Raw genomic sequence first — 222199 nt, 5'->3', positions numbered from 1 at the left:
ATAGGCATCAAAGCGAATGGTGTTGTCATTCCATTCGGTTTCGTAACCCATAGCCAGATCAACAACCGAGTAGCTGTCCATCTCGGGTGCGGAGAGAACCGTTTTCAGCCCCGATACGAAACGCGCATGCGCAGAGGCGGTGAACCCGTTTCCGTGGGCATAACTGACACCCAGGGAGGCCGTTGTTTCAGGTGCCCGGGGGAGCGTCTGCCCGAGCATCGCAGATTGACCGATGCCGACCTCGGTGATCTCTGTATGCAGAAGACCCAGATTGGCGTTGAAGGTCAAACGGTCAGTGGCGCGATAGATGGTCGAAATTTCCGCACCGTATCCTTCCGCTTCGGGGACATTTCCCACGGCGGCAAACCCGCTTCCCGAATAGGCCGCTGCCCCGACAACCTGCGCATTTTCAAGCTTATAGAAGAAAGCAGATGCCGTGATATCAAGGGCACCATCGGCGGTTGTCGTCTTGGCGTAGATCTCGTGGTTTTTCATCCTTTCGGGATCAAAGGCGGTTACAGAAAACGGTTGCGAGAAGAACGGAGCGAGGAGGTCAGCGTCAATGCCCCCGATACGATACCCCTCGGAATACACATAGCCGATCGTGCTGGCGTCACTCAGGTCATAGCGCAGGCCGAATTTTGGAAGAAACACGGTTTCATCGATCTTGTTCGAGCCGATCGGCGTCCCGCCCGTCGATACGACATCGCGGTCGTATCGGTTTTTCTCGAGGCGCCCCCCCAATATCACGGCAAGCCCTGGCAGCATGCCAGCAGCATCCAGTTCGACCTCACCATAGATCGCGGTGTTCTTGTAGCGACCGTCGGCGTTAAATCCGATCAAGGAACTGTCGTTGCTCGTGAATTCACTCTCGTCGGAATGGATTACTCCAAATACGCCTGTCGAAGCGATGCCCAGATCCTGAAACTGAACGTAGGCCTCGACCTCCGTCAGTTCCTTCTGGAAGTAGTTTCCACCAACTGGAACAGGTTCTCCACTATCGAGCAGGTCGAGATCGTTGTTGGTTCTGGAAAGCCGGGTGACGGCCGTGAAGTTTCTGCTGATTTCGTATTCCGCCTGCAAAGACAAAACGTCATGTTCGACATTTTCGACATAGCTGAGCGAAGAAAAACCACGCGGGCTGTTCAGAGTAAGATCGTCGATATTGCCATAGTAGATACCTTCAACCGGGCCCTCGCTCCGATTTCGCTCGGCGAGGAAAAGAACGCTCAGGCCGGGAACGGACTCGGGTTCGTACAGCAGCTTGGCCCTGAGGCGGCCAATGTCCTCGTCATTGGGATTGACGCCATTTGGCAAGGGATTGGGGAAGTTGTTGATGTAGGATTTTCCATTCGTCCATTCACCCGCAAGACGGAATGCCAGCTGATCCTCCAGCAGCGGCGTATTGAACATGAAGTCAACGCCAGCATCACCTTCATCATTGTAGCGGAATCGCAGGGCCGCTTCCCTTTCGAATACCGGATCCTTGGTAAACAGGCGAATTGCTCCACCCAGGGCGTTGCGCCCGGTGTTGATGGCCTGCGGTCCCCGCATCACCTCAATCGTGTCGAGATCCCAAACCGTGGTTCTTGAGATATTCGAAGAATCCCCCGAAGGAAGCGGAACGCCATCGACAAGGATTGGAATACGGGGTTGCGATCCTGCGGAAAGTGCGACCCCCGGACCGACTCCCCCGTCGATACCTCGGATGGCCGGGGGCTGATACCCTTCGTCTGCCAGCACGTTCGCCTGGTTGTTCAGCAGGTCATCCAGGTCGTCATTTGCCCCGTTTTCGACCTCTTCGCCGTCCAACACCGTGACGGAGGATGGGGCATCTGCCAAGGCGCGGTTGAGTTTCTCACCTTGAATGTGGATCGGGTCGAGATCAAAGGTCTCGTTGGTGCCTTGCGCCATGGCAATGGTCGATACCGAACCAAGCATCGCCGCCAAGCCCAGTAATCCTGGTCTGTTCGTCATGATTCACGTCCTCTTTTTGGGCAGTTAATCCGGCAGACCAGCCATGATCTCTACTCAATTCGGGCGATGAACCATACAGTTCGCGCTTTTCTTTATAAAAACTGTTGGGTATGCGGTGGCCATGGCCATTTCGAGAACAGAAGTCATCCGCGCCAAGCTGGAACGTTCCGGAAACGAAGTGCATTTCCTGCATGTTACGCAGGATCAGAAAGTCATGATCTGCAGGACGACAAACGGAGCCTATGCTGATGCCGTGCATCCCAGTCCCGTACTTTTTGTGCATCTGTGCGTCGACGGCGGCGGACCTATAACCATAGCCACGAACTTTCAAAAGATTTCAGAGCACATTGGGCCCGGCGCGATCGGAGTCTTTCCACCAGGCGCCCGGGGAACTGGTCGCTGGCCCGGGATGACGGCGATCACATTTGCCATCGCAGTCGATGCGGTCGTCGAGAGCTTTGGCAAGGCCTGGATCGACAAACTGAAAAGCAATGTGTTGTCCACCATATTCCGCGACCCGCTGGTCGAGGCGACCATGATGGATATGGGCCATGCCCGTCCCGGTGTCGTCTCGGATGCCGGGCTGGTCCATGCAGCGCATATGGTAACGCATCAACTGCTCGATCAGCCTTCAGATATCGGCATGGCGCCCGTCGGTGGCGTGATACCTCTTGGCAAGGCCACCCTGGACCGACTGCAAACGATGCTGGATGGCAATCTCGAGCGCCAGGTTTCGGTGACGGAAATGGCAGAATTTGCCGGGGTCAGCCGACACCACTTTTCACGACGCTTCAAGGCAGCCACGGGGCGCTCTCCTTTGCAATTCGCAATCATGCGAAGACTGGCACATGCCGCCGAGCTGCTTGAGCAGGAACAGACCTGCAACATCCTGAGCGTTGCGCAGCGCGTCGGTTTCGATAACCCTTCCCATTTTGCCCGCACGTTTCGGCAGCATTTCGGAGTGTCTCCGAGGCGTTGGAAAACTGAACAAATGCGGACACAAAGCGGCTAGAGACCCGTCGCTGAACTTTCACCCAGCCGTCCCGGAACCATCCAGGTTGTGCGTCACCTTCCTAGGTTCAAATGGACTTCGGTATCTTCCCAATGACGCAAATCATGTCGTAGCCCTTTTTGCAGCATCTCCCTGAATGGCACTCCGATCTTTCCCAGATCGTGCAACGCTATCAGGAAAACCAGCGCGTCACGTCGCGACGGGGGTATCTCCATACACGCCAGCAAGGCCTCGGCAACCGCGGCCACATCGAACATGTGATAAACGGCGGGATGCCTATTGCCAGCCAGGGTGGACAGGCTCAGTTCGACACCTTCTCGCGCGAACCTCTCGGCCTGCCGGTTCAGCGGCTGATGCTGACCATATTTCTCAAAGGCGAGCATGGCGATCAGGCCGGGTCCGGCCCATCCGCGCGGGATCGCATGGAACGGTGCAGGCGGCTGGCTGACCTTTTCGCAGGCCCGGCAGGTGAACTTTTCGCGCACGGTCTGGATCACCTTCCACCGCCGTGGGATCACCTCCAGCGTCTCGGTGATGCTTTCGCCCATCTTCACGATACTATCCGAGCCACAGCAGGTGCAGGCGGCTGGCGCCTCGACAACAACCCGCTCGCGCGGTAGGTGATCGGGGAACGGCTTGTACACAGGGGGACGGCGCGTGAAGGCGCGCACCGTGGTTGGCTTTGGCAGCCGCCTGTTCGGTGGCCAGCGCATCCTCTGCCGCCGCCGTCTCCGGCTCTTCAAGCTGTAACTCCAGCTGATCGATCAGCCGGGCGCGCCGTTCCGACGAGATGCCGTATTTGTCGCGGCGCAGTTTGGCAATCTCGAGCTTTAGCTCCTGGATCATCGCTTCCGTGCAAGACACGACCGCACGGATCTGTGCCAGTTCGCTTTCCGTAACCTCAGCGGCGGCCAGGGCGGCGCGTAATCTGGCGAGTTCGGAAGCGGTGTTCGACATGGCGAATGTCTATCATTCGGGCTCGTGGGGCACCAACAAAAACAGGTCTGTCGATCAGATTTATCCAGCTTTATCAGGGTGTTGTGTCCAGCGTGGATTGCGCCAGTCGATCCCGTCCAGGAAATAGCCCAGCTGAGCTGCCGAGATCTGAACCGCCTCTCAGGATCGGCTTGCCGGCCAGATGAACTTGCCCGCCTCCAGGCGCTTCAGATAGAGCGACATGCCCACGCTATTAGGCCACAGGATCTTCACCAAATCGCCCTTGCGGCCCCGGAAGCAGAATATCTCTCCCGCGTGACCGGGCAGCCTTCAATATGTGCGAAGAGGGGAGGGCGTTCGAAGGCCGGGTGACGGCAATTTCACCGTCATTCCATTCAACGTCGCCAAGGATGCCAAAGCCGCCATCGCGTTCTATATCGCAGCCTTTGGGGCGACGGAAGAATTCCGCATGGCCGATCCCTCCGATGGCAGGATCGGCCATGCGGAGTTGAAATTCGGCGGCAGCATCGTCATGCTCGCCAACGCGTATCCCGACTTCGGCGCGCTCAGCTCAGATACGATCGGAGATTCACCGGTGACGTTGTGCCTGTTGATGAAATCCGTCGATGACGACCTAGTCCGCGCCGTCGATGCCGGCGCGACGGTCCTGCGTGTCGCGATCGATCAGAGTTGCGGCGAGCGCAACGCCATGGCGCAGACGCCACTGGCAACTAGATATGAACATGCGGCCGCGTCAGCTTTTCCCTGCATTGGACATGACATGAGCGGCTAATCGTTCTTGTCATACTCATCCGAGGCCATTGCCAGGGCGTCGATGTCATGGCTGGCGATGAACTTTCTCAAGGTAGTAAACTTCGCTTCGTCCCAGCCATAGATACCCAATTCCAGCAGCTTGGAAATGGTCACTGCCGGGAACCGGTCGCGGATCAGGGTTGCCGGATTCCCACCGACGATCGTGTATGGTTCAATATCCTTGGTGACGATTGCGCCGGACGCAATGACCGCGCCCTCGCCAATCGTGATCCCCGGCATGATCATCGCGCGCATACCAATCCACGCACCATCGCCAATTCTGGTATCGCCCTTGCCGACAAACGCATCCTTCCAGACTTCTGGAAACGGGTAGAGGCTGAACCAATCCATCCGGTGCGTATGGTTCCCGCCCATCAGGACCACGCATTCGGCCGCGAAACAGACATAATCGCCAATATAAAGCTGGTCGACCGGCCATATCGGTTCCCATGCCTGGAGGCTGTATGCGTCGCCGTAAAGGTAACGAACTACGCTTTCCTCGAATGACCCGGACCATGTATCGCTATAATAACTATGCGTGCCTCGAATGTGGATGTTCGGGTTCTTGACTGTCTCGTGCAGCAGCTCGACCTTCGACCAGTGCTTGGTTTGAGCGTTTTCGTTCTTCACCATTGTCAAAGCTGACCTGTTACGATTGATCGCGCTCCGATTATCATTTGGCAGGCTGCTGTAAAAGTCCACGAATGGCCATAGCGATACCGAATGGACCGATTTTCGCGCTGTCTCGTCAAGCTGATGGAAATGTCTCGCAATGAGGTTCACGGAACTCCACAATAGAGGCAATCGGCCTCTCTTCTACAAATCAGTTTTGGGATTTGCTGTTTGTATCCAGAGCGATAGCTGGATGCCGTAAGCAGTTGCCCCCCCCCGACGAAGTACAAGACCAGGAACTGGACTTCGTATGACACGGAGTTGAAGCAGTACAGGATCGCCATCCATTGACAAACACGCATCGAGGGCCAATCCATTGGCCGTCCCATTCCATGCAAGGTCAACGCCCATGAAACTTTCGCATTTCCTGTCCACCGTCTCGCTGGCGGTTCTGGCGGCCCCGCCGGCCGTGCTTGCCGGCCCCCTGAGCGAGGCGCAGCGCGCCGATATCTCCGCCACGTTGGCCGAGTATTATCCGCGCATGACCGAGGTAGCCGAGACGCTATGGCATAACCCCGAACTGGGTTATCTGGAAACGCAGACCGCCGCGTTGCTGCAGGATGAACTGAAGGCGCATGGTTTCAGCATCGAACAGGGCGTCGCGGGCATTCCGACCGCCTTTGTCGCCAGCCGCGGCAGCGATACGGGGCCGGTGATCGCCATCATGGCTGAAATGGACGCGCTGCCCGGATTTTCGCAGGCCGCCACGCCGGACAAACAGCCGGTCGAGGGGCTGGATGCGGGTCATGCCTGTGGCCATCACCTGTTCGGCGCAGGATCGGTCGCTGCCGCCATCGCCGTGGCCGACTGGCTGGAAGCGACGGGCTCCGAGGGTCAGGTCCGGCTCTACGGTACCCCTGCCGAAGAGGGCGGCTCGGGTAAGGTCTACATGGTGCGAGCCGGGCTGTTCGACGATGTCGACATCACGCTGCACTGGCACCCGTCGGATCGCAATTCGGCCGCGCAAGGCAGCTCGCTGTCCAATGTCAGCGCGAAGATCCGTTTTTCCGGACAGTCAGCACATGCCGCCATGGCACCTGACAAGGGCCGATCGGCGCTGGACGGGGTCGAGGCGATGCACATGATGGTCAACATGATGCGCGAACATGTGCCGCAGGAAACCCGGATTCACTATGTCATTACTGATGGAGGCAAGGCGCCCAACGTGGTGCCCGATTTCGCCGAATCCTACATCTATGTGCGCCATCCCGATCCGGCGGTGGTGGCCGATGTCTTTGCCCGGATCGAGGCCGCCGCGCAGGGCGCCGCGCTGGGAACCGGGACGGAGTACACCACAGAGCGGGTGGGCGGCGTCTATTCCGTCCTGCCAAACGATGTGTTGGGTCAGTTGATGGACCGCAACCTGCGCGCCGCCGATCCGCTCAGCTGGACCGATGAGGAAATGTCCTTTGCCCAGGAATTGTACGCGTCGTTGAAAGGCGCGCCCGAGATTGCTACCTATGCCGAGACCCAGCCCTATTCCTTTGGCGAGCAGGGCTATTTTTCCACCGATGTGGGCGATGTCAGCTGGGTCACGCCGACCGCCGGACTGGGCACGGCGACCTGGGTACCGGGCACCTGGGCGCATAGCTGGCAGGCGGTCGCGGCGGGCGGCACCGCGCTCGGTTACAAGGGCGCCGAACTGGCGGCCGAGACGCTGGCCACCGCCGCGGCCGAGCTGTTCCAGTCGCCCGAGCTCATCGAGGCGGCAAAGACCGAGTTCCAGCAGGCCCGCGGCTCGGATTTCAGCTATGTCGCGCTGATCGGCGACCGTGAGCCGCCGTTGGATTACCGCGCCCCCGCCAGCAACTGACGCGCGGCGCATCGAAAATTGGGCCGCCCGATGGGGCGGCCCTTTGCGTTCGTGTGGCTGCCCGGCGAGAACCACCCCACAGATAGTTGTTAGAGCGCTCCGCCTTTAACCTGAGGCATATCCGGCAGCCTCAAGATAGTTCCAGCATTCTTTGGGCGAGTACCCCAGTTGCGGCGAGCAGGGCCGCAGCAAGTTCGGACATCGTGATATCACCGTCCTGGCCGATGATCTCGGCAAAGAAGGCCCGGTGCGGGTCGAGCTTTCCCTTCCCCCTGGGGCGGCCCTGCGGCGCTAGACGCCAATGTGATGAAGTGCGTAAAGTCGTAATTGAGCAGCTTGGCGCGCAATTCCTGGCGCATGCGGCGGTGCAGAGAACGGCCCCCTTCGTTGCCAATCGCTCCTACGCCTACCCAGTCCTTCATGTGTCCAGTTCCTTCGATGATCTTTGTCTACCAAGCGTTATAGCAAGATGGTCCTCGGAACGCAGAAGCTCGACGAAAAAACTTGGCCGCCTCAGGCGGACAGGCCGATTTTGTGATCAGGAAGCCTACCCGGTTGGCTGGGGCGCTCACTGGCTGCGACCACGACTGTTTTCGAACGGTGACAGCACAGGATTCGAAACGCGATCCCTGAGCGCTCTCAGCGATCGGTGCGCTCGGCCAGCCTATCACGACCTGCTGCGATCGCTGCAGGACGATGCTGTTTCCGACATCAGGGGCACGCCCACGCGCGTCGAGAGACGCGGCAAGGTCTACTGGTATGATACCTACCGCATCGGATCGGCGGTCAAGAAGCGCTATGTCGGCGAGGATAGCGAGGAGCTTCGTGACCGGCTCGATAGGCACGAAACCCTGAAGACCCGGCAGGAGGAACGCCGCCGCAACAGGACGCGTCTCGTGCGGCTGCTTCGGGCCGAGGGTTTCCTGGGTCTTGATGCGGCCACCGGCAGCCTCCTCGCGGCGATGGCGGCCTCGGGCGTGTTTCGCCTTGGCGGAACCATCGTGGGGACACATGCGTTCCGCCTCTACGAGGGGGAACTGGGTATCCGCTTCGACACCGACATGACCGCCCAGACAGATGATATCGACATCGCCAGTTTCTCCCGGTTGTCGCTGGTGTTGGAGGACATTGCGGCCCCGCCTCTTGAACGGGTGTTCAGAGACTTCGATTTTGCGCCGCAGCCCAGCCTGAAGGCCGGTCGCACCTGGCGCTGGAAGCAGACACGCGGCGATACCCTGGTCGAATTCCTCACGCCGGCCTTCGGCGAGGATGAAGGCATTCGCGAATTGTCGGCGCTCGGCGTGGACGCGCAGGGGCTGCATCACCTGAACTACCTGATCGCGGAACCGATCAGGGCCGCCGTGACCTATCGCAGCGGGGTTCTGGTGCAGATCCCGCAGCCTGAGCGGTTCGCCATCCACAAGCTGATCGTCGCCGATCGCCGCCGTGCCGGGGACGATGGCATCAAGGTCGAGAAGGACCGGCGCCAGGCCGCCTTCCTGATCGAGGTTCTCGCGGAGGACCGCCCGGATGAGCTGCGCGATGCCTACGAGGATGCGCTGTCCCGCGGCCCGAAATGGAGGTCAAGGGTCGCGTCGAGCCTCAACCACTTGCCCGAAACGCGCCGGTTGCTTGGGCGTGTGTTCTGACAGGGCCGGGAACTCGGCAAGAAAGTCGCGCGAACCTTCCGGACAATTCGGACCAGTCGGACCAGTCGGACCAGTCGGACCAGTCGGACCAGTCGGACCAGTCGGACCAGTCGGACCAGTCGGACCAGTCGGACCAGTCGGACCAGTGTTACGCTGCGTGCTTCACGCCGTCAAGAACGGCCGATTTGGTCCCAATGGTCCGGGCCATCGCAGGTGCGCACCCTGCTGGCGCGCACCTGTTTCCTTGCTTCTGTCATTCAGTCGCCGGAAGTGGCGGCGAACTCCGTCGCCCGAACTGCGTAGACCCTGGGACGCCCAGGCACTTCGCGCCCCATCTTGAACTGCAGCCCGTCCCCCTTCTGGGTCTTGAGATGGCCGGCGTCTTTGTGGATGCGTGCCATCTCGACCGCATCGCGACCCTGATGGATCCCGCGCCAGCAATCGGGGGTGATGTAGATCCACCCCTCATCCCGCCAGCCGTCGAGAGGCTCGCCCATTCCGGCGCCGACCACTGCAAAGCGCTCCAGGTTCGTCGATATGTAGGCCCGGGTCCGCTCGACAGCCTTGTCGATCTCGGCGCGTGTGGCCCCATCGCGCGCGTCGAGCCAGATCCTGAACAGTTCGAACGCAGCCGACAGCGCAGTTCCGCGGTGCCAGCCGGTGAGGTCAAAAGTCGTCGCCGTCTCGCCGGCAAGCGCGGCAAAGGCAAACCGCTCCATGACACGCTGGACCTGCCCGTCGGGCGGAAGGTCTGCCTTCTTGCCCCACAAGCGACAGAAACCGTCCACAAGGCGGCTGAAGTCCTCCAGCTTGGTCCGGTTCTTGATGAGCCTCTCGACGAAGGCTGGGCCTGCCACGCCATAGTTCTCTTGCCCGGCCTGTATCATCAGCTTGGCGAAAGCCCTCGCATCTGCCTCATGGTGCAAACAGTCGAAGGCGCCATGCAGCCGTTCATCGGCAGCCAGGTCGATCAGCCGGATGTCCTGCCCTGCATACATGGTGCGGCCGCCGCTCGCCATGTGCTCCTCCAGGGAGAGTTCACCGCTCGACAGCACGGGCACGGTCCAGCGTCGCGTTCGCTGAGCCCGGCCATTCGCGGCCGACCGCATCTTCCCGCGACCATTCGCCAGCATATAGACAATCTCCCCGGCCACGCGCGGATCCACCTGGTGGAGCTCATCGAGCACCAGCAGGCTGTCGTTGCAGGCCGCGGCGATCCCTTCGATACCGTTATCCGTCCCGCGCCAGCTCTGAACGAAGTTGGGCGCGCCCCAAACCGAGGCAGCGACCCCCAGCAGCGTGGACTTGCCGCGCGAAGAGACGCCGCGCAGATGGAACCCTCCTCCGTCGCGCCCCAACATCGACAGGAGCGGCCCGGTGAACGCATGAGACAACGCCAGGATCATCAGCGGATTGCCGATACAGGGTTCGGCCACAGCAGCCCGCCAGCTCTCCAGACTGCCCCTTGCCTGCATCGCGGCAGCAACATCGTCCGAGACCGTATCGGTCACCACAAGCCCGTTGCCGAGCACCCGGCCATCCCCCAGTGTGAAAGTCTCGAAATTCTTGTCGGCCCACCCCAGCCGATCCGAACGCAGATACCGCGCTGCCGGCCGCCATGTCGCGATCAGGTCCGCCACACTCTGTGCTGCCTTCTCGACTGGTGCCAGTTCCAGCCCATGATCGAACAAGGGACCCAGAGCCGCGGCGGACTTCTTCGAGATATCCCGGGCATCAAGGATCACCTCATGCCAGTTCCCATCCGGATCCTCGATTGCAACGACACGCCCCCAGCCGCCGCTCTTCTGCCTGCGGCACATCCCCTTCACGATCAGCGGCGAGCAGATCCGCACCGGCACAAGATCCTCGTCCTCGCCCGGTTGCAGCTTGTAGATGCCATCGGCGTTCAGCGAATACTCACCTGACATACCGTTCGGCGCCGGCTCCATTTCCATGCGCGCCGCGATGCGTTCCGGCGATCCGGCGCCGATGGGAAACGAAACGACGCTGCCGATGTCGGAGCCGGGACGGGAGGTGAAGGTCTGGTCAGTCATATTGTCTTCCTTTTGGGCATAGGGGTAGCGACCGGCGCGACGAGGCGCGCGCCGGAGAATGTCAATGCGCCCCGCCGAAGTCGGAGCTCTGGATCAAACGGGGAAGGAAGCGGCGGCCGTCAGCCCGCCATCAAGGCGTCCGGCTCGAAGTCCAGGCAGACGACGAGGCCGCAGGCAAGCTGGCTCTCCCACTCCTCGATGTCGGAGAACCGCGGCGAATTCTACGAGCACCTCATCAATCCCGGTACGATCGCCTTTGAAAAGTCGGAACAATCTAAGGCGTTGATTGAGGCCACGAATGTGATCCATGAGGCATGGCGGGCCGAGAACAAAAAGGCGCCGAAGCCGCAGCGGTTCGGTATACTCAGCGCTTTCCGCGGCCTTTACCCGACAGAGGAAATGCTTGAAGCGCTCGGCTTCACGACAATCGACGGGGGCCGTAATTGGCACCACCCCGACCAGCAATCCAAGTCCTATAGCACCTGCTTGTACGACGACGGCCATTGCTACACCCTGTCCGAGACTGTGAAGAAGATGGTCGGCCGTGACTACTTCGATAGCGCTGACTTGGCCGCCGTGGGGTGTGGATGGCGGGGCGATCTGCATGAGCATGTCCGAAACGCCCTCTACGGCGACGCGACAGCGGAGCATGGACGGCAGATGTGGGAAGGGCTTACCCATATCGGCAGCGTGAGGATACTTCAGCGCGAACCGCGAATAATCTTAGAGCGAGTAACAGCAGCCTGCGGCACCTTCAAACTGCAAAACGGCCATGAGTTCCTCAGCGATCACAAGCCGCCTGAATACATCGTAGACAGAGTCTTGCAGCGGGGGCAGACCGGAACGGTAACGGCGCAGCCCGGTACTGGTAAGACATTGGTGGCGATGCTCTTGGCGACCTGCGTGTCCAGCGGGTCCGATTTCTGCGGACGGAAGGTCGAGAAAGGGAAGGTCTTGTACCTTTCCGGCGAGAACCCCGACGATGTTCGCGCCCGCATGTTCGGCTTGCAGACCGTTTACAGGGACGAACTGAACCTAGACAACATACTAGTCATTCCGCAGGTCATCAATATCCCGGCTGCTCGGGAAGCCTTGGCGGCAGGCTTGAAAGACCACGGCCATGAGATTTCACTGATCATCGTCGATACCTTCGCGGCCTATTATGGCGGCGATGACGAGAACAGCAACACGCAGGCGAAGCAATTCACGCAAGAGTTGCGGAAGCTGACCGAATTGCCGGGAAGGCCGGCGGTACTCATTCTGGCGCATCCAACCAAGAGCGCATCGAGCGCGTCCGAACTCCTTCCACGCGGGGGCAGCGCGATATGGGCCGAGATTGACTTCAACTTCACGCTTCGAAACGTCAACGGAGTGCTTAGGCTTGGTCACAACAAACTGCGCGGCATTCCCTTCGAAGATTGCCAGATGATCCTGACCTACACCGGCCACGAGAAACTGGTCGACAAAAACGGCAATCCCTTTGCCACGGTCGTGGCGTCGCCGCTCACGAAAGAACAGGCCACCGTGGTTAAGACGACTGAGATTGGCTGTAAAGATGCCATCTTGATCTATCTGAGCGAGAATGACTACGCGTTTAGAACCGACATCGTGGAAGCGATCGTCGAAGGATACGACATCGCTGGCCTCGGTAAGGTCAGCTTCAAAAAGACCACAGTCTACGATACAATGACGAAACTGCAGAAAGAGAAGCTGGTCAAGTCGGTTCGGGGGGACCGTCAGCTAAAGCTGACTAATACCGGGATGGAATGGCTTAAAGCATGGCAAAATCGGAATTCCGGGGCGCCGGAATTTGGGGGCTGAAATTCCGGCGCTTTTCCGGGGTGGAATTCCGGCCGGAATTCCGGCCTTTTTGCGCCGGACAAATTTCCGATAACCCATTGATTTTTCATCGAAAATCCATTTTCCGGCGCCGGAATTGTCCACCTATAAGAATTCGCTCGGATTCCGCCCCCCGCCTTTCCTAAGGCGGGGGAATCCGGAATTGCCGGAATTTTCGACGGAAAGAGACCACCACTGAGCGCAGGCGCGTCCCCCTACCCCACGGGGGCCAGTCAGGACTAGGGTGCCGCCCCGACCAGCGCCCAACCGCCGACACTAGAACTGCTGAAAGAGGCGCCGAACACCCCCTTTCACCCGCCATTCGCCCCGCCTCGCGCTATATCGCCGTGAGGGGCGCCCGCCATAGGGGCGCAAAGGGGCGGTAAATCTGCGCCAGGAGGCGCCTCATCGCATTTTCGGCGCCCCACCATCCCTGAAGCGCCTTACCGCGCCTCCAGGCGCCGGAGAATCGCTCTCCGAGGGCGCTGATTTTCGCCAATCCCGGTGCGGAAGGGGGTTTCGCGGGGCGATCCCCATCCCCCACGGCGGCCAGACCGCAGTTCTCGCATCGCCGTGGCCCGCATCTTTACTTCCCGACTCCAACTGCTGAAATGCGCTTTTTCGCTGAACTGGAATACCCGTGAATTGGGGTGTTTCGAGTCAAGATGTCCTAGTCGTGAATGCGAAAGGCGTCGTCAAGAAGTTCTCTATTTCAATTTCTGGGTGCAGTAGGAGTTAACAGGTCTAACTCACGGTTTGAGGTGAATTCAGTCAAGAAGTCCTCTATTCCGAGTGCAGTAGGAGTTAAGTAGTCCTAATGGCGTTTGGTTGGGGTCTCGGAAATTGCGAGACCTTAGTGGTCGACGCCCGGATTGCGGGATTGCTGGTGTCGGTAGCGATCAACGTTTCGGTGAGTGGCTCCGGTCTCAAAAATTTAGAGACCGCTTCAAGACCGACCAACGCAGCAACCTTATGAACCTCGCTCGCCCGGATTGTTGGTCGGTTCGGAGTGTGGATAAGGTTGCGGAATTTCCGCAACCTTCCTAAAGATCGAGTACGCGACTCAATGAACCTCGCCCGCGCCATCTGGCGGGTGCCTTCGCTAGAGCCGCTGGTGTCGGTAGCGATCAACGCTTCGGTGAATGGATGCGATCTCGGAATTTCCGAGATCGCTTCAAGACCAACCACCGCAATGAACCTCGCCCGGGTACCTGCGGTCTGGTTGAGGGTTTCTTGGAAATTCAAAGAGACCCCCAAACCCGACCAGCGCAGTAGCGATCAGCGGTTCCCAAATTTTGGGAACCGCATTAGACCAGTCCCATTACCCGACATTAGGTACTTAATACATTAAGTATCGGGAATGCGAATTAAATTGTTTTATTGAATTGAAATGGGAATGCGCCCATAATTCGAATGTCACCTTTACGGGCGATTGCAATTGCTAAGTTGACTGGGGGTGCGCCTTGATGGTTGCACCCCCCTCTTTAGTGGAGAAGTACATGGAAAAGCGAATGGTTCAGGTTCGCGTGCCCGCCGATATCAGGGCGCAGGTCGACAAGGAAGCTGCGCAACTCGGGATCAGCGCTAGCAAGCTGGGCCGCATCTTTCTGACCAAGGGGCTGAAAGAGATGCAGGGCTACAGTGCTCGCGCGGTCAGGATGGTCGCCCGAGGGCAGGCCAAGAGTTTCGAAGAAGCCGCAAGGATGATCCGCGATGAAGATAGTTGAAAACGGGAAGCTGGTCGGCGACCCGATGAAAGGGGTCGACCTTGATCGGCTGACATCGAGTCAGAAAGCGGAGGTCTTGCGGGTCATCGAAAAGGCCGCAGACGGCAAGCGCGTCGGAATGGATGACCTGAAAGTGTTGGTCAAGGCTCGCCGCACGGGGGCCAGCGACCCGCTCGACCAAGCGCAGCGGTCGATGAACTCGGCGCTGGAACGATTGAGGGCGCTGCGATGACCTACCAGATTAGCGGCTGGGCTTCGACGCCGGAAGCCGACCGGGTCGGGCATGTCGTGGCCGCAGGCGCGTTCGACGCGTCGATCCGGCAGAAAGGGTTGACCGGTCCCGATGGCGTCCGCCTGCTCGCCTTCCACGATGCCCGCCTGCCCCTCGGTCGAATTCGGAAGCTGGAAACCAAGCCGAAAGGTCTGTGGATGGAGGCGGACATTGATGACCGCATCTCCTACGCGAAAGACCTGATCGCCGCCGTTGAGGCCGCCGGGGGTCTGAACTTCTCGGTGGGCTTCTATCCGCTCGACGTGGACTTGATCGGCGATGAACAGCTCGTCATCACGCGCGGCGAATTGGAGGAAGTCAGCGTGGTTACCTTTCCGGCGAACAAGGGCGCGAGGATGGAAGAGTACAAACGCAAGGCGCTGCGGGAAGCCGAGGCCGCCGCAGCCAGATTGAAGGAGATTTTCGCGTGAATGCGCTAAGGAAGCGGGTCGCCCGGCAGACGGGCGACGAACGGAAGTCAATGCTGCTCGCCTTCCGCAACGAGGTACCGGTCACGGCGATGCAACTGAACGATTGGCTTGCCGGGAAGGACAATCTGACCGAGGAACAGCTAGACATGCTGAAAAGCTGGATCACCGGAGAGTTCGGCTACATGTCGACGCGGGACGGCATCCAGTTGCTCAAGCGACAGAAGAACCTGCCGCCCGTGGTATTCACGAACCCGCCCGCTGGCCCACGGGGGCCAAGCTATAAGCCGGGATCGCCGCGCCTCGGTCAAAAGCCTGTCAGCCCGAAGCCGAAGAAGAACAGCAGCAGCGCCCCGCAGCCCAGCAACCCGCCCCGGTCCATGCTGGATGCGTTCAAGGGTAGGAGGTTGGGGTGATGAAGGCGCTGCGACCGCCCCCACCGCCCCCACCGCGCCCACCGGGCCCCGTCGCCCCGCCGCCACCGCTCGCAGCCGCGGCCAAGCGGTTGGAGTTCGGCGCACGCGCGCCCGTCCTCTGCAGTCACATGAAGACTTTCGAAACCCCGGAAGACCTGTGGCAGGCGTTCTTGGATTACGCCGCAGACGTCAACGCAGCGCCGCTGCTCGAAGAAAAGGTCTTTGCCAGCAAAGGCACCGTTATCAGGACCAAGGTCGCCAAGATGCGCGCGATGACCTTGCAAGGGTTCTCAATCCATGCCGGGTTTCATCGGGGTAGCCTCAACAAATGGCGGAACCGGCGCGAGGACTTGCGGCCGGTAATCGCGAAGATCGAAGATGCCATATACAACCAGAAGTTCACCGGCGCTGCTGCCGGATTGCTGAACCCGCATTTCATCGGCCGCGCCCTCGGCATCGCAGAGAAAGTCGAGTTGCAGCAGCAGGCCGCCGTGGCGCCACCAGCAGCGCCCGAGAAAGTCGCGAACCTGATCCACCCGGATTGCACCGACGAGCAGCTTGAAGCGATCTACGCGGCGGGCAAGCAACCGATCCTCTACACGCAAGAGCAGTTGGAGGCGGGTATGCCGCATATCCTACCGGCGGAATGATGTACTATGCGCCATGGGGCGACGAGCGCCTTCCGGCGACCTATCTGGAACGCCACGCCGCCAAGTGCCGCGCCTTGCAAGTTCCCTATGAGACTCACCCCACCACGGTGGCCACCCTGTCCCACCCGGAGGCCGAGGCCGCCGCTGCCGCCGCCGCTGCCGCTGTCCCGGAGATGTTCGCCTATAACCCGCCTGACGGGGTTCATCTCGACCCGCTCGGACAGATCGCCAACCCGGCGTTCGAACACCTCGCCGCATTCGGCGGTCGGGGCGGTTCGAAAAGCCACCGGGCCGCTGAGGCGATCATAGAAGCGGCCTCCGTGGGTCGTGAGCGGGTGGCCGGGGCGCGGGAGTTCATGCAGCGAATTAAGGAAAGCAGCAAGGAACTGCTGGACGCCAAGGCCCGCGAAAGCCGGTGGGCGGCTGACTGGGAGTCGACGGACTATGAACTACGCAATACGAGGACCGGCAGCGTTGTCTTTTTCATCGGCCTGACCGGCTACAACGCGGACTCGGTCGGCAAGGCGCTTGAAGGGGTCTCGATCCTGTGGACCGACGAGGCGCAGCTACTCAGCCAGCGCAGCCTTGATATCGTGTTGCCGACGATCCGCGCCGCTGGAAGCCGATGCGTCTGGACATGGAACCCCGGCGAGGAACCTTCGCCCGTCGACCAGCTATTCCGAGGCGATCACCCGCCCGAGCGAAGCCTTGTCGGACTGATGCAGGTGGACGGCAACCCCTACCTCTACCGCACCCGCCTTGCCGCTGAGATGCGAGCCAGCTTCAAGCGCGACAGCCGCGAGAAGTTCAACCACATTTGGCGCGGCGCATACCTCGCCCTGTCGGAAGCGACGATCTTCCACCATGTCAGCCACGGCTATCTGGACTGGGATCAACACCCACAGGTCGAAGAACTCGGCGGGATGGACTTCGGCTACGGCGGCCCGGACCCTTCGGCCGCCGTGCTGGCGTATCTGATCCAGCCGCATGAGCGCCCCGACTATGTCCCCGAACAAACCCGAGCCTTGCTGTATGTCGCGAAGGAAGCGGTTGAGCGATCCGTGCCGAATCATCGCCTGTCCGAACTGCCGGAAAGGTGCGGGCTTGATCGCGTGATAGCCGACAGCGCCATGCCGCTGATGATAGACGCCATCAACGCGGCGGGCCGGGTGGCGGCGTATCCGGCGAAGAAAGGGCCGGGGTCCGAACTGGCGGGGCTAAGGAAGCTGCAAAGCTGCGACATACTGATAAGCCCTGACTGCCCCACGGCGGCCGAAGAATTCAAGGCGCTGCGCTGGGCGGTCGATCCAAAGACGAACAAGGTCAGACTGCCGAGGAAGTCGGTTGGCGAGGATCATGTGGTCGCGGCGCTTCGATACGCCATGTCTGAAATAGAGGTTAGTGAAGAGTATGAAAGCGTGGTCTACATATAAGGGCGAGCGGTTCATCCTCGCGCGGTTCGACATCATGCGCGCAGCCCGCTTGAAGGGAAAAGCGATCTACCTGACCGGGCGTCTGGAACTGGCCGACACCGGCGAGGTCCACGAACCGTTCCTGCTCTGGATGAAGGACCTGGATGTCTGGTGCGCGGCGTGGCGGAAGGTAAACCCGGGTTTTCCTGTCTCCGGTGACGAGCGGGGTATCATCGGCGGCGAGCTGACCCTGTTCCTGACCGAGACGCCAAACGGCGGAACCACCGCCGATCTGTTCACTATCCTCGGTCCCTAGTGGGGGTAAACTGATGGGTAACCAATTCCATCTACCACTAGTGTGTTGTTTTCTAAGGGTTTTTGAGGGTTATTTGGCGGAAGCGGTGGGATTCGAACCCACGAAACCCTTTCAGGTTTGCTGGTTTTCAAGACCAGTGCCTTCAACCGCTCGGCCACGCTTCCTTCGGGTCCTGTGCCGCCGTGTCTCGAGGTGAGGCTGGCGGCACCGGGGTACCGATGCGCGCGAGATTTAGGCGCAGGGGGGGCGGGAAACAAGCGGTTTTCACGATCTCCGTGCAGGCTTTTCTCTGCCTGACGCGCACGCTATGCTTGCGCGGCGGCACCGGGAATGGCGATAGACCAGCGTGCCGGAGCAGGCGGGAAACGGGCATGGGACGAATAATGAAACTCCGCGGACGGGCCGGTCGGGTGTTCGGGCTGGTTGCGGCGGTCGCGTTGGCGGGCTGTGCGCAGGGCATCGGGACGGGCATCGGGCTGGGCATCGGGTCGGGCGCCGGTGGTGCCGAGACGGCAGCGGGCGTGCCGGCGGGCGATGTCGCGGCGCCGGAGGTGTTCCAGGCGACCGAAGCCGGTCTGTGGGACGGGCGGCCTTCGCTGGGTGGCATCTGGGTGGCTCACCCGGATGTGACGGACCCGGAAAAGGTGCTGATCCGCAACGCCGCCAACGGCCGGTCGGTGACGGGGGCGCTGTTCCGCCGCGAACGGGCCATGCCGGGGCCGCGCATCCAGGTGTCGTCGGAGGCGGCGGCGGAACTGGGCATGCTGGCCGGCGCGCCGGTCGAACTGGGCGTGACCGCGCTGCGACCCGCGCCCGACCCCACGCCGGCCACCGGCGACACCGGCCCGGCCGAGGATACCGAGACGGCCGAAGCCGCAGAGACCGCAGACACCGCCGACACCCCGGAGGCCCGACCCGGCGGGCTGGCCCGGTTCTGGACCGGACTGACCGGTTCGGCCACCACTGTTGCAACCGCGCAGGAGACGGAATGATGATACTGACGATGGTTCGATCCGGGCTGGCTGCGGCCCTGGTCGCGCTGGCTCCGCTGACGGCGCTGGCCTTTGATACGTCGGCTCGCGCGGCCTATGTCCTGGATGTCGGGACCGGCACGGTGCTGCTGTCCAAGAACGCCGATGAGCCGTTGCCGCCGGCGTCGATGTCCAAGTTGATGACGCTCTACGTCGCCTTCGAGGCGCTGCGCGAGGGCCGGCTGACGCTGGACGAAACCCTGCCCGTGTCGACCCACGCGATGAGCTACAAGGGCTCGACCATGTTCCTGAACACCCAGGACAAGGTGCGGGTCGAGGACCTGCTGCGCGGGATCATCGTGTTGTCGGGCAATGACGCCTGCGTGGTGATTGCCGAGGCGCTGAGCCCGGACGGCACCGAGGCCGGGTTCGCGCGCTACATGACGCAGCGCGCGAAACAGCTGGGGATGACGAATTCGACCTTTGCCAATTCCAATGGCTGGCCCGCCGCGGGGCATCGCATGTCGGTGCATGACCTCGCGATCCTGGCCAACCGGCTGATCGTCGATTTTCCGGAATTCTACCCGCTGTTTGCCGAGGAACAGTACCGGTTTGATGGCCGGGCGCCCAGCAACACCCGCAACCGGAACCCGTTGCTGACGCTCGATATCGGGGCGGACGGGCTCAAGACCGGGCACACGTCCGAAGCGGGATACGGCCTGGTCGGCTCGGCGCAGCAGGACGGGCGGCGCGTGATTTTCGTGATTTCTGGCATCGACACCGAAACCACGCGGGCAGAGGAGGCGGCGGCGATCGTGAACTGGTCCTTTCGTCAATTTGCCGAAAAAACCGTTGCCCGCTCGGACACGCCAATCGCCCGGGCCGAGGTCTGGATGGGGCGCGACCAGACGGTAGGTCTGGTGCCGGTCTCCGACCTGACGGTGCTTCTGCCGGTGCTGCTGAATGACGATGTGCCCGCCGAGGTGGTCTATTCCGGCCCCGTCCAGGCACCGATTGCCGAAGGCCAGGAACTGGCGGAACTGGTGCTCAGGCCCGAGGGCCTGCCGGAAATCCGCCGTCCGCTGGTGGCCGACCAGGCGGTGCCCTATGGCGGGTTCACCGTGCGTCTCAAGACCGCCGCCGGGCTGTTGCTGGGCCGGGCGCTGGAACAGACCGGGGGCGCTTTGTGACCACCGTGCCCGCCGCGCCGGACCGGGGCGGCCTGTTCATCAGTTTCGAAGGTATCGACGGGTCCGGAAAATCCACCCAGGCGCGGATGCTGGCCGATACGCTGCGCGGCGATGGCCACGACGTGGTGCTGACCCGCGAACCCGGCGGGTCGCCCGGCGCCGAGGAAATCCGTGCGCTGGTGCTGCAGGGCGATCCCGACCGCTGGTCGGCGGAAACCGAGATCCTGCTGTTCACCGCGGCGCGGCGCGACCACATGGAACGCACGATCCGCCCCGCGCTGGACGCCGGCAAGGTGGTGATCTGCGACCGCTTCGCCGACAGCACGCGCATGTATCAGGGCATGTCCCGCGGCGATCTGCGCGGGCTGGTGGACCAGCTGCACGATCTGATGATCGGCTGCGAACCGGACCTGACGCTGCTGATCGACATGGACCCGGAAACGGGGCTGACCCGCGCGCTCGGGCGGCAGGGGGCCGAAGAAAGGTTCGAAACCTTCGGCGCCGGTCTGCAGGCGCGGATGCGCGACGGGTTCCTGGCGCTGGCGCGGGACTATCCCGCGCGGGTCCGGGTCATCGACGGCAACCGCGATCCGGCTGCGGTCGCCGCTGACATCCGCGCCGTCGCCGCCCGGGCGCTGGCATGACCGACGCGCCGGCCCCCGACCGGATCGACGGTGCGCCGCATCCGCGCGAAACCGGTCGCCTGTTCGGCCAGCATCCCGCCGAGGCCGGCTTTCTCGATGCGTTCAACGCCGGGCGGATGCATCACGGCTGGCTGCTGAGCGGCCCGCGCGGGGTGGGCAAGGCGACGCTGGCCTGGCGCATCGCGCGGTTTCTGCTGGCCGCGCCGGCGGCCGATGACGGGCTGTTCGGCGCCCCGCCGCCCGCCGCGCCGCTCGATATCGGCCCGGATCACCCGGTGGCCCGCCAGATCGCCGCCGGGACCACGCAGGGGCTGGCCTGCGTGACCCGCACCGTCAATGACAAGACCGACAAGCTGCGCGGCGAAATCGTCGTCGACGACATCCGGCGGCTGCGCGAGTTTTTTGCGCTCTCGGCCCCCGATGGCGGGCGCCGCGTGGTGATCGTCGATGCCGCCGACGACATGAACATCTCGGCCGCCAACGCGCTGCTGAAGATGCTCGAAGAGCCGCCCCGCGGGGCGACGCTGCTGCTGGTGTCGCACCAGCCGTCACGCCTGTTGCCGACGATCCGGTCCCGCTGCCGCAGCCTGCGCCTGTCGCCGCTCGGCCCCGACGATCTGGCGCTGGCGCTGGATCAGGCCGGGGCGCCCGCGGTCGAAAACCCCGACCACCTGACCGCGCTGGCGGGCGGGTCGGTGGGCGCCGCGCTGCGGCTGATCCATCTCGGCGGGCAGGAGATCTATGCGGAACTGGTGGCGATCCTCGGCGCCATGCCTCGGCCCGATCGCCAGCGCGCCCTGCGGCTGGCCGAAACCATGACCGGCCCCAGGGCGCAGGACCGGTTCGACCTCGCGCTCGATCTGATCGACATAGCGCTGGCACGTCTGGCGCGCTGCGGCGCCGCGGGGGCGCCGCCCATGCCCGAGGCCGCGCCGGGCGAGGCCGGGATGCTGGCGCGACTGGCGCCCAGCGCCGCCGCCGCACGGGCCTGGGCCGATACCGCCGCGCAGGTCGCCGACCGCACCCGGCGCGGGCGGGCGGTCAACCTTGACCCTGCCGCGCTTGTCCTAGATACGGTCTTCAGTATCCAGCAGACCGCCGCGGGACAGGCCCGCCAGCAGGCATGACGAGCACCGAACCCCAAACCACCGCCGAGATCACTGACAGCCACTGCCACCTCGATTTCCCGGATTTCGAGGGTCAGCTCGACGGCATCGTCGCCCGCGCCGCCGCCGCCGGGGTCACCCGGATGGTCACCATCTGCACGCGGCTGCGCAACGAACCCGCCGTGCGCGCCATCGCCGAGGCGCACGCACCAGTATTCTACGCCGCCGGCACCCACCCGATGAGCGCGGCAGAGGAACCGATGGCCACCGTGGACCAGCTGGTCGCGCTGGCGCGGCATCCGAAATTCGTCGGTATCGGCGAAACCGGGCTCGACTATCACTATACCGCCGAGAGCGCGCAGGTGCAGAAGGACAGCCTGCGCATCCATATCGCGGCGGCGCGTGAAACCGGGCTGCCGCTGATCATCCACGCCCGCGCCGCCGATGACGACATGGCAAGGATCCTGACCGAAGAGCACGCCAACGGCGCCTATGACTGCGTGATGCACTGCTTTTCCTCCTCCGCCGCGCTGGCCGGTGCCGCGCTGGACCTGGGCTTCTACCTGTCGATGTCCGGCATCGCCGCCTTCCCGCGCAGCACCGGGCTGCGCGATATCTTCGCCGCCGCGCCGGTGGACCGTATCCTGGTGGAAACCGACGCGCCCTACCTGGCGCCGCCGCCGCATCGCGGCAAACGCAACGAACCCGCCTTCACCGCCCATACCGCGCGTGTCGGAGCCGACCTGTTCGGCATGGACTATGCCGCCTTTGCCGCGCAGACCCAGGCCAATTTCGACCGGCTGTTCACCAAGGCCGTGCATGACCGGGCGGCGGCCTGATGGCCGGGCTGACCTTTACCATCCTCGGCAGCGGTTCGTCAGGCGGGGTGCCGCGCATCGGCGGCCACTGGGGCCGGTGCGACCCGTCAAATCCCCGCAACCGCCGCCGCCGCTGTTCGCTGCTGGTCGAACGCACGGGCGACAATGGCACCACCTCGGTGCTGATCGACACCTCGCCCGATCTGCGCAGCCAGCTCCTCGATGCCGGGGTGGGGCGCCTGGACGCGGTGGTCTATACCCATTTCCACGCCGATCATGTGCATGGCATCGACGATTTGCGCATGGTCGTGTTCAACATGCGCGCGCGCATTCCGGTCTGGGCCGACCCGCATACGCAGGAGGCGCTGCTGTCGCGTTTCGGATACGCCTTCGTGCAGCCCGACGATTCGCCCTATCCCCCGATCCTCGACCTGAAGACCATCGACGGCGCGTTCACCATCGACGGCGCCGGCGGCCCGATCCCGTTCCGTCCGTTCACCGTCGGCCATGGCAGCATCGACGCGCTGGGGTTCCGGATCGGCGGGCTGGCCTACCTGCCCGACGTGGCCGAGATCTACGATGCCGCCTGGGACGAACTGCGCGATCTCGACATCTGGATCGTCGATGCGCTGCGCCGCGACCCGCACCCCACCCATGCGCATCTGGAACGGTCGCTGGACTGGATCGCGCAGGCGAAACCGAAACAGGCGGTTCTGACCAACATGCATATCGACATGGATTACGACGAGGTCACCAACGACACGCCGGACAACGTCACGCCCGCCCATGACGGCATGACCCTGCGCCTGCCGGTCTAGGCGGGCCGGCATCTTCCTCTTGCCCCAAATATCCCCGCCGGAGGCTCCCGCCGCCAGCAACCGGCGCTGCGGTTGCCCGTCATGCAGACCCTGATCGACGTCATCCTGCCGGTCTTCCTGGTCATCGGCGCGGGCTACGCGGCGACGCGGGGCGGCTGGTTCAGCGCCGGCCAGATCGACGGGATCATGAAATTCACCCAGAGCGTGGCGATCCCCTGCCTGCTGTTCCGCGCCATCGCCGGGCTGGACCTGTCGGCCAGCCTGGATGCCCGCCTGCTGGGCAGTTTCTATGCCGGGGCGCTGCTGTGCTTTCTCGCCGGTCTCTACGGCGCGCGGCTGATCTTTCGCCGCGACTGGGAAGACAGCGTCGCGATCGGGTTCTGCTGCCTGTTCTCGAACTCGATCCTGCTGGGGCTGCCGATCACCGAACGCGCCTATGGCGCCGGCAACCTGACCGGCAACTACGCGATCATCGCCTTTCATTCGCCGTTCTGCTACGGCATCGGCATCACCGTGATGGAGATCGTCCGCCACCGGGGCAAGAGCGGGCGGGCGATGGTCGCGTCGGTGCTCAACGCCATGTTCCGGAACCTGCTGATCCTGGCCATCGGGCTGGGGTTCCTGGTCAACCTGACCGGTCTCGCCCTGCCCGAGGCGCTGGACGGGGCGCTCGCCATGGTTGCCCGCGCCGCCCTGCCGGGGGCGTTGTTCGCGCTGGGCGGCGTGCTGGTGCAATATCGCCCCGAGGGCGACCTGCGCACCATCATCTATGTCTGTGCCGTGTCGCTGCTGCTGCACCCGGCGCTGGTCTGGACCTTCGGCACCGCGATGTCGCTGCCGCAGGACCTGTTCCGCTCGGCCGTCGTGAACGCGGCGATGGCGCCGGGGTTCAACGCCTACATCTTTGCCAACATGTATGGCCGCGCGAAACGGGTTGCCGCGTCCTCGGTGCTGATTGCCACCGGCGCAACGATTTTCACCGTCTGGATCTGGCTGGCCATTCTGGGCGGCGCGGGATAGCGACCTGCGGCCTTCGCGATGGCGGTTTCCCGGACTATAGTCGCCCTCGCCAGGCCGGCGCAGCCCGCCCCGGCCATTGGGAGGAGGCAAAACATGATCAGACTGAAAACCGCAACCCTGGCTGCGACCGTGGCCGCTGCTGCCGCATTGGGACCGGGCCTGTCGCCCGCCTGGGCCGAGGATTGCGTTCCCTCGAAATGGGGGGCGGACGACCAGATCGGCGCCGCCAATCACGTCAGCCCGGACCGGACGTTGGAGGCGCTCAAGCTGGTCAAGACCGGCAACAGCGCGCCGCTCGGCATCGTCGTCGATCCCAAGATGCCGGCCTTTCCGCCCCGCTCGACCTCGCTGCAGGTGGTGTCGCCGGGGCAGCATAACGGCCGCACCCTGACCGGAGATTTCGGCTGGGACGCGTCCTATAACGACGACCTGGCGCAGCTCTGGTTCGGCACCGGGCCGCAGATCGACGGGCTGGGCCACCTGGGCGAAGCGAACATCTACTACAACTGCAACAACGCCCGGGATTTCGTGAACATCACCGGGTTGCAGAAACTGGGGGTGCACCAGATCCCGCCGCTGGTCGCGCGCGGCGTGATCGTGGACATGGCCGGGCATTTCGGCGTCGAGGCGCTGGAAGGCGGGCAGGTGATCACCACCGATGACGTCAAGGCGGCGATGGAGGCGCAGGGCGTCACCGTCAATCCCGGCGACGTGGTGCTGTTCCATACCGGCTGGACCGACGCCAAGCTGGAATCGGATCCCGCCGGATGGGTCAGCCAGGAACCGGGGCTCGACAACGCCGCCACCGCCTATGTGGGGGATATGGACCCGATGGCGGTGGGTGCCGACACCTGGGGGCTCGAAGCGGTGCCGCCCGCCGAGGGCGACGGGGTGTTCTATGGCCATGTGGAACTGCTGGCCAAGCGTGGCATCTATATCCTGGAAACCATGAATACCGGCCCGCTGGTCGCGCAGGGCGTGCAGGAATTCATGTTCGTCCTGGGGCAGGCGCGGATCAAGGGAACCGTGCAGATGATCATCAACCCGGTCGCGCTCTGGTAGGCGGCCCGCCGGGCCGGGCGCATCACCGTCCGGCCCGGTGTCTTCTGTCGTGAGGGTGCATTTTCTTGCATTTTTTCCCGTCTGGTGGAATCAATGCAGGAATGGACGGGTTTGGTGGCATACTTACCGACGCCTTGGGGCTGATCCTCGCCGGCGATCGCGATCTGGCCGAGATCATCGGGCTGTCGCTGCGCGTCACGCTCACCGCAGTGGCGGTCGCCTGCGTGATCGGCCTGCCGATGGGGGCGCTGGTCGGCGCGTTCCGCTTTCCCGGCCGGGCCTTGGTCGCCGTGGTGCTGAACGCGCTGATGGGGCTGCCGCCGGTGGTGGTGGGGCTGACCGTCTATCTGATGCTCTCCGCCGCCGGGCCGCTGGGGCCGCTGGGGCTGCTCTATACGCCGATGGCGATGATCATCGCCCAGACCATTCTGGTCACGCCGATCGTCGCTGCGCTGACCAAGCAGGTGGTCGAGGATCTGCTGAGCGAATATGCCGAGCAGTTCGAATCGCTGGGCGTGGGGCCGCTGGACCGGGTCGCGGCGTTGCTGTGGGATGCCCGCTACAGCCTGCTGACCGTGGCGCTGGCCGGGTTCGGCCGCGCGGTGGCCGAGGTCGGCGCGGTGATCATCGTTGGGGGCAACATCAACCATGTCACCCGCGTGATGACCACGACCATCGCGCTGGAAACCTCGAAGGGGAACCTCGAACTGGCGCTGGCGCTGGGCGTGGTGCTGCTGGCGATCGCCTTTTCCATCAACGCGGCGGTGATGGCGCTGCGGGCATCGGCGGTGAGGGCGGCCTATGTCTGACCTGGCGCTGCATTCCGCCCCGTCGGCCATGCCCGCGCAGCGGCAGCAGGCCGCGCCCGGCCTGCTCGAAGCCCGCGGCCTGACATTCGAGGCCGGTGGCGCGCGGCTGATCGACGGGCTTGACCTGGTGATCCGGCCGGGCCGCCGCACCGTGATCATGGGGCCCAACGGCGCGGGCAAGAGCCTGACCCTGCGCCTGCTGCACGGGCTGTTGCAGCCTTCGGCGGGCGCGGTGCTGTGGGAGGGCCGCCCGCTGGACCGGGCCGCCCGCCGGTTGCAGGCGATGGTGTTCCAGCGCCCGGTGATGCTGCGCCGCTCTGTTCGCGCGAACCTGCGTTTCGCGCTGTCGGTGCGCGGGCTTCGGCGCGACGAACGCCGCGCCCGCGAAGACGAAGCCATGCAGCGCGCCCGTCTCTGCCATCTCGCCCGGCGGCCGGCCCGCGTGTTGTCGGGCGGCGAACAGCAGCGGCTGACGGTGGCCCGCGCACTGGCCTGCCACCCGCGGGTCCTGTTTCTCGATGAACCGACATCCAGCCTCGATCCGCAATCGACGCAGATGATCGAGGATCTCGTGAACGAGGCGCATGGGGACGGCGTGACCGTCGTGATGGTGACCCATGATCCGGGGCAGGCCCGGCGCCTGGGCGACGATCTGGTGTTTCTTCATGACGGGCGGGTGGCCGAATACGGGCCGGTGGCGCAGGTGCTGAACGCGCCCCGGTCCGATGCGGCCATCGCCTGGCGTGACGGGCGGCTGCACCTGCAGCCGTCCCAGCGGACATTCTGAATAAGAGCGAGGGAGTTTCCATGTTCAGACGCACAGCCATCGCGGCGGCTGCCGCAGCCTTGCTGGCCCTGCCAGCCCTGCCGGTCGCGGCCGCGGACGATTTCATCGTGGTGCAATCCACCACGTCGACCCAGAATTCGGGCCTGTTCGACCATATCCTGCCGATGTTCCAGGATGAAACCGGCATCGAGGTGCGCGTGGTCGCGGTGGGGACCGGCCAGGCCATCAAGAACGCGGCCAACGGGGATGGCGACGTGCTGTTCGTGCACGCCAAGCCGGCGGAAGAGAAATTCGTCGCCGATGGCGACGGGGTGTTGCGCCAGGACGTGATGTACAACGATTTCGTCATCGTCGGCCCGCCGGCCGATCCGGCGGGGATCGGCGGCATGTCGGACGTGGTCGCGGCGCTGCAGAAGATCGCCGCGGCCGAGGTCCCGTTCGCGTCACGCGGCGATGACAGCGGCACCAACAAGGCCGAGCTGCGGCTGTGGAAAGCGGCGGGTGTCGATGCGCAGGGCTCGTCCGGCGACTGGTATCGCGAAACCGGTTCGGGCATGGGCGCCACGCTGAACACCGGCACCGCCATGGGCGCCTATATCATGACCGACCGCGCCACCTGGATCGCCTTTGGCAACAAGGGCGACTACACGATCGCGGTGGAAGGCGACGAGCGGCTGTTCAACCAGTATGGCATCATCCTGGTCAGCCCCGACAAGCATCCGAACGTGAAGGCCGAACAGGGCCAGAAATTCGTCGACTGGGTGCTGTCGGACGAAGGCCAGGCCGCCATCGCCGGGTTCAAGGTCGATGGCCAGCAGCTGTTCTTTCCCAACGCGGGCGGCTGACGCGGATCAGGGCGACAGCCAGCGCACCGTGCCCAGCCCGGACAGGTCGTAGCCGCCCATGGCTGCGGCCTTTTCCGTCAGCGCATCCGTCCGTGCAAAGGCCAGAAGCTGCTGAACCGGCGCGGTGAAATAGGCGCGCCGGTCGATCAGCAGGTCGAACCGTTCCTGCATCAGCGGCAGGAAATCCAGCCCGAAACGGCGGGCCATCGCCTCGATGCCCAGCGCGGTGTCGGCGGCGCCGTCGGCAACCGAGATCGCGGCCTCGCTTTCGGTGCGCGCCACCCCGGGCGCTGCGGTCAGATCGGCGGCGGTCATTCCGGCCTCGTGGCACAGCCGGTCGAACAGGGCGCTGGTGCCGGCTTGGGGCTGGCGCAGGGCGATGCGCAGCCCGCGCAGGTCAGCAAAGCCGGTCACCCGGTCCCGAACCCCGGCGCCGAGGATCAATCCACGCGCGCGTGCGGCCCACCCGATCAGCACGCAGTCGCGCAGCCCGCGTGCGGCGACGGTTGCGATATTCCAGCCGTCCTCCTCTTCGGGCAGGTGCAACCCGCAGGCCACGGCCCCGCCCTGCGCATAGAGATCCAGCCCGCCCAGCGACCCGTTCACCAGCGCCGCCAGCCCGCAGCCCGAGTCGCGCAGCGCCCAGTCCAGCAGCGGATCGTGCGAACCGGTCAGGACCGCGGGTCGCTCGGCGCCCGCAACCGACGGTTCGCCACCGACCCATGCCATGATCTCGGCGGAGGGGAACAGCAGCTTGCCGGTGATCCGCCGGTGCGGGATCTCGTCGGCGGCAACCAGGTCATAGACCTTGCGTTCCTTCACCCGCAGCAGATCGGCCACTTCCCTGGTGGTCAGAAAGGCCGGCCTGCCGTCATCGTTCATCGCGTTTCGCCCCTGCTGCTGGGCGGCAACGATGCGCCATATCCCGCGCCCGCGCAAGACGGCCACGGGCGGGATGGCCGGTCAGCCCCCCATTAGCACGCTGTCGAAGGGATAGGTGGTCAGGTTCTCGTGCCCGTCCTCGGTGATCAGCACCTGGTCTTCCAGCTTGATCGAGAAATCGCCGCCCACCTCGCCGACGCAGGCCTCGACGCACAGCACCATGCCGGGCTCCAGCGCATAGTCATAGGCGCCGGCCACCGCCTTGTCGGGATAGGCCACCAGCGGCCATTCATCGCACAGGCCGACGCCGTGCATCATGCAGCCGTATTTCTGCGCCTGGTATCTGTCCTCGAGCCGGTGACCGTTGGCGGTCAGTTCCGGGATGGTCACGCCGGGGCGCAGCATCCCGATATTGGTCATGATGTGTTCATGGGCATGGCGCATGGCATGGATCATGTCGGGACGCGGTGCGCGGTCGCCGATCCACCAGCTGCGCGAGATGTCGATACAGATCCCGTAGGACCCGATCAGATCGGTGTCGAAGCTGATGATCTCGTTGCGCTGGCAGATGCGCGGCCCGCATTCCTGGAACCACGGGTTGGTGCGCGGCCCCGACGCCAGCAGGCGGGTTTCGATCCATTCGCCGCCGCGGCGGATATTCCCGGCATGCAGCACCGCCCAGATGTCATCCTCGCAGGTCCTGCCGTCACCCACATTGGCGCGGGCAAATTCCTCCATCTCGCGCACCGCCATGTCGCAGGCGTGATGGGCACAGCGCATCGCCGCAATCTCGTCCGCGCCCTTTACCGCACGGGTCTTTTCGGTGACCTCTTCGCCTTCCATGATCTCGAACCCCTGTGACTCGAGCGCGCGCAGGCCGTGCAACATCACCTTGTCCACCGCCAGCCTGCGGTTGCCGGGGGCGTGTTCGCCCAGCAGGACGCGCACCTCGTTGGCAAAGACATCGGCGGCCACGTCCACCTTGTCGCCGCGGTCGAAATAGAACAGATCCGCGCCGCTGCGCTGTTCGCGCACCAGCGGGTTGAAGGTCGAAAGGAAGGGCGAGTTCCTGTAGTCCCAGATCACCATGTAGCCATCGGCGCATAGCAGCAGCGCCCGGAACGGGTTATGGGCGTTCCAGAGCTGCATGTTGGTGCTGTCGGTGGCGTAGCGGATATTGAGCGGGTCGAACATCAGCAGCCCGGCATAGCCGCGATCCACCACCGCCCGCGTCAGCCGGCTCCAGCGGTATTCGCGCATGCGCGGCAGGTTGGGCAGGGCCAGCCCCGCCGCCTCCCATTCCTGCAGGGCCAGCCGGGTCGGGCCGATCTCGATACGGTCCTGGTCGTTGGGCGTGCGGTCCCCGGTCAGCGCGCCGCGGCTGGGGTCGATCTTGCGTATCTCGCGATAGGGACGCTCCATGTCGGTCTCCTCCCGGCTCTGATCCTGCGGGGCGGGCGGGGCCGGTTCCGTTCCGAAACCGACGCGGGATGGCGTTTTCCTGCCGACAACGCCGTTCCGCGATGCTAGGCCGGGGCATGACCGCGATACTGCAAAGCTCGATCCCCTATCATCCGCTGGCGCCGCGCCGGTTGCCGGGGATCGCGCCGCTGGACATGGCCGACTGGCTCCAGCGCGACGATGCCTTTGCCGCGCAGATGGCCGAACGCGACCGGCTGATCGCGACCCGCCGCGCCGAGGTGCTGGCGCTGGACGATGCCGCGCGCCCGGCGGCGGTGGAACTGCTGGAAACGGTGCTGGACCTGGCCTATCCCGGCGCGACCGGCACGGTGCGGCGGCCGGACGGTGTCGGCGTCACGCTTGACCGGGGCGATCCGCTGGGCACGCTGGGGCGGCTGGTGCAGGAAGATCTCTGCATCCTGGAAAAACGCGGCGCCGAACATGTGCTGACCGGCGCGGTGCTGTGTTTCCCGGCCAGCTGGACGCTGTCGGAAAAATTCCTGCGCCCGCTGATCGCCATTCACACGCCGGTCGACAGCTATGACGCGAACATGGCCACGCGGGTGCAGCGGTTGTTCGACGGGGTGCAGCCGGGGCGGCCGCTCTGGCGCAGCAACGCGCTGTGGTATGCCGATCCCGACCTGCATCAGCCGCGCCGCGAGGCCGATCCGCGCCCGGAGCAGGCGGATGCAACGCTGCCCTACCTGCGCAGCGAGCGGCAATCAGTGCTGCGCCTGCCGCGCACGCGCGCGGTGGTGTTCTCGATCCATACCTATGTGCTGGCGCGGGCCGATATGCAGGGGCTGGCCGATGCGGGCCGGGCCGGGGCCTAGCCGTCGATCCGCGCGCCCATGATGGCAATGGCCTGCTGATAGACCGTCGCCGCGTTCCATTCCTTGATAACGCGGAAATTGGGCTGGCCTTCCTGATAGCCCTTGCCCGGTTTCCAGCCCTTCTTGCGCAGATAGTTGGCGGTCGATGCCAGCGCGTCGGTCACGTTGTAGAAATCGACCCGGCCATCCCCGGTGGCGTCCACGCCATAGGTCAGCGCGTTGCCGGGCAGGAACTGGGTATGGCCCAGTTCGCCATGCCGGGCGCCCAGCGTCGAGGCGCTGATCGAACCGTTGTCGACCAGTTTCAGCGCCCCGATCGCATGCGGGATGAAGAAACTCGACCGGCGGCAATCATAGGCCAGCGTCGTGATCGCCGAGACCACCCGGCTGTCGCCCATGAAGTTCCCGAACCCGGTCTCCATGCCGTGAATGGCGATCAGGACGCCTGCGGGCACGCCATATTGGCGTTCCAGCGCGGCATAGAAATTGGGGTTGCTGGCCTTGCGCCGCCGCCCCTGCGACACGATCGTATCCGCGCCGCGCACCTGCATGAATTTCGACAGCGAATAGCGAAAGCTCTTCTGGTTGCGGTCGGCGGCGATGGTGCGGCTGGCATATTGCGACTGGGCCAGCGCCTGCAGCCCGCGATTGCCCACGCCGGCCTTTTTCGCCTGCGCCGCAAAGTTCGCCTTCCAGGTCTCGAAACCCGACCCGGTGTTGCCGCAGCTGGCGGCCGCCGCCATGCCCGCCCCCGCCAGCCAGAGAAACACGCCAAGCGCTGCGTATCGTTTCATATTGCCATCCCCGTCCTTCGCCCGGTTTAGCGGACGATCCCTGTCAGGCTATCGTGCCTTGATGCGAAAACAAGGGTCAATCTGTGGCGTCAGCCAGTTCGGGCCAGAGCTCCGGGTCGAGCGCCTCGATGAACGGGGCCAGCAAATCCGCGTGGTCGCGCCATTGCCCGACCGACCGCGTATGCACCGGCTGGCGCAGCTGATGGACGCTGAGCGTGCGCACCTGACCGGCATGGCGGTCTGGCTGCGCCATGCCGGACTGCCAGTCGAGCCCGCAGAACCGGGCCAATTCGCGGCTCGTCGCCCCGGGATCGGAAACGAGCGATTCATAGGTGATTTCAAGGATGTTGCCGGGCATCACCTGCCGCCAATGCGCCATGATCCCGGCATAGAGGTTGAACCGGTGCGCCATCGCCGCGCGATCATAGGCATAGGCCAGCCGCCCCGCCGGAAACCGCGCCCGCCAAAGCGACAGCGCGGTGTCGCGCGGATCGCGGCGCAGGTGAATGATGCGCGCCTCGGGCCAGATCGTTTTCAGAAACCCGGCCAGCCTGTGGTTTTCGGGCATCTTGTCGACATAGGCGCTTGTGCCTTCGGGCAGGTCCGGCAGGTTGGCGCGGTCGGTCCGGCGGATGCGCGCGATATCCCCGGCGTCGAGCGGGCGGCCCGATTGCAGCCAGGGAAACAGCAGATCGCCCACGCGGCGTTCGCCCAGCGGCACCACCGCGTCATGGGCGCCCAGCACCGCCTCGGCCAGCGTGGTGCCCGAGCGCGGCATACCGAGAACGAAGATGGGAACCGGCCCGTCGGTATCTTCCACCGGCTCGACCCTTGCCGGGGCAGGGAACCGCGCCCTGATCGTGTCGGTGAACGCCGCTTCGCCGGCGGCGTCATAGGGGGTGAGCGCGGCGGTTTCGTCATTGGCCTGTTTCAGGTGATCCATGGCGGCAGCGTCCCCGGCGCGGGTTCCGGCATGGGCCAGGGCAAACATCAGCGTTGCGTGATCGGCGCTTCCAGACGGGGTGCGTGACAGGGCATCCGTGATCCGCGTCCGCAGAGCGGGCAGATCCCCGGTTGGCAGCGCGAGCGCGAGCTGGTCCAGCGTCTCGGCGTCGTCGGGCGCCAGCTCGAGCGCGGCGCGAAAGGTCGCGATGGCCCGGTCGCGGTCACCCGCCGCCAGCAGGCGATTGGCGAGTTCGGCCCGCAGCCCGGCATGATCCGGTGACACCGCGATGGCGCGGTTCAGCACCGCGATGGCATCGTCGTCGCGGGTCAGGTACATCAGCAGCGCGGCCAGTTCGAGCGCGACGCCCGGATCGGCCGGGTCGAGATCCGCCGCCGCCATGTAATCGTCCAGTGCCCCCCGCGACAGCCCCATCCGGTTGCGCAGCGCCGCCCGCCGAAGCAGCGCCGCCCGGTTGCGCGGCGCCAGCGCAAGCGCCTGACCCACCGCCGTCTCGGCTGCCGGCAGGTCGCCCGTTGCCTCGCTGGCCACCGCCAGCAGCAGCCACGCGCCGTCATCCCGCGGCAGGTCCGTCACCAGCCGCTGCAACAGCTTGCCGGCCCGATCGGGTTGCCCCAGCCCCAGATAGGCCTGCGCCAGGTTGCGCCGCGCGTCGTGGAAATCGGGGGCGAGCGCCAGCGCCTTGCGGAACAGCGGCACCGCCTCGCGTTCCTTGCCCAATGCGCACAGCGCCGTGGCGGCGATGTTGGGAAAGGCGGGGTGGGATTTGTGGCGGCGCATCCCGGCCCTTGCCGCCTTGATGGCCGCCTTGTAGCGCCCCTGCCGGGCAGGGGTCAGGGCGGCGTGAAGATCGGATTGCAACGACATGACCCCGTCCTAGAAGTGGCGCCGGGCCTTGTCCATGACCGCCTTGCCCCCGTGATCGGGGCGATCAGGGATGCGGCGCGCCCTCGAACAGGTAGGCATGGATGCCGCGCAGGTTGTCGCGGTATTCCGCGTCGTCCTCGAATTCCTCGGCGGTGAGCTTTTCATACTCGGCCTGCGGCAGCACGTCCGAGGCGATCGCGTCCTCCAGTTCGGCGCGGAAGATGTCGCGGATCTCGGCATTGCCCGGCGCGTCCAGGTTGGCCTTGAGCGCGATCAGGTCGAAGGCGTTGACATTGCAGTAATTGCGCAGCCTGCGCTTGAGGATTTCCAGCTTTTCAAACGCCATGGTTCAGCCTGTCCGTCATTTCGGGTTGGGATACATCGTGACCAGCACCGTGTCGCCATTCGCGTCGATATCGTAGACGGCGGTGATGGTGCCATCGGTGAAATCGGTGTCCTGCGAGCCCTGCGGGTTCTTCGCCGACCCGATGCGCGACTTGCCCTCCAGCTTGGTCTTGTAGTCGTCGCCCAGCACATCCTTCAGCGGCAGTTCGACGCTGAAACGGGTGTCGCTGGTGCGCTTGGCCTCGGCCATTTCGTCGGTATAGGCCTGGTTGCCGCGGATCGTTTCCTCGGCGTCCACATAATCGCCGGGATCCTTGAACCGGGTGGCGTGGCGGCTGTAGCGGTGGACACCGCCATGCACGCCGTCGGTGGTGTCGCCGGTCATCGGGTCGTGGCCGCTCACGCAGCGGTCGACCAGCTGTTCGGGCGTCACGTCGCCCTCGTGGCGCTGTGGCCCGTGGCCTTCGTCCTTCAGGTCGTCCAGAAAGGCCCGGTCCAGCCTCTTTTTCATCGCCGTCAGCACCTTGAGCTGCTCGGCATCCGGCGACCCGGCCAGCGCGGCCTTCAGCGCGGTGCGCATGTCGCGCAGCTTCGGCCCGGCTTCCTTCTTGAAATCGGCCTCCTTGCCGCCGCGTTCCAGCGTCTTGACCAGCAGCCCCGCCATGCCCGCCAGCCGGGCGGGATCGTCCTTGCCCGCCAGCGCGGCATCCAGCGTGTCGGTGCTGGGGGTGCGGGCGATCTCGGTGCGCAGCTGGGTCAGGTCCTTGAGCGCCTGTTCATAGTTGCCGGCCCCTTTCGCCGTCTCATAGGCCTTGGTCAGCTTGGCCAGGACGGCGGCGTGATCCTTGGGCCCGGTCTTGAGCGCCGAGACCAGCGACGGCTGGATTTTCCTGAATGCCTTGTCCAGCTTGGCGTCGATACCATCGGCCGGGGCGGCATCGCTATCGGCGGCCGGGGTGTCGGTGGGCGTATCGGTGGCGCCTTCTTCGCCCACGGCCGTTCCTGTGCTGTCCAGCAGGGTGACATTGGCCGCGATGCCGCGTTCGCGCAGATGGGTCTTGAACAGGCGGGCCAGCGTGCCGGGCGGGTTCTCGCCCTCGGCCAGTTTCAGAGTGATGTCCTTGCCGGTGGCGCTGATCTCGCCCACCGCGCCCTTGGCGCCGCCCCCGGCCTTCTTGGCCTTGCCGCGCAACCCCTCGGGGCTTTTCTTGAGATCGGTTTCCAGGATCAGGCCGTCCTTGCCGACCAGCAGCGCGAAATTATGCGGCTTCTTGCGGATCGCGGTGAGCGCCGCGTTCAGCTCCTTGCCTTCCTTGACGAGCTCCGCCTTGGTTTTCTTGGCCATCGTCCGAGGTTCCCGTGGTCTGTCGCAGAGTGCAAAATTCGGGTTCGAAAACAACGCCAGCGTTACACCCTTTGCGGGAGCGATCAACTGTTTTGCACGGGGGTCGAACAAATGGCGGGCAGTCGCGACCACCGCCCCGGCCCCGAAAAAAACGGGCGCTCCGAAGAGCGCCCGTCGACTGCCGAACCGGATGATCCGCGCGTCAGCAGCTATAATACATGCCGAATTCGACCGGGTGCGGCGTGTGTTCGTAGGTTTCGACCTCTTCCATCTTCAGCGCGATATAGCCGTCGATCTGGTCCTTGGTGAACACGTCGCCCTGCAGCAGGAAATCGTGGTCGGCGGCCAGCGCATCCAGGGCTTCGCGCAGCGAACCGCACACGGTCGGGATGCCCTCGAGTTCTTCCGCCGGCAGGTCGTAGAGGTTCTTGTCCATCGCCTCGCCGGGGTTGATCTTGTTGCGGATGCCGTCGAGCCCGGCCATCAGCAGCGCCGCAAAGCACAGGTAGGGGTTGGCGGACGGGTCCGGGAACCGGGCTTCGACCCGCTTGGCCTTGGGGCTTTCGGTCCACGGGATCCGCACGCAGCCCGACCGGTTCCGCGCCGAATAGGCGCGCAGCACCGGGGCCTCGAAGCCGGGGATCAGGCGCTTGTAGCTGTTGGTGGACGGGTTGGTGAAGGCGTTCAGCGTCTTGGCATGCTTCAGCAGCCCGCCGATGAACCACAGGGCCTCCTGGCTGAGATCGGCATACTGGTCGCCGGCAAACAGCGGCTTGTCGTCCTTCCAGATCGACATGTTCACATGCATGCCGGTGCCGTTGTCGCCATAGATCGGCTTGGGCATGAACGTCGCCGACTTGCCATAGGCATGGGCGACATTGTGGATCACATACTTGTATTTCTGCATCTCGTCGGCCTGCTTGGTCAGGCTGCCGAAGATGAGCCCCAGTTCGTGCTGGCACGAGGCGACCTCGTGGTGGTGCTTGTCCACCTTCATGCCGAGCCGCTTCATCGTCGAGAGCATTTCCGAGCGCAGGTCCTGCGCCTCGTCCACCGGGTTCACCGGGAAATAGCCGCCCTTGACGCCGGGGCGATGGCCCATGTTGCCCATTTCGTATTCGGTGTCGGTGTTCCACGAGGCGTCGGTGGCGTCGACCTCGTAGGACACCTTGTTGATGGTGTTCGAATAGCGCACGTCGTCGAACAGGAAGAACTCGGCCTCGGGGCCGAAATAGGCCACATCGCCGATGCCCGAGGATTTCAGATAGGCCTCGGCCTTTTCCGCGGTGCCGCGCGGGTCGCGGTCATAGGGCACGCCGGTATCCGGTTCGACCACCGTGCAATGCACGCACAGCGTCTTTTCGGCATAGAACGGATCGATATAGGCGCTGTCGGTGTCGGGCATCAGTTTCATGTCCGAGGCTTCGATCGATTTCCAGCCGGCGATCGAGCTGCCGTCGAACATGAAGCCTTCTTCGATGAAATCCTCGTCCACCAGGTCGGCGACGACGGTGACATGCTGCAGCTTGCCGCGCGGATCGGTGAACCGGATGTCGACATATTCGACGTCCTCGTCCTTGATCAAATCGAGAATTGCGTCCTTGCTCATTCCCTTTTTCCTTCTCTTGGAATGGTCTGATGTCTGGGTGATGTTGCCGCCGCGATGCGGGGCGGTGTTACTGCGGGGCAGTGTTACAATGCGTCCGGGCCGGATTCGCCGGTGCGGATGCGGATGGCCTGTTCGACGGGCGACACGAAGATCTTGCCGTCGCCGATCTTGTCGGTCTTGGCCGCGTCGATGATGGCGTCGGTCGCCGCGTCGACCAGGTCGTCGTCCAGCACGACCTCGATCTTCACCTTGGGCAGGAAATCGACGACATATTCGGCGCCGCGATACAGCTCGGTATGGCCTTTCTGGCGGCCGAAGCCCTTTACCTCGATGACCGACAGGCCCTGGACGCCGATTTCCTGCAGCGCCTCCTTCACCTCGTCCAGCTTGAACGGCTTGATGATGGCTTCGACTTTTTTCATGGCTTTGCTCCCGGCAATGCTGATCGGCACATGTCCTGTGGGGCGTCAGACCACTTCCCGCCCGCGCCCTCAATCGGATAGGGTCGGACCATCGGCTGCCGCGGCGCGGAAACCATGGCTGTGCCTAAAAATTGTGCAATCAGCCGCGTGATTGGGCGGAACTGAATCGGGAAGGGGCAATGCGATGGCGGAACTTCTGAGCGCGGCGCAGATGCGGGCAATCGAGGCGGCGGCGATCGGAACCGGCACGGTCACCGGTCTGGAGCTGATGGAACGCGCCGGGCGCGGCGTCGTCGACGCGGTGCTGGCCCGCTGGCCGGCGCTGGCGGACGAACCGCGCCGCGCCGTGGTTCTGTGCGGGCCGGGCAACAATGGCGGCGACGGGTTCGTGATCGCGCGGCTGCTGGTGCAGGAGCATGGCTGGCAGGTCGACCTGTCGCTGCTGGGCGATCCCGGCCGCCTGCCGCCCGATGCCGCCGCGAACCACACCCGCTGGTGCGGGATCGGCCCCTGCCATCCGCTGACCGACCGGTCGCTGGGCACCGTCGATGCGCCGCCGGACCTGGTGTTCGACGCCTTGTTCGGCACCGGCCTGGCGCGTGGCGTCGACGGCGATGCCGGGTTCCTGCTGGGCAATCTCGAGATGCTGCGCGCCGATTTCGGTGTGCGGTGCGTGGCGGTGGATATCCCCTCGGGGCTGTGTTCCGACACCGGGCGCGACCTGGGCAATTGCCCGGCGGTCGATCTGACGGTCAGTTTCCATGCCGAAAAACGCGGTCACCGGCTGAGCGAAGGGCCGGGTTTCTGCGGCCATGTGACAGTGGCCGATATCGGGTTGCCGCATGACGGCCGCAGCCACGGGTCCGCGGCGCCTGTCTGGCTGGCCGAAGCGCCGACGGCCGAATTGCTGGCGAAATCGCCGGCGGGGCACAAATACGATCACGGTCACGCGCTGGTTATGACCGGCGGGCCCGGGCATACCGGGGCGGCCCGGCTGGCGGCGCGGGCGGCGCTGCGGGTCGGGGCGGGGCTGGTGACGCTGGCGGTGCCGCCGGAGGCGCAGGCCGAGGTTGCCGGGCAGATCACCGCACTGATGATGCTGCCGCTCAGGGACGCGGACGCGCTGACGGACCTGCTGTGGGATACGCGGCTGAACGCGCTCTGCCTCGGGCCGGGGCTGGGGCTGGATGCCCGCGCGCGGTCGCTGGTCGAAGCCGTGCTGCCGCTGCGCCGCGCCGCCGTGCTGGACGCCGATGCGCTGAGCCTGTTTCGCGGCGACCCGGCCGCGCTGTTCGATCTGCTGCACCCGGATTGCGTGCTGACGCCGCATGGCGGTGAATTCGCGCGCCTGTTCCCCGATCTGGCCGGGAAAATGGATGCGCCGGGCTATTCGCGCATCGACGCGGTGCGTGATGCGGCCCGGCGCGCCGGATGCGTGGTGCTGCTCAAGGGGCCGGACACGGTGATCGCCACGCCCGGTGGTGACTGCGCGGTTCACTCGGCTCGGTACGACCGCGCCGCGCCCTGGCTGGCAACGGCCGGGGCCGGGGACGTGCTGGCCGGGCTGATCTGCGGGCTGATCGCGCGTGGTTTGCCCGCCGCCGCCGCCGCCGAGACCGCCGCCTGGCTGCATGTGGAAACCGCGCTGGCGATCGGGCCGGGGCTGATCGCCGAGGATCTGCCCGAGGCGCTGCCCGCCGTCCTGGCCGCGATCGGCGCCTGACGCGGGGGGCTTTCGCATCGGTCCCGGCTTGCCGGCCGCATGTTCCGAATGCCCTGCGGGAACACCGACAGCCAGCTTGACCATCCACCCCCGCGCCCTGTAAACCTCCGCCCGTTGCGTGTGTGGCGGAATTGGTAGACGCACTTGGTTTAGGTCCAAGCGCCGCAAGGCGTGGGGGTTCAAGTCCCTCCACACGCACCATCAACCGACGCCCCCCGGTGGTCTTTCAGGTCGGGTCGACGACCCCCATCGCGATCAGGCGCAGGGCGGTCATTGAGGGGATGAAGAAATACTCTCCGCCCCGGCATTCAACGAAGGTCCTGAGTTTGCTCATGATATAGGGTGGTTTGCCGCTCTTTGGATCGGACGGGATGGTGTGGCGGGTATGAACCCGGTGTTCGCCCAGCATCGGGCAGGTATTGTTGCCCTGGTGGAAATCGAGCCCGTACTGAACCCATTGCTGCTGGACGAATTCGAACTGGCGGAAAAGGCTGGAGCCGATCAGCATCATGACCACCCCTTGTTCGGTCTCGTCCGAGTTGCCCGCGGGATCGGAGGCGCCATAGGGCAGGCCGCGCCGCAGGACACGCCGGCGTTTGTTGAGCGCATGCGTGGCGTCCGGGTTGGGATAGGGCTTTCCGGCCTCGTCCACGCCGCCCCGGTTCAGCGGATCGAGGTAATCCCGCGTGTTCATCCGGCGGATATGGGCACCCCCCGGTACCTTGAACCCCGGCATGTCATCGGCATAGCGGAAATCGGACGCGGCGGGCGAGCGCAGATAGGCTGCCTGGTTCTTCAGCGCCGTTGCCGGGTCCGGATCGTCGAACCCGTTTTCCGCGCGAAAGGCCCGCCAGTCCGGGTAGGTGGGCCGGATCGCAAGCGGCGTGCCGTCCGACCAGCGCCCGCACATCTTTGCCCGCAGCGTTTCGCGGGCTTCGTCCTCGGGAACATCCATCACGCGGGCGTATCGCCGCGCCTCTTCGGTCACCACCGCGTCGAAGCTGGCGACATTTTCGTGCAGCTTCCGGTAGGCCATGAAGGTCCCGTTATGCGAAAACTCGGGCGGCATCGCCGCGGGCGGCAATTCCTGGCTCTCGTCGGGGTGGCCGAGGATGAATTCGCCCGTCGCGATCGGCGTCCACGAGCCGCCTTCGCGCTTGCCGCGCCCGATGACGCGGTCGGGCATCTCGGACGCCCGGTACTGGCCGTCGAACACCGGATCGCCGATGCCATCGGCAAATCCGAAATGCTCTCTGGGCGTTGGCAGGACCACGTCTCCGAACCGGTCGAAAACCGCGTTCGCGTCCTGGTAATCCGCCGCGCCGTCGCGCCCGATCCCCGCCAGCAGCCGCACCCCCGAATTCGACGCCGCGCAGAGACCGCGCAGCCAGTCCGTGCGCCGGTCCAGTTCGTCGACCGGATCGGCCGAGCCGGGGGTCTTAAGCTGGGCATTCAGCGAAACCCAGATATGGACATCGTCAATACCGTTGGCGCCGGGGGTCCGGTTCCGTCGCCAGATCGGATCCCAATGCGCATCCCAATCGGGATCGTCCTCGGCGACCTTGGTGGTATCCCGGTCCCCCAACACGAAGGCGCGGTCCTTCATGCCCTCGGCAAATTCGTGCGGCATGCCCTTGAGCGTGCGCGCGGGCACGCCCAACTGCCACAGGCCGAAGAAGCTGAACCCGATATTGACGGTGCAGGCGGGCTTGTCCGCCTGGTCGGGCCAGCGCGCGCCGGTGGTGACATGGCGGCGCACCGCATCCACGAACCTGCGGCCCTCGTCGGGTTTCGTGATGTTGAAAAAGAAATAGCGGGCAAACGGGAACGAGTAGCGGCCATATGCGCGGACCACATTGCCCTGGATGTCATGGAGGTTGAGCGTGCGTGCCATTCCCGGCCCCTCTCACCCGTTGCGGACCGGAATGACGCCGGGAGGCTGCGTCGGGTCCAGCCGGTCGCCGGGTCTGTGCTGTTCCAGGAACGCCCCGAACGCCGCATGAAGATCATCGGGCGAGGCGCCCTGCGCCTCTACCGCGAAATCGGAAAATTTCTGCTGGAGATATAGCGCCTTGAGAACGGAAGGCAGGTCGTCATACCGGCCCGGCGGCAGCGGTTTCTCGCCGTTTTTCAGGCTGTAGCGGATGGCCGCGAACCCGGCGATCCCGGTTACCGCAAGGCCCAGGAGGAAGGCGAGGAACGTGTCGATGCCGAGGACCGGCATCTGCAGGACACCGAACACTCGCATCAGCAACGCGGCGGCGGCGAAAACGAACGGCAGCGCGACCGCCGCAAGCAGCCATTTCAGCGGCAGTTCGTTGAATTCGGGCAGCGCCAGGTAATAGTCGTGGAACGGCATCGTCGTTTCCACATGGCAGCGGTCGAGATAGTCGGCAAATGCCTGTGCTGTCTCGATGCCGTCGAAGCCTTCGCAGTTGCTGTAGATCTCGCGCAGTTCCGGTTCCATCGTTTCCCACAACCTGCGCGCATAGGCATCGCGAACTCGCCGCCGCTGCGCCGGTGTCAGGGTCTCGGGCAGGGGTGCCCCGTCTTCCTCGACCGCGTCGATATCGGCGCAGAACACGAGATACGACGTGTTCAGCCGATCGACGGGCCTGGACAGCGCGGGATCGTCCCCGGCGATCGAGGCCGCAAGCGCGTTCTTTCCGATGCGGCCGTTATAGACGACGTCGTTCAGCACGAACATGCGGGCGAAATGGGTCCGGCGATTGCGGGCAAAGGGGCTGTTGACGCCGATCTTTTCGGTCGCGGGCGATTGCAGCGCCGATGGCATCCGCGCCAGCGCAATGCGGACCGCCTGCGTGTATGACCCGTGCTTGTGCTTGTCCGTGGCGCTGTCGCGGATGGGGGCGAGCGTTGTCAGGAAATAGTGGCCGCTGTCGAGGTCGGGCATGGCGATGGTCCCTCTCAGGCCGACGAACCGGCGACATAGGCGCCGCGATTGAGGTCCGCGCGTTCGGTGCTGAGGCTCGCGACCGGGCCAAACCCCGTATCGCCAAAGCCAAGCTGCACCTCTCCCAGAGCGGCCCGGTAGGTTTCGGCAAAGGCCTCGGGGCTCTGTGTCCTGTGCGCCTCCTCCAGTTGCAGCAGCACGTCATACATCCTCAGCGACGTCTTGATGTCGCGCTGCGCGGAACCGGGTGTTGCGTTGAAATAGTAATCGGTGCCGATCTGGTTGTGGGTGATGTAGGTCTTGAACGGGGTGATCGGGATCGACAGCGGGTATTTCGTGGCGGAGAACCAGAACAGGTTCAGGCCGTTGGGAATGCCGTCCGAGAAGGCATCGATATACTGATCCCATGTGCCGTTGAAATTCGAACAGAACAGCATGTAGTCGTTGCTGATCGTTTCCTTTCCCTGGCCGAGATCCGGCCAGTCCCGGGGCCTGATGATGACCCAGCGGGCAAAGTGGATGAGCGACAGCCCCAGCAGGCCCGACAGCCGGTCCGGCATGCCCCGCGCCGCCATGAACAGCAGCCTGTTGAGCCATGTGATCCTGGGATTGCTCGGGGTCACCACGTTCATGGCATAGGCTTTGCCGGCAATGTTCGTCATCAAAACCCCCTGCAGGAATGAAACACGGGATATCCGACAGTTACCACGTTCGGTTGTGTCTGTTAACGATGAACATCTCCTGGCGGGAGGTTCGGGCGCTCGATGGCCCCGCGTGGGAGAGGGGGGATCGTCAGGGGTATCGACAGACGGTCGCCCGTGGCCCAATCATGGTGCCGCAGGAGAAACAGGATGCCCAACTCGGTTCCCACGCTGGCGGTCTTTCGCAACCGCACGTTCCGGATGCTCTGGATTGCCACGCTGGCCTCGAATTTCGGCGGGCTGGTGCAATCCGTCGGCGCCGCCTGGATGATGACCTCGCTGACCGCGTCTCACAGCATGGTGGCGCTGGTGCAATCCTCGGTGACCTTGCCGATCATGATCTTTTCGCTGGCGGCCGGTGTCTTTGCCGACAATTTCGACCGCCGCAAGATCATGCTCTGGGCGCAGGGGTTCATGTGCGTGGTTTCGGTGGTGCTGGCATTTCTCGCCTTCGAGAACCTGCTGACCCCGTGGCTGCTGCTGACCTTCACCTTTCTCATCGGTTGCGGCACCGCGATGCATATCCCGTCCTGGCAGGCGTCGGTCGGCGATATCGTCACGCGCGAGGAACTGTCGGCGGCGGTGTCGGTGAACAGCATGGGGTTCAACATGATGCGCAGCGTCGGCCCGGCGGCGGGCGGGGCCATCGTGGCGCTGGCCGGGGCGGCGGCGGCCTTTGCCGTCAACGCGCTGAGCTATGTCGCCATCATCGCCGCGCTGCTGGGCTGGCGGCCGGCGCTGGCGCCGCGCCGCCTGCCGCGCGAGCCCTTCGGCAGCGCCTTTGCCGCGGGGCTGCGCTATGTCGCGCTGTCGCCCAACCTGGTCCGGACCATCGCGCGCGGTTTCGTCTTCGGGCTGTCCGCCGTGGTGATCCTGGCGCTGCTGCCGCTGGTTGTGCGCGACCACCTGGCCGGCGATGCCCTGGTCTATGGCGCCCTGCTGGGCTGTTTCGGCTTCGGCGCGGTGTTCGGTGCGCTCGCCAACGGGTGGTTGCGCGACCGCTATCGCAATGAAACCATCGTCCGCCTCGGGTTTTCCGGGTTCGCGGTCACCTGCGTGGTGCTCGCGCTCAGCGACATCGCCATGTTCAACGCGCTGGCATTGCTCCTGGCGGGGTTCTGTTGGGTGATCTCGATGTCGCTGTTCAATGTCACCATGCAGCTTTCGACACCGCGCTGGGTGGTGGGCCGGGTGCTGGCGCTGTATCAGACCGGGGTGTTCGGCGGCATGGCCGGGGGCAGCTGGCTCTGGGGCGCGATCGCCGAAAGCGCCGGTCTGGGCAGCGCGCTGCTGATTGCCGGGGCGCTGCTGCTGTGCGGCGCGCTGGTCGGCCTGATCGCGCCTTTGCCCGATTCGAGCGATCTGAACCTTGATCCCCTGAACCGTTTCAGCGAACCGCCTCTGCAACTCGATATCACGCCGCGCAGCGGGCCGATCATGATCATGATCGACTACCGGATCGACCAGGGCGACGTGCCGCGGTTCCTCGACCTGATGAACCAGCACCGCCGCGTGCGGATACGCGACGGGGCGCAGCAATGGGCGCTGCTGCGCGACCTGGAAGATCCCGACCTGTGGACGGAATCCTATCATGTCCCGACATGGGTCGAATACATCCGCCACCACGAGCGGCGTACACAGGCCGATTTCGGCGTGTTCGAGGAAATCAGCAAGCTGCACAAGGGCACGCGGCCGCTGCGGGTGCACCGGCTGATCGAACGGCAGACGGTATCGCCCCGCGACAACATCCCCCGCCGCCCCGGCCGCGCGGCTGAGCCCCCGGTGGAAAATCCGGACGAAACCGGCCGCTGAGCATCGGGGCCGGTTGGCGATCCCGGGCCGCTCAGGACTTGGCGAGAACCAGCAGCGTCATGATGCCCATCGGCGGCAGGCTCCGGGTCTTTTCGATGGACAGCCGGTTGTCCTGCAACACCCGCTCCATGGCGAAATCGGAATGCCAGCCCAGCAGGTTGGGCATGCGCGCCGCGAGTTTCTCGATCGCCGCCAGCACGCCGGTGTCGCGTTCGAAATGGCTGGTGATGACCACCTTTCCGCCCGGCTTGCAGACACGGGCGATCTCGGACATCACCCGTTCGGGCTCGGGCACCACGGACATGACATGCATCGCCGCGACGCTGTCAAAGTGGTTGTCCGGGAAATCAAGGCGCCGGGCATCCATCTGGCGCAGCTCGACGACATGGTCCAGGCCCTTCCGTTCGGCCCGTGCGCGGGCCTTGCCCAGCATGTCCTCGCTGTAGTCGATGCCCGTGACCCTCAGATGCGGGTCGTAGAGGTCCAGTGCCAGCCCGGTGCCGACGCCCACCTCGAGCACGCTGCCGGATCGCTGGTTGATCAGGCCCACGGCCATGCGCCGCCCGGATCGTGTCAGGGCGCCGAATGTCTGGTCATAGACCGGGGCCCATCTGGCATAGGCGGTCCCTACCGCTTCGATCTCCACGGGTCAGCTCTCCTGTTTTCTGCGCCGCCGGTCGTGAACCAGCGTGATGATGACGACAGCCACATAGGCAATACAGACAGCGACAAGTGACACCCATGTGAATATGAGCAGGGCCGCGCCGAGAAGGGCGAAGCCGACGAAGAAGAACCGGACCTTTTCGCGTGCGATCTTCTGGGCCTTGAACGACCATGTCGGGATCTTGCTGATCATCAGCGCGCCGATGACGACCATGTGAATGCAGATGACGGCGGCGGGCAGGATCCGCTGGTCGCTGACGGCAAAGGACACATAGAGCGGCAACATCACCAGCAGCGCGCCGGCGGGCGCCGGAACCCCGGTGAAGAACCGGTTGTCGCCCGGCGCGGTTTCCGATTGGCTGGCGACGTTGAACCGGGCCAGCCGGAGCACCGTGCAGATGGCAAAGACCAGGACCGCGAGCCAGCCGATATTGGGCACCGACTGGAGCCCCCAGAAATACAGCACCAGCGGCGGCGCGACCCCGAAATTCAGGAAATCGGCCAGCGAATCGAGCTCGGCGCCGACCTTGCTCTGGCTGTCCAGCGCCCGGGCCAGCCGCCCGTCCAGCCCGTCGAGCACGGCCGCGGCCAGGATCAGCTGCACGGCCAGGACGTAATTGCCCTGAACGCCGAACCGGATGGCGGACACCCCGGCGCAGACCGCCATGATCGTCAGCAGGTTGGGCAGGAGTTGGGTGACCGAAAGCTCGGACGGGGGGGCGCCGGTGGGACCAGCCATGCGGGGTTCGCCTATTCTTCCAGTGGTGTGAGGTCTGCCAGCACGGTTTCACCGGCAACCATGGTCTGCCCGACGCGCACCAGCGGCGCGGTGCCGCGGGGCAGGTAGACATCGAGGCGCGAGCCGAAGCGGATCAGGCCGAACCGGTCCCCGGCGGCCATGCGGGCGCCCGGCTCGACAAAGCAGACGATGCGCCGGGCGACCAGCCCCGCGATCTGCACCACCGCCAGTTCGCGGCCGTCATCGCGGCGGATGCGCAGGCTATTGCGCTCGTTCTCGGCGCTGGCCTTGTCAAGCGAGGCGTTGAAGAACTTGCCCGGATGATAAGCGATCCCGGTGATCTCTCCGCTGACGGGCACCCGGTTCACATGGCAGTTGAACACGCTCATGAAGACGCTCACGCGGGTCAGCGGTTCGTCCGGCATGCCCAGTTCGGTCGGGGGAACCGCCGGTTCGATGATCGACACGATCCCGTCGGCCGGGCTGAGGATCAGGCCGTCACGGTCCGGCGGCACGCGCTCGGGGTCGCGGAAGAAGTAATAGCACCATATGGTCAGGCCCAGCCCGACCAGCCCGAGGAAATCCGAGACCAGCCACAGGACCACCGTGATCGCGGCGAAGATGGCCACGAAGCGGATGCCCTCGGGGTGCATGGGCTTGATGAATGTGGATGTCATCGGAATGCTCATGTCCGGTCGTCCTGTCGTTTCGCGTTCCAGCCCCGCTGCGGCTCTTTGAAACAGGTTCCGTGCGACGGCATCTTTGACAGGTGCCATACAAGATAGATTGCCGGGTGATAAGCTTCTATCGACGGTTTTCCTCGCGGAAACCCATCGTCACGAACCGGCCGCGGCCTTTCCGGAACACTGCCCGGTCATGTAGCCGTTCCTTTCGTCCGTTCCGGGCGCTAGACAGATATCCGAGGCAGGAAACAGGAGAGAGCGATGTTCAGAACCGTCCTGATCGCGCTGGCAATCGGCAGTCTGGCATCGGTGCCGGGCGTCCAGTCCGCAGCCGCCGCCGGGCGCGACCGCTACGAGGTCCATGGCGTCGAGGGGGACGACATGCTGAAGATGCGCTCGGGTCCGGGAACCGGCTACAACATCATCGTCGGGCTTCCCAACGGCACTGTGGTGCGTGTGCGCAGCTGCCAGCAGACGGGCAGCACCCGCTGGTGCAAGGTCGCGCTGGATCGGGCGCCCGGACTCAAGGGCTATGTGTCCTGGGCCTATCTGCGCGAGATGTGAACCGGCGGCGCGGCTGTCCTGTGCCCAGCGCCGCCCTGCGTTTGCCGGGATGGCCCGGCCGGCCCGCTACGGGTCAAACGGGTGATAGACGCAATCCGCCAGCGAACTTCGGTTGAGATCGGCGATGAAGGCGGCCTCGGCATCGGCCAGCCGCGCCTTGAGACGGCAGCGGGGCGTCAGGGTGCAGGCCACGCCGCCGGGCAGGAAACACTCGACCAGCGCCTGGTCCGCCTCGAGACAGGCAATGACATCGCCCAGCCGGATCTCCTCGGGCCGCCGGGCGAGCATGGCACCGCCACCGCCGCCGCGACGGGTGTTCAGGTAACCGGCGGCGGCCAGGGACGAGATCACCTTGGCCAGGTGATTGCGTGACACGCGGAACTCGCTGGCCAGCTCCGCCGTGGTGAACGGCTGGTCGGGGCTGCCCGCCATCCGCATCAGAACCCGCAACCCGAAATCGGTGAAGGAGGTGAGGCGCAAAAGGTGATTCCCTGATTTGGTATTTACAATGCGCATTACACGGGTGTAACGCGTAACTCAAATACCAATTGCTCTGAAAGCCCCCCAATACCGGAAGCTTTGCCATGACAGCCACCACCGCCGGAGCCCCCGCTGAGACGGGCGACCTGATCGACCACATCCTGTCGCGCTATCACCAGACCCACCGCCGCGAACTGCCGGGCCTGATCGAGCTCGCCGAACGGGTGGGCATGGTCCATGCGCAGGATCCGCAGGTCCCCGGGCAACTGGCGCAGACCCTGGCCGCGCTCGGCCGCGAGATGGAAGACCACATGGCCAAGGAAGAGATGATCCTGTTTCCGGCCATGCGTGCCGGGGGCGGGCCGGGCATCGGGCATCCGATCGCGGTCATGCGCGCCGACCATGACGACCATTCCGGGGATATCGAAAAGATCCGCGAAATGACCGGCAACCTGACGCCCCCCGATCACGCCTGCGGGTCCTGGCGCGCGCTCTATGCCGGAACCGGCAAGTTTCTCGATGACCTGGCCGCGCACATCGCGCTGGAAAACGACGTGCTGTTCCCGCGCTTCGAACAGGGCTGAGGGATCGCCATGCACCTTGCGACCGTTTCGGCACAGGAACGCGGGCTGACCGATCGGCTGCTGACGACTGTCGTGGCGCGGTTGGGCCGCGACGGGTTCAGGGTTCTGGGCGCGCTGCGGGCCACCGGGCAGGATGGCGCGGACGCGCATTGCAGCAGCGACCTGTTGTTGTTGCCGGACGGGCCGGTGATGCGGATCACGCAGGACCTGGGGACGGGTTCAAACGCCTGCCGCATGGATGCGGGCGCGCTCGAGGACAGTGTCGGCATCGCCACGTCGCGGCTGACGTCCGGGGGCGCCGACCTGATCGTGCTGAACAAGTTCGGCCTGAGCGAGGCCGAGGGGCGCGGGTTCCGGTCGCTGATGGCCGAGGCGCTCGCGCAGGATATTCCGGTCCTGACCGGATTGACCGACACCCACCGCCACGCCTTCGAGCGTTTCGCCGACGGGCTGGACACATCGCTGCCGCCCGACGAGGAAGCCATCCTGGACTGGTGCCGCGCGGCCCTCGGAACCGGACCCGCCATGCGCGCAAATCGAAAGCCCCGATCATGAATTCAAGCCACGACACACTCCCCCGCGCCGCCATTCCGGGCGCCTCCGTCATCGCACGCCTGTCCTGCATGGTGGTGCAGCCGGTCCTGTCCCGGGTGGTGCGGCGGATCGCGGAACGGCACCCGTCGCTCTTTGCGCGGCTCGGGCCGCATCAGGGAACCGATTTCGTGATCGACCCGGTGGAACTGCCCTTTGCCCTGCACCTGCGGCCAGACCCCGAGGCGCTGGTGTTCCGGGCCGTCCCGCGCGACGCGCTGCCTGCCGCCGGCGCCACGATCCGGGGCAAGTTCATGCTGCTTCTGGAACTGGTCGATTCCGAAGAGGACGGTGACGCCGCGTTCTTTTCCCGCGATCTCGATGTCACCGGCGACACCGAGGCGGTGGTGCGGCTGCGCAACGCGCTCGACGATGTCGATGGATCCATCGCCGAGGAAACCGCCGAGATGTTCGGCCCTCCCGGCCGGGCGATCCTGGCCCGGCTGCGCCGCGCCTACCCAACGTGAAGAAAGGATTTCCCGCACCATGAGCCTTGCCGAACTGATCTGCCCGGCCGGCACGCCCGCCGCCCTGCGCACCGCCGTAGATGCCGGCGCCGATGCGGTCTATTGCGGTTTCCAGGATGCCACCAACGCCCGCAATTTTCCCGGGCTGAACTTTACCCCCGACGAACTGGCCGCGTCAGTCGCCTATGCCCATGACAAGGGGGCCAAGGTGCTGCTGGCGCTGAACACCTACCCGCCCGCGGGCAAGGTCGACCTGTGGCGGCAGGCCGCCGATACCGGCGCGCGGCTCGGGGTGGATGCCTTCATCGTCGCGGATATGGGCGTGGCCGATTACATCGCGCGCACCCATCCGCAGGTGCGGCTGCACCTGTCGGTTCAGGCCGCCGCCTCCAGCCCCGAGGCGATCCGCTATTACTGCGAGAATTTCGGTGTCAAGCGCGTCGTGCTGCCACGCATCCTGACGATCCCCGAGATCCGCGAAATCCGCAAGGAAATCCCCTGCGAGATCGAAACCTTCATCTTCGGCAACCACGGGCTGATGGTCGAGGGCCGGTGCAGCCTGACCAATTACCTCACCGGGCAATCGACCAACATGGACGGGGTGTGTTCGCCCGCCTCCGACGTGGAATACAGGCGCCACGACGACGGGTCGATGTCCTCGCAACTGGCCGGTTTCACCATCGACTGTTTCGGGTCCGACGAAAAGGCCGGCTATCCGACCATCTGCAAGGGGCGCTATACCGCGCCACACCGCACCGAGGGCTATTATGCCTTCGAGGAACCGATCAGCCTGAACCTGTCGCGGCTGCTGCCGGAGCTGATCGCCGCCGGGGTGCATGCGTTCAAGATCGAGGGACGCCAGCGCTCCAAGAGCTATGTGCGCGGCGTAGTGTCGGCCTTTCGGCAGGCAGTGGACGACATCCGCGCGGGCCGCGAGGCAAACATCGCCGACCTGGTCGCCCTGACCGAGGGGCAGAAACAGACACAGGGCGCGTTCGAGACAAAGAAATGGCGGTAAGCGACATGACGAAACTGACCCTTGGCCCCATCGCCTATCACTGGTCCGCCGAGGCGCGGCGGGATTTCTACGCCCGCATCGCCGACGAAGCCCCGGTCGACGAGGTCTATCTCGGCGAGGTGATCTGCTCGAAACGCGCGCCGTTTCACGAGGCCGACCTGCCCGCGACGATCGAACGGCTGGAACGGGCCGGCAAGACGGTGATCCTGTCGTCGCTGGCCGAGGTGATGCTGAAACGCGAACGCAAGGCGACCGCCGACCTGGCCGCCATGGACGCCCCCGAGATCGAGATAAACAACGCCGCGGGCCTCTATGCGCGGGGCGAGCGCCCGCACCGCATCGGCCCGTTCATGAACGCCTATAACGAGGCGACCATCGCCTGGATGGCGGGCCGGGGTGCGACCCATGTCTGCCTGCCGGCCGAGTTGCCCGCCCCGGCGATCGCCACCGCCGCCGCGGCGGCGCGTGATCTCGGGCTGGGGGTCGAGGTGCAGGTGTTCGGCCGGGCCTCGCTGGCGGTGTCGGCGCGATGCTATCATGCGCGGGCCCATGGCCGCACCAAGGACAATTGCCTGTTCGTCTGCGAGGAGGATGCCGACGGCATGCCGCTGCGCACCACCGACGACCGCCCGATCCTGCGCGTCAACGGCATCCAGACCCAGTCGGAGAGCTATGTTGACCTGATGGGCGAAACCGGCCGGATGATCGTGGACGGGGTCACCCATCTGCGGCTGATGCCGCAGGCGGTCGACATGGTGGCGGTTGCCACGACGTATCGGGATGTTCTGGACGGCACCCGGAGCCCGGCCGAGGCGGACCCGTTGTTGCGCGAGATCTGCAACGGGGTTTCGTTCTCGAACGGGTTCTATCACGGCCAGGCCGGATATCGACGCATCGCCGCCGCCGCCGGCTGACAGCCACGAGACCCGCGACCGCCGATCTCAGGCGGTCGATGCCCGCCCGCCATGTGGCGGTTGCGATAGTCTGTGCCAACAGGCCGGCGATCTGGTATTCCCGGTGTCACGTCGGTTGGGGGCCGACACATGCGGGGGGCGTGGCGATGACATGGACGGCCGAGCAGATTGCCGATCTCTTCAGTATCCGCGATGGCAGGGGGGCGGGGATTACCCGCGAAACCGCTGAAATCCTGCGGGCGAACGGGCATATCCGGCGGGCAACGAAATCCCAGCTGATCACGCGCCGCGGCGATCCCGAGCCGCATCTTTGCCTGATCCTGCAGGGCAAGATCCGCCTGACCGCCTTTACCATCGAAGGCACCGAGATCCTGACGACCTTCCTGGGGCGGGGCGAATCATGGGGGGTTCATCCCTGCATGGGCGGCTATAGCGAAACCATGGACGGGGTGGTCGAATCGCCCACCGCCGAGACCCTGATGGTCCGGGGCTCCGTGCTCAAGGAACTGGTCTGGGAACGCCGCGACCTGATGGAGGTCATACTCATGATCCTGTGTGACCGGCTCAACCTGGCGACACAGGTCCTTGAACAGCATGGAACCTGGACGGCACGCGAACGCCTGGTGTGGCGGCTGCTGTCGCTCGCCAAGGCCGGTTCAGATCAGCCACTGTCCGGGGGAAGGCGGGAACTGGCGATTTCGCAGGAAAGCCTCGCCGGGCTGGTGCGCCTGTCGCGCCAACGCACCAACAAGCTGTTGAAACTGCTCGAAGCCGAGGGTGCCATTTCGCTGAAATATGGCAGGATCACGCTGGAAAGCCCCGAATTGCTGGAACAGGAACTGAAATTCACGCATTGATTGTCACCTCTTTGACAGAGTGGCGCCCGCCGTCCTGACAGTTTGCCGCAACGCACAAACGTCAGGAGGAGGGACGCTTTAGTGGCGATCACAGACCATTCCGTTTCCGCATCAGCGGTTGCAGAAATCCTAGCCGAAAAGAAGATCAACGCGGTCACGACCGTGCCGGATCTGGTGCAGCTGGCGCTGCATGACCGGCTGCAGGGGGATCCCGCGATCACCTATCTGCAATGCTCGGCGGAAAACCAGGCGCTGACCTGCGCGATGGGCATGTATGTCGGCGGGCTGGAGCCTGTCGTGATGATGCAGAACCAGGGCCTGTTCAACTGTCTCAATACCTTGCGGTCTGTCGGCATCGACGCCCGGATCCCGCTGGTGATCCTGGTCGGCGCCTTTGGGCGCGAGCATGACAATCTGGGCCAGCCGCTATCGGACAGCAGCCGGGTCATGGTCAACCGGACCCGGCCGGTGATCGACGCGCTCGGCCTTCCGTTTCATCACATCGAGACGGCCGCCGACCTGCCGCGGATAGGCCGGGCCATCGACGCGGCGCGGGCCGGCAAATGCGCCGTCGTGGTCCATTTCGGCCATTACCTTGCCTGGAACTGAGGAGGAGCCCGGAATGGATACCTATCAGGCCGCGGCGATCATCCACCGCCACCGCGGGGATGCGCTGGTCACCAACACGATGTCGGCCATGTTCGCCATCACCGCGGTATCGCCGAGCCCGCTGAACCTCGCCTCGGTTCCGCTGATGGGCGGGGCATCCGGGCTGGGGCTCGGGCTCGCGATGGCGCAGCCGGACCGCCATGTCCTGGTGCTGGACGGCGATGCCAGCCTGCTGATGGAACTGGGCACGCTGGCGCAGATCAGCGATGTCGCGCCGCCGCGCTTCGTGCATTTCGTGTTCAACAACGCCGTGCAGTTCAACGGCCTGGCCAATGTGGATCGGCCGGGGCGGAACCTCGATTTCCGCGCGCTGGCGCAGGCCGCCGGCTATGCCTCGGCGCAGAGGATCGACACGCCCGAGGCGCTCGACGCGCTCCTGCCGCGCCTGCTGGACGCGCCGGGGCCGCATTTCGTCGAACTGGTGATCGAGGCGCCGCACAAATTCACCAAGGCATCGCCGCAACCGGAAATCCCCGACCTGCAATTCGCACGGATGGGGGCCGAGGCGCAGGCGATGATGGAAGCTCTGGAGACTACGCGATGAATACGGAATTCGACTATGTCGTCGTCGGCGCCGGCTCGGCCGGCTGCGTTCTGGCCAACCGCCTGTCCGAGAACGGCAGGCACAGTGTCCTGCTGGTCGAGGCCGGCGGGAAAGACAAGAGCATGTGGGTCCACATGCCGCTGGGGATCGGCAAGATCTGGCAGGATCCCCGGATTTCCTGGCAATACTGGACCAACCCCGAAGCCTCGCTGACCGGGCAAAAGGTGTTCTGGCCCCGCGGCGCCGTGCTGGGCGGGTCGTCGTCGATCAACGGCATGATCTTCGTGCGGGGCGAGCCCCGTCGCTATGACGAATGGGCCGAGGCGGGCAACAAGGGCTGGGCGTGGGAGGATCTCTATCCCTATTTCAGGGGGTTAGAGGACGCGCCCGCCGATACGCAGGATCCCACCCGCGGGCGGGGCGGGCCGATGGCCTGTTCCTATGGCGTCTATCGCGATCCGATCAGCCACGGCTTCATCGACGCGGCGCAGGGGGTCGGCATACCCTTCAACCCCGATTACAACGGCGAAAGGGCAGATGGCGTCGGCTGGTTGCAGTTCACGATCAGGAACGGCAAGCGCCATTCGACGGCCAAGGGCTATCTCTACCCGGTTGCGGGCCGGCCCAACCTGACCGTGCTGACCCAGGCGCCCTGCGACAAGGTGCTGTTCGAAGGCAGGCGTGCGACCGGCATTCGCATCCGCCACGCCGGGGCGACGCATGACATCAGAGCCCGCCGCGAGGTCATCCTGTCGGCGGGGCCGATCATCAGCCCCAAGATCCTCGAACTGTCCGGCATCGGCCAGTCCGACCTGCTGCGGCGGCACGGGATCGAGGTGCTGCACAACCTGCCCGGCGTCGGCGAGAACCTGACCGATCACCTGCACACGCGGTTCAACTACAAGGTCAACAAGCCGGTCACGCTGAACGATGTTCTCAACAGCAAGCTGCGCGGCATCCGGGCCGGGATCCGGTATTTCACCACCGGCAAGGGTCTGCTGGCGACATCGACCGTGACCGCCCATGCGATGACGCGTTCGCACGCCGCCGCGCCCTATGCCGACCTGAAGCTGCAGATCGCGATGTATTCCGCCAGGGACCGCTACCTGTCCGAGACCGGCAAGCCGACCGACCCGTTCTCGGGGATCGGGCTGGGGCAGTTCCACATCTATCCCGAAAGCCGTGGCGCGGTGCATGTCACCTCGGCCGACCCGACCGCCGATCCCGAGATGAACGCCAATTACCTGTCGGCGCAGGGCGATGCGGAAACGGCCCTGAAGGGCATGCGCAAGCTGCGCGAGATCGCGAGGCATCCGGCGATGGCGCAGCATATCATCGAGGAAAGCGATCCGGGATTTGATATCGACAGCGATGACGAGATCATCGACTTCATGCGGCGCACCGGGCAGACATCCTGGCACCCGGTTTCGTCCTGCCGCATGGGTTCGGGGCCGCTGGACGTGGTCGATGACCGCCTGCGCGTGCACGGCCTGGACGGGCTGCGGGTGATCGATTCGTCGATCTTCCCGACCATGCCGGCGACCAACACCAACATTCCCACCATCGCCACCGCCGAGAAAGGCGCCGCGATGGTGCTGGAAGACGCGATCTAGGGGGGACCATGGAACGTATCTGGCAAAAGAACTACGGCACGATCCCGGCCGAGATCGAAACCTCGGGAACGGTGGTCGACCTGCTGGCCGGGGCGGTCGGGACATGGGGCGACAAGCCGGCCTTTCACTGCCTGCACACCGATCTGACCTTTGCCGAGGTAGACCGGCTGTCGCGCGATATCGCCGCGTGGCTGCAGACCGAAACCGGGCTGGCCAGGGGCGACCGCGTCGCCGTCATGATGCCGAACCTGCTGGCGCATCCGGTCATCAGCTTTGGCATCATCCGCGCCGGGGGCGTGCAGGTGAATGTCAATCCGCTCTATACGCCGCGCGAACTGGCGCATCAGCTCAACGATGCCGGCGTCGAGACCATCGTCATCTTCAACCAGGTGACGCCGACCCTGGCGGCGGTGCTGGAACGGACCGGGATCCGGACGATCGTCACCACCGGGCTGTTCGACCTGTGCGATCTCCAGGCTCCGAACCCGCCGGTTCATCCGGACGTTGCCGCCCGCGCGCATCCGCTGCCGCAGGTGCTGATGGCCGGGCGGGACATGGTCTTCAGCCGACCCGATATCACGCCGGACGACCTGATTTTCCTGCAATATACCGGCGGCACCACCGGGCTGTCCAAGGGCGCGATGCTGAGCCACGGCAACCTGATGTCGAACATCGCCAGCTTCGAGGCCTGGGTCGCCGACGTGACCTGTCCGGGACACGAAGTGGTGGTCACCGCATTGCCGCTCTACCACATCTTTGCGCTGACGGTGAATTTCCTGTGCTATTTCAAGCTGGGCGCCCATAACGTGCTGATCCCCAACCCGCGCGACCTGCCGTCGCTGGTCCAGGAATGGAAGAAATGGCGCGTGACCGCGTTCACCGGGGTCAACACGCTCTATAACGGCCTGGTCAACACGCCCGGTTTCGAAGACTGCGACTTTTCCGGGCTGACCGTTGCGTTCGGCGGCGGATCGGCAACGCAGCGTTCGGTTTCGGACCGCTGGAAGCAACTGACCGGCCTGCATGTCACCGAGGGCTACGGGCTGTCCGAAACCTCGCCCATCGTCGCGGCGAACCTGCTGAATGCGCCCAGCTTTACCGGCACTGTCGGTGTCGCCTTCCCGTCGACCGACATCAGGATCCTGGGCGAAGACGACCGGGATCTGGGGATCGGCGAACCCGGCGAGATATGCGTCAGGGGGCCCCAGGTGATGACGGGCTATTGGGGGCGCGAGGCCGAGCGGGATGCCTATTTCACGCCGGACGGCTATTTCCGCACCGGCGACATCGCCACGATGGACGAGGACGGCTATGTCCGCATCGTCGATCGCAAGAAGGACATGGTCCTCGTCTCGGGGTTCAACGTCTTTCCCAACGAGATCGAAGACGTTCTGGCGGGCATGGATACGCTGCTGGAAAGCGCCTGTATCGGTGTGCCGGACGACAAGACGGGCGAGGCGGTCAAGGTGTTCTGCGTGAAGAAGGAACCCACCGTCACCGCAGACGACGTGATTGCCTTCTGCCGGCAGCAGATGACGGCCTACAAGGTGCCTCGCCATGTCGAGTTCGTCGCGGAACTGCCGAAATCGACCGTGGGCAAGATCCTTCGGCGCGAATTGCGCAGCGCCTGATCCGCTGCGTCAGGTTGTCACGAGATTGTCAAATACGAGACAGTATGCGGCCCGCCGGGGCCGTAAACACAACGGCGAGAGAGAGCGCAGAGTTTTGCGGGAGGAGACACGCATGAACAGGAAGAACTGGGTTTCGGCCCTTGCAATCGGGGTGACGTTCGCGGCGTCGGCCGCCGCGGCCACCACGCTGAAGGTCGCCGCGATCACGCCGGAGGGCTCGGTCTGGAGCCAGCAGGCCGTCGATTTCATGAACAAGGTCAGGGAAACCGGCGCGGATATCGAATTCGAGTTTTTCCCGAACGGTCAGCTCGGCAACCAGCCCGATACGCTGAAGGGCATGCTGTCGGGCCGGGTCGATATCTGGATCGGCGCGATGCCGTTTCTCGCCGCGGTCACGCCCGAGGTCACGCTCTTTACGATGCCCTATGCGTTCGACAGCATCGACGAGGTCAAATGCGTCGTGCCCAGGATGAAGGCTCCGACGGCGGAACTGGCCGGCAACAAATACAAGCTGCTGGCCGTGGCACCGGTCGGCGTCCAGGACATCGCGGCCGCCGAACCGATCCAGAGCCCCGCGGACCTGGCCGGCCAGAAGGTCCGCGTTGCCCCGCTGCCCTCGACGATGGCCTTTTTCGGCTCGGTCGGCGCCACCGCGCAACCGCTGCCCGGCGCGGAAACCGCATCGGCGCTGCAGACCGGGCTGGTCGAGGCGGTGGACCTGGCGCCGGCCTTTCTCGTGGTGACCGGATCCCACCAGATCGCCAGGTATCACACGCCGACCAACCACAATTACAACGTCGGCGCCTATGCGATTTCGATGCGCACCTGGGCAAAGCTGGACGATGCGCAGAAGGCGGCGTTGATCAAGGTCGGCGACGAGATGGATTTCGCGCAGCAGGTGGATGACCTGGTTGCCTTTGACCGGCAGATGCTGGCCAAGGGCGCCGCGGACGGGATGGAAACCGTGACCCTGAGCGCCGAGGACAACGACGCCTGGCGGCAGGCGGGGCTTGCCGTTTGGGACAAGGTGCTGGCCGACATGCCGGGCGACATCTCGGCGTTCCGGGCGACGTTCGACGCCGCCAAGAGCGACTGCAAATAACCTGAAAACAACGCGATGAACGGCCGGTGGCTGTGGCGTCACGCCACCGGCCCGGTCGTTCGGGGGGAGGACGATTGGCCATGAAGACCGTCGCCAGCTCTGCGCTGGCCATGCTTTTGAATTTCGAACGGGCGTTGGCGTTCTGCACCTTTGCGGTGATGCTCGCCGCGCTGATCGCGGATGTCGTCGGCCGCGAGCTGTTCGGGCAGGGGGTGTTCGGCTCGGTTCGGGTCGCGGTCTACGCGCTGATCCTGTGTGCGCTGGCGGGTTTCGGCATCGCGACCGGGACCGGCGGGCACCTGCGCCCCCGGTTCCTGGACGGCGTGCTGGCCGGACCGGTCGAAACCGCGGGGATCCGCGCCGGCCAGGTGGTTTCGGTGCTGATCCTGCTGATGCTGGCCAAGGCATCCTGGGATGTCGCGAGCTTTTCGCGCGAGATCGGTGATCGCGACGTGACCCTCGGCTGGCTGGTCTGGCCGATGCAGGTGTCGATGCCCATCGCCTTCAGCCTCTCGGCGCTGCGCCACATGGCCTATGCCGTCTGGCCCGACCTGTCGCCCATCGAATCGGAGAGCATCGAATGAGCGGCCTTCTTCTTCTCGGCCTTTCGGTCCTGTTTTTGGCCCTCCGGGTCAACCTGATCCTGATCCTGATCTTCGTCGCGGGCTATTCCTACTATGTCTGGGGCGGTGGCGAGCTTGAATATTTCGCCGCCGATCTCTGGTCGGCGATGGACCGGGAACTGGTGCTTGCGGTGCCGCTGTTCATCCTCGTCGGTTCGGTGATGAGCCGGGGCAGCATCGCGGCACGGCTGGTTGCCGTCATGGTCGCGCTGACCCGCCCGATCCCCGGCGGGCTGGCCGTGGCCGCGATCCTCAGCTGCGCCGTGTTTTCCGCGATCTCGGGCGCCAGCATCGTGACCATGCTGGCCATCGGCACGATCCTGTATCCCGCGATGCTGGAAAACGGCTATACTAAGAGCTTTTCCATCGGCGCGCTCGCGGCCGGCGGCACGCTGGGCATCGTGATCCCGCCGTCGATTCCGATGATCATCTACGGCATCATCACCGAAAGCCCGATTGCCGACCTGTTCAAGGCGGGGATCGGACCGGGCCTTTTGCTGACGGGCGTCTTTTCGCTCTACGCGGTCTTCGTCAACCGCAGGATGGCGATCAGCCGCCTGTCGCTGGCAGAGCTCCGGGGGGCGCTGGTCCACGGTCTCCCCGCCTTGCTGATGCCGGTCATCCTGCTGGGCGGGATCTACTCGGGCTATTTCTCGCCGACAGAATCCGCCGCCGTCGCCCTGCTCTATGCGTTGCTGATCGAATCGGTGCTGCTCAGGGAATTGCGGTTCCGGGACTATTTCGACATCACCGTCGACGCGGCCAAGATGGTCGGCACGCTGTTCCCGCTGATCGCCATCGCCGCCAGCATCAACCTGCTGATCACCGAACACCGGATCCCTCACCACATCGTCGAGTTCATGGCCCAGCATATCGAGAGCCAGACCAGTTTCCTGCTGCTGACGAACCTGCTGCTGCTGGTGATGGGCTGTTTCATGGACACGCTTTCGGCGATCACCGTGGCGGCACCGCTGCTGAAACCGATTGCCGAGGCCTATGGGGTCAATTCGACCCATCTCGGCATCATCATGATCCTGAACCTGGAAATCGGTATCCTGACACCGCCGCTGGGCCTGAACCTCATCGTGGCGATGACGGCCTTCCGCGAGAAGTTCTCGACCGTTTGCTGGGCGGCCCTGCCATTCGTCGTCCTGATGCTGATCTGCCTGCTGGTGATCACCTTCCAGCCCTGGGTCGCGATGTATCTGGTCGGCTAGGGAAAACCGACGGCACGTGCGGGAGGAGGCCGGTCGGGACGGGCAGGGCGGATTGGGGGTATCCGCCCTGCCCGGTGGTTCGGATCGCGCGCCCGCGCATCGCGAAACGACGCCGCGCGTCAGCCCCGGTCGTCCCCGGTGGCTTCGCGGCAATGGTGGCGGAACGCGCGTTTCAGAAGGTCAAGCTCGGCCCGGAGCAGCGACACCTCGCCGCGAAGATCGTCGGGCAGCGACTGACCGGCGACGAGGTGGTATTCCCCGATCAGCGCATCCGCGGCCATGTCCGCGATCTGCAGCACGATCATGCCATCCGCCAGCAGCCCGTTCGGCAAGGGAAGCTCCAGCCGCCACCGGCCCGGTTCGTCGCCCGGTTCGATCCGCATATCGTCCAGCACCTGCCCGGACAGGGTGGCCCGTAGGTCCGGCGCCGGCTGGTCCGCGGCGGTAGTCAGCAGCCCGATCCAGCCCCCGTCGGTCAGGCGCAGGTTGGTCAGGGTCGCGGCTTGGGTCCGTGGCTTCATCGTCATGACCTTCAGAACTGGGATCGGCGCAGGCGAACCAGACGCAGGTCGCGCAGCGCGAATGCGTTCATGGCGGGGGCCTCGACAAAGAGATCGATCCACGCGTTGCCAAGGCGCGAGACGTCGAGATCGGCATAGGCCAGGTCGAACCCGGCGCTGAGCAGCCCCGCGCGCGATGTCATCTGGTGCAGGATCTGTTCGGTGTTCGGCCCGTTCCGGATGTTCAGCCGGGCATGGACAGCGGTTTCCCGCTCGGACTGGCCGTCCACCTCAATGCCGATGACATGGGATTTCGACAGGCCGCGCAGCGCATCGTCGGGCAGTTCGATCACCAGCGACAGGAACGACCCGGTGAACTCGAAGACCTCGAGCGTCAGCCCGAAGGGCGCGAGATCGGCGGTGCCGGTGTTGCGGTGCTGGCGCAGGCTCACCTCGCCCCGCGGGCAGTCGTGATGCAGCGCGATCCCCGGTGACAGGTCCGACCGTTTGCCGGTCGCCACCAGGCCCGGAGAATGCAATGGATCGCGCCAGGGGCCGGGACGCCAGGTCCAGTCGGCGCCTTTCGGGCTCGGGAAACGGGACGAGCCGATCTCGGGCCCGGCCAGGCGGGTCTCGGCGACGCCGAGGAAACGGTCCAGCACGTCGCGCAGCCTGCGGGCCCGGTCGCGCTGGTGGCGCAGATCACGCTGGGACAGGTCGGCGGCACCGGCTGCGGCACGGTTCCAGTGCCGCAGCACGCGGTCGCCCACCAGCGTTTCCAGTATCCTGCCCATCGCGCTCCCTGTCCTGGCAGGCGGGCCGGGCGGGCGGCGGGTAAGACCGGCCCGCCCGCCCGACCGGCCTAGAGGTCCATGTATTGGTGCCGTTCGTCCGCGCCGCCCGGATGGGTGACCGCCCCCTTGTAGGTCGCGCCGACGAGCTGCGCGTATTTCCACAGCGCGCCCGACCCATAGATGGTTTCACGGGGACCGGCCCAGTCAGACTTGCGCGCGGCCAGTTCGTCATCGGACAGATCGACCGACAGGTTGCCCGAGATCGCGTCGATGGTGATCATGTCGCCATTGCGCAGCAGCGCGATCGGCCCGCCATGGGCCGCCTCGGGGCCGACATGGCCGACGCAGAACCCACGGGTCGCGCCGGAAAAGCGCCCGTCGGTGATCAGCGCCACCTTCTTGCCCATGCCCTGGCCGGACAGGGCGGCGGTGGTGGCCAGCATCTCGCGCATGCCCGGCCCGCCGGACGGGCCCTCGTTGCGGATGACGATGACCTCGCCTTCGGCATAGTCGCGTTTCTTCACCGCCTCGAACGCGTCCTCTTCGCATTCGAAGACGCGGGCGGGGCCGGTGAATTTCTGGTTTTCCTCGGCGATGCCCGCGACCTTCACGATCGCGCCTTCGGGGGCCAGGTTGCCTTTCAGGCCCACCACGCCGCCGGTTTTCGAGATCGGGGTCTCGATGGGATAGATCACCTTGCCGTCGGCCTCGCGGTCGATCCGGTCCAGTTCCTCGCCGATGCTGCGGCCGGTGGCGGTGATGCAATCTTCGTGGATCAGGCCGGCCTTGCGCAGTTCCTTCATCACCACCGGGATGCCGCCTGCGTCAAAGAGATCCTTGGCCACATACTCGCCGCCCGGTTTCAGGTCGACGAAATAGGGCGTCTCGCGGAAGATGTCGCACACGTCATCGAGGAAGAACTCGATCCCCGCCTCGTGCGCGATTGCGGGCAGGTGCAGCCCCGCATTGGTCGATCCGCCGGTGCAGGCGACCACGCGGGCGGCGTTTTCCAGGCTCTTGCGGGTGACGACATCGCGGGCGCGGATGTTGCGGTCCAGCAGGGTCATCACCGCCTGGCCCGAGGCCTCGGCATACTGGTCGCGGGATTCGTAGGGCGCGGGCATGCCCGAGCTGTTCATCAGCGCCAGCCCGATCGCTTCGGACACGCAGGCCATGGTGTTGGCGGTAAACTGGCCGCCGCAGGCGCCGGCGCTGGGGCAGGCGACCCGTTCCAGAACGTCCAGCGCCTTGTCGGACATGGTGCCGTTCTGGTGCCGTCCGACCGCCTCGAACATGTCCTGCACGGTCAGATCGCGAGACCGGAAATCCTCGGGCACCTCGTCGATCTGGGGCGCCTTGCCCGGCAGGATCGACCCGCCGTAGATGAACACGGACGGCACGTTCAGCCGCACCATCGCCATCATCATGCCCGGCAGGCTCTTGTCGCAACCGGCCAGCCCGACGATGGCATCGTAGCAATGGCCGCGCATGGTCAGTTCGACCGTGTCGGCGATGGCCTCGCGCGATGCCAGCGACGACCGCATCCCTTCGTGGCCCATGGCGATGCCGTCGGTGACGGTGATCGTGGTGAATTCGCGCGGCGTGCCAAAGGCCTGCTTGACCCCCATCTTCACCGCCTGCGCCTGGCGGTTCAGCGAGATGTTGCAGGGCGCGGCTTCGTTCCAGCAGGTGGCGACGCCCACCAGCGGCTGGTGGATCTCGTCTTCGGTCATGCCCATCGCGTAATAATAGGACCGGTGCGGCGCGCGGGCCGGGCCTTCGGTCACATGGCGGCTGGGCAGACGGGTCTTGTCGAACTTGCGGTTGAGCATCTCGTAGCCTCGCTGAATTCACGTCATATCGGGAATAGCCACGGGTGCGGGGCGGCACAAGGGCGAACCATGACACCGGGCCCGCCTTGATTTGACCCGGTGCAGCGCTTACCTTCCCCAACTGCCCCGCAACGCAAACGTGGGTGCCCGATCTGATATTCGCCGGGACCGGTGCATGGAACCCACCCTGTTTTCCTTCATCTGGAAGAATTCCAAGCGGCAGCAACTGGTTCTGCTGCTGCTGACGCTGATTTCGTTTCCGTTTCTCTACGCGTCGCTGGAACTGCCCAAGCGGATCATCAACGACGCCATCGGCGCGCCGGGGTCGGTGATCCCGCTCTACGGGTTCGAGGTCACGCAGGTGCAATACCTGCTGCTGCTCAGCTTTGCGTTTCTGGGCGCGGTGCTGGCCAGCGGGCTGATGAAAATGCGCATCAACACGATGAAGGGCGTGCTGGCCGAGCGCCTGCTGCGGCGGCTGCGCTATACGCTGATCGCGCGGACGATGCGGTTCCCCAAACCCTATTTCCGCTCGACCAGCCAGGGCGAACTGGTGTCGATGATCACCTCCGAGGCCGAACCCATGGGCGGCCTGATGGGCGATGCGGTGGCGCAGCCGGTGTTCCAGGCCGGGCAGATGCTGACCATCGTGGCGTTCCTGTTCGTGCAGAGCCTGTGGTTCGGGCTGGCGGCGGTGGCGCTGATCCCGTTGCAGGCCTGGCTGATCCCGCGCCTGCAGCGTCAGATCAACCTGCTCAACAAGGAGCGGATCGGCCAGGTGCGCCACCTGTCCGCGGAAATCGGCGAAAGCGCCGCGGGTATCAGCGACCTGCGCGCAAACGGCGGCTGGCGCTATCGCATGGCGCAGTTCACCGACCGGCTGGGAAAGCTCTTCGATATCCGGTTCCGGATATACCGCAAGAAATTCTTCATGAAATTTCTCAACAACCTGATCACCCAGATGACGCCGTTTCTGTTCTATTCCATCGGCGGCCTGCTGGCGATCCGGGGCGATATCACCGTGGGGGCGCTGGTGGCGGCGCTGGCCGCCTACAAGGACCTGTCCAGCCCGTGGAAAGAACTGTTGTATTACTACAACCAGGTGCAGGACATGTCGCTGCGCTGGCAGATCGTCACCGAACGTTTTGCGCCGGCCAACATGATCGACGAGGCGCTGTTCGAGAACGACCCCGAGGACCTGCCCCGGCTCGACGGGGCGATCGAGCTGCATGACGTCACCGTGCGCGACCAGGACGGCAACACGGTGCTCGAGGATATCGACCTGACGATCCCGCCGCAGTCGCGGGTGGCGATCCAGTGCCGCAGCCCCGCCGAACGGGCCGCGCTGGCCGAACTGCTGACGCGCGAGGTGCTGCCGGCGCGCGGGTCGGTCGTGCTGTCCGGCCAGCCGCTGGCCACGATGCACCAGGCCACGATCGCGGCGCGGATCGGCCATGCCCATTCGCGGCCCTACCTGTTCGACGGCACGCTGGGCGACAACCTGATGATGCCGCTCAGGCTGCGCCCGCAGGAACATCGCTGGGATCCCGGCGACCGCGACCGCCGCGCGGCCGAGGCCCGGCGCTCCGGCAACAGTGCCGACCCGCTCGACGGGAACTGGATCGACCCCGGGCTGGCGGGGCTGACGGATGACGACGACATCCGCGAATGGTGGTTCAGCCTGAACGAAGCGATGGGGATCGACGATTTCATGGTTCGCCGGTCGCTGCGGTCGCAGGTCGACCCGGCGCATTTCCCGGCTCTGGCCCGTGAAATCGTCGGCCTCAGGGACGAAGTCCATGACCGGCTGCGCGACCGCGGGCTGGACCGGTTCGTCTACCGGTTCGACCCGGACCGGTTCAACCCGGCGATCCCGCTGGGCGGCAACCTGCTGTTCGCGTCGCCGGCCCGGTCGATTTCCCAGGAATCGCTGGCCGCGTCGGGCAACCTGATCCGGCTGATGGAAGAACAGGGGCTGGCCGAGGAAGGCCTGTCGATCGCCAAGGCGGTGATGGGCCTGCTGAACCGCACCTTCGGGCGGGACGGCACCGATCACCCGCTGTTCCGGCGGCTGGGAATGGAAGAGGACACCTATTACAAGCTGACCGACATCGCCGAGAAATGCTGTACCGCGGGCGATGTGGGGCTGACCGAGGCGGAACGCGCGCTGCTGCTGACGGTGCCGTTCCTGCTGACCGCCGAACAGATCGGCCCCGGTTTCCCGGAAAAGTTCAAGCAGCGCATCCTCGAAATCCGCCAGACCCGGGCGGAGGAACTGCGCCGCAGGACCGGTGATCTGTTCGTGCGTCTCACGCCGGAAATCTATGCGCCCCGGCTGACGCTGCTCGAAAACGCGATCTACGGGCGGGTGTCGATGATGGCCGGTGCGCGCGCCCGCGAAATCGAGGACACGGTGGTCGAGGTGCTGGCCGCGCATGACCTGCGCGACGAGGTGGCCGCGACCGTGTTTGACCTGCGGGCCGGGATCGGCGGCGCCAACCTGCCCACCGTGTTCCAGGAACGCGCGGCGTTCAGCCGGGCGGCGATCAAGCGGCCCGATATCCTGATCCTCGACCGGGTTCTGGCCAGCCACGATGCGGCCAGCCGCGCCACGACCCGCGAACGGCTGCGCGGCCTGATGCCACGGTCGACGATCATCTTCATGGAGGACCGGTTCGAGAATCCGCAGGCCTATGACATGTTCGTCGAGATCCGGGGCGGGCGCATCGACGGCATCTCGCGCAGCGATGACGGATCGCTGGACGAAGACGCCGCCGCCGACCTCAAACGCAAGCAGCAGATCATCGCCGACACCCCGCTATTCGCGCGGCTGGACACCCGCAGCCAGCGGCTGCTGGCGTTTTCGGCGAACTGGTACAATGCCGCACCCGAGGAAAAGATCTTTGCCGCCGGTGACGCCGCCGACGCCGCCTATCTCTGTCTCAACGGGCGGGCCGAACTGCGCTGGCCAGACCCGGGCAACGAGGCCCCGATCACGGTGATCGAACCGGGGCGGGTCATAGGCGATCTTTCGATCATCACCGGGGACAACCGGGCGCTCGATCTGGTCGCGACCGAGCCATCCTGTTTCCTGCGCATCGGCGCCGAGGAATTTCGCGAAGTCATGGAAAACGACACCACCGTGGCGGTGGGGCTGCTGGAAACGGTGGCGTCGCATCTGACCGGCGCGGCCGGGTTCCTGCGCGGACACAAGGGCGAAACGGCGCCCGCGGGCGGCGCAGGCGATGCGCAAGGTCCGCCGCCGCCGCCCCCGGTGCGCGATGCGTCCTAGCTACGCCGCGCATGAAATCCTGGTGGGCCCCGCGCGCGGTCGTCCGGCGCTGTGGCGGCTGGTCGCGGGGCTGGTGCTGGTGGCGCTGATCGCGATGGGTCTGAACGCGGTCTTCGGCGGTCTTGCGCGTCTTGCCGCGCCGGAATTCTGGCGTGAAACCCTGCGCAACCCGGCGCTCCTCGGGTCGCATCCGGTGGCGCTGCTGGTCCTGCTGGCCAGTTTCGGGTTCGTCGCGCTGGGCGTCGCGTTGGCGGCCCGCCTGTTGCAGCAACGCGCGCCCGCGGGCCTGGTCGGTCCGCTGCCGCTGGCCGTGCGGCAGTTCTGGCGCGTGTTCCGGCTGCTGCTGGTTCTCGCCGCGGTGGTGATGCTCCTGCCGCCCTGGGATTATGGCGAACCGTTGGTGCAGAACATGGCGCCCGGCCGCTGGCTGCTGCTGCTGCCGCTGTCCCTGGGCGCGGTGCTGGTGCAGACCGCGACCGAGGAACTTCTGTTCCGGGGCTACATCCAGCAGTCGCTGGCGGCGCGGTTCGCCCATCCGGCGGTGTGGATGCTGCTGCCATCGGCGCTGTTCGCCGCCGGTCACTACCTGCCCGCGCAGGCGGGCGACAATGCGGTGCTGATCGCGCTGTGGTCGGGGCTGTTCGGCGTGCTGATGGCCGACCTGACCGCGCGGGCCGGAACGCTGGGCCCGGCCATCGCGGTCCATTTCGCCAACAATGTCGTCTCGCTGCTGATCGTGTCGCTGCCCGACGGGCTGTCGGGGCTCGCGCTCTTTACGCTGCCCTATGAAATGTCGGATACCACCGTCCTGCGCGGCTGGCTGGCGGTGGATTTCATGCTGATGCTGCTGGGCTGGCTGACGGCCCGGCTGGCGATCCGCGCCTGATTGCAATTCGCCCCGCGAATGCGTATCCCGGCGCCAGCGCATTCCGCCAGAGGTAAGCCATGAACTGGATCACCAACTATGTCCGGCCCCGGATAAACTCGATCTTCTCGCGCCGCGAGACGCCCGAGAATCTCTGGCAGAAATGCGACGGCTGCGGCACCATGCTGTTCCACCGCGAACTGACCGAGAACCTCAATGTCTGCACCAGCTGCGGGCATCACATGGTCATCGTGCCGCGCGCACGGCTGACCGCGCTGTTCGACGGCGGCGTGTTCAACGAGGTGGCCGTGCCGGACCCGGTCGCGGACCCGCTGCATTTCCGCGACCAGAAGAAATATCCCGACCGCAAGCGGGCGGCGCAGAAATCCACCGGTGAAAAAGAGGCGATGCTGGTCGCCACCGGCGAAATCGGCCGCACGCCGATCGTCGCCGCCGCGCAGGATTTCAGCTTCATGGCCGGGTCGATGGGCATGTATGTCGGCAACGCGATCATCGCGGCGGCAAAAGAGGCGGTGAAGCTCAAGCGCCCGCTGATCCTGTTTTCCGCCGCCGGCGGCGCGCGGATGCAGGAAGGCATCCTGTCGCTGATGCAGATGCCGCGCACCACCGTTGCGGTGCAGATGCTCAAGGAGGCGGGGCTGCCCTATATCGTCGTGCTGACCCACCCGACCACCGGAGGGGTCACGGCGTCCTACGCGATGCTCGGCGACGTGCAGATCGCCGAACCGGGCGCGCTGATCTGTTTCGCCGGTCCGCGCGTGATCGAACAGACCATCCGCGAAAAACTGCCCGAAGGTTTCCAGCGCGCCGAGTATCTGCTGGAACATGGTATGCTGGACCGGGTGACGCCGCGCACCGAACTTCGCGACGAACTGATCACCATCACCCGGATGCTGATGAACCTGCCCCCGGAAATCAAGGGCGACCTGCCCGCGCCCGAGGCCGCCGCCGGAACATGACCGCCGCCGGATCGGATGTCATCCTGCAACGGATGATGGCGCTGCACCCCAAGGTCATCGACCTGACCCTGGACAGGGTCTGGCGGCTGCTTGACGCGCTGGGCAACCCGCAGGACCGGCTGCCGCCGGTCATCCATGTGGCGGGCACCAATGGCAAGGGCTCGACGCTGGCGATGATCCGCGCCGGGATCGAAGGCGCGGGCAAGACCGCCCATGCCTACACCTCGCCGCATCTGGTCCGGTTCCACGAACGCATCCGGATCGCCGGGACGTTGATTTCCGAACCGGATCTCGCCGCGCTGCTCGATGAATGCTATGCGGCGAATGGCGGTGAGGCGATCACCTATTTCGAGATCACGACCTGCGCCGCGCTGCTGGGATTTGCCCGCCATGCGGCGGATTTCACCCTGCTCGAGGTCGGGCTGGGCGGGCGGCTGGACGCGACCAACGTGATCGCGCGCCCGGCGCTGACCATCATCACGCCGGTTTCCATCGACCACCAGCAGTTCCTCGGCGACACGATCGGGTCGATCGCCGCCGAAAAGGCCGGCATCCTGAAACGCGGCGTGCCCTGCGTGGTCGGGCCGCAGCCCGATGCCGCGCTCGACGTGATCGAAGCCGCCGCATCCCGGATCGGCGCACCGTTGCTCGTGCATGGGCAGCACTGGCATGTGCAGGAGGAACACGGGCGCCTCGTCTATCAGGACGAAACCGGCCTGCGCGATCTGCCGCTGCCCAATCTGCCCGGCGCCCACCAGCTGGCCAATGCGGGGGCCGCGCTTGCCGCCCTGCGCCATGCCGGTCTCGGGGACGCGGCGCTGGAGGCGGCGGTGACGCAGGCCCGATGGCCCGCCCGCATGCAGCGGCTGCGTCACGGCACGTTGGCCGATCTGGCGCCGGATGCCGAGATCTGGCTCGATGGCGGGCACAATCCGGCGGCGGGGCAGGTGCTGGCCGATCATCTTTCGACCCTTCCGGCCCGGCCGACGCATCTCGTCTGCGGGATGCTCGACACCAAGGATATCGGCGGTTACCTGCGGCCTCTCGCGGCGCGGGCGGCCAGCCTGACGGCGGTGTCCATTCCGGGCGAGACCGCGACATTGCCGGCAGCGGCCACCGCCGCCGCCGCGCGTGATGCGGGCCTGCTTGCAACCACCGCCGGCAGCGTCCGCGAGGCGGTCGCCTCCATCGCCGCGCAGACACCCGGCGCGCGTATCCTCATCTGCGGATCGCTTTATTTGGCGGGGCACGTCCTGCGCGACGACGGCTGACGCGGCGTTACACCGACGGTCGTATTCGGGCGGGCTACGCCTGCCCCCAGTCCGCGCTCTGCATTTCGCGCAGCCGTGATGCCGTGCGTTCGAATTCGAACGCGCCATCGCCCTCGACATAGAGCATTTCGGGCACGTCCGCCGCCGAGCAGATCAGCCGCACCCGCGCCTCGTAGAGCGCGTCGATCAGCGTGACGAACCGCTTGGCCTCGTTGAAATTGTTGCGCGACAGGCGCGGGATGTCTTCCAGCACCAAAACCTTCACCGCCCCGGCGATTGCAAGGTAGTCCGCGGGCCCCAGCATCCGGCCGCAGAGATCGAAGAACCCCGCCCGCGCGATCCCGTTGCGAAACTCGGGCAGTTCGACCCGGCGGCCTTTCACCTGCAGGATCAGGGGCTGCGCCGGGCCGCCGGTCAGGTCGGCCCAGATCGCCCCGATCGCCCGGCGGGCCTCGGGCCCCAGCGGGGTGAAATAGACCGGTTCGCCTTCCAGCCGGTCCTGCCGGTAATCGGTGGGGCTGGCCAGTTCGCGAACCTCCATCCGGTCCTTGATCAGCGCGATGAAGGGCAGGAACAGCTGCCGGTTCAGCCCGTTTTCATAGAGCGCGTCCGGCACCCGGTTCGAGGTGGTCACCACCACCACCCGCGCGGCGAACAAGGCCTCGAACAGCCGGCCCACGATCATCGCGTCGGTGATGTCGGTGATCTGCATTTCGTCAAAGGCCAGCAGCCGGACCGATGCCGCCACATCCGCCGCAACCGGCGCCAGGGGATCCGCGACGCCGCGTTCCCGGGCCGCGTGCATGGCGGCGTGGATCTCCTGCATGAACGCGTGGAAATGCACCCGCCGCACCGGAACCTCGCCGCCGATACTGTCGACGAACAGGTCCATCAGCATGGATTTGCCGCGCCCGACGCCACCCCACAGGTAGAGCCCCTGGGGCGGCTCGGGCGCACGGCGGAACAGGCCGCGCCTGCGGGGCTGTGCCAGCCCGGCGCGGATACGTTCGAATTCCGGCAGCACGGCCCGCTGGGCCGGATCGGGGCGCAGGTCGCCGGCGGCAACCATGTCCTCGTAGAGACGGACGAAATCGGTCATGCCCAACGCATAGCCCGCCCCATTCCGGTTGAAAAGCATCCGGCACCGGGCCGAACCCATCACCAACGGTCATGGCCCACCCCATGATCGAGCGATTGACCGGGACACCCGAGTAAACCTAGTTTCATCCGGAATTCGAAGGGAATACGATGCCGCGCCAGTCTCTCTTTTCGCCGGTCCTCATTGTCGGCTGCATCATCATCACGGTGAGCTTTGCGATCCGGGCGTCCTTTGGCGTGTTCCAGATCCCGATTGCCGAGGAATTCGGCTGGCTGCGCACCGATTTCTCGCTGGCGATCGCGATCCAGAACCTCGCCTGGGGTGTCGGACAGCCGATATTCGCGGCGATTGCCGAAAAGGTCGGCGACCGGCGGTCCATCGTCCTCGGGGCGATCACCTATGCCGCCGGGCTGGTGCTGTCGGCCTGGTCGGTGACGCCGCTCGAACACCAGATCTATGAATGGCTGGTCGGTTTCGGCATCGCCGGAACCGGGTTCGGCGTGATCCTCGGCGCGGTCGGGCGGGCCGCCTCGGACGAAAACCGGTCGATGTCGCTGGCCATCGTCACCGCCGCCGGCAGCGCGGGGCAGGTGTTCGGCGCGCCGACTGCGGAATGGATGCTGGGCTTTCTCAGCTGGCAGCAGGTGTTCCTGGTGTTCGCGGCGGCGGTTCTGGCGCTGGTGCTGCTGCTGCCGATGATGCGCGCGCCCGAACAGGTCAGCCGGGCCGAGTTCACCCAGAGCCTGTCCGGCATCCTGCGAACCGCGTTTCGCGATCCGTCCTATACGCTGATCTTCCTGGGGTTTTTCAGCTGCGGTTACCAGCTGGCGTTCATCACCGCGCATTTTCCCGCCTTCGTGACCGAGATGTGCGGCCCGATCGCCCCCGGCGGGGTGCTGCACGCGATGGGCGTGACGACCACGTCGGCGCTGGGCGCGCTGTCGATCGCGCTGATCGGGCTGGCGAATATCGGCGGGACGCTGCTGGCGGGCTGGGCGGGCAATCGTTTCCCCCGCAAATACCTGCTGGCGACCATCTATGCCGCCCGCACGCTGGTGGCGGCCGCATTCATCCTGCTGCCGATCACGCCCGGTTCGGTGATCGTGTTCTCGATCGTCATGGGGGCATTGTGGCTGGCCACCGTGCCGCTGACCTCGGGGCTGGTCGCGCATATCTACGGACTGCGCTACATGGGCACGCTTTACGGGATCGTGTTCCTCAGCCACCAGATCGGCGGCTTTTTCGGGGTCTGGCTGGGCGGGCGGATGTATGACATCACCGGCGACTACACGCTGGTCTGGTGGGTCGGCGTCGGTGCCGGCGCGTTCAGCGCCATCGTGCATCTGCCGGTGCGCGAGGCGCGCAATCCCGCGCTTCAGCCGTCCTGAAGCCACATGTCGAGGATATAGCGCGCGGTCATCAGGTCCAGATGCGCCCCGCCGCCGTTCTTGAACAGGCTGATGCTGCCGGCATCGTGGCCAAAGGCGGGCAGGTCATAGAAATCCGCGACGATATCGTCGGCGGAAATGACACCCGCCGCGATCGGGATCATCAGTTCGCCGATATGGCCGATGGTCGTGGCGCGGCTGTCGACAAAGATCCGCGACCGCGCCATGGCGGTGTCGTCGGCCTCGCGCATGTCGGGACGGTAGGCGCCGATCAGGTTCACATGCTGGCCCGGCCGCAGCCAGTCGCCCCGGATCACCGGTTCCGACGACATCGTGGCGCTGACCACGATGTCGGCCGCGCGCACCGCCTCTTCGAGATCGCCCGCGACGGCGACGTTGTCATAGTCCGCCGCCAGGGTTTCCGCCTTGGCGCGGGTGCGGTTCCACAACGTGAACCGCGCCTCGGGAAAGCCGGCGCCGAAGGCTTCGATCAGCGAGCCGCCGACGGTGCCGGCCCCGACGATCAGGATGGACCGGCTGGCCGGGTCGGCCAGCCGCAGTGCCGCCAGCAGGCTGTCGCAGGCGGTTTTCCATTTCGTCACGAGGTGAAAGTCGACCAGTGCCGCCAGCGTGCCATCGCGGTCCGAAAACAGGTTGACCGCGCCATTGACCATCGGCGCCCCGCGATCCGGGTTGCCGGGAAAGACCGTCGCCGTCTTGACCAGCGACCCCAGCCCGTCGATCCAGGCCGCCCGCGACAACAGGGTGTCGGGGTCGCGATAGAGGAACGTATCGCCGATCTCTGCGCGGGGCAGATCGTGGCCACGGGCCAGCGCCTCGGCCAGGTCCAGCCAGTTCAGCCGCGCTTCGCCTTCGGCAAAGGGAATGATCGGAAATGTCATCGGGCGTCCTCCTCGTTCAGCAATCCATCGGCGACCAGACGTTCGGCGAACCCCTGGGGGCCGTCGAACAGGTGCACCTGCCAGCCGCGCCGGGCGGCGATGACGATGTTCTCGGGCCGGTCGTCGGCGAACAGCAGCGCGGCGGGGTCATGGCCGCAGCCCTGTTCGAGCGCGGCGTAGAACTCCGGGTCGGGTTTCATCATCCCGTGATGCCCCGAGACCCAGATCCGGTCGAAATCGAGCAGGAACGGATAGGCGGCGGTGGCGATATCGAAGGTTTCGACGCCGAAATTCGACAGCGCGAAGACCGGCACGCCCCTGTCGCGCAGCGCCTGTTTCAGCCGCACCGTGTGCGGTATCGCGGGGCTGGCCATGTCCAGCCAGCGGTCGCGCCAGAGCAGGATTTCCCGCGCCCAGCGCGGATGCGCCCGCGCCAGCGCCTCGACCGAGGCCGCGAATGGCCGGCCCATGTCGACGGATTCGTTCATGGCTTCGAGATCGACCTCGGCAAAGAGGGCCCGCCGCGCGGTTTCGCCGATTTCCCGGTCGTAGAACCCGGTCGGGTTCCAGTCGATCAGCACCCGGCCGATATCGAACACCACCGCTTGTGGTCGCATGATCTACCCTTTGTCGCTCTGCGCGGCGCGCACGGCCCGTTCCAGCGCGTCGAGGAAACGGGACCGGTCGGTCTTTGTAAACCCCTGCCCGCCGCCGCCCGCGCCCAGCGGGTTGGCGGCGCGCAGATCGGTCATCAGGTCGCGCATCGCCAGCTGCGCACCGATATTGGCGGGGGTGAAGGTTTCGCCGTTGTGGCGCAGCACCCGTGCGCCGGCCGCGAGGCATTTCGCGGCCAGCGGGATGTCGCCTGTCACCACCACGTCGCCGGGGCCGCAATTGTCGGCGATCCAGCGATCGGCCATGTCGGGGCCCTCGGCAACGATCACCGTTTCGACCAGCGGGTTGCGCGACGGGCGCAGCCCGCCATTGGACACCAGCTTCACCGGCATCCGGTGGCGGGTGGCGACACGTTCGGCCTCGGCCCGGACCGGGCAGGCATCGGCGTCGACATAGATCGCGCGCTCAGCGGTCATCGGCGCGGCACTCAGGCCCAAAGCGCCTCGGCATGGAAGGCGACGTGGTCCTCGATGAAGCTGGAGACGAAGAAGTAGCTGTGATCGTAACCGTTCTGCAGCCGCAACGTGGCCGGCTGGCGGCGGGTTGCCACCGCGTCGGCCAGCGCCTCGGGGCGCAGCAGGTCGATGAACTGGTCGGCGCTGCCGGTGTCGATCAGGACCGGCCCGTCAAAGCCGCGCTCGCGCATCACCAGGCTGGCATCATGGCGCGCCCATGCGGTTTCGTCGTCGCCCAGATAGGCGGCGAGCTGTTTGCGGCCCCAGTCGGAGCCGGCGGGGTTCGAGATCGGCGCGAAGGCGGAGACGGAGCGGAACCGGCCCGGCAGCCCCATCGCCAGGGTCAGCGCCCCGTGCCCGCCCATCGAATGGCCGGTGATCGCCTGCCGGTCCGGGTCGATGGCAAAGTTCTCGGCCAGCAGCGCGGGCAGATCCTCGGCCACATAATCCCACATGCGGAAATGCGGGGCCCAGGGGGCCTGGGTGGCATTGACATAGAACCCGGCCCCCTGGCCCAGGTCGTATTCCGGGTCATCGGCCACGTTGTCGCCCCGCGGCGAGGTGTCGGGAAAGACCAGCGCAATGCCCTGTTCGGCCGCCCATTGCTGGGCGCCGGCCTTGGTCATGGCGTTTTCATGGGTGCAGGTCAGGCCTGACAGATACCACAGCAGCGGCACTGGGCCGTCACCGGCTTCTTCGGGCAGGAACAGCCCGAAGGTCATGTCGCAGCCGCAGCTGCCGGATGCGTGGCGATAGACGCCCTGCACCCCGTCAAAGCATCTGTTTTCGGACAGGGTTTCCATTTCGTGCCTCCGTGTTCGCTGGCTCTTGGCTACCGGGCCTTGGCGCGGGCGTCCAGTGCGGGAGCCTCCGGCGGGGATATTTTCGGCAAGAGGAAGGTCAGGGCGCGACCATGGCGATCACCAGCGGCACCGTCAGGATGCTTGCCAATGTCGAAAACAGGATCGCGGCCGAAACCCGGTGCGGCGCAATGCCGTAATGCTGGGCCAGCATGTAGACGTTCCCCGCAACCGGCAGCGCGGCGGCGGAGATGACGACGGCGGCCTGGTAGGGAGCGAGCGGGAACAGCAGCAGCACGCCGACCGCCACGGCGGCCGGGTGCAGCACCAGCTTGCAGACGCTCAGCCAGCCGGCGACCTGGACCCGTTCGGCGGATTTCCCGGCCAGCGACGCGCCGATGGCGAACAGCGCGCCGGGGGTGGCGGCGCCGCCGAGGATGGACAGGAACTCCGCCATCGGCGCCGGGATCGGAAGCTGCAGGGCCGACCAGGCCAGGCCCGCGCAGATCGACACGATCATCGGGTTGCGCAGCAGCCCCAGCCCCACCAGCCGCAGGGTCGCGCCCCAGGACGGGCCGCGATTGCGGGCGTTGATCAGGATCACGATCAGCGACGAGAACACGACCAGGTCGGTGGCCAGCACCAGCATGATCGGACCGATCGCGGCCTCGCCCAGCAGCACCGCGAGCATCGGGATGCCGAGAAAGCCGACATTGCCGATCACCGCGCATTGCGCCTCGACCGCGGCGGTGGCCATGTCGAGCCGGCGCAGCAGGGCCACGGCGGTGGCCAGCAGGTAGATCGCCGTGGTGCCCGCCAGGTAGCCCGCCACCAGCCGCATGTCGAGGATCTCGGCCAGCGACAGGTTGGCGGCAAAGCGGAACAGCATCGCAGACAGCGCGAAATAGAACACGAAGCGGGTCAGCCAGGCGGTGGCCTCTTCGGTGAAGAAACGGGTGCGGCCTGCCCAGTAGCCCAGGCCGATCAGGGCAAAGAAGGGGAGGGTGCGCAGGAAAATATCGGCCATGCCACGGGGTTAGCCCGCGCGCAGGGCGGGTGCAAGACGGCTAGCCGCTGCCGATCAGGATACCGGCGGCCAGCACCAGCGCACCGCCGAGCACCACCTGGAACGCGGCGCGGAAGAACGGCGTTTCCATGTAGCGGTTCTGGATCCAGGCGATGGCCCACAATTCGAAGAACACGATCACGATGGCGATCGTCGTCGCGGTGTAGAATTCCGGGATCAGGTAGGGCAGGGCGTGGCCCAGCCCGCCCAGCGTCGTCATCACCCCGGATGCCAGCCCGCGTTTTGCCGGCGACCCGCGTCCGGACAATTCGCCGTCATCGGAGGCGGCTTCGGTAAAACCCATCGAGATCCCCGCCCCGACCGAGGCCGCGACGCCGACAAGGAAGGTGGTCCAGGTGTCCTGGGTGGCAAAGGCGGTGGCGAAGATCGGCGCCAGGGTGGAGACCGACCCGTCCATCAGCCCCGCCAGGCCCGGCTGCACCCAGGTCAGGATGAACTGCCGGTGCGCGGTTGCGTCCTCGTCGTCGCGCGCGCCATCGCCCAGATGGGTGTCGGCCAGTTCGCCGGCGGTTGCGTGATGGCCGGCTTCGGCGGCGGCGAGATCGCCCAGCAGCTTGCGGGTCGCCGCATCGCTGGTACGCGATGCCGCGGCCGCATAGAACCGTTCGGCATCCGCCTCCATCGCTTCGGCCTCGGCGCGGATGCGGTCGAGCCCGAGATTTTCCATCAGCCAGACCGGGCGCCGGGCGTAGAAACCGGCCACATGTTCGCGGCGGATCAGCGGGATGACCGGGCCGAACCGGGTTTCGTGCAGGGCGATGAGGTTGCCGCGGTGGCTGTCTTCCTCGGCGGCCATGTCCTCGAACAGCCGGGCGCTGGCCGGATAGTCGGCGCGCAGGCTTTCGGCATAGCCGCGATAGATGCGGGCGTCATCCTCTTCCGAGGAAATCGCCAGCGCCAGGATTTCCTGTTCGCTGAGATCCGAAAACCGCTTTCGTTGCGTCATGAAGCGCATGGTGCCACCCACATTTAGAATCATTCCAAGTTCTAGCGATTCCGGCGGCGGAAACAAGCGCGGGGCCATGAATATTGTTGTTCGGACGGTCGTGTTCCTATTAGGCTATGCGGATTCATGCGGGGGAGAGCGATGGGAGAAGCGTCTGTTTTGGTGCGTCGGGGGCGCAAGTTCGACCAGGTGTTGGAGGGCGCCCGAAAGGTGTTCCTTGATACCGGGTTCGAACGCGCCAGCATGGATGACGTGGCCCGGGCCGCGCGTGTCTCGAAGGCGACGCTCTACAGCTATTTTTCCGACAAGCGGCTGCTGTTCACCGAAGTGGTGCGCAGCGAATGCGCCCGGCAGGCCGAAACCGCCGCGGCCCTTGTCGAGGTGGCCGATTGCCCGCGCAAGGTGTTGCGGTTCGCCGCCGAGAAGATCATCGAATTCTACCTGTCCGATTTCGGGTTGCGCGTCTATCGCATCTGCCTGTCGGAATCCGCGCGTTTCCCTGAGCTGGGGCGCCTGTTCTATGACAGCGGGCCGACGCAGGTGCGCGACCGGCTGGGGGATTACCTCGTCTTGGCGACCGCGCGCGGCGAGTTGAGGGTCGACGATCCGGGGCTGGCCGCCGACCAGTTCGGGGCGCTCTGCCGGGCCGGCCTGTTTGCCCGGCGCGCCTTCAATGTCGATCGGGATTACTGCCGTATCGAAGCGGACCGGGTGGCGGCCTCGGCGGTGGACATGTTCATGGCGCGTTACGGCGCCGGGGCCCGCCGCGCGGGCTAGTCCAGCCGCCGCAACTCGATCTGGTTGCCGCTGCCGCGCCGGGTTTCGAAGATCCTGATCGCGGCCACGAGGTCGCTCAGCTTGCGTTTGCCATAGCTGCGCGTGTCGAAATCCGGGTTCGCGGCGGCGATGAACTGGCCGATCCGGCCCAGCGTGTACCAGTCGTCATCCTGCTCGATGGCATCCATCGCCTTCAGGATCAGGTCGCGGGCGTCCTGCAGGGACCGGGCGGGCGGCGCATCGCCGGCGCGGGTGTCGCCGGGTTCGGTGACGGTCTGGATGTTCTCGAGAAAGATGAAGCGTTTGCAGGCCTTGCGGAAGGCTTCGGGGGTCTTCATCTGGCCGATGCCATAGACGTCCAGGCCCTGTTCGCGGATACGGCTCGCCAGCCGGGTAAAGTCGCTGTCGGAGGAGACCAGGACGAAACCGTCGAACCGCCCCGAATGCAGCAGGTCCATCGCGTCGATCACCAGCGCGATGTCGCTGGCGTTCTTGCCGACCGTGTTTGCCGGCTGGTGATGCGGGACCAGCCCGTGTTCGGCCTGGACCCGTGACCATCCGGTCATCTGCGGGCTGGAAAAATCGCCATAGCATCGCCGCACCGATGCCTCGCCGAACCCGGCGATTTCGTCGAAAATCGCACCGGCATGGCGCGGCGAGGTGTTGTCCGCGTCGATCAGGACGGCCAGCAGGGGCATCGGCCGCGCTCCTAGTAGACGACCACGCTGCGGATCGATTCTCCGGCATGCATGAGATCGAAGCCGGTGTTGATCTCGTCGAGGGTCAGCCGGTGGGTGATCATCGGGTCGATCTCGATCTTGCCGTCCATGTACCAGTCGACGATCTTGGGCACGTCGGTCCGGCCGCGCGCGCCGCCGAACGCGGTGCCGCGCCAGACCCGGCCGGTGACCAGCTGGAACGGGCGGGTCGAGATCTCGGCGCCCGCGGGTGCTACACCGATGATCACGCTTTCGCCCCAGCCCTTGTGCGCCGCTTCCAGCGCGGTCCGCATCACCCCGACATTGCCGGTAGCGTCAAAGGTATAGTCGGCGCCCCCCTTGGTCAGGTTCACCAGGTAGGGGACCAGGTCGCCCTCGACCTCGGAGGGGTTGACGAAATCGGTCATCCCGAAGGCCTCGGCCATCGGCACCTTGTCGGGGTTCAGATCGACACCGACGATCTGGTCGGCCCCGGCCATGCGCAGCCCCTGGATCACGTTCAGCCCGATCCCGCCCAGGCCGAACACGATCGCCCGCGACCCGAGCTCGACCTTGGCGGTGTTGATCACCGCGCCGATGCCGGTGGTGACGCCGCAGCCGATATAGCAGATCTTGTCGAACGGGGCGTCCTTGCGCACCTTGGCCAGCGCGATTTCCGGCATGACCGTGTGGTTGGCGAAGGTCGAACAGCCCATGTAATGCAGGATCGGATCGCCATCGAGCGTGGAGAACCGCGAGGTGCCGTCGGGCATCAGGCCCTGACCCTGCGTTTCCCGGATCGACTGGCACAGGTTGGTCTTGGGGTGCAGGCAGTAATCGCATTCCCGGCATTCCGGCGTATAGAGCGGGATCACATGATCGCCCGGTTCCAGCGAGGTGACGCCGGGGCCGCATTCGAGCACGACGCCCGCGCCCTCGTGGCCCAGGATCGCCGGGAACAGCCCTTCGGGATCGGCGCCCGAACGGGTGAATTCATCGGTGTGGCAGATGCCCGTGGCCTTGATCTCGACCAGCACCTCGCCCGCCTTCGGCCCTTCGAGATTGACCTCCATGATCTCCAGCGGCTTACCCGCCTCGATCGCTACTGCTGCTCTCGTCCGCATGGCCGTGTCCTCCATCAGTTTCCACGAGTCTGCCGGGAATCGGAGCCCAGTTCAATCGCCGATCTGACCCGGGGTCACGGTTCGCGATAGATCTGGTGGCAATGGATGCAGGTGACGACGACCGAGGGCAGGGTGCCGCGCAACCGCGCCCGGTCGTCAGTGCGCAACTGGCGCGCGGCGCGTTCGGCCGCCCTTGCGCGGGCCAGGAAATCCGGCCAGTGCGACCAGATGCGGTGGCGGGCGCGGCTGGCCTGGACGGTGACCGCTGGGCGAAAACGTTTCGGCACCGCAGCCATCGTCGACACCAGATCCTGCCCCGCGGCCCGCGCCGCGCGCCGGTCGAAGGGGCGCCGCCCGTTGGTCATGTCGGCCAGCGTTTCGACGGCACTCTGGGCCGTGTGCATGTCGGCAACCCGCGCCGCGATCATGCGATAGGATCGGCGATCGCCGGCTATGACAGACGTGGTCAAGATGGCGGTGGCCAGCAGCAGCGACACCGCGAGAACGCAGCAGACGCACCGGCCCGCGGCCACGGCGCGGCCGGCACCCGCGATCAGCCTGAGGATCCGAATCGACATGGCAGGCAGATTAGGCCGGCGCTGGTGAACAATCCGTATCCCGCCGGGGTCAGGCGCCGAGATTCGCCAGGCCGCCGCGCACGAAATCGGTGGCAAAGCCGGCATAATCCGCCCGGCTCAGCCCGCGTCCGGGCCGGTGCCACATGTAGAACCAGTTGAGAATCCCGAACACGGTCATGGTCGCGGCCCGCAGCCGGTCGCCGCCGAGATGCGGGACCTCATCGCCGATTGCCTCGGACATCGTGCCGACCAGCTGGCGTTGCAGCGCCACCAGCGGGTCGCGCAGCGGCGCGGGCAGGGTGTCCAGCGCGTCGAGTTGCAGCTTGTGTTCGGCGTCGGCGTCCTCGTAGGCCGAGAGGATCGCCGCGATCAGCCCGGACAGGCCATCGCCCCGGGCGGCGTCGACGACCTCTGCCAGCTCTGACAGATGCGCGTCGAGTATGTCGAACAGCAATGCCTCCTTGCTGTCGTAATAGTGGTAGATCAACGCCTTGGACACGCCGCAGGCCCGCGCCGCCCCGGTCATCGAGGCCCGGTCATAGCCGTGATGCGCAAAGTATCCGGCCGCGCCCTTGCGCAGCGCGGTCCGCTTGGCGTCGTGGTCGCGTGCGACCCCGCGCGGCATCAGCGCGCGGGGCGGCTGTCGATGATCCGCACCGCCTTGCCCTGGCTGCGTTCGACACCGCCGGGTTCGGCGACCTCGACCCGTGCCGACACGCCCACGGCCCGTTTGATCCGCGCCTCCAGTTCGGCCCCCATCCGCCTGCGGTCGTCGTCGGTGGCGGCGTCGGCGGTGGCCTCGGTGCGCACCCGCATCACGTCGAGCCGGTCCGGGCGGCTGAGTTCGATCTGGAAATGCGGCGCCAGACCTTCGACCTTCATCAGTTGTTCCTCGATCTGGGTCGGGAACAGGTTCACCCCCCGCAGGATGATCATGTCGTCGCTGCGTCCGGTGACTTTTTCCATCCGCCGCATCGAGCGCGCCGTGCCCGGTAGCAGCCGGGTCAGGTCGCGGGTGCGGTAGCGGATGATCGGGAAGGCCTCCTTGGTGAGCGAGGTGAATACCAGCTCGCCCTCCTGCCCGTCCTCGAGCACCTCGCCGGTCTGCGGGTCGATGATCTCGGGGTAGAAATGATCCTCCCAGACATGCAGCCCGTCCTTGGTTTCGACACATTCATTTGCAACGCCGGGGCCCATGACCTCGGACAGGCCGTAGATGTCGACCGCATGCATGTCGAAGGCGGTTTCGATTTCCTGCCGCATTGCGTTGGTCCAGGGCTCGGCGCCAAAGATGCCGACGGCGAGCGAGCTTTCGCGCGGATCGAGGCCCGCGGCGGCGTATTCATCGAGGATCGACAGCGCGTAGGACGGCGTCACCGTGATGCCGCGCGGCTGGAAATCGCGGATCAGGCGGACCTGCCGTTCGGTCATGCCGCCCGAGACCGGCACCGTGGACAGACCCAGCGCATCCGCGCCCAGGTGAATGCCCAGCCCGCCGGTGAACAGCCCGTAGCCATAGGCGTTGTGCAGCATGTCGCCGGGGCGCAACCCGGCCGCGCGCAGGCTGCGGGCCACCACCTCGCCCCAGACCTTCAGGTCGTTTTCGGTATAGGCCACGACGGTCGGCTGACCGGTGGTGCCCGAGGATGCGTGCACGCGCCGCAGTTTCCCGCGCGGCACCGCCAGCATGTCGAACGGGTAGTTGTCGCGCAGGTCCTGTTTCACGGTAAAGGGAAACTTCGCCAGGTCCGCGAGCGTTTGCAGGTCGTCGGGATGCATGCCGGCGGCGTCAAAGGATGCCTTGTAGAACCCGACATTGTCATAGGCGTGGCGGAGCGATCGTTTCATCCGCTCCAGTTGCACCGCGGCGATTTCGTCGCGGCTGGCGGTTTCGATATGGTCCAGGTCGCCGGGGCGGGGGGACAGGTCTTCCATCAGGCTTTCTCCAGCAGCAGCGCGATCCCCTGTCCGACGCCGATGCACATGGTGCAGACGGCGCGCGACAGGTCGTCATCGACCATGTTCACGGCGGCGGTGAGCGCCAGCCGCGTGCCCGACATGCCCAGCGGATGGCCCAGCGCGATGGCGCCGCCATTGGGGTTCACATGGTCCGCGTCGTCGGGCAGGCCCAGCCGGCGGGTCACCGCCAACCCCTGGGCGGCAAAGGCTTCGTTCAGTTCGATCGTGTCGATATCGCCGATGCCCAGCCCGTGACGCGCGAGCAGCATCTCGGTCGCCGGGGCGGGGCCAATGCCCATGATCCGGGGCGGCACGCCGGTGGTGGCCATGCCCGCGACACGCGCGCGCGGCGTCAGCCCGTATTTCCCGACCGCCGCCTCCGAGGCGACGATCACCGCCGCCGCGCCGTCATTGACGCCCGAGGCATTGCCCGCCGTCACCGTGCCGCCGTCGCGGAACGGGGTGGGCAGGGCGGCGAGCTTTTCGGCGGTGGTGGCGCGGGGATGTTCGTCGGTGTCCACCACCATCGGGTCGCCGCGCCGTTTCGGGATCGTCACCGGCGCGATTTCCCGGGCCAGGCGGCCGCTGGCGATGGCCGCCGCCGCGCGGGTCTGCGACCGCAGCGCAAAGGCGTCCTGGTCTGCCCGCGAGATGCCGAAATCCGAGGCCACGTTCTCGGCCGTCTCGGGCATCGAATCGGTGCCGTAATGCCTGGCCAGTTCGCGGTTCACGAACCGCCAGCCGATGGTCGTGTCGTAGATCTCGGCCTTGCGCGAAAACGCGCTGTCCGCCTTTGGCATGACCAGCGGCGCGCGGCTCATGCTTTCGACGCCGCAGGCGATGACCACGTCGGCCTCGCCCAGCCGGACCGCGCGGGCCGCCGCCCCCACCGCGTCGAGCCCCGACCCGCAGAGCCGGTTGATCGTGGCGCCGGGCACGGTGTCGGGCAGGCCCGCCAGCAGCACCGCCATGCGGGCGACGTTGCGGTTGTCCTCGCCCGCCTGGTTGGCGCAGCCGGCCAGCACCTCGTCCACCTGCAGGCCGCTGAACGGGGCGACCGTTTCGCGGATCACATGGGCCAGCATGTCGTCGGGCCGAACCGACGCGAGTGCGCCGCCATAGCGGCCGATCGGGGTGCGCACCCCTTCGCAGAGATAGGCGTGGGTCATGTTTCCTCCTCGAAATGCTGGCCCCGGATCGTGCGGGACAACCCGCGGAACAGGGCGACCTTGCGCCCGTCGGCGCCGGTCACGGTGATGTCATAGACGCCCGACCGCCCGTTGCGCGCGGTCTCGGACGCAACCGCGGTCAGCCGTTCGCCGGGCCGGCCCGGCGCGAGATAGGTGATCTGGTTTTCCTGGGCCACGGTCACCTGGTTGTAGCTGTTGCAGGCAAAGGCAAAGGCACTGTCGGCCAGGGTGAAGATATAGCCGCCGTGACAGATGCCGTGCCCGTTCAGATGATGCGGGGCGACGGTAAAGGACAGGGTGGCGCCGCCGGGGGCGACCGCATCCAGCGTCATGCCCAGCCATTGCGACGCGGCATCGTTTTCCCACATCGCGGCGGCACTGCGTTCGGCACGCTCCTGTGGCGTCATGGCCTTCCCCCCAATGCTCCCTGCCGCGCAACCTGCACAAAACCGACCAATCGGTCAATAGTGTTGATGGCCCCCGGCGCGGTTCCGCCCCCGGCCCGGCCGTTGCCGAAACCCACCACCGCCGGCCCGCCGGAGAATCGCCCTGTCGATCAGGCTTGATTTTATCCGAAACCGGCGCAAGGGTTGATCCATGACGATCCAGCCCCCCAGCCCCTTTCCCACCGGACAGGTTGCGGATCAGGTGGCTTTCGACCGGCGCGAACTTTCCCAGATCCTATCGGTTTACGGCCGCATGGTTGCCGCTGGCGAATGGCGGGACTACGGCATTTCCTGCCTGCGCGACCTGGCGGTGTTCTCGGTGTTCAGGCGCACCGCCGAACATCCGCTCTACCGGATCGAAAAACGCCCCAGGCTGCGCAACCGGCAGGGCCAGTACGCGGTCGTCGGAATGGACGGGCAGATCCTGAAACGCGGTCACGACCTGAAGACGGTGCTGCGCGTGCTCGAACGCAAGCTGATCCGGGCGGTCACCTGATCAGGGTCTCCGGTGGCCGGTGACCGGCCCGTCGCCCTGCGCCTCGATCCGCGTGATAGCCTCGTCCATCGCCTCATGGGCCACGGCCATGTGATGGGCATTGGCGTGCAGCAGCGTCGCGCCATCGGCGACCCAGGCCACATGACCCCTCCAGAACAGCAGATCGCCGCGCCGGGGCGGCGTGCCCCGGGGCAGGGCGGTGCCGACCGCCTCCGCCTGCAGATCGCTGTCGCCGGGGCAGTCCCGCCCGCAGGCCAGCAGCGCCGCCTGCACCAGCCCGGAACAGTCGATGCCGAACCGGCTGTTGCCGCCCCAGAGGTAGGGCGTGCCGAGAAACAGCGCCGCAACCGCCACCGGGTCGTCGAACGGGCCGCTCTCCAGCGCCCGCAGATGCCCCGACGGGATGAACCCCGCGCCGGTATCCGCGAACCGGTTTTCCGTGCCGGTCACGGTGACGCGGCTGCCAAAGCTCAGGCTCATGCGGTCCGGGGATTTCATCGACGCCTCGGCATAGGCATGGGTGGCAGGCGCACAGACCATGTGGGTCGCGTCCCGCGCCGGCCCCAGCGCCGCGGACGGCACATAGCCCACATAGCCGTCCTTGTCGGCCTGGACAAAGCTCCAGCCGTCGCGATCCTCGTAGGCCAGCACGGTTTCGCCGAACAGCAGCTGCCGGTCCCGCGCGCCACCGGGGGCGCGGTCGAGGTTGACGACCGGGCGCAGGACCTGGCGCCGGTCGCCCGCAACCGGTATCAGGCCCGGCGCGGCATCGGCCAGATGCGCCGCCGCGACGCGGGCATTGGCCGGGGTCAGGCGACGGTCGCTCACAGGTCCAGGACCCCGGGCAGGGCGTCCAGCAGCGCGCGGACGCCCTGGCCGACCCCGCCCTTGGGCCGGGCCGGCGCGGACACCGATTGCCAGCCGTAGATGTCGAAATGGGCGTAGGGCGCGGCGGACACGAAGCGGCGCAGGAACAGCGCCGCGGTGATCGCGCCGGCGAACCCGCCGCCGGGTGCGTTGTCCAGATCGGCGATCACCGGTTCGATCTTGTCCTCGTAGGCCGGGTGGAACGGCAGCCGCCAGACCGGGTCATCGACACGGGCCGCCGCGGCGGACAGCATTTGCGCAAACCCGTCATCGTCGCAGAAGAACGGCGCGATATCCGATCCCACCGCGACCCGCGCCGCACCGGTCAGGGTGGCCATCGACAGGATCAGGTCCGGTTCGTCCTCGTCCGCCAGCGCCAGCGCATCCGCCAGCACCAACCGGCCCTCGGCGTCGGTATTGTTGATCTCGACCGTCAGCCCCTTGCGCGAGGTCAGGATGTCGCCGGGGCGGAACGCGTTGCCGGATACCGAGTTTTCCACCGCCGGGATCAGCACCCGCAACTGCACCGGCAGGGCCAGCGCCATGATCATGCGGGCCAGCCCCAGCACATGCGCCGCGCCGCCCATGTCCTTTTTCATCAGCGCCATGCCGCCGCGCTGTTTCAGGTTCAGCCCGCCGGTGTCGAAACAGACGCCCTTGCCGACCAGCGTCAGCCTGGGGCCGGCGCTGCCCCATTGCAGGTCGATCAGCCGTGGCGCCGTGGCCGAGGCCCGGCCCACCGCGTGGATCATCGGATAGTTCCGGTCCAGCAGGTCGTCGCCCTCGATCACGGTGCAGTCGGCACCGAATTCCCCGGCCAGGTCCCGGGCCGCCGCGGCCAGGCGGTCCGGCCCGAGATCGGCGGTGGGCGTGTTGATCAGGTCGCGGATCAGCGCCTCTGAGGCGGCGATGGTCTCGACACGGGCCACGTCGATCCCGTCGGGGGCGACCAGGTGGACCCGGGTGATCTTCTTCTTGCGGTAGCGGTCAAAACGGTAGAGCGACAACAGCCAGCCCAGGGCTTCGGTTTCCAATGCCTCCGCCGCGATGCCCGAGGCGATCCCGTAGACGCCGGCGGGCAGCTTGCGGGCCGCGTGGGCGAGCGCATAGCGCGTGCGCGCCCGCCGGGCCGCGGTTTCATATCCGGCCAGCGCCATCGTCGGGGCACCGTTGCCGCCGGGAACCAGCAGGGTCTCGCCCAGCTTGCCGGTAAACCCGTTGGCGCGGACCCACGCCCCCACCGCATCCGGCTGCCCGTCGAGCCAGGGGGCGACCGCGTCCGTTTCGAGCACATGCAGCGGGATCGCATCCGGCGTCGGGTCGGCAAAGGTGAACGGCATGGGTGATCCTTTCTGTCGCGTGCGGCCCAACCTAGCCCGCACATCACGGCCCGCAAGCCCCTGTCCGCCGATCAGACGGACAGATCCCGCAGATCCCACACCGCGGTCAGCGACCGGTCGCCCACCCGAACCAGCCGGAACAGCACCGCATCCGCCGCGGGGCCGTCCTCCGCCGTGGCGGCCGTTGCCAGATCGCCCGCCACCCGCGCCAGCAGCGCCATGCCCAGCTGGTCCGATATGGCCACCAGCGAGCGCGCGCATTTGCCCAGCGCCGGCCAGTCGGCACCGCGCCAATGCGATTCGCACTGGCCAAGCCGCGCCGCGAGTTCCTCGACCGCGCGGCAGATCACGTCTTCGGCGGCGGTTCTGCCGAGATCCAGATAGAGCCCCGACAGCCGGTCGCGGTCCAGCCGCACCGGTTCGTCCGGTGCAAGCGTTAATATGTCAGCCAAGAGAACCTCACCCAAACCCGATGCCCCCACATCCCGGGCAGGATGCGCGCTACAGGTTTGCAAAAGGTTGATCGGGGATGTCGATAACGCTCGAATTTGATGCGACTTCAGGGTAGGTCCGGGCAAACCGACCAGCGGACGGAGCAACAGGACGATGGAATTTGCCAGGCCACTACCCTCATATCTGGTCCAGCGCTATCACGGCTGGAAAGCGACCACATTCGAGGCCAACAAGGTCTGGTATCGTCGCCTGGTCACCGAGGGCCAGCATCCCCGTGCCATGGTGATCTCGTGCTGCGACAGCCGCGTGCATGTCACGTCGATCTTCGGGGCGGATCAGGGCGAGTTCTTCATCCATCGCAATATCGCCAACCTGGTGCCCCCCTGCGAGCCGGGCGGCAACCACCACGGCACCAGCGCCGCCGTGGAATACGCGGTCACGGTTCTGAAGGTGGCGCATCTGATCGTGCTGGGCCATTCGCAATGTGGCGGGGTGCAGGGCTGCATCGACATGTGCAAGGGCAAGGCGCCGCAGCTCGAGGAACGCGGCAGTTTCGTCGGGCGCTGGATGGACATCCTGAAACCGCGCTACGAAACGGTGGCCGATATCGAGGATGCCGGACGGCAGGCGCAGCAGCTGGAGAAACAGGCGGTGCTGGCCTCGCTGGAAAACCTGATGACATTTCCTTTCGTTGCCAGCGAGGTCGCCGAAGGCGGGTTGAGCCTGCATGGCCTGTGGACCGATATCGGTGTCGGCGGGCTGGAAGGGTATGATTCGGCGCAGAAGAAATTCGTGCCGATTTAGAACGTGTTAATCATGTGCGGCGACGATGCCTGAATGGATACCAGGATCACGCTCACGCTCGATGACCCGCTCCTCCGCGCGGCGCGCGACGTCGCTGATCGCCGCGAGATAACGATCCAGCAATTGCTGAAGGATGCGTTGAAGACGGAACTCGCCCGGGCGCATCGCAAAGCGAAGTCGCCCGTCAGGGCGGATGAGCGGCTGATTGCCGTGCTCCGGGCGCGGCTGGCCGAGGATTTCGCCTATGCGCGCGACTGGTTCGACCTGATCGACCGACTGCGGAACAAGGGGGTAGTCCTGCGCGAAGCGGGAGGCGGGCTCGCCGTCTTTGCCGCGCCAACCGGCGCGCGGCTGTGCAAGGCGTCGGATATCGGCTTCAGCCTGAACCGCCTGGCACAGAACTTCCGCGCGCCCTTTCCGGGCGACAAGCTGGGGCGGCGGGATCACTATGTGTCAACCACCCCGGCGTGGGACACCAGGGTGATCGACGAGATCGAGTTCTAGCCCTTCTTCAGGACCTCACGGCCCAGCAGTTCGGCAATCTGAACGGCGTTCAGCGCGGCGCCCTTGCGCAGGTTGTCCGAGACACACCACAGGTTCAGCCCGTTCTCGATCGTCCCGTCCTGCCTGATCCGGCTGATGAAGGTGGCATAGTCGCCCACGCACTCGACCGGGGTGACATAGCCGCCGGCCTCGCGCTTGTCGATCACCATCACGCCCGGTGCCTCGCGCAGGATGTCGCGCGCCTCGTCCTCGTCCAGGAATTCCTCGAACTCGATATTCACCGCTTCGGAGTGGCCGACGAACACCGGCACGCGCACGCAGGTTGCCGTGACCTTGATCGCGGGGTCCACGATCTTCTTGGTCTCGGCAACCATCTTCCATTCTTCCTTGGTGCTGCCGTCTTCCATGAACACGTCGATATGCGGGATGACGTTGAAGGCGATCTGCTTCTGGAACTTCTTCGGCGGCACGTCCGACGTGGGGTTGTAGACCGCCTTGGTCTGATCCCACAGTTCGTCCATGCCGTCCTTGCCGGCGCCGGATACGGACTGGTAGGTGGACACCACCACCCGCCGGATCGTCGCCCGGTCGTGCAGCGGCTTGAGCGCCACCACCATCTGTGCGGTCGAACAGTTCGGGTTGGCGATGATGTTCTTCTTCGTATAGCCATGCACCGCCTGCGGATTCACCTCGGGCACGATCAGCGGCACGTCCGGGTCGTAGCGGTAGAGCGACGAATTGTCGATCACGACGCAGCCGGCCGCCGCGGCCCGGGGCGCATAGGTCCTGGTGGCCTCCGAGCCGACCGCGAACAGCGCCATGTCCCAGCCGGTGAAATCGAACTGGTCCAGGTCCTGGGTGGTCAGGGTCTTGTCGCCAAAGCTCACCTCGGTCCCCAGCGATTTCCGGGATGCCAGCACGGCAAGCTCTTCGACCGGAAACTGGCGCTCGGCCAGGATGTTCAGCATTTCGCGGCCCACGTTGCCCGTGGCGCCGACGACGACGACGCGATAACCCATGTTGTTTTCTCCAGATGCGTGGCTGGCCTGTTGGCCGGCGGCGGTTGCATACAGGCAAAGCCGGGTGGGGAAAAGGGGTGTCAGTCGATGCTGTCGCGGCTCAGCAGATAGACCAGGACACCGGCCAGCAGCGCAGCGCCGAAAAACGCAAAGATCGCCTGGTAGGGCGCGGCCGCCGCCACCCCGGCCGACGATATCTGTTCGTGGATGCGCCCGGATGCAAACTGCATCACGCCGACCCCGCCGATCCCGAACAGGTTCATCAGCGTGACCCCGCGCCCGACGAGATGCGGTGGAAAGAACGCGCGGCCATGGGCGATCATCATCGGAAAGGACGCGCCGAAGAACCCGATCAGCGCAAACAGCGCCACCGAGGTGAACACCGATATGTCGATCCACACCACCAGCGCCGCCAGCGCCGCCGCGCAGACCAGGTTGCCGGTGAACACCACCCATTTCCGGGTGCCCAGCAGCCGGTCGAGAGGTCCGTAGCACAGCGTGCCCGCGATCATGGCCAGACCCACCACCAGCGTCGCCTGCCCGATCCGTTCGACCCCCAGCCCGAACACGTCGGTCAGGTAGGGGCCGGCCCAGAGCCCGCGCAGGGCCGCCGCGGGCGCGTAGCTGACGAGCATCAGCGGCAGGATCGCCCACATCACCGGCAGTTTCAGCAGGTCGATGACAGACCCCCGTTGGTCCGGATGGTCGGGTGCCGGATCGCGCACGGTGACGAGGATGCCACCCGCCACCACCGCCGAGACCACCGCCAGCCCGGCCAGCGTCGCGCGCCAGCCGATCCATTCCGCGGCCAGGGCGGTCGGGTAGGACGCGACCAGGTTGCCCGCCGATCCCACGCCCAGCATCAGCGCCGCCAGCGTGGCGAACCGCGCCGGCGGATATTCATGGGCAAAGATGAAATACGAGGCCATCAGCACCGGCGCGCAACCGACCCCGATCAGCAGCATCGCGAGGCTGACATGGGCGGGGGCGGTGGCCAGCGAAAACAGCCCCGCGCCGCCCGCGCCGCCCAGCAGCAGCAATAAAGCAGCGGTGCGCCGGGGCCCGATCCGGTCCAACGCCCAGCCCACGGGCAGCTGCATCAGCGCGAATGACAGGAACCACAGCCCCGACGCCGTGGCAAGCTGTTCGGGCCCGGCACCGATGTCGCGTTCCAGCACCGGCGACAGAACCGCGAGAAAGGCGCGAAAGAACTGGCTCAGCACATAGGCCAGACATAGCGTGACCAGTCCGGCCTGCATGAGGGTCTCCGATCGTCAGCGTCCCGCCTGCGTGGCACGGGACTGCCGGTCGCGCAAGGCCCGGCATCGTCCTGCGCCGATCCCGGTGCTAGGATGCGGCATGGACGCCGCGCCCGACACATCCGGTTTCTACGAGAACCTGCCATTGCAGGATCGCTTCGCGGTGCTGGCCGATCCCGGCGCCTATGCCCCGTTGCCGGATGACTGGCACCTGGGGGTCGCGGATGTGGAGAACTCGACCGGCGCGGTGGCCGATGGCCGCTACAAGACCGTGAACATGGTCGGCGGCGCGGTGATCTCCGCGCAGATCAACGGGATGCGCGAGCGTATCTTTCCGTTTGTGTTCGGCGGTGACGGGGCGGGGTTCGCCTGCGCGCCGGGGCAGATTGCGAGGGCGGGCCGGGCGCTGGCGGCGGTGCGCTGCTGGGCGCGCGAGGAATTTTCGCTGACCCTGCGGGTGGCGCTGGTTCCCGTCCGCGACATACGCGCCGCCGGGCATGACGTGGCCGTGGCGCGGTACCGGGTATCGCCGGGGGCGGAGTATGCCATGTTTTCCGGCGGCGGGCTCAGCTGGGCCGAGGGCCAGATGAAACAGGGTCTTTATGCGCTGCCCGAGGCCGCGCCCGGCACTGTCCCCGACCTGACCGGGCTGTCCTGCCGCTGGTCCGACATGGCCGCCCGCAACGGAACCATCCTGTCGCTGGTGGTCTTGCCCGAGGGGCGTGCCGGGCCCGCGTTCGCGCGGCTGGCCGCGCGGATCCTGGGCATCGCGGACCGGCTCGACCGGGGCGGACACCCGGTGCCGGCGCAGGGTCCGCGCAACCGCTGGCCCAACCCGGGCAACCGGCTCGAGGCCCATGCCTCGCGCGCGGGCCGGTCGCTGATGCGCCGCCGCCTGTCGCTGCTGGGGCGCACGCTGCCCGCCTGGTTCCTGTTCCGCTCGGGCATCCGGCTGGGCCGGTTCGACCCGCGCCATTATGCGGCGATGACCGGTGCCAATGCCGATTACCGCAAGTTCGATGACGGGTTGAAGATGACGCTCGACAGCGATCGCGCGACGGTGTCGGCGCTGCGCGACCTGCTGGACCGGGCGCGGGCTGACGGTGTCGCCCGCTACGGGATGTGCGAACAGGATGCCGCGATGATGACCTGCATCGTGCCTTCGCCCCTGCGCGACGATCATGTCCATTTCATCGACGGCGCCGCCGGTGGATACACCGCCGCCGCGGCGGCGCTGAAGCGCGGCTGATCCACCCCGGCGGCCCGGTTTCGCGCCCCAGGGTTGCGGCCCTGCGTCAGCGCCGCGCCAGTTCGGTGATGGTGTCAAAGGCGGTATCGACATCGGATCGGGTGGCATCGAACGCGCCGACCTGCAGCCGGATCGCCACGGCGCCGTCGACCCGCGTCTGCGTCAGGTAGATCCGCCCGTCATCGTTGATCGCCTCGACCAGCGCCAGGTTCAGCGCGTCGGGATCGGCGGCGCCGGGCGGGACGTGGCGAAAGGTGAACAGCGACCACATCGGCGGGGTGACGATCTCGAAATCGGGTTCCGCCGCCAGCCGGTCATGCAGCCCGCGCGCCCAGGCGACATGGTTGCGGATACGCGCGCGCAGCCCCTCCAGCCCGAAGGCCCGGATCAGGAACCACAGCTTGAGCGCCCGGAACCGGCGGCCCAGTGGCACCGACCATTCGGAATAGTTCACGATCCCGTCCCTGCCTTGGGTCTTCAGGTATTCCGGGCTGATCGCCAGCGTGCGCACCAGCGCGTCCGGGTCGCGCAGGTAATGCGCTGCGCAGTCGAACGGCACGCCCAGCCATTTATGCGGGTTGAACACCAGCGAATCCGCCTGCTCGACCCCGGCCCATATCGGCCGGAACTCGGGGCAGATCATCGCCGAACCGGCCCAGGCGGCATCCACATGGGTATAGAGCCCGTGCCGCCGGGCCACCGCGATGCAGTCCGCCACGGGATCGGTGGCGCCGGTGCTCGTGCCGCCCACGCAGAGGATCACGCCGGCCGGTTGCAGCCCGGCGGCCTTGTCGGCGATGATCGCCTCTTCCAGTGCCAGCGGGTCGATGCCGCGCCGGTCGCCCCGGCTGGCTATGCGCACCAGGTTCGCGTCGCCGATACCCGCCACCCAGACCGCCCGGTCGATCGATGTATGAACCTCGCGGGACGCATAGACGCGCAGCGGGATCTGCCCGGCCAGGCCTGCGCTGTTGCCGGACCAGTCCAGCGCCCGTTCGCGCATGGTCAGCACCGCCGCCAGCGTGGCCGAGGACGCGCTGTCCTGGATCACCCCGGCGAACCCGTCCGGCAGGCCGATGGCCTGGCGCAGCCAGTCCATCATCCGGGTTTCCATCTCGGTTGCGGCCGGCGAGGTCTGCCACAACATGCATTGCGGGGCGATGGCGGCGACCAGGAACTCGGCCAGCACCGCCGGCGCGGCGGCGTTGGAGTTGAAATAGGCAAAGAAGCGCGGATGCTGCCAATGGGTGATCCCCGGCATCACGATGCGCTCGAAATCGGCAAACACCGTCTCCATGTCCTCGGGGCTCTCGGGCGGCGTTTCGGGCAGGGCATCCAGCACCTCGCCGGGCCGTGTCCGCGCCCGCACCGGCAGATCGCCCACGGTGCGGCGATACTCCTGTGCCCAGTCGGCGGCGCGGCGCCCCCAGGCGGCGAAATCGTCCCATTCCATGGCTGGTCCTCCGGTCAGACGCAGGGCCCATGCGCCTGTGGTCCGAGTTCACCCGGATCATGCCCGTTCCGGACGCATCGGTAAAGCGCGGCAGGCGGGGCAGGTTGCCGGAGCCCGTGGCGTGGCATCGGCGATCTGCGGGGCCTCGGTCGCGGCGTCGCTGCGGATCGCGGCCGGGACTGGTGGGTTTCCCTGATTGCGCTTGGCGGCATCGGACGGCAAAACTGGAACATGGTTTACAAACTTCCCTCGACCGCGCGTTCCCTGCCCATCGCCCTGCTGCGTGCCCGCGAAAGGGTGATGGGACCGATCCGCGCCATGCTGGCCGATGCCGGCGTGACCGAACAGCAATGGCGGGTCCTGCGTATCCTGCAGGAAAACGGTCCGATGGAACCGACCCGGATCGCCGAGCTTGCCTGCCTGTTGCTGCCCAGCCTGACGCGCATCCTGCAGAAGCTCGAGGAAAAGGAGCTGATCCACCGCGCCCGCGACGCCGGGGACCGGCGCAAGCAGGTGATCAGCGTGAGCCCGGATGGCGAGGCCCTGATACTGGCCAATCTCGATACCAGCATCGCGTTGATCCAGCGGGTGCGCGACAGGATGGGCGCGGATCGCTACGAGGCGTTGCTGGACCTGCTGAACGATCTGGACCGCGACGACAAGTGACGACCCGTGGCCCCGGCGCGGGGGCGCGCTCGGGCTGTCACCAAAACATCATCCTTCTTTCCGCCATTGGCCGTGTTAGTCAGGGGACGCATATTCGGGGAGAGGAGATTGCAATGAACTGGATGAAAGCCGTGGTTGCGGCGGCGGCGATGGCCGGGGCAACCGCCGCGGGGGCCGAGAACCGTATCGACCGGCAGCGTGCCGATGCGCCTGAACTGTCCGCCTATGGCGAACACGCCATCGGTGTGCGGACGCTGGAACTGGTCAACCCGGATCAGGTGGACATCCTGTCCATCGACCCGGCCGCCGCCCCGCCTGACGAACTGCCGCGCTATGACCGGCCATTGCCGGTCGAGGTCTGGTACCCCGCCGGGGCGGGCGCGACCGGCGCGCAATCGATGCGCGTGTTCCTGCGCGATGGCAAGACCGAGGCCGAGATCGTCGGGCAGGCGGTGCGCGACGCCGAACCCGACCGGTCGGGGGCGCCCTATCCACTGGTTCTGGTCAGCCACGGCTATCCGGGCAACCGGTTCCTGCTGTCCCACCTGGCCGAGAACCTGGCGTCCAAGGGTTATGTGGTCGCGTCGATCGACCATACCGATTCCACCTATCGCACCCAGGCGGCCTTCGGGTCGACTTTGGTGAACCGTTCGCTCGACCAGGTCTTCGTGCTGAACGAAATGGCGCGGCTGTCGAGCGACGGGGCATCGTTCCTGAACGGTCTCGTCGATGCCGGCAATGCCGGGTTGATCGGCTATTCGATGGGAGCCTACGGCGCGGTGATCACCGCCGGCGGCGGGGTGACGCAGGCCAGCATCGAGTATCCGTGGGGGGCGCCGCACGGCACGCTGGCGATCCACAAGGCCGGCAGCGACAGCCACGAGGCGCTGCCCGACCCGCGGATCAGGACCGCCATCGCCTTTGCGCCCTGGGGCATGAATACCGGGTTCTGGGATGCCGGCGGGCTGGCGGGTATCCGCATCCCGATGCTGTTCGTCGCGGGGTCGGTCGATGATGTCTCGGGCTATGAAAACGGCACCCGCGCGATCTGGCAGGGGGCGACGGGCGTGGACCGGGCGCTGCTGACCTATGACAACGCCAATCACAATGCCGGCGCGCCGATGCCCGCCCCCGCCGAGGCCGACAAGGTCGATGCGGATCTGGGCTGGAACCTGACCGGGCATTATTCGGATGCGGTCTGGGACAGCGTGAAGATGAACAACATCGCCCAGCATTTCGCCACCGCCTGGTTGGGAAAATACCTCAAGGGTGACGACGGCATGGAGGCCTATCTCGACCTGGTGCCGCAATCCAATGACGGGGTGAGCGCGCTGAACGACGACGGCACGCCCAAGCCCGAACACAGCCACTGGCACGGTTTCGAGGATCGCAGTGCCAAGGGGTTGCGGTTCGAACGGCTCAAGGCCGGGGAATAGCCCGGTCCCGGCGGGCGCTGGCCGGTATTCTGGCCAGCGTCTTGGCCGGTGTTCTTGCCAGCGTCAGCGCCCGCGAATGCGCGGGTCCAGCGCGTCGCGCAACCCGTCGCCCAGGTAATTCACGCTCAGCACCGTCAGCGAGATCGCCATGCCGGGCCAGAACACCCGCTCGGGATACTGCTGCAGGTAATCGGTGGCGTCGAACAGCAGCCGCCCCCAGGTCGGAAAGTCAGGCGGGAATCCGAGGCCGAGAAACGACAGCGCGCTTTCGGTGATGATCGCCGTGGCGATGCCCAGTGTCGCCGAGACCATGATCGGGGACAGCACGTTGGGCAGGATATGCCGGGTGATCATCTTGGAATTGGTGGTGCCGATCGACCGGGCGGCCAGCACGAATTCGCGTTCCTTCAGCGCCAGCACGTCGCCGCGCACGATCCGCGCGGTCGGCATCCAGCTGGTGATGCCGATCGAGGCGACGATCAGGATGAAGATCCCCTGTTCCGGGCCGAAAGCCGCGTTCAGCGGTTCGCGGAACAGCAGCATCATCACCAGCAGCAGCGGCAGCAGCGGCAGCGCCAGGAACAGATCGGTCAGCCGCATCAGCGGCCCGTCGAAGCGCCGGAAATACCCGGCCAGCACCCCGACGAATGACCCCAGGAACAGCGCCAGCAGCATCGCGGTGATGCCCACCGAGACCGAGGTCGCGCCGCCGGCCATCATCCGCGCCAGCATGTCGCGCCCCAGCTGGTCGGTGCCGAAGGGATGCGCCAGGCTGGGCGCCTGGTTGCGGGCGCGGATGTCGATCAGCGTCGGGTCGATGGTCCAGAACCAGGGGCCGACATAGACCGCCAGCACGATCACCATGAACAGGATGCCGCCGATCAGCGCGCCCTTGTGGGTCTTGAACTGGTCCCAGACATCCAGCCACTGGCTGCGCGGCGGGTTGGCGGGGCCGGGAGTGGTCAGCTCAGTCATAGCGGATCCTCGGATCGAGCACGCCATAGAGAACGTCGGCGATCAGGTTGAACAGCACGATCAGCACCGCGAAGATAAAGGTCAGCGTCTGCACCATCGGCAGGTCGTTGGCCTGGATCGCGCCGATCAGCAGCTGGCCGATCCCGTTCACCTTGAACACCTGCTCGGTGATGATCGCGCCGCCGAAGATCGCCGGTATCCCCAGCGCGATCACCGTGATTACCGGGATCATCGAGTTGCGCAGCACATGCACCATGACCACCATGTATTCGCTGATCCCCTTGGCGCGGGCGGTGCGCACATAGTCCTGGTTCAGGTTGTCCAGCATCGAGGCGCGCATGAAGCGCGACAATTGCGCGGTGATCTGCAGCGCCAGCACCATCACCGGCATGATCATCTGTTTCAGCTGCACGACGAAACTGTCCCAGTCGGTGACCTGGTGGGTGGTGTCGTAGATCGACGGGAACCAGCCCAGCTGGACCGAAAAGATCACGATCACCAGCACGCCGGAAAAAAACGGCGGGACCGAGAATCCCACCATCGACACGAAGGTGCCGAGCTGGTCGAACCATGAATACTGGCGGTAGGCGGAATAGATGCCGATCGGCAGCGCGATGATGATGGCGACCACATAGGCGGTCCCGACCACCCACAGGGTCTGCGGAATGCGCTGGATCACGATGTCCATGACCGGGCTGCGGGTCTGCCAGGAAATCACCCGCAGGTCGCCCTGCGAAAAACCGGTGCCGAAATAATGATCGATCAGAACCTGCGGTTCGATCCAGAAAAACTGCACGATCCATTTCCAGAACCGGATATGCAGCGGTTGCCCCAGTCCCAGCGCCTCGCGCATCTTTTCCTTGACTTCGGGGGGGACCGTCAGTGGCACCTGCGCCATCGGATCGCCGGGGGCCAGTTCCAGCAGCAGGAAGATCACCAGGCTGATGAACAGCAACGTCGGAACGGCCAGGACAAGGCGTCGGACGGTGAAAGTCAGCATATTTGGGTGCGCCTTGTGGTTGTTGTTGTTCTACAAAGGCAGGTGCCCTGTCCCGGCCAACGGGTGACCGGGACAGGGCCAGAGGTTACGAACCTTCGAGGCGGTACCAGTCCGCCGCGTTCCACAATTCGCTGTCCCACACGTTCAGGATCACGCCGCCAAGCGTGTTGGAATGGGCCGAAACCCGGCCGCGATCCACGAGCGGCAACATGCTGTAGCTGTCCTTGGTCAGCATGTCGTTCAGCTTCTTGGCGATTTCGCCGCGCTTCTCCAGCTCGCCCGTGCGGCCGAGTTCGGCCACCAACTCGTCATAGGCGGGATCGCAATAGCGGTTGATGTTCTCGCCCTGCCACTGGGTATCGGGGCTGGGGAACTTGTCGCAGGTGCGCTGCGCCAGATAGCTTTCGGGATCGGTGCCGTCGAAGTTGTTGGCATACATCTCGACATCGGCATAGAACCGCTGGAACGTATCCGGGCTGCCCGGATCGCCACCGAAGAAGACCGAACCCGAAATGTTGCGCAGTTCGGTTTCGACGCCGATCTCGCTCCACCACTGCTTGATCAGCGCCTGGAAATCCTGGCGCACGGCATTGGTCGAGGTCTGGTAGAGGATCTTCAGCGGAACGCCATCCTTCTCGCGGATGCCGTCACCGTCGGTATCGACGACGCCGGCCTCATCCAGCAGCGCGTTGGCGCCGGCGATGTCCTGGCCGATGCAGTCGGTATTGTCGCTGGCATAGAGCTCGGGCGCGGGCACCACATTGCAGGTCGGCCGGCCGGCCTGGCCATAGCCGATTTCCACCAGCAATTCGCGGTCGATCGCCATCGACAAAGCCTTGCGCACCTTCAGGTCGGACAGGAACGGGTGCGGTGCCTTGGCCGTGGACCGTTCACCCTCGGGCAGGTCCGGCGAGGGGTTGGTCAGGTTGAGCTCGATCCGCTCGACCAGCGTGCCGAAGGCGGCGATCGGCGTGCCGCGGCCCGCTTCGGCCATCTTGGCGATCACCTCGGGGGCAAGCTGCAGGTTCCAGGCATAGTCATATTCGCCGGTTTCCATCACCGCGCGCCCCGCCGCCGTCGCATCGCCGCCGCCCTTGAAGGTCAGCGTCGCAAAGGCGGGCTTGTCCGGGTCCCGGTAGTTGGGGTTGGCGGACATGGTAATCACGTCATTGGGCTTGAATTCGTCGACCACGAACGGGCCGGTGCCGATCGGGTTGAAGTTGGCCTCGGTGCATTCCGGGGCCTTGGGGCCCAGGCAGTCTGCGAATTGCGCGGCCTGGATGATCGGGGACTGGCCGCCCATGAACGGGCCGTAGGGCACCGGCTTGGGTTCGGAGAACGTGACCTTCACGGTCAGGTCGTCGACGATGTCGACGCTGCTCACCCCTTCGAACTTGGCCAGCTGGGCGCAACCGCCTTCGGGATGCATGCAGTAATCGGCGGTGAATTTCACGTCAGCCGAGGTGACCGCCGAGCCGTCGGACCATTTCAGCCCTTCTTTCAGCTTCCAGGTGATCGAGGTGAGATCCTCGGAAACGCCGCCATTCTCGATCGTCGGGATCGACTCGGCCAGAAACGGCACCAGCGCGCCGGTTTCGTCGTAGCGGCCCAGCGGTTCGATCACCAGCGACGCTGATTCGATGTCCTTGGTGCCGGACGACAGATACGGGTTCAGGATCGACGGGGCCTGCCAGTAGATGATGCTGACATTGCCGTCGGAACCGCGTTCGGCCATAGCGGCAGGGGCCAGGGCAGCGGTCGCAACCGCACCTAGCAATAGGGCTTTGGGTCTCATCTTCCTCTCCATGTTGGACACGTCTGCGTGCCAATTTGCACCCGCGCTCTGACGGGTTTGTGGTGCCGGTCCGGGATCATGGCGTCAAAGAAGCGCCGAGCCCCCAACTCGGTGGTGCGGTATCGAAACAGAGTTTTTGAAAAAAGCAAGCCTTGTGGTGGAATTCATTAACATCGAGCAACCGTAGGGTTTGACATGACGCAGGCCCGCGCCTTAGCGTTCGCCCCCGTGGACCCTACTCGGAGGCGCAGGTGCTGGACCAATCGATAGCTCAGATCAGGGAATTGCGCGTCGAGTTCCAGACCAAGGACGGGCCGGTCGTCGGGGTCGAGGACGTATCCTTCGAGATCTGCCCCGGTGAAACGGTCTGTATCGTCGGGGAATCGGGGTCGGGAAAATCGGTGTCGTCGCTGTCGCTGATGCGGCTGGTCGAATTCGGCGGCGGCGAGATCGTCAACGGCAGGCTGCTGTTCGACCGCCGCGACGGGGGCGAAACCGATCTCGCCAAGGCCGACCAGGACCTGATGCGCCACATTCGCGGCAACGAGATCGGCATGATCTTCCAGGAGCCGATGACCGCGCTGAACCCGGTGTTCACCGTCGGGCGGCAACTGACCGAGGGGCTGCGCGTGCACAAGGGCATGAGCCGGCGCCAGGCCGAGGACCGCGCGCTCGACCTGTTGCGGCAGGTGCGCATTCCTGAACCCGAACGGCGGCTGAAACAATATCCGCACGAATTGTCGGGCGGGATGCGCCAGCGCGTGGTGATCGCGATGGCGATGGCCTGCGAACCCCGGCTGCTGATCGCGGACGAACCGACCACCGCGCTCGACGTGACCATCCAGGCCGAGATTCTCGCGCTGATGGACCGGCTGAAGCGCGAAACCGGCACCGCGGTGATGTTCATCACCCATGACATGGCGGTGGTCGCGCAGATGGCCGACCGGGTGGTGGTGATGTTCCGCGGCAACAAGGTCGAGGAAGGCACGGTCGAAGAGATCTTCGAGAACCCGCAGCACGACTATACCCGTTCGCTGCTGGCGGCGGTGCCCAAGCTGGGCGAGATGCGCGGCAAGGCCAATCCCGAACCGATGAAGCTGATGGGGGTCGAGGGGCAGAACCTGCAACCGATCCCGGGCACCGATGACGAGATCCTGAAGGTGCGCAACCTGACCACGCGGTTCGCGGTCAAGGGCGGGTTCTTTCGCCGCACCGTGGCCTGGGTTCACGCGGTCGAGGACATCTCGTTCTCGCTCAATCGCGGCCAGACCCTCAGCCTCGTGGGCGAATCGGGATGCGGCAAATCCACCGCGGGCCGGTCGATCCTGCGGCTGGTCGAACCGATGTCGGGCCAGATCGAACTGGACGGCGTCGATGTGATGGCGCTCGACAACCCGGCGCTGCGCAAGGCGCGGCTGGACATGCAGATGATCTTTCAGGATCCGTTCGCGTCGCTCAATCCGCAGATGCAGCTGCTGGACCAGGTGGCCGAACCGATGCGCAACTATGGCATCGCCACGGGGTCCGAACTGCATGACCGGGTGGCGACCCTGTTCGACCGGGTGCACCTGCCGCGCAGCTTCATGCGCCGTTACCCGCACGAGATGTCCGGCGGCCAGCGCCAGCGCATCGCGATCGCCCGCGCGCTGGCGCTGAACCCCAAGCTGATCATCGCCGACGAGGCGGTGTCGGCGCTGGATGTGTCGGTGCAGGCGCAGGTGCTGAACCTGATGATGGAGCTCCAGGCCGATCTGCAGCTGTCGTTCCTGTTCATCAGCCATGACATGGCGGTGGTCGAACGGGTCAGTCACCATGTCGGCGTGATGTATCTGGGCCGGATCGTCGAGCTCGGCCCCCGGTCGCGGGTGTTCGAGAACCCGCAGCACCCCTATACGCAGGCGCTGATGAAGGCGGTTCCGATCGCCGACCCGCACAAGCGGAAATCGGAGCGGGACCTGAACTTCAAGCCGATCCCGTCGCCGATCCATCTGCGCGGCTACCGGGCGGCGCCCAGCGAATACCGCGAGGTCGAACCGGGGCACCTGATCCTGACCACCGACAGCGGCTATTGACGGCGGGCGGCCAGAACCGCGCCACCGGCCGGCGGTTCCGTGCGCGGGTCCCCTGCCGGATGGGCGGTGAGGCGCCGATCCGGCCGTTGGCAGCCTTTCGTCGCGACTTTGTGCTTTGACCTCAACCGGGAAATCCCGGAGATTTATCCTTAATGAACAAGGATGACGAGGCCGCAACGGCCATATACGCTGAACTCAATCTTGGTGCGTTGCTCCAGGTGGCAGGCCGTTTGATGACCGAGCAGCTCGAGGCCGTCGCTCAGCAGAGCGACCTGGCCGCCGGACATCTCAGCCTGTTGGGGGCGGTGTGCCGGTTTCCGGGCCTGGGCCAGCACGCCTATTCCGAGATATTGGCGATCAACGACGCAACGCTGGGACGCTATGTCGACCGGCTGCTTCGGCAGGGGTTGGTCGACCGCCGAAGATCGAAACAGGACCGCCGCGCGGTCAGGATCTTCGAAACGCCCGCCGGGCGCGAATGTTTCCTGTCGGCCTCCCGCCAGTTGGAGGAAATGCTGGTCGACACGCGCCGGACCTTGCCCGAAGGTATCTATGAACAGTTGGCCGACCACCTGCGGCTGTTGATTGCAGCAGGGGTGCAGAACCTGCCCGATGTCGGGGATCTGAACCGGGGCAGGGTGCTCGCCGCCGGCCACCGGGATGAGGACGATGCAGGAAACGAGGACTGACCATGCCCGTAAGAAACCGGTTTGCCGAGCTTCAGGACGAAATCACCGCCTGGCGCCGGGACATTCACGAAAATCCGGAACTTCTGTTCGAAACCCACCGCACCAGTGCTCTGGTGGCAGGCAAGCTGCGCGAATTCGGCTGCGACGAGATCACCGAGGGCATAGGGCGCACCGGCGTCGTCGGCGTGATCCGGGGCCGGTCCGATACTTCCGGCAAGGTGATCGGGCTGCGCGCCGACATGGACGCGCTGCCGATCCTCGAGGCGACCGGGCTCGACTATGCCTCGAAAACCCCCGGCGCGATGCATGCCTGCGGCCATGACGGGCACACGGCGATGCTGCTGGGGGCTGCGAAATACCTGGCCGAGACGCGCAATTTCGACGGCACGGCGGTGGTGATCTTCCAGCCCGCCGAGGAAGGCGGCGCGGGCGGCAAGGAGATGGTCGATGACGGGATGATGGACCGCTGGGGCATCCAGGAGGTCTATGGCATGCACAACATGCCGGGCCTGCCGGTGGGGCAGTTCGCGATCCGTTCTGGGCCGCTGCAGGCCTCGTCCGACGAATTCGAGATCGTGGTGACCGGGCGCGGCGGTCACGCCGCGGTGCCGCATGAGGCGGTGGACACGACGCTGGCCGCGGCGCATGTCGTGGTCGCGCTGCAGAGCATCGTGGCGCGCAACGTGGATCCGCTGAAGCGGGTCGTGCTCACCGTCGCCACGTTCGAATCCGACAGCGATGCGTCGAATATCATTGCCCATACGGTGCGAATGAAGGGCACCGTGCGCACGCTCGATCCCGAATGGCGCGACCTGGCCGAAACCCGCATCCGCCGGGTCGCCGGGGATATCGCCTCGGCCTTTGGCGCGCAGGCCGAACTGATCTGGGAGCCGGGTTACCCGGTCACGGTCAACTGGCCCGAACAGACCGCCCATGCCGTCGAGGCGGCGCGGGCCGTGACCGGCAATGTCGATGATGCGACCGACCCGATCATGCCGTCCGAAGATTTCTCCTATATGCTTGAAGCGCGACCCGGTGCCTATATGTTCGTCGGCAATGGCGACACGCCGATGTGTCACCATCCGGCCTATAACTTCGACGATGCCACGATCCCGATCGGGTGCAGCTGGTTCGCCGAACTGGTCGAGCGGCGGATGCCGGCGGCCTGAACGCCCCGGCCAAATCTCAGGAAAGGACTGACCATGCCGGTCAAGAACCGATTTGCCGAGCTTCAGGACGAAATCACCGCCTGGCGCCGGGACATTCACGAAAACCCGGAACTACTGTTCGAAACCCACCGCACCAGCACGCTGGTGGCGGACAAGCTGCGCGAATTCGGCTGCGACGAGATCACTGAAGGAATCGGGCGCACCGGGGTCGTCGGCGTGATCCGGGGCCGGTCCGATACCTCCGGCAAGGTGATTGGCCTGCGCGCCGACATGGACGCGCTGCCGATCCTCGAGGCGACCGGGCTCGACTATGCCTCGAAGACCCCCGGCGCGATGCATGCCTGCGGCCATGACGGGCACACGGCGATGCTGCTGGGGGCGGCACGCTACCTGGCCGAGACGCGCAATTTCGACGGCACGGTCGTGGTGATCTTCCAGCCCGCCGAAGAAGGCGGCGGCGGCGGCAAGGAGATGTGCGACGACGGCATGATGGACCGCTGGGGTATCCAGGAGGTCTATGGCATGCACAACTGGCCGGGCCTGCCGGCGGGCCAGTTCGCGATCCGTCCGGGGCCGTTCTTTGCCGCGACCGATCAGTTCGACATCCATTTCGAGGGCCGGGGCGGTCATGCCGCCAAGCCGCATGATACCGTCGACACCACGGTGATGGCATCGCAGGCGGTGCTCGCCCTGCAGACCATTTCCAGCCGCAACGCCGATCCGGTCGACCAGGTGGTGGTGTCGGTGACATCGTTCGAAACCTCGTCCAAGGCGTTCAACGTGATCCCGCAGAAGGTGCATCTGAAGGGCACCGTGCGCACCATGAGCAAAGAGATGCGGGCCCTGGCCGAACGCCGAATCAAGGATATCTGCGCCGGTGTCGCCGCCACCTTTGGCGGCAGCGTCGAGGTGGCCTATCACAAGGGCTATCCGGTGATGGCCAACCACCCCGAGCAGACAAGCTTCGCCGCGGAAGTGGCCCAGTCGGTGGCGGGCAATTGCGACGAGGCGCCGCTGGTGATGGGGGGCGAGGATTTCGCCTTCATGCTCGAGGAACGCCCCGGCGCCTATGTGCTGGTCGGCAATGGCGACACCGCGATGGTTCATCACCCGGAATACAACTTCAATGACGACGTGATCCCCGCCGGCTGTTCCTGGTGGGCCGAGATCGTCGAACGGCGGATGCCCGCGGCCTGACGCGGCCACCGCCACGCGGTCCCGGCCGGTCAGGACCCGGCCAGGACCTGTTCATAGACCGCCTCGATGCCCGCCGCCTCGGCGGCGGCGCTGAAACCGGCGACGGCGGTGTCGCGGGCCGCGGCGGCGGCCCCGACGTGGCGGTGCGGTTCACGCAGCAGGGCGCTGGCCGCTGCCGCGGCCTCCGCCGCGGCCTCGACCGGCACCACGGTCCCGCACCGTCCCTGGGCTGAAAACGCGCGGTAGAACCCGGTATCGCTGCCCACGAAGGGCACGCCGCTGGCCATGCCTTCCAGCGGCGCCATGCCATAGCCCTCATAGCGCGGCAATTGCATCACCAGCGACAGCGCCCGCATCAGTTCGGGCAGTTTCGCGGCCGGGATCTCGCCGGGAAACAGGATCCGGTCGGTCAGGCCGGCCGAGGCGACCTGGGTTTTCAGCGTGTCGAGAAATCCGCGATGTTCACGCGCGGCGCGGCCCAGCACCAGCGCTGTGGCGCCGGGCAGGCCGGGCAGCAGCCGCACCATCGCCTCGACGAACAGGTCGGTGCCCTTTTCCGGCCGGACACGGCCGATCGTGGCGATGCCCAGATCGCCGCCATAGCCTGTTGCCCGCCAGGCGGCGGCGCGATCGGGCGCGGGGACGAACAGCTCCGTGTCGACGCCATGCGGCACCACGGCGCGCACGTTCGGGACATGGGCGGCGGCCTCGTCGGTGGTGGCGATCACCGCGTCCATGCGCGAGATCAGCCAGCGCGGCCATGCCGAATGGCGGCGCTGCGCCGCCGAGGTGAAAACGATGCGGATCGGCAGGCGCAGCATGTCGCGGGCCCAGATCGCCGTCTGCATCTCGGGATTGCGGCGGACATGCCAGATGGCAAAGGGCCGGCCCGGCGGCGGGGTGCGCGACAGCCGGCGGGCCTGCGCGGCCGGGATCGGCGCGGGGCAGCCGGGCAGCGGATGCCCGACCAGCCGCAGGTCATGGGCCAGTGCCTGCTGGCGGATCACATTGGCCGCCGTGGCCGAAACACCGGTGAAGTTGCGGTTGAAGTTGGTGACGTAGAGATCGGGCATTCAGCCCTCCAGCCCCAGCGCGGCGCAGAGCCGGTCGGCCACCGCATCCACCGCCGCGCCCCGGGCGCGGGCAAAGCTGCGCGCGGCATCGCGGGCGGCGGCCAGGGCTGTCGGATCGTCGAGCCAGAGCGCCACCTGCCGGGCCAGGTCCGCGCCATCGGTGACCAGCGCCACGCCGCCCGCCGCGGCGAGCCCCGCATAGGCGTCGGCGGCGTTTTCGCGATGCGGGCCACAGGCCAGCGCGCAGCCCGACATGGCCGGTTCGAACGGGTTGTGACCGCCCTTCGGCACCAGCGATGCCCCCAGAAAGACGATCGGGGCCAGCGCATACCAGGTGCCGGTTTCGCCCATCGTGTCGGCCAGGTAGACCTGCGTGCCGACACCGGGCCTCTCGCCCCGGCTGCGCCGCGCGAGCGCAAACCCCGCATCCCGCAACAGCGCCTCGACCTCGTCGCCGCGCTCCGGGTGGCGCGGGGCCAGCAGCAGGCAGAGATCGGGGCGGGCTTCCAGCAGGCGGCGATGGGCGTCCAGCACCGCCGGTTCCTCGCCCTGGTGGGTCGAACTGCCGATCCAGACCGGACGCCCGCCGAGCGCGGCCCGCATCTCGGCCAGCGTATCCGCATCCACCGGCGGCGGCGCGGCCGCGGATTTCAGGTTGCCGCCCACATGGGTTCGCGCGGGGTCGGCCCCCATCGCGATCAGGTCGTCGGCGGTCCGGCGTGTCTGCGCGAACAGGACGCTGAAACGGTCGAGGACGAACCGCGCCGTATCGGGCCATTTGCGCCAGCCCTGCACCGATTTGGCCGACAGCCGCGCATTCAGCAGCGCCAGCCTGACCCCGCGCCTGTGCCCGATCACCAGCATGTTGGGCCAGATCTCGCTTTCCACGAAGATGCCCGCATCGGGACGCCAGTGATCGTAGAACCGCGTCAGCGGCCCGGCCGCGTCGAGCGGCGCGAACTGGTGGCGGCATCGCGGCGGCATCCGCCCGGCGATCATCTCGGCCGATGTGGCGGTGCCCGAGGTGATCAGGAACTCGGTGTCCGGCAGCCGTTCGCCCATGCGGTGGATCAGCGTCAGCACCGACAGGCTTTCCCCGACCGAGGCGGCGTGAAACCAGACCAGCCGCCCCAGCGGCCGGTCGAGGCTGGCATGGCCGAGCCGTTCCTGCATCCGCTCGGGCGGCACGCCATGGGCGCGCAGCTTGCGCGACACGCTGGCCCAGGCCAGCGGCGCCAGCAGCGCCGAGGCGCCGCGATAGATGCGATAGAGCGGCGTGGGCGCGGGGGCGTCTGCGGACATCAGCCGCCCGTGTGGCTCATGTGCCGGGACATCTGGCCGTCGAGCTTTTGCCGGGAATAGTCGAAATCATGGCCCTTGGGCTTCAGCGCGATGGCGGCGCGGATCGCGTCGACCAGCGGCGCATCGTCATCGGGATGGGCCCGCAGGGGTGCGCGCAGGTCGGCCCGGTCTTCCTGCCCCAGACACATGTAGAGTTCCCCGGTGCAGGTCAGCCGCACGCGGTTGCAGCTTTCGCAGAAATTGTGGGACAGCGGCGTGATGAAGCCGATCTTCTGCCCGGTTTCCTCCAGCCGCACATAGCGCGCCGGCCCGCCCGAGCGTTCGGCGAGATCGGTCACGGTATAGCGGGCGTCATAGGCGGCGCGCACCTCCCTGAGCGACCAGTATTGTCCCAGCCGGTTCTCGTTGCCGATATCGCCCATCGGCATCACCTCGATCCAGGTCAGGTCCATGTCGCGTTCGGCGCACCATTCGGTCATGCGCGGCAGTTCGGCCTCGTTGAAGCCACGAAGCGCCACCGCGTTGATCTTGATCCGCAACCCGGCCCTCTGCGCGGCGTCGATGCCGCGCATCACCTGCGGCAGGCGGCCCCAGCGGGTGATGTCGGCAAATTTCGCCTCGTCCAGCGTGTCGAGCGAGATGTTGATCCGGCGCACGCCCGCGTCGGCCAGCTGGTCGGCAAAACGTTCCAGCTGCGACCCGTTGGTGGTCAGGGTCAGTTCCTGCAGCGCGCCGCTGTCCAGGTGGCGGGTCATCGCCCGGAAAAAGGTCATGATGTCCTTGCGCACCAGCGGTTCGCCCCCGGTGATCCGCAGTTTCCGCACCCCCAGCCCGACAAAGGCGGAACACATGCGGTCGAGCTCCTCCAGCGTCAGCAGGTCGCGCTTTGGCAGGAAGGTCATGTTTTCCGACATGCAATAGACGCAGCGGAAATCGCATCGGTCGGTGACCGAGACGCGCAGATAGGTAATGGCGCGTGCAAAAGGGTCTATGAGCGGCGCGGACATGGGACATTGGTAATCGCGGGGCGCCGGGGCGGCAAGCGAAAGCGCCGGGGCTCACGGGGATTCGTCCGCGCGGGTCAGCCGGTCAGGTATTTCGCCGCCTCGCGCCGGGCAAAGGGTTTCATCGCCGCGCCATGGGCGTCGAGAAACCCGCGCACGCGGTCGGGGTTGCGTTTCGACAGGTCGCGCAGCCACCACGCGACCGATTTCTGAATGAACCAGTCGCGGCCGCGTTCGGGATCCGCCACATAGGCGGCGGCCCAGCCGAGGATGCGGTCGCGCCGGGCCAGATCGTCGGGCTTGGGGTTGTTCATCTTGGCCCAGGGCAGGGTGATCACCAGCGCCGCCCGGCGGGTCCACATGTGGTCCGACCCGGTCCAGGACTCGACGGTATCGAGTCGCGCCGGATCGGCGAGCAGCCGTTTCTGTCCGGCCATGCAGGCGTGATCGGCAATCGCCCAGCTGTCGAAATCCGGCACCCAGCTTTCGATCAAGGCCCAGGCGGCGGCGTCGGGGCGGATACGGGCCTGGGTCAGCAGCTTGGCGGCGGCGATCCGGGCCTCGAAGATGTCGGTTTGCCAGAGCGCATGGGCCAGCGCGACGCGGGCCTCGACGCCGAGCTGCTGCCGCCAGGCCTTGGTGATCTCGTTCAGCGCGGGGTTGGGGATGCCGAGAACCTCGCGGCTCTGCTTGTGGTACTTCGCCTGGCCCTCGGCGCGGCCGGGTTCGATACGCGCCCTGAGCGCGGACAGCGCCTCGTCCGGTGTCATCGCGCGTCCGCCCCGTCGATCATGGCGCCTGGCCCGGCCATCTATTCCACCGTCACCGACTTGGCCAGGTTGCGCGGCTGGTCGACATCGGTGCCCTTGGCCACGGCGGTGTGATAGGCCAGCAGCTGCGCCGGGATCGCGTAGAGGATCGGCGACAGGACCGGATGAACCTGCGGCATCCGGATCGCCGACCAGACGCCATCGCCCGCCCCGGCGATGCCGGCATCATCCGACACCAGCACGATCTTGCCCTTGCGCGCCATCACCTCCTGCATGTTCGACACCGTCTTGTCGAACAGCGCGTCGCGCGGGGCGAACACCACCACCGGCATGTGTTTGTCGATCAGGGCGATGGGGCCGTGCTTCAGTTCGCCCGATGCATAAGCTTCGGCATGTATATAGCTGATTTCCTTGAGTTTTAGCGCCCCTTCAAGCGCCAGCGGATACATCAGCCCCCGGCCCAGGAACAGCACGTCGCGGGCTTCGCTCAGGCGCCGGGCGGCGCGGCGGATCGCCTTGCCCTGGTCCAGCGCGAGGTTGATGGCCGCGGGCAGCCCCCGTAGCGCGGAGATGGTGTCGGCCACCTCGACCTCGCCCAGACGGCCCCGGTCGGCGGCGGCCTTGATCGCCAGCATCAGCAGCACCGAAAGCTGGCAGGTGAACGCCTTGGTCGAGGCGACGCCGATCTCGGTTCCGGCGAGGATCGGCAGCGCCAGGTCGCTTTCCCTCGCGATCGAGCTTTCGGGCACGTTGACCACCGACAGGATGCGATCGGCCTTGTCCCGGCAATAGCGCAGCGCGGCCAGCGTGTCGGCGGTTTCACCTGACTGGCTGACGAAGATCGCGGTGGTGCGCGGCGTGACCGGGGGTTCGCGATAGCGGAACTCGGAGGCGATATCGACCTCGACCGGCAGCCCGGCCAGTTGTTCGAACCAGTATTTCGCGGTCAGGCAGGCGTAATAGGCCGTGCCGCAGGCCACCATCACCAGCCGCTCGACATCGGCGAAATCGACCGTGTCTCCGGGCAGCTGCACCGATTGCGCACCGGCGGGCAGGTAATGGGCGACCGCCGCGCCGATCACCGCGGGCTGTTCGGCGATTTCCTTGGCCATGAAATGCTTGTGCCCGGCCTTGTCGACGCTGGTCTGATCCAGCCGGATCCGTTTCGCGGGCCGGTTGGCCAACTGTCCGTTCTCGTCGCGGATCTCGACCCCCGTGCGGGTGACCACGGCGCGGTCGCCTTCCTCGAGATAGGTGATCCTGTCGGTCAGCGGCGCCAGCGCGATGGCGTCCGATCCCACGAACATCTCGCCGTCGCCATGGCCGATGGCCAGCGGCGATCCCTTGCGGGCGGCGACGATCAGGTCCTCTTCGCCGTCAAAGAGGAACGCGAGCGCAAAGGCGCCGTCGAGCCGGTCGAGCGTGCGGAAGGCGGCGGTGACCGGATCGTCACCCTGCGCCATGTGGTGTTCGGTCAGCAGCGCCACGGTTTCGGTGTCGGTTTCGGTGGTGAACCCGATGCCGGCCCCGGCCAGTTCGGCGCGCAGGTCGCGATAATTCTCGATGATGCCGTTATGCACCACGGCGACGCGGCCGGCCCGGTGCGGGTGGGCGTTGGCCACCGACGGTTCGCCATGGGTGGCCCAGCGGGTGTGGCCGATGCCGGATTTGCCGGGCAGGGGGTCATGCACCAGCAGGTCGGACAGGTTCACCAGCTTGCCCACGGCGCGGCGGCGGCTCAGCCGGCCCTCGTCCACGGTGGCGATGCCGGCGCTGTCATAGCCCCGGTATTCCAGCCGTTTCAGCGCCTCGACAAGGATGGGGGCCACTTCGTGATGGCCCAGAACACCGACAATCCCACACATATCAACCTGTCTCCTGGTCGCGGCGGGCTTTCTTGGCCCGCAACATTTCCATCAGCCGGATCGCGCGGCCCGGCTTGTTCTGCTGCGGCGTCCGCGCCATCGCCAGCGCGCCGTCCTCGACATCCGCGGTGATGACGGCGCCGCTGGCGGTCATCGCCCGGTTGCCCACGGTGACGGGCGCCACCAGCATCGTATCCGAGCCGATGAAGGCGTCGGCGCCGATGGTGGTGCGGTGCTTCATCACGCCGTCGTAGTTGCAGGTGATGGTGCCGGCGCCGATATTGGCGCGTTCCCCGACGCTCGCGTCGCCGACATAGCTCAGGTGGTTGACCTTGGCGCCGGCGGCGATCTCGGAATTCTTGATCTCGACGAAATTGCCGACCTTGACGTTCTCGGCCAGCTCTGCGCCGGGGCGCAGCCGGGTGAACGGCCCGATCTCGGCGCCGCGGCTGACATGGCAGTGTTCGAGATGGGTGAACGGGTGGATCAGCGCCCCGGTTTCCACCGTCACGCCGGGTCCGAACACCACGTTCTGTTCGATCACCGCGTCTCGGCCGATCACGGTGTCATGGGACAGGAACACCGTCTCGGGCGCCAGCAGGGTCACCCCGGCGTCGAGCAGCGCCGCGCGGGCGCGGCGCTGGAACACCGCCTCGGCGGTGGCCAGGTCGGCGCGCGAATTCACGCCCATCGTCTCAACCTCGTCGCAGGTGACGGCGGTGGCGGACAGGCCGCGTTCACGCGCCAGCGCCACGATGTCGGTGAGGTAGTATTCGCCCGAGGCATTGTCGTTGCCGACCCCCGCGATCAGGTCGAACAGCGTGGCCGCGTCGCAGGCCAGCACCCCGCTGTTGCACAGCGTGATGGCGCGTTCCTCGTCGGTGGCGTCCTTGAATTCGACGATCCGGTCGAGCCTGTCGCCATCGGTGACCAGCCGGCCGTAGCGGCCGGGATCGGCGGCGTCGAACCCCAGGATCACGATGTCATGCGTCGCCCGGGCCGCGACCATGCTGTCCAGCGTCTCGGGCCGGATGAACGGGGTGTCGCCATAGAGCACGACCACGTCGCCGTCGAAATCCTTCAGCGCGTCGCGGGCCTGGTCGACCGCGTGGGCGGTGCCCTTGCGCTCGGTCTGGATCACCACATGGGCATCGCCGTCGATCTCATGCGCGGCATCCGCCACCGCGTCGGCGCCATGGCCCATCACCACCACGGTGCGATCCGGCGACAGCGTCGCGCCCGCCCGCATCGCATGGGCCAGCAGCGGCGCGTGGGCGACCCTGTGCAGAACCTTGGGCAGGTCCGATTTCATCCGCGTCCCCTGGCCGGCGGCGAGGATGACAAGAGCAACGGGCATCGCGAATTCCTTTGTGTTTCGTCGCGCTCCGTTTTATCCGCTAACAGGCCCGGCGCAAGGCGAAGGGCGTTCAAAACAGATTGCGGCCTGAAATGCGGCCGGGCAACAGGGCAGGGGGGCCGCGATGCGCACCGTGATTTTCGACCTTGACGGAACGCTGGCGGATACCTCGGGCGATCTGATCGCGGCGGCCAATGCCTGTTTTCGCCGGATGGGCGAGGGCGATGTGCTGGATGCGGGCCGTGACGCGGCGGTGGCGCTGCGCGGCGGGCGGATGATGCTCACCCACGGGCTGAAGCGGCTGGGCCGGTTCGATGCCGGGGTCGTCGACCGGTTCTATCCGGTGCTGCTCGACGCCTATGCGCAGGCGATCGACACCCATACGACATTTTATCCCGGCGCGCTCGCGGCGGTGGCGGAACTGCGCGCGCGCGGCTATGGCGTCGGTATCTGCACCAACAAGCCCGAGGCGCTGGCGCAGCAGTTGCTGGAAAATCTCGGCGTGCGCGAGGCGTTCGATTCGCTGGTCGGCGCCGATACGCTGCCGGTGCGCAAACCCGACCCCGCGCCCCTGCGCGAGGCGGCGCGGCGGGCCGGCGGCGATCCGGCGCGCTGCCTGCTGGTCGGCGACAGCGACACCGACCGCGACACCGCGCGTGCGGCGGGCGTGCCATCGGTGCTGGTCAGTTTCGGCCCGGCGGGCGATGACATGGCGGCGCTCGACCCCGAGGCGCTGCTGACCCATTTCGATCATCTGCCGGACCTGGCGGACCGCCTGCTCGGGCGCAACCGGGCCGCCGCCGGGGCTTGACCCGCCACCGCGCCGGACCCACAAACGGGTCATGACCGAACGGTTCGCAGAAAAGTCCGCCGAGGTGTTCTCGGGCAGTTTCACCCAGCAGGAGCCGATCCCCGACGAGGCGATCGAGGCGGCGCTGGCGGTGCTGCGCCACGGGCGGCTGCACCGCTACAACCTGGCCGATGGCGAGGCGGGCGAAACCGCGTTGCTGGAACAGGACTTTGCCGCGATGACCGGCGCGCGCTATTGCCTGGCGGTGGCGTCGGGCGGCTATGCCCTGGCCACGGCGCTGCGCGCGCTGGGGGTGCGCCCGGGCGATGCGGTGCTGACCAACGCGTTCACGCTCGCCCCGGTGCCGGGCGCGATTGCCAGCCTGGGCGCCCGGCCCGTTTTCGTGGGCGTCACCGATGATCTGACCATCGACCTCGATGACCTGTCGGCCAAGGCGGGGCAGGCGGGGGTTCTGCTGCTCAGCCACATGCGCGGCCATATCTGCGACATGGACCGGCTGATGGAGATCTGCACCGGCGCCGGGCTGCGGGTGATCGAGGATTGCGCCCATACCATGGGCGCGGCCTGGAACGGGGTGCCGTCGGGCCGCCATGGCGACGTGGCCTGTTATTCCTGCCAGACCTACAAGCATGTCAATTCCGGCGAGGGCGGGTTGCTGATCACCGATGACGAGGACATCGCCGCCCGCGCGGTGATGCTGTCGGGCAGCTACATGCTCTATGAACGTCACCTCGCCGCACCCGCACCCGGCGCGTTCGCGGGGATCCGGCTCGAGACCCCCAACATCTCGGGGCGCATGGACAACCTGCGCGCCGCCATCCTGCGCCCGCAACTGCGCGCGCTGCCCGGACAGGTGGACCGCTGGAATGCCCGCTACCGGGTGCTGGAAGACGGTTTGCGCGGCACGCCGGGGCTCGCCGTGATCGAACGGCCGGAGGCGGAAACGCCGGTCGGGTCGTCGTTCCAGTTCCTGCTGCCGGGCTGGTCCGCCGACGCGGTCGGGCAGGTGCTGGAGCGCTGCGCCGCGCGCGGGGTCGAACTGAAATGGTTCGGCGCCCCCGAACCGCACGGGTTCACCTCGCGTTACGATCACTGGCGCTATGCCGAGGCGCCGCCGATGCCCGCGACCGACCGGGTGCTGGCGGGGCTGCTGGACATGCGCGTGCCGCTGACCTTTAGCATCGGGGATTGCGCGCAGATCGCCCGCATCATCCGCGACGTGGTCACATCGGCCCATAATTCCGCCGGTATCCCGGGTGCAGGTCGGCCGCTGTGACAGCGTGGTGCGCGGCGCGATGTGCAGCCTGGGGTTTTCGGTGTTGATGAGAATCACTTGGCGCGTTATATGAACACTTGTTCAATAAATCCGGAGGGAGAGGCCGATGTTCAACGCCAGCATGCAGTTCGACCTGGGCGAGGATGTGAACGCGCTGCGCGAGATGGTGCATCGCTGGGCGCAGGAACGGGTCAAGCCGCTGGCCGCCGGGATCGACAGCACCAATGCGTTTCCCAATGAGCTCTGGAAGGAAATGGGCGATCTGGGCCTGCTGGGGATCACCGTGCCCGAGGAATATGGCGGCGCGGGCATGTCCTATCTCGCGCATGTGATCGCGGTCGAGGAAATCGCGCGGGCCTCGGCCAGCGTATCGCTCAGCTACGGCGCCCATTCCAACCTCTGTGTCAACCAGATCAAGCTGAACGGCACCGATGAACAGAAACGGAAATACCTGCCCGGCCTGATCTCGGGCGATCATGTCGGCGCGCTGGCCATGTCCGAGGCCGGTGCCGGTTCCGACGTGGTGTCGATGAAGCTGCGCGCCGAGAAGCGTAACGACCACTACCGGCTCAACGGCAACAAATACTGGATCACCAACGGCCCCGACGCCGATACGCTGGTGGTCTATGCCAAGACCGATCCCGAGGCGGGCAGCAAGGGCATCACCGCCTTCCTGATCGAAAAGCAGTTCACCGGGTTCTCGACCTCGCCCCATTTCGACAAGCTGGGGATGCGGGGGTCGAACACGGCCGAACTGATCTTTGCGGATGTCGAGGTGCCGTTCGACAACGTGCTGGGCGCCGAGGGCAAGGGTGTGGCGGTGCTGATGTCGGGCCTGGATTACGAACGGGTGGTGCTGGCCGGGATCGGCACCGGGATCATCGCCGCCTGTCTCGACGAAATCATGCCCTACCTGTCCGAGCGCAAGCAGTTCGGCAAGCCGATCGGGTCGTTCCAGCTGATGCAGGGCAAGATCGCCGACATGTATGCGGCGATGAACTCGGCGCGGGCCTATATCTACGAAGTGGCGAAGGCCTGCGATCGGGGGGACGTGACCCGCCAGGACGCGGCGGCCTGCTGTCTCTATGCCTCCGAGGCGGCGATGACCCAGGCGCATCAGGCGGTGCAGGCCATGGGCGGCGCCGGGTTCCTGAACGATGCCCCGGTCGCCCGCATCTTCCGCGATGCCAAGCTGATGGAGATCGGCGCCGGCACCTCGGAAATTCGCCGGATGCTGGTTGGCCGCGAACTGATGGGTTCGATGGGATGAAACCGGCCGGCGCCATCACCGCGCTGATGGCGTGTCGTGCCGTCCCGGTGGCGGCGCGGCGCATGATCCAACCGAGGGATTGGCAATGATGTATGGACGGCTCTATCCCGTGATTGTCTGTCTGGCGGCGGCTCCGGCGCTGGCGCAGGATATTTCCTGGTCGGTCGAGGATACCGAACGCTGCCTCGCCAGCGCCAAGGATCCGATGTTCGAAACGATGTGCATCGGGGCCTCGGCCGATACCTGCATGGAAACACCCGGCGGCGGCACCACGGCCGGGTCGGGCTATTGCCTGGAACAGGAACTGCTCTACTGGGACGACCGCCTGAACGCCGCCTACCGGGACCTGATGGACCGGGCCCGCGCCAGCGATGCCGAAAACACGGCCTCCGGCGCCAGCGGCCCCGGGATCGCCCCGGCGCTGCAGCGGATGCAGCAGGCCTGGATCGTCTTTCGCGACGCGGCCTGCGATTTCGAGAGCGCGCTGTGGTCCGGGGGCACCGGCGCCGGTCCGGCGCTCCATGCCTGCCTGATGAACCGCACCGGCCAGCAGGCGCTGGCGCTCGAACAGGGCGCATGGCTGGGCGACTAGGCGATGCGGCGGGCGCGGCTGGACGTGCCCGGTGAGGAAACCAACGGCCGCGCCGCGGCGGAAACGGAGGCTGCACAGTGAAACTCGCATCCAGGGCCATCACCACCTCGGAAGGGTTCAGGGCCAACCGGGCCGCCCATCTCGAAGCGTTGGAAACCATTGCCACCGCGGCCCGGCAGGCCGCGCTGGGCGGCGGTGACAAGGCGCGCGACCGCCATCTGTCGCGGGGCAAGATGCTGCCGCGCGAACGGGTGGCCAACCTGCTCGATCCCGGTGCGCCGTTCCTGGAAATCGGCGCCACCGCGGCCCATGGCATGTATGACGGCGCCGCCCCCTGCGCGGGCGTGATCGCGGGGATCGGCCGGGTGCAGGGCCGCGAGGTCATGGTGGTCTGCAACGACGCCACCGTGAAGGGCGGCACCTACTACCCGACGACGGTCAAGAAACACCTGCGGGCGCAGGAGATCGCCGAAACCAACCGGCTGCCCTGCATCTACCTGGTCGACAGCGGCGGCGCCAACCTGCCCAACCAGGACGAGGTTTTCCCCGACCGCGACCATTTCGGGCGCATCTTCTACAACCAGGCCAACATGTCCGCCAGGGGCATTCCGCAGATCGCCGTGGTCATGGGCTCCTGCACCGCCGGCGGCGCCTATGTGCCGGCAATGTCGGACGTGACCATCATCGTGCGCGAACAGGGGACAATCTTTCTGGCCGGCCCGCCGCTAGTCAAGGCCGCCACCGGCGAGGTGGTCAGCGCCGAGGATCTCGGCGGCGGCGACGTGCATACGCGCCTGTCCGGCGTGGCCGACTACCTGGCCGAGGATGACGCCCACGCGCTGGCGCTGGCGCGGCGCGCGGTTGCCTCGCTGAATATCGCCAGGCCGGACACGGTGCAGTGGGAAACGCCCGAACCGCCCGCCTATGACCCCGAGGAAATCCTCGGCGTGGTGCCTGCCGACCTGCGCACGCCCTACGACATCCGCGAGGTGATCGCCCGCGTGGTGGACGGGTCGCGGTTCGACGAATTCAAACCGCGCTTCGGCGAAACGCTGGTGACCGGCTTTGCCCACCTGCGCGGCTGCCCGGTCGGGATCGTCGCCAACAACGGCGTGCTGTTCTCGGAATCCGCCCAGAAGGGCGCGCATTTCATCGAACTGTGCAGCCAGCGCGGCATCCCGCTGGTGTTTCTGCAGAACATCACCGGCTTCATGGTCGGCAAACGCTACGAAAACGAAGGCATCGCGCGGCACGGGGCCAAGATGGTCACCGCCGTCGCCACCACCAGCGTGCCCAAGATCACCCTGCTGGTCGGCGGATCGTTCGGCGCGGGCAATTACGGCATGGCCGGGCGCGCCTATTCGCCCCGCTTCCTGTGGACCTGGCCCAATTCGCGGATCTCGGTGATGGGCGGCGAACAGGCCGCCGGCGTGCTGGCCACGGTCCGGCGCGACGGGATCGAACGGCAGGGCGGCACCTGGTCGGCCGAGGACGAGGCAGAATTCAAGCGCCCGACGCTGGAGATGTTCGACCACCAGTCGCACCCGCTCTACGCCTCGGCCCGGCTCTGGGATGACGGCGTGATCGACCCCCGCCGCACCCGCGACGTGCTGGCATTGTCGCTTTCGGCGGCGCTGAACGCACCGATTGAACCCACCCGTTTCGGCGTATTCCGGATGTGATCCTTTCCTCTTGCCGAAAATATCCCCGGGGGTCCGGGGGCAGGCGCCCCCGGTTCCGGCAGACAACAAGGGAACAGACCCATGTTTGACACGATCCTGATCGCCAACCGCGGCGAAATCGCCTGCCGGGTGATGGAAACCGCCCAGAAGATCGGCGTGCGCTGCGTTGCGGTCTATTCGGACGCGGATGCCGGCACCCGGCATGTGGCGATGGCGGACCGTGCGGTGCATATCGGCGGCCCGGCCCCCGCCGACAGCTACCTGCGCGGCGAGGCGATCATCGCGGCGGCCCGCGAAACTGGCGCGCAGGCGATCCATCCCGGCTATGGTTTCCTGTCCGAGAACCCCGATTTCGTCGAGGCGGTCGAGGCCGCCGGGCTGACCTTCATCGGTCCCTCGGCCGACGCGATCCGCAAGATGGGCCTCAAGGACGCCGCCAAGAAACTGATGGAGGCGGCGGGCGTGCCGGTGGTGCCCGGCTATCACGGCGACAACCAGGACCCCGCGCATCTGGCGGCCGAGGCAGGCCGGATCGGTTATCCGGTGCTGATCAAGGCGGTCGCGGGCGGCGGCGGCAAGGGAATGCGGCTGGTCGAGACGGCCGGGGATTTCGCCGCCGCGCTCGACAGCGCGCGCGGCGAGGCGCGGACCGCCTTCGGCAATGACGCGGTGCTGGTCGAGAAATTCGTGACCAAGCCCCGCCATATCGAGGTGCAGGTCTTTGGCGACGGCACCCATGCCGTGCACCTGTTCGAACGCGACTGTTCGCTGCAGCGCCGCCATCAGAAGGTGATCGAGGAAGCCCCCGCCCCCGGCATGACCGCGGACATGCGGGCCGCGATGGGCGAGGCCGGCGTTCGCGCGGCCGAGGCGATCGGCTATCGGGGCGCGGGCACGGTCGAGTTCATCGTCGATGCCTCCGAGGGGCTGCGCGCCGACCGGTTCTGGTTCATGGAGATGAACACCCGCCTGCAGGTGGAACACCCGGTGACCGAGGCGATCACCGGCGTCGACCTGGTGGAATGGCAGCTGCGGGTCGCCTCGGGCGAAGCGCTGCCCGCCCGGCAGGAGGACCTGGCCATTACCGGTCATGCCTTCGAGGCGCGGCTCTATGCCGAGGATGTGCCCAAGGGCTTCTTGCCCGCGACCGGCACGCTCACGCATCTGGCCTTTCCCGACGGGTGCCGCGCCGACAGCGGCGTGCGCAGCGGCGACACGATCAGCCCGTGGTACGATCCGATGATCTCCAAGGTGATCGTACACGGATCGACCCGCGCGGTGGCGCTGGCGCGGCTGGACCGGGCGCTGCGCCATACGCAGGTGGCGGGAACGGTGACCAACCTCGCCTTTCTCGGCGCGCTGACCCGGCATGCCGGGTTTGCGGCGGGCGACGTGGATACCGGCCTGATCGGGCGCGATCTGGACGCGCTGACGGCAACGCCGCCCCCCGAACCGCGCCATGCGGTGGCGGCGGCGATGGCCGCGACCGGGCTCGACCGCGAACAGCGTGACATGGGGTTTGCGCTCTGGGCGCCGCTGCGGCGCAGCGCCGCGCTCTCGCGTGACGGCGAGGTGATCGACCTCGTGGTCGAGGTCGAGACCCGCGACCGCCAGCGCTGGCAGGCGGCGGGCACCGAGGTGATCGCCGAACGCACCGACGGCACCTGGCTGGTCGGCGGCGAGGTGATGCCCGATGTCTCGGTCGCCGGCGGCGTGGCCACGGTCTTCGACGGCTACGGCCTTGCCTTTGACCTCGTGGATCCGCTGGAACGTGCCGAAGCCGCGACCGGCGACGGGAACCTGGTCGAGGCGCCGATGCCGGGCCTGGTCAAATCGGTCCACGCGGAACCCGGGCAGGCGGTGGCCGAAGGCGACCGGCTGGCGGTGCTCGAGGCGATGAAGATGGAACATTCGCTGCTGGCCGCCCGCGACGGCGTGATCGCCGAGGTTCTGGTCGAGGCGGGCGCCCAGGTCGAGGCGGGCGCGGCGCTGGTGCGGCTCGAGGAGGAAGACGGCTGAGCGCGCGCGTCGCAGCCGGCCAGACGGGATCCAGAAAGGATATTGGGGGGACCATCGCGATGAAGGAACGGATCGAGATCTTCGAGGTGGGGCCGCGCGACGGGCTCCAGAACGAAAAACGCGAAATCCCGGTGGCCGAAAAGGTGGCGCTGGTCGATTGCCTGAGCCGGGCCGGGTTCTCGCGGATCGAATGCGCGTCCTTCGTCAGCCCGAAATGGGTGCCGCAGATGGCCGGGTCGGCGCAGGTCCTGGCGGGCATCGCCCGCGCGCCGGGGGTGCGCTACGCGGCGCTGACCCCGAACATGCGCGGCTATGACGACGCGCTGGCGGCACGGGCCGACGAGATCGCGGTGTTCGCCTCGGCCTCCGAGGGGTTTTCGAAGGCGAACCTGAACGCGACGGTGGCCGACTCCGTGGACCGGTTCGTGCCGATCCTCGAGGCGGCGCGGCATATCGACCTGCCGGTGCGCGGCTATATCTCCTGCGTGACCGACTGCCCGTTCGACGGGCCGACCGATCCCGGCGCGGTGGCCGCGCTGGCGGACCGGCTGTTCGGGATGGGCTGTTACGAGATCTCGCTGGGCGACACCATCGGGCAGGGCACGCCCGACAGCATCGCGCGGATGCTGTCCGCGGTGCGCGACGTGGTGCCCGCGACGCGGCTGGCCGGCCATTATCACGACACCGCCGGGCGGGCGCTGGACAATATCGACGCCTCGCTGGTCATGGGGGTGCGGGTGTTCGATGCCGCCGTCGGCGGGCTGGGCGGCTGTCCCTATGCGCCGGGCGCATCGGGCAACGTGGCGACCGAGGCGGTCGCGGCGCATCTGGAGCGGCTGGGTTACGACACCGGGCTGGACATGGACGTGGTGAACGAGGCCGCGGCGATGGCGCGGGCGATGCGGGAGGGATGAGCCGGATGTACGAGACGCTGAAACTGGAAACCGACGCACGCGGCGTGGCCGCGCTGACCCTGAACCGGGTCGAAAAACACAACGCGATGTCGGCGCAGATGATCGACGAGCTGACCGGTGCCGCGGCGCGGCTGGCCGATGACGACGCGGTTCGGGTGGTGGTGCTGACCGGCGCGGGCAAGACCTTCTGCGCCGGTGGCGACCTGGCCTGGATGCAGGTGCAGATGGCCGCCGATTCCGAAACCCGGTTCGTCGAGGCCCGCAAGCTGGCCGGGATGCTGAACGCGCTGAACGCGCTGCCCAAACCGGTGATCGGCGCGTTGCAGGGCAACGCCTTTGGCGGCGGTGTCGGCATCGCCAGCATCTGCGACGTGGCGATCGGCGTCGACAGCCTGAAGATGGGGTTCACCGAAACCCGGCTGGGGATCATCCCGGCCACGATCGGCCCCTATGTGCTGGCGCGCATGGGCGAGGCCAACGCGCGGCGCGTGTTCATGTCCGCCCGCATCTTCGGCGCGGAAGAAGCCGTGCGGCTGGGCCTGCTGGCACGCGCGGTTCCGGCCGGGGACCTGGCGGCGGCGGTCGAGGCCGAGGTCGCCCCCTACCTGTCCTGCGCCCCCGGCGCGGTGGCCGCGGCCAAGCGGCTGGCGCGCGATCTGGGCCCGCGCATCGATGCCGAGGTGATCGATTCGACCATTCGCGGTCTGGTCGCGCGTTGGGAAACCGACGAGGCACAGGAAGGAATCGGTGCCTTTTTCGACCGCCGCAAGCCAAGCTGGCAGGCCGGAAGCTGACCGGAAGCCGACCGGAAGCCGGGCTGCCGGATACGCGGCAAGTAACTGCGGGGATGCGGCGATTCGGCCCGCGTGAACGGGGTTGGCCCCGTTGACCCTCCGCACTGGCAAGGATAGACAGCAGATCGAGCCAACCGCCAATTGACGGCGCGCCGAACGCGCGCGGGAAAGGAGCCACTCGTGGAAGAGCTGTTGCGGGAATATTTCCCGATCCTCGTGTTTCTCGTCGTCGCCATCGGGCTCGGGATCGTTCTGATCCTCGCGGCCATCGTGCTGGCGGTCCGCAATCCCGACCCGGAAAAGGTGAGCGCCTACGAATGCGGCTTCAACGCGTTCGACGACGCGCGGATGAAATTCGACGTGCGTTTCTACCTTGTGTCGATCCTGTTCATCATTTTCGACCTTGAAATCGCGTTCCTGTTCCCCTGGGCGGTGGCGTTCAAGGATGTGAGCATGGTGGGCTTCTGGTCGATGATGGTGTTCCTCGCGGTGCTGACCATCGGCTTTGCCTACGAATGGAAGAAGGGGGCGATGGAATGGGCGTAGCCACCACCACCAACGCCGCCGGCGTGGACAAGGACGTTGCCACGAGGGCGCTGAACACCGAATTGCAGGACAAGGGGTTCCTGCTGACCTCGACCGAGGACATCATCAACTGGGCGCGTACCGGGTCGCTGCACTGGATGACCTTCGGGCTGGCCTGTTGCGCGGTCGAGATGATGCACACCTCGATGCCGCGCTATGACGCCGAACGGTTCGGCATCGCGCCGCGGGCCTCGCCGCGCCAGTCGGACGTGATGATCGTGGCCGGTACCCTGACCAACAAGATGGCCCCGGCGCTGCGCAAGGTCTATGACCAGATGCCCGAGCCGCGCTATGTGATCAGCATGGGCAGCTGCGCCAATGGCGGCGGCTATTATCACTACAGCTATTCGGTGGTGCGGGGCTGCGACCGGGTCGTGCCGGTGGACATCTATGTGCCCGGCTGCCCGCCGACCGCCGAGGCGCTGCTCTACGGGCTGATGCAGCTTCAGCGCAAGATCCGCAGGACGGGGACGATCGTGAGATGAGCGAGGACCTGAAGAACCTGGGCGAGGAAATCGCGCTCAAGCGCAACGACTGCGTGCTGTCCTGGGATGTCAGCTTTGGCGAGCTGAACATGGATGTGACGCCGTCGAACATCGTCGCCTTCGTCGAGTATCTCAAGGCCGACCAGGGCTGCCGGTTCTCGTCGCTGGTGGACATCACCGCCGTTGACCATATCGACCGGCCGAAACGGTTCGATGTCGTCTATCACCTGCTGTCGATGTACACCAACCAGCGCATCCGGCTGCGGGTCGCGATCCGCGACGGCGACACGGTGCCGTCGATCACCTCGGTGCATCCCTGCGCGAACTGGCTCGAGCGCGAGGTGTTCGACATGTTCGGGATCCATTTCACCGGCCATCCGGACCTGCGCCGCATTCTGACCGATTACGGGTTCCGCGGGCATCCGCTGCGCAAGGATTTTCCGACCACCGGCTATACCGAGGTGCGGTATGACGAGGCGCTCAAGCGCGTGGTCTATGAACCGGTGTCGCTGGTGCAGGAATACCGGCAGTTCGATTTCATGAGCCCCTGGGAAGGTGCGGAGTACATCCTGCCGGGCGACGAGAAATCGGACGAAAATACGGGGGCGAAGTGATGGGCGGCCTGTTCTGGCTGATCAGCGCGCTAACCGCGATCCCGATGCTGAAACTGCTGCCGCATTTCGGGATCAACAAATATTGGGCCGCTGCGTGTCTGATCCCGCTTGGCGTGCCCATTCTGGCGTGGGTGATGGCGATGAAGCTGCAAGAGCTGGAGAAACGCTGATGGATGGCTCCAAGGGATTCGAAGACGCGCTGACCGGCGAACAGAAGATCCGCAACTTCAACATCAACTTCGGCCCCCAGCACCCGGCGGCGCACGGGGTGCTGCGGCTGGTGCTGGAACTCGACGGCGAGATCGTCGAGCGCTGCGATCCGCATATCGGCCTGCTGCATCGCGGCACCGAGAAGCTGATGGAAAGCCGCACCTACCTGCAGAACCTGCCCTATCTGGACCGGCTGGACTACGTCGGCACGATGAACCAGGAACATGCCTGGTGCCTGGCCATCGAAAAGCTGACCGGTGTGGCCGCGCCGCGCCGCGCCTCGCTGATCCGGGTTCTGTATTGCGAAATCGGCCGCATCCTGAACCACCTGCTGAACGTGACCACGCAGGCGATGGACGTCGGCGCGCTGACCCCGCCGCTCTGGGGGTTCGAGGAACGCGAAAAGCTGATGATATTCTACGAACGCGCCAGCGGCGCGCGGCTTCACGCGGCCTATTTCCGCCCCGGAGGCGTCCATCAGGACCTGCCGCCCGAGCTGATCGACGACATCGAGACCTGGTGCCATGCCTTCCCCAGGGTGCTGGACGACATCGACGGGTTGCTGACCGAGAACCGGATCTTCAAGCAGCGCAACGTCGATATCGGCGTGGTGGATGAAACCACGATCCAGGAATGGGGGTTCTCCGGCGTCATGGCGCGCGGCTCGGGTCTGGCCTGGGATCTGCGGCGGTCGCAACCCTATGAATGCTACAGCGAATTCGACTTCCAGATCCCCGTCGGGACCAAGGGCGACTGTTTCGACCGCTACCTGGTGCGGATGGAGGAAATGCGCCAGTCGGTGCATATCATGCTGCAGGCGATCGAGAAGCTGCGCGCCGAACCCGGCGACGTTCTGGCGCGGGGCAAGCTGACGCCGCCGAACCGCCGCGACATGAAAACGTCGATGGAAAGCCTGATCCATCACTTCAAGCTCTATACCGAAGGGTTCCACGTTCCCGCCGGCGAAGTCTATGCCGGGGTCGAGGCGCCCAAGGGCGAGTTCGGGGTCTACATGGTCTCCGACGGCACCAACCGGCCCTATCGCGCCAAGCTGCGCGCGCCGGGCTACATGCACCTTCAGGCGATGGACCATGTCTCCAAGGGCCATCAGCTGGCCGATATCGCCGCCATCATCGGCACCATGGATATCGTGTTCGGCGAGGTTGACCGCTGATGCTCTCCACGCTCGTCACAATCGTCGGCTGGCTGGTCGTGGCCCTGATGGTCACCGTCACCGTCCTGCTCGCGCTCGGCAAGGAACGCGGTCTGAAGATGATCCAGCACGACAGGGATCATCTTCCGCAGGCGCTGCTGGTGCGTTACGCGGGGTTGTCGCTGCTGGCGCTGCTGGCGGCCTGGATCGGTGCGCCGAGCGTGCTGTTCGGGCTGCTGCTCGGCTTTGCCGTGATCGGTTTCGGTGACGCCTTCATCTATTCCCGCGCGGGCAAGCCGCACTGGATTCACCTTATCGGAGGCGGGGCGGCCGCGGTCGGCGCGCTCCTGTCCCTCTTCGCCATGCTCTGAGGACCGCCATGCTGCGACGCCTTTACCACGACCAACCTGACAGCTTCGCCTTTACCCCGGCCAACCGGGCCTGGGCCGAAGGGCAGATCACCAAGTATCCCGAGGGCCGGCAGGCTTCGGCGGTCATCCCGCTGCTCTGGCGGGCGCAGGAACAGGAAGGCTGGCTGACCCGGCCCGCCATCGAACATGTCGCCGACATGCTGGGCATGGCCCATATCCGGGTGCTCGAAGTGGCGAGCTTCTATTTCATGTTCCAGTTGCAGCCGGTCGGTTCGGTCGCGCATGTGCAGGTCTGCGGCACCACATCCTGCATGATCTGCGGCGCCGAGGACCTGATGGCGGTGTGCAAGGACAAGATCGCCGCCAACCCGCATGAATTGTCTGCCGATGGCCGGTTTTCCTGGGAAGAGGTCGAATGTCTCGGGTCCTGCGCCAATGCGCCGATGGCGCAGATCGGCAAGGATTACTACGAGGACCTGACCGCCGCGCGCTTTGCCGAGATCCTCGACGAACTGGCCGCCGGCAAGGTGCCGGTGCCGGGGCCGCAGAACGGGCGCTATGCGGCCGAACCGCTGAACGGCCTGACCAGCCTGAAGGATTTCGAGAGCGGGCACACGCAGTATAACGCCTCGGTGCAGTTGGCGGTCGACCTTGGCGACACGATCAAGCGGATCGACGGCACCGAGGTGCCGCTGCTGACCCCCTGGCGCAAGGACCAACCCGCTGCCGAGGCGGTGGCCGAAGCCGCGCCGGCGGCCCCCGAGGCGCCGGGCAAAACCGCGGCAGTGCCGGCCAGAGCGACCGCCGATGATGGGTCATCGCCGATCAAGCCTTCGGCGGCACTGCCCGGGCAGGCCGACCTGGCCGCCCGCAAGGGGGTGTGGAAATACCAGCCGCAAACCACGGCAGACGACGCCGCGCCCGAGCTTCTGACGGCGGCCCGTGGCGGCCAGCCCGACGATCTCAAGCTGCTCAAGGGCGTCGGTCCGAAACTGGAACAGACGCTCAATGAGCTGGGCTTCTACCATTTCGACCAGATCGCCGCCTGGACTGCCGCGAATATCGCCTGGGTCGATGAACGGCTGACCTTCAAGGGCCGGATCGAGCGCGATGGCTGGGTCGAACAGGCCGGGAAACTGGCGGCGGGCGAGGAAACCGAATTTGCCCGGCGCGCCAAGGATGACGGGATTTACGACTGAGCGCCCGGGGAGGGTGACGAAGAGCCGATGCAAGACGATGTCGACACAGCCATTTCCCGCAGGGGACGGATCACCGCGCTGGTGATCGTGGCGGGCGGCGTGGCCGCGCTGCTGGCGCCGTGGCTGGTATTCGTGCTCGGCCTGCCGATGCGATACGAGATGCTGTTCTATTTCGCCGCGATGGCCGCCTTTGTCTGGGCCTTGGTCAACATCTATCAAATCCGGCGGTTGCGCCGGGATAATCAGGGATAGCCGCGATGCTGAAGGACGAGGACCGGATATTCACCAATCTCTACGGGATGCATGACCGCACGCTGGCTGGCGCGCGGGCGCGCGGCCATTGGGACGGGACCGCCGGCATTATTGCCAAGGGGCGCGACTGGATCATCCAGAACATGAAGGATTCAGGGCTGCGCGGGCGCGGCGGTGCCGGATTCCCGACCGGGCTGAAATGGTCCTTCATGCCCAAGGAGAGCGACGGGCGGCCCGCCTATCTGGTGGTCAATGCCGACGAATCGGAGCCGGGCACCTGCAAGGACCGCGAAATCATGCGCCACGATCCGCATACGCTGATCGAAGGCTGCCTGATCGCGTCCTTCGCGATGAACGCCAATGCCTGCTACATCTATATCCGCGGCGAATATATCCGCGAACGCGAGGCATTGCAGGCGGCCATCGACGAAGCCTATGACGCCGGGCTGCTGGGCAAGAACGCCGCCGGGTCGGGCTGGGATTTCGATCTCTACCTGCATCACGGCGCCGGCGCCTATATCTGCGGCGAGGAAACCGCGCTGCTGGAAAGCCTCGAAGGCAAGAAGGGCATGCCCCGGATGAAGCCGCCATTCCCGGCGGGGGCGGGGCTCTACGGCTGCCCGACCACGGTGAACAACGTGGAATCGATCGCCGTGGTGCCCACCATCCTGCGCCGGGGCGCCGACTGGTTCGCGTCGTTCGGGCGGCAGAACAACGCGGGCACCAAGCTGTTCGCGGTTTCGGGCCATGTGAACAACCCCTGCGTCGTCGAAGAGGCGATGTCGATCACCTTCGAGGAACTGATCGACCGCCATTGCGGCGGCATTCGTGGCGGCTGGGACAATCTCAAGGCGGTGATCCCCGGCGGCTCGTCGGTGCCCTGCGTGCGCGGCGAAAACATGCGCGACGCCATCATGGATTTCGACGCCCTGCGCGACAAGGGATCGAGCCTGGGCACGGCGGCGGTGATCGTGATGGACAATTCCACCGATATCATCAAGGCGATCTGGCGGCTGTCCAAGTTCTACAAACACGAAAGCTGCGGTCAGTGCACGCCCTGCCGCGAAGGCACCGGCTGGATGATGCGGGTGATGGACCGTCTGGTGAAAGGGCAGGCCGAGGTCGAGGAAATCGACATGCTGTTCGACGTGACCAAGCAGGTCGAGGGCCACACCATCTGCGCGCTCGGCGATGCCGCGGCCTGGCCGATCCAGGGTCTGATCCGCAATTTCCGCGATGAGATCGAGGACCGGATCAAAGCGCAGCAGGCCGGCCGCATCAGCGCGGTCGCCGCGGAATAGGAGGCCCCGATGGACACGTTCGCCGCATATTCCCATGCCATCGCATCGGTCGCGCTGTTTGCGCTGATCGTGCTGGCGCTGTCCCCGCTTTCGGCCCTTCGCAAGGGCGCGCAGGGCCTGGCGCCGGGGGCCGAGCCGGTGGCGGATTACGCCGATCCGGCCTATCGGCTGCACCGGGCGTTCCAGAACGGCTCGGACACGCTGGGGATCTTCGTGGCGGTGACTGCCGCCGCGATTCTCGCAGGGGCCAGCCCGGTCTGGGTCAACTGGCTGGCATCGCTGGTGCTGGTCAGCCGGATCGTCATGCTGGTGGTGCATCTGCGCGGGATCGGGCAGCCGCATAGCGGGCCGCGCAGCTTTGCCTATGTGGCGGGCTGGCTGTGCATGGTGCTGCTGGCGCTGTCGGCGGTCGTGGCGGCGTTTTGAGCCCGCGGCGCGCATATCGTTTCACCGCGGCACGCGGGGCACGGGCGGCGATGCTGGCCGCGCTCGTTGCCGTCGTCGTGCCGGCGGGCTGTTCGACCTTCAAGCGCGACGAAGGCCGGATCGCCTTTGACGGCGTCTATTTCAGGTCCAAGACCGCCGCCGTCGACAAGAAGGTCACGCTGGCCGATTTCACCACCACCGTAAAGGGTGTGTCCGCCTCCTTCGACGGCGCGCGCGAGGCCGGACGCTACGAAGGCACCCGCTATTGCATCTCGAATTATGGCACGTCGAAGATCGACTGGTCGGTGGGGCCGGATACCGATCCGCAGCGCCTGACCATCGTCGATGACACGCTGACCTTCAGCGGCAGGTGCAGGTCGTGACCGGCCCGCGTTTTTCATATCGCCCGCGCTGGCTGGCGCTGTGGCTGGTGCTGGTGGCGTCGTCGCCCGCGATCGCGCAGGGCAAGCCGTCGCTCAACGACGTGCCGGAAATCGAGAACCCGTTATTCGCGATCGCCGTCGCCGACGAGATCCGCGATCATTGCGACCGGATCGGCGGCCGGGTGTTCAAGGCCATCGGCATCCTGCACCGGCTGCGCCGCCGGGCCAACGATCTGGGCTACAGCGATGACGAGATCCGCGCCTTCGTCGATTCCGACGCCGAAAAGGCGCGGATGCGGGCCAAGGGCGAGCGGCTGCTGAAACAGAACGGCGTCAGCTACGATGACCCCGAGAGCTTCTGTGCCTACGGGCGCGCGGAAATAGCGAAGAACAGCGCCATCGGCGTGCTACTGAAAGCGAAGTGAGAGCCATGTCTGACCTCCGCAAAGTCAACATCGACGGACACGAGATCGAAGTGGATGGGGCGATGACCCTGATCCAGGCCTGCGAGCTGGCCGGGGTGGAGGTGCCGCGTTTCTGTTACCACGAAAGGCTGTCGATTGCCGGCAACTGCCGGATGTGCCTGGTCGAGGTGGTGGGCGGCCCGCCGAAACCGGCGGCCTCCTGCGCCATGCAGGTGCGGGACCTGCGCCCCGGCCCCGAAGGCCAGGCGCCGGAGGTCCGGACCAATTCGCCGATGGTCAAGAAGGCCCGCGAAGGGGTGATGGAGTTCCTGCTCATCAACCACCCGCTGGATTGCCCGATCTGCGATCAGGGCGGCGAATGCGACCTGCAGGACCAGGCGATGGCCTATGGCGTCGATTTCAGTCGGTTCCGCGAGCCCAAGCGCGCGGTGGACGATCTCGATCTCGGGCCGCTGGTCGAAACCCATATGACCCGCTGCATCTCCTGCACCCGCTGCGTGCGCTTCACCACCGAGGTGGCGGGCATCAGCCAGATGGGCCAGACCGGGCGCGGCGAGGATGCCGAGATCACGTCCTATCTCGGCGAGACGCTCGATTCGAACCTGCAGGGCAACATCATCGACCTGTGCCCGGTGGGCGCGCTGGTGTCGAAACCCTATGCCTTCACCGCCCGACCCTGGGAACTGACCAAGACCGAGAGCATCGACGTGATGGACGCGCTGGGATCGAACATCCGGGTCGATACCAAGGGCCGCGAGGTGATGCGGTTCCTGCCCCGCAACCATGACGGCGTGAACGAGGAATGGATTTCCGACAAGACCCGCTTCGTCTGGGACGGGCTGCGCCGCCAGCGGCTGGACAAGCCCTATCTGCGCGAGAACGGCAAGCTGCGTCCCGCGACCTGGGCCGAGGCGCTGGGCAAGGCGGCCGAAGCCCTGAAGGGGGCTGAAAAAGCCGCCGGACTGGTCGGGGACCTAGCCCCGGTCGAGGCGGCGTTTGCGCTCAAGCAGATGATCGAGGGGCTGGGCGGTGTTGTCGAATGCCGCACCGATGCCGCGAGGCTGCCGGCAGGCAACCGTGCCGCCTATGCCGGTACCGCCGCGATCGAGGATATCGACAACGCCGAGCGCATCCTGCTGATCGGCACCAATCCGCGTGACGAGGCGCCGGTGCTGAATGCGCGCATCCGCAAGGCCTGGAGTCATGGCGCCGAGATCGCGCTGGTCGGCCCGGCTGTCGATCTGACCTATGACTACGCCCATATGGGCGCCGACCGCGCGGCGCTGGCGCGGGTGGTTGAAATGGGCGGATCGGACGAGATCCGCGGCCGCCGGTCGCTGGTGATCGTCGGACAGGGGGCGCTGACCGAGGCGGACGGGGCCGCGGTGCTGGCCGCCGCGCAAACCGTCGCCGCCAATACCGACAGCGGGTTGCTGGTGCTGCACAGCGCCGCCGGGCGGGTGGGCGCGATGGATGTCGATGCCACCTGCGAGGGCGGCATGGAGACGGTGAGCGCCGCCGACGTGATCTACAATCTCGGTGCCGACGAGGTCGAGATCGGCGAGGGTGCCTTTGTCATCTACCAGGGCAGCCACGGCGATCGCGGGGCGCATCGCGCCGACGTGATCCTGCCCGGCGCGGCCTATACCGAGGAACCCGGCCTGTTCGTGAATACCGAAGGCCGCCCGCAACTGGCGCTGCGCGCCGGGTTCGCGCCGGGCGAGGCCAAGGAAAACTGGGCCATCCTGCGCGCCCTGTCGGCGGAACTGGGCAACGCGTTGCCGTTCGATTCCCTCGCGCAGCTGCGCAACCGGCTGGTCGAGGCGGTCCCGCACCTGGCGCGGATCGACGAGGTGCCGGAAAACCAGGGCCCGGCTCTGGAAACCGGCCCGCTGGGCGACGCGGATTTCCGTTACGCGGTCCGCGATTTCTATCTGACCAACCCGATTGCGCGGGCCAGCGCGTTGATGGCGGAACTCTCGGCCAACGCCAAGGCGCGGGCCCAGAGCGCGATGGCGGCGGAATGACGGATTTCCGCGCGATACCGGGTGTCGATTTGACGCTGCACCGGCGCGGAAAAATGCGCGCCGAGGGTGGCGCGCGAACGGCAGATGCTGTTTACAGCGGCGCAAGGGCGGCGCGTGGCGCAAGGTCTAACCAAGCTGTGAGGGACCATGGCTGAATTCTTTACCACCACCTACCTGGGGATCGGCCTGCTGACGATCGGACAGGTGCTGCTCATCGTGGTGCCGCTGCTGGTGGCGCTGGCCTTCCTGATGTATGCGGACCGCAAGATCTGGGCCGCGGTCCAGATGCGGCGCGGCCCCAACGTGGTGGGCGTGTTCGGCCTGCTGCAGAGCTTTGCCGACTTCATCAAGTATATCGTCAAGGAGGTTGTGTTCCCCGCCGGCGCCGACCGGGCCGTGTTCCTGCTGGCGCCGATGGTGTCGCTGGTCATGGCGCTGATCGCCTGGGCGGTGATCCCGTTCAACGACGGCTGGGTTCTGTCCGACATCAACGTGGCCATTCTCTACGTCTTCGCGATCTCCTCGCTCGAAGTGTATGGCGTGATTATGGGCGGCTGGGCGTCGAACTCGAAATACCCGTTCCTGGGCTCGCTGCGTTCGGCGGCGCAGATGATTTCCTACGAGGTCAGCATCGGCCTGATCATCATCGGCGTGATCATTTCCACCGGGTCGATGAATTTCGGCGACATCGTGCGTGCGCAGGATGGCGATTACGGCCTGTTCAGCTGGTACTGGCTGCCGCATTTCCCGATGCTGTTCCTGTTCTTCATTTCGGCGCTGGCGGAAACCAACCGCCCGCCGTTCGACCTGCCCGAAGCGGAAAGCGAACTGGTGGCGGGATACCAGGTGGAATATTCCTCGACACCGTTCCTGCTGTTCATGATCGGCGAACTGGTGGCGGTGGTGCTGATGTGCGCGCTGGTATCGCTGCTGTTCCTGGGCGGCTGGCTGTCGCCGATCCCGGGCCTGCCCGACGGCATCCTGTGGATGGTCGCCAAGATCCTGTTCGTGTTCTTCTTCTTCTCGATGATCAAGGCGATCACGCCGCGATACCGCTACGACCAGCTGATGCGGCTGGGCTGGAAGGTGTTCCTGCCGATGTCGATCGCCTGGGTCGTGTTCGTGGCCTTCTCGGCCAGGTTCGACTGGTTCTGGGGCGCCTATACCCGCTGGGCGACAGGGGGCTGAGATGGGGCTAGCTACCGCAATCAGGGACGCCAAGCCGGACGAGCTCGAAAAACTGGGGGCCTTCCTGATCGGGGAATTCCGGATGCAAGCCGCCAACCCGGTCACGGACGAATCCGCCAAGGTCGCATCGACGGATATCGTATCGGCGCTGGGCGCCTGGGCCTATATGCAACTCAACGCGCAGGACGTGGGGGACTGAGATGACGCAGATCGACTATGGCCGCGCCGCCAAGTATTTCCTGCTGCAGGATTTCTTCGTCGGCCTGAAGCTGGGGATGAAGTATTTCTTCGCCCCCAAGGCGACGGTGAACTATCCGCATGAAAAAGGGCCGCTGTCGCCCCGGTTTCGTGGCGAACACGCGCTGCGGCGCTATCCCAACGGTGAGGAACGCTGCATCGCCTGCAAGCTGTGCGAGGCGATCTGCCCGGCGCAGGCGATCACCATCGACGCCGAACCGCGCGAGGACGGCAGCCGCCGCACCACGCGCTATGACATCGACATGACCAAATGCATCTATTGCGGCTTCTGCCAGGAGGCCTGCCCGGTCGATGCCATTGTCGAGGGTCCGAATTTCGAATTTGCCACCGAAACCCGCGAAGAACTGTTCTATGACAAGGAAAAGCTGCTCGAGAACGGGGAACGCTGGGAAGCGGAGATAGCCCGCAACCTGGAAGTGGACGCGCCGTATCGATGAGCGTCAACCTGCTGCATAACGGTTTCCGCGCAAGCGGCACGGCCCGGTTCCGCCGGGCCGCTGCGATGACCTGTGCCCACGTTTCCCGAAAGGGCGCGGCATGAGCGATACGAAAACCCCGTTCGAACTGATGATGGCGCAGGCGCAGGAAATGGCGCGGGCCTTCAACCCCGCGCTCGAGAGCTTCAGCCCCAAGGGGTTCGAACAGCTCTGGCCGACCATGCCCAAGGACGCGATGGAGATGTGGTTCGGCCGCGGCATGTCCAAGAACGGGCTGGATGCCAAGACCCGGCTGCTGCTGACGCTGGCCGGGCTGACGATGCAGGGCGCGCAGGCCGAAACGCCGGTGCGCATGACCGTGCGCCACCTGATGGAGGCCGGCGCCACCAAGGATGAGATCGCCGAGACCATCGCCCAGATGTCGATGTTCGCCGGAATACCCGCCATGACCCGCGCGATGGAAATCGCCCGCGCGGTGATGGAAGACAAGGAGGAAGACTCCAAATGACCGTGTTCGCCTTCTACCTGTTCGCGATCAGCGCCATCACCGGCGGGCTGTTCACCGTGATCAGCCGACAGCCCGTGCATTCGGTGCTGTGGCTGATCCTGGCCTTTCTGTCGGCGGCGGGGCTGTTTGTGCTGCTGGGCGCGGAATTCGTCGCCATGCTGCTGATCATCGTCTATGTGGGCGCGGTCATGGTGCTGTTCCTATTCGTGGTGATGATGCTCGACGTGGACTTTGCCGAGCTCAAGGCCGAGATGGCGCGATACATGCCGCTGGCGCTGCTGATCGGGTTGATCATCCTGATGCAGTTCGTGATGGCCTTTGGCGTCTGGGAGGCCAGCGAGGCCGCAGACGGGCTGCGCGCCAACGCCATTCCCGAGGACATGCACAACACCCAGGCGCTGGGGATGGTGCTGTATGACCAGTATTTCCTGCTGTTCCAGCTGGCCGGCCTGATCCTGCTGGTGGCGATGGTCGGCGCCATCGTGCTGACGCTGCGCCACCGCCAGGACGTGAAGCGGCAGGACATTCTGGCGCAGATGTATCGCGACCCGGCAGAGGCCATGGAGTTGCGGGACGTGAAACCGGGGCAGGGGCTGTGACCGCGGGACGCTGGGCGGCCATCGCCGCGGGAACCGCCGCGGTCCGGGTCGCGAACGGATATTTGAACGGGTGAACGGCCCGAAGGGACAGAAGACATGATCGGACTTGAACATTACCTGACGGTGGCGGCGACGCTCTTCGTCATCGGCATCTTCGGGCTCTTTCTGAACCGCAAGAACGTGATCATCCTGCTGATGAGCATCGAACTGATGCTGCTGGCGGTGAATATCAACCTCGTGGCGTTCTCCAGTTTCCTCGGCGATCTGGTCGGGCAGGTCTTCACGCTGTTCGTGCTGACCGTCGCCGCCGCCGAGGCCGCCATCGGGCTGGCGATCCTGGTCTGCTTCTTCCGCAACCGCGGCACCATCGCGGTGGAAGACGTCAACGTGATGAAGGGGTAAGGGACCATGGAAACCATCATCCTCTTCGCGCCGCTGGTCGGGTCGCTGATCTGCGGGTTCGGATACAAGTTCATCGGCGAAACCGCCGCGCTCTGGGTGGCAACGGGGCTGCTGTTCCTGGCCGCGATCCTGAGCTGGATCGTGTTCTTCACCTTTGACGGCGTGACCCAGAACATCCCGGTGCTGCGCTTCATCGAAAGCGGCAGCCTGGCCACCGAATGGGCGATCCGGCTGGACCGGCTGACCGCGATCATGCTGATCGTCGTCACCACGGTGTCCAGCCTCGTGCATCTCTACAGCTTCGGCTACATGGATCACGACCCGCAATGGAAGGAAACCGAGAGCTACAAGCCGCGGTTCTTCGCCTATCTCAGCTTCTTCACCTTCGCGATGCTGGCGCTGGTGACCTCGGCCAACCTGGTGCAGATGTTCTTTGGCTGGGAAGGCGTGGGCGTCGCGTCCTATCTGCTGATCGGGTTCTACTATCGCAAACCGTCGGCCAACGCCGCCGCGATCAAGGCCTTCGTGGTCAACCGGGTGGGCGATTTCGGCTTCGCGCTGGGGATCTTCGCGCTGTTTTTCCTCGTCGACAGCATCAACATGGATGACGTGTTCGCCGCCGCGCCGGTGCTGGCGGAAACGCAGCTTACCTTCCTGTGGGGCGAATGGACCGCGGTCGAGGTGATCTGCGTCCTGCTGTTCATTGGCGCGATGGGGAAATCGGCTCAGCTGATCCTGCACACCTGGCTGCCGGACGCGATGGAAGGCCCGACCCCGGTGTCGGCGCTGATCCATGCCGCGACCATGGTGACGGCGGGCGTGTTTCTGGTCTGCCGGATGTCGCCGCTGTTCGAATTCGCGCCGGGCGCGACCGGGTTCGTCACCGTGCTGGGGGCCATGACCGCGTTCTTTGCCGCCACCGTCGGGCTGGTGCAGACCGACATCAAGCGGGTGATCGCCTATTCGACCTGTTCGCAGCTGGGCTACATGTTCGTGGCCGCGGGCGTGGGCATGTATTCGGCGGCGATGTTCCACCTGTTCACCCACGCCTTTTTCAAGGCGCTGCTGTTCCTCGGTGCCGGCTCGGTGATCCACGCGATGCATCATGAACAGGAAATGACCGAATATGGCGGGCTGCGCAAAAAGATCCCCTATACCTTCTGGGCGATGATGATCGGCACGCTGGCCATCACCGGGGTGGGGATTCCGCTGACCACGATCGGCTTTGCCGGGTTCCTGTCCAAGGATGCCATCATCGAAAGCGCCTGGGCCGGTGGATCGGGCTTCGGGTTCTGGGCGCTGGTGATCGCCGCCGCGATGACCTCGTTCTACAGCTGGCGGCTGATCTTCCTGACCTTCTACGGCAAGCCTCGCGGGAACAAGCACACCCACGACCACGCCCATGAAAGCCCGATGACGATGCTGGTGCCGCTGGGTGTCCTGAGCCTGGGCGCGGTGTTCGCGGGCATGATCTGGTACAACCAGTTCTTCGGCCATGCCGATCAGGTGGGCAAGTTCTATGGCATCCCGGTGGCCGAGGCGTCAGCCCAAGAAGATGGCCAGGGCGAGAGCCATACGACCGATGACCACACGACCGACAGCCAGGCCACGGCGGACGACCACGGCGAAGCGGCCGATGCGGGCCATGGCGGTGAGGCCGACCATCATGTGGTCTTTGCCGGCAAGCCGGGCGAGGGCGCGCTCTATATCGGGGCCGACAACCACGTTCTCGAAGATGCTCATGCCGCGCCCAAATGGGTGAAGGTGTCGCCCTTCATCGCGATGGTGCTGGGGCTGCTGGTGGCAATCTGGTTCTACCTGGTGAACCCGGCGCTGCCGGTGAAGCTGGCCGAGAACCAGCGGCCGCTCTACCTGTTCCTCAAGAACAAGTGGTATTTCGACGAGATCTATGACGCGCTGCTGGTCAGACCGATCCTCGCGCTGGGCCGGTTCCTGTGGCGGCGCGGCGACGGCAACGTGATCGACGGGTTCCTCAACGGGGTCGCGATGGGCATCGTTCCCTTCTTTACCCGGCTCGCGGGCCGTGCCCAGACCGGTTACATCTTCACCTATGCCTTCTGGATGGTTCTGGGGATCGCCGCCCTTGTCACCTGGATGACGATCGGCGGAGGAGCGCACTGATGGACAACCTGCTTTCCATTGTCACCTTCATTCCGGCACTGGCAGCCCTGATCCTGGCCGTGTTCCTGCGCGGCGACGATGACGCGGCGCGCAAGAACGCCAAATGGGTGGCGCTCTTTGCCACCACGGTCACCTTCCTGGTGTCGCTGGCGATCTATGCCGAGTTCGACCCCTCCGACACCGGGTTCCAGTTCGTCGAGGAAGGCGAATGGCTGCTGGGCCTGAAATACAAGCTGGGCGTCGACGGGATCAGCGTGCTGTTCGTGCTGCTGACCACCTTCATCATGCCGTTGACGATCCTGGCCAGCTGGGATGTCACCGCACGGGTCAAGGAATACATGATCGCCTTCCTGCTGCTGGAAACGCTGATGCTGGGCGTGTTCATGGCGCTGGACCTGGTGCTGTTCTACCTGTTCTTCGAAGGCGGACTGATCCCGATGTTCCTGATCATCGGCATCTGGGGTGGCAAGAACCGGATCTATGCCAGCTTCAAGTTCTTCCTCTACACCTTCCTCGGCTCGGTGCTGATGCTGGTGGCGATGGTGGCGATGTTCGCGGATGCGGGCACCACCGACATCGTGGCGCTGATGGATCACCAGTTCGGGTCCGAGACCTTCTCGGTGCTGGGCATCCAGATCGTCGGCGGCATGCAGACGCTGATGTTCCTGGCCTTCTTCGCCTCCTTCGCGGTGAAGATGCCGATGTGGCCGGTTCACACCTGGCTGCCCGACGCCCATGTGCAGGCGCCGACCGCCGGTTCGGTGGTGCTGGCCGCGATCCTGCTAAAGATGGGCGGCTATGGCTTCCTGCGGTTCTCGCTGCCGATGTTCCCGGTGGGGGCCGAACTGTTGACGCCGCTGGTGCTGTGGATGAGCGCGATTGCCGTGGTCTATACCTCGCTGGTGGCGCTGGTGCAGGAGGACATGAAGAAGCTGATCGCCTATTCGTCGGTGGCGCATATGGGCTTTGTCACCATGGGCATCTTCGCCGCCAACCAGCAGGGCGTGGACGGGGCGATCTTCCAGATGCTCAGCCACGGTTTCATCTCGGCCGCGCTGTTCCTGATCGTCGGCGTGATCTATGACCGGATGCACACCCGCGACATCGCCGCCTATGGCGGGCTGGTGAACCGGATGCCCGCCTATGCGCTGGTGTTCATGCTGTTCACCATGGCCAATGTGGGGCTGCCGGGCACCTCGGGCTTCGTCGGCGAATTCCTGACCATGATGGGCGCCTTCCAGGTCAATACCTGGGTGACCGCCGTGGCCGCGACCGGCGTCATCTTCTCGGCGGGCTACGCGCTGTGGCTCTATCGCCGGGTCGTGTTCGGCGACCTGGTCAAGGAGAGCCTGAAGGCGATTACCGACATGAACCTGCGGGAAAAGGCCGTGTTCGCGCCGCTGGTGGTGATGACGATCCTGCTCGGCGTCTATCCGTCGCTGGTGACCGACATCATCGGCCCGTCCACGGCGGCGCTGGTATCGAACTATGACACATCGCTGGCCGCGGCCGAGGCCGCCAGCCAGATTGCATCGAACTGAGGGGGCCGGAGATGATCCAGGCTGATCTGAGCGTAATCCTGCCAGAGATCGTTCTGGCTGTCTTTGCCATGTTCGCGCTGGTCGGCGCGGCCTATGGCGGCAAGGACAGGCTGGCCCCGGCGCTGGTATGGATCACCGCGATCCTGATGGCGGCGCTGGCGGCGTGGATCGCCACCGGCACCGGGACCCGGACCGCGTTTGGCGGCATGTTCGTCGATGACGGCTTTGCCCGATTTGCCAAAGTGACGCTGTTGGTCGCCGCCGCGGTGGTGCTGCTGATGAGCCAGGACTACATGGCGCGGCGCGGCATCCTGCGGTTCGAATACCCGTTGCTGGTGGCGCTGGCCGCGGTCGGCATGATGATGATGGTCAGCGCGGGCGACCTGATGTCGCTCTATATGGGGCTGGAACTGCAGTCGCTGGCGCTCTATGTCGTTGCCGCCCTGCGCCGCGACAGCGTGAAATCGACCGAAGCGGGGCTGAAATATTTCGTGCTCGGCGCGCTCAGCTCGGGTCTGCTGCTCTACGGGGCGTCGCTGGTCTATGGCTATGCGGGAACCACCCTGTTCTCGGGTATCATCCAGGCCGCGCAGCATGATCATGTCTCCGTGGGCCTGCTGTTCGGGATCGTGTTCATGGTGTCGGGCATGGCGTTCAAGGTATCCGCCGTGCCGTTCCACATGTGGACGCCCGATGTCTACGAAGGCTCGCCCACCCCGGTCACCGCCTTTTTTGCCACCGCGCCCAAGATGGCCGCGATGGGGCTGTTCGCGCGGGTGCTGTTCGACGCGTTCGGCAACGCCATCCCGGACTGGAGCCAGGTGATCGCGCTGCTGTCGCTGCTGTCGATGTTCCTCGGTGCGGTCGCGGCGATCGGGCAGACCGATATCAAGCGCCTGATGGCCTATTCCTCGATCGCGCATATGGGCTATGCGCTGATGGGGCTGGCCGCCGGCACCGCCTTCGGCGTGCAGGCGATGCTGATCTACATGGCGATCTATGTGACCATGAATCTCGGCACCTTTGCCTTCATCCTGATGATGGAGCGCGACGGCCAGCCGGTAACCGACATCCGGGCGCTGAACATGTATTCCAGGCGCGATTCAGGCAAGGCGATGGCGATGCTGGTGCTGATGTTCAGCCTCGCCGGTGTTCCCCCGATGCTGGGGTTCTTCGGCAAGTTCTATGTGCTGCGCGCCGCCTATGAGGGCGGGCTGGCATGGCTGGCGGTTGCGGGCGTCGTCGCGTCGGTGATCGGCGCCTTCTATTATCTGCGCATCGTCTACTACATGTATTTCGGCGAAGAGGGCGAGGAGCTTGAAACCCGCTCGACCCCGGTATTGTGGGCGGTGCTGTCCGTTTCGGCGGCGGCGATGCTGCTGGGGATCATCAACATGTTTGGCATCGAAAGCGCGGCCGCAGCCGCAGCGGCGACGCTTGTCAACTGACCCCGCATTCAGGCCTGAGCGGGTGGCCCGGCCCATCGGCCGGGCCTTTGCGTCATGACCGGCTGGCCCGAAGGCTATGGCCGCCGCGTGCTGGACAGCGTCGACAGCACCCTGGACGAAGCCGCGCGGCGGGCGCCTGATCTGGCCGGGCCGGAATGGATCCTGGCGCTGTCCCAGACACGGGCGCGTGGCCGCCGGGGCCGGTCCTGGGCCAGTCCCGAGGGCAATTTCGCCGCGACGCTGGTCCTGCGCCCCGACGACCCGCCGGGCCGCGCGGCGCTGCGCAGCTTTGTCGCGGCGCTGGCGGTGCATGACGCCTGCGTGGCGGCGACGGGGCGCACCGACGGGTTTTCGCTGAAATGGCCGAACGATCTGTTGCTGAACGGCGGCAAGCTGGCGGGGATTCTGCTGGAAAGCACCGGCAGCGCCGCCCAGACCGCCCACCTGTTCATCGGGATCGGCGTGAACCTGATCGCGGCGCCCCCCGTCGAGGCGCTGGAGCCGGGGGCGGTGCGCCCGGCGGCGCTGATGCCGGATACCGGCATCGCGGTGACGCCCGAGGCGTTTCTGGACGTGCTCGCCCCCGCCTATGCCGCGCGCGAAAGGCAGTTCACCCAATACGGGTTCGACCCGATCCGCGCCGCTTGGCTCGACCGGGCGGCGAGGCTGGGTGAAACCATCACCGCGCGCACGGGCAGCAGCGAAACCACCGGCGCGTTTGAAACCGTCGACGGCTCGGGTAACCTCGTGCTGAAAACGGCGCGGGGCCGGGTGGCGATACCGGCGGCGGATGTCTATTTCTGAAGGGAGGCCGGATGCTCCTGGCGATTGACTGCGGCAATACCAACACCGTCTTTTCGATCTGGGACGGGTCCGAATTCCTGTGCACGCTGCGCACCTCGACCCATCACGCCCGCACTGCGGATGCCTATTTCACCTGGTATTCGACGCTGGTGAAACATTACGGGATCCAGGCCGACATCACCGATGTGATCATCTCGTCCACCGTGCCGCGCGTGGTGTTCAACCTGCGCGTATTCGCCGACCGGTTCTTTGGCTGCCGGCCGCTCGTGGTGGGCAAACCCGATTGCCTGCTGCCCAACCCGCCCCGTGTCGACGCCGGCACCCAGGTCGGGCCCGACCGGCTGGTGAACGCCGCCGGCGCCTATGACCGGCATGGCGGCAACCTGATCGTGATCGATTTCGGCACCGCCACGACCTTTGACGTGGTGTCCGATGACGGGGCCTATATCGGCGGGGTCATCGCCCCCGGCGTCAACCTGTCGCTCGAGGCGCTGCACATGGCGGCGGCCGCCCTGCCGCATGTCGATATCTCGCATCCCGACAAGGTGATCGGCACCAATACCGTCGCCTGCATGCAATCCGGCGTGTTCTGGGGCTATGTCGGGCTGGTGCGCGAAATCTGCCACCGGATCCGCGAGGAACGCGATCGCGGCATGAAGCTGGTCGCGACCGGCGGGCTGGCCCCGCTGTTCCAGCAGAGCGTCGATCTGTTCGACGAGATGGAAGACGATCTGACCATGCACGGCCTGACCGTGATTCACCGCCACAACAAGGAAAACGCCAACATATGAGCCGTGAAAGACTGATCTACCTGCCGCTGGGCGGTGCCGGTGAAATCGGCATGAACGCCTATGTCTACGGCTATGGCGAACCCGACAACGAACGCCTGATCCTGGTCGACCTGGGGGTGACCTTTCCCGATATGGACGGCAGCCCCGGCGTCGACCTGATCATGCCCGATATCAGCTGGCTGGCGGACCGCGCCGACCGGCTCGACGCGATCTTTGTCACCCACGCCCATGAGGACCATGTCGGCGCCATCGGCCGGCTCTGGTCACGGCTGGGCGCGCCGGTGCATGCCCGCCCCTTCACCGCCAATATCGCGCGGCGCAAGATGGAGGAAGAAGGCCAGTCGCCCGACAATGTGCGCAGCGCGTCGGCCTGGCCCGAACGGGTGCAGGCGGGGCCGTTCTCGGTCGCCTTCCTGCCGGTCTCCCACTCCATCCCCGAAAGCGCCGGGCTGGTCATCGACACCCCCGCCGGGCGGGTGATCCACAGCGGCGATTTCAAGCTCGACCCGACACCGGTGGTGGGCGAGGCCTTTGATCCCGATCTCTGGGCCGAGGCGTCGAAAGGCGGCGTCAAGGCGCTGGTCTGCGATTCCACCAACGTGTTCTCGGACCATCCCGGCCGGTCCGAAGGCGACCTGGGCCCGGCGATCACAAAGCTGGTGCAGGATGCGCCCGCCATGGTGGTGGCCACCACCTTTGCCAGCAACGTCGCGCGGGTAAAGACGCTGGCCGAGGCGGGCAGGTCGGCGGGGCGCTCGGTGGTGCTGCTGGGCCGCGCCATGCGCCGGATGATCGAGGCCGCCGTCGAAACCGGGGTGCTGTCCGATTTCCCGCCGGTGATCGACCCGGATGACGCAAAGACCCTGCCCCGTGACGCGGTGATGCTGATCGTCACCGGCAGCCAGGGCGAACGCCGCGCCGCCAGCGCACAGCTGGCACGGGGCAAGTATCGCGGGCTGGAGCTGAAGGAGGGTGACCTGTTCCTGTTCTCGTCCAAGACCATCCCCGGCAATGAACGCGGGGTCATCCGGGTGATGAACCAGTTCAGCGAAAAGGGCGTCGACGTGGTCGATGACAGCTCGGGTCTCTACCATGTGTCCGGCCATGCCAACCGGCCCGACCTGCAGCGCCTGCATGGCATCGTCAAACCCGACACGGTGATCCCGATGCATGGCGAACACCGGCACCTGCGCGCGCATGCCAAACTGGCCGCCGTATCGGGTGTCGGTTCGGCGCTCGCCGTGAACGGCACCATGCTGGACCTGACCGGCGACGCGCCCAAGGTGGCGGATTATGTGGAAACCGGGCGGCTCTACCTGGATGGCTCGGTCATCATCGGCGCGCTGGACGGGATCGTGCGCGACCGGATCCGGATGGCGCTCAACGGCCATGTGACGGTGACCGTGATCCTCGACGAAGACGACGAACCGCTGGGCGAACCCTGGTGCGACCTGATGGGCCTGCCGGAAACCGGCACCTCCGGGGCCGCGCTGACCGAGGTGCTCGAGGCGGACCTGCACCAGTTCCTGATGCGGGCGGGCGACAAGACCCTGACGGATGACGACAAGCTGTCGGAGGGCCTGCGCCGGGTCGCCCGGCAATCGGCTCTGACCGAGATCGGGCGCAAGCCCGAAGTGACCGTCGTGGTCAGCCGGCTGGGCTGACCCGCAGGGCCCGCGGCGTCAGCTGCCGCGGGTTTCGACCGATCCGTTCAGGTTGCGCACCGCGTCGACGGTGTTCTTCAGCCGGTCGTCCTCGGCATCCGGGGACGTGTTGTCCGTCTCCGTCGCCGCCTCAGCGGCGGTTTCTCCGGCCAGCGCGGCATCGGCGGGCGCGCTGTCCACCATGTCGCCGTTGTCATCGGAAATCTCGGCGGCAATTTCGGCCGGCTTGCCGACGATCAGCGGCAGCATCTCGATCCCGGTTGCGCTGGGGGCGTCCGGCACGACCGGCACCTTCCAGCTGAGCGTGTCGAACCCTTCGCAGCTTTCGCAGACCGGCGCCCAGGTGGCGTGGACGTGCTGGCAGTTGTCGCAGACCCATTGCGGCCCGCGCGGGGCGGCATAGGCGCGGGCCAGCCAGCCATGCACCACCGCGTCAGAGGCGCCTTCACCGCGTTCGATCGCCGCCATCAGGGTCAGCGCGCGCACGTCGCCGCTGGAATCGGCCAGGTCGCCCAGGGCGCGGCGCGCCTCGGGGAAATCCTCGGCGACGACGTTCAGTTCGGCCAGCAGCAGCCGGGTTTCGGGGTTCTGCGGGTGAATATGCGTCAGCGCGCCAAAGCGTTTGACCCGCGCCGCCGGGGTTTCGTCCGGTTCGATCTCGGCAAAGGCGGCGGCCAGATCGGGATGCGGCTGCGCCTCCCAGGCCCGTTTCAGCACACGCACCGCGTTGCGTTTCTTGCCCCGCGCCACATATGTGCGCGCGGCCAGCGCCGCCGCCGGCACCAGGTCGGGCGACAGCTTGTTGGCCGTGATCGCCTCTTCCACGTCCTCGATCGCGGCGTCTTCGTTCAGGATGTCGCGGGCTTCGGACAGGGCCAGCACCGCGTCGCGGCGGCGATATAGATCGCGCGGCATGGACCCGCTGCGCAGCTTGGTGCTGAGCGTGCCGCGCGCGCCTTTCCAGTCGCCCGCCTGCGCCTGCAATTTCAGCAGCACGTCCTGCACTTCTTCGTGTTTGGGTTTCAGCGCCAACGCCTTTTCCGCGAGCTTGCGCGCGGTGTCGGTGTCGCCCTGGGCCAGCTTCTGTTTCATCACCCCGCGCACGCCCACGAACCGCGTTGCGTCGGAGACGATCAGTTTCTTGTAGGTCTCGGTTGCCTTGCGCGTGTCGCCGGCCATTTCGGCGGCCTGCGCGATCAGCAGGTTGGTCAGTTCGGGGTCGTCCAGGTATTTCTCGGCCTTCGCCGCCTTGGCCAGCGCCAGCCGTCCTTCGCCCGAGGCCAGCGCCATCAGCCCGTCGGACAGCGCCTTGTAGCCGCGTTTTTCCCGGTTGCGGTCGAAATAGCGCGACAGGGCGGTTTCATCGCCGTTGAGGAATTTCAGCACCGCCACCAGCAGCGACAGCAGTTTCAGCCCGAGCCACAGCGCCAGCACCAGCACCAGCACCGCGATCACCGATTGCAGCGGCCCCAGCGTGTATTCGGTGCCGGCCATGGTGACCTGCACCCCGCCATCGGATTCGAGCAGATAGCCCGCGCCCACCGCGAGCGCCGCGACCAGGGCGATGAAAACGAGAATTTTCACGAGTGACCAGAGCATGGCGGGCCCTTCAGTTGGAGTTCAGCTGCGCCGCGAGCCGGTCGGCGGCGGCCAGGGCGTCGTTGCGGGTGCGGGCCTTGGCCGCCCAATCGTCCAGCGCGGCCCGTGCATCATCGGCAAGCCCGTCGATCTCGGCCAGCGCGGTGTCGAGATTGCCCCCCTCCAGCGCCGCCTCGGCGCGGGACAGGACGGCGTCCGGATGCGTGCCTTCGCGCGGGGTGACGGATCGGGCGCCCAAGTGTTTCTGCAGGAACGCGCCGATCCCCTGTTCGGCCCCGTCGGCGCGGACCCGCGCCAGTGCTGACCGGGCCGCGTCGGGAAACTCGGCCTGCAGGTTCAGCAGCGATGGCACGCCGGTTTCGGCGGCATTGGCTAATTCGGCGGGCAGGGTGACACCCGCGGCGGTCAGCTCTGCCGCTTCGCCGGCAAAGGGTTGCCCGGCCGCCAGGGCGGTTTGCAGCCTGGCCAGCGCGGCGCGGCTGGCGGCGGTCTGCGCCGCCCGGTCCGCGGCCTGTTCCGAACTGCGGGCGTCCGCGCGGATCTTCTGCGCCTCGGCCACCAGCCCTTCGACCTCGGCACGCTGCTGTGCCACCGTATCCTGAAGCGATGCAAGTTCGCGTTCATAGGCGGCAATTGCGGTCTCGGACACGCCTTCGGTGATCGGGCGTTTTTCAAGCTCGCTCAGCCGGAGTTCCAATGGCGCGATCGTTCCGGAGACCTCCGCGATCTGGTCGCTGACCGCGCCCAGCCGGTCCTGCAGCGGTTTCAGCTGTTCCGGCAATCCGGCAACCTGTGCCTCGAGCCCCGCGATGTCCGGGATCTCGATGGCCTCCACCGCGCTGCGCAGGTCGGCCAGCGCCGCATCCCGCGCGCCGCCCGCGGCCTGCAGGTCAGAGATCGCCTCTGAATGATCCGCCCGTTTCAGCGATGCGGGCAGCAGCGGGTCGAGCATGTCGGAGCGCCCGGCGACAAAACCCAGCGCGGCGGCAACGACACCGCCCAGCAGTGCGGCGCCAAACCCGCCGCGTTTCTCGACGACACGTTCCACCACCTTTTCCGGTGGTGGTGCTGCGGGTATCTCCGGCGCGGGCGCCGGGTCTATGGCCGCATCGTTGGTTTCGCTGTCGGTATCGCTATCGGTATCGGCGTCGCGGTCCGGGTCGGTGTCGCCTGCCGCGTCGCCTTGGTCCGGTGCCGGTTCGGGATCGTCGTCATCCGTCACGCCGGCGCTGTCCTCGTCGGTCGCGACGCTCCAGTCCTCGTCCAGCTTGAGCGGCTGATCCTGTTCGGGATCTGGATCTGTGCGGGTATCGGTTTCCGGATCGGTCTTGTCTTTCTTCGCCAACCTGCTCACCCCTTCGATTCTCCGGCACGGCTCCAAATCGCGCTTTGGAACTCTACTGCGCCCCCGGTTCGGCCTCAACCCGAGCCAGCCGATTCACGCAAGTTTCGACCAGCACGGCGGTCGATGCCGCATCCGGTTGCGCCGCGATCAGCAATTCGCGGAATTCCAGTGCCCGCAAAGGCTCGGCCACCGCCTCGGACAGCGCCAGCAGGTGCAGCGGCGCCGTCGCGGGCAGGGTGGCAAAGTGCCGCGCCGTTCGCGGCGAAAACAGCGGCGCGATGACCGGAACGGCGCCGGTCAGCACGCCAAGCGCCTCGGGTGTCGGGGCCAGAAGCTGCTGATCATAGACCGCCTGCGCCCGCGTGGGCAGGCCCGCCGCGGTCAGATCTCCGGCGATATCGCCGCTGGCATGAACGCCGCGCAGGTGCAGCAGGGGGGCGGCCGGGCGCGAACGGGTCAGCGCGGCCACCAGTTCCCTGGCGTCGAGCCCGACGCAGGTCGCGTCCCATCCCGCGTCGCGCGCCGCCTGCGCGGTGACCTCGCCCACGCAATAGGCGGGCAGGTCGCGGTTGCCGGTCAGCGCCGCCGATGCCGCGACCCCGTTGGCCGAGGTGAACAGCAGCCCCGCCACGCCCGCCAGCGACAGCGTGACCGGCAGCGGGTCGATGCCGATCAGCGGCGATGCAACGATGTCTGTCCGGTCGCGCACGGGTTCGGGCAGGTCGGCCACGAACCGGTCCGATGCGGCCGGCGGGCGGGTCATCAACAGGATGGGGCGGGGGTGGGTCATGACGGCTCGCGGGATTGTTTGCCAAGGGTTCCGGTGATACCCCCCGCCCGAGCGCGATGCAACGTGTGGGACCGATGACCGACGCGATTACCATTCTGGGGCTGGAAAGCAGCTGCGACGATACCGCCGCCGCGGTGGTGCGCCAGCAGGACGGCGACCTGCCCGCGATCCTGTCGTCGGTCGTGTTCGGCCAGACCGGGCTGCATGACGCCTATGGCGGCGTGGTGCCCGAGATCGCCGCCCGTGCCCATGCGGAAAAGCTGGATCACTGCGTGCGGCAGGCGCTGGCCGAGGCGGCGCTGGAGCTCGACGCGCTCGACGCAATAGCCGTTACCGCCGGGCCGGGGCTGATCGGCGGGGTTCTGGCGGGGGTGATGTGTGCCAAGGGGCTGGCCGCCGCGACCGGGTTGCCGCTGGTGGGGGTCAACCATCTGGCCGGGCATGCGCTGACCCCGCGCCTGACCGACGGTCTGGCCTATCCGTATCTGATGCTGCTGGTGTCCGGCGGGCATTGCCAGTTCCTGATCGCGCGCGGGGCCGGGGATTTCACCCGCCTGGGCGGCACCATCGACGACGCGCCGGGCGAAGCCTTCGACAAGACCGCGCGCCTGCTGGGGCTGCCGCAGCCGGGCGGGCCGTCGGTCGAGACCGAGGCGCGCGGGGGCGATCCGGCGCGGTTCGCCTTTCCGCGCCCGCTGATCGACCGCGACGACTGCAACCTGTCATTTTCCGGCCTGAAAACCGCGCTGCTGCGCGCCCGCGATGCGATCATCGCCGAAAAAGGCGGATTGACCCGTGCCGACCGTGCCGATCTGTGCGCCGGGTTCCAGGCGGCGGTTGCCGAGGTGCTGGCGGCCAAGACCGCGCGCGCGCTGGCGCTCTATCTCGACGAAGCCCCCGCCGAACCCGCGCTGGCGGTGGCGGGCGGGGTGGCGGCAAACGGCACCATCCGCGCGGCGCTGGAAACGCTCTGCGCCGATCTCGGCGTGCGCTTTGTCGCGCCGCCGCTGGCGCTGTGCACCGACAACGCGGCGATGATCGCCTATGCGGGGCTGGAGCGGTTCCGGGCCGGGGCGCGGGACGGCATGGATCTGGCCGCGCGGCCGCGCTGGCCGCTGGATACGGCCAGCCCCGCGATGCTGGGCAGCGGCCGCAAGGGGGCCAAGGCATGACGCCGGTCGGTGTGCTGGGCGCCGGGGCGTTCGGGACCGCGCTGGCGATTTCCATGGCCCGGCAGGGGCCGGTGACGCTCTGGGCGCGGGATGCCGGCCATGCCCGCGACATGGCCCGGACCCGTGAGAACCCCGCGCGCCTGCCCGGTGCGCGGTTGCCCGATGCGCTGACGCCGGCGGCCGATATTGCCGCGCTTGCCGGGTGCGGCCCGATCCTGCTGGCGGTTCCGATGCAACGCCTGCGGCAGGTGCTGGCCGATCATCGCGACAGGCTTGCCGGCCATCCGCTGGTCGCCTGCTGCAAGGGGATCGAGCTTCAGACCGGGCTGGGGCCGCTGGCGGTGATCGCCCAGGTGCTGCCCGGCGCCACGGCGGCGTTGCTCACCGGGCCGAGCTTTGCCGCCGATATCGCCCGTGGCCTGCCCACCGCGCTGACGCTGGCCTGCGCCGATGCCGATGCGGGGCGGGCGCTGCAGGCCCGGCTCAGCACCGCGAACCTGCGGCTCTACCGCTCCACCGACACGCTGGGCGCGGAACTGGGCGGTGCGCTGAAAAACGTGATTGCGATTGCCTGCGGGGCGGTGATCGGCGCCGGGCTGGGCGACAGCGCCCGCGCGGCGCTGATGACGCGCGGCTATGCCGAGATGCAGCGGCTGGCGCTGGCGCGCGGCGCGCGGCCCGAAACGCTGGCGGGGCTGTCGGGGTTCGGCGATCTCGCGCTGACCTGCACGTCCGAGCTGTCGCGCAACTACCGGCTGGGGCTGGCGCTGGGCCGGGGCGAGGGCTTTGATCCCGCGATCACGGTCGAAGGCGCCGCCACCGCCCGCGCGGTGGCCGGGGCCGATCACGGCGTCGATCTGCCGATCACCGATTGCGTGGTGGGGTTGCTTGACGGCACATTGTCCATGTCCGGGGCCACCGAAACCTTGCTGGCCCGCCCACTGAAGGAGGAATGACATGCTGGTTGCCCTGATCGCACGGGACAAGCCCGACTCGCTGGGCCTGCGGCTCGCAAACCGTGCCGCCCATCTGGATTACATCGCCAAGACCGGCGTGGCGACGCTGGCCGGCCCGCTGATCGAGGACGGCAACCCGGTCGGGTCGCTGATCTTGCTGAATGTCGCCGACATGCCGGCGGCGCAGGTCTGGGCCGACAAAGACCCCTATGCCAAGGCCGGTCTGTTCGAAAGCGTCCAGCTGACCGAATGGAAGAAGGTGGTCGGCTGATGGCGTTCTGGCTGTTCAAATCGGAACCCTCGACCTGGAGCTGGGATCAACAGGTCGCCAGGGGCGAGGCCGGCGAGGAATGGGATGGCGTGCGCAACTACCAGGCGCGGAACTTCATGCGCGAGATGAAGCTGGGCGATCGCGGGTTCTTCTATCACAGCCAGAAGGACAAGGCGGTCGTGGGGATCGTCGAGGTCTGTGCCGAGAGCCACCCCGACAGCACCACCGATGACGACCGCTGGGACTGCGTGGACATCAAGGCGGTGCGCCCCTTCGAACATCCCGTGACGCTGGACCGGATCAAGCAGGAACCGGCCCTGGCCGACATGGTGCTGGTCCGAAACTCGCGCCTGTCCGTGCAGCCGGTCACCGGGGACGAATGGCACCAGGTCTGCGCGCTGGGCAAGACCGATCCCGGCTGAACGCGTTCCGACCGGGGGCAGGTCGGTGTGGAAACCGGTGGCGAAACGTGAAAAAGGGAAGGCCCGAAACCGGAACCTTCCCTTTCACCCCGCGTGTTCCCGATCCACCACACGCGTATGAAAATCTCTGGTCCCGGCCATCCTGGCCGTTGGAACAGTGCTAGCCCGGAACCACCCCGCCGCGCAACGCCAAAGCCCTGAAGATACGCCTAAAATGCAACACGCCCGGAGCGTTCCGGGCGTGTCCGTCTGCAATCTTCAGCAGGTCAGCAGCAGGTCAGCCGTAAACGGCTTCCTTGCCGAAATGCTTGACCAGCAGGTAATAGAAAACCGCGCGATACTTGTTGCGTTCGGATTTGCCGTAGGTGTCGATCGCCTTGCCGATGCCATCCATCAGGTCGGGCCCGTCGGCAAGACCCAGTTTCTTGATCAGAAAGTTGTTCTTTACCGTTTCCAGTTCGCTTTCCTGGCTCGCCGCGACGGTCGAGGCGTCGGCGTCATAGATCGCCGGCCCGCAGCCGATCGTCACCTTGGTCAGCAGGTCCATATCCGGCGTGACGCCGCACTTGTTTTTCAGATCATCCGCGTATTGCGCAATCAGATCGTCACGCTTGCCCATATCGTTCTCCCTGTTTTCAACATAACTGGCGGGTTTACCTCGCGCAGACTAGCCGCAAGCCTGCCGGGCTCAAAGGGAATAATTCCCCGCTATTCCCGCTGGACTTCGGCGGCCGGTGCCGGGGTGGATCCCGGTGCCAGGCGCGATGATCCGGGTGGGGGGAATTCCGTTGCCGTGCGCTTTGGGGGATTGCGCCGGGCGCAACCCCAGCGCGCCCGCAGGGCGCGCTGCCGGGCCCAAGCGCCGGGACGGCATCTTTGATGCCGCCCGCGCGCGCGGGAGCCTTGCGGCGGATCAGGATTGCCCGAACCGCCAAGGCTCCGCGCGTCCGGTCAGTAGCGGTAATGCTCGGGCTTGAACGGCCCTTCGGGCTTGACGCCGATATACGCGGCCTGGTCGGGGCTCAGCTCGGTCAGTTTCACGCCGATCTTGTCCAGGTGCAGCCGCGCCACCTTTTCGTCCAGGTGCTTGGGCAGGACATAGACCTCGTTGCCGTAATTCTCGCCACGGGTCCACAACTCGATCTGCGCCAGCGTCTGGTTGGTGAAGCTGGCCGACATCACGAAGGACGGGTGCCCGGTGGCATTGCCGAGGTTCAGCAACCGGCCTTCGGACAGCAGGATGATCCGGCTGCCCGAGGGCATCTCGATCATGTCCACCTGGTCCTTGATGTTGGTCCATTTGTGGTTCTTCAGCGCCGCGACCTGGATCTCGTTGTCGAAATGGCCGATATTGCCGACGATGGCCATGTCCTTCATCTCGCGCATATGCTCGATGCGGATCACGTCCTTGTTGCCGGTGGTGGTGATGAAGATGTCGGCGCTACTCACCGCGTCTTCCAGCGTGGTCACCTCGAACCCGTCCATGGCGGCCTGAAGCGCGCAGATCGGGTCGACCTCGGTCACCTTCACCCGGGCGCCGGCGCCGCGCAGCGATGCGGCCGATCCCTTGCCCACGTCGCCATAGCCGCAGACCAGCGCGGTCTTGCCCGCCATCATGGTGTCGGTGGCGCGGCGGATGCCGTCGACCAGCGATTCCTTGCAGCCGTATTTGTTGTCGAATTTCGACTTGGTGACGCTGTCATTGACGTTGATCGCGGGGAAGGGCAGGTGGCCCTTTTCCATCATCTGATAGAGGCGATGCACGCCGGTCGTGGTTTCCTCGGTCACGCCCTTGATCATGTGGCGCTGTTTCACGAACCAGCCCGGGCTGGCGGCCATCCGCTTGCGGATCTGGTCGAACAGCGCGACCTCCTCCTCGCTCGTCGGCGTGGCGATCAGGTCCTCCTCGCCCTCTTCGACGCGGGCGCCGAGCAGGATATAGAGCGTGGCATCGCCGCCATCGTCGAGGATCATGTTCGCGCCGCCGTCCTCGAAATGAAAGATGCGGTCGCAATAGTCCCAGTATTCCCCGAGCGTCTCGCCCTTGACTGCGAAGACGGGCGTGCCGGTCGCGGCGATGGCGGCGGCGGCGTGATCCTGGGTCGAAAAGATGTTGCACGACGCCCAGCGGATATCGGCCCCCAGCGCCGCCAGTGTCTCGATCAGCACCGCGGTCTGGATCGTCATGTGCAGCGATCCGGCAATCCGCGCGCCCTTCAGCGGCTTGGATTCCCCGTATTCGGCGCGCAGGGCCATCAGGCCCGGCATTTCGGTTTCGGCAATATCAAGTTCCTTGCGGCCGTATTCGGCCAGTGAAATATCTTTGACGATGTAGGACTCGGTCACGGTGAAACTCCAGAATTATCCGCAACGCGTCTAACATCCATTCCGCGGACGGACAATGTGGATCGGCCCGGTAACATGAACGGGCGCCAGTTGTGGTTTCACCGTTCCGGCCGCACCGTGGCGGGCGCGGGACGGTTGACGGGTCAGCTGGCGATCTCGTCATCCGGCGTGGCGGCGACATTGTGCCAGAATTGCCCCGTCGCCAGCACGCAGGCGAGACCGTCGGTGCGCGTCACGAAAACCGTGAAGCTGCCCGATTTCGACGACGACCAGACCTCCAGCATGTGCTGGGGGTTCTGCAACCCGCCGCCGGTCAGGTGTTCGCCATGCCGGGTTTCCAGTTTCTCGACCAGGATCTCGCGCGGCATGCAGGTGAGCGTCTGCGCCCCGACAGGGGGGGCGAGGGCTGCCGCGCCAAAGACAAGTGCTGCCGCAAGAAGTCGTTTGAACATGGTGTTCTCCTTCGCGTTCGGGGATGCCCGCCCGCGAGGGTGAGGACACCCATCGTCATGGTAGTTCACCATATGTAGGGTGGCCAATGCAGGTATTCCACCATTGGCCACGATCGATTGATCGGGCGCCGGGTGGCCGTGAGCGGCCCGGATTTCGGTTTGCGTCCGCCTGCGCGCGGATATACCCAACGCCTCGTTCCTGAGGAGTGATGCCCATGCCCCCGCGACAGCCCCGTGCCTGGCAACGCATGTTATCCGGCCGCCGGCTCGACCTGCTGGACCCGACCCCGGTGGATGTCGAGATCGAGGACATCGCGCATGGCCTGGCCTTCGTGGCGCGCTGGAACGGGCAGACACGGGGCGATTTCGCCTATTCCGTGGCCGAGCATTCGCTGCTGGTGGAACAGATCTTTGGCCGTATCGCGCCCGCGGCCCCGGCGAAATGGCGGCTGGCCGCGCTGTTGCACGATGCCCCCGAATATGTGATCGGCGACATGATTTCCCCGGTGAAGGCCGCCGTGGGGCCGAGCTATGGCGAGTTGGACGCGCGGCTCGCGGTGGCGATCCGCATCCGCTTTGGCCTGCCCGCCGCGCTGCCGGTGCGGGTGAAACAGCAGATCAAGAAGGCCGACCGTATCAGCGCCTGGATGGAAGCTACGGAAATCGCCGGGTTCACCGAGGCCGAGGCAAACCGTTTCTTCGGCCGGCCGGACGCGGCGGTGATGGGCGACCTCACCATCCGCCTGCGCCCGCCGGTCGAGGTGCGGGCGGATTACACCGACCGCCTGAACGCGCTGCTGCGCGAACCCGGCTGACCGGTCATCTTGCCAGACCTGCGGCCGGAACGGTCCCGGTCGCCCCGTTCAGTCACCCCGGCAGCGCGCCGGTCAGGACATAGCGCAGGATCTCGACCACCTGTCGCGGTTCCTGCGCCACGGCCAGCGCCGCGGCGTCCACCTCTTTCAGCGCGTGGGCGTGGTCGGGCCCGTGCAGCACGATCAGCGATTTGCCCAGCGCCGCAGCATAGCCCGCGTCGAAGGCGGCGTTCCACTGGCGGTATTTCTCGCCGAACCGCACCACCACCACATCGGCATCGGCGATCGCCTTGCGGGTGCGGATGGCGTTCATGCTGGCGCCCTTGCGATCATGCCAGAACTTGTCGGGTTCCGCGCCCAGGATCGCCACGCCGCAATCGTCGCTGGCGTCGTGATCGGTCACCGGGGCGGTGAAGGCCACGTCCAGACCGTCGGCGCCCGCTATGATCTGGTCGCGCCAGTCGGTGTGGATCTCGCCCGAGAGATATACGTTCAAAGCCATCTTTGCCTCCGTTGTTCGTCGCGGCCCAGCCTAGCGCCCGCGCGGCCCGGACCCAAGGCCAAGATGCGCGCGGTCGGCATTCGTCGGCATTGACACTCGTCCACAAAAAAGCCCCGCCGGACCGGCGGGGCAGGTGTGGCGCCCGGAACGATAACGCGGGCGCCGGCGGTTTTCGTTGATGCCGTGTGTGTGAGTGGCTTGTGTCGTCAGTTGCGCATCTCGGCGCGGATCTGCTGGCGCAGCACGTCGATCGGCACTGTCTGTCCGTCGCGCTTGAAGCACCAGTAGGTCCAGCCGTTGCAGGACGGCGCGCCTTCGAGCTTGGCGCCGACCTGGTGGATCGACCCCTTGATGTCGTCGCCGATCAGGGTACCGTCGGCGCGCACCTTGGCCTTGTGGCGGCGGTTCATGCTGAACAGTTCCTCGCCCGGCCGCAGCATCCCGCGTTCGACCAGCTGGCCGAAGGGCACGCGCGGTTCGGCCCGCTTGCTGGCGGAAACCTCGAGCGCCTCGCGGTCGAAACGCCGGACCCGGCCGATGCGTTTCTCGGCGACCCTGCGATAGCTTTCCTCGCGCTCGATGCCGATGAAATCGCGGCCCAGCATCTTGGCGACCGCGCCGGTGGTGCCGGTGCCGAAGAACGGGTCCAGCACCACGTCGCCGGGATTGGTCGAGCCCACCAGAACCCGGTGCAGCAGCGATTCGGGTTTCTGGGTCGGGTGCGCCTTGTCGCCATTGTCGTCCTTCAGCCGTTCATGGCCGGTGCAGATCGGCAGCACCCAGTCGCTGCGCATCTGGATGCCTTCGTTCAGCGCCTTCAGCGCCTCGTAGTTGAACGTGTATTTCGCGCCTTCGTCGCGGCTGGCCCAGATCATCGTCTCATGGGCGTTGGTGAACCGCTTGCCGCGGAAATTCGGCATCGGGTTCGACTTGCGCCAGACCACGTCGTTGAGAATCCAGTAGCCCGCATCCTGTAGCGCCGCGCCGACGCGGAAGATGTTGTGATAGGACCCGATCACCCAGATCGCGCCATCGGGTTTCAGCAGGCGCCGTGCGGCGGCCAGCCAGTCGCGGGTGAACCGGTCATAGGCGTCAAAGCTCGCGAACTGGTCCCAGTGGTCGTCGACCGCGTCCACCTGCGAATTGTCGGGGCGGTGCAGTTGCCCCCTGAGTTGCAGGTTATAGGGCGGATCGGCAAAGATCAGGTCCACCGACGCCTCGGGCAACCGGTTCATCTCGTCGATGCAATCGCCGGCCAGAATCGTGTTCAGGGGAAGCGCGGCGGGCGCGCTCCGTGTCTTGGTCTTGGTCATTTTCTGCCTCTGTCCCGGGCGCTTGATGCGCTCTCACTGGTTGGTGACAGGATGATTCAAAGCCGATTCGCGGTCAAATTCTTTTTTGAATCAAGAGGTTGTTGAATTGTCTTGATACAAGATATTGTGGACTGGTCGAAACGAACGTCTATGGTGTGGGGTCACCCCCAAATCTCGGAGCGCCGATTTGTGGCTTTTCGACGGGTAACCCATATTGGTTTCCCAGCCATAGCCCGGATGCTGTTGCGCCAAATCCACCATCACCCGGTCGCGGGCGCATTTGGCCATCACCGACGCGGCCGCGATCGACAGGCTGCGGGCGTCGCCCTTGACCACCGCCGATGCGGGGATGCGCAGCCCGGCCGGGATCATGTTGCCGTCGATCAGCAGGAAATCGGGCGCCGGGTCCAGCGCGGCCACCGCGCGTTCCATCGCGAGATGACTGGCGCGCAGGATGTTCAGCCGGTCGATTTCCTGCACGCTGGCATGGGCGACGGCGCATTGCGCGGACCCGGCCAGCGCGGTTTCCAGCGCCGCCCGGCGTTTCGCGGTCAGTTTCTTCGAATCGTTCAGCCCGTCGGGGATCGCGCCGGTATCCAGCACCACCGCCGCCGCCGTCACCGGGCCGGCCAGCGGGCCGCGCCCGACCTCGTCGATCCCGGCGATCCGCAGGTATCCCTGCTGCAGCAGGTCGGTTTCCAGGCTGAAATCGGGTTTGCTCATGGTTCAGGCAAAGCCCCAAAACGCGCAGTTTGGCAAGGGGCGGCACGACCCGAGTTGACCCGCGACGCCCTTGTCCTATAACGCGGCCCCTGCATTCGCGAATTCAAACATCGAACGAGGCGCTGTCATGGCACGCAAGGGACGCGACATTTCCGGCTGGCTGGTGATCGACAAACCCGCCGGGACGACCTCGACCGCCGTGGTCAACAAGGTGCGCTGGGCGTTCAACGCCAAAAAGGCGGGCCATGCCGGGACGCTCGACCCCGAGGCGACCGGGGTGCTGGCCGTGGCGCTGGGCGAGGCGACCAAGACGGTGCCTTATGTGACCGATGCGCTCAAGGCGTATGCCTTTACCATGCGGCTGGGGCAGGCCACCAATACCGACGATGCCGAGGGCGAGGTGATCGCCGAGAGCGATGCGCGCCCGGACGACGACGCGATCAAGGCGGCGCTGGGCGGTTTCGTGGGCGAGATCATGCAGGTGCCGCCGCAATTCTCTGCCGTCAAGATCGACGGCGAACGCGCCTATAAGCGCGCGCGCGGCGGCGAAGCGGTCGAGATCGAGGCCCGCCCGCTCTGGGTCGAGGAACTGGTGATGACCGACCGGCCCGACGCCGATCATGTGACGCTGGAAATGACCTGCGGCAAGGGCGGCTACGTTCGCGCCATCGCCCGCGACCTGGGGCAGGCACTGGGATGCCACGGGCATGTGACCGGATTGCGCCGGATCTGGTCGGGGCCTTTCGATGCCGCAGACGGGCTGACGCTGGAACAGGTCGAGGACATGGCGCGCACGCCCGAACTCGACGCGTTTCTGCGGCCGCTCGAACAGGGGCTTGTCGATCTGCCCGAACTGAAATGCACGCCCGAGGGGGCGGTCCGGCTGCGCAATGGCAACCCCGGCATGGTGCTGGCCGCCGATGTCGAGTATGGCGACGAAGCCTGGGCCTCGTTCGATGGGCACGCGGTCGCGGTCGGCATCTACAAGGCCGGCGAGTTGCACCCGAGCCGGGTGTTCAACCGTCCCGCCCCGTGATCACCCGCAGCCATACCAAGGGCGACGCGCCGTCGGTCGCGGTCTATTCCGATTGCGAACGCTATCGCTATGCGCTGACCCGCACCTGGGATGCGGCGGGCACGCGGGCGATGTTCGTGATGCTCAACCCCTCGACCGCGACCGAGGTGCAGAACGACCCGACGGTCGAGCGGTGCGAACGCCGCGCCCGCGCGCTGGGCTTCGGGGCATTCCGGGTGACCAACATCTTTGCCTGGCGCGACACCGACCCGCGTGCGATGAAACAGGCGGCGGACCCGGTCGGGCCCGGCAATGACGCGGCCATCGCCGACGGCGCGCGTTGGGCCGACCGGATCATCGCCGCCTGGGGCAGCCATGGCGCGCATCTTGACCGGGGCCGCGCCGTCGAGGCGCTGCTGCGTGCCACCGGCCGGCCGCTGTTCCAGCTGGGCCTGACACGGGATGGCCACCCGCGCCATCCGCTCTATATCGCCTATGCGCGGCAACCCGAACCCTGGGACTGACGCGGATAAGGGTTTCTTAAGCTCTGTTCCCTATCGGTTCTGGTAGCGGGCCACGGCCCGGCTTCGGACGAGAGGTGGGGTCATGTTTCTTCTGGCAGGTCTGCTCAGCCTGGTCGCCGCGGGCGGCGTGGCGATGATGATGGACTTTCCCGATGCGGACGAGGACGCGGATACCGAAGGCGGAGGGGCTGCCGGGGGTGTCGGAGGTGCCGGGGGTGTAGGCGGGGAAGGGCAGGAAAGCCTGCCGGATCTACTCGACCAGGTCGACCTGTCCCCGCCGGATCCCATCGTGGCCACCGAGGGCCGCGATGAAGGCGCGCTTGCCGATGATGCGGATGAGGACCCGGTTCAGAACCTCATAATTCCCGGTGACAGCGCAGAAAACACCCTGACCGGCGGCGCCGGAGATGACCAGATCAACGGCTATGACGGCCCCGATGCGATCGACGGGCGCGGCGGTGACGATGACCTGCGCGGCGGCGGCGGGGCGGACCGGCTGATGGGTGGCGTGGGCGATGACCTGCTGCATGGCGATGGCGGTGACGACGATCTCGACGGCGGCGACGGCGATGACAGGCTGTTCGGTCACGATGGCGATGACGTTCTGCGCGGCGGCGATGGCGACGACAGTCTCGAGGCTGGCCGGGGCGACGACACGCTGACCGGCGGCGCCGGGACGGACGCGCTGCATGGCGGCGACGGCAACGATGTCCTGACCGGCGGCGCGGGCGAGGATACGCTGTTCGGCGGGTGGGGCGATGACAGGCTCGACGGGGTCGAAACGGGCGCGCAGGAGCTGGATTTCCTGAATGGCGGCGGCGGCGACGATACCATCCGTGCCGGTGCGGGCGACGTGGTGACCGGCGGCGACGGGGCCGATACGGTGATCGTCGAAGCGGGCGCCGATAGCGCGCCGGTCGAATTCACCGACTTCGAGGAAGAGGCCGACCAGCTGGTGATTGCCTGCGATCTCGCCAAGAACCCCGAGCCGCTGATCGAGATCCTGACGGACCCGGAGGCGCCCGGCTGGTCCTCGGTCCATGTCGATGGTCATGAGGTCGCCCGCGTCATGGGCGACACACCGATCACAACAGGCGAAATCGTGATCGTCGACATTGCCGACATGACCGACTTGGCGGCGGCGAAATCGGGCGCGGGACAGCGCCCGGCCTGATCGGGCGGGCCCGCACCCACCGGCGGGGGAAACGGCCCGGCCCGGCACCAGCCGCAGGCGCCGTGATCGGGGCATTCCCACGAACCCTTTGCCTTTCCGGTTCAGACCGCCTATACGCGCGCATCCGCATTCGAATCTCCGGGGCTGGCTTCCGGGCGGGACGGTGCGGGATATTCTCCATGGGCCTGTGCTGGACGACATCCCGGCCTGCGCCATTCACTCCAACCCGTAAAGGAGACCCCGATGTCGATTACTGCCGCGGAAAAGACCCGTGTGATGAAGGAATTCGCAACCAAGGACGGCGACACCGGTTCGCCCGAAGTGCAGGTTGCCATCCTGAGCTCGCGCATCGCAACGCTGACCGAGCATTTCAAGACCCATAAGAAGGACAACCACGGTCGCCGTGGGCTTCTGAAAATGGTGGCCCAGCGCCGCAAGCTGCTGGATTACCTCAAGGGCAAGGACGAGGCTCGCTATCAGGACCTGATCAAGCGCCTGGGTCTGCGCCGCTGACGCCTCCGCGTCCCGGAGCGAAAATGCAAGCAGCACGCCCGGCCATCCGGGCGTGTTTTTTTCTGCCCGCCGCCGTATCATCCGATCCGTTTCGGATACCCTTGCGGCCGTCGCCTTTGCCGGTATCATCGCGTTCGTGTCACCGCCCGGACCTGCGCCGCCGACCATGCGGTCGCGGCCCGCGTGACATCCCCCATGTGATACCGCAGAGGATGGTGCATGTGTGACCATTTATTCGTTGTGACCGGCGGCCCCGGAGCGGGAAAGACCAGCCTGACCGAAGCCCTGGCGCGCCGGGGCCTGGGGACGATGCCCGAGGCCGGCCGGGCGATCATCCGCGATCAGGTCAGGATCGGAGGAACGGCCCTGCCCTGGGCGGACCGGGCGGGTTTTGCCGAACATATGCTCGGCTGGGACCTCCGGTCCCACCACGCGGCGTCGGCGATGACCGGCCCGGTCCTGATGGATCGCGGCCTCCCCGACGTGATCGGCTATCTGACCCTCTGCGGCCTGCCCGTCCCCGCGCATGTCGAGAAGGCGGCGCATGTGTTTCGATACAGCCGAACCGTATTTTTCGCCCCCTACTGGGACGAGATCTATGGCCGGGATACCGAGCGCAGGCAGGACCGGCGGGAGGCCGAGGCCACCGGCCGGATCATGGCCGAAACCTATTGCCGGCCCGGCTATGACCTCGTGCAGCTGCCGCTGGCCGGTGTCGGGGCGCGCGCCGATTTCGTTCTGGACCATATCGGGCGCTGAACCCCCTTCGGCCTGCGGTGACGTGGCCATGCGGAAACGGCCCGGGGCAGGGCGCGGCGTGCGTGCCCTGCGGTGGATCGCTGCGCGGAAAGAAGGGGAACGCGGTGGTTCCCAACCCCTTTCAATTTCATGTCCGTTCCTGTATTCGCGCAGAATCTGAGACGTGACGCTGCGACCCCGGCGTTGTGCAAAGGACAGGGGTCGGCGGCAATGGGGCCGCCACGAAATCGGGAGACCCGGGAAGGGCCCGGGAGCGCTCCCAATCAGGATACGCTAGATGTTTGACATAACGACGAAGACCATGCAGTGGGGCGAGGAGACGCTCACGCTGGAAACCGGCAAGGTTGCCCGACAGGCGGACGGGTCCGTGATCGCCACGCTGGGCGAAACCCGTGTGATGGCCAACGTGACCTATGCCCGCGAGCAGAAGCCCGGGCAGGATTTCTTTCCGCTGACCGTCCACTACCAGGAAAAATACTATGCCGCCGGCAAGGTGCCGGGCGGTTTCTTCAAGCGCGAGGCGCGCCCGACCGAAAAGGAAACGCTGACCGCGCGCCTGATCGACCGACCGATCCGCCCGCTGTTCGTGCCGGGCTTCAAGAACGAAGTGCTGGTGATGTGCACCGTACTGAGCCACGACCTGGTCAATGACCCGGATATCGTGGCGATGATCGCCGCGTCCGCCGCGCTGACCATCTCGGGCGTGCCGTTCATGGGGCCGATCGCCGGCTGCCGCGTCGGGTTTGCCGATGGCGAATATGTGCTGAACCCGACCGTGGACGACATGCACGACCTGCGCCTGAACCCCGAACAGCGGCTGGACCTGGTCGTCGCCGGGACCAAGGACGCGGTGATGATGGTCGAATCCGAAGCCTATGAGCTGTCGGAAGCCGAGATGCTGGGCGCGGTGACCTTTGCCCACGAACAGATCCAGCCGGTGATCGACCTGATCATTTCGCTGGCCGAATCCGCCGCGAAAGAGCCGTTCGATTTCCAGGCGCCGGATTATTCCGACCTGTTCGCCGCGGTGCAGGCCGCCGGCGAAGAGCAGATGCGCGCCGCGTTCGCGATCACCGACAAACAGGACCGCACCGCCGCCGTCGCCGCCGCGCGCGAGACGATCAAGGCCGCGCTGACCGAAGAACAGCTGGGCGACGCCAATCTGGGCTCGGCGCTCAAGAAACTCGAAGCCGGCATCCTGCGCGGCGACGTGGTCAAGGGCGGCAAGCGGATCGACGGACGCTCGACCACCGATGTGCGCCCGATCAGCTGTGAAACCGGCCTGCTGCCGCGCACCCACGGTTCGGCGCTGTTCACCCGCGGCGAAACCCAGGGCCTGGTGGTGACGACGCTGGGCACCGGCGATGACGAACAGTTCATCGACGCGCTGCACGGCACCTTCAAGTCGAACTTCCTGCTGCATTACAACTTCCCGCCCTATTCGGTTGGCGAGGTTGGCCGCGTCGGACCTCCGGGCCGCCGCGAAATCGGCCACGGCAAGCTGGCCTGGCGCGCGCTGCAGGCGGTGCTGCCGGCCCCGACCGATTTCCCCTACACGGTCCGGCTGGTCTCCGAGATCACCGAATCGAACGGGTCGTCGTCGATGGCCTCGGTCTGTGGCGGGTCGCTGTCGATGATGGATGCGGGCGTGCCGCTGAAATCCGCGGTTGCCGGCGTGGCGATGGGTCTGATCCTCGAAGAGGACGGGTCCTACGCGGTGCTGACCGACATCCTGGGCGACGAGGACCACCTCGGCGATATGGACTTCAAGGTGGCGGGCACCGAAAACGGCATCACCTCGCTGCAGATGGACATCAAGGTCGCGGGCATCACGCCGGAAATCATGGAAAAGGCGCTGGCACAGGCGAAAGACGGCCGGATGCACATCCTGGGCGAGATGAACAAGGCGCTGTCCGGCGCCGGCGAATTCTCGGTTCACGCACCGCGTATCGAAACCATGAACATCCCCACCGACAAGATCCGCGAAGTGATCGGCTCGGGCGGCAAGGTGATCCGCGAGATCGTCGAGGTGTCCGGCGCCAAGGTCGACATCAACGATGACGGCGTCATCAAGATCGCATCGCCCAACGGCGAAGCCATCCAGAAGGCCTATGACATGATCCACGCGATCGTGGCCGAGCCCGAGGAAGGCGCGATCTATACCGGCAAGGTCGTCAAGATCGTCGATTTCGGCGCCTTCGTGAACTTCTTTGGCAAACGTGACGGCCTGGTGCATGTGTCCCAGATCGAAAACCGCCGACTGAACCATCCGTCCGACGTGCTGAAGGAAGGTCAGGAAGTGAAGGTCAAGCTGCTGGGCTTTGACGATCGCGGCAAGGTGCGCCTGTCGATGAAGGTCGTCGACCAGGAAACCGGCGAGGAAGTCGCCCGCGAGAAGAAGGAAAGCGCCGAGTAACCGGCCTTTCCCGCGACGATAACTGAGGCCGCGCCCGCCGGGTGCGGCCTTTTTCGTTGCCGGGCCGCGCGCCGTTGACAATCCGGGGGTGCAGCGGGCAATCCTGTCCTGTTTTTACCCCAGCGCGACGGACCGCCCATGACCACAGACCCCGAGACCGGCAGCCTCACCACCCATGATGCCGAGGACGATGCCCGCAACCGCGATATAAGGATCTATGTGAACGGCGAGATCGTGCATCGCGACGATGCGAAAGTGTCGGTTTATGACAGCGGGTTCATGCTCGGCGACGGTATGTGGGAGGGGCTGCGGCTTTATGACGGGCACTGGGCGTTTTTCGACGACCACATGGATCGCTTCTTCAACTCGTGCAAGGCGGTCAGCCTCGATGTCGGGATGGATAGGGCGGGTATTCTCGATGCGCTGACCCGCACCGCCGCCGCCAACGGCATGACGACGGATGTGCATTGCCGGTTGATGCTGACGCGGGGCGTCAAGGTCAAGCCGTTCCAGCACCCGTCCCTGTCGCGGTCGGGGCCGACGCTGGTGATCATCATGGAACATTCGAAACCCGCCGACGGGCTTGCCGCGCGCGGTATCCGGCTGGCGACCGTGCCGCAGGTGCGCGGCCTGCCGAACAGCCAGGACGCCAAGTTCAACAGCCATTCCAAGCTGAACTGCGTGATTGCCTGCCTGCAGGCCGAACAGGCGGGCGCAGACGAAGGTCTGATGCTGGACCCGCATGGCTTCGTGAACACCACCAATGCCTGCAATTTCTTCATCGTGCGGCGGGGCGAGGTGTGGACCAGCAGCGGCGACTACTGCATGAACGGGGTCACGCGGGCCAAGGTGATCGACCTGTGCCGCGACAATGGCATCCCGGTCTTCGAAAAGAACTACTCGCTCTACGAGGCCTATGGCGCGGACGAGGCGTTCCTGACCGGAACCTTCGGCGCCCAGACCCCGGTTGCCGAAATCGACGGCAAGCCGATCGGTTCCGGCGACCGGCCGGTGATGGCGCGCATCCGGGATCTCTACAAGGATCTGATCCGTCAGGACATTGCCGCGCAGGCGGTCAGAGCGGCCGGCCCCGCATGAGCCGGGGCAGATCGCCGGTCAGCCCCGCAGCCTCGCGGATGAACCCGCGCCGCAGGCCGGGCAGGGCGCCGACCAGCCCCATGCCCAGGTCCCGGCCCAGCCGTAGCAGCGGATTGTCGTTGGAAAACAGCCTGTTGAACGTATCGGTCGCCAGTGCCAGCGTGGCGGTGTCGAACCGGCGCCACTGCTGGTAGCGGTCCAGAACCGGGGCCGCGCCGATATCTTCTCCGCGCCGTGCCGCATCGGTCAGCACCTCGGCCAGGGCGGCCACGTCGCGCAGCCCGGCATTCAGCCCCTGTCCGGCGATCGGGTGCAGCCCGTGCGCCGCGTCGCCCACCAGCGCCAGCCGCTCGGTGACAAAGCTGTTGGCCACGGTCAGGCCCAGCGGATACGAAAACCGCGCGCCCGCCAGCGCGATGTCGCCGAGGAAATCGCCGAACCGCGGGCGCAGCACCTCGAGATAGGCGGCGTCGTCCAGCGCGGCGATGGTCCGGGCGGTGTCGTGGCGCTCGCTCCAGACGATGGAACAGCGGTTGTCCTTCAGCGGCAGGATCGCCAGCGGACCCGGCGGCATGAAAAACTGGTGTGCGATGCCGTCATGGGGTTTTTCATGGGCGATGGCGCAGACCAGCGCGGTCTGGCCATAATCCCATTCGGTGCGCCCGATCCCCGCACGGCGGGCGGTGCCGCTGGCGCGTCCGTCGCACCCGATCAGGACCTTTCCGGCCAGGGTTTCGCCACCCACGAGCGTCAGCACCGTGCGCCCGGGCCGGGTGTCCTGCGCCACGACACGCCCGGTGACCTGCGTGATGGCAGGCTGGTCCGCCATCGCGTCCAGGAAGGCGCGGCGCAGGTGCCGGTCCTCGACCATGAAACCCATCGGGCCTTCCTCGATCTCGGCATGGTCGAAATGCATCCAGAACGGCGATGGCCCGGACCCGGCATGGCCGTCGGTGACCTTGATTTCCAGCATCGGCTGGGCGTCATCCGCCACGCGCGGCCAGATCCCCGTCGCCGCCAGCAGCCGTTGCGATGACAGCGCCAGCGCATAGGCGCGACCGTCGAAATCGGCATCGCGCCGGGCGCTGGCGGCGAGGGCGTCGATCACGGTGACGGAATGTCCGGCGCGGGCCAGGGCCAGCGCAAGGGCCGGGCCGTTCAGCCCGCCTCCGACGATCAGGACATCACTGTTCAGTTCCATGGTGGCACTATGCGTGCCGGGACGGGATTGTCCATGCGCGGTCCTGTCGCTACCGTTCCGGAAAACGCGAAAGGACGGGTGCATGTCGAACTGGTTGACGATGACGGCGGGGGATCTGGGGCGCGGCATCGCGGCGGGCGACATCGACCCGGTCGATCTGGCGCAGGCCTATCTGGATGCCATCGCGGCCCATCCGATGAGCGACCGCATCTATGCCCGCGCGACCCCGGGCCGCGCCCTGGCCGAGGCCCGCGCCGCCCGCATCCGCGCCCGCACCGGGCAGCGGCGTTCGCTGGTCGATGGTGTTCCGATAAGCTGGAAAGACCTGTTCGACAGTGCCGGCATCGTGACCGAGGCCGGGTCGGACCTGCTGAAGGGGCGGGTGCCCGACCGGGATGCCCCGGTGCTGCGCAACGCCACCGCGATGGGCGCGGTCTGCCTGGGCAAGACCCATATGAGCGAACTGGCGTTTTCCGGGCTGGGGCTGAACCCGGTCAAGGCGACATCGCCCTGCGTCAACGACGCCGGTGCCGCGCCGGGCGGGTCGTCCTCGGGGGCGGCGGCATCGGTCGCGTTCGGGCTGGCCGCCTGCGGGATCGGGTCGGATACCGGCGGATCCGTGCGGGTGCCGTCCGCGTGGAACGATCTCGTGGGGTTGAAAACCACCGCCGGCAGAGTGCCCCTGGACGGTATCGTGCCGCTCTGTCCGAAATTCGACACGGTCGGGCCGCTGGCCCGCAGCGTCGAGGATGCGGCGCTGTATCTCGCCCTGCTGGAAGGCGGGCAACCGGCCGACCTGCGCGGCGCGCGGCTGGACGGGCGGCGGCTGGCGGTGCTGGAAACCGTGGCGCTGGATGACCTGCACGATGCCCCGCGGGCGGCGTTCGACGCGGCCTGCACCAGGCTGGAACGGGCGGGCGCGCGGCTCGAGCCGTTGCAGGTGCCGGAACTGTCCGATGCGCTGGCGCTGTCGGGCGTTCTCTATACCACCGAGGCCTACGGGCAGTGGCGCGCGGCGATCGAGGCCAGCCCCGACGCCATGTTCCCCGAGATACGCGACCGGTTCCGGCTCGGCGCCAGCCATTCCGGGCCGGATTATGTCGCCGCCTGGGCCGCGCTGGACCGGGTCCGCGCCACTTGGCGCCGCGCCGTGGCGGGGTTCGACGCCGTGCTGTGCCCCACCGTGCCGACCGTGCCGCCGCAGCTGGACCGGCTGGCCTCGGACCCGGACTATTACAAGTCCCAGAACCTGCTGGTCCTGCGCAACACCCGCATCGGCAATCTGATGGGGCTGAGCGCGCTGAACCTGCCGACGGGCACGCCGTCCTGCGGTCTCTGCCTGATGGGTGCGCCGATGGGCGAAGAGGCATTGCTGAGGCTGGGTGCCGCGGCCGAACGGGTGCTGGCCTGAAAGCCACAACTGCCGGGACTCGCCTGCCTTTTTCTGGACGGGGCGGGCGTGCGTCTGTAATCTGGACGAAATCCGGGGCGAACAACGACCCCGACCTGAGGCAGTTTCGATGGATTATCCCGAGCGGTTTTCGAACCTACCGGACTATGCGTTCCCGCGCCTGCGCGCGCTGCTCGACGGGCATTCGCCCGGCGGCGAGGTGCGGCATATGTCCATCGGCGAACCGCGCCACCCGTTCCCGCCCTGGATCGCGCAGGTGATCGCCGCGAATGTCGCGGGCTTCAACAGCTATCCGCCCAACAACGGCTCGCCCGAGCTGCTGGGCGCGATCGCGGCCTGGCTGTCGCGCCGCTACGGCGTTTCGGTCGATCCCGACCGCCAGTTGATGGCGCTGAACGGCACCCGCGAGGGGCTCTACAACGCGGCGATGGCACTCGGGCCCGAAAGGAAAGGCGGCCAGCGCCCGGCGGTGCTGATCCCCAACCCGTTCTACCAGGTCTACATGGTCGCCGCGCTGTCGGTGGGGGCCGAACCCGTCTATGTCCCGGCCACCGCCGAAACCGGTCACCTGCCCGATTTCGCGGCGCTGCCGGGCGAGGTGCTGGACCGCACCGTGATTGCCTATGTCTGTTCGCCCGCCAATCCGCAGGGGGCGGTGGCCGGGCGCGATTACTGGCGCGACCTGCTGGCACTGGCGGAGAAACACGATTTCCGCATCTTCGCGGATGAATGCTATGCCGAGCTCTATCGCGGCGACCCGCCGCCGGGCGCGTTGCAGGTGGCCGCCGAAACCGGGGCCGACCCGGAACGGGTGCTGGTGTTTCATTCGCTGTCGAAACGGTCGAACCTGCCCGGCCTGCGGTCGGGCTTCGTTGCCGGGGGACCGGACAGCATCGCCCGCATCCACCAGCTGCGCGCCTATTCCGGTGCGCCGCTGCCGACGCCGCTGCAGGCCGCCGCCGCGCGGGCCTGGGCGGACGAGGCGCATGTCGAGGACAACCGGGCGCTCTACCGGCGGAAATACACGCTCGCGGATGAGGTCTTTGGCGGTGTGCCGGGCTACCTGCCGCCACGGGCCGGGTTCTTCTTGTGGTTGCCGGTCGAGGATGGCGAGGCCGCAACGCTGAAGCTGTGGCGGGAAACCGGGGTGCGGGTGTTGCCCGGCGCCTATCTCGCGCGGGGCGAGGGCCGGGACAATCCCGGCAAGGGATATATCAGGGTCGCGATGGTGGCCCCAATGGACGAGACACGGCGCGGGCTGAGTGACCTGCGCGACTGTCTCTACGCGTAGGGAACGAGGGTAAGGTATGGCATATCAGACACGCAGCCGGGATCCGCTTCTGGACAGCAACATGCAGGAGGCACTGGAGCGGCGGGGCCGGGAACTGATCGGTATCGCCATGATCTGCTTCGGGCTGGCCGTGGCGGCGATGATCTGGTCCTACAGCCCCGACGACCCGAACTGGATGGTGTCGACCGATGCGCCGGTGCAGAACTGGCTGGGCCGTGTCGGAGCCTCGGTCGCGGCCCCGCTGATCATGATCGCGGGCAAGGGCGCCTGGGGCATCGCGCTGGTCGCGGTGATCTGGGGGCTGCGGTTCGCGCTGCACTGGCATGCGGACCGGGCCGTGGGGCGGCTGATCTTTGCCCCGATCGCGATCGCGCTGGCCTCGGTCTATGCGGCGACGCTGGTGCCGGGCGCGGGCTGGCAGGCCACCCACAGCTATGGGCTGGGCGGGCTGTTCGGCGACACCGTTCTGGGGGCGGCGCTGACGCTGCTGCCGCTGGGATCGCAGATGGCGGTCAAGCTGATTTCATTCCTGCTGGGGGTCGGCCTGCTGGCGCTGGGCGCCCATGTGACCGGCTTTACCCGGCCCGAAATCGCACGCGGGCTGCGGTTCTGCCTGGTCAGCCTGGTGATGGCCTACGGGCAGTTGATGACGCTGCTGGGCCGTGGCGCCGCGCAGGCGGCGCAGGCGGCCCGCGACCATCACGCCGCGCGGGCCGAACGCCGTGCCGCCGAAGCCGGGGACATGGCCGGGGACGAGGACGATCTGCCGGACTGGTCCGACCCGTCGGCGCCCTCGGTCCTGGCCAAGGTGCCGTCCTTCATCCGCCGGCCCGAAACCATGCCCGAGCCCGAACTGATCGAACCCGAATTCACGGTCGAGATCGACGAGCCCAGCGGCGACCGCATCCGCGACCGGATCGCCAACGCGATTCGCGCCCGCAAGGGCGAACCCGAACCGGATCCGGCGCTGCCCCTGACCAAGGGGCGAGGGCGGCGGCCCGAACCGCTGGTTCTGGATCCTTCGGCGGGCCGGGCGCGGGTCGAACCGCCGGTCTATGCCGGTGCCGAGCCGCAAGAGGCGACAGCCCCCGTCGATGCGCCCAGCGCGCCGCCCAGCGATCCTCCCGGTGATCTTTCCGGCGATCTTCCCGGCGAACCTTCCAGCGATCCGCAGCCGCGGGTATCGGTGCAGGATGATGCGCTGCCATTGTCCGAGCCCGAACCCGACCCGATGCCGATCCCGGTCGCGGGGCCGCGCACGGTCGTGATGAACCCGCCGCGCAAGACGGCGGCGCTGTCCACCCGCGCGATCTCCGAGGCACAGCCGGGCCTGGCCTTTGACGAAACGGGCGAGGCGTTTGAACTGCCGCCGCTCAGCCTGCTGACCAACCCGGTCAGCATCCAGCGCCATCTGCTGTCGGACGAGGCGCTGGAGGAAAACGCCCGGATGCTGGAAAGCGTGCTGGACGACTATGGCGTCAAGGGCGAGATCGTCAGCGTCCGCCCCGGCCCGGTCGTGACCATGTATGAACTGGAACCCGCGCCGGGCCTGAAGGCGTCGCGCGTGATCGGTCTGGCCGACGACATCGCCCGGTCGATGTCGGCGCTGTCGGCGCGTGTGTCCACCGTTCCCGGCCGGTCGGTGATCGGGATCGAACTGCCGAACGAGAACCGGGAAAAGGTCGTGCTGCGCGAGATACTCGCCAGCCGCGAATTCGGCGACGGCAACCGCAGCCTGCCGTTGGCGCTGGGCAAGGATATCGGGGGCGACCCGGTGGTGGCCAACCTGGCCAAGATGCCGCACCTGCTGATCGCGGGGACCACCGGTTCGGGCAAATCCGTCGCCATCAACACCATGATCCTGTCGCTGCTCTACAAGCTGACGCCCGAGGAATGCCGGCTGATCATGATCGACCCCAAGATGCTGGAACTGTCGGTCTATGACGGTATTCCGCACCTTCTGTCGCCGGTGGTGACCGATCCGAAAAAGGCGGTCGTGGCGCTCAAATGGGTCGTGGGCGAGATGGAGGACCGCTATCGCAAGATGTCGAAGATGGGCGTGCGCAACATCGCCGGCTATAACGGCCGGGTAAAGGATGCACTGTCCAAGAACGAAATGTTCTCGCGCACGGTGCAGACCGGGTTCGACGACGAAACCGGCGAACCGGTGTTCGAGACCGAGGAATTCGCCCCCGAGAAACTGCCCTATATCGTGGTGATCGTGGACGAGATGGCCGACCTGATGATGGTCGCGGGCAAGGAAATCGAGGCCTGCATCCAGCGTCTCGCGCAGATGGCGCGGGCATCGGGCATCCACCTGATCATGGCCACGCAGCGGCCCTCGGTCGACGTGATCACCGGCACCATCAAGGCCAACTTCCCGACCCGGATCTCGTTCCAGGTGACGTCCAAGGTGGACAGCCGGACCATCCTCGGCGAAATGGGCGCCGAACAGCTTCTGGGCATGGGCGACATGCTCTACATGGCGGGCGGGGCCAAGATCACCCGCTGCCACGGGCCGTTTGTGTCCGACGAAGAGGTCGAGGAGGTGGTCAGCCATCTCAAGAGCTTTGGCCCGCCGGAATATGTCGGCACGGTGCTGGACGGCCCCGATGACGAAAAGGCCGACGATATCGACCTGGTGCTGGGGCTGGGCGGCAACACCAATGGCGAGGACGCGCTCTATGATCAGGCGGTGCAGGTGGTGATCAACGACCGCAAATGCTCGACCTCCTACATCCAGCGCAAGCTGGCGATCGGCTACAACAAGGCCGCCCGCCTGGTCGAGCAGATGGAGGAGCAGGGGCTGGTGTCAGCCGCCAACCATGTCGGCAAACGCGAGATCCTGGTGCCCGAACCGCAATAGGGCCGACACGGGGCAACCCGGATAGGGCGGTGACACGGCCGGCTCGGCGAATGATGCCGGCCGTTCACGGATGCTGCTTGTCCAGAAACTGCCGCAAGCGTTCCACGAATTCCGGGCGCGCGTCGATATGGATCGAGTGACCGGCCTCCAGCCGGGCGAACTCGGTGCCGTCGCGCCTTTCCGCCATGGCTTGCAGCTCTGCCCGGTCGCAGACACGGCTTTCGCTGCCGGACAGGACCAGGGCGGGGCAGCGGCTTTGCAGCCAGACGTTCCAGTGGTCGCCGTTGGTTGCCTGCTCCGACAGCAGGAATTCGGCCGGATCGAAATTGAGTGTCCAGCCGTCCTTTGTGCGGCGGATGGAACGCTGCAGATAGGGCGCCAGTCGCGGGCCAAGCCGGTCCTCCAATGTTTCGCGCAGCCGGAAGGTTCCGCTCCAATGGGTGACGAAGGGTGTGGAATCATCCTGGATGTTCACCCCGATATCTTCGATGATCATCGCGGAAACCCGCTCCGGGTGCGCGGCCGCCAGATGATAGGCGACGATACCGCCAAAGGAATGACCCAGGACCGGAACCGGCGCGGCGATGGCAAGATGCGCCAGCAGCGCGACCGCATCGCCGACATAGGCGGCCATGTGGTGCGCGGCCCCGTGGTCGGTTTCGCCAAAGCCGCGCTGGTCGAGTGCGATCACGCGCCATTCGGGCGAAAGATCGTCGGCAACCTCCGTAAAGTCGGACGCCCCCATCCAGTGGCCATGAAGCGCGAGCAACGGCTTGCCGTCACCGCCGGCGTCGAGGAATGAAAAGACCACGCCATCGCGCTCGAAGCTGTGTCTGCGCATGTATTCACCTTTCGTTCCGGCCTCGCATACTGGCCGCATCGAGGTGAGGCAACCCCGCGAACCAAATCCGGGTGCGATGGACTCGTTTTCCTCGAAAAGCTACTGTCGCAGCGGGAAACGGGCGTTTGGCAGGTTCCGGGGCGTTTCATACAGGCCCGGGCGCGTATCCCTGACGAGGATCATCTGCGTATGGATCGTGGTTGTGTTTCGTGGCCATTACGGGCGGTTTGCCGATCACGACATCCGTTGGGGCCGTCATCGGCGGCATCGGGGTGAGCGGCGCCAGCAGCGACGAAGACGTGCAATGCGCAAATCTGGCCTGTCGCACCTTTGGCCGTATGAATGCGGGGTAATCCAACGTGATCCTTGTGATGCCTGGTTTTCAGGAACCGGCAAGATCATGGAAGAAGTCTATGCGGGTGAAGATCACGTTGCTGGATCGCCTGGACGATTTGCCCTTGGCCGATCTCGGGCAGTTGCTGCCCGCGATCAGCCGCGAATTGAGCCAGACGATGGGGGGCTCGTCGGGCGTGATCCTGGCGATCGTACCATGATCGACGCCCTGGCACCCGCCCTGGAGGGCCTTCGGGACGGGCTGCAGGCAGCCGCCTCGCATGCGAGAACCGGTGCCATGTCGACCGCGCGGATGTTGACGGCGAATGCCGGGCGGGCGTCCTATGTGACTGCCGCTCAGCTCAGCGGCAATGTCGATCCCGGTGCCGAAGCCGTTGCCCGGCTCTTCGAGCGGCTGGCGGCCACCCGCTGCTCATGAGGCGGCTTCTTCGTCCCAGCGCCGCTGCATCTCGTCGGGGTGCAGTTGCTCGATGGTTTGCGACAGTCTCCACCGGTGGCCGAACGGGTCCTGCACCATCGCGTTGCGCTCGCCGAAGCTCTGGTCGGTGGCGGCGCGCAGGATCGTCGCGCCGGCCTCGACGGCGCGGGCGAGGTCGGCATCGACCGCTGTCGTCGACAGGTGCAGCGTCACCGGCGAGCCGCCGATCGTGTCGGGGCCGAGCGCGCCGAAATCGGGATACTCGTCGGCGAGCATGATGGTGCTGTCGCCGAATTTCAGTTCCGCGTGACCGATCCTGCCATCGGAGGGATCGGTCATGCGAAATATCTCGGTCGCGCCGAAGGCCGCGATGTAGAATGCGATGGCGGCCTTGGCATCCCTTGCGATGATATGGGGTATGACTGTCGTGATCGAAGACATGGGGTGTCCTTGCGTATCTACATTAATTACGTTACGTCACGTTACATAATGAGTCAAGATCAACCGAACCCCAGGAAACCGCGCGGGCGCCCGCCCAGCAAGACCGCAAGGAAGCGGGCCTTGTCGGTGGCGCATGAAATCCTCATGAATGACGGCTTCGGGCGCCTGTCGATCGAAGCGGTGGCCGCGAGGTCAGGGGTCGGAAAGCCGACGATCTACCGCAACTGGGCGAATGCCTGCGAACTTGCCATGGCGGCGCTGATGATGGCCGGACCGGTGGAGCCTGCAGAGCCGGGCGGCACCCTGAAATCCGGCCTGACCGCACAGATGAGAACGCTGGTGACGGCCTTTGCGACGACGCGCGGACGGCAGATCACCATGGCCCTGGCAGCGGCCGATCCGGAAAGCGAGATGACCAAGGCGTTCCGCAACCAGGTGATCCTGTCGAGCCGGGAAACCGGGCGCGGTCTGATCGAACGCGCGATCCAGAAGGGCGACATCGCCCGTCCGGCCGATCTCGAGGTCGTGCTGGATGTCATCTACGGCCCGGTCTTCTATCGTCTGCTGGTCGGGCATCGGCCGCTCGACCAGGGTTTCGCGGATCACCTCGTGGCCGCCGCTCTCAGGGTTCTGGAGTAGGGCGTGGATACCGGGGCTGACCCTCGGGGAAAGCGCCCGCATTTGGGCCACGGCAATCTCGGGGCTTTGGGTCCACCTATTCGATCAAAACGCAGACCAGCAGGATCGTGATCGGCAGGAAAAAGACCCAGGACAGGTGCCGCCCCCGTGAGGCGATGATCGCGGCGCAGGCCAGCATGCAGCTGGCGATCGCCAGGGTCAGGAGCGTTGCATGGATCGCCCGCGACGGTTCCGTGGCGATCGTCCAGAGCACATAGGCCTGGGCCCACCAGAAGACGGTCAGCGCATGCCAGCCGAAAAACAGCGTCAGCCGCGCATTTCGCTGGCTGCCCAGAATGCTGGGAAAGTCCGGTCGGGCCAGAAGCGGGGAGATGAGCCGGAGGCCTCCGAGGAAACTGTGCATAGCCCCCACGAGGACCAGGCAAATGGCTGCGGCTGAGAGCATCTTGGTCTCCTTTTCATGTCTGTGCCCAGAACCATACAGTTCTGTCTTGTCAAATCAATACACATCTGTATGGTTGGCGCATGACAAAACGCCTTACCCGGGATGACTGGATTGCACATGGGCTCGTCGTCCTTCGGGACAAGGGCCACGAGGCGCTCAAGGCCGAGCCGATGGCCAGCGCGCTCGGGGTGTCGCGCGGCAGTTTCTATTGGCATTTCCCTTCGCTCGGTGACTTTCACGGTGCCATACTCCGGGCCTGGCGCAGCGCGACGACCGAGAGGGTCATCGCGGATCTCAAGGGGCTGCCGCCGGGCCGGGATCAACTCGCGACCCTGATTCAGCGTGCAATCGGGAACCCGCAGGTGATCGAGAAAGCCGTCCGCCGCTGGGGCGGTGTCGACCCGCTGGCCGCGGCCTGCGTCCGAGAGGTCGATCAGCTCAGGTTCGACTATCTGGATGAGCTGTTCCGGAACGCGGGCGCAACCGGGGACGAGGCTGCCGCCCGCGCCACGCTGCTGACCTGGGCATTCATCGGCCGCACCTTCGCGCCTGATCTGGTCGCCGGTCTGCAAGGGGCCGCCATTGACGATCTGACGATGCTTCTGCTTGGGCGCGAGCAGGAAGACCAGTCATGAGGTCGGGAAAATCACCCGAGACGGCATGGTAGCAGGAGAGGCGACACCGGCATGACCCTTCATCGGTTGATCTCGTTCCTGATTGGCCGGGCCGAAAAACGGCTCGGCGTGACGCTCGACTACACTCGGGAAATCGCCGGGACAGACCTGAGGCTCTTGTTTCGATACAACAGGATCTTCGGATTTCTCGATCCCAACAACAATGTGCCGGTCGATGCCTATCATGTCGCGCGTCTCCGCGGTGCTCTTGCCGCCGATTGCGGGGAGTGCGTTAAGGCCGAGATCAATCTGGCCAGGTCCGCCGGCCTCTCGGCCCAACTGCTGGATCAGGTGGTTTCCGGGCAATATGCGACCCTGCCCGCGGGGCTCGCCGCGGTCGCCACGCTGGCCGACAGTGTCGCCGGGCTCAGGGCGGACAACATGGAGGCCCGCGAGATCGTCCGCGCCCAGTATGGCGATGCCGGTCTGATCGAACTTGCCTTTGCAATGAACGGCGCGGCCTTGCTGCCGGGCATCAAGCGGGCGATGGGATACACAACGGCCTGCGATCCCGGTCTGGTCCGGACGTTGGTGGCCGATCAGGGCCGGTAATTTCCGCGTAAGTCCGGGCTGCGTTTACGGCCTGTTGCCGGGCACCCGGCAGAACCCGGCGCGAGTTGCGGTTGCGAAACAGGTGCGGCGCGCCCGCCCCGGCGCTACTCTGCCGCCATGTGCGGAAGATTCGTTGATCCCAACCTGCGCAGCGCCGGGCTGGATACCTCCTGGCTGAAGATCGACCCGTTCGAGGGCTGGCAGCGGCGCTTCAACGTGAAGCCGACGCAGGACATCGTGCTGCTGACGCCCGATCTCCGCCCCATGATTGCCCGCTGGTGGCTCGTGCCGTCCTGGCACAAGGGCGCGCTGTCCGACTGGAAGGCAACCACGTTCAACGCCCGGATCGAGGATGCCGCCACCAAGCCCACATTCCGCGCGGTCTGGAACAGGGGCCGCTGCCTGATCCCGATGGCGGGGTATTATGAATGGACCGGCACCAAGGGGCGCAAAACGCCCCATTTCATTCGCGGCACCGGCAACGAGGAAAACCTATACGCCGCCGGGCTGGCATCCCGGTGGGGCGACCTGTTGACCTGCACGATGCTGACACGGGCGGCCAACGAAAGCGTGGCCGATATTCACCACCGGATGCCGGTCATCCTCGACACCGCGGAACGCGAAACATGGCTGACAGGCGGCGGCGATCCGGCCGGGCTGGGGGAAAAGGCCGGCCTCACCCATCATCCCGTCCGCCGGTTCGGTCGGGACGATGACGGGCCGGACCTGATCGAGGAATTTGCCGCAGACCCGTGACCGCTGCTCAGTATGATCGCGTGATGCGATCAAAACTGATACAAAATGACAGTTACCGCTTATACCTGAAATCGTGCAACGATGTCCTATGGAAAACACCATGGATTCGATTCCCCTGCACAAACGGGTGACGCATGATCAACTTGCGGCCATGCCGGTCGGGCAGGTCAGGCAGGCGCTGCGGGAAAATGCCTATGCCGGACATACGGCCGGGCTGTGCAATGGCAGGCTGCAATGCAATCTGGTGATCCTGCCCGCGGCAGATGGCGAGGATTTCCTCGGGTTCTGCGAGGCCAACCCGGTTTTCTGCCCGCTTGTGGGCGTGTCGCAACCCGGCAGGCCGCAGATTGACAGGCTCGGCGCCGAGATCGACCTGCGCACCGATTTGCCGCTGTTTTTCGTCTATCGCCCGGGGCAGGCCGTCGAGCGGCGCCAGGACATAAAGGCCCTGTGGCGCGAGGATCTCATGGCGTTCGCCGTCGGTTGCTCCTTCACCTTCGAGCACGCTCTGATGCGCGCCGGGATCGGGATGCGCCATGTCGAGAACGGCGTGACGGTCCCGATGTTCCGCACCAATATCGCCACGCGGCCCGCTGGCCGCTTTGCCGGACCGGCCGTGGTCAGCATGCGGCCTATCCCCGAAGGCGATGCAGACCGGGTCAGGGACATCTGTGCCCGGTTTCCACATGCGCATGGCGCACCGATCCATATCGGCAACCCCGGCGACATCGGGATCGCGAATCTGAACAGACCGGATTGGGGCGAAGCGGTGCGCCTGCGCGATGGCGAGGTGGCTGCCTTTTGGGGCTGCGGGGTGACGACGCAGGTGGCGCTGTCCGGCGCCGCCCCCGAGATCGCGATCACCCATGCGCCGGGTGCGATGCTGATCACCGACGCCGACGAGACCGACCCGAACGTCCTGATACCCATTGAATCGCAATGATCAAACCAAGTTCAACAAGGAGAAAACCCATGAAACGCACCATCGGCCTCGCTGCCGCCGCCCTCGTCCTGCCGGGATTTGCCGCCTTCGCGGCGGAAGAACTCGCCGTTGTCGGCAGTTGGAGCGGCCTGCCGCTGCACAAGGAATACGAGCGGCCATTCTGGGAAGAAAAGCTGCCGGCGGCCAGCGATGGCGGCATCACCGTCAACCTGACCACCCATGACCAGATGGGCATCAATGGTGGCGACGTGTTCCGGATGCTGGGGCAGGGCGTGTTCGATGTGGGCATGACCGTGGCTGATTATGCCGTTGCCGATTCGCCCGCGCTGGAAGGGCTCGACGTGCCGCTCATCGCCACCGATGCCACCACGGCCAGGAAGATGGTCGATGCCGCCCGCCCGCTGGTCGACGACATCTATGCCGAGATCTTCAATGCCAAGGTGCTGGGGGTCGCGCCCTATCCGCCGCAGGTCGTGTTCTGCAATGGTGAGATCGGGTCGCTCGCCGACCTTCAGGGCAAGAAAATCCGTGCCTCGGGCCGCCTGACCGGCAAGCTGCTCGAGGCGCTGGGCGCCGAGGCGGTCAGCGTCAGTTTCGGCGAAGTGCCGGGCGCGCTGCAGAAAGGCGTTGTGGACTGCGCGGTGACCGGTGCGGGCTCGGGCTACAGCGCCGGCTGGTGGGAGGTATCGACCCACCTGATGCCGATCCCTCTCGGTGGCTGGGACCCGGTGGTGATCGCGATGAACCTCGACAGGTGGAACAGCCTGGACGCCGAAACGCAGGCCCTGATCGAAACTTCCGTCGCCGACGAACTCGAATCCCCGGCCTGGGCCAGCGCGCAGACCGCGCTCGAAACCGACGTGGCCTGCCTGACCGGCAATGGCGAATGCCCGGGCGAGACGCGCGGCATGACGCTGGTCGCAGCCACCGAGGCCGACGAGCAGAGGGCGCGGGATATCCTGACATCCGAGGTTCTGCCGGACTGGGCCGCGCGTGCGGGCGGTGACTGGGGCCAGCGCTGGAATGACGCGGTCGGTGCCGCCACCGGTGTTCAGATCCCGCTGGAATGAGCCGGAGTATCCGACGATGACCACGACCCTCTCGTTGCTCAGGACCCTGAACGAAAAACTGGCGATTGCCGCTGGCCTGCTCTTGCTGGCCAGCGTGATGATCACGCTGTTCGACATCGTCGCCAGACCGCTGGGCCTGTCGCTGGGCGGAACCGATGAACTTTCGGGTTATGCCATGGCGATCGTGACGAGCTGGGGCGTGAGCTATGCCCTCACCTGTCTTGCCCATGTGCGTATCGACCTGCTGCGGGAACGCGGGACCAAGGCGGTGCGGGCGTGGTTCGACGCGGTGTCGATCCTGTCGCTGGCGGGTGTTGCGGTGACGGTGGCCTATCGCGGCTGGCCGGTGCTGGAGAAATCCATCCAGAGCCATTCGCGGGCCAACACGACACTGGAAACCCCGCTGTGGATCCCGCAATCGCTGTGGATGGCGGGCTGGGCGTGGTTCGCGTTCTCCGCCGTCATCCTGGCGGTTTCGGTCTGCATGTTCCTGGCGGGCGGCCGCCATGACGACATCGACGAATTCGCCGGATCGCGAGGTGAAGCATGATCCTGTTCACATCCGCGGGGCTGCTCGCGCTGCTGGCGCTGTCGATCCCGGTCGGCATCGTTCTTTTCCTTCTGGCCTTTGGCATCGACACGTTCTTCAGCCCGTTTCCGCTGATGCGGGGGCTGGGCCAGGTGGTCTGGTCGTCGTCGAACAGCGCCACGCTGATCGCGATCCCGTTCTTCATCCTGCTGGGCGAGCTGCTGGTGCGCAGCGGCATAGCCCGGCGGACCTATTCGGCGCTGGAATCCTGGGTGTCGTGGCTGCCGGGCGGGCTGATCCACGCCAATATCGTCACGGCGACTCTGTTCTCGGCCACCTCGGGGTCGTCGGTAGCCACCGCCGCCACGGTGGCCTCGGTGGCGACGCCGCAGGCCGACAGGTTGGGCTACGATCCCAGGCTGTTTTCCGGCGCGATTGCCGCGGGTGGCACGCTGGGCATCATGATCCCGCCGTCGATCAACCTGATCGTCTACGGTTTCCTGACCGAGACCTCGATACCGAAACTGTTCGTCGCCGGTCTGATCCCGGGCTTTGCCCTGGCGCTGCTGTTCATGGCCGTGACCGCGGTCTTCTGCGGCATCAAGCCGTCGCTGGGCGGGCCGGGGATCTCGGCAACATGGGGCCAGCGGTTCGCCGGGCTGGTGGATCTCGTCCCGCTGCTCGGGCTGTTCGGCGTCATCGTCGGGTCGATCTATGCCGGCTGGGCCACCCCGACCGAAGCCGCCGCCGTCGGTGTCGCCATGGCGTTTGCCATCGCCGCAATGCAGCGCGCGGTCACCTGGGACATGGTCGTGGCCAGCCTCAAGGGCACGGTGCGCACCACCGCGATGATCATGCTGGTGGTGATCGGGGCCTATGTGCTGAATTTCGTGCTGGCCGCCGCCGGGGTCAGCCGTGCCCTGCAGGATTTTCTCGGCGGGCTGGGTCTCGGGCCGCTGGCCACGCTGCTCATCATCGTGGTGATCTACATCGTGCTGGGCTTTTTCATCGAGACGCTGTCGCTGATGGTCGGCACCATCCCGATCATCGTGCCGATCATCGTCGAGCTCGGCTATGACAAGCTGTGGTTCGGCATCCTGATGATCATCCTCGTCGAAATGGCGCTGATCACGCCGCCGGTCGGGCTCAACCTGTATGTGGTGCAGGGGGTCCGGAAATCGGGACCGCTGACCGACGTGATGCTGGGCGTGATCCCCTATGCGCTGGCGATGCTGGTCATGGTCGGCCTGCTGATCCTCTTCCCCGTCATCGCGCTTTATCTTCCGCAGCATCTCTAGGAACGTCGCAATGAGAATTTCGCAGGCTGATCAGCCCTTTGACATAACGATCGATCATCTCTTCGTGGCCGGCTGGACCGGGCGCGACGGTGCCGCCGTGCGGCACCATATCGACGAGTTGGCCGATCTCGGCGTGGCGCCGCCGTCGCAGGTCCCGCTCTATTACCGGGTGTCGCATGCGCTGCTGACCCAGGCCCCGGTGATCGAGGTGCTGGGCGAGAGCAGTTCCGGCGAGGTCGAGCCGCTGCTGATCCGGCAGGGCGGCAAGACCTGGCTGGGTCTCGCCTCGGATCATACCGACCGCGACCTCGAAGCCCATTCGGTGGCGGCGTCCAAGCAGGCCTGCGCGAAACCTATGGCCTCCGGGGTCTGGGATGTCGACGAACTGCGCGACCGTCTCGACAGCCTGGTCCTGCGCTGCGAGATCCGCGAAAACGGTGACTGGGTCACCTATCAGGACGGGACCCTGGCCTCGATCCGCCCCTTGCAGGATCTGATGACAGGCGCCGGACTGGGCGACAACGCGGCCATGCTCTGCGGCACGCTGGGTGCCATCGGTGGCGTGCGGCCGGCCTCGGAATACCGGATGCGGATGGAAGACCCTGCAACCGGCCGCCAAATCGCGCTCGAATATGCGGTGAGAACGCTTCCGATCGTCGCCTGAACTGCGCAGGGCGCCGGTACCGCATCGCGTGGCGGGAGGCCTTGCCTGACGGGCCGGAACGGTCCGGACCTGCCGATTGCCACGGGGCAGCACGGTGCCATACTGGTCGGCAGGCGCGCGCGGGCGACAGGTGGAGTGCGACATGACCCTCGATCAACTGGTTACCTTCCTGTGGGTGTCGCGTCTCGGCGGTGTGCGCCGCGCCGCGCAGGAGATGAACATCTCGCAACCCGCCGTCTCGGGCCGCATCGCCGCGCTGGAGCAGTCGCTCGGCACCCGCCTGTTCGACCGGTCGCAACGCGGGGTGACGCTGACCAAGAAAGGCGTCATTCTGCGCGATTATTCCGAGAAGATTCTCGATCTTGTCGAGGGGATCAAGGCCGATATCATCCCGGCCGAGGCCGAAGACAGCCTGCTGCGCATAGGCGTGGCCGAGACCATCGTGCATCTCTGGCTGCCGGCCTTCCTGTCGGCGCTCTATGAAAGATATCCCAGGATCCGGGTCGAGATTGTCGTCGATGTCACCAGCATCCTGCGGCAGCAGCTTCTGGAGCGGACGATCGACCTTGCCGTGCTGATGGGGCCGGTATCGGAATACACGGTTGACAACATCGCCCTGCCCAGTGTCGCGCTGGCGTGGTTCCGACCGGCCAACCGGCCCGATCCCGATCTGCGGACGACGCCGGTGGTGACATACAACCGCAACTCGCGGCCCTACCGCGACCTGCGTCGGCAGCTGATCGACCGGTATGGTCATTCCACCCAGATATTCCCGACCAGTTCGATCCATGCCGGGCTGGAAATGGTGGCCTCGGGCATCGGGGTCGGGCTTTTTCCGCAGCATTTCGCGGAACATCTTGTCCAGCAGGGGCGCATAGAAATGTTCGACCCCGGCTGGCGGCTCGACGACCTGCGTTTCACCGCCTCGTATCTCGGGGAACCCCGCAACGAACTCAGCGCCCGGGCGGCGGAGATCGCCCTGGCCAGTGCGACGGATTTCATGACCGGCTGACCGCCGGTCGCCGGGTCGCCTGACGGCGGCTACAGGCTGCCCAGCGTTTCGGCCATGGCAACCAGCATCGCATCCCGGCCCGGGGCCGCGGTCAGCATCAGCCCCGCGCCGGGGTGGCTGGTGACGGGGATGCTGACCGAACAACCGTCGATCACATTGCCGAAACTGGTGTTTCGCAAGGCCAGAAGGTTGATCCGGTCAAAGGTCGCATCGTCCTGCAACGCGTCGAGCCGGGGCGGCATGATGGCGACGCTGGGCAGGGCCAGGGGCATCTGATCGAACAGGCGCCCGGCCTCGCGGATCAGCCCCGCGCGCATGTCCAGCGTCCGGGCATAGTCGATGCCCGATACCCCGTCTGCCCGTGCCATCCGCGCCGCCACCCGGGGATCGAGGTCGCCGCGCGCCTCATCATAGTCCCGGCCATGATTGGCGCGGGATTCCACCGCCGAGAAATGCCAGACCGGCAAGGCCCGATAGCGGTCGAAGATATCGAGAGACAGCCGCCGGACCGCCACGCCCGCATCGCGCAAGGCCGCAAGCGCGGTCTCGAAGGCGTCGGCCACTTCGGCGTCCAGCTCATCCATGCCGAAATTTTCGGGCACGATCACGCCGCGCGGCATCGGGGCTGGCGGCAGGTCCGCATCGCGCAGCACGTTCAGCACCGGGCGGAGCAGGCCGGCATCGCGGGTCATGACGCCGACGCTGTCCAGCGACTGCGACAGCGGCACCGCGCCGTCCCGCGGGATCGACCGGGCCGTCGGCTTGAACCCGAAGAGCCCGCAAAAGGCCGCCGGAATGCGGGACGATCCGCCGGTATCCGTGCCCAGCGCGATATCCGCGACGCCGCGCGCCACGGCGGAGGCCCCGCCCGAAGTCGATCCGCCCGCGATGCAGCCTTTGCAAAGCGGCGTCAGCGGCGTGCCGTAATGCGGGTTCAGGCCGAGGCCGGAATAGGCGTATTCCGTCATGTTGGCATGGCCGATCAGCCCGGCCCCCGCCGCTCTCAGCCGCGCGACCGCCTCGGCATCCGCCACGGCCGGGGCGGCGGTTTTGCGCACGACCGTTCCGGCGCGGGTGACATGGCCGCGCACGTCGAACAGGTCCTTGACCGCGACGGTCAGCCCCGACAGCGGGCCGTGCTGCGACACCGGGTCGTCGAAGACGCTGGTGAAATCGGGCGCGGCCGCCTTGGCCCGGGCGGCATCGAGAAGGGATTGCGGTGTCTGTGTCATGGTGTCTGCCCTCAGATGATCCGTTGCGCGATCCAGATGGCGATACAGTATCTCGCCCATCCAGATAAAGAGCGGCAGCGCGGCCAATGTCGGGTTTGACGATCATGCATCATGTTGGCCACGGCTGCGCCGCGCCGCCCGGTTGCACCGGATGTTTCGCCGTGACCCAACGTCATGGGTCGTCGCCCAAGAATTGAAATTGAATTTTTATTCAAATTGAGCAAGGCCGATCCCGGAGCTTCGGAACACACCCAACGGTGCCGGAGGCGGGGACGGGTTGAGGAGCCCGCCGAGACAGGGAGGACACCCATGCTACGAACGCTTGCACACACGGCTGTCGCGGTGGCGATACCCGCCGCCAGCATTGGCGGGACCGGGTTGCACACCATCCCCATCGCGTAGCCGGGCACCGAACGGAAACCCCGGCCCCGGATCGGCAGATTGCGTGTTCGGCACGGCGGTGAGGCGACCGTGCCCCTCCGGCCACGCAACCATCAGCAAAATCAAACAGAGGAAAATCGAATGGAACGGATCTGGCAGAAACACTATGGCAGGATGCCCCATGAGGTGGATTACGAAAACGACGGGTCGGTGGCCGACCTGATCGAGCGGTCGGTGGAAAAATTCGCCGACCTGCCGGCGGTCAACTCTTTCGGCACGACGCGGAGCTATGCGGAGATCGGCAGGCTCAGCCGCGATTTCGCCGCCTACCTGCAGAACGGGCTGGGCCTGACGAAAGGCGACCGGGTGGCGATCATGCTGCCGAACATCATCCCGTTCCATGTCGCCTCATTCGGCATGATCCGCGCGGGCATGGTGCAGGTGAACGTGAATCCGATGTATACGCCCCGCGAACTGGCGCATCAGCTGAACGATTCCGGTGCCGAAACCATCGTCATCGCCTCGATGGTGAGCGGCACACTGGGCGCGGTGCTGGACCAGACCGGGGTCAAGAACGTGATCACCGTCGATCTGGCCGACCTGACCGCCGCCCCGATCCCGCCCGCGCCGGTGCATGCGGCGCTCGGCGATGCGGTGAAGCTCACCGACGCGCTGGAGCAGGGCGCCGGCATGGATTTCGACCGGCCCGACATCACCCAGGACGATCTGCTGTTCCTGCAATATACCGGCGGCACCACCGGCCTCAGCAAGGGCGCGGTGCTCAGCCATGGCAACCTCGTGTCGAATGTCGCCGTCTATGACGCGCTGGCCGGACATATCACCGAAGAGGGCCGGGAAATCGTGATCACGCCGATCCCGATCTATCATATCCTCGCGCTGATGGTGAATTGCCTGAGCTACTGGCGCTATGGCGCGCTCAACGTGCTGATCGCCGATCCCCGCGACATGGCCGGGTTCGTGAAGACCCTCGGCCAGTTCAAGTTCACCGCGATGACCGGCGTGAACACGCTCTATAACGGTCTTCTGCACACGCCCGGTTTCGCGGATCTGGATTTTTCGTCGCTCAAGGTCTGCTGGGGCGGCGGTGCGCCGATCCAGGAGGCGGTGTCGAACAGGTGGTTCGAGGTCACCGGCGGGCATATCCGCGAAGGCTATGGGCTGTCGGAAACCTCTCCGATCGTGTCGATGAACCTCGTTGACCGCAACGAATACACCGGCACCATCGGCATTCCGGTTCCCTCCACCGACATCTCGCTGCGCGACGATGACGGCAACGAGGTCGGCTTTGGCGAGGAAGGCGAATTGTGCGTGAAAGGCCCGCAGGTGATGAGCGGGTATTGGAACCGCCCCGATGCCACTGCCGAGGTGATGACCGGGGACGGCTATTTCCGCACCGGCGACGTGGCGGTGATGGACGAGGAAGGGTTCTTCCGCATCGTCGACCGCAAGAAGGACATGATCCTGGTGTCCGGTTTCAACGTCTATCCCAACGAGATCGAGGGCGTGGTCGCGCTGATCCCCGGCATCGTAGAGGCGGCCTGTATCGGCGTGCCGAACGACCGCACCGGCGAGGCCGTCAAGGTGTTTGCCGTTCGCAGCGATGACAGCCTGACCGAGGACGCCGTGCGCATGACCTGCCGCGAAAAGCTGACCAGCTACAAGGTGCCGGCCTCGGTGTCGTTCGTCGGCGAACTGCCGAAATCCAGTGTCGGCAAGATCCTGCGCCGCGAATTGCGCAGCGCCTGAGCATGGGCGCGGCGAAGACATCCAACATGCTGCCTTTTGCCGTGATGGCACTGGCCGCAACGGGCCTGACGCTGGCCGATTTCTTCATCAAGAAATCGGCCATGGCGGGTGTGTCCATCGCCGCGCTGCTGCTGTTCGGCTGGCCGCTCACCACCGCCAGCCTGATGCTGGTGGCGCATCTGCGGGGCGGTATCCGGCACCATCTCTATCCGCATGCGCCGAAACAGCTGCTGGTGCGGAGCTTGCTGCTGCTGGTCATGTCGGTGCTGAACATCACCTCGCTGTCGCTCAACCCCTATGCCCAGCATGCGATGCTGTTCCAGCTCTCGCCGATCTTTGCCCTGCTGATCGGGGTTCTGTTTCTGGGCGAGCGGCTGACCGGGCATGTGGCGCTGGTGCTGCTGGCCTGCCTGGCCGGCACCTGGCTGATCCTCGATCCGGGACTGGCCGGAATATCGGCGGCGCTGCTGTTCGCGGCGGGCGGGGCGCTGTCGAATGCGGTCACCAACACCTATGTCGCGGTCAACCGCGAGGCGGCAACGCCGATCGGCTTCACCTTCTGGGCGGTCAATGGCGTGGCGCTGCTGGCGGCCCTCTACTGGCTGGGTTTCGATCGCGGCGTGCCGGCGCCGGGCGCCCAGATCTGGATACAGCTGAGCGCATTGCTGGCGGTGGTCGGAATAACCCTTGCCGGTCTTGCCATGCAGCTGGCGCGCGGCAATATCGGACGGGTCAGCATCATGCTCTATGTGCAGATGCCGGTGGCGCTCGCGCTGGGCTGGCTGGCCTTTGGCGAACGCCCGCCGCAGCTTGCGGTGCTGGGCGGGGCGATGATCGTTGTCGCCGGGGCCTCGATCCCGCTCTTGCGGGAAAAACAGCGGGAGATGGCGGACGGATGAGCAATCCCACCACCAGGGCCACCCGGCCCGTCAAACAGGCCCGCACGATCCGGTCCGAGCGGCGCCTGCTGGATGCGGCCGAGGCGCTGTTCGCGGACCAGGGCTATCAGGCCACCCGGGTCACCGACATCATCGACCGGGCGGGCTGTTCGACCGGCACCTTCTACAACCGGTTCGGCGACAAGGACGGGCTGGCGCGGGTGATGATCCATGAATTCGTCAGGGACTCCCGTGCCGAGATCGACGCGCTGGATCTCGGCCGGGCGGTTCACGGCGACCTGCGCGCGATGCTGCGGTTTCTGGCCGAAACCTCCCATGACATGATGAACCGGCGGCTGGGGGTCTATCGCGCGTCGCAGCGACTGACGACCCTCGGCGCGGATCGCAGCGTCTATACCGGGATGCTGGTGGCGCAGCTCGAAGAGCGGGTCACGGCCCATCTGGACGACTACCGCGACGAGATCGCGGCTCCGGACAAGGCGGCCGCGCTCGGATACGCGGTGCAGCTGATCATCATGGTCATGTTGCAGACACGGCTTGGCGCGGGCCCGCTGTTCCCGAAAGGCAAGGACGAACTCGCAGATCTAACGGTGCAGGCCGCGATGGGCCTGCTAACACAGGAGAAACCAGATGAGTAAGATCGCGGTATTCACGGCAAAGCGCATCCACACGATGAGCGACAGCGCGCCCGAAGCGACCGCGGTCGCGGTGCGCGACGGGGTCATCCTCGAAGCGGGCACGCTGGAGAGCCTCGAACCCTGGCTGGCGGCCCATCCGCATGAGATTGACCACCGGTTCGCCGACAAGGTGATCATGCCCGGCTTCATCGACCCGCATCTGCACCCGTCCATCGGTGCGATACTGGCCCCGACAACCTTCATCACCGCGTTTGAATGGAAGTTCCCGGGCCGCGATGTCCCGGCAACGCGCGGACACGAGGCATATCTGGCGGCGATCGAAAAGGCGGTGGCCGAGGATGACGGGTCAAAACCGATTTTCGTCACCTGGGGCTATCACCAGATCTGGCACGGCGATGTCACGCGAACCCAGCTCAACGCCATTTCCAGCGAACGGCCCATCCTGGTCTGGCACCGGTCGTTCCACGAGGTCATTCTCAACGACGCCGCCATCGACCTGCTCAGGATCGACCGCGAGGTGATGGACAGCCACCCGCAGATCGACGCCGGGAGCGGACGGTTTTCCGAGATGGGCGGGATGGTTGCGCTCGAATGTCTGAAACCCTTTCTCTTTTCGCCCGACTGGTTCAGTGAAGGCCTGGCCACGATGCACGACATCCTGCATGCAGGCGGCCATACTACCGTCGCCGACATGGCATGGGGCATTTTCGACTACGAGGGCGAATGGACCGCCTTCAATCAGGCGATGGAAACGGACAAGCCGCCCTATCGGGTGATGATGATCCCTCGTGGCCTGCCCGAACCGGAACTCACCGGCGCGCCCGAGGACGCCTTTGCCCGCGTCGAGGCGCTCACCGACCGGGGCACCGCCCGGCTGTATTTCGACCGGCATGTCAAGCTCTTCACCGACGGCGCGTTCTTTTCCGAGATGATGCAGATGGCCGATCCCGGCTTTATCGACGGGCATCACGGCGAATGGCTGACCGCGCCCGACCAGTTCGAGGCGATTGCGCGACCCTACTGGAACGCGGGCTACCGCATCCATGTGCACTGCACCGGGGATCTGGGGGTGGAGCTTGCGCTCGATGTGCTGGAAAAGCTGCAATTCGAGCGGCCGCGTTTCGATCACCGCTTTACCATCGAGCATTTCGGCGTGTCGACCGAAGAGCAGGTGCGCCGGATCCGTGCGCTCGGGGCGGTGGTATCGGCCAATGTCTACTACCTGCATGAACTGGGCGAGGCCTATTGGCGCAAGTCCATCGGCCATGAACGCGCCAGCCAGATGGCGCGGCTGGGGTCGCTGGCGCGCGAGGGTGTGCCCTTTGGCCTGCATTCCGATTTCACCATGGCCCCGGCGCATCCGCTGACCAGCGTCTGGGTGGCGGTGAACCGGTTCGGGGAAAGCGGCGCGGTGCTGGGCGAAAATGAACGGGTGTCGGTGCATCAGGCCCTGCGCGCCATTACCATAGACGCCGCCTGGGTCATGGGGCAGGAGGCGTCGATCGGGTCTATCCGCTCGGGCAAGAAGGCCGATTTCACCGTGCTGGACGAAGACCCCTACGAGGTCGATCCGGCCCGCCTGAAAGATATCGGCATCCATGCCACCGTGTTCGAAGGCGCGGTGCACGAGCTGGCCGGATGAACATCCCCGTCGTAATCGTTTCCGGCTATCTGGGGGCCGGCAAGACGACCCTGATCAACCAGTTCCTGCGCGAGCCGCAGGGGCTGCGGGCGACGGTGCTGGTCAACGATTTCGGTGCCATCAATATCGACGCGGCGCTGATCGAGAACGCAGATGGCGAAACCATCGCCCTGACGAATGGCTGCGCCTGCTGCACGATCGGCAACGACCTGCTGGGCGCGGCGCGGCGGGTGGCAGAGGCCCGCCCCGATCTGCTGATCGTCGAGGCCAGCGGCGTGTCGGAACCGGGGCGGCTTGCGATGCTGCTGCGGGGTGTTGGGGCGCTGGCTCCGGCGCGTATCCTGACGCTGATCAACGGTGCGCGCGCACGCAGCAATGCGACCGACAAATTCGTCGGTCGGCTGTTTGTCTCGCAGATCCGCAATGCCCATTTCATCTCGGTCAACCGGGATGAGGGCCAGCGCGATTTCGTCCGGCGGCTGATCGAACAGCATGCGCCCGGGACGGCGGAGATTGCCGGGATTGCTCAGGCGTTCGGCCCTTGTCCGCGTCGCACCCTCCTGCACCGTCGGAGGAGCTTGCGCCGGCCAGCTTTGCCACCCGCGTGCTCGAACAGACCGAACCGGTTTTGCCAGCGGCGCTGGAAATGTGGTGCAAGGCGCTGCCGGATGACGTGCATCGCGCCAAGGGCATCGTGCTGACACCGGACGGGCCGGTGCGGCTCGATGTTGTCCAGGGGCTTATCACCCTGACGCCGATACCCGACAGTGCGATGCAGGTAGCGGGCAGGATCGTGGTGATCGGCCCCGAGGCCCTGAATTCCCTGCCCGGATTGGCCGGATTTGGCGACAGTCAGCCCATGGGGGCGCAATCAGGCTGAGGCCCGCCGCAGGATGCCCCCGGCGTATGTCATGTGCCGGGGCCTGCGGATGTGGTTGTCGAAAAAGGTTGAGATCGCGCGGGTGACTGGCTTAGATCCGTGAAGCCGGGTTCGGGGAGGAGGTCGGGCGAGATGCGGATTGACAGGCGCGGATTTCTGGGTGGATTTCTGGGCGGGCTGGGGGCGGCGGCCGGGATCGGCGGGGCGTCGCTTGCCGGCACCGTGACCCGGCTGAAAGAGGTCGAGGTCACCACGCTCAGCGACGGCAATCTCGTCCTGCCGGGGGACATGGTCTTTGACGGCCTGCCCGAAGAGCCCCTGGCCGCGATCCTGGCCCGGCACGACGTGGCGCGCGACGAGGTGCATCCGCCCTGCAACCTGACGCTGATGCGGGACGGCATCCGCTCGGTACTGTTCGACGCCGGCTCCGGGCCGGCCTTCATGCCGAGCGCGGGCAGGCTGGAAACCGCGCTCGAGGCGGCGGGGCTGGGGCCGGGCGACATCACCCATGTGGTGTTCACGCATGGCCATCCCGATCACCTGTGGGGCGTTCTGGACGATTTCGACGATCTGCTTTTTGCCAACGCGGATTACCTGTTCGGACAGGTCGAATGGGACTACTGGCGCGATCCCGCCACCGTGGACCGGATCGGCGCATCCCGCGTCGCTTTCGCGGTGGGGGCGCCGCGGCGGATGGACGCCATCGCGGAGCGGTGCAGTTTCTTCACCGACGGGCAGGAGATCCTGCCCGGTGTCATGGCCCATGCCGCCTTTGGCCACACGCCCGGTCACATGGCGTTCGAAATCCGGTCGGGCGGCGAGGCGCTGATGGTCGTCGGCGATGCCATCGGCAACGGCCATGTGGCATTCGAACAGCCGGACTGGCCGAGCGGTTCGGACCAGGACGCGGACCGCGGGGCACAGACCCGGCGGCGTCTGCTGGACCAGCTGGCGACCGACCGCATCGCCATGATCGGCTTTCACCTGCCCGGCGGCGGCCTCGGACGGGTCGAACGCATGGGCGATGCCTACAGATTTACCGAGGAGTGACACGATGATCCGACCCCTGATCCTGGCCGCGGCGCTGACGGCAGGCGTGGCCTCGGCCAGCGAGGATATCGCCGACAAATATCCCGGCTCGATGCTCTACGACAAGCCGGTGGAGATCGTTCCCGGCGTCTTTTCGGCCATCGGCGCCACCGCGCCGCCGACCTATGAAAACTCGGGCCACAACAACAATCTCAGCTTCATCGTGACCGGTGACGGGGTCGTCGTCATCAATGGCGGTGCCGCCTATGGGCTGGCCCGCGCGCTGCATGACGAGATCCGGCAGATCACCGACCAGCCGGTGAAGCTGGTGTTCAACGAAAACGGCCAGGGTCATGCGGTGCTGGGCAACAGTTACTGGGCCGAACAGGGCGTCCCGATCGTCGCGCATGAGGATGCCGCACGCGTCGTCGAGGAAACCGGCGGCACGATCCTGGAGGGCATGAAACGCTATAACGTGGACAAGGCCGAGGGCACCCGGATACAGATCCCGACCGAGACGTTCAGCGACGAACATATCGTCGAGATGGGCGATTTCCGGATCGAGGCGCGCTATCTCGGCCCGGCGCACAGCCCCGGCGACATCGTGATCTGGCTGCCGCGACAGAGCCTCGTGATCGCGGGCGACATGGCCTTTCACGAACGGATGCTGCCGATCTTTCCCGATACCGACACGGCGGCCTGGATCGAGACCTGGGACAGCGAATTCGAGGCGCTGAATGCCACCTATGTGATTCCCGGCCACGGTCACCCCACCAATATGGACCAGGTGCGGCGCTATACCCGCGATTACCTGATCTACCTGCGGGCGCGGATCGGCGAGCATCTCGACGCGGGCGGCGATCTGTCCGATGCCTATTATGTCGACCAATCGCCCTATCGGCACCTGGACACGTTCGAGGAACTGGCCACCAAGAACGCGGGCCGGGTCTATGAGCAGATGGAATTCGAGTAACGGATCACGCGGCGGCGCGTTTCCCCGTTCCGCCGAACCGCACCAGCGCCATTTGCGTCGCCAGCGCGCCGATCCACATGAACAGCAGCGCCACCCAGGCGGTCAGCGCAAAGACCGCGCCGCCGGACATGCCCGCGCCCACGGCGCAGCCGCCGGCCAGCATGCTGCCGAACCCCATCAGCACCGCGCCGCCGATATGGCGTTCCATCGGGGTGTCGGGGCCGAACCGTTCGATGCGGAATTCCCGCGTGGCGATGGCGGTCAGCGCCGAGCCGGCAAAGACGCCCGGCACCAGGCCCACGCCGAACCCCAGCGGCAGGCCGGGATTGTTGATCAGCCCCATCAGCGTGTCGGTCGACGGGCCGGTAAAGGTGATCGAGGTGATCGGGACGACCTCGAACGAGGATTGTGCGATCGCGTAGGTGACCAGCCAGCCCAGCGCCACCGCCAGGCCGACCAGGGCGGCGGCGATGGTGCGGCTGGGAGGGACGTTGCGCCGGACCGACAGCCACAGCGAGAACGCCAGCGCCAGCGCGGCGATCACCACGACCGGACCCGGCCCCACGCCCAGCCGGGCCAGGATATCGCGCGCCGCGCCGCCCTCGACCAGCCACAGTTCCGAAATGGCTTCGCGTGCCGGAACGAGCGCGCCGCGCAGCGAGGCCTGTGCCACCAGCGTCAGGACCAGGCCGCTGACGAGCGCACGCATGTTGCCCGTCGCCGAGAGCACCAGCAGGCGGCTGGCGCAGCCCCGCGCCAGGATCATGCCGCAGCCGAACATCAGCCCGCCGACGATCGCTCCGGACAGGCTGCCCGTCGCCGCGAGCTGCCGCGCCTGCGAGACATCCAGGTAACCGGCCGCGATGGCGCCCTGCACGGCTAGGACCGCCGTGAAAAACGCCACCAGCCATCCCGCGAAACGCGGCCCGAAGCCGCCGGCGCTGACCTCGATGGTCGCCGCGCGCAGGCAGAACCGCGAATGCTGCGCCGCCGCGCCGAACAGCAGGCCAACGGCAAGCCCCGCAGCCATCAGGACACGGCCATCGCCGAATGTATCGACAAGCGTTTCGAACATGCGTTCACCCCAGCGCGCGGCCGGGACCCTAGCGGAGCGTGCAGCCCGGCGCCTTGACCTCCGTCAAGAGCCGCGCGGGCGCCTCATTCGCGGGCGGCCTGCACGATCCGGTCGAGCAGGTCCTGCACCTCCTGCATCGGGCCCTCGGGAAGGTTGCGATAGCCGACCTGCACCGCGCCCTCGCGATCGGTGACGAAGATGCTGTAGGGACAATGCGCGATGTTCATCGGGTCCGCTTCCATCACCTTGCGCGACAGCTGCGCCGAGCAGAACAGGAATATGTCGGCCGCCTCGAAAATCTTCACATCGCTGCCCACGTCCCCGGCGGTGCGGTTGAGCATGTCGCCGACATGGCTGGTATAGTCGATCACCAGGCCCTCGCCGACGATGGCGTTTTCCACGGCAAAGGTCGCATCCTCGAAGGTGCCGTCGAAATCGTAGGTGGTCGCGCCCTCCTGCGCCAGCGCCGGCGCCGCCGCGAATGCCAGGGTGGCGAGAAATGCAAGTTTCTTCATCGGCTGTCTCCCATCATAGCTGTCACAGCATGCCGGCCCGCCACATGCGGGGCCGGTCCATGAGTGTCATTCTGCGCCATCATCCGGCGTCACGTCCAGCACCGCGGCGCGCATGGTGACCGTGACCGCGTCCTTGCAGTTTTCCATGCAGGGCTCGCCCCGCCAGAGCGGATACTCGGTTTCCGCCCTGTCATCGACGCGGAAACCACCGGCATTGGGCATCTCCACGTCCAGGAAATTGTCGCGCGACAGCACGAAATCGTCGTCAACAAGATCGTTGGAATAGAGGATATAGGCGACCAGCGCATAGACATCGACCGGTTCGAGGCTCTGGGCGTTGCCATAGGGCATCGAGCGGTAGATGTAGTCCCAGGTGGTCGAGAGGTAGGGCCAGTAGGACCCGACGGTCTTGACCGGATCGTCCTGGTCCAGCGTGCCGAAGCCGCCCGCCAGTTGCGGCCAGTTGTCCACGCCCTCGGCGAAATCGCCATGGCAGACCGCGCAATTCGCCTCGAACAGTTCCTCGCCGGTCCAGACATCGCCCTCGCCGTCGGGCAGGCCGGTGCCGTCGGGGCGGACATCCGTGTCCCAGGCCGCGATCTCGTCGGGGGTTGCGGGCCGTCCCAGCCCCAGGGGTCCGGCCAGAACCGGGCCGGTCACACCGGCGGCAAGCACCGCGCCCAGAACGATGTTACGAGACTTCGACATTCTCCGCCTTTCCGTCCGGGTTCACCAACCAGGTCTGGATACCGTTGTTGTGATAGATCGAATTCAGCCCGCGCACCTCGCGCAGCTGGTCCTTGGTGGGCTGGACATAGCCGGTGTCGTCGATGGCGCGGCTTTGCAGCAGCATCTCCTGGCCGTCCCAGTCGGTATCGAGATAGAACCGCGTCAGCGCACGTTTCTCGCCGGGTCGCGCCAGTCGGGCGGTCTGCCAGGTCTTGCCGCCATCCTTGCTCACGTCCACGCGGGTGATCGCGCCATGCCCCGACCAGGCCAGCCCGCTGATCACCAGCGGCCCGCCGCCATGGGTGATCGGCGATTGCGGGCTGGGCGAGGTGATGACCGATTTGGCATCCATCACCCAGGTCCATTTGCGGCTGGTGCCGTCGGCCAGCGTGTCGGTATATTTGCTGGTTTCCTCGCGGGCCTCGACGGGGGCGTCCATGACCTCGATGCGGCGCAGCCATTTTACCCACATGTTGCCTTCCCAGCCGGGCACCACGAGCCGCACCGGATAGCCATGTTCCTTGCGCAGCGCCTCGCCATTGGCCTTGAAGGCGACCAGACAATCCTCGAGCGCCTTTTCCATCGGGATCGAACGCCCGTTCGAGGACGCATCGGCACCTTCGACATAGACCCATTTGCCCGCCAGGTCGCCCGCGGCACCAAGCCCGGCCTCGGTCAGCAGGGTCTTCAGCGGCACGCCGGTATATTCCATGTTGTGGATCATGCCGTGGGTGAACTGCGCGCCGTTCAGCTGCGCGCCTGCCCATTCCATGCCGCTGTTGGCGGCGCATTCGCAGAAATAGACGTGGTTTTCGCGCGGGAACCTTTCGAGATCGTCATAGGTGAAGACCAGCGGCTTATCGACAAGACCGTTGATCATCAGCCGGTAATCGTCCTTGCGCAGTTCGATGGCGCCGGAATGATGCCGCTCGAAGGCGCAGCCCTGCGGCGTGATGGTGCCGTCGAGCGCATGGATCGGCGTGAAGTTGATCGAACTGATCGTGTCGGCGGTCAGCCATTCGACATTGCGGCGGATCACGTCGGATTCGAACTCGATCGGCAGGCCGTAGGGGGTGGCATCGACCCCGTCGCCGAACCCCTGCGCCCAGAATTGCGGTTCGGTGATCAGCGGATCGGATTCGGCGGCCCGTGCCGTGCCGGTGGTCGCGGCGAAAGCCCCGGCGGCCATCCCGCCCTTGAGCAGCGCCCGGCGCGATGTCCGGTAACTCATGTCATTCTCCATCGTCGTATCCGGCCTTGGCGGACGTTCATCTTCCTTCAGGGTCGCAGGTAGGAATAGCCCTGTTCCTGCAGCTCGACCAGGCGCACCGCGCCCGAGGGCACCATGGTCGCCTCGTCCAGCAGCACGACATCCTCGCCGGCCTTCTTGCTCATCGCCCGGTGGGTGTTGGCGCAGGCGGCGAATGTCAGGTTGTCCATCTCCAGCGACATTGCCGAGATCCGGTCGGCGACCGGGCTTTTCCCTGCCAGCACCATGTTCAGGCCCGGCCCGTAGGTCACGACCTCGACGACCAGATCGTCGCCCTGCTCCTGATAATACTTGTTGAGATTGGCGATGTTGTTCAGGGCGACATTCATCACCGTGGCATCGTCCACGTTCACATGAACGGCGATATGGTGGGTCACGCCTTCGGCCAGGGCCGAGGTCGCGACCAGGATGCCCATGAATGCGGCTGCCAGTCGTTTCTTCATCTGTTGGTCCTCCCGGTGATTGCTCGGTCTCAGGCGCCCACGACCGTGACCGACTGGTTCGGCGGAATGGAAACGGTCTTCTGTTTGCGGATATGGTTTTCCACCACGTCCCATATCTGCGGCCCCTCGGTGCCCTCGTTGACCGACGCCCAGCCGGCGACCGTATAGGACCTGGCCGGGTCGATCGCCTCGCCGCTGCGCAGCAGCGTCATGTCGGAAATCCGTTCGCCCTGCGGCTTGGTGATGTCGATCCGGTAGCCAAGCCCACCGACCCGCACCATGTCGCCGCCCTGCTGGTAATAGGGATCGGGGTTGAAGATGTTGTCGCCCACGTCCTCGAGCACGATCTTGAGATACTCCCCCGTCATCTCGGTGCGATAGGCCGCGCCATAGCTCATCGAGGTGACGTTGAAGATATCCTCGCGGGTGATGTCCTGCCCGGGCAGCAGCGACGGCCCCCAGCGGACGCCGGGCGACATGGCGATCTCGGCATCGCGCTCGCTCATCAGCGCATCGCAGATCAGGTCGTCCCAGCTGCCGTTGAAATTGCCCCGGCGGTAGAGCAGGCTGTCGGTCTGCCCGATCACCTCGGCCAGCTTGTCGGCATATGGCGCGCGCTGTTCGTCGATCAGCGCGGCGATCTCGGGGTCCGGTGCGATCACGTCGGAAAACACCGGGATCAGGCGGTGGCGGAACCCCATCATGCGCCCGTCGCGCACGTCGAGATCGACGCGGCTGACGAATTTGCCGTTCGAGCCGCTGGCGACGATGATCGTCTCGCCCACCAGCACCGGTTCGGGCAGGGCGTCATGGGTGTGCCCCGACAGGATGACATCGATGCCCTTGACCTGCGCGGCCATCTTCTTGTCCACGTCGAAACCGTTATGCGACAGCAACACGACAAGTTCCGCGCCCTGCGCGCGCACCTCCTCGACCATTTCCTGCATGTGCTGGTCGCGGATGCCGAAACTGTATTCGGGGAACATCCAGCCGGGATTGGCGATCGGCATATAGGGAAAGGCCTGCCCGATCACCGCGATCCTGACGCCGCCGCGTTCGAAGAACCTGTAGGGTTCGAACAGCTCGGCGGGTTCGTCCCATTCGGCATCGAAGATATTCTGCCCCAGCGCGGCAAAGGGCAGCCCCTCGACGATCTCGCGCACCCGGTCCGAACCGAGGGTGAATTCCCAGTGAAAGGTCATCGCGTCGGGCCTGAGCGCGTTCATCACGTTGACCATGTCCTGCCCCTGCGTGTGGTGACAGGTATAGGAGCCGTGCCAGGTGTCGCCGCCATCCAGCAGCAGCGCGTCGGGACGCGCGGCGCGGATGGCGTTGATGACCGTGGCGACCCGGTCGAGCCCGCCCATGCGGCCATAGGCGCGGGCCAGCGCGGAAAAATCGTCATAGGTCAGCGCGTATTGCGACGGGCTGCCATCCTCGATCCCGTAGAGCTTGCGGAAATCGGCGCCGGTGAGATGGGGCACAGCGCCCTTGTTGGGACCGACGCCCAGGTTGACCTCGGGTTCGCGGAAATAGATCGGTTTCAGCTGGGCGTGAATGTCTGTGATGTGGATCAGGCTGACATTGCCGAAAGTGTCGAATTCGAGCAGCTGGTCCTGGGTCAGCGCCTGCTGCGCCGCCAGCCGCCCCCAGTTGCCATAGGCCGACGCCCCCCAGATCGCGCTGGCCGCCATGGCGGTCTGCAGAAAATCACGACGCGAGATCATCGCGGTCCTCCTCATGTGCGCCTTGCACGCGGCTTGGTGAAAACTCTTTCGCCCGGGCTCCCCGCGCCATCGCTGACGGCGCGGGGAGAGAGGTGTCAGTTGCGCACCGACGGCCCTTCGACCGACAGGCCGTTGCCGCGGCTGGCGACATAAAGCTCAAGCGCAACCAGTTCCGGGCTGCCCGGCGCGAAGGTTTCGGCGCGGGTGTCGCGGATGCAGCCCTTGAAACGCCCATGCACGGTATTCAGCTTGGTGTTCTTCAGGCGATAGACAGGAAAGCCGTTGGTCTGGCCCTGGCTGAGATGGTCGGCGCGGATCATGTTGCCGTAATTGTCTTCGTGGCAATTGGCGCAGGCCAGCTGAAGCTGGCCATAGCGGGTATAATAGATCTCCTTGCCCTTTTCCCAGGTCTCGCGGGCCGGGCCGTCGATCGCCACGTTCATCGGCATGCCGCGCGACTGCACCGTGATCAGCGCCTCCATCGCCGCCATCGGCGCGCTGTCATACTTGTAGGGCTCGGCGCCCATCCGTTCGCTGCGGCATTCATTGACCTGCATGGCGATGGTCTTGACCTCTTGCCGGTCGTCGTCCCATTTCGGATAGACCGCGCGCACGCCGCGCATGGATTCAGCCGGGTCGTCATGGCACGAGGCACAGGATTTGCCCGCGCTGCCTTCCGGCGTGTCCCAGACTTCCTGCGCCCGCTCGACAAAGATCATGCCGGTGTTGTCGAAATCGTCCATCTGCAACGCCTGCGTTTCGTCCTCGCGGAAATGCCAGCCCGACATGATCGTTTCGATCCCGGTGTCCTGCATATGCGCCGGCGCGGCTGTCTTGGTCGTTATCTCGATCTCGCCGTTCACGACCAGCGTATCGTCGTCCGGGTCCGCCGCCACGAAGGCGGGGGCCGCCAGAAGCACGGCGGCAAGGACCGTCCCTGCGGTTCTTTTCATCTTGTCTTTTCCCTCCCTTGATCCACCCCGCCCCATGCCGGGGCGAGGCGTGCTCCGTCCTCCGGTCAGCCCAGTTCGATCGCGTGCACGTCCTCGTAGACCGCGCCGTCGTCGTCATGCCAGGTGAACTTGAACTCTCCCGCTTCCGGCACGACGGCCTCGAACTCGAAATAGGGATTGGTCGAGATCGCCGGTTCGAGCGTCACATCGAGCACGTTCTCGCCGTTGAAATCGACCACGAAACGGTTGATGATCGAACGCGGGATCGCGTTGCCGTCGCTGTCCTTGCGCTGGCCGGATTCCATCGTGTGGCTGATCAGCGTCTTGATGGTGATCACCTCGCCCGCCGCCGCCTTTTTCGGGACTTTCACCCGGGGGCGTACATTCTTTGCCATCGTCCTGTTCTCCTTTCGCTCAGCCGCCGCAGCCGCCGATCGTCACCTTCACGTTCTTGCTGGTGCGGGCAAAGCTGCCATCGGCAAGCTTGGCCACCGCGATCACGTCCTGGGTGCCGGCGAGGCGAATGCGTGTCTTGGCCCGGCTGGCGCCGGACAAGGGGCCGAAATTGAACGTCGCCACGGGCGGTGTCGGGTTGCCGGCGGCCAGTACCATGATCGCCGAGGCGCCCTCGGCGCCGACCTCGATCGGGACCGTGTTGCCGTTCTCGGCGATTTCGGGGGCATCCAGTTCTACCCCGCCCTCGGCGACATCGGCGCCGCCGGTGAATTCGGCGATCAGGTCATCGACCGTTGCCGCACGCGCCCGCAGCGGCACCGCCGCCACGGCCAGCGCCGCCGCCCCGATTATCAGTGTTTCGCGTCTTGTCAGTTCCATTCTCGTCTCCCGGAGGTTTCCGTCAGCTTTCCTTCTGGGTCAGAAGGAAGGCGATCACATCTTCGATCTGCTGTGCGTTCAGCAGCGGTTCAAGCGGCCCGCTGGGTGCCTTTCCCGTGAACGCGTCGCCCGGCCGGGTGAAGCCGTCGACCTTGTAGTAGGACGGCATCATCGAATCCGGGAACACCGACTTGGCATCGGTGAGGATCGCGCGCAGCTGCGCCTCTTCCCAGCGGTCGCCGGCACCGTCCAGCACGGGGCCGATATTGCCGTGCCATTGCGCATCCTTCAGCGCCGTCACCTCGTGGCAGGAAATGCAGTTGCCGGCGGATTTGGTCTTCATGATGACCGCGCCGTTCTCCGGATCGCCGGGAACGCCGGTCAGGGATTGTTCGACAATGCCATCCGCGTTGACCACGTCTGCGGGCGCGGTTTCGTCCGCCGTGGCGGCCATGGCCGGAACGGCGACGGCAATGACTGTCGCGATTATCTGTTTCATGCGTCCTCCCAACACATATTTTTCATGCATCATTAGAGGCCCGGCCGCATATATCAAGGTCGAATTCCGATGCGCGAATGTTTCCCCGGGGCCGGGCCGTGGTCAGGTCATGGTCAGTCGGGGGTGCCCCGCTCCTTGATGCGGCGCGCGTGATAGCGCTGGAAATCTTCGTCGCCGTCGAGGTCATAGCGCTTCTCGTTCACCCAGGTCAGCATGTCGAGCGTGGTCCCCGCCTCGAAGGCGCCCGGCATCAGCGCCACCGCCGCGTCGGCGGCGGATTGGCCGGCGGACACCTCCTCGGGCAGGAACAGGGCCGAGGGCGTGAACAGCAGCCCCCATTTGCGCACCGCCTGTTTCTCGGTCAGGCTCTCGCCGTCGAAATCGGTGATCTCGGTGTCGCCATGCAGGTTCATCTGCACCACGAAGAAATTGTCGCGGATATAGCTGTCGATTTCGGGACGCGGAAACACGTTTTCATGCATCCGTGCGCAATAGATGCAGCCGCGCTGCTCGACGAGGATCATCAGGCGTTTGCCCTCCGCGTTGGCCTCGTCCAGATCGGCGGGCAGATCCTTGAACGTGTCGCGCATCCAGCCGGTCTTGTGCAGGCCGTCATCGCCGATTTCCGCGGCCAGGGCCGGACATGCCAGGAACAGGGCGGTGATCAGGGTCAGCAGTCGGGTCATGGGAAGCCTCCTCATGGTCTAGATGTTCCGGAAGACCGGAAACGTGTCGAGCATCCATTGCGCGATGTAATTCACGCTGTCGGTGGCGATCAGCACTGCGAACAGGATCAGCAGCAGGCCCATCGCCTTTTCGACCTTGGGCAGATGCCTGCGAAACCTCGACACGAAGCGCAGGAACGGCCCGATGAACAGCGACGCCACGACGAAAGGCGCCGTCATCGCAAATCCGAACACCAGCATCAGCACCAGCCCGCGCATCGCCGTCGCCTCGGTGCTGGCGGTGAACACCACCGCCGTCAGCACGCCGCCGACGCAGGGGGTCCAGCCGGCGGCAAAGGCGAAACCCACCAGATAGGCGCCGGCAACCGACATGTTGGTTGTGTCGCCCGCCTCGACCTGAAACACGCGGTTGAGAAAGCCGATGCGCAGAACGCCGAGGAAATGCAGCCCCATGACCAGCACGATCAGCGCCGCGACCAGGCGAAACTCGGTCTGGTGGCTGCGGAACGCCTTGCTCAGCCCGAAGGCAGCCGCCCCCAGCAGCACGAAGACGGTGATGATTCCCAGCGAAAACATCACCGAAGCCAGGAAGGCGCGCCGGCGCACGCCCGGCGCAAGTTCGCCTTCGGCGCTGATCTCGGACATCGACGCCCCGGCCATGTAGCTGAGATAGAACGGCACGATCGGCAGCACGCAGGGCGAGAAGAACACGATCAGACCGCCAACGAGCGCACTGACAATCGAAACATCCATCATGTCGCGATCCCCATGGACTCCTTGAGAAAATTTCCTATCATGAATATGTGATGCGTGTTTGGACGTCAATCGGCTCTCCCATGCTCCGTGTTCTGGCCTTCTTGCTGATCGTATTCCCGCTGACGGCCGGCGCGATGGAACTGGTCATGGTCGAACGCGAGGGCTGTGAATGGTGCGCAAGGTGGAATGCCGAAATCGCACCCGCCTATCCCAAGACCGAGGAAGGCCGCCGCGCCCCCCTGCGCCGGGCCGATATCCACAACCTGCCCGCGGACATAACCTTTGCCTCGCCGGTCATCTTCACGCCGACCTTCGTGCTGGTCGAGGACGGCGCCGAACGCGGCCGGCTCGAAGGATACATGGGGTCCGAGTTCTTCTGGTTCCGCCTGTCGCAGATCCTGGATCGGGCGGATCAGGGCGCCCCCAAAACCGAGTGACGCCGGTTCCGTTGTCCGCATCGTCCTAGATGATCGAAGTCGCCAATCCGGTTTGGCTGTTGGAGCGCAAGTGCAGGTAAACCCTGACACTATCCAATCCCGCAAACGGCTGGGCCACGGACCCCGGCGGGTTCGTTGGTCTTTACGCGGCCGGACCCGGCTGGCCATCGGGACATGATTGGCGTGCCGGCCACCCAATGCGCGGCGATGCCCGATCCCGGGGCAGGCCGGGCGGCGAACCTCTCTGCGCCGTCTTCGCCGCGTGACATTCAGCCGGTGTAAGTTGCCAAGCGGACCAATTCACTGATAGCAGCGTCAGTGTCCAAGGTGCGGCTTGCCACGATGCAATCGCCCTTGTGCGGTTTGGATCTCGTCCACAACCCAGAGGGGGAACGCAGTGAAGCAGGGCAAGGAACTGTGAGCTAAAGCGTTCCACCTGAAACCTGAATCGCAGGGATTCCCATCCCGCTGATTTTGTGAATCCTCTTTTTCAGGAGGATGGATCATGTCGGCACCTTTGCCTGAGGCGCTTCGGGCGCGGTTTAAGAGATTGATTGAAGATGGGTTAAGCGGGCGGGCGGCAGCGTTGCGACTGACGCTGTCACCGGCGACCGGTGCGCGATGGGCACGGTCCATTCGGCGCACGGGTCAGGCGCGAGTAGCGCCGCAGGGCCGCCCCAGGGGGAAGGGAAAGCTCGACCCGCACCGGGCCTTCTTTGCCGAGATCATCGGCCAGGACGGTGATATCACGATGTCCGAACTTGCTGCGGCCCTGCTCGCCGCAACTGGGGTACAGGCCCACCCCAACGCCATCGGCAAGTTCCTTCGCAAGCTTGGCTACACGTATGAAAAAAGACACTGGTTGCCACCGAGCGCCGCCACGCCAAGGTAAGGCGACAGCGCGAAGATTGGCTCAGGTAACCGCGCCGGGTTTTTTCCAAGGACTTATTGCGACACTAAATCGAGTATACGGGTTCCTTGAGAGTTGATGGAAAGTTTGGCGGCATTTTTTGTCCCGACTCGAGTAGATCAGATCAATGTCGTCTTTGGGCTGAAACCGGCCACTCGCGGAGAGCCGCTGATACGGCTGCTTCGGGCCGCAAGCCGTGGTTTGTCAGATCACTCACGGCTGAAGAAGTTGGCAGCCTGTCGTGCGGCTGTCGGTGGCCTCTTACGCTTCCTGGTAATGCCTAAGTACTTCCCAAAGTGGAGTTGGAGTTCCCCCGGTTTGATGGACACCTTTTCACTGATGAAGGAGAGTGTTTGTCATGCCGAGAACGAGGAACCCGTACCCTGCGGAATTCAGGGAGCAGATGGTTGCGCTTGTGCGCACCGGGCGCAGTGTTGAAAGTTTGGCGCGGGAGTATGAACCCTGCGCTGCCACGATCCACGAGTGGGTCAGGCAGGCAACTGCCGATGATGGTGATGATCCGAGCAGCCTGACCAGTGCAGAACGTGACGAGCTGCGCCAGCTTCGGCGTGAGGTGAAGCAGTTGCGCCAGGAGCGCGATATCCTCTCAAAGGCCGCGGCCTGGTTTGCACAAAACGACGTGACATCGCGCAGGTCTTCGAGTTCATGACCGCAAATCAGGCCGAGTACCCGATCCAGATGATGTCACGCACGCTGGGGGTGTCCCGCAGCGGGTTCTATGCCTATCACAGCCGCCCGCCGAGTGTTCGCCAGGTTGCCGATGAGGCGTTGAGCAAGCGGATCGCGACGATCCACAAGGCATCGAAAGAGACCTATGGGGCGCCCCGCATTCACGCCGAGCTGGCCGATGAAGGCATCTTCGTTGGTCGCAAGCGTGTCGAGCGGCTGATGCTAGCCAAGGGCTTGAGAGGCGTCAGCCGACGCAAGTTCGTGGTGACCACCGAACGTAATCCAAGGGTGCGCCCTGCCGCCGATCTGGTGGATCGCAACTTCTATGCTGATGCGCCGAACGTGCTTTGGGTGGCCGACATCACCTTTGTGCCGACCTGGGCGGGCTTTCTGTATCTGGCTGTCGTACTGGATGCCTTCAGCCGCCGTGTTGTCGGCTGGGCCATGGGCACACGGCAGAGAACGCAACTGGTACTGGATGCGATGAACATGGCCGTCACGCAGCGAAAGCCATCGAGTGTGATCCATCATTCGGATCAGGGGTCGCAATACACGTCGGTCGCCTTTGGGCTGCGCTGCAAGGAAATGGGTGTCAGGCCGTCGATGGGATCGGTGGGCGATTGTTACGACAACGCCATGTGCGAGAGCTTCTTCGCCACCCTCGAATGTGAGTTGCTCGAACGCAGGAAGTTCCGCACCAAGGCCGAGGCCCGCGTTGCCTGCTTCGAGTTCATCGAAGGCTGGTACAACCCCTCTCGCCGACATTCGGCTTTGGGGTATAAGTCACCGATCAACTATGAAAGGACCGCTGCTGAAGGGCTGGAATCTCTAAGCCCATAACCGTCTACCAAACCGGGGGAACTCCAGGATGGTGGACACGGCGTCGGCGCGCAAGCGGTCGGGTTGCACATTCCCGTGGCGGTCAACGGGGCGAAAGATTGGGCCTTCGTCCTTGTTGAGGATACCCAGCCACGCCGACAACGCGGCGACTGGGCAATGGCGGGTTCGACCAAGCGGAATGCCGATCTTGCGGCCTTGCCCCATCTGATCGGTTTTGGAGCGGCGCAGGTGCAGCACTCGCCCTTCCCGGACCTCTTCGACATCATTCAGATCAAGTCCAACCAACTCGGAGGATCGAAAACCACCTGCCCACCCGATCAGCAGCAAGGCCCGATCCCTGAGGGCGCGGGGATCGTCCCCAAGCGCGTCCAGCAGGATGAACAGGTCTTCGCGCAGAAGCGGACCGCAAGACGCCGACGAAGGAGGGCGAGCCGTGTCTCAAGGGTGGCGATGCAATCCTCAACATCCACCTCAGCTTCGGGCGCGAAGATGTCGGCAAACTCCTGACCCCAGTCCAGCGCCTCACGGAAATAGTCGCGGATCGCCTGATCTATTGCTGTGTCCTGACCCTGAACCATCCTCCGCGCCTCCGTCACCACGAGATCAACATGATTGCTGATCGTGCGGCATCGCATGAGAGCCAATGATCGCTCAGCAGTCCTTAACGAAATCTTAACCTCTTTTCGGCCCGCAGCATCCCACAAATCCTGTGGAACCGAGGCGCGAAAATAGAAGGTTCGCCCGCGTGTAACCAGCCTTGGTATCGTGGCCATCCTTGCCCTCACTGTACCAGTTGACTGTACCAGGGCGCGGATTTCGGCCTTCCCGAAAACCAGTATCGTTTTATATCAGCAGGTTAGCCGTGAAATGGCGGAGACGAAGGGATTCGAACCCTCGAAACGGTTCCCCGTTTACTCCCTTAGCAGGGGAGCGCCTTCGACCACTCGGCCACGTCTCCGCCGGCGGGTTTATCCGTCATTGGCGTGGGGAACAAGCATAATTCTGATCAGCGGCGCCGCGGTTCGTTTCTGTGTGCCTGGGGCATCGTTTCGTTGGGTTTCCTGCAGCTGACCTGCCCCCTGCTGGTCCCACGTTCATAACGTGAGTCTGCGGGTTGGATTTTGGTAGCCGGGTTCGGCGTGCTTGCTGTCTCAAGGAATTGTTCATCAATCTGGCGCATGAGCGCGAGGTTCATCACCGTCTCGCCCTTGGGTGAAGCAACCGCTTTCGGTCGTATGTGAGTACCGGGTAGCGATCTTGTCGAGTAACGCGCGGTCATCGGGGTGCACGTCGAACGTGGCCAACTGGTCAGCGAGCGGGTTCATCGCGGTATTTCCTTCTCGCCTCGTGTTCGTTGCGCAACCAGACCACGCCGCTCACACTCTACGACATCGCGCAGGCGGTAACGAACCGCGCGACCAATGCGAACGAACGGAAGTGGCGAGGTGCCAAGGGTAAGCACCGCGTATGAGAGTGTCCGATCTTCTGTGTATGACTGATCCGGTTCATGCTTCACCGAAAGGAAGCATGAATGAGCATCTCGAAAGAAATTCTGGACGAACTGTTGAAGGGCGTGGAGCGCCCTGAAGACCTGCTCGGCGATGCCGGGCTGATGAAAGAGCTGAAGATCAAGCTCATGGAGCGGATGCTGGGTGCCGAACTGACAGCGCATCTTGGCTACGAGGAAGGCAAAGACGCTCCACCCGGTCAGACCAACCGCCGGAATGGCGCCTCGACCAAGGTGCTGAAGGGTCAGGACGGCGAACTGCCGCTGGCGGTGCCCCGCGACCGCGACAGCAGCTTCGAGCCGGAGCTGGTGAAGAAGGGCCAGACCCGGATCGATGGAATCGATGACAAGATCGTCGGGCTTTATGCGGCCGGGCTGACGGTGCGGGACATCCAGGCCCACCTGCTCGATCTTTACGGCCTGAAGGTTTCCCCCGACCTGATCAGCCGCGTCACCGACGCCGTTCTGGACGAGGTCAGGGAATGGCAGAGCCGCGCGCTGGACCGGATGTATCCCATCGTGATCTTCGACGCGCTGCGGGTGAAGATCCGTGATGCCGACAGCCGAACGGTGAAGAACAAGGCGGTCTACGTCGCCTTGGGCGTCACCCGTGATGGGAGCCGTGAGGTTCTGGGCCTGTGGATCGCCGAGAATGAGGGTGCCAAGTTCTGGCTCTCGGTGATGAACGAGTTGAAGAACCGGGGCGTGCAGGACATCCTGATCGCCGTCGTCGACGGGCTCAAGGGCTTCCCCGAAGCGATCACGGCGGCCTTCCCGGACGCCATGGTCCAGACATGCATCGTGCATCTGGTGCGCCATTCTCTGAACTTCTGCTCCTGGAAGGACCGCAAGGTCGTGGCCGCCGATCTGCGCCGGATTTACAGCGCCCCGACCGCCGATTTGGCTGAAGCTGAGCTCGACGCCTTCGAGGAGAAATGGGCCGGGAAATACGCGTCCATCGCCCCGGCCTGGCGCCGGGCATGGCAGGAGGTGATCCCGTTCTTTGCCTTCGATCCGGCGATCCGGAAGATCATTTACACGACGAATGCCATAGAAAGCCTGAACCGCGTGATCCGCAAATCGATCAAGACGCGGGGTTCCTTCCCGACCGACGAGGCCGCGACCAAGCTGATCTACCTGGCAATCCGCAAGTTCGAAAAGGATGGCCGAAACGTCCGGGAATGGTTTGCAGCCCGCAATCAGTTCGCCATAATGTTCGGCGAGCGCTTCGACGCTTGAGTATCTGAAACCGCATGGGCCGGGCCAGATACACAGATTTCAGGACACTCCCCCGCGTATCAGTGCGTTGCAACTTGGCCAGCGTCTCGGCGGCGAGGGGCGACAATGGCACCGTCCTGGCATGGCCATTTTTCGTCTTTGGCAACAGCGCAGTTCGCCTGTCGAGATCCACGTTCTTCCACTGCAACGACAGCAACTCACCGCGCCGCATGCCGGTTTCTAGGGCAAGCACGACAAGCGGACGCATCAGCGGTGATCGCCTGTCGTCGATGGCATCAAGCAACTGCTGCCACTCGCCCGGTCGCAGCCTGCGCTCACGTCGGTCATCAACGCGCGTCCTGCCTACCTGTCGAAGTGGATTGCCGTTCGGCAAGTGCTTTGCTTGATGCCACTCATCGCATGCAAGGTCGATGGCTGACTGCAGCAACGATAACTCACGGACCACGGTTCCCGGCTTCACTTTTTTCAACCGTGCATCTCGGTGTTTCGCCACGTCGGCTGCGGTCAACTTGTCCAGTGTCGTCCATGCCAGCTTCGTGCGTCTCATCGCATCAATGCGCCACCGTTCAACATCTGCGTGCGCGCGCGTCGGCGTGACCTGATCACGGAACCTTTCAAGTATTTGACCGAGTGATATCGCCGTGGCAACGGGCGCGCGAGTGTCATGCAACTCGCCGCGCTCTGCTTGTAACTCTGTCTCACGTGACCACCTCACCGCATCTGTGCGCATCGTGAACGACTTGCTGCGGCTTGCTCCACCGCTGCGCACCGTCGCTTGCCACTTGCCGCTTGGCCGCTTCACCACCGTTGCCATCTGCTGCATCTCCGTGCGTTGCAGGGCTGTGCGACTCGGTGAGTGCAGCGGAGCCGCAGCGGACGATTGCGCACTCAATGACACGAGATAAGTGTCACGCGCGCAAGCGTTTGATACCATGTGCAGTTAAGTTGGTCGGAGTGGCGAGATTCGAACTCACGACCCCTGCCTCCCGAAGACAGTGCTCTACCAGGCTGAGCTACACTCCGACCGTGCCGGTTCAGGTAGCGGGTCGCGGGGGGCAACGCAAGGCCAAAATCGCGCCTCGCGCGGTGCGTCTGTCAGGGCGTTTCGCCATATTTCTGGAGCAGCTTTGCCGCGGTATCGGGTCCGGCGCAGACGACCGGGATCCGCGCGTCCTGCTCGCCGCGCGGCAGGCAGAGATGCGGCTGGGCGCTGTCGAAACAGGCGCTTTCGCCGGTCGCCGGATGCACCGGCCGGTGGCGTTCGAACAGGATCGTCGCCGCGCCCGCGATCGCATGGACATATTCCTGCCCCTCGCGGCAGACATAGCAGTCGAGGTCGCGGGGGTGGTCGACGCGGTGGGCCATGGGTTCAGAGTTGGGCAAGGCGGGGTGCGGTATCCAGAGACTTTCGAACACGAAAATCGAGATTTCGGATAAGAAAATCTGCTGTTAGCGTGACGGTCGAATCGCAGATGACGGGGGATCAGATGTCTGCAGAGCAGTTTGACATCGCGATTGTCGGGGCCGGGATCGCCGGGGCCTCGTTTGCGGCGGCGCTCGGGGCGCGCGGGCGGGTCGTCCTGCTCGAAATGGAGGATGCGCCGGGGCATCACGCCACCGGGCGGTCCGCGGCACTGTTCTCGATGACCTACGGGCCGGCGCCGATCCGGGCGCTGTCGCGGGCATCCGAGGCGTTCTATCTGTCGCCTCCCGCCGGCTTCGCCGATCACCCGCTGTTGACGCCGCGCGGCATGGTGATGCCGGCGCGGGCCGACCAGTTGGGGGCTCTCGAGGCGATGATGGACGAGATCGGGCCGAACGGCCCTGCGCAGGTCGTGGATGGTGCGCGGGCGCGCGAGCTGTGTCCGCTGCTGCGCGATGGCTACGCCGTGTCGGCGATGTGGGATGACGCCGCACGCGACATCGACGTGAACGCTCTGCACATGGGGTTCCTGCGCCAGGTCCGGGCCGCCGGCGGCGATCTGCGGCTGCGCGCGGGCGTGACCGGGCTGGCGCGGGTTGGCGATGCGTGGGAGATCGAGACCCGCGCCGGACCGATCAGGGCCGGGATCGTCGTCAACGCCGCCGGAGCCTGGGCCGACGAACTGGGGTCGATGGCCGGCGCGGTCGCCACCGGGTTGCAGCCCAGGCGCCGCTCGGCCGCCATCGTCGAGGCCCCGTTCGGGCTGGACCTGGCCGGACTGCGCATGCTGGTGGATATCGAAGAGCAGTTCTATCTCAAGCCCGAAGCGGGCAAGCTGCTGATCTCACCGGCTGACGAAACGCCGACGCCGCCTTGCGATGCCTGGCCCGACGACATGGATATCGCCATTGCTGTGGATCGAATCGAAACCGCCTGCGAACTGTCAGTGCGCCGGATCGAGCGGTCCTGGGCGGGTCTGCGCAGTTTCGTGGCGGACGGTTGCCCGGTGGTCGGGTATGACCCGCGGGCCGAAGGGTTTTTCTGGCTGGCGGGGCAGGGCGGCTATGGCATCCAGACCGCGCCCGCGCTGGGGCGGCTCGCCGCCGCGCTGGCCGAGGGGCGGGCGGTGCCGGGCGATATCATCGACCAGGGGCTCGACCCGTCCGGCCTGGCACCGCGCGCCGAGCGGTTCCCGCAATGATCCGGCCGGTCCCCGCCGCATGTCCATGACCACCCACATGCGAACCGCGGCAACGGGCCGCCATTGCGGATGGTGACAGCGGTCCTTGGGTGATCGATGGAAAAACTTTGAGTATAAAATATTCAAGCTTGAAATTTTAACCGACCCGTGGAATCCTGCCCCTGGCATACATCTTCAGGAGGGAGGGGATGGGGCTGGACGGCAAACACGCAGTCGTGACGGGGGGCGGCACCGGAACCGGGGCCGCGATCGCGGCGGAACTGGCCCGGGCCGGGGCGCGGGTCACGGTTCTGGGCCGGCGCGAGGCGCCGCTGCGCGAGGTTGCCGAACAGCACAGGTTCATCGGCTGGTTCACCTGCGACGTGACCGACGCGGCGGCGGTGCGGGCCGCCTTTGACCGGGCGCGTGGTCTCAACGGGCCGGTCGGCGTGGTGGTGGCCAATGCGGGCGCCGCCGAAAGCACTCCGTTTGGCCAGATGACTGCCGAGGGGTTCCGGTCGATGCTGGAGGTGAACCTCGGGGGCGTGTTCAACGCCTTTCAGGCGGGGTTTGCGGATATGGAGGCCGCGGGCGAGGGGCGGATGATCGCCATCGCCTCGACCGCCGGGCTCAAGGGCTATCCCTATGTCGCGGGGTATTGTGCCGCCAAGCACGGGGTTGTCGGCCTGACCCGGGCGCTGGCGATGGAACTGGGCCGCAGCGGCATCACCGTCAACGCCATCTGTCCGGGTTTCATCGAAACCCCCATGCTCGACCGCTCGATCGCCAATATCTGCGACAAGACCGGTCTTTCCCGCGATGCCGCGGCGAAATCGCTGCGCAAGGGCAATCCGCAGGACCGGTTCATCCAGGTGGACGAGGTCGCGGGCGCGGTGCGCTGGCTTTGCTCCGGGGCGGCCCGGTCCGTGAACGGCCACACCCTCGCCCTCACGGGAGGAGAGATATGACTGTGCCCGATCCCCGCCCAGATCCCTGCCCTGATACCGGGCCGGGCAGCAAGGCCCGGCTGCGCCTCTGGCTGAAGCTGCTCAAGACCACGCGCACGCTGGAATCCGGCCTGCGCGAGAACCTGAGGACCGAGTTCGCCTCGACCCTGCCCCGGTTCGACGTGATGAGCGCGCTGGCGCGCAATGCGGGCGGGCTGAAGATGAGCGAATTGTCGGGCTTGCTGAAGGTTTCGAACGGCAATGTCACCGGCATTGTCGAGCGGCTGGTCGAAGACGGCCATGTGCTGCGCGAACCGGTGCCGGGCGACCGCCGCGCCAACCGGGTCCGCCTGACCCGCAAGGGCAAAGAGGAATTCACCCGCCAGGCCGCCCGCCACGAGACCTGGGTCGACAGGTTCCTGAGCGCGCTCGATGCCGACGAGGCCGGCGCGATGACCGCGACGCTGGACCGTATTCTGACAGAGGGAAGATCATGACCGCCGCCGACACCACCCATTTCCTGTGCACGATCGAGGACGGTATCGCCACGGTGCGGCTGGACCGGCCCGAGCGCAAGAACCCGCTGACCTTCGAGAGCTATGCGGAACTGCGCGACTGGTTCCGCGATCTGGCCTATTCCGATGACGTGAAGGCGGTGGTCTTTGCCTCAAACGGGGGCAATTTCAGTTCGGGCGGGGACGTGCATGACATCATCGGGCCGCTGACCCGGATGAACATGAAGGAGCTGCTGGCCTTTACCCGCATGACCGGCGACCTGGTCAAGTCGATGGTGAATTGCGGCAAGCCGGTGATCGCGGCCATCGACGGGATCTGCGTCGGGGCGGGGGCGATCATCGCGATGGCGTCGGATCTGCGGATCGCGACGCCGCAGGCCCGGGTGGCGTTCCTGTTCACCCGTGTCGGGCTGGCGGGCTGCGACATGGGGGCCTGCGCGGTCCTGCCCCGGATCATCGGGCAGGGGCGGGCGGCGGAGCTGCTCTATACCGGCCGGTCGATGTCGGCCGACGAGGGCCATGCCTGGGGGTTCCACAACCGGCTGGTCGAGGCGGACAGGCTGGAGGCGGATGCCCGCGCGCTGGCCGCGCAGCTGGTGGCGGGGCCGAATTTCGGCCACATGATGACCAAGACCATGCTGGCGCAGGAATGGTCGATGTCGATCGAACAGGCGATCGAGGCCGAGGCGCAGGCGCAGGCGATCTGCATGCAGACGGGTGATTTCGAACGGGCCTACCGCGCTTTTGTGGCGAAGCAAACGCCCGTGTTCGAGGGGGATTGAACCATGCGGATGCTGCGCAAGGGACAAGCGGCGGGAGCCTCCGGCGGGGATATTTCCGGCAAGAGGAAGGGAAGCACGCGCGATGCCTGACCGGAGCTTTCTCGACTGGCCGTTTTTCGGCGACGAACACCGGGCGCTGGCGGACGGGCTCGAGACCTGGGCGGCGGCGCATCTGGGCGCGGTGGACCATGGCGACGTGGATGCGGCCTGCCGGGCGCTGGTGGCGGACCTGGGCGCGGGCGGCTGGTTGCGCCACAGCGGGGCCGGGGCGGGCGAGCGGCTGGATGTGCGCACGCTCTGCCTGATCCGGGAAACCCTGGCGCGCCATGACGGGCTGGCGGATTTCGCCTTTGCCATGCAGGGGCTGGGCACCGGGGCGATATCGCTCTTCGGGACGCCGGAGCAGCAGGCGGAATGGCTGCCGCTGACCCGGTCGGGGCGGGCGATCTCGGCCTTTGCGCTGACCGAGCCGCAATCGGGGTCGGACGTGGCGCGGTCGGTGATGACGGCCCGGCGCGATGGCGGCGATTATGTGCTGAACGGCGAAAAGACATGGATTTCCAACGGCGGGATCGCGGATGTCTATACCGTCTTTGCGCGCACCGGCGAGGCGCCCGGGGCCAGGGGGCTGTCGGCCTTTGTCGTGCCGGCCGGCCTGCCGGGATTCGAGATTGCCGACCGGCTGGAGGTGATCGCGCCGCATCCGCTGGCGCGGCTGCGCTTCGTCGATTGCCGGGTGCCGGCATCGGCGATGCTGGGCGCGCCGGGAGAGGGGTTCAAGGTGGCGATGTCGGTGCTGGACGTGTTCCGCTCGACCGTGGCGGCGGCGGCGCTGGGATTCGCGCGCCGGGCGCTCGACGAGGCGCTGACCCGCATCGCCACCCGGCAGGTGAATGGCGCGCCGCTGGCGGATCTGCAGATGGTGCAGGGGCATGTCGCGGACATGGCGCTGGACGTGGATGCCGCCGCGCTGCTGGTCTATCGCGCCGCGTGGACCAAGGATACCGGCGCCACCCGGGTGAGCCGCGAGGCGGCGATGGCCAAGCTGTTTTCCACCGAGCAGGCGCAGAAGGTGATCGACATGGCCGTGCAGCTGCATGGCGGCGACGGGGTGCGGCGCGGCGAGAAGGTCGAGGAGCTCTACCGCGATATCCGCGCCCTGCGCATCTATGAAGGGGCCAGCGACGTCCAGCGCGTCGTGATCGCGAAACATACCATGATGGCCATGGGCTGAATTACCTGGGCTGAAATTCCAAAGGGGAGGAACCACAGTGGAACTTGAAAAGGGCATTACCGAAAACGGCACCGGCTATGACGGCGTGGTGTGGAACATCCTGGGGCAGACCTATTATCCCAAGGCGGTCTGCGAGACGACATTCGCCTTCGAGACCAACAGCGAACCGGGCCAGTTCGTGCCGGTGCATATCCACCCCACCCAGGACGAGTTCATCCTGGTGCAGGAGGGCGAGCTGGACCTGAAGCTCGACGGGGTCTGGAGCAAGGCGCGCGCCGGCGACCTGGTGCGGATGCCGAAAGGTATCCCGCATGGCTATTTCAACAAGTCCGACAAACCGGCGCGGGCGCTGTTCTGGGTGTCGCCGGCCCGCCAGCTGAAAGAGCTGTTCGAGGCCCTGCACGATCTCGAGGATGTCGACCGCGTGGTCGAATTGTCGGCGCAGCACGAGGTGGATTTCCTGCCGCCTGAGGCAAACGAGTGACCCATGCTGGGACCGTCGGCACATGAGGACAGCTTCACGCGCGACAACCTGCCGCTCGCCGATCAGTGGCCCGACCTGCTGCTGGACGGGTTCGATTACCCCGACCGGCTGAATGTCGGGGTCGAACTGACCGACAGGATGGTCGCCCAGGGGTTTGGCGATCATGTTGCGCTTATCGGGAACGGGCGGCGGCGCACCTACAAGGAACTGTCGGACTGGACCAACCGCCTGGCCCATGTGCTGGTCGAGGACCTGGGCGTGCGGCCGGGCAACCGGGTGCTGATCCGGTCGGCCAACAACCCGGCGATGGTGGCGTGCTGGCTGGCCGCGACCAAGGCGGGCGCGGTGGTGGTCAACACGATGCCGATGCTGCGCGCGGGAGAACTGGCCAAGATCGTCGACAAGGCCGAGATCAGCCATGCGCTGTGCGACACGCGGCTGATGGACGAACTGGTGGCCTGCGCCAAGGACAGCGGGTTCCTGAAATCGGTGGTCGGGTTTGACGGCACCTCGAACCACGATGCCGAACTGGACCGGCTGGCACTGGAGAAACCGGTGCTGTTCGACGCGGTCGACACCGGCCGGGACGACGTGGCGCTGCTGGGGTTCACCAGCGGCACCACCGGCAGCCCCAAGGCGACGGTGCATTTCCACCGCGACCTGCTGATCATCGCCGATGGCTATGCGCGCGAGGTGCTGGCGGTCACGCCCGATGACGTGTTCGTCGGATCGCCGCCGCTGGCCTTTACCTTCGGGCTGGGCGGGCTGGCGGTGTTCCCACTGCGGTTCGGCGCGGCGGCGGCGCTGCTGGAAAACGCCTCGCCCCCCAACATGGTCGAGATCATCCAGACCTATCGCGCAACCGTCTGTTTCACCGCGCCGACCGCCTATCGCACCATGCTGGCGGCGATGGAGGCGGGCGCGGATCTGTCCAGCCTGCGCGCGGCCGTCTCGGCGGGCGAAACCCTGCCCGCGCCGGTCTATGACGACTGGATCGCCAGGACGGGCAAGCCGATGCTGGACGGGATCGGCGCCACCGAGCTGCTGCATATCTTCGTCACCAACCGGTTCGACGATCACCGCCCCGCCTGCACCGGGCGGCCGGTGTCGGGCTACGAGGCCAGGGTGATCGACGATGCGGGCAACGAGGTGCCGCCGGGCACCGTGGGCCGTCTGGCGGTGCGCGGGCCGACCGGGTGCCGGTATCTGGCCGACGACCGGCAGCGCGACTATGTCCGGGACGGCTGGAACGTCACCGGCGACAGTTTCATCATGGATGCGGATGGCTATCTCCATTTCGCCGCCCGCAACGACGACATGATCCAGTCCGCCGGCTACAACATCGCCGGTCCCGAGGTCGAGGCGGCGCTGCTGTCCCACCCTGCGGTGGCGGAATGCGCGGTGATCGGCGCGCCGGACGAAGCGCGCGGCAACATCGTGCAGGCCCATGTGGTGCTGGCGGCAGGCCATGACGCCGGCGACGCGATGGCAAAGGCGCTGCAGGATCACGTCAAGGCGACCATCGCGCCCTACAAATACCCGCGCAGCGTGGTGTTCACCGAAGCCTTGCCCAAGACCCAGAGCGGCAAGATCCAGCGGTTCCGGCTGCGGCAGGACTAGCGTGGCGAGATCAAGCAAGGGAGGAACGACATGAACGAAACTCAGGGCATCACGCCGGCCGCATCCGGGCTCGGTGACGTGTCATGGAACGTGGTCGGGCATACCTATACGCCCAAGCTGCATTCCGACAACGTGTTCATCTGGCACGCGACCGTTCCGGCGGACACGTTCGTGCCGCCGCATGTGCATCCGACCCAGGACGAATGGATCTACATGCTGACCGGCGAGATGGAGGTCGAGTTCGGCGCCGAGGTCCACAAGGCCGGGCCGGGCGACACGATCCGGATGCCGCGCGGCATCGCGCACGGGATCTTCAACCGGTCCGGCGCCGAGGCCACCTGCGTCTTCGGCGTGGCGCCCGCGCGCAAGCTCTTTGACCTGTTCGGGGTGCTGGACGGCGTGACCGACCCCCAGGAACTGGTGCGGCTGTCGGCCCTGCACGAGGTCGATTTCCTGCCGCCGCCGGATGCGGGCTGAGGGCGGGCCGATGGCAAAGCGCAAGACAGTTGCGGTGATCGGCGGCGGGGTGTCGGGCCTGGCGGCAGCCAAGGCGTTCGACGAGCGCGGCCACCGCGTCATCGGGTTCGAGCGGACCCATGATTTCGGTGGCGTGTGGGAACCTTCGCGGTCCTATCCCGACGTGCAGACCCAGAGCCCCAAGGATCTCTATCGCTTTACCGACCTGCCGATGCCGGACAGCTATCCGGAATGGCCCAAGGGACCGCAGGTGCACGCCTATCTGCACGCCTATGCCGACAAGCACCGGCTGGGCCGCCTGTTCCGCCTGAACAGCAATGTGGTGACGATGGACCGGCGCGCCGACGGGCAGCCGGGCTGGACATTGACCATCGAGGAGGCCGGGCAGACCCGGCAGGAAGAATTCGATTTCGTCGCCGTCGCCACGGGCCAGTTTTCCGACAAGAACATCCTCAGCTTTCCGGGGCAGGAGGCGTTCATCGCCCGGGGCGGGCAGGTGATGCACAGTTCGGATTACTGCGATCCCGAACAGGCGCGGGGCAAGCGCGTCGTGGTGTTGGGCGGTTCGAAATCGGCCACCGATCTCGCGGTGAACGCGGCCCGCAACGGCGCGGCGCAGGTCACCATGGTCTATCGCGAAAATGTCTGGCGGCTGCCCTATTTCATCGGCGGGATAAACTTCAAGCACCTGCTCTACATGCGGGCGCAGGAATCGCAGTTCAACGGCTGGGGCCGCTCCGGGCTGACGCGCGCCGTCGCGGCGATCACCAAGCCGCTGGTCTGGGCCAATTTCCGCGGGCTCGAAACCATGCTGAAACTGCAGCTGGGCCTGAAGAAATGGGACATGGTGCCCGACAGCCCGATCGAAAAAGAGGCCTCCTGTTCGCTGCCGATCGTGACGCCGGGGCTGTTCGAGGGCTTTCGCGACGGGTCGATCCGGCCCGTGCGCGGCACATTCGAGCGGTTCGAGGGCGATGGCGTGGTGCTGTCGACCGGCGAAACCGTAGGCTGCGACGTGGCCGTGCTGGCGGTGGGCTGGAAGCTCGGCGTGCCGTTTCTGCCCGAAAAGCACCGTGCCCGCCTGATCGAGCCGGACGGGCAGTATCGCGTCTACCGGCTGTCGGTGAACCCGGACCTGCCCGACATGGGCTTCATCGGTTTCAACTCCAGCTTCTGCACGGTCCTGTCGGCGGAAATGATCGCCAACTGGCTGGTGCGCTATGCGGATGGCAAGCTGGCCAACCAGCCCGGCGAGGACGACATGCGCGCCAATATCGACGCGATGCTGGACTGGCGCCGCCGGGAACGTCCCGCCGCGCAGGTCTATGGCGGGCTGTGTTCGGCCCCGTTCCATTTCCGTCATTTCGACGAATTGCTGGCCGACATAGGTGCCACGACGCGCAAGCGCGCCAACCCGCTGGCCGAGCAATTTTCCTACCCCGACGCGGGCGCCTATGGAACCTTTCTGGCATCTGCACCACAGTATGCCGCACAATGAACCGGGCGGCCCGGCAAGGGCCGTCCATTGATAACAGGGAGAAAGAAAAGATGTCTGCAAAAGGACTTGTTGCTTCGCTCGCGATCGGGATGATCGCGTCGATGGCCACCGCCGAACCGGTCAAGGTCGGCATGATCACCACCTTGTCTGGCGGCGGCGCCAGCCTCGGCATCGCCGTGCGTGACGGGTTCATGCTGGCGGTGAAACAGGCGGGAAATCCCGATCTCGAGGTGGTGATCGAGGATGACCAGCGCAAACCCGATATCGCCGTGCAACTGGCCGACCGGATGATCCAGTCGGAAAAGGTGGATATCCTGACCGGGATCATCTGGTCCAACCTGGCGATGGCGGTGATCCCCGCCGCGACCGGGCAGGGAAAATTCTACCTGTCCCCGAATGCCGGGCCGTCGGCGCTGGCCGGCAAGGGATGCAGCCCGCTCTATTTCAACGTCGCGTGGCAGAATGACAATCTGCACGAGGCCGCGGGCGCCTATTCCAGCAACGCGGGCTACAAGAACAGCTTCATCCTCGCGCCGAACTACCCGGCCGGGCAGGACGCGCTGGCGGGTTACAAGCGGACCTACAAGGGCGACATCGCGGGCGAGCTGTTCACCAAGCTGGGCCAGACCGACTATGCGGCGGAACTGGCGCAGATCCGGGCCTCGGACGCGGACAGCGTGTTCTTCTTCCTGCCCGGCGGGATGGGAATCTCATTCCTCAAGCAATATGCCGACAGCGGCATCGGCCTGCCGGTGGTCGGCCCGGCCTTCAGCTTCGACCAGGACATCCTGCAGGCGATGGGCGACGCGGCGCTGGGCGTGCATAACACCAGCCAGTGGAACAAGGACCTGGACAATCCCGCGAACGCCGCCTTCGTCGAGGCTTTCGTGGCCGAATACGGCCGGTTGCCGTCGCTCTATGCGAGCCAGGGCTATGACACGGCCAACCTGATCCTGTCGGCGATGGCCAAGGCGGACGTGAAGGATGCCGATGCCTTCCGCGCCGCGCTGGAGGCGGCCGAGTTCGACAGCGTGCGCGGCGATTTCGAGTTCGGGCCGAACCATCACCCGGTGCAGGACATCTATGTGCGTGAAGTGATCAAGGAAGGCGATGTGCTGACCAACCGCATCGTCGGCACGGCGCTCGAAGACCACGCCGACGCCTATGTGTCCGACTGCAAGATGTAAGCAACCGGCGGCGCGGGGCAGGGTCCCGCGCCGCCCTGCGGAACCCATCCTGACATGACCACGATTCTGCTTATCGAACAGATCCTGAACGGGCTGCAGTTCGGGGTGATGCTGTTCCTGACCGCCGCCGGGCTGACGCTGGTGTTCGGCGTGATGGGGCTGATCAACCTCGCGCATGGATCGCTGTTCATGATCGGGGCCTTTGCCGCCGCCGCGGTGGCCGGGGCCACCGGGTCGTTCCTGCTGGCGAGCGCCGCCAGCATCGCCGCCGCGGCCGCCGCCGGGGCGGTGGTCGAGATCGCGGTGATCCGGCGGCTCTACGGGCGCGACCATCTGGACCAGGTACTGGCCACCTTCGCGCTGATCCTGATCTTTTCCGAGGGCACGCGCTGGCTGTTCGGATCCTCGCCGCTGTTTTTGGACGTTCCGTCCTGGCTGTCCGGGCCGGTGACCCTGCCAGGCGGCATCCTCTATCCGCTCTACCGGCTGGTGCTGATCGCGGTGGGCCTCGTGATCGCCGCCGGGCTGTTCCTGCTGATATCGCGCACCCGGCTGGGCGTGCGCATCCGCGCCGGCGAGGCCGACCGCGAGATGATCGCGGCGCTGGGCGTCGACATTTCGAAACTCTACACGGTGGTGTTCGCGCTGGGCGCGGCGCTGGCCGGACTCGCGGGGGCGCTGGTGGGCGCGATCCAGTCGGTCCAGGTCGGCATGGGCGAGCCGGTGCTGATCCTGGCCTTTGTCGTGATCGTGATCGGCGGCATCGGGTCGATCAAGGGGGCGCTGGTGGGCGCGATCCTCGTCGGGTTGACCGATACGCTGGGCGGCGTGCTGCTGCCGGAGCTGTTCCGGCTGTTCATGGACAACGCGGCGGCCACCGCGACGGGGTCGGCGCTGGCGACGATGCTGATCTACATCCTGATGGCGGTGGTTCTGATCCTGCGGCCCACCGGACTCTACGGGGAACGGGCATGACACGCGAGACGCTGACAAACACCGCGCTGGCGCTGGCGCTGCTGGCGGTGCCGCTCTGGGCCTGGGCCGCGGACGAGCCGTTCATCATCACGATGGCGACCAAGGTGGCGATCCTGGCGCTGGCCGGCGTGGGGCTGAACATCGCGCTCGGGCTGGGCGGGCTGGTCAGCCTGGGTCACGCGGCGTTCTTCGGTATTGGCGGCTATGCCATGGGCATCCTGGCCAGCCACGCGCAGACCTATGCGCCGCTGACGGAATGGCCGCTGCTGATCGAGGGCACCAAGTCGATGCCGGTGATCTGGCTGGTGGCGGTCGCCTTTTCGGCGCTGGCGGCGCTGCTGATCGGGGCGCTGAGCCTGCGGACATCGGGCGTCTATTTCATCATGATCACGCTCGCCTTCGGGCAGATGCTCTATTACTTCGCGATCAGCTGGCCCGCCTATGGCGGCGAGGACGGGTTGTCGATCTACCTGCGCAATTCCTTTCCCGGCCTGAACACGCTCGACCCGATCCAGTTCTTCGCGCTGGCCTATGCGCTGCTCTGCGCCGGACTGTGGCTGGCCGCGCGGCTGGCGGCGTCGCCTTTCGGACTGGCGCTGAACGCGGCGCGGCAGGCACCGGCGCGGGTCGAGACCGTGGGCATGGTGCCCTATCGGCTGCGGCTGACGGCCTTTGTCATCTCGGGCGCGGTCACCGGGCTGGCGGGCGCGCTGTTCGCCGATCTCAACCGGTTCGTCAGCCCGTCCATGTTCAGCTGGCAGACCTCGGGCGAAATCATGGTGTTCCTGATCCTTGGCGGCACCGCGCGGCTGTTCGGTCCGGTGGCGGGGGCGGCGGCCTTCATCATCCTGGAACAGGTGCTGGGCGGGCTGTCGGAATACTGGCACGTCTATCTGGGCCTGCTGCTGCTGGCGGTGGTGCTTTATGCGCCGGGCGGGCTGATCGGCGCGCTGGCGGGACGGGAGCGGCGCCATGACTGACACGGTCCTGTCGGTAGAGGGCATCTGCAAGAGTTTCGGGGCGCTGAAAGCGTCCGATGATGTGAGCCTGGATCTGCGGCCCGGCGAAATCCATGCGCTGATCGGGCCGAATGGGGCCGGGAAATCGACGCTGATCGCCCAGATCGCGGGCGGGCTGAAACCCGATGCGGGACGGGTGCGGTTCCTGGGCCGCGACGTGACCGCGCTGGATACGGTGCAGCGGGCGCGGCTCGGGCTGGGGCGCACGTTTCAGATCTCGGCGCTGGCGATGGAGGATACGGTGCTGCAGAACGCGATGCTCGGTGCGCTGGGCGCGCAGGGCAGGCCATTCCGGTTCTTCCGCCCGGTGCTGCGCGATACCGCCCTGCGCGAGGTGGCGGAATCCGCGCTGGACCGGGTCGGGCTGGCCGACCGGGCCGCCATGCGCACCGCCGATCTCAGCCATGGCCAGCGCCGGCAGCTGGAGGTGGCGGTGGCGCTGACGCTTTCGCCCCATGCCTTCCTGATGGACGAACCGATGGCCGGGCTGGGCGCCAGCGGGTCGAAACGGCTGACCGAGTTTCTCGACGGGCTGCGCGCGCAGGCGCCGATCCTGCTGGTCGAGCATGACATGGACGCGGTGTTTGCGCTGGCCGACCGGATCAGCGTGCTGGATTACGGCCGCATCATCGCCACCGGAAACGTGGACGAGATCCGCACCCATCCGGATGTGCGCCGCGCCTATCTGGGGGATGAGGCATGAGCCTGCTGTCGCTGTCCGAGGTATCGGCATTCTACGGGGCCAGCCAGGCGCTGTTCAAGGTGACGCTGCGCGTGAACGAGGGCGAGGTCCTGGCACTGCTGGGGCGCAATGGCATGGGCAAGAGCACGACCATCCGCACGCTCTGCGGGCTGGTCCCGGCGGCGGGCGGCGAAATCCGGTTCGACGGCCATGACCTGCGCCGCCTGCCACCGCACCGGGCGGCGCGGCTGGGCCTGGGCCTGGTGCCCGAGGGGCGGCGCTGCTTCGCGGGGCTGACGGTCGAGGAAAACCTGACCGCCGCGGCCCGGCCCGGCCCGTGGGACATGACGCGGCTGGTGCGGCTGTTCCCGCGGCTCGGCGAGCGGCGCGGACAGTTGGCCGAAAAGCTGTCGGGCGGCGAACAGCAGATGCTGGCGATCGGGCGGGCGCTGATGACCAACCCGCGGCTGCTGCTGCTGGACGAGGCGACGGAGGGGCTGGCCCCGATCGTCCGGCAGGAGATCTGGGCGGCCATCGCCACGCTGAAACGCGACAGCGGGCTGTCGATCCTGCTGGTGGACAAGTCGCTGCGCGAATTGAGGCAGGTGGCGGATCAGGCGGTGGTCCTGCAACGGGGAGAAACCGTCTGGCATGGACCGATGGCCGATCTCGGTGCCGAAATCACCGACCGCTACCTGGGAGTTTGACCGGCAACAAGGAGGCCGACATGACGCATCGTATTATCCACCCCGACGGCTGGGCCCAGGCAAAGGGATATGCCAACGGGATTCTGACCGAGGCCGGCGAGCTCCATGTCGGCGGCCAGATCGGATGGACCGCGCAGCAGGTGTTCGAGAGCAAGGATTTCATCGGCCAGATGGAACAGGCGCTGCGCAACGTGCTGGATGTGGTCGAGGCCGCGGGCGGGCAGGCCGCCGACATCACCCGGCTGACCTGGTATGTGACCGACAAGCGCGAATATCTCGACCGCCAGCGCGAGGTGGGCGAGGTCTATCGCCGGGTGCTGGGGCGCCATTTCCCGGCCATGACCATGGTGGTGGTCGCCGGGCTGATCGAGGATGAGGCGCTGATCGAGATCGAGGCAACGGCGGCGATCGCCGGGGCGGCGGGCGCCGCCGGGCAGGGGGTCGGGGCATGAAGATCACGGTTGTCGGGGGTGGCCCCGGCGGGCTCTACACGGCGCTGCTGACGAAAAAGGCCCGGCCCGACTGGGATGTCGAGGTCTTTGAACGCAACCGCGCCGATGACACGTTCGGGTTCGGCGTGGTGTTTTCCGACGAGACGCTGGACGAATTCCTGAGCCGCGACAAACCCGTGTTCGAGCGGATCCGCGACCGGTTCGCCTATTGGGATGACGTGGCGATCCACTTCAAGGGCCAGGAAATGCGGGTGGCGGGCAACGGGTTCTGCGGAACCTCGCGCCATACCCTGCTGAACATCCTGCAGGGCCGCTGTGCCGAACTGGGGGTCCGGATGGAGTTCGGCGTGGACATCGATCCCGCCACCCTGAAAACCCGGTTCGCCGACAGCGACGTGATCGTGGCCGCCGACGGCATCAACTCGGCCATCCGCGACCATCACCGCGATGCGTTCCGGCCCAGCCTGTCGTGGAAGTCCAACCGGTTCTGCTGGATGGGATCGACCCGCCCGATGGGCGAATTCAACTATTTCTTCAAGCAGACCGACCACGGCCACATGGTTGCGCATTGCTATCAATACGAAGGCGACCATTCCACCTGGGTCTTCGAGATGGACGAGGAGACCTGGACCGGCCACGGGTTCGAGGAGTTCGACGAAGAGGGATCGAAGGCCCGGCTCGAGGCGATCTTTGCCGATGAATTGCAGGGCCATCCGCTGTTGCTGAACCGGTCGAACTGGCGCAACTTTCCGCGGATCTTCTGCGAAACCTGGTATCACGACAACATCGTGATCCTGGGCGACGCCAAGGCCAGCGCGCATTTCTCGATCGGATCGGGCACGAAACTGGCGATGGAATGCGCCATCGCGCTGTCGGATGCGCTGCTGGAGCATGCCGAAACGGATGTGCAGGCCGCCTTTGCCGCCTATGACGAGGAGCGCCGCACCCCGTGCCAGATCATCCAGCACAATGCCGATGTCTCGCTGGCCTGGTTCGAGCACATGAACCGGTCCTGGGACATGGACCCCTACCAGTTCGCCATGGTGGTGATGTGCCGTGCCAAGTCGATCACCTATGATAACCTGATCGTCCGCGACCCGGATTTCGTGCGCCGTGCGGATGACGAATGGTATGCCCGCCACCTGGCCGATACCGGCGAGGATCTCCGCGACACCCGTCCGACGCCGATGTTCTCGTCGTTCCGGCTGCGCGGGATGGAGCTTGCCAACCGCGTGGTGATGTCACCGATGGCGCAGTATTGCGCCGACCGCGACGGAAACCCGACCGACTGGCACAAGGTGCATTACGGCGGTCACGCCCGCGGCGGCATGGGGCTGATCTTTACCGAGATGACCTGCCCGTCACCCGAGGCGCGCATCACGCTGGGCTGCCCGGGCATGTGGACCGGCGAACAGGAACGGCGCTGGGCCGATATCGTCGATTTCATCCATGCCAATTCGGCCGCGAAGGTGGCGATGCAGCTGGGCCATTCCGGGCGCAAGGGATCGACCCAGCTGGGATGGGAACGGATGGATCATCCGATTGCCGAGCCGGGCGACAACTGGCCGCTGGTGTCGGCCTCGCCGCTGCCGTGGTTCGACGGCGAAAGCCAGGTGCCGGCGGAACTGGACCGCGCCGGGATGGACCGGATCCGCGCCGATTTCGTGCAGGCGACCGAACGGGCCGCGCGGGCCGGGTTCGACATGCTCGAACTGCATTGCGCCCACGGCTATCTGCTTGCCTCGTTCCTGTCGCCGCTGACCAACCGGCGCGACGACGCCTATGGCGGGACGGTCGAGAACCGGCTGCGGTTCCCACTCGAGCTGTTCGCGGCGATGCGGGCCGCCTGGCCCGGGGACCGCCCGATGTCGGTGCGCCTCTCGGGCACCGACTGGCATGACGGCGGGCTGAGCGAGCCGGACCTGATCACGATCGCGCAGGCGTTTCACGACGCGGGGTGCGACCTGATCGACGTGTCCGCCGGGCAGACGGTGCCAGACCAGGCCCCGGTCTATGGGCGCATGTTCCAGACCCACCTGGCCGAAACGGTCCGCAACGTGCCGAGGCTGGCGACGATGGCCGTGGGCGCGATCACCGAAGCGGCACAGGTGAACACGATCCTGCACACCCGCCGCGCCGATCTGGTGGCGCTGGGACGGCCCCACCTGTGGAACCCGTTCTTTACCCATCAGGCCGCGGCCTGGTACGGCGCGCGCAATGACCGGTCATGGCCCAAACAGTATCTGTCCGGTGCCGCGCAGGCCTTCCGGGAAACCGAGAAGACCCGCCAGAAGATGCTGGAGTTGCAGCGAAAGGCCAAGCCCGGCCAGCACGGCCGCTAGGCGCGGTGTGGCCGCCGGCGGCTCAGTGGGTCCAGGGGCCGCGACGGTCGGTGGCGAAGTTTTCGCCATAGCCGCGGGGGCGGATATTGACCTGGCGGGGCTTGGGGTCGATCACCTGCGCGTCGATGCCGTGGGCATGGGCATAATCCAGCGCGGCCTGCTTGCTTTCGAACCGCAGCCGCACCTGCGTCTGGGTGTCCTGCGAGGATGTCCACCCCATCAGCGGGTCGATCTCGCGGCGGCTGGCAGGCGCATAGTCCAGAACCCAGTTCCGGGTCCTGGCCGTCCCTGACTGCATGGCGTTTCGGGCCGGACGATAGATACGTGCGCGCATTGGCTCTCTCTCGCTGTTTGGCCCACATATCCTAGATTTGCAGCCTCCGGGCAAGCCGCGAATTGGTCGCAGCGTGCCGCGTCATCCCAGATAGACCTCGCCCGCGGGATAGCGCACCCGCGGCACGCTGCGCGTCGCCAGGAAGAACCCCAGCGTCAACGGCCCGACCCGGCCCACGAACATCACCGCCATGATCAGCGCCCGGCCGATCCCGTCCAGTTCGGCGGTCGCGCCCCGGCTCAACCCGACGGTGCCGAAGGCCGAGGTGACCTCGAAGGCGAGGTCGAGAAACTCGCCGTCATGCGAGATCGAGATCAGGAAGAAACCGGTCAGCATGATGACGACGGAGATCGTCGTGAGCGCCATCACCTTCATCATCTCCTCGATGCCCAGCGACCGGCCAAAGGCGTTGAGTTCGGTCCGGCGGCGGAAGAACGCGATCGTCGCCAGC

General features: G+C 66.0%; 224 protein-coding genes, 4 tRNA genes and 5 pseudogenes (2 of these 233 running past the window's edge). 145 read left to right on the top strand and 88 right to left on the bottom strand.

The genetic code is table 11. From position 1 onward, the window contains the following. Positions 1-1977, bottom strand: the 5' portion of a protein-coding gene (locus tag C6Y53_RS06125; RefSeq protein WP_106471635.1) for a TonB-dependent receptor. Its footprint begins 105 nt before the window's first position; 1977 of the gene's 2082 nt are visible here — the first part of the coding sequence; it begins with the start codon at positions 1975-1977; its stop codon lies off the left edge, out of view. A gap of 121 nt (positions 1978-2098) precedes the next feature. On the opposite strand from C6Y53_RS06125, the gene C6Y53_RS06120 reads away from it, so the two are divergent. Next, a complete protein-coding gene (locus tag C6Y53_RS06120) occupies positions 2099-2989 on the top strand; it encodes a helix-turn-helix domain-containing protein (protein ID WP_106471634.1) in 891 nt (296 codons plus the stop codon). 53 nt (positions 2990-3042) lie between these two features. On the opposite strand, the pseudogene C6Y53_RS21160 reads toward C6Y53_RS06120, so the two are convergent. From C6Y53_RS21160 to tnpB, 3 genes and pseudogenes are all read right to left on the bottom strand, one after another. Continuing rightward, positions 3043-3210: pseudogene (locus tag C6Y53_RS21160) on the bottom strand (hypothetical protein); the annotation flags it as partial. Between the two features lie 63 nt (positions 3211-3273). After that, positions 3274-3946: pseudogene (locus tag C6Y53_RS06115) on the bottom strand (transposase); the annotation flags it as partial. 159 nt (positions 3947-4105) lie between these two features. Then, the gene (gene tnpB, locus C6Y53_RS21425) at positions 4106-4198 is read right to left on the bottom strand and encodes an IS66 family insertion sequence element accessory protein TnpB (protein ID WP_425300350.1); all 93 of its coding nucleotides are present in this window, start codon (positions 4196-4198) and stop codon (positions 4106-4108) included. Between the two features lie 196 nt (positions 4199-4394). Here tnpB and C6Y53_RS06105 point away from each other — a divergent pair, with 196 nt between their 5' ends. Next, positions 4395-4718, top strand: coding sequence for a VOC family protein (locus tag C6Y53_RS06105; protein ID WP_149615465.1), 324 nt, complete (start codon positions 4395-4397; stop codon positions 4716-4718). Here C6Y53_RS06105 and C6Y53_RS06100 read toward each other — a convergent pair. Further along, positions 4715-5371: a CatB-related O-acetyltransferase gene (locus C6Y53_RS06100; RefSeq protein WP_106471631.1), complete on the bottom strand. Its 657-nt coding sequence runs from the start codon at positions 5369-5371 to the stop codon at positions 4715-4717. The genes C6Y53_RS06105 and C6Y53_RS06100 overlap by 4 nt on opposite strands. Before the next feature lie 388 nt (positions 5372-5759). Here C6Y53_RS06100 and C6Y53_RS06095 point away from each other — a divergent pair, with 388 nt between their 5' ends. Together C6Y53_RS06095 and C6Y53_RS06085 are read left to right on the top strand one after the other, a co-directional pair. Continuing rightward, entirely contained in the window at positions 5760-7223 is a 1464-nt protein-coding gene (locus C6Y53_RS06095) for an amidohydrolase (RefSeq protein WP_106471630.1), read from the top strand. Positions 7224-7447: 224 nt separating this feature from the next. Then, positions 7448-8872, top strand: coding sequence for a nucleotidyltransferase family protein (locus C6Y53_RS06085; protein WP_106471629.1), 1425 nt, complete (start codon positions 7448-7450; stop codon positions 8870-8872). 257 nt (positions 8873-9129) lie between these two features. Here the strand turns inward: C6Y53_RS06085 and C6Y53_RS06080 are convergent, their stop codons facing one another. Next, positions 9130-10926, bottom strand: a complete 1797-nt coding sequence (locus C6Y53_RS06080) for a DUF927 domain-containing protein (RefSeq protein ID WP_106471627.1) — start codon at positions 10924-10926, stop codon at positions 9130-9132. A 198-nt stretch (positions 10927-11124) separates the two neighbouring features. On the opposite strand from C6Y53_RS06080, the gene C6Y53_RS06075 reads away from it, so the two are divergent. From C6Y53_RS06075 to C6Y53_RS06040, 8 genes are all read left to right on the top strand, one after another. Continuing rightward, positions 11125-12747, top strand: a complete 1623-nt coding sequence (locus C6Y53_RS06075; protein WP_106471626.1) for an AAA family ATPase — start codon at positions 11125-11127, stop codon at positions 12745-12747. A 1517-nt stretch (positions 12748-14264) separates the two neighbouring features. Then, positions 14265-14492, top strand: a complete 228-nt coding sequence (locus C6Y53_RS06070) for a hypothetical protein (protein ID WP_149615464.1) — start codon at positions 14265-14267, stop codon at positions 14490-14492. Further along, complete coding sequence (locus C6Y53_RS06065) at positions 14479-14724, top strand: hypothetical protein (RefSeq protein WP_106471624.1); 246 nt, start codon at positions 14479-14481, stop codon at positions 14722-14724. The genes C6Y53_RS06070 and C6Y53_RS06065 overlap by 14 nt, the downstream gene beginning before the upstream one ends. Continuing rightward, complete coding sequence (locus C6Y53_RS06060; RefSeq protein ID WP_106471623.1) at positions 14721-15194, top strand: HK97 family phage prohead protease; 474 nt, start codon at positions 14721-14723, stop codon at positions 15192-15194. Before C6Y53_RS06065 ends, C6Y53_RS06060 begins: the two co-directional genes overlap by 4 nt. Then, complete coding sequence (locus C6Y53_RS06055) at positions 15191-15607, top strand: hypothetical protein (RefSeq protein WP_106471622.1); 417 nt, start codon at positions 15191-15193, stop codon at positions 15605-15607. Before C6Y53_RS06060 ends, C6Y53_RS06055 begins: the two co-directional genes overlap by 4 nt. Then, the gene (locus tag C6Y53_RS06050; protein ID WP_106471621.1) at positions 15607-16257 is read left to right on the top strand and encodes a terminase small subunit; all 651 of its coding nucleotides are present in this window, start codon (positions 15607-15609) and stop codon (positions 16255-16257) included. The genes C6Y53_RS06055 and C6Y53_RS06050 overlap by 1 nt, the downstream gene beginning before the upstream one ends. Beyond that, positions 16254-17690 carry a PBSX family phage terminase large subunit gene (locus C6Y53_RS06045; RefSeq protein WP_106471620.1) on the top strand — a complete coding sequence of 479 codons (1437 nt, stop codon included), beginning with the start codon at positions 16254-16256 and terminating at the stop codon, positions 17688-17690. Before C6Y53_RS06050 ends, C6Y53_RS06045 begins: the two co-directional genes overlap by 4 nt. Beyond that, positions 17659-17985 carry a hypothetical protein gene (locus C6Y53_RS06040; RefSeq protein WP_211299544.1) on the top strand — a complete coding sequence of 109 codons (327 nt, stop codon included), beginning with the start codon at positions 17659-17661 and terminating at the stop codon, positions 17983-17985. The genes C6Y53_RS06045 and C6Y53_RS06040 overlap by 32 nt, the downstream gene beginning before the upstream one ends. 74 nt (positions 17986-18059) lie before the next feature. On the opposite strand, the gene C6Y53_RS06035 is transcribed toward C6Y53_RS06040, so the two are convergent. Beyond that, positions 18060-18149: transfer RNA gene (locus C6Y53_RS06035), tRNA-Ser, on the bottom strand. Positions 18150-18368: 219 nt separating this feature from the next. On the opposite strand from C6Y53_RS06035, the gene C6Y53_RS21155 reads away from it, so the two are divergent. The 11 genes from C6Y53_RS21155 to C6Y53_RS05980 all read left to right on the top strand — a co-directional run bounded on the left by C6Y53_RS21155 (position 18369) and on the right by C6Y53_RS05980 (position 28055). Further along, positions 18369-18977, top strand: a complete 609-nt coding sequence (locus C6Y53_RS21155; RefSeq protein WP_425300349.1) for a hypothetical protein — start codon at positions 18369-18371, stop codon at positions 18975-18977. After that, positions 18974-20146 carry a D-alanyl-D-alanine carboxypeptidase family protein gene (locus C6Y53_RS06025; protein WP_425300348.1) on the top strand — a complete coding sequence of 391 codons (1173 nt, stop codon included), beginning with the start codon at positions 18974-18976 and terminating at the stop codon, positions 20144-20146. The genes C6Y53_RS21155 and C6Y53_RS06025 overlap by 4 nt, the downstream gene beginning before the upstream one ends. 86 nt (positions 20147-20232) lie before the next feature. Then, a complete protein-coding gene (gene tmk, locus C6Y53_RS06020) occupies positions 20233-20790 on the top strand; it encodes a dTMP kinase (RefSeq protein ID WP_244614997.1) in 558 nt (185 codons plus the stop codon). Then, positions 20787-21917: a DNA polymerase III subunit delta' gene (locus tag C6Y53_RS06015; protein WP_106471618.1), complete on the top strand. Its 1131-nt coding sequence runs from the start codon at positions 20787-20789 to the stop codon at positions 21915-21917. Before tmk ends, C6Y53_RS06015 begins: the two co-directional genes overlap by 4 nt. After that, positions 21914-22735 carry a TatD family hydrolase gene (locus C6Y53_RS06010; RefSeq protein WP_106471617.1) on the top strand — a complete coding sequence of 274 codons (822 nt, stop codon included), beginning with the start codon at positions 21914-21916 and terminating at the stop codon, positions 22733-22735. The genes C6Y53_RS06015 and C6Y53_RS06010 overlap by 4 nt, the downstream gene beginning before the upstream one ends. Further along, the gene (locus C6Y53_RS06005) at positions 22735-23532 is read left to right on the top strand and encodes an MBL fold metallo-hydrolase (protein WP_106471616.1); all 798 of its coding nucleotides are present in this window, start codon (positions 22735-22737) and stop codon (positions 23530-23532) included. The genes C6Y53_RS06010 and C6Y53_RS06005 overlap by 1 nt, the downstream gene beginning before the upstream one ends. 81 nt (positions 23533-23613) lie before the next feature. Next, a complete protein-coding gene (locus C6Y53_RS06000) occupies positions 23614-24552 on the top strand; it encodes an AEC family transporter (RefSeq protein WP_106471615.1) in 939 nt (312 codons plus the stop codon). Positions 24553-24645: 93 nt separating this feature from the next. Beyond that, the gene (locus tag C6Y53_RS05995) at positions 24646-25614 is read left to right on the top strand and encodes a cyclase family protein (RefSeq protein WP_106471614.1); all 969 of its coding nucleotides are present in this window, start codon (positions 24646-24648) and stop codon (positions 25612-25614) included. A gap of 101 nt (positions 25615-25715) precedes the next feature. Further along, complete coding sequence (locus C6Y53_RS05990) at positions 25716-26423, top strand: ABC transporter permease (RefSeq protein ID WP_106471613.1); 708 nt, start codon at positions 25716-25718, stop codon at positions 26421-26423. After that, complete coding sequence (locus C6Y53_RS05985; RefSeq protein ID WP_244614951.1) at positions 26416-27210, top strand: ATP-binding cassette domain-containing protein; 795 nt, start codon at positions 26416-26418, stop codon at positions 27208-27210. Before C6Y53_RS05990 ends, C6Y53_RS05985 begins: the two co-directional genes overlap by 8 nt. Before the next feature lie 20 nt (positions 27211-27230). After that, positions 27231-28055: an ABC transporter substrate-binding protein gene (locus C6Y53_RS05980; protein ID WP_106471612.1), complete on the top strand. Its 825-nt coding sequence runs from the start codon at positions 27231-27233 to the stop codon at positions 28053-28055. A gap of 6 nt (positions 28056-28061) precedes the next feature. Here C6Y53_RS05980 and C6Y53_RS05975 read toward each other — a convergent pair whose 3' ends face one another. Continuing rightward, positions 28062-28937, bottom strand: a complete 876-nt coding sequence (locus C6Y53_RS05975) for a helix-turn-helix transcriptional regulator (protein ID WP_106471611.1) — start codon at positions 28935-28937, stop codon at positions 28062-28064. A gap of 81 nt (positions 28938-29018) precedes the next feature. Continuing rightward, entirely contained in the window at positions 29019-30359 is a 1341-nt protein-coding gene (gene dddP, locus C6Y53_RS05970; protein ID WP_106471610.1) for a dimethylsulfonioproprionate lyase DddP, read from the bottom strand. Between the two features lie 116 nt (positions 30360-30475). On the opposite strand from dddP, the gene C6Y53_RS05965 reads away from it, so the two are divergent. Beyond that, on the top strand, positions 30476-31231 hold the full coding sequence (locus tag C6Y53_RS05965; RefSeq protein ID WP_106471609.1) for a heme-dependent oxidative N-demethylase family protein: 756 nt from the start codon (positions 30476-30478) through the stop codon (positions 31229-31231). Here the strand turns inward: C6Y53_RS05965 and C6Y53_RS05960 are convergent. The 6 genes from C6Y53_RS05960 to C6Y53_RS05935 all read right to left on the bottom strand — a co-directional run bounded on the left by C6Y53_RS05960 (position 31228) and on the right by C6Y53_RS05935 (position 37577). After that, entirely contained in the window at positions 31228-32025 is a 798-nt protein-coding gene (locus tag C6Y53_RS05960; protein ID WP_244614950.1) for a lytic murein transglycosylase, read from the bottom strand. The two genes, C6Y53_RS05965 and C6Y53_RS05960, sit on opposite strands and share 4 nt — an antisense overlap. 76 nt (positions 32026-32101) lie before the next feature. Then, positions 32102-33856, bottom strand: coding sequence for a tetratricopeptide repeat-containing sulfotransferase family protein (locus C6Y53_RS05955; protein WP_106471608.1), 1755 nt, complete (start codon positions 33854-33856; stop codon positions 32102-32104). A gap of 64 nt (positions 33857-33920) precedes the next feature. Next, positions 33921-34202: a hypothetical protein gene (locus tag C6Y53_RS05950; protein WP_106471607.1), complete on the bottom strand. Its 282-nt coding sequence runs from the start codon at positions 34200-34202 to the stop codon at positions 33921-33923. 15 nt (positions 34203-34217) lie between these two features. Beyond that, positions 34218-35546, bottom strand: a complete 1329-nt coding sequence (locus C6Y53_RS05945) for a hypothetical protein (RefSeq protein ID WP_106471606.1) — start codon at positions 35544-35546, stop codon at positions 34218-34220. A 202-nt stretch (positions 35547-35748) separates the two neighbouring features. Next, on the bottom strand, positions 35749-37155 hold the full coding sequence (gene glnA, locus C6Y53_RS05940) for a type I glutamate--ammonia ligase (RefSeq protein ID WP_106471605.1): 1407 nt from the start codon (positions 37153-37155) through the stop codon (positions 35749-35751). Positions 37156-37238: 83 nt separating this feature from the next. Continuing rightward, on the bottom strand, positions 37239-37577 hold the full coding sequence (locus C6Y53_RS05935; RefSeq protein WP_106471604.1) for a P-II family nitrogen regulator: 339 nt from the start codon (positions 37575-37577) through the stop codon (positions 37239-37241). Between the two features lie 184 nt (positions 37578-37761). On the opposite strand from C6Y53_RS05935, the gene C6Y53_RS05930 reads away from it, so the two are divergent. Together C6Y53_RS05930 and C6Y53_RS05925 are read left to right on the top strand one after the other, a co-directional pair. Further along, positions 37762-39300 (top strand): NAD(P)H-hydrate dehydratase, encoded by a 1539-nt coding sequence (locus tag C6Y53_RS05930; RefSeq protein WP_106471603.1) that lies wholly within the window; start codon positions 37762-37764, stop codon positions 39298-39300. A 116-nt stretch (positions 39301-39416) separates the two neighbouring features. After that, a tRNA-Leu gene (locus C6Y53_RS05925) sits at positions 39417-39501 on the top strand. A 25-nt stretch (positions 39502-39526) separates the two neighbouring features. Here C6Y53_RS05925 and C6Y53_RS05920 read toward each other — a convergent pair. The 3 genes from C6Y53_RS05920 to C6Y53_RS05910 are packed head-to-tail and all read right to left on the bottom strand — an operon-like array spanning position 39527 to position 42876. Further along, complete coding sequence (locus C6Y53_RS05920; protein WP_106471602.1) at positions 39527-41194, bottom strand: Dyp-type peroxidase; 1668 nt, start codon at positions 41192-41194, stop codon at positions 39527-39529. A gap of 12 nt (positions 41195-41206) precedes the next feature. Further along, positions 41207-42214: a hypothetical protein gene (locus C6Y53_RS05915; protein WP_106471601.1), complete on the bottom strand. Its 1008-nt coding sequence runs from the start codon at positions 42212-42214 to the stop codon at positions 41207-41209. Between the two features lie 14 nt (positions 42215-42228). After that, positions 42229-42876 carry a CYTH domain-containing protein gene (locus tag C6Y53_RS05910; RefSeq protein ID WP_106471600.1) on the bottom strand — a complete coding sequence of 216 codons (648 nt, stop codon included), beginning with the start codon at positions 42874-42876 and terminating at the stop codon, positions 42229-42231. A gap of 189 nt (positions 42877-43065) precedes the next feature. Between C6Y53_RS05910 and C6Y53_RS05905 the strand changes: the two genes are divergently transcribed. Further along, a complete protein-coding gene (locus C6Y53_RS05905; RefSeq protein WP_106471599.1) occupies positions 43066-44727 on the top strand; it encodes an MFS transporter in 1662 nt (553 codons plus the stop codon). A 31-nt stretch (positions 44728-44758) separates the two neighbouring features. On the opposite strand, the gene C6Y53_RS05900 is transcribed toward C6Y53_RS05905, so the two are convergent. Genes C6Y53_RS05900 through C6Y53_RS05890 form a run of 3 tightly spaced genes read right to left on the bottom strand, consistent with a single transcriptional unit; the run spans position 44759 to position 46812 of the window. Next, positions 44759-45373: a class I SAM-dependent methyltransferase gene (locus tag C6Y53_RS05900; RefSeq protein WP_106471598.1), complete on the bottom strand. Its 615-nt coding sequence runs from the start codon at positions 45371-45373 to the stop codon at positions 44759-44761. A 3-nt stretch (positions 45374-45376) separates the two neighbouring features. Further along, a complete protein-coding gene (gene pssA / locus C6Y53_RS05895) occupies positions 45377-46129 on the bottom strand; it encodes a CDP-diacylglycerol--serine O-phosphatidyltransferase (RefSeq protein WP_106471597.1) in 753 nt (250 codons plus the stop codon). An 11-nt stretch (positions 46130-46140) separates the two neighbouring features. Continuing rightward, entirely contained in the window at positions 46141-46812 is a 672-nt protein-coding gene (locus tag C6Y53_RS05890; protein ID WP_211299519.1) for a phosphatidylserine decarboxylase, read from the bottom strand. Between the two features lie 261 nt (positions 46813-47073). Between C6Y53_RS05890 and C6Y53_RS05885 the strand changes: the two genes are divergently transcribed. Continuing rightward, entirely contained in the window at positions 47074-47376 is a 303-nt protein-coding gene (locus C6Y53_RS05885; RefSeq protein WP_106471596.1) for an SH3 domain-containing protein, read from the top strand. Between the two features lie 66 nt (positions 47377-47442). Here C6Y53_RS05885 and C6Y53_RS05880 read toward each other — a convergent pair whose 3' ends face one another. Further along, positions 47443-47856, bottom strand: a complete 414-nt coding sequence (locus C6Y53_RS05880; protein WP_106471595.1) for an RrF2 family transcriptional regulator — start codon at positions 47854-47856, stop codon at positions 47443-47445. Between the two features lie 104 nt (positions 47857-47960). Between C6Y53_RS05880 and C6Y53_RS05875 the strand changes: the two genes are divergently transcribed. The 13 genes from C6Y53_RS05875 (at position 47961) to C6Y53_RS05815 (ending at position 59686) form a co-directional block, all read left to right on the top strand. After that, entirely contained in the window at positions 47961-48440 is a 480-nt protein-coding gene (locus C6Y53_RS05875; protein WP_106471594.1) for a hemerythrin domain-containing protein, read from the top strand. A 9-nt stretch (positions 48441-48449) separates the two neighbouring features. After that, entirely contained in the window at positions 48450-48995 is a 546-nt protein-coding gene (locus C6Y53_RS05870) for a DUF2478 domain-containing protein (protein ID WP_106471593.1), read from the top strand. Beyond that, positions 48992-49498: a ubiquinone anaerobic biosynthesis accessory factor UbiT gene (gene ubiT, locus C6Y53_RS05865; RefSeq protein ID WP_106471592.1), complete on the top strand. Its 507-nt coding sequence runs from the start codon at positions 48992-48994 to the stop codon at positions 49496-49498. Before C6Y53_RS05870 ends, ubiT begins: the two co-directional genes overlap by 4 nt. Positions 49499-49517: 19 nt before the next feature. Next, positions 49518-50516 carry a ubiquinone anaerobic biosynthesis protein UbiU gene (gene ubiU / locus C6Y53_RS05860; RefSeq protein WP_106471591.1) on the top strand — a complete coding sequence of 333 codons (999 nt, stop codon included), beginning with the start codon at positions 49518-49520 and terminating at the stop codon, positions 50514-50516. A gap of 5 nt (positions 50517-50521) precedes the next feature. Continuing rightward, positions 50522-51430: a ubiquinone anaerobic biosynthesis protein UbiV gene (gene ubiV, locus C6Y53_RS05855; RefSeq protein WP_244614949.1), complete on the top strand. Its 909-nt coding sequence runs from the start codon at positions 50522-50524 to the stop codon at positions 51428-51430. A 146-nt stretch (positions 51431-51576) separates the two neighbouring features. Then, a complete protein-coding gene (locus C6Y53_RS05850) occupies positions 51577-52287 on the top strand; it encodes a Crp/Fnr family transcriptional regulator (protein WP_211299469.1) in 711 nt (236 codons plus the stop codon). Between the two features lie 81 nt (positions 52288-52368). Beyond that, complete coding sequence (locus tag C6Y53_RS05845; RefSeq protein WP_211299468.1) at positions 52369-52896, top strand: thiamine pyrophosphate-binding protein; 528 nt, start codon at positions 52369-52371, stop codon at positions 52894-52896. Between the two features lie 13 nt (positions 52897-52909). Then, complete coding sequence (locus C6Y53_RS05840; RefSeq protein WP_106471587.1) at positions 52910-53500, top strand: thiamine pyrophosphate-dependent enzyme; 591 nt, start codon at positions 52910-52912, stop codon at positions 53498-53500. Continuing rightward, the gene (locus tag C6Y53_RS05835; RefSeq protein WP_106471586.1) at positions 53497-55113 is read left to right on the top strand and encodes a GMC family oxidoreductase; all 1617 of its coding nucleotides are present in this window, start codon (positions 53497-53499) and stop codon (positions 55111-55113) included. The genes C6Y53_RS05840 and C6Y53_RS05835 overlap by 4 nt, the downstream gene beginning before the upstream one ends. A gap of 8 nt (positions 55114-55121) precedes the next feature. After that, a complete protein-coding gene (locus tag C6Y53_RS05830) occupies positions 55122-56744 on the top strand; it encodes an AMP-binding protein (protein WP_106471585.1) in 1623 nt (540 codons plus the stop codon). 112 nt (positions 56745-56856) lie between these two features. Next, a complete protein-coding gene (locus C6Y53_RS05825; protein WP_211299467.1) occupies positions 56857-57846 on the top strand; it encodes a TRAP transporter substrate-binding protein in 990 nt (329 codons plus the stop codon). A gap of 80 nt (positions 57847-57926) precedes the next feature. Then, on the top strand, positions 57927-58430 hold the full coding sequence (locus tag C6Y53_RS05820) for a TRAP transporter small permease (protein ID WP_106471583.1): 504 nt from the start codon (positions 57927-57929) through the stop codon (positions 58428-58430). After that, a complete protein-coding gene (locus tag C6Y53_RS05815; RefSeq protein ID WP_106471582.1) occupies positions 58427-59686 on the top strand; it encodes a TRAP transporter large permease in 1260 nt (419 codons plus the stop codon). The genes C6Y53_RS05820 and C6Y53_RS05815 overlap by 4 nt, the downstream gene beginning before the upstream one ends. Before the next feature lie 119 nt (positions 59687-59805). Here the strand turns inward: C6Y53_RS05815 and C6Y53_RS05810 are convergent, their stop codons facing one another. The 3 genes from C6Y53_RS05810 to ilvD all read right to left on the bottom strand — a co-directional run bounded on the left by C6Y53_RS05810 (position 59806) and on the right by ilvD (position 62812). Continuing rightward, on the bottom strand, positions 59806-60207 hold the full coding sequence (locus C6Y53_RS05810) for a hypothetical protein (RefSeq protein WP_149615463.1): 402 nt from the start codon (positions 60205-60207) through the stop codon (positions 59806-59808). Positions 60208-60218: 11 nt separating this feature from the next. Beyond that, on the bottom strand, positions 60219-60980 hold the full coding sequence (locus C6Y53_RS05805; RefSeq protein WP_106471580.1) for a DUF6478 family protein: 762 nt from the start codon (positions 60978-60980) through the stop codon (positions 60219-60221). Positions 60981-61048: 68 nt separating this feature from the next. Continuing rightward, complete coding sequence (gene ilvD, locus C6Y53_RS05800) at positions 61049-62812, bottom strand: dihydroxy-acid dehydratase (RefSeq protein WP_106471579.1); 1764 nt, start codon at positions 62810-62812, stop codon at positions 61049-61051. A 175-nt stretch (positions 62813-62987) separates the two neighbouring features. Between ilvD and C6Y53_RS05795 the strand changes: the two genes are divergently transcribed. From C6Y53_RS05795 to C6Y53_RS05780, 4 genes are read left to right on the top strand one after another with little or no spacing between them, the layout of a single operon-like run. Beyond that, a complete protein-coding gene (locus C6Y53_RS05795) occupies positions 62988-66104 on the top strand; it encodes an ABC transporter transmembrane domain-containing protein (RefSeq protein ID WP_106471578.1) in 3117 nt (1038 codons plus the stop codon). Positions 66105-66126: 22 nt separating this feature from the next. After that, positions 66127-66990 (top strand): CPBP family intramembrane glutamic endopeptidase, encoded by an 864-nt coding sequence (locus tag C6Y53_RS05790; protein ID WP_342212774.1) that lies wholly within the window; start codon positions 66127-66129, stop codon positions 66988-66990. 59 nt (positions 66991-67049) lie between these two features. Further along, a complete protein-coding gene (gene accD / locus C6Y53_RS05785; RefSeq protein WP_106471576.1) occupies positions 67050-67949 on the top strand; it encodes an acetyl-CoA carboxylase, carboxyltransferase subunit beta in 900 nt (299 codons plus the stop codon). Continuing rightward, on the top strand, positions 67946-69220 hold the full coding sequence (locus C6Y53_RS05780) for a bifunctional folylpolyglutamate synthase/dihydrofolate synthase (RefSeq protein WP_106471575.1): 1275 nt from the start codon (positions 67946-67948) through the stop codon (positions 69218-69220). The genes accD and C6Y53_RS05780 overlap by 4 nt, the downstream gene beginning before the upstream one ends. A 34-nt stretch (positions 69221-69254) precedes the next feature. Here C6Y53_RS05780 and zapE read toward each other — a convergent pair whose 3' ends face one another. Next, positions 69255-70319, bottom strand: a complete 1065-nt coding sequence (gene zapE / locus C6Y53_RS05775) for a cell division protein ZapE (protein ID WP_106473971.1) — start codon at positions 70317-70319, stop codon at positions 69255-69257. Positions 70320-70468: 149 nt separating this feature from the next. Between zapE and C6Y53_RS05770 the strand changes: the two genes are divergently transcribed. Beyond that, the gene (locus C6Y53_RS05770; protein WP_106471574.1) at positions 70469-71707 is read left to right on the top strand and encodes an MFS transporter; all 1239 of its coding nucleotides are present in this window, start codon (positions 70469-70471) and stop codon (positions 71705-71707) included. Here C6Y53_RS05770 and C6Y53_RS05765 read toward each other — a convergent pair. The 6 genes from C6Y53_RS05765 to mbfA form a co-directional block, all read right to left on the bottom strand. Beyond that, positions 71695-72609: an ornithine cyclodeaminase family protein gene (locus tag C6Y53_RS05765; RefSeq protein ID WP_106471573.1), complete on the bottom strand. Its 915-nt coding sequence runs from the start codon at positions 72607-72609 to the stop codon at positions 71695-71697. The two genes, C6Y53_RS05770 and C6Y53_RS05765, sit on opposite strands and share 13 nt — an antisense overlap. Beyond that, the gene (locus tag C6Y53_RS05760) at positions 72606-73226 is read right to left on the bottom strand and encodes an HAD family hydrolase (RefSeq protein WP_106471572.1); all 621 of its coding nucleotides are present in this window, start codon (positions 73224-73226) and stop codon (positions 72606-72608) included. The genes C6Y53_RS05765 and C6Y53_RS05760 overlap by 4 nt, the downstream gene beginning before the upstream one ends. A gap of 3 nt (positions 73227-73229) precedes the next feature. Beyond that, positions 73230-73700: a YaiI/YqxD family protein gene (locus C6Y53_RS05755; protein WP_106471571.1), complete on the bottom strand. Its 471-nt coding sequence runs from the start codon at positions 73698-73700 to the stop codon at positions 73230-73232. Positions 73701-73711: 11 nt separating this feature from the next. Continuing rightward, positions 73712-74542 (bottom strand): S-formylglutathione hydrolase, encoded by an 831-nt coding sequence (fghA, locus tag C6Y53_RS05750; protein WP_106471570.1) that lies wholly within the window; start codon positions 74540-74542, stop codon positions 73712-73714. Positions 74543-74639: 97 nt separating this feature from the next. Next, on the bottom strand, positions 74640-75566 hold the full coding sequence (locus tag C6Y53_RS05745; RefSeq protein ID WP_106471569.1) for an AEC family transporter: 927 nt from the start codon (positions 75564-75566) through the stop codon (positions 74640-74642). Positions 75567-75606: 40 nt separating this feature from the next. Continuing rightward, on the bottom strand, positions 75607-76581 hold the full coding sequence (mbfA, locus tag C6Y53_RS05740; protein WP_106471568.1) for an iron exporter MbfA: 975 nt from the start codon (positions 76579-76581) through the stop codon (positions 75607-75609). Between the two features lie 132 nt (positions 76582-76713). On the opposite strand from mbfA, the gene C6Y53_RS05735 reads away from it, so the two are divergent. Then, a complete protein-coding gene (locus C6Y53_RS05735; RefSeq protein WP_106471567.1) occupies positions 76714-77349 on the top strand; it encodes a TetR/AcrR family transcriptional regulator in 636 nt (211 codons plus the stop codon). Here the strand turns inward: C6Y53_RS05735 and C6Y53_RS05730 are convergent. The 7 genes from C6Y53_RS05730 to paaI form a co-directional block, all read right to left on the bottom strand. Further along, positions 77346-78047: an NYN domain-containing protein gene (locus C6Y53_RS05730; RefSeq protein WP_106471566.1), complete on the bottom strand. Its 702-nt coding sequence runs from the start codon at positions 78045-78047 to the stop codon at positions 77346-77348. The two genes, C6Y53_RS05735 and C6Y53_RS05730, sit on opposite strands and share 4 nt — an antisense overlap. Positions 78048-78058: 11 nt before the next feature. Next, positions 78059-79171 (bottom strand): S-(hydroxymethyl)glutathione dehydrogenase/class III alcohol dehydrogenase, encoded by a 1113-nt coding sequence (locus C6Y53_RS05725; RefSeq protein WP_106473970.1) that lies wholly within the window; start codon positions 79169-79171, stop codon positions 78059-78061. Positions 79172-79245: 74 nt separating this feature from the next. After that, entirely contained in the window at positions 79246-79749 is a 504-nt protein-coding gene (locus C6Y53_RS05720) for a c-type cytochrome (protein ID WP_211299466.1), read from the bottom strand. A gap of 49 nt (positions 79750-79798) precedes the next feature. After that, complete coding sequence (locus tag C6Y53_RS05715) at positions 79799-80374, bottom strand: TetR/AcrR family transcriptional regulator (protein ID WP_106471564.1); 576 nt, start codon at positions 80372-80374, stop codon at positions 79799-79801. Continuing rightward, positions 80374-81684 (bottom strand): phenylacetate--CoA ligase PaaK, encoded by a 1311-nt coding sequence (gene paaK, locus C6Y53_RS05710; protein WP_106471563.1) that lies wholly within the window; start codon positions 81682-81684, stop codon positions 80374-80376. The genes C6Y53_RS05715 and paaK overlap by 1 nt, the downstream gene beginning before the upstream one ends. Further along, positions 81684-82877: a 3-oxoadipyl-CoA thiolase gene (pcaF, locus tag C6Y53_RS05705; protein ID WP_106471562.1), complete on the bottom strand. Its 1194-nt coding sequence runs from the start codon at positions 82875-82877 to the stop codon at positions 81684-81686. Before pcaF ends, paaK begins: the two co-directional genes overlap by 1 nt. After that, a complete protein-coding gene (gene paaI / locus C6Y53_RS05700) occupies positions 82874-83305 on the bottom strand; it encodes a hydroxyphenylacetyl-CoA thioesterase PaaI (protein WP_106471561.1) in 432 nt (143 codons plus the stop codon). The genes pcaF and paaI overlap by 4 nt, the downstream gene beginning before the upstream one ends. Before the next feature lie 190 nt (positions 83306-83495). Here paaI and C6Y53_RS05695 point away from each other — a divergent pair, with 190 nt between their 5' ends. After that, entirely contained in the window at positions 83496-83840 is a 345-nt protein-coding gene (locus tag C6Y53_RS05695; RefSeq protein ID WP_106471560.1) for a DUF2794 domain-containing protein, read from the top strand. Here C6Y53_RS05695 and C6Y53_RS05690 read toward each other — a convergent pair whose 3' ends face one another. The 3 genes from C6Y53_RS05690 to C6Y53_RS05680 form a co-directional block, all read right to left on the bottom strand. Then, positions 83841-84668: a C40 family peptidase gene (locus C6Y53_RS05690; protein WP_106471559.1), complete on the bottom strand. Its 828-nt coding sequence runs from the start codon at positions 84666-84668 to the stop codon at positions 83841-83843. Further along, on the bottom strand, positions 84665-86047 hold the full coding sequence (locus tag C6Y53_RS05685; RefSeq protein WP_106471558.1) for a leucyl aminopeptidase family protein: 1383 nt from the start codon (positions 86045-86047) through the stop codon (positions 84665-84667). Before C6Y53_RS05685 ends, C6Y53_RS05690 begins: the two co-directional genes overlap by 4 nt. A gap of 71 nt (positions 86048-86118) precedes the next feature. Continuing rightward, positions 86119-86499, bottom strand: coding sequence for a hypothetical protein (locus C6Y53_RS05680; protein WP_244614948.1), 381 nt, complete (start codon positions 86497-86499; stop codon positions 86119-86121). Positions 86500-86653: 154 nt separating this feature from the next. Here C6Y53_RS05680 and C6Y53_RS05675 point away from each other — a divergent pair, with 154 nt between their 5' ends. After that, positions 86654-87304, top strand: coding sequence for a carbonic anhydrase (locus C6Y53_RS05675; protein WP_106471556.1), 651 nt, complete (start codon positions 86654-86656; stop codon positions 87302-87304). A 33-nt stretch (positions 87305-87337) separates the two neighbouring features. Beyond that, entirely contained in the window at positions 87338-87808 is a 471-nt protein-coding gene (locus C6Y53_RS05670; RefSeq protein WP_211299465.1) for a hypothetical protein, read from the top strand. On the opposite strand, the gene C6Y53_RS05665 is transcribed toward C6Y53_RS05670, so the two are convergent. Both C6Y53_RS05665 and C6Y53_RS05660 read right to left on the bottom strand, forming a co-directional pair. After that, positions 87805-88827 carry an aspartate-semialdehyde dehydrogenase gene (locus C6Y53_RS05665; protein WP_106471555.1) on the bottom strand — a complete coding sequence of 341 codons (1023 nt, stop codon included), beginning with the start codon at positions 88825-88827 and terminating at the stop codon, positions 87805-87807. The two genes, C6Y53_RS05670 and C6Y53_RS05665, sit on opposite strands and share 4 nt — an antisense overlap. 80 nt (positions 88828-88907) lie before the next feature. After that, positions 88908-90086: an MFS transporter gene (locus tag C6Y53_RS05660; RefSeq protein WP_106471554.1), complete on the bottom strand. Its 1179-nt coding sequence runs from the start codon at positions 90084-90086 to the stop codon at positions 88908-88910. A 100-nt stretch (positions 90087-90186) separates the two neighbouring features. Between C6Y53_RS05660 and C6Y53_RS05655 the strand changes: the two genes are divergently transcribed. Next, the gene (locus tag C6Y53_RS05655) at positions 90187-91335 is read left to right on the top strand and encodes a DUF3095 domain-containing protein (RefSeq protein WP_106471553.1); all 1149 of its coding nucleotides are present in this window, start codon (positions 90187-90189) and stop codon (positions 91333-91335) included. Between the two features lie 46 nt (positions 91336-91381). Here C6Y53_RS05655 and C6Y53_RS05650 read toward each other — a convergent pair whose 3' ends face one another. Further along, positions 91382-92788, bottom strand: coding sequence for a pyridoxal phosphate-dependent decarboxylase family protein (locus C6Y53_RS05650; RefSeq protein ID WP_106471552.1), 1407 nt, complete (start codon positions 92786-92788; stop codon positions 91382-91384). A 231-nt stretch (positions 92789-93019) separates the two neighbouring features. Here C6Y53_RS05650 and hpaR point away from each other — a divergent pair, with 231 nt between their 5' ends. Together hpaR and C6Y53_RS05640 are read left to right on the top strand one after the other, a co-directional pair. Continuing rightward, on the top strand, positions 93020-93454 hold the full coding sequence (hpaR, locus tag C6Y53_RS05645; RefSeq protein ID WP_106471551.1) for a homoprotocatechuate degradation operon regulator HpaR: 435 nt from the start codon (positions 93020-93022) through the stop codon (positions 93452-93454). A gap of 122 nt (positions 93455-93576) precedes the next feature. After that, on the top strand, positions 93577-94890 hold the full coding sequence (locus tag C6Y53_RS05640; protein ID WP_211299517.1) for an alpha/beta hydrolase family protein: 1314 nt from the start codon (positions 93577-93579) through the stop codon (positions 94888-94890). 63 nt (positions 94891-94953) lie between these two features. On the opposite strand, the gene C6Y53_RS05635 is transcribed toward C6Y53_RS05640, so the two are convergent. The 3 genes from C6Y53_RS05635 to C6Y53_RS05625 form a co-directional block, all read right to left on the bottom strand. Beyond that, positions 94954-95865: an ABC transporter permease gene (locus tag C6Y53_RS05635; protein ID WP_106471549.1), complete on the bottom strand. Its 912-nt coding sequence runs from the start codon at positions 95863-95865 to the stop codon at positions 94954-94956. After that, positions 95858-96865, bottom strand: a complete 1008-nt coding sequence (locus C6Y53_RS05630) for an ABC transporter permease (RefSeq protein WP_106471548.1) — start codon at positions 96863-96865, stop codon at positions 95858-95860. The genes C6Y53_RS05635 and C6Y53_RS05630 overlap by 8 nt, the downstream gene beginning before the upstream one ends. Positions 96866-96950: 85 nt before the next feature. Continuing rightward, the gene (locus C6Y53_RS05625; protein ID WP_106471547.1) at positions 96951-98660 is read right to left on the bottom strand and encodes a peptide ABC transporter substrate-binding protein; all 1710 of its coding nucleotides are present in this window, start codon (positions 98658-98660) and stop codon (positions 96951-96953) included. A 251-nt stretch (positions 98661-98911) separates the two neighbouring features. Here C6Y53_RS05625 and C6Y53_RS05620 point away from each other — a divergent pair, with 251 nt between their 5' ends. From C6Y53_RS05620 to C6Y53_RS05605, 4 genes are all read left to right on the top strand, one after another. Beyond that, positions 98912-100732 (top strand): ABC transporter ATP-binding protein, encoded by a 1821-nt coding sequence (locus tag C6Y53_RS05620; protein ID WP_106471546.1) that lies wholly within the window; start codon positions 98912-98914, stop codon positions 100730-100732. Between the two features lie 233 nt (positions 100733-100965). After that, positions 100966-101421, top strand: a complete 456-nt coding sequence (locus C6Y53_RS05615; protein ID WP_211299464.1) for a MarR family winged helix-turn-helix transcriptional regulator — start codon at positions 100966-100968, stop codon at positions 101419-101421. Between the two features lie 2 nt (positions 101422-101423). Continuing rightward, positions 101424-102590, top strand: a complete 1167-nt coding sequence (locus C6Y53_RS05610) for a M20 aminoacylase family protein (protein WP_106471544.1) — start codon at positions 101424-101426, stop codon at positions 102588-102590. A 33-nt stretch (positions 102591-102623) separates the two neighbouring features. Then, entirely contained in the window at positions 102624-103787 is a 1164-nt protein-coding gene (locus C6Y53_RS05605; protein WP_106471543.1) for a M20 aminoacylase family protein, read from the top strand. 29 nt (positions 103788-103816) lie between these two features. Here the strand turns inward: C6Y53_RS05605 and C6Y53_RS05600 are convergent, their stop codons facing one another. The 6 genes from C6Y53_RS05600 to glmU form a co-directional block, all read right to left on the bottom strand. Beyond that, complete coding sequence (locus tag C6Y53_RS05600) at positions 103817-104860, bottom strand: glycosyltransferase family 4 protein (protein WP_106471542.1); 1044 nt, start codon at positions 104858-104860, stop codon at positions 103817-103819. Next, positions 104861-106162: a 3-deoxy-D-manno-octulosonic acid transferase gene (locus C6Y53_RS05595; RefSeq protein WP_106471541.1), complete on the bottom strand. Its 1302-nt coding sequence runs from the start codon at positions 106160-106162 to the stop codon at positions 104861-104863. It abuts the gene before it with no gap. Beyond that, positions 106162-107169, bottom strand: a complete 1008-nt coding sequence (gene moaA / locus C6Y53_RS05590; RefSeq protein ID WP_106471540.1) for a GTP 3',8-cyclase MoaA — start codon at positions 107167-107169, stop codon at positions 106162-106164. The genes C6Y53_RS05595 and moaA overlap by 1 nt, the downstream gene beginning before the upstream one ends. 74 nt (positions 107170-107243) lie before the next feature. Further along, complete coding sequence (locus C6Y53_RS05585) at positions 107244-107936, bottom strand: DNA alkylation repair protein (protein WP_106471539.1); 693 nt, start codon at positions 107934-107936, stop codon at positions 107244-107246. Positions 107937-107977: 41 nt separating this feature from the next. Then, complete coding sequence (gene glmS, locus C6Y53_RS05580; protein WP_106471538.1) at positions 107978-109801, bottom strand: glutamine--fructose-6-phosphate transaminase (isomerizing); 1824 nt, start codon at positions 109799-109801, stop codon at positions 107978-107980. A gap of 1 nt (position 109802) precedes the next feature. Next, complete coding sequence (glmU, locus tag C6Y53_RS05575; RefSeq protein ID WP_106471537.1) at positions 109803-111158, bottom strand: bifunctional UDP-N-acetylglucosamine diphosphorylase/glucosamine-1-phosphate N-acetyltransferase GlmU; 1356 nt, start codon at positions 111156-111158, stop codon at positions 109803-109805. 124 nt (positions 111159-111282) lie between these two features. Between glmU and C6Y53_RS05570 the strand changes: the two genes are divergently transcribed. The 33 genes from C6Y53_RS05570 (at position 111283) to C6Y53_RS05415 (ending at position 141729) form a co-directional block, all read left to right on the top strand. Continuing rightward, entirely contained in the window at positions 111283-111969 is a 687-nt protein-coding gene (locus C6Y53_RS05570; RefSeq protein ID WP_106471536.1) for an HAD-IA family hydrolase, read from the top strand. Between the two features lie 31 nt (positions 111970-112000). Beyond that, positions 112001-113245 (top strand): DegT/DnrJ/EryC1/StrS family aminotransferase, encoded by a 1245-nt coding sequence (locus C6Y53_RS05565; RefSeq protein ID WP_106471535.1) that lies wholly within the window; start codon positions 112001-112003, stop codon positions 113243-113245. Positions 113246-113351: 106 nt separating this feature from the next. Next, complete coding sequence (locus tag C6Y53_RS05560) at positions 113352-114515, top strand: isovaleryl-CoA dehydrogenase (protein WP_106471534.1); 1164 nt, start codon at positions 113352-113354, stop codon at positions 114513-114515. Positions 114516-114600: 85 nt separating this feature from the next. Next, positions 114601-115107: a lysozyme inhibitor LprI family protein gene (locus tag C6Y53_RS05555; protein WP_106471533.1), complete on the top strand. Its 507-nt coding sequence runs from the start codon at positions 114601-114603 to the stop codon at positions 115105-115107. 77 nt (positions 115108-115184) lie between these two features. Beyond that, complete coding sequence (locus C6Y53_RS05550) at positions 115185-116789, top strand: carboxyl transferase domain-containing protein (protein ID WP_106471532.1); 1605 nt, start codon at positions 115185-115187, stop codon at positions 116787-116789. Positions 116790-116870: 81 nt separating this feature from the next. Then, complete coding sequence (locus tag C6Y53_RS05545) at positions 116871-118808, top strand: acetyl/propionyl/methylcrotonyl-CoA carboxylase subunit alpha (protein WP_106471531.1); 1938 nt, start codon at positions 116871-116873, stop codon at positions 118806-118808. 59 nt (positions 118809-118867) lie between these two features. After that, the gene (locus tag C6Y53_RS05540; protein WP_106471530.1) at positions 118868-119722 is read left to right on the top strand and encodes a hydroxymethylglutaryl-CoA lyase; all 855 of its coding nucleotides are present in this window, start codon (positions 118868-118870) and stop codon (positions 119720-119722) included. Between the two features lie 5 nt (positions 119723-119727). After that, positions 119728-120516, top strand: coding sequence for a crotonase/enoyl-CoA hydratase family protein (locus C6Y53_RS05535; RefSeq protein ID WP_106471529.1), 789 nt, complete (start codon positions 119728-119730; stop codon positions 120514-120516). 180 nt (positions 120517-120696) lie between these two features. Beyond that, the gene (locus tag C6Y53_RS05530; protein ID WP_106471528.1) at positions 120697-121062 is read left to right on the top strand and encodes an NADH-quinone oxidoreductase subunit A; all 366 of its coding nucleotides are present in this window, start codon (positions 120697-120699) and stop codon (positions 121060-121062) included. Continuing rightward, complete coding sequence (locus C6Y53_RS05525; protein ID WP_106471527.1) at positions 121053-121586, top strand: NuoB/complex I 20 kDa subunit family protein; 534 nt, start codon at positions 121053-121055, stop codon at positions 121584-121586. The genes C6Y53_RS05530 and C6Y53_RS05525 overlap by 10 nt, the downstream gene beginning before the upstream one ends. Next, positions 121583-122200, top strand: coding sequence for an NADH-quinone oxidoreductase subunit C (locus tag C6Y53_RS05520; protein ID WP_106471526.1), 618 nt, complete (start codon positions 121583-121585; stop codon positions 122198-122200). The genes C6Y53_RS05525 and C6Y53_RS05520 overlap by 4 nt, the downstream gene beginning before the upstream one ends. Continuing rightward, complete coding sequence (locus C6Y53_RS20940) at positions 122200-122370, top strand: hypothetical protein (RefSeq protein ID WP_211299463.1); 171 nt, start codon at positions 122200-122202, stop codon at positions 122368-122370. The genes C6Y53_RS05520 and C6Y53_RS20940 overlap by 1 nt, the downstream gene beginning before the upstream one ends. Next, positions 122370-123584 carry an NADH-quinone oxidoreductase subunit D gene (locus C6Y53_RS05515; protein WP_106471525.1) on the top strand — a complete coding sequence of 405 codons (1215 nt, stop codon included), beginning with the start codon at positions 122370-122372 and terminating at the stop codon, positions 123582-123584. The genes C6Y53_RS20940 and C6Y53_RS05515 overlap by 1 nt, the downstream gene beginning before the upstream one ends. After that, positions 123584-123934, top strand: coding sequence for a hypothetical protein (locus C6Y53_RS05510; RefSeq protein WP_106471524.1), 351 nt, complete (start codon positions 123584-123586; stop codon positions 123932-123934). Before C6Y53_RS05515 ends, C6Y53_RS05510 begins: the two co-directional genes overlap by 1 nt. An 8-nt stretch (positions 123935-123942) precedes the next feature. Beyond that, complete coding sequence (locus tag C6Y53_RS05505; RefSeq protein ID WP_106471523.1) at positions 123943-125133, top strand: NADH-quinone oxidoreductase subunit E; 1191 nt, start codon at positions 123943-123945, stop codon at positions 125131-125133. Between the two features lie 27 nt (positions 125134-125160). Beyond that, a complete protein-coding gene (locus C6Y53_RS05500; RefSeq protein ID WP_106471522.1) occupies positions 125161-125385 on the top strand; it encodes a DUF5337 domain-containing protein in 225 nt (74 codons plus the stop codon). Between the two features lie 5 nt (positions 125386-125390). After that, on the top strand, positions 125391-126686 hold the full coding sequence (gene nuoF / locus C6Y53_RS05495) for an NADH-quinone oxidoreductase subunit NuoF (protein WP_106471521.1): 1296 nt from the start codon (positions 125391-125393) through the stop codon (positions 126684-126686). 9 nt (positions 126687-126695) lie between these two features. Continuing rightward, positions 126696-127112, top strand: coding sequence for an MAPEG family protein (locus tag C6Y53_RS05490; protein WP_106471520.1), 417 nt, complete (start codon positions 126696-126698; stop codon positions 127110-127112). Between the two features lie 50 nt (positions 127113-127162). Continuing rightward, the gene (locus C6Y53_RS05485; protein WP_106471519.1) at positions 127163-127495 is read left to right on the top strand and encodes a hypothetical protein; all 333 of its coding nucleotides are present in this window, start codon (positions 127163-127165) and stop codon (positions 127493-127495) included. Between the two features lie 32 nt (positions 127496-127527). Then, positions 127528-127920, top strand: a complete 393-nt coding sequence (locus C6Y53_RS05480) for a DUF5333 domain-containing protein (RefSeq protein WP_106473969.1) — start codon at positions 127528-127530, stop codon at positions 127918-127920. Between the two features lie 5 nt (positions 127921-127925). After that, positions 127926-129947, top strand: coding sequence for an NADH-quinone oxidoreductase subunit NuoG (gene nuoG, locus C6Y53_RS05475; protein WP_106471518.1), 2022 nt, complete (start codon positions 127926-127928; stop codon positions 129945-129947). Positions 129948-130094: 147 nt separating this feature from the next. Continuing rightward, positions 130095-131135, top strand: coding sequence for an NADH-quinone oxidoreductase subunit NuoH (gene nuoH, locus C6Y53_RS05470; RefSeq protein ID WP_106471517.1), 1041 nt, complete (start codon positions 130095-130097; stop codon positions 131133-131135). A gap of 1 nt (position 131136) precedes the next feature. Then, positions 131137-131334 carry a hypothetical protein gene (locus C6Y53_RS05465; protein WP_106471516.1) on the top strand — a complete coding sequence of 66 codons (198 nt, stop codon included), beginning with the start codon at positions 131137-131139 and terminating at the stop codon, positions 131332-131334. 1 nt (position 131335) lies between these two features. Then, a complete protein-coding gene (gene nuoI / locus C6Y53_RS05460) occupies positions 131336-131830 on the top strand; it encodes an NADH-quinone oxidoreductase subunit NuoI (protein WP_106471515.1) in 495 nt (164 codons plus the stop codon). 100 nt (positions 131831-131930) lie between these two features. Further along, entirely contained in the window at positions 131931-132338 is a 408-nt protein-coding gene (locus C6Y53_RS05455; protein WP_106471514.1) for a carboxymuconolactone decarboxylase family protein, read from the top strand. Continuing rightward, positions 132335-132937, top strand: a complete 603-nt coding sequence (locus C6Y53_RS05450; protein ID WP_106471513.1) for an NADH-quinone oxidoreductase subunit J — start codon at positions 132335-132337, stop codon at positions 132935-132937. Before C6Y53_RS05455 ends, C6Y53_RS05450 begins: the two co-directional genes overlap by 4 nt. Positions 132938-133033: 96 nt before the next feature. Continuing rightward, positions 133034-133339 (top strand): NADH-quinone oxidoreductase subunit NuoK, encoded by a 306-nt coding sequence (gene nuoK, locus C6Y53_RS05445; RefSeq protein ID WP_008553673.1) that lies wholly within the window; start codon positions 133034-133036, stop codon positions 133337-133339. Positions 133340-133345: 6 nt separating this feature from the next. Further along, positions 133346-135481: an NADH-quinone oxidoreductase subunit L gene (nuoL, locus tag C6Y53_RS05440; protein WP_106471512.1), complete on the top strand. Its 2136-nt coding sequence runs from the start codon at positions 133346-133348 to the stop codon at positions 135479-135481. After that, positions 135481-137022 (top strand): NADH-quinone oxidoreductase subunit M, encoded by a 1542-nt coding sequence (locus C6Y53_RS05435; RefSeq protein ID WP_106471511.1) that lies wholly within the window; start codon positions 135481-135483, stop codon positions 137020-137022. Before nuoL ends, C6Y53_RS05435 begins: the two co-directional genes overlap by 1 nt. Positions 137023-137033: 11 nt before the next feature. Continuing rightward, positions 137034-138470 carry an NADH-quinone oxidoreductase subunit NuoN gene (nuoN, locus tag C6Y53_RS05430; protein WP_106471510.1) on the top strand — a complete coding sequence of 479 codons (1437 nt, stop codon included), beginning with the start codon at positions 137034-137036 and terminating at the stop codon, positions 138468-138470. A gap of 54 nt (positions 138471-138524) precedes the next feature. After that, a complete protein-coding gene (locus C6Y53_RS05425) occupies positions 138525-139274 on the top strand; it encodes a biotin--[acetyl-CoA-carboxylase] ligase (protein WP_106471509.1) in 750 nt (249 codons plus the stop codon). A gap of 11 nt (positions 139275-139285) precedes the next feature. Then, complete coding sequence (locus C6Y53_RS05420) at positions 139286-140065, top strand: type III pantothenate kinase (protein WP_106471508.1); 780 nt, start codon at positions 139286-139288, stop codon at positions 140063-140065. Beyond that, positions 140062-141729 (top strand): ribonuclease J, encoded by a 1668-nt coding sequence (locus C6Y53_RS05415; protein WP_106471507.1) that lies wholly within the window; start codon positions 140062-140064, stop codon positions 141727-141729. Before C6Y53_RS05420 ends, C6Y53_RS05415 begins: the two co-directional genes overlap by 4 nt. Before the next feature lie 18 nt (positions 141730-141747). Here the strand turns inward: C6Y53_RS05415 and C6Y53_RS05410 are convergent, their stop codons facing one another. Genes C6Y53_RS05410 through C6Y53_RS05400 form a run of 3 tightly spaced genes read right to left on the bottom strand, consistent with a single transcriptional unit; the run spans position 141748 to position 145463 of the window. Beyond that, entirely contained in the window at positions 141748-143328 is a 1581-nt protein-coding gene (locus C6Y53_RS05410; protein WP_106471506.1) for a heme biosynthesis protein HemY, read from the bottom strand. A gap of 10 nt (positions 143329-143338) precedes the next feature. After that, positions 143339-144673, bottom strand: coding sequence for a COG4223 family protein (locus C6Y53_RS05405; protein ID WP_106471505.1), 1335 nt, complete (start codon positions 144671-144673; stop codon positions 143339-143341). A 52-nt stretch (positions 144674-144725) separates the two neighbouring features. Continuing rightward, on the bottom strand, positions 144726-145463 hold the full coding sequence (locus C6Y53_RS05400; RefSeq protein ID WP_106471504.1) for a uroporphyrinogen-III synthase: 738 nt from the start codon (positions 145461-145463) through the stop codon (positions 144726-144728). A 74-nt stretch (positions 145464-145537) separates the two neighbouring features. Between C6Y53_RS05400 and tsaD the strand changes: the two genes are divergently transcribed. Genes tsaD through C6Y53_RS05380 form a run of 4 tightly spaced genes read left to right on the top strand, consistent with a single transcriptional unit; the run spans position 145538 to position 148284 of the window. Next, positions 145538-146635 carry a tRNA (adenosine(37)-N6)-threonylcarbamoyltransferase complex transferase subunit TsaD gene (gene tsaD, locus C6Y53_RS05395; RefSeq protein WP_106471503.1) on the top strand — a complete coding sequence of 366 codons (1098 nt, stop codon included), beginning with the start codon at positions 145538-145540 and terminating at the stop codon, positions 146633-146635. Then, entirely contained in the window at positions 146632-147591 is a 960-nt protein-coding gene (locus C6Y53_RS05390) for an NAD(P)H-dependent glycerol-3-phosphate dehydrogenase (RefSeq protein ID WP_106471502.1), read from the top strand. Before tsaD ends, C6Y53_RS05390 begins: the two co-directional genes overlap by 4 nt. Before the next feature lies 1 nt (position 147592). Then, a complete protein-coding gene (locus tag C6Y53_RS05385) occupies positions 147593-147862 on the top strand; it encodes a YciI family protein (RefSeq protein ID WP_106471501.1) in 270 nt (89 codons plus the stop codon). Further along, complete coding sequence (locus tag C6Y53_RS05380; RefSeq protein WP_106471500.1) at positions 147862-148284, top strand: EVE domain-containing protein; 423 nt, start codon at positions 147862-147864, stop codon at positions 148282-148284. The genes C6Y53_RS05385 and C6Y53_RS05380 overlap by 1 nt, the downstream gene beginning before the upstream one ends. Positions 148285-148561: 277 nt before the next feature. Here C6Y53_RS05380 and C6Y53_RS05375 read toward each other — a convergent pair whose 3' ends face one another. The 3 genes from C6Y53_RS05375 to C6Y53_RS05365 all read right to left on the bottom strand — a co-directional run bounded on the left by C6Y53_RS05375 (position 148562) and on the right by C6Y53_RS05365 (position 151082). Continuing rightward, on the bottom strand, positions 148562-148903 hold the full coding sequence (locus C6Y53_RS05375) for a DUF2853 family protein (protein WP_106471499.1): 342 nt from the start codon (positions 148901-148903) through the stop codon (positions 148562-148564). 332 nt (positions 148904-149235) lie between these two features. Then, positions 149236-150630 (bottom strand): adenosylhomocysteinase, encoded by a 1395-nt coding sequence (gene ahcY / locus C6Y53_RS05370; protein WP_106471498.1) that lies wholly within the window; start codon positions 150628-150630, stop codon positions 149236-149238. Positions 150631-150773: 143 nt separating this feature from the next. Further along, positions 150774-151082 (bottom strand): hypothetical protein, encoded by a 309-nt coding sequence (locus C6Y53_RS05365; protein WP_106471497.1) that lies wholly within the window; start codon positions 151080-151082, stop codon positions 150774-150776. A gap of 215 nt (positions 151083-151297) precedes the next feature. Here C6Y53_RS05365 and C6Y53_RS05360 point away from each other — a divergent pair, with 215 nt between their 5' ends. Next, the gene (locus C6Y53_RS05360) at positions 151298-151897 is read left to right on the top strand and encodes an HD domain-containing protein (protein WP_106471496.1); all 600 of its coding nucleotides are present in this window, start codon (positions 151298-151300) and stop codon (positions 151895-151897) included. A 52-nt stretch (positions 151898-151949) separates the two neighbouring features. Here C6Y53_RS05360 and C6Y53_RS05355 read toward each other — a convergent pair whose 3' ends face one another. The 3 genes from C6Y53_RS05355 to C6Y53_RS05345 all read right to left on the bottom strand — a co-directional run bounded on the left by C6Y53_RS05355 (position 151950) and on the right by C6Y53_RS05345 (position 154435). Next, positions 151950-152399 carry a YtoQ family protein gene (locus C6Y53_RS05355; RefSeq protein ID WP_106471495.1) on the bottom strand — a complete coding sequence of 150 codons (450 nt, stop codon included), beginning with the start codon at positions 152397-152399 and terminating at the stop codon, positions 151950-151952. Between the two features lie 206 nt (positions 152400-152605). Next, the gene (locus C6Y53_RS05350; RefSeq protein ID WP_106471494.1) at positions 152606-153712 is read right to left on the bottom strand and encodes a site-specific DNA-methyltransferase; all 1107 of its coding nucleotides are present in this window, start codon (positions 153710-153712) and stop codon (positions 152606-152608) included. A gap of 90 nt (positions 153713-153802) precedes the next feature. Then, the gene (locus tag C6Y53_RS05345) at positions 153803-154435 is read right to left on the bottom strand and encodes a ribonuclease HII (protein WP_106471493.1); all 633 of its coding nucleotides are present in this window, start codon (positions 154433-154435) and stop codon (positions 153803-153805) included. Between the two features lie 127 nt (positions 154436-154562). Here C6Y53_RS05345 and truB point away from each other — a divergent pair, with 127 nt between their 5' ends. The 7 genes from truB (at position 154563) to C6Y53_RS05310 (ending at position 161934) form a co-directional block, all read left to right on the top strand. Further along, positions 154563-155471: a tRNA pseudouridine(55) synthase TruB gene (truB, locus tag C6Y53_RS05340; protein WP_106471492.1), complete on the top strand. Its 909-nt coding sequence runs from the start codon at positions 154563-154565 to the stop codon at positions 155469-155471. Next, complete coding sequence (locus tag C6Y53_RS05335; RefSeq protein WP_106471491.1) at positions 155468-155974, top strand: DUF1643 domain-containing protein; 507 nt, start codon at positions 155468-155470, stop codon at positions 155972-155974. Before truB ends, C6Y53_RS05335 begins: the two co-directional genes overlap by 4 nt. Before the next feature lie 82 nt (positions 155975-156056). Then, the gene (locus C6Y53_RS05330; RefSeq protein WP_106471490.1) at positions 156057-157148 is read left to right on the top strand and encodes a calcium-binding protein; all 1092 of its coding nucleotides are present in this window, start codon (positions 156057-156059) and stop codon (positions 157146-157148) included. A 243-nt stretch (positions 157149-157391) separates the two neighbouring features. Beyond that, positions 157392-157661, top strand: coding sequence for a 30S ribosomal protein S15 (rpsO, locus tag C6Y53_RS05325; protein ID WP_106471489.1), 270 nt, complete (start codon positions 157392-157394; stop codon positions 157659-157661). 219 nt (positions 157662-157880) lie between these two features. Further along, a complete protein-coding gene (locus tag C6Y53_RS05320) occupies positions 157881-158420 on the top strand; it encodes an AAA family ATPase (RefSeq protein ID WP_106471488.1) in 540 nt (179 codons plus the stop codon). Positions 158421-158697: 277 nt separating this feature from the next. Next, positions 158698-160836 carry a polyribonucleotide nucleotidyltransferase gene (pnp, locus tag C6Y53_RS05315; RefSeq protein WP_106471487.1) on the top strand — a complete coding sequence of 713 codons (2139 nt, stop codon included), beginning with the start codon at positions 158698-158700 and terminating at the stop codon, positions 160834-160836. Positions 160837-160974: 138 nt separating this feature from the next. Next, positions 160975-161934, top strand: a complete 960-nt coding sequence (locus tag C6Y53_RS05310) for an aminotransferase class IV (protein ID WP_106471486.1) — start codon at positions 160975-160977, stop codon at positions 161932-161934. On the opposite strand, the gene C6Y53_RS05305 is transcribed toward C6Y53_RS05310, so the two are convergent. After that, positions 161912-163135: an FAD-dependent monooxygenase gene (locus tag C6Y53_RS05305; protein ID WP_106471485.1), complete on the bottom strand. Its 1224-nt coding sequence runs from the start codon at positions 163133-163135 to the stop codon at positions 161912-161914. The genes C6Y53_RS05310 and C6Y53_RS05305 overlap by 23 nt on opposite strands. An 82-nt stretch (positions 163136-163217) precedes the next feature. On the opposite strand from C6Y53_RS05305, the gene C6Y53_RS05300 reads away from it, so the two are divergent. From C6Y53_RS05300 to C6Y53_RS05290, 3 genes are all read left to right on the top strand, one after another. Then, positions 163218-164546 (top strand): amidase, encoded by a 1329-nt coding sequence (locus C6Y53_RS05300; RefSeq protein WP_106471484.1) that lies wholly within the window; start codon positions 163218-163220, stop codon positions 164544-164546. 109 nt (positions 164547-164655) lie between these two features. Continuing rightward, positions 164656-165837: an aminotransferase class I/II-fold pyridoxal phosphate-dependent enzyme gene (locus tag C6Y53_RS05295; protein WP_106471483.1), complete on the top strand. Its 1182-nt coding sequence runs from the start codon at positions 164656-164658 to the stop codon at positions 165835-165837. A gap of 16 nt (positions 165838-165853) precedes the next feature. Continuing rightward, positions 165854-168703 carry a DNA translocase FtsK gene (locus C6Y53_RS05290; RefSeq protein WP_106471482.1) on the top strand — a complete coding sequence of 950 codons (2850 nt, stop codon included), beginning with the start codon at positions 165854-165856 and terminating at the stop codon, positions 168701-168703. A 64-nt stretch (positions 168704-168767) separates the two neighbouring features. Here C6Y53_RS05290 and C6Y53_RS05285 read toward each other — a convergent pair whose 3' ends face one another. Further along, positions 168768-169544 carry an alpha/beta fold hydrolase gene (locus tag C6Y53_RS05285; RefSeq protein ID WP_106471481.1) on the bottom strand — a complete coding sequence of 259 codons (777 nt, stop codon included), beginning with the start codon at positions 169542-169544 and terminating at the stop codon, positions 168768-168770. A 209-nt stretch (positions 169545-169753) separates the two neighbouring features. Here C6Y53_RS05285 and C6Y53_RS21420 point away from each other — a divergent pair, with 209 nt between their 5' ends. Together C6Y53_RS21420 and C6Y53_RS05275 are read left to right on the top strand one after the other, a co-directional pair. Continuing rightward, complete coding sequence (locus tag C6Y53_RS21420; RefSeq protein WP_211299462.1) at positions 169754-169897, top strand: heme-binding protein; 144 nt, start codon at positions 169754-169756, stop codon at positions 169895-169897. Positions 169898-169975: 78 nt separating this feature from the next. Further along, positions 169976-170316: pseudogene (locus C6Y53_RS05275) on the top strand (DAK2 domain-containing protein); the annotation flags it as partial. On the opposite strand, the gene C6Y53_RS05270 reads toward C6Y53_RS05275, so the two are convergent. Next, positions 170311-170757 (bottom strand): VOC family protein, encoded by a 447-nt coding sequence (locus C6Y53_RS05270; RefSeq protein WP_106471478.1) that lies wholly within the window; start codon positions 170755-170757, stop codon positions 170311-170313. The pseudogene C6Y53_RS05275 and the gene C6Y53_RS05270 overlap by 6 nt on opposite strands. A 144-nt stretch (positions 170758-170901) precedes the next feature. On the opposite strand from C6Y53_RS05270, the gene C6Y53_RS05265 reads away from it, so the two are divergent. After that, on the top strand, positions 170902-171396 hold the full coding sequence (locus C6Y53_RS05265; protein ID WP_244614947.1) for a TetR-like C-terminal domain-containing protein: 495 nt from the start codon (positions 170902-170904) through the stop codon (positions 171394-171396). A gap of 76 nt (positions 171397-171472) precedes the next feature. On the opposite strand, the gene C6Y53_RS05260 is transcribed toward C6Y53_RS05265, so the two are convergent. After that, a complete protein-coding gene (locus tag C6Y53_RS05260) occupies positions 171473-171841 on the bottom strand; it encodes a hypothetical protein (protein ID WP_149615462.1) in 369 nt (122 codons plus the stop codon). An 80-nt stretch (positions 171842-171921) separates the two neighbouring features. Here C6Y53_RS05260 and C6Y53_RS05255 point away from each other — a divergent pair, with 80 nt between their 5' ends. The 9 genes from C6Y53_RS05255 to C6Y53_RS05215 all read left to right on the top strand — a co-directional run bounded on the left by C6Y53_RS05255 (position 171922) and on the right by C6Y53_RS05215 (position 179339). Continuing rightward, entirely contained in the window at positions 171922-172476 is a 555-nt protein-coding gene (locus tag C6Y53_RS05255; protein ID WP_106471475.1) for a TetR/AcrR family transcriptional regulator, read from the top strand. Positions 172477-172527: 51 nt separating this feature from the next. Continuing rightward, positions 172528-173067, top strand: a complete 540-nt coding sequence (locus tag C6Y53_RS05250) for a carboxymuconolactone decarboxylase family protein (RefSeq protein WP_106471474.1) — start codon at positions 172528-172530, stop codon at positions 173065-173067. A gap of 117 nt (positions 173068-173184) precedes the next feature. Beyond that, on the top strand, positions 173185-173823 hold the full coding sequence (locus tag C6Y53_RS05245) for an SOS response-associated peptidase (protein WP_106471473.1): 639 nt from the start codon (positions 173185-173187) through the stop codon (positions 173821-173823). A gap of 100 nt (positions 173824-173923) precedes the next feature. Continuing rightward, entirely contained in the window at positions 173924-174766 is an 843-nt protein-coding gene (locus C6Y53_RS05240; protein ID WP_106473968.1) for a putative hydro-lyase, read from the top strand. A gap of 29 nt (positions 174767-174795) precedes the next feature. Beyond that, positions 174796-175836, top strand: coding sequence for a TRAP transporter substrate-binding protein (locus tag C6Y53_RS05235; protein ID WP_106471472.1), 1041 nt, complete (start codon positions 174796-174798; stop codon positions 175834-175836). 16 nt (positions 175837-175852) lie between these two features. Beyond that, complete coding sequence (locus C6Y53_RS05230; protein WP_106471471.1) at positions 175853-176386, top strand: TRAP transporter small permease subunit; 534 nt, start codon at positions 175853-175855, stop codon at positions 176384-176386. Then, on the top strand, positions 176383-177663 hold the full coding sequence (locus C6Y53_RS05225; RefSeq protein WP_106471470.1) for a TRAP transporter large permease: 1281 nt from the start codon (positions 176383-176385) through the stop codon (positions 177661-177663). Before C6Y53_RS05230 ends, C6Y53_RS05225 begins: the two co-directional genes overlap by 4 nt. A 10-nt stretch (positions 177664-177673) precedes the next feature. Beyond that, the gene (locus C6Y53_RS05220) at positions 177674-178327 is read left to right on the top strand and encodes a DUF2848 domain-containing protein (RefSeq protein WP_106471469.1); all 654 of its coding nucleotides are present in this window, start codon (positions 177674-177676) and stop codon (positions 178325-178327) included. A 142-nt stretch (positions 178328-178469) separates the two neighbouring features. After that, positions 178470-179339 (top strand): LysR family transcriptional regulator, encoded by an 870-nt coding sequence (locus C6Y53_RS05215; RefSeq protein WP_106471468.1) that lies wholly within the window; start codon positions 178470-178472, stop codon positions 179337-179339. 29 nt (positions 179340-179368) lie between these two features. Here C6Y53_RS05215 and C6Y53_RS05210 read toward each other — a convergent pair whose 3' ends face one another. Continuing rightward, positions 179369-180571 (bottom strand): amidase family protein, encoded by a 1203-nt coding sequence (locus C6Y53_RS05210; RefSeq protein WP_211299461.1) that lies wholly within the window; start codon positions 180569-180571, stop codon positions 179369-179371. A 522-nt stretch (positions 180572-181093) separates the two neighbouring features. Between C6Y53_RS05210 and C6Y53_RS05205 the strand changes: the two genes are divergently transcribed. The 8 genes from C6Y53_RS05205 (at position 181094) to C6Y53_RS05170 (ending at position 188780) form a co-directional block, all read left to right on the top strand. After that, on the top strand, positions 181094-182719 hold the full coding sequence (locus C6Y53_RS05205) for an AMP-binding protein (protein ID WP_106471466.1): 1626 nt from the start codon (positions 181094-181096) through the stop codon (positions 182717-182719). A 26-nt stretch (positions 182720-182745) separates the two neighbouring features. Beyond that, positions 182746-183618 carry a DMT family transporter gene (locus C6Y53_RS05200; RefSeq protein ID WP_149615460.1) on the top strand — a complete coding sequence of 291 codons (873 nt, stop codon included), beginning with the start codon at positions 182746-182748 and terminating at the stop codon, positions 183616-183618. Next, positions 183615-184256, top strand: a complete 642-nt coding sequence (locus tag C6Y53_RS05195) for a TetR/AcrR family transcriptional regulator (protein WP_106471464.1) — start codon at positions 183615-183617, stop codon at positions 184254-184256. Before C6Y53_RS05200 ends, C6Y53_RS05195 begins: the two co-directional genes overlap by 4 nt. Continuing rightward, positions 184249-185898: an amidohydrolase gene (locus tag C6Y53_RS05190; RefSeq protein ID WP_106471463.1), complete on the top strand. Its 1650-nt coding sequence runs from the start codon at positions 184249-184251 to the stop codon at positions 185896-185898. Before C6Y53_RS05195 ends, C6Y53_RS05190 begins: the two co-directional genes overlap by 8 nt. Continuing rightward, positions 185895-186599: a CobW family GTP-binding protein gene (locus tag C6Y53_RS05185; protein WP_106471462.1), complete on the top strand. Its 705-nt coding sequence runs from the start codon at positions 185895-185897 to the stop codon at positions 186597-186599. Before C6Y53_RS05190 ends, C6Y53_RS05185 begins: the two co-directional genes overlap by 4 nt. Continuing rightward, a complete protein-coding gene (locus tag C6Y53_RS05180) occupies positions 186545-186778 on the top strand; it encodes a CobW C-terminal domain-containing protein (protein ID WP_244614946.1) in 234 nt (77 codons plus the stop codon). The genes C6Y53_RS05185 and C6Y53_RS05180 overlap by 55 nt, the downstream gene beginning before the upstream one ends. Before the next feature lie 132 nt (positions 186779-186910). Continuing rightward, complete coding sequence (locus C6Y53_RS05175) at positions 186911-187828, top strand: MBL fold metallo-hydrolase (protein ID WP_106471460.1); 918 nt, start codon at positions 186911-186913, stop codon at positions 187826-187828. A 4-nt stretch (positions 187829-187832) separates the two neighbouring features. Continuing rightward, a complete protein-coding gene (locus C6Y53_RS05170) occupies positions 187833-188780 on the top strand; it encodes an MBL fold metallo-hydrolase (RefSeq protein WP_106471459.1) in 948 nt (315 codons plus the stop codon). 4 nt (positions 188781-188784) lie between these two features. On the opposite strand, the gene C6Y53_RS05165 is transcribed toward C6Y53_RS05170, so the two are convergent. The 12 genes and pseudogenes from C6Y53_RS05165 to C6Y53_RS05110 form a co-directional block, all read right to left on the bottom strand. Then, complete coding sequence (locus C6Y53_RS05165; RefSeq protein ID WP_106471458.1) at positions 188785-189855, bottom strand: YeeE/YedE family protein; 1071 nt, start codon at positions 189853-189855, stop codon at positions 188785-188787. 83 nt (positions 189856-189938) lie between these two features. After that, positions 189939-190370, bottom strand: a complete 432-nt coding sequence (locus C6Y53_RS05160; RefSeq protein ID WP_106471457.1) for a DUF302 domain-containing protein — start codon at positions 190368-190370, stop codon at positions 189939-189941. A 78-nt stretch (positions 190371-190448) separates the two neighbouring features. Beyond that, positions 190449-191078 (bottom strand): annotated as a pseudogene (locus C6Y53_RS05155) (c-type cytochrome); the annotation flags it as partial. Continuing rightward, a complete protein-coding gene (gene soxC, locus C6Y53_RS05150) occupies positions 191062-192330 on the bottom strand; it encodes a sulfite dehydrogenase (RefSeq protein ID WP_106473967.1) in 1269 nt (422 codons plus the stop codon). The gene soxC and the pseudogene C6Y53_RS05155, both read right to left, overlap by 17 nt. A gap of 47 nt (positions 192331-192377) precedes the next feature. Then, positions 192378-192812 (bottom strand): DsrE family protein, encoded by a 435-nt coding sequence (locus C6Y53_RS05145; protein WP_106471455.1) that lies wholly within the window; start codon positions 192810-192812, stop codon positions 192378-192380. A 29-nt stretch (positions 192813-192841) separates the two neighbouring features. Beyond that, complete coding sequence (soxB, locus tag C6Y53_RS05140; protein ID WP_106471454.1) at positions 192842-194539, bottom strand: thiosulfohydrolase SoxB; 1698 nt, start codon at positions 194537-194539, stop codon at positions 192842-192844. A gap of 95 nt (positions 194540-194634) precedes the next feature. After that, complete coding sequence (soxA, locus tag C6Y53_RS05135) at positions 194635-195492, bottom strand: sulfur oxidation c-type cytochrome SoxA (protein ID WP_106471453.1); 858 nt, start codon at positions 195490-195492, stop codon at positions 194635-194637. 65 nt (positions 195493-195557) lie between these two features. Beyond that, positions 195558-195887: a thiosulfate oxidation carrier complex protein SoxZ gene (soxZ, locus tag C6Y53_RS05130; protein WP_106471452.1), complete on the bottom strand. Its 330-nt coding sequence runs from the start codon at positions 195885-195887 to the stop codon at positions 195558-195560. A gap of 19 nt (positions 195888-195906) precedes the next feature. Beyond that, on the bottom strand, positions 195907-196326 hold the full coding sequence (gene soxY / locus C6Y53_RS05125) for a thiosulfate oxidation carrier protein SoxY (protein WP_106471451.1): 420 nt from the start codon (positions 196324-196326) through the stop codon (positions 195907-195909). 22 nt (positions 196327-196348) lie between these two features. Then, complete coding sequence (soxX, locus tag C6Y53_RS05120) at positions 196349-196825, bottom strand: sulfur oxidation c-type cytochrome SoxX (protein WP_106473966.1); 477 nt, start codon at positions 196823-196825, stop codon at positions 196349-196351. Between the two features lie 113 nt (positions 196826-196938). Further along, positions 196939-197511 (bottom strand): thioredoxin family protein, encoded by a 573-nt coding sequence (locus C6Y53_RS05115; protein WP_106471450.1) that lies wholly within the window; start codon positions 197509-197511, stop codon positions 196939-196941. 18 nt (positions 197512-197529) lie between these two features. Continuing rightward, positions 197530-198267 carry a cytochrome c biogenesis CcdA family protein gene (locus tag C6Y53_RS05110; RefSeq protein ID WP_106471449.1) on the bottom strand — a complete coding sequence of 246 codons (738 nt, stop codon included), beginning with the start codon at positions 198265-198267 and terminating at the stop codon, positions 197530-197532. An 80-nt stretch (positions 198268-198347) separates the two neighbouring features. On the opposite strand from C6Y53_RS05110, the gene C6Y53_RS05105 reads away from it, so the two are divergent. From C6Y53_RS05105 to C6Y53_RS05095, 3 genes are all read left to right on the top strand, one after another. Beyond that, entirely contained in the window at positions 198348-198704 is a 357-nt protein-coding gene (locus tag C6Y53_RS05105; RefSeq protein WP_106471448.1) for a thioredoxin domain-containing protein, read from the top strand. Positions 198705-199209: 505 nt separating this feature from the next. Then, positions 199210-199596, top strand: a complete 387-nt coding sequence (locus tag C6Y53_RS05100) for a transposase (protein WP_106471447.1) — start codon at positions 199210-199212, stop codon at positions 199594-199596. Between the two features lie 376 nt (positions 199597-199972). Next, positions 199973-201144, top strand: a protein-coding gene (locus C6Y53_RS05095) for an IS3 family transposase (RefSeq protein WP_425300264.1) whose coding sequence is annotated in 2 segments (ribosomal slippage) — positions 199973-200231 and positions 200231-201144 — 1173 coding nt in all. Because the reading frame shifts where the segments join, the coding sequence is not laid out codon by codon here. Here the strand turns inward: C6Y53_RS05095 and C6Y53_RS05090 are convergent. The 3 genes from C6Y53_RS05090 to C6Y53_RS05080 all read right to left on the bottom strand — a co-directional run bounded on the left by C6Y53_RS05090 (position 201133) and on the right by C6Y53_RS05080 (position 202102). Next, entirely contained in the window at positions 201133-201471 is a 339-nt protein-coding gene (locus C6Y53_RS05090; protein WP_244614945.1) for a site-specific integrase, read from the bottom strand. The two genes, C6Y53_RS05095 and C6Y53_RS05090, sit on opposite strands and share 12 nt — an antisense overlap. Next, complete coding sequence (locus C6Y53_RS05085) at positions 201462-201917, bottom strand: DUF6538 domain-containing protein (protein ID WP_149615458.1); 456 nt, start codon at positions 201915-201917, stop codon at positions 201462-201464. The genes C6Y53_RS05090 and C6Y53_RS05085 overlap by 10 nt, the downstream gene beginning before the upstream one ends. 95 nt (positions 201918-202012) lie before the next feature. Next, positions 202013-202102 (bottom strand) — tRNA-Ser (locus C6Y53_RS05080). A 573-nt stretch (positions 202103-202675) separates the two neighbouring features. Between C6Y53_RS05080 and C6Y53_RS05075 the strand changes: the two genes are divergently transcribed. Next, a complete protein-coding gene (locus C6Y53_RS05075) occupies positions 202676-203890 on the top strand; it encodes an IS256 family transposase (RefSeq protein WP_106471444.1) in 1215 nt (404 codons plus the stop codon). 130 nt (positions 203891-204020) lie between these two features. Here C6Y53_RS05075 and C6Y53_RS21415 read toward each other — a convergent pair. The 3 genes and pseudogenes from C6Y53_RS21415 to C6Y53_RS05060 all read right to left on the bottom strand — a co-directional run. After that, positions 204021-204437 (bottom strand): annotated as a pseudogene (locus tag C6Y53_RS21415) (tyrosine-type recombinase/integrase); the annotation flags it as partial. Positions 204438-204836: 399 nt separating this feature from the next. Continuing rightward, positions 204837-204913 (bottom strand) — tRNA-Pro (locus tag C6Y53_RS05065). A 72-nt stretch (positions 204914-204985) separates the two neighbouring features. Continuing rightward, positions 204986-205255: a cupin domain-containing protein gene (locus C6Y53_RS05060; protein WP_106471442.1), complete on the bottom strand. Its 270-nt coding sequence runs from the start codon at positions 205253-205255 to the stop codon at positions 204986-204988. A gap of 122 nt (positions 205256-205377) precedes the next feature. Between C6Y53_RS05060 and C6Y53_RS05055 the strand changes: the two genes are divergently transcribed. The 16 genes from C6Y53_RS05055 to C6Y53_RS04980 all read left to right on the top strand — a co-directional run bounded on the left by C6Y53_RS05055 (position 205378) and on the right by C6Y53_RS04980 (position 221414). After that, positions 205378-206514, top strand: a complete 1137-nt coding sequence (locus C6Y53_RS05055) for an NAD(P)/FAD-dependent oxidoreductase (protein WP_106473965.1) — start codon at positions 205378-205380, stop codon at positions 206512-206514. A gap of 188 nt (positions 206515-206702) precedes the next feature. Beyond that, positions 206703-207461: an SDR family NAD(P)-dependent oxidoreductase gene (locus C6Y53_RS05050; RefSeq protein ID WP_106471441.1), complete on the top strand. Its 759-nt coding sequence runs from the start codon at positions 206703-206705 to the stop codon at positions 207459-207461. Then, on the top strand, positions 207458-207937 hold the full coding sequence (locus C6Y53_RS05045) for a MarR family winged helix-turn-helix transcriptional regulator (protein ID WP_106471440.1): 480 nt from the start codon (positions 207458-207460) through the stop codon (positions 207935-207937). Before C6Y53_RS05050 ends, C6Y53_RS05045 begins: the two co-directional genes overlap by 4 nt. Beyond that, a complete protein-coding gene (locus tag C6Y53_RS05040) occupies positions 207934-208737 on the top strand; it encodes an enoyl-CoA hydratase family protein (protein ID WP_106471439.1) in 804 nt (267 codons plus the stop codon). Before C6Y53_RS05045 ends, C6Y53_RS05040 begins: the two co-directional genes overlap by 4 nt. 82 nt (positions 208738-208819) lie before the next feature. Continuing rightward, positions 208820-209971, top strand: a complete 1152-nt coding sequence (locus C6Y53_RS05035; protein WP_106471438.1) for an acyl-CoA dehydrogenase family protein — start codon at positions 208820-208822, stop codon at positions 209969-209971. Between the two features lie 37 nt (positions 209972-210008). After that, complete coding sequence (locus C6Y53_RS05030) at positions 210009-210455, top strand: cupin domain-containing protein (protein ID WP_106471437.1); 447 nt, start codon at positions 210009-210011, stop codon at positions 210453-210455. A gap of 3 nt (positions 210456-210458) precedes the next feature. Then, positions 210459-212075: an AMP-binding protein gene (locus C6Y53_RS05025; protein ID WP_106471436.1), complete on the top strand. Its 1617-nt coding sequence runs from the start codon at positions 210459-210461 to the stop codon at positions 212073-212075. A gap of 30 nt (positions 212076-212105) precedes the next feature. After that, positions 212106-212552, top strand: coding sequence for a cupin domain-containing protein (locus tag C6Y53_RS05020; protein ID WP_106471435.1), 447 nt, complete (start codon positions 212106-212108; stop codon positions 212550-212552). A 10-nt stretch (positions 212553-212562) separates the two neighbouring features. Then, a complete protein-coding gene (locus tag C6Y53_RS05015) occupies positions 212563-214050 on the top strand; it encodes a flavin-containing monooxygenase (protein WP_106471434.1) in 1488 nt (495 codons plus the stop codon). A gap of 50 nt (positions 214051-214100) precedes the next feature. Then, the gene (locus tag C6Y53_RS05010) at positions 214101-215237 is read left to right on the top strand and encodes an ABC transporter substrate-binding protein (protein ID WP_106471433.1); all 1137 of its coding nucleotides are present in this window, start codon (positions 214101-214103) and stop codon (positions 215235-215237) included. A 54-nt stretch (positions 215238-215291) separates the two neighbouring features. Continuing rightward, the gene (locus tag C6Y53_RS05005) at positions 215292-216212 is read left to right on the top strand and encodes a branched-chain amino acid ABC transporter permease (protein WP_106471432.1); all 921 of its coding nucleotides are present in this window, start codon (positions 215292-215294) and stop codon (positions 216210-216212) included. Further along, positions 216209-217192 carry a branched-chain amino acid ABC transporter permease gene (locus C6Y53_RS05000; RefSeq protein ID WP_106471431.1) on the top strand — a complete coding sequence of 328 codons (984 nt, stop codon included), beginning with the start codon at positions 216209-216211 and terminating at the stop codon, positions 217190-217192. The genes C6Y53_RS05005 and C6Y53_RS05000 overlap by 4 nt, the downstream gene beginning before the upstream one ends. After that, on the top strand, positions 217185-217934 hold the full coding sequence (locus tag C6Y53_RS04995) for an ABC transporter ATP-binding protein (protein WP_106471430.1): 750 nt from the start codon (positions 217185-217187) through the stop codon (positions 217932-217934). Before C6Y53_RS05000 ends, C6Y53_RS04995 begins: the two co-directional genes overlap by 8 nt. Beyond that, complete coding sequence (locus tag C6Y53_RS04990) at positions 217931-218620, top strand: ABC transporter ATP-binding protein (protein WP_106471429.1); 690 nt, start codon at positions 217931-217933, stop codon at positions 218618-218620. Before C6Y53_RS04995 ends, C6Y53_RS04990 begins: the two co-directional genes overlap by 4 nt. A gap of 20 nt (positions 218621-218640) precedes the next feature. Continuing rightward, entirely contained in the window at positions 218641-219072 is a 432-nt protein-coding gene (locus C6Y53_RS04985) for a RidA family protein (RefSeq protein WP_106473964.1), read from the top strand. Beyond that, positions 219069-221414, top strand: coding sequence for an oxidoreductase (locus tag C6Y53_RS04980; protein ID WP_106471428.1), 2346 nt, complete (start codon positions 219069-219071; stop codon positions 221412-221414). The genes C6Y53_RS04985 and C6Y53_RS04980 overlap by 4 nt, the downstream gene beginning before the upstream one ends. A 22-nt stretch (positions 221415-221436) precedes the next feature. Here the strand turns inward: C6Y53_RS04980 and C6Y53_RS04975 are convergent, their stop codons facing one another. Beyond that, positions 221437-221748, bottom strand: coding sequence for an ETC complex I subunit (locus C6Y53_RS04975; RefSeq protein WP_106471427.1), 312 nt, complete (start codon positions 221746-221748; stop codon positions 221437-221439). 81 nt (positions 221749-221829) lie between these two features. Next, on the bottom strand, positions 221830-222199 hold the 3' end of the coding sequence (locus C6Y53_RS04970; protein ID WP_106471426.1) for a TrkH family potassium uptake protein. 980 nt of this gene lie beyond the right edge of the window; 370 of the gene's 1350 nt are visible here — the last part of the coding sequence; its start codon lies beyond the right edge, outside the window; its stop codon occupies positions 221830-221832.

It is taken from the genome of Pukyongiella litopenaei, assembly GCF_003008555.2.
Taxonomy (GTDB): domain Bacteria; phylum Pseudomonadota; class Alphaproteobacteria; order Rhodobacterales; family Rhodobacteraceae; genus Pukyongiella; species Pukyongiella litopenaei.
The sequence above is the reverse complement of the archived record's forward strand: the minus strand, read 5'-3'. Positions and strand labels throughout refer to the sequence as shown.

What these genes read in the sequence shown, in the direction of transcription:
- C6Y53_RS05365 (WP_106471497.1), bottom strand. Translation starts at nt 151,082, where the DNA reads ATGTTCAAACGACTTCTTGCGGCAGCACTTGTCTTTGGCGCGGCAGCC.
- C6Y53_RS05650 (WP_106471552.1), bottom strand. Translation starts at nt 92,788, where the DNA reads ATGGAATGGGACGATTTCGCCGCCTGGGGGCGCCGCGCCGCCGACTGG.
- fghA (WP_106471570.1), bottom strand. Translation starts at nt 74,542, where the DNA reads ATGGAAACCCTGTCCGAAAACAGATGCTTTGACGGGGTGCAGGGCGTC.
- C6Y53_RS05660 (WP_106471554.1), bottom strand. Translation starts at nt 90,086, where the DNA reads ATGCAGGCCGGACTGGTCACGCTATGTCTGGCCTATGTGCTGAGCCAG.
- C6Y53_RS05465 (WP_106471516.1), top strand. Translation starts at nt 131,137, where the DNA reads ATGGGGCTAGCTACCGCAATCAGGGACGCCAAGCCGGACGAGCTCGAA.
- C6Y53_RS05745 (WP_106471569.1), bottom strand. Translation starts at nt 75,566, where the DNA reads ATGGCCGATATTTTCCTGCGCACCCTCCCCTTCTTTGCCCTGATCGGC.
- C6Y53_RS05765 (WP_106471573.1), bottom strand. Translation starts at nt 72,609, where the DNA reads ATGACATTTCCGATCATTCCCTTTGCCGAAGGCGAAGCGCGGCTGAAC.
- C6Y53_RS05820 (WP_106471583.1), top strand. Translation starts at nt 57,927, where the DNA reads ATGAAGACCGTCGCCAGCTCTGCGCTGGCCATGCTTTTGAATTTCGAA.
- pnp (WP_106471487.1), top strand. Translation starts at nt 158,698, where the DNA reads ATGTTTGACATAACGACGAAGACCATGCAGTGGGGCGAGGAGACGCTC.
- C6Y53_RS05950 (WP_106471607.1), bottom strand. Translation starts at nt 34,202, where the DNA reads ATGGCGTTTGAAAAGCTGGAAATCCTCAAGCGCAGGCTGCGCAATTAC.
- soxX (WP_106473966.1), bottom strand. Translation starts at nt 196,825, where the DNA reads ATGAAACAGATAATCGCGACAGTCATTGCCGTCGCCGTTCCGGCCATG.
- C6Y53_RS05805 (WP_106471580.1), bottom strand. Translation starts at nt 60,980, where the DNA reads ATGGGCAGGATACTGGAAACGCTGGTGGGCGACCGCGTGCTGCGGCAC.
- nuoI (WP_106471515.1), top strand. Translation starts at nt 131,336, where the DNA reads ATGACGCAGATCGACTATGGCCGCGCCGCCAAGTATTTCCTGCTGCAG.
- C6Y53_RS05980 (WP_106471612.1), top strand. Translation starts at nt 27,231, where the DNA reads ATGTTCAGACGCACAGCCATCGCGGCGGCTGCCGCAGCCTTGCTGGCC.
- paaI (WP_106471561.1), bottom strand. Translation starts at nt 83,305, where the DNA reads ATGACGCCACAGGAGCGTGCCGAACGCAGTGCCGCCGCGATGTGGGAA.
- C6Y53_RS05250 (WP_106471474.1), top strand. Translation starts at nt 172,528, where the DNA reads ATGACCCTTCATCGGTTGATCTCGTTCCTGATTGGCCGGGCCGAAAAA.
- C6Y53_RS06050 (WP_106471621.1), top strand. Translation starts at nt 15,607, where the DNA reads ATGAAGGCGCTGCGACCGCCCCCACCGCCCCCACCGCGCCCACCGGGC.
- C6Y53_RS06060 (WP_106471623.1), top strand. Translation starts at nt 14,721, where the DNA reads ATGACCTACCAGATTAGCGGCTGGGCTTCGACGCCGGAAGCCGACCGG.
- C6Y53_RS05755 (WP_106471571.1), bottom strand. Translation starts at nt 73,700, where the DNA reads ATGACCGCTGAGCGCGCGATCTATGTCGACGCCGATGCCTGCCCGGTC.
- C6Y53_RS05655 (WP_106471553.1), top strand. Translation starts at nt 90,187, where the DNA reads ATGGACGCCGCGCCCGACACATCCGGTTTCTACGAGAACCTGCCATTG.
- C6Y53_RS05400 (WP_106471504.1), bottom strand. Translation starts at nt 145,463, where the DNA reads ATGACCCACCCCCGCCCCATCCTGTTGATGACCCGCCCGCCGGCCGCA.
- C6Y53_RS05565 (WP_106471535.1), top strand. Translation starts at nt 112,001, where the DNA reads ATGACCGAACGGTTCGCAGAAAAGTCCGCCGAGGTGTTCTCGGGCAGT.
- C6Y53_RS05360 (WP_106471496.1), top strand. Translation starts at nt 151,298, where the DNA reads ATGCCCCCGCGACAGCCCCGTGCCTGGCAACGCATGTTATCCGGCCGC.
- C6Y53_RS05215 (WP_106471468.1), top strand. Translation starts at nt 178,470, where the DNA reads ATGACCCTCGATCAACTGGTTACCTTCCTGTGGGTGTCGCGTCTCGGC.
- C6Y53_RS04985 (WP_106473964.1), top strand. Translation starts at nt 218,641, where the DNA reads ATGACGCATCGTATTATCCACCCCGACGGCTGGGCCCAGGCAAAGGGA.
- C6Y53_RS04975 (WP_106471427.1), bottom strand. Translation starts at nt 221,748, where the DNA reads ATGCGCGCACGTATCTATCGTCCGGCCCGAAACGCCATGCAGTCAGGG.
- C6Y53_RS05035 (WP_106471438.1), top strand. Translation starts at nt 208,820, where the DNA reads ATGCCTGACCGGAGCTTTCTCGACTGGCCGTTTTTCGGCGACGAACAC.
- C6Y53_RS05810 (WP_149615463.1), bottom strand. Translation starts at nt 60,207, where the DNA reads ATGAAGCCACGGACCCAAGCCGCGACCCTGACCAACCTGCGCCTGACC.
- C6Y53_RS05640 (WP_211299517.1), top strand. Translation starts at nt 93,577, where the DNA reads ATGAAAGCCGTGGTTGCGGCGGCGGCGATGGCCGGGGCAACCGCCGCG.
- C6Y53_RS05730 (WP_106471566.1), bottom strand. Translation starts at nt 78,047, where the DNA reads ATGCCCCTGCTGGCCGTCCTGATCGACGCGGACAACACCTCGCCGCGC.
- C6Y53_RS05310 (WP_106471486.1), top strand. Translation starts at nt 160,975, where the DNA reads ATGACCACAGACCCCGAGACCGGCAGCCTCACCACCCATGATGCCGAG.
- C6Y53_RS05945 (WP_106471606.1), bottom strand. Translation starts at nt 35,546, where the DNA reads ATGGCCAAGAAAACCAAGGCGGAGCTCGTCAAGGAAGGCAAGGAGCTG.
- pssA (WP_106471597.1), bottom strand. Translation starts at nt 46,129, where the DNA reads ATGGCTGGTCCCACCGGCGCCCCCCCGTCCGAGCTTTCGGTCACCCAA.
- C6Y53_RS05205 (WP_106471466.1), top strand. Translation starts at nt 181,094, where the DNA reads ATGGAACGGATCTGGCAGAAACACTATGGCAGGATGCCCCATGAGGTG.
- C6Y53_RS05605 (WP_106471543.1), top strand. Translation starts at nt 102,624, where the DNA reads ATGCCGGTCAAGAACCGATTTGCCGAGCTTCAGGACGAAATCACCGCC.
- C6Y53_RS06120 (WP_106471634.1), top strand. Translation starts at nt 2,099, where the DNA reads ATGGCCATTTCGAGAACAGAAGTCATCCGCGCCAAGCTGGAACGTTCC.
- truB (WP_106471492.1), top strand. Translation starts at nt 154,563, where the DNA reads ATGGCACGCAAGGGACGCGACATTTCCGGCTGGCTGGTGATCGACAAA.
- C6Y53_RS05665 (WP_106471555.1), bottom strand. Translation starts at nt 88,827, where the DNA reads ATGGGTTATCGCGTCGTCGTCGTCGGCGCCACGGGCAACGTGGGCCGC.
- C6Y53_RS06080 (WP_106471627.1), bottom strand. Translation starts at nt 10,926, where the DNA reads ATGACTGACCAGACCTTCACCTCCCGTCCCGGCTCCGACATCGGCAGC.
- ubiU (WP_106471591.1), top strand. Translation starts at nt 49,518, where the DNA reads ATGAGCCTTGCCGAACTGATCTGCCCGGCCGGCACGCCCGCCGCCCTG.
- C6Y53_RS05085 (WP_149615458.1), bottom strand. Translation starts at nt 201,917, where the DNA reads ATGGCCACGATACCAAGGCTGGTTACACGCGGGCGAACCTTCTATTTT.
- C6Y53_RS05615 (WP_211299464.1), top strand. Translation starts at nt 100,966, where the DNA reads ATGACCGAGCAGCTCGAGGCCGTCGCTCAGCAGAGCGACCTGGCCGCC.
- glnA (WP_106471605.1), bottom strand. Translation starts at nt 37,155, where the DNA reads ATGAGCAAGGACGCAATTCTCGATTTGATCAAGGACGAGGACGTCGAA.
- C6Y53_RS05220 (WP_106471469.1), top strand. Translation starts at nt 177,674, where the DNA reads ATGAGAATTTCGCAGGCTGATCAGCCCTTTGACATAACGATCGATCAT.
- C6Y53_RS05295 (WP_106471483.1), top strand. Translation starts at nt 164,656, where the DNA reads ATGGATTATCCCGAGCGGTTTTCGAACCTACCGGACTATGCGTTCCCG.
- dddP (WP_106471610.1), bottom strand. Translation starts at nt 30,359, where the DNA reads ATGGAGCGTCCCTATCGCGAGATACGCAAGATCGACCCCAGCCGCGGC.
- nuoG (WP_106471518.1), top strand. Translation starts at nt 127,926, where the DNA reads ATGTCTGACCTCCGCAAAGTCAACATCGACGGACACGAGATCGAAGTG.
- C6Y53_RS05915 (WP_106471601.1), bottom strand. Translation starts at nt 42,214, where the DNA reads ATGCCCGACCTCGACAGCGGCCACTATTTCCTGACAACGCTCGCCCCC.
- C6Y53_RS05685 (WP_106471558.1), bottom strand. Translation starts at nt 86,047, where the DNA reads ATGCCGTTCACCTTTGCCGACCCGACGCCGGATGCGATCCCGCTGCAT.
- C6Y53_RS05180 (WP_244614946.1), top strand. Translation starts at nt 186,545, where the DNA reads ATGTGGTGCAAGGCGCTGCCGGATGACGTGCATCGCGCCAAGGGCATC.
- C6Y53_RS06010 (WP_106471617.1), top strand. Translation starts at nt 21,914, where the DNA reads ATGACGAGCACCGAACCCCAAACCACCGCCGAGATCACTGACAGCCAC.
- C6Y53_RS05060 (WP_106471442.1), bottom strand. Translation starts at nt 205,255, where the DNA reads ATGGCCCACCGCGTCGACCACCCCCGCGACCTCGACTGCTATGTCTGC.
- C6Y53_RS05320 (WP_106471488.1), top strand. Translation starts at nt 157,881, where the DNA reads ATGTGTGACCATTTATTCGTTGTGACCGGCGGCCCCGGAGCGGGAAAG.
- C6Y53_RS05050 (WP_106471441.1), top strand. Translation starts at nt 206,703, where the DNA reads ATGGGGCTGGACGGCAAACACGCAGTCGTGACGGGGGGCGGCACCGGA.
- C6Y53_RS05040 (WP_106471439.1), top strand. Translation starts at nt 207,934, where the DNA reads ATGACCGCCGCCGACACCACCCATTTCCTGTGCACGATCGAGGACGGT.
- C6Y53_RS20940 (WP_211299463.1), top strand. Translation starts at nt 122,200, where the DNA reads ATGGGCGGCCTGTTCTGGCTGATCAGCGCGCTAACCGCGATCCCGATG.
- C6Y53_RS05380 (WP_106471500.1), top strand. Translation starts at nt 147,862, where the DNA reads ATGGCGTTCTGGCTGTTCAAATCGGAACCCTCGACCTGGAGCTGGGAT.
- C6Y53_RS05230 (WP_106471471.1), top strand. Translation starts at nt 175,853, where the DNA reads ATGACCACGACCCTCTCGTTGCTCAGGACCCTGAACGAAAAACTGGCG.
- C6Y53_RS05345 (WP_106471493.1), bottom strand. Translation starts at nt 154,435, where the DNA reads ATGAGCAAACCCGATTTCAGCCTGGAAACCGACCTGCTGCAGCAGGGA.
- C6Y53_RS05270 (WP_106471478.1), bottom strand. Translation starts at nt 170,757, where the DNA reads ATGTCTTCGATCACGACAGTCATACCCCATATCATCGCAAGGGATGCC.
- C6Y53_RS05850 (WP_211299469.1), top strand. Translation starts at nt 51,577, where the DNA reads ATGACATGGACGGCCGAGCAGATTGCCGATCTCTTCAGTATCCGCGAT.
- soxA (WP_106471453.1), bottom strand. Translation starts at nt 195,492, where the DNA reads ATGAAAAGAACCGCAGGGACGGTCCTTGCCGCCGTGCTTCTGGCGGCC.
- accD (WP_106471576.1), top strand. Translation starts at nt 67,050, where the DNA reads ATGAACTGGATCACCAACTATGTCCGGCCCCGGATAAACTCGATCTTC.
- C6Y53_RS05290 (WP_106471482.1), top strand. Translation starts at nt 165,854, where the DNA reads ATGGCATATCAGACACGCAGCCGGGATCCGCTTCTGGACAGCAACATG.
- C6Y53_RS05830 (WP_106471585.1), top strand. Translation starts at nt 55,122, where the DNA reads ATGGAACGTATCTGGCAAAAGAACTACGGCACGATCCCGGCCGAGATC.
- C6Y53_RS05515 (WP_106471525.1), top strand. Translation starts at nt 122,370, where the DNA reads ATGGATGGCTCCAAGGGATTCGAAGACGCGCTGACCGGCGAACAGAAG.
- C6Y53_RS05825 (WP_211299467.1), top strand. Translation starts at nt 56,857, where the DNA reads ATGAACAGGAAGAACTGGGTTTCGGCCCTTGCAATCGGGGTGACGTTC.
- C6Y53_RS05420 (WP_106471508.1), top strand. Translation starts at nt 139,286, where the DNA reads ATGCTCCTGGCGATTGACTGCGGCAATACCAACACCGTCTTTTCGATC.
- C6Y53_RS05780 (WP_106471575.1), top strand. Translation starts at nt 67,946, where the DNA reads ATGACCGCCGCCGGATCGGATGTCATCCTGCAACGGATGATGGCGCTG.
- C6Y53_RS05145 (WP_106471455.1), bottom strand. Translation starts at nt 192,812, where the DNA reads ATGAAGAAACGACTGGCAGCCGCATTCATGGGCATCCTGGTCGCGACC.
- C6Y53_RS05630 (WP_106471548.1), bottom strand. Translation starts at nt 96,865, where the DNA reads ATGCTGACTTTCACCGTCCGACGCCTTGTCCTGGCCGTTCCGACGTTG.
- C6Y53_RS05875 (WP_106471594.1), top strand. Translation starts at nt 47,961, where the DNA reads ATGACAGCCACCACCGCCGGAGCCCCCGCTGAGACGGGCGACCTGATC.
- C6Y53_RS05770 (WP_106471574.1), top strand. Translation starts at nt 70,469, where the DNA reads ATGCCGCGCCAGTCTCTCTTTTCGCCGGTCCTCATTGTCGGCTGCATC.
- soxY (WP_106471451.1), bottom strand. Translation starts at nt 196,326, where the DNA reads ATGGAACTGACAAGACGCGAAACACTGATAATCGGGGCGGCGGCGCTG.
- C6Y53_RS06045 (WP_106471620.1), top strand. Translation starts at nt 16,254, where the DNA reads ATGATGTACTATGCGCCATGGGGCGACGAGCGCCTTCCGGCGACCTAT.
- C6Y53_RS05210 (WP_211299461.1), bottom strand. Translation starts at nt 180,571, where the DNA reads ATGACACAGACACCGCAATCCCTTCTCGATGCCGCCCGGGCCAAGGCG.
- soxC (WP_106473967.1), bottom strand. Translation starts at nt 192,330, where the DNA reads ATGAGTTACCGGACATCGCGCCGGGCGCTGCTCAAGGGCGGGATGGCC.
- nuoK (WP_008553673.1), top strand. Translation starts at nt 133,034, where the DNA reads ATGATCGGACTTGAACATTACCTGACGGTGGCGGCGACGCTCTTCGTC.
- C6Y53_RS05735 (WP_106471567.1), top strand. Translation starts at nt 76,714, where the DNA reads ATGGGAGAAGCGTCTGTTTTGGTGCGTCGGGGGCGCAAGTTCGACCAG.
- C6Y53_RS06070 (WP_149615464.1), top strand. Translation starts at nt 14,265, where the DNA reads ATGGAAAAGCGAATGGTTCAGGTTCGCGTGCCCGCCGATATCAGGGCG.
- C6Y53_RS05075 (WP_106471444.1), top strand. Translation starts at nt 202,676, where the DNA reads ATGAGCATCTCGAAAGAAATTCTGGACGAACTGTTGAAGGGCGTGGAG.
- C6Y53_RS05425 (WP_106471509.1), top strand. Translation starts at nt 138,525, where the DNA reads ATGACCGGCTGGCCCGAAGGCTATGGCCGCCGCGTGCTGGACAGCGTC.
- C6Y53_RS05195 (WP_106471464.1), top strand. Translation starts at nt 183,615, where the DNA reads ATGAGCAATCCCACCACCAGGGCCACCCGGCCCGTCAAACAGGCCCGC.
- C6Y53_RS05635 (WP_106471549.1), bottom strand. Translation starts at nt 95,865, where the DNA reads ATGACTGAGCTGACCACTCCCGGCCCCGCCAACCCGCCGCGCAGCCAG.
- C6Y53_RS06100 (WP_106471631.1), bottom strand. Translation starts at nt 5,371, where the DNA reads ATGGTGAAGAACGAAAACGCTCAAACCAAGCACTGGTCGAAGGTCGAG.
- C6Y53_RS05795 (WP_106471578.1), top strand. Translation starts at nt 62,988, where the DNA reads ATGGAACCCACCCTGTTTTCCTTCATCTGGAAGAATTCCAAGCGGCAG.
- C6Y53_RS05760 (WP_106471572.1), bottom strand. Translation starts at nt 73,226, where the DNA reads ATGCGACCACAAGCGGTGGTGTTCGATATCGGCCGGGTGCTGATCGAC.
- C6Y53_RS05815 (WP_106471582.1), top strand. Translation starts at nt 58,427, where the DNA reads ATGAGCGGCCTTCTTCTTCTCGGCCTTTCGGTCCTGTTTTTGGCCCTC.
- C6Y53_RS05835 (WP_106471586.1), top strand. Translation starts at nt 53,497, where the DNA reads ATGAATACGGAATTCGACTATGTCGTCGTCGGCGCCGGCTCGGCCGGC.
- pcaF (WP_106471562.1), bottom strand. Translation starts at nt 82,877, where the DNA reads ATGACCCACGCCTATCTCTGCGAAGGGGTGCGCACCCCGATCGGCCGC.
- C6Y53_RS05715 (WP_106471564.1), bottom strand. Translation starts at nt 80,374, where the DNA reads ATGCCGCGCGGGGTCGCACGCGACCACGACGCCAAGCGGACCGCGCTG.
- C6Y53_RS04995 (WP_106471430.1), top strand. Translation starts at nt 217,185, where the DNA reads ATGACTGACACGGTCCTGTCGGTAGAGGGCATCTGCAAGAGTTTCGGG.
- C6Y53_RS05110 (WP_106471449.1), bottom strand. Translation starts at nt 198,267, where the DNA reads ATGATGGATGTTTCGATTGTCAGTGCGCTCGTTGGCGGTCTGATCGTG.
- C6Y53_RS05055 (WP_106473965.1), top strand. Translation starts at nt 205,378, where the DNA reads ATGTCTGCAGAGCAGTTTGACATCGCGATTGTCGGGGCCGGGATCGCC.
- tmk (WP_244614997.1), top strand. Translation starts at nt 20,233, where the DNA reads ATGCTGGCCGATACGCTGCGCGGCGATGGCCACGACGTGGTGCTGACC.
- C6Y53_RS05520 (WP_106471526.1), top strand. Translation starts at nt 121,583, where the DNA reads ATGAGCGAGGACCTGAAGAACCTGGGCGAGGAAATCGCGCTCAAGCGC.
- C6Y53_RS05695 (WP_106471560.1), top strand. Translation starts at nt 83,496, where the DNA reads ATGACGATCCAGCCCCCCAGCCCCTTTCCCACCGGACAGGTTGCGGAT.
- C6Y53_RS05385 (WP_106471501.1), top strand. Translation starts at nt 147,593, where the DNA reads ATGCTGGTTGCCCTGATCGCACGGGACAAGCCCGACTCGCTGGGCCTG.
- C6Y53_RS05350 (WP_106471494.1), bottom strand. Translation starts at nt 153,712, where the DNA reads ATGACCAAGACCAAGACACGGAGCGCGCCCGCCGCGCTTCCCCTGAAC.
- C6Y53_RS05540 (WP_106471530.1), top strand. Translation starts at nt 118,868, where the DNA reads ATGAAGGAACGGATCGAGATCTTCGAGGTGGGGCCGCGCGACGGGCTC.
- ubiT (WP_106471592.1), top strand. Translation starts at nt 48,992, where the DNA reads ATGAATTCAAGCCACGACACACTCCCCCGCGCCGCCATTCCGGGCGCC.
- C6Y53_RS06105 (WP_149615465.1), top strand. Translation starts at nt 4,395, where the DNA reads ATGGCCGATCCCTCCGATGGCAGGATCGGCCATGCGGAGTTGAAATTC.
- C6Y53_RS06085 (WP_106471629.1), top strand. Translation starts at nt 7,448, where the DNA reads ATGATCTCGGCAAAGAAGGCCCGGTGCGGGTCGAGCTTTCCCTTCCCC.
- C6Y53_RS05175 (WP_106471460.1), top strand. Translation starts at nt 186,911, where the DNA reads ATGCGGATTGACAGGCGCGGATTTCTGGGTGGATTTCTGGGCGGGCTG.
- C6Y53_RS05585 (WP_106471539.1), bottom strand. Translation starts at nt 107,936, where the DNA reads ATGACACCGGACGAGGCGCTGTCCGCGCTCAGGGCGCGTATCGAACCC.
- ubiV (WP_244614949.1), top strand. Translation starts at nt 50,522, where the DNA reads ATGACGAAACTGACCCTTGGCCCCATCGCCTATCACTGGTCCGCCGAG.
- C6Y53_RS06000 (WP_106471615.1), top strand. Translation starts at nt 23,614, where the DNA reads ATGCAGACCCTGATCGACGTCATCCTGCCGGTCTTCCTGGTCATCGGC.
- rpsO (WP_106471489.1), top strand. Translation starts at nt 157,392, where the DNA reads ATGTCGATTACTGCCGCGGAAAAGACCCGTGTGATGAAGGAATTCGCA.
- C6Y53_RS05505 (WP_106471523.1), top strand. Translation starts at nt 123,943, where the DNA reads ATGCTGCGACGCCTTTACCACGACCAACCTGACAGCTTCGCCTTTACC.
- C6Y53_RS21155 (WP_425300349.1), top strand. Translation starts at nt 18,369, where the DNA reads ATGAAACTCCGCGGACGGGCCGGTCGGGTGTTCGGGCTGGTTGCGGCG.
- C6Y53_RS05305 (WP_106471485.1), bottom strand. Translation starts at nt 163,135, where the DNA reads ATGGAACTGAACAGTGATGTCCTGATCGTCGGAGGCGGGCTGAACGGC.
- C6Y53_RS05485 (WP_106471519.1), top strand. Translation starts at nt 127,163, where the DNA reads ATGCTGGCCGCGCTCGTTGCCGTCGTCGTGCCGGCGGGCTGTTCGACC.
- mbfA (WP_106471568.1), bottom strand. Translation starts at nt 76,581, where the DNA reads ATGCGCTTCATGACGCAACGAAAGCGGTTTTCGGATCTCAGCGAACAG.
- soxB (WP_106471454.1), bottom strand. Translation starts at nt 194,539, where the DNA reads ATGATCTCGCGTCGTGATTTTCTGCAGACCGCCATGGCGGCCAGCGCG.
- C6Y53_RS05490 (WP_106471520.1), top strand. Translation starts at nt 126,696, where the DNA reads ATGGACACGTTCGCCGCATATTCCCATGCCATCGCATCGGTCGCGCTG.
- C6Y53_RS05995 (WP_106471614.1), top strand. Translation starts at nt 24,646, where the DNA reads ATGATCAGACTGAAAACCGCAACCCTGGCTGCGACCGTGGCCGCTGCT.
- C6Y53_RS05185 (WP_106471462.1), top strand. Translation starts at nt 185,895, where the DNA reads ATGAACATCCCCGTCGTAATCGTTTCCGGCTATCTGGGGGCCGGCAAG.
- C6Y53_RS05100 (WP_106471447.1), top strand. Translation starts at nt 199,210, where the DNA reads ATGTCGGCACCTTTGCCTGAGGCGCTTCGGGCGCGGTTTAAGAGATTG.
- C6Y53_RS05510 (WP_106471524.1), top strand. Translation starts at nt 123,584, where the DNA reads ATGCTCTCCACGCTCGTCACAATCGTCGGCTGGCTGGTCGTGGCCCTG.
- C6Y53_RS05165 (WP_106471458.1), bottom strand. Translation starts at nt 189,855, where the DNA reads ATGTTCGAAACGCTTGTCGATACATTCGGCGATGGCCGTGTCCTGATG.
- C6Y53_RS05200 (WP_149615460.1), top strand. Translation starts at nt 182,746, where the DNA reads ATGCTGCCTTTTGCCGTGATGGCACTGGCCGCAACGGGCCTGACGCTG.
- C6Y53_RS05025 (WP_106471436.1), top strand. Translation starts at nt 210,459, where the DNA reads ATGCTGGGACCGTCGGCACATGAGGACAGCTTCACGCGCGACAACCTG.
- C6Y53_RS05000 (WP_106471431.1), top strand. Translation starts at nt 216,209, where the DNA reads ATGACACGCGAGACGCTGACAAACACCGCGCTGGCGCTGGCGCTGCTG.
- C6Y53_RS05390 (WP_106471502.1), top strand. Translation starts at nt 146,632, where the DNA reads ATGACGCCGGTCGGTGTGCTGGGCGCCGGGGCGTTCGGGACCGCGCTG.
- C6Y53_RS05975 (WP_106471611.1), bottom strand. Translation starts at nt 28,937, where the DNA reads ATGAACGATGACGGCAGGCCGGCCTTTCTGACCACCAGGGAAGTGGCC.
- C6Y53_RS04980 (WP_106471428.1), top strand. Translation starts at nt 219,069, where the DNA reads ATGAAGATCACGGTTGTCGGGGGTGGCCCCGGCGGGCTCTACACGGCG.
- C6Y53_RS05240 (WP_106473968.1), top strand. Translation starts at nt 173,924, where the DNA reads ATGGATTCGATTCCCCTGCACAAACGGGTGACGCATGATCAACTTGCG.
- hpaR (WP_106471551.1), top strand. Translation starts at nt 93,020, where the DNA reads ATGGTTTACAAACTTCCCTCGACCGCGCGTTCCCTGCCCATCGCCCTG.
- C6Y53_RS06095 (WP_106471630.1), top strand. Translation starts at nt 5,760, where the DNA reads ATGAAACTTTCGCATTTCCTGTCCACCGTCTCGCTGGCGGTTCTGGCG.
- C6Y53_RS05570 (WP_106471536.1), top strand. Translation starts at nt 111,283, where the DNA reads ATGCGCACCGTGATTTTCGACCTTGACGGAACGCTGGCGGATACCTCG.
- C6Y53_RS05560 (WP_106471534.1), top strand. Translation starts at nt 113,352, where the DNA reads ATGTTCAACGCCAGCATGCAGTTCGACCTGGGCGAGGATGTGAACGCG.
- C6Y53_RS05960 (WP_244614950.1), bottom strand. Translation starts at nt 32,025, where the DNA reads ATGAAACGATACGCAGCGCTTGGCGTGTTTCTCTGGCTGGCGGGGGCG.
- paaK (WP_106471563.1), bottom strand. Translation starts at nt 81,684, where the DNA reads ATGGAAGACCTGTCCCCCCGCCCCGGCGACCTGGACCATATCGAAACC.
- C6Y53_RS05190 (WP_106471463.1), top strand. Translation starts at nt 184,249, where the DNA reads ATGAGTAAGATCGCGGTATTCACGGCAAAGCGCATCCACACGATGAGC.
- C6Y53_RS05015 (WP_106471434.1), top strand. Translation starts at nt 212,563, where the DNA reads ATGGCAAAGCGCAAGACAGTTGCGGTGATCGGCGGCGGGGTGTCGGGC.
- C6Y53_RS05285 (WP_106471481.1), bottom strand. Translation starts at nt 169,544, where the DNA reads ATGCGCAGACACAGCTTCGAGCGCGATGGCGTGGTCTTTTCATTCCTC.
- C6Y53_RS05625 (WP_106471547.1), bottom strand. Translation starts at nt 98,660, where the DNA reads ATGAGACCCAAAGCCCTATTGCTAGGTGCGGTTGCGACCGCTGCCCTG.
- C6Y53_RS04990 (WP_106471429.1), top strand. Translation starts at nt 217,931, where the DNA reads ATGAGCCTGCTGTCGCTGTCCGAGGTATCGGCATTCTACGGGGCCAGC.
- C6Y53_RS05435 (WP_106471511.1), top strand. Translation starts at nt 135,481, where the DNA reads ATGGACAACCTGCTTTCCATTGTCACCTTCATTCCGGCACTGGCAGCC.
- tsaD (WP_106471503.1), top strand. Translation starts at nt 145,538, where the DNA reads ATGACCGACGCGATTACCATTCTGGGGCTGGAAAGCAGCTGCGACGAT.
- C6Y53_RS05170 (WP_106471459.1), top strand. Translation starts at nt 187,833, where the DNA reads ATGATCCGACCCCTGATCCTGGCCGCGGCGCTGACGGCAGGCGTGGCC.
- C6Y53_RS05600 (WP_106471542.1), bottom strand. Translation starts at nt 104,860, where the DNA reads ATGCCCGATCTCTACGTCACCAACTTCAACCGCAACTTCACCGGTGTT.
- C6Y53_RS05260 (WP_149615462.1), bottom strand. Translation starts at nt 171,841, where the DNA reads ATGCTCTCAGCCGCAGCCATTTGCCTGGTCCTCGTGGGGGCTATGCAC.
- C6Y53_RS05990 (WP_106471613.1), top strand. Translation starts at nt 25,716, where the DNA reads ATGGACGGGTTTGGTGGCATACTTACCGACGCCTTGGGGCTGATCCTC.
- C6Y53_RS05720 (WP_211299466.1), bottom strand. Translation starts at nt 79,749, where the DNA reads ATGTCGATTCGGATCCTCAGGCTGATCGCGGGTGCCGGCCGCGCCGTG.
- ilvD (WP_106471579.1), bottom strand. Translation starts at nt 62,812, where the DNA reads ATGCTCAACCGCAAGTTCGACAAGACCCGTCTGCCCAGCCGCCATGTG.
- C6Y53_RS05500 (WP_106471522.1), top strand. Translation starts at nt 125,161, where the DNA reads ATGCAAGACGATGTCGACACAGCCATTTCCCGCAGGGGACGGATCACC.
- C6Y53_RS05955 (WP_106471608.1), bottom strand. Translation starts at nt 33,856, where the DNA reads ATGTCGTTGCAATCCGATCTTCACGCCGCCCTGACCCCTGCCCGGCAG.
- C6Y53_RS05870 (WP_106471593.1), top strand. Translation starts at nt 48,450, where the DNA reads ATGCACCTTGCGACCGTTTCGGCACAGGAACGCGGGCTGACCGATCGG.
- nuoH (WP_106471517.1), top strand. Translation starts at nt 130,095, where the DNA reads ATGGCTGAATTCTTTACCACCACCTACCTGGGGATCGGCCTGCTGACG.
- moaA (WP_106471540.1), bottom strand. Translation starts at nt 107,169, where the DNA reads ATGTCCGCGCCGCTCATAGACCCTTTTGCACGCGCCATTACCTATCTG.
- C6Y53_RS05330 (WP_106471490.1), top strand. Translation starts at nt 156,057, where the DNA reads ATGTTTCTTCTGGCAGGTCTGCTCAGCCTGGTCGCCGCGGGCGGCGTG.
- C6Y53_RS05455 (WP_106471514.1), top strand. Translation starts at nt 131,931, where the DNA reads ATGAGCGATACGAAAACCCCGTTCGAACTGATGATGGCGCAGGCGCAG.
- C6Y53_RS05920 (WP_106471602.1), bottom strand. Translation starts at nt 41,194, where the DNA reads ATGGCACGCACGCTCAACCTCCATGACATCCAGGGCAATGTGGTCCGC.
- C6Y53_RS06025 (WP_425300348.1), top strand. Translation starts at nt 18,974, where the DNA reads ATGATGATACTGACGATGGTTCGATCCGGGCTGGCTGCGGCCCTGGTC.
- C6Y53_RS05355 (WP_106471495.1), bottom strand. Translation starts at nt 152,399, where the DNA reads ATGGCTTTGAACGTATATCTCTCGGGCGAGATCCACACCGACTGGCGC.
- C6Y53_RS05555 (WP_106471533.1), top strand. Translation starts at nt 114,601, where the DNA reads ATGATGTATGGACGGCTCTATCCCGTGATTGTCTGTCTGGCGGCGGCT.
- C6Y53_RS05725 (WP_106473970.1), bottom strand. Translation starts at nt 79,171, where the DNA reads ATGCGGACGAGAGCAGCAGTAGCGATCGAGGCGGGTAAGCCGCTGGAG.
- nuoN (WP_106471510.1), top strand. Translation starts at nt 137,034, where the DNA reads ATGATCCAGGCTGATCTGAGCGTAATCCTGCCAGAGATCGTTCTGGCT.
- C6Y53_RS05235 (WP_106471472.1), top strand. Translation starts at nt 174,796, where the DNA reads ATGAAACGCACCATCGGCCTCGCTGCCGCCGCCCTCGTCCTGCCGGGA.
- C6Y53_RS05905 (WP_106471599.1), top strand. Translation starts at nt 43,066, where the DNA reads ATGCCCAACTCGGTTCCCACGCTGGCGGTCTTTCGCAACCGCACGTTC.
- C6Y53_RS05265 (WP_244614947.1), top strand. Translation starts at nt 170,902, where the DNA reads ATGAATGACGGCTTCGGGCGCCTGTCGATCGAAGCGGTGGCCGCGAGG.
- C6Y53_RS05885 (WP_106471596.1), top strand. Translation starts at nt 47,074, where the DNA reads ATGTTCAGAACCGTCCTGATCGCGCTGGCAATCGGCAGTCTGGCATCG.
- C6Y53_RS05670 (WP_211299465.1), top strand. Translation starts at nt 87,338, where the DNA reads ATGGATACCAGGATCACGCTCACGCTCGATGACCCGCTCCTCCGCGCG.
- glmS (WP_106471538.1), bottom strand. Translation starts at nt 109,801, where the DNA reads ATGTGTGGGATTGTCGGTGTTCTGGGCCATCACGAAGTGGCCCCCATC.
- C6Y53_RS05020 (WP_106471435.1), top strand. Translation starts at nt 212,106, where the DNA reads ATGAACGAAACTCAGGGCATCACGCCGGCCGCATCCGGGCTCGGTGAC.
- C6Y53_RS05415 (WP_106471507.1), top strand. Translation starts at nt 140,062, where the DNA reads ATGAGCCGTGAAAGACTGATCTACCTGCCGCTGGGCGGTGCCGGTGAA.
- C6Y53_RS06005 (WP_106471616.1), top strand. Translation starts at nt 22,735, where the DNA reads ATGGCCGGGCTGACCTTTACCATCCTCGGCAGCGGTTCGTCAGGCGGG.
- C6Y53_RS05935 (WP_106471604.1), bottom strand. Translation starts at nt 37,577, where the DNA reads ATGAAAAAAGTCGAAGCCATCATCAAGCCGTTCAAGCTGGACGAGGTG.
- C6Y53_RS05410 (WP_106471506.1), bottom strand. Translation starts at nt 143,328, where the DNA reads ATGCTCTGGTCACTCGTGAAAATTCTCGTTTTCATCGCCCTGGTCGCG.
- C6Y53_RS05450 (WP_106471513.1), top strand. Translation starts at nt 132,335, where the DNA reads ATGACCGTGTTCGCCTTCTACCTGTTCGCGATCAGCGCCATCACCGGC.
- nuoF (WP_106471521.1), top strand. Translation starts at nt 125,391, where the DNA reads ATGCTGAAGGACGAGGACCGGATATTCACCAATCTCTACGGGATGCAT.
- zapE (WP_106473971.1), bottom strand. Translation starts at nt 70,319, where the DNA reads ATGACCGATTTCGTCCGTCTCTACGAGGACATGGTTGCCGCCGGCGAC.
- C6Y53_RS05045 (WP_106471440.1), top strand. Translation starts at nt 207,458, where the DNA reads ATGACTGTGCCCGATCCCCGCCCAGATCCCTGCCCTGATACCGGGCCG.
- C6Y53_RS05245 (WP_106471473.1), top strand. Translation starts at nt 173,185, where the DNA reads ATGTGCGGAAGATTCGTTGATCCCAACCTGCGCAGCGCCGGGCTGGAT.
- C6Y53_RS05595 (WP_106471541.1), bottom strand. Translation starts at nt 106,162, where the DNA reads ATGTCCGCAGACGCCCCCGCGCCCACGCCGCTCTATCGCATCTATCGC.
- C6Y53_RS05545 (WP_106471531.1), top strand. Translation starts at nt 116,871, where the DNA reads ATGTTTGACACGATCCTGATCGCCAACCGCGGCGAAATCGCCTGCCGG.
- C6Y53_RS06015 (WP_106471618.1), top strand. Translation starts at nt 20,787, where the DNA reads ATGACCGACGCGCCGGCCCCCGACCGGATCGACGGTGCGCCGCATCCG.
- C6Y53_RS05610 (WP_106471544.1), top strand. Translation starts at nt 101,424, where the DNA reads ATGCCCGTAAGAAACCGGTTTGCCGAGCTTCAGGACGAAATCACCGCC.
- C6Y53_RS05105 (WP_106471448.1), top strand. Translation starts at nt 198,348, where the DNA reads ATGCTCCGTGTTCTGGCCTTCTTGCTGATCGTATTCCCGCTGACGGCC.
- C6Y53_RS05965 (WP_106471609.1), top strand. Translation starts at nt 30,476, where the DNA reads ATGACCGCGATACTGCAAAGCTCGATCCCCTATCATCCGCTGGCGCCG.
- C6Y53_RS05985 (WP_244614951.1), top strand. Translation starts at nt 26,416, where the DNA reads ATGTCTGACCTGGCGCTGCATTCCGCCCCGTCGGCCATGCCCGCGCAG.
- C6Y53_RS05225 (WP_106471470.1), top strand. Translation starts at nt 176,383, where the DNA reads ATGATCCTGTTCACATCCGCGGGGCTGCTCGCGCTGCTGGCGCTGTCG.
- soxZ (WP_106471452.1), bottom strand. Translation starts at nt 195,887, where the DNA reads ATGGCAAAGAATGTACGCCCCCGGGTGAAAGTCCCGAAAAAGGCGGCG.
- C6Y53_RS05010 (WP_106471433.1), top strand. Translation starts at nt 214,101, where the DNA reads ATGTCTGCAAAAGGACTTGTTGCTTCGCTCGCGATCGGGATGATCGCG.
- C6Y53_RS05005 (WP_106471432.1), top strand. Translation starts at nt 215,292, where the DNA reads ATGACCACGATTCTGCTTATCGAACAGATCCTGAACGGGCTGCAGTTC.
- C6Y53_RS05255 (WP_106471475.1), top strand. Translation starts at nt 171,922, where the DNA reads ATGACAAAACGCCTTACCCGGGATGACTGGATTGCACATGGGCTCGTC.
- nuoL (WP_106471512.1), top strand. Translation starts at nt 133,346, where the DNA reads ATGGAAACCATCATCCTCTTCGCGCCGCTGGTCGGGTCGCTGATCTGC.
- C6Y53_RS05910 (WP_106471600.1), bottom strand. Translation starts at nt 42,876, where the DNA reads ATGACGAACATTGCCGGCAAAGCCTATGCCATGAACGTGGTGACCCCG.
- C6Y53_RS06065 (WP_106471624.1), top strand. Translation starts at nt 14,479, where the DNA reads ATGAAGATAGTTGAAAACGGGAAGCTGGTCGGCGACCCGATGAAAGGG.
- C6Y53_RS06075 (WP_106471626.1), top strand. Translation starts at nt 11,125, where the DNA reads ATGTCGGAGAACCGCGGCGAATTCTACGAGCACCTCATCAATCCCGGT.
- C6Y53_RS05525 (WP_106471527.1), top strand. Translation starts at nt 121,053, where the DNA reads ATGGGCGTAGCCACCACCACCAACGCCGCCGGCGTGGACAAGGACGTT.
- C6Y53_RS05535 (WP_106471529.1), top strand. Translation starts at nt 119,728, where the DNA reads ATGTACGAGACGCTGAAACTGGAAACCGACGCACGCGGCGTGGCCGCG.
- C6Y53_RS05115 (WP_106471450.1), bottom strand. Translation starts at nt 197,511, where the DNA reads ATGACCCGACTGCTGACCCTGATCACCGCCCTGTTCCTGGCATGTCCG.
- glmU (WP_106471537.1), bottom strand. Translation starts at nt 111,158, where the DNA reads ATGCCCGTTGCTCTTGTCATCCTCGCCGCCGGCCAGGGGACGCGGATG.
- C6Y53_RS05930 (WP_106471603.1), top strand. Translation starts at nt 37,762, where the DNA reads ATGGCGGAACTTCTGAGCGCGGCGCAGATGCGGGCAATCGAGGCGGCG.
- C6Y53_RS05300 (WP_106471484.1), top strand. Translation starts at nt 163,218, where the DNA reads ATGTCGAACTGGTTGACGATGACGGCGGGGGATCTGGGGCGCGGCATC.
- C6Y53_RS05675 (WP_106471556.1), top strand. Translation starts at nt 86,654, where the DNA reads ATGGAATTTGCCAGGCCACTACCCTCATATCTGGTCCAGCGCTATCAC.
- C6Y53_RS05375 (WP_106471499.1), bottom strand. Translation starts at nt 148,903, where the DNA reads ATGGGCAAGCGTGACGATCTGATTGCGCAATACGCGGATGATCTGAAA.
- C6Y53_RS05160 (WP_106471457.1), bottom strand. Translation starts at nt 190,370, where the DNA reads ATGAAGAAACTTGCATTTCTCGCCACCCTGGCATTCGCGGCGGCGCCG.
- C6Y53_RS05840 (WP_106471587.1), top strand. Translation starts at nt 52,910, where the DNA reads ATGGATACCTATCAGGCCGCGGCGATCATCCACCGCCACCGCGGGGAT.